The sequence below is a fragment of the Geodermatophilus sp. DSM 44513 genome, assembly GCF_032460525.1.
Taxonomy (GTDB): Bacteria; Actinomycetota; Actinomycetes; order Mycobacteriales; family Geodermatophilaceae; genus Geodermatophilus.
In genome coordinates this window covers 3088164-3316968 of sequence record NZ_CP135963.1, presented here as the reverse complement: position 1 = coordinate 3316968, position 228805 = coordinate 3088164, and the positions used below count along the sequence as shown (strand labels likewise).

221 protein-coding genes, 3 rRNA genes and 4 pseudogenes (2 of these 228 only partly in view) are annotated in these 228805 nt (G+C 73.9%); 159 read left to right on the top strand and 69 right to left on the bottom strand.

Going from position 1 to position 228805, the window contains the following annotated elements; translation table 11 throughout:
- The 4 genes from smc to RTG05_RS16050 form a co-directional block, all read left to right on the top strand.
- Positions 1-3195 carry the 3' portion of a chromosome segregation protein SMC gene (gene smc / locus RTG05_RS16065; protein WP_166525949.1) on the top strand. Its footprint begins 372 nt before the window's first position, so the window shows 3195 of its 3567 coding nt (coding positions 373-3567); its start codon lies off the left edge, out of view; it ends in the stop codon at positions 3193-3195.
- A 129-nt stretch (positions 3196-3324) separates the two neighbouring features.
- On the top strand, positions 3325-5655 hold the full coding sequence (locus RTG05_RS16060; RefSeq protein ID WP_166525948.1) for a glycoside hydrolase family 65 protein: 2331 nt from the start codon (positions 3325-3327) through the stop codon (positions 5653-5655).
- 64 nt (positions 5656-5719) lie between these two features.
- A complete protein-coding gene (locus RTG05_RS16055; protein ID WP_208104613.1) occupies positions 5720-5983 on the top strand; it encodes a type II toxin-antitoxin system Phd/YefM family antitoxin in 264 nt (87 codons plus the stop codon).
- A 19-nt stretch (positions 5984-6002) separates the two neighbouring features.
- Positions 6003-6428, top strand: a complete 426-nt coding sequence (locus RTG05_RS16050) for a type II toxin-antitoxin system VapC family toxin (protein ID WP_166525947.1) — start codon at positions 6003-6005, stop codon at positions 6426-6428.
- A gap of 7 nt (positions 6429-6435) precedes the next feature.
- On the opposite strand, the gene RTG05_RS16045 is transcribed toward RTG05_RS16050, so the two are convergent.
- Positions 6436-7251: an endonuclease/exonuclease/phosphatase family protein gene (locus RTG05_RS16045; RefSeq protein WP_166525946.1), complete on the bottom strand. Its 816-nt coding sequence runs from the start codon at positions 7249-7251 to the stop codon at positions 6436-6438.
- Between the two features lie 4 nt (positions 7252-7255).
- Entirely contained in the window at positions 7256-8950 is a 1695-nt protein-coding gene (locus RTG05_RS16040) for an alkaline phosphatase D family protein (protein WP_166525945.1), read from the bottom strand.
- A gap of 76 nt (positions 8951-9026) precedes the next feature.
- On the opposite strand from RTG05_RS16040, the gene ftsY reads away from it, so the two are divergent.
- On the top strand, positions 9027-10253 hold the full coding sequence (ftsY, locus tag RTG05_RS16035; RefSeq protein ID WP_166525944.1) for a signal recognition particle-docking protein FtsY: 1227 nt from the start codon (positions 9027-9029) through the stop codon (positions 10251-10253).
- Positions 10254-10255: 2 nt separating this feature from the next.
- Positions 10256-10891 (top strand): hypothetical protein, encoded by a 636-nt coding sequence (locus tag RTG05_RS16030; RefSeq protein ID WP_166525943.1) that lies wholly within the window; start codon positions 10256-10258, stop codon positions 10889-10891.
- On the opposite strand, the gene RTG05_RS16025 is transcribed toward RTG05_RS16030, so the two are convergent.
- From RTG05_RS16025 to RTG05_RS16015, 3 genes are all read right to left on the bottom strand, one after another.
- The gene (locus RTG05_RS16025; protein ID WP_166525942.1) at positions 10869-11942 is read right to left on the bottom strand and encodes a threonine aldolase family protein; all 1074 of its coding nucleotides are present in this window, start codon (positions 11940-11942) and stop codon (positions 10869-10871) included. The two genes, RTG05_RS16030 and RTG05_RS16025, sit on opposite strands and share 23 nt — an antisense overlap.
- Positions 11943-11965: 23 nt before the next feature.
- A complete protein-coding gene (locus RTG05_RS16020; protein ID WP_208104612.1) occupies positions 11966-13831 on the bottom strand; it encodes a SpoIIE family protein phosphatase in 1866 nt (621 codons plus the stop codon).
- A gap of 85 nt (positions 13832-13916) precedes the next feature.
- Positions 13917-15041, bottom strand: coding sequence for a Nickel transporter NicT (locus RTG05_RS16015; protein ID WP_315911952.1), 1125 nt, complete (start codon positions 15039-15041; stop codon positions 13917-13919).
- Between the two features lie 336 nt (positions 15042-15377).
- Between RTG05_RS16015 and RTG05_RS16010 the strand changes: the two genes are divergently transcribed.
- The 4 genes from RTG05_RS16010 (at position 15378) to RTG05_RS15995 (ending at position 19893) form a co-directional block, all read left to right on the top strand.
- Complete coding sequence (locus RTG05_RS16010; protein WP_166525940.1) at positions 15378-16751, top strand: ammonium transporter; 1374 nt, start codon at positions 15378-15380, stop codon at positions 16749-16751.
- Complete coding sequence (locus RTG05_RS16005; RefSeq protein ID WP_166525939.1) at positions 16748-17086, top strand: P-II family nitrogen regulator; 339 nt, start codon at positions 16748-16750, stop codon at positions 17084-17086. The genes RTG05_RS16010 and RTG05_RS16005 overlap by 4 nt, the downstream gene beginning before the upstream one ends.
- 130 nt (positions 17087-17216) lie before the next feature.
- The gene (locus tag RTG05_RS16000; RefSeq protein WP_166525938.1) at positions 17217-19586 is read left to right on the top strand and encodes a [protein-PII] uridylyltransferase; all 2370 of its coding nucleotides are present in this window, start codon (positions 17217-17219) and stop codon (positions 19584-19586) included.
- An 88-nt stretch (positions 19587-19674) separates the two neighbouring features.
- Positions 19675-19893, top strand: a complete 219-nt coding sequence (locus tag RTG05_RS15995) for a hypothetical protein (RefSeq protein ID WP_166525937.1) — start codon at positions 19675-19677, stop codon at positions 19891-19893.
- A gap of 85 nt (positions 19894-19978) precedes the next feature.
- Here the strand turns inward: RTG05_RS15995 and RTG05_RS15990 are convergent, their stop codons facing one another.
- Positions 19979-21019 carry a baeRF3 domain-containing protein gene (locus RTG05_RS15990; RefSeq protein ID WP_166525936.1) on the bottom strand — a complete coding sequence of 347 codons (1041 nt, stop codon included), beginning with the start codon at positions 21017-21019 and terminating at the stop codon, positions 19979-19981.
- Positions 21016-21480, bottom strand: a complete 465-nt coding sequence (locus tag RTG05_RS15985) for a hypothetical protein (protein ID WP_166525935.1) — start codon at positions 21478-21480, stop codon at positions 21016-21018. Before RTG05_RS15985 ends, RTG05_RS15990 begins: the two co-directional genes overlap by 4 nt.
- Before the next feature lie 201 nt (positions 21481-21681).
- Between RTG05_RS15985 and RTG05_RS15980 the strand changes: the two genes are divergently transcribed.
- The 20 genes from RTG05_RS15980 to RTG05_RS15885 all read left to right on the top strand — a co-directional run bounded on the left by RTG05_RS15980 (position 21682) and on the right by RTG05_RS15885 (position 39607).
- A complete protein-coding gene (locus tag RTG05_RS15980) occupies positions 21682-21999 on the top strand; it encodes a helix-turn-helix transcriptional regulator (protein WP_208104610.1) in 318 nt (105 codons plus the stop codon).
- A gap of 149 nt (positions 22000-22148) precedes the next feature.
- Positions 22149-23741: a signal recognition particle protein gene (gene ffh, locus RTG05_RS15975; RefSeq protein ID WP_166525934.1), complete on the top strand. Its 1593-nt coding sequence runs from the start codon at positions 22149-22151 to the stop codon at positions 23739-23741.
- Positions 23738-24817 (top strand): amidohydrolase family protein, encoded by a 1080-nt coding sequence (locus RTG05_RS15970; RefSeq protein ID WP_166525933.1) that lies wholly within the window; start codon positions 23738-23740, stop codon positions 24815-24817. The genes ffh and RTG05_RS15970 overlap by 4 nt, the downstream gene beginning before the upstream one ends.
- 148 nt (positions 24818-24965) lie before the next feature.
- Positions 24966-26723, top strand: a complete 1758-nt coding sequence (locus RTG05_RS15965; RefSeq protein ID WP_315911951.1) for a proline--tRNA ligase — start codon at positions 24966-24968, stop codon at positions 26721-26723.
- A 324-nt stretch (positions 26724-27047) separates the two neighbouring features.
- The gene (gene rpsP / locus RTG05_RS15960; protein WP_166525931.1) at positions 27048-27533 is read left to right on the top strand and encodes a 30S ribosomal protein S16; all 486 of its coding nucleotides are present in this window, start codon (positions 27048-27050) and stop codon (positions 27531-27533) included.
- A gap of 3 nt (positions 27534-27536) precedes the next feature.
- Positions 27537-27773, top strand: coding sequence for an RNA-binding protein (locus RTG05_RS15955; RefSeq protein ID WP_089304126.1), 237 nt, complete (start codon positions 27537-27539; stop codon positions 27771-27773).
- A gap of 32 nt (positions 27774-27805) precedes the next feature.
- Complete coding sequence (rimM, locus tag RTG05_RS15950; RefSeq protein WP_166525930.1) at positions 27806-28327, top strand: ribosome maturation factor RimM; 522 nt, start codon at positions 27806-27808, stop codon at positions 28325-28327.
- The gene (gene trmD / locus RTG05_RS15945; RefSeq protein WP_166525929.1) at positions 28324-29070 is read left to right on the top strand and encodes a tRNA (guanosine(37)-N1)-methyltransferase TrmD; all 747 of its coding nucleotides are present in this window, start codon (positions 28324-28326) and stop codon (positions 29068-29070) included. The genes rimM and trmD overlap by 4 nt, the downstream gene beginning before the upstream one ends.
- The gene (locus RTG05_RS15940) at positions 29063-29563 is read left to right on the top strand and encodes an NUDIX hydrolase (RefSeq protein ID WP_166525928.1); all 501 of its coding nucleotides are present in this window, start codon (positions 29063-29065) and stop codon (positions 29561-29563) included. Before trmD ends, RTG05_RS15940 begins: the two co-directional genes overlap by 8 nt.
- Before the next feature lie 146 nt (positions 29564-29709).
- Positions 29710-30066 (top strand): 50S ribosomal protein L19, encoded by a 357-nt coding sequence (gene rplS / locus RTG05_RS15935; protein WP_166525927.1) that lies wholly within the window; start codon positions 29710-29712, stop codon positions 30064-30066.
- A gap of 63 nt (positions 30067-30129) precedes the next feature.
- The gene (gene lepB, locus RTG05_RS15930) at positions 30130-31056 is read left to right on the top strand and encodes a signal peptidase I (protein ID WP_166525926.1); all 927 of its coding nucleotides are present in this window, start codon (positions 30130-30132) and stop codon (positions 31054-31056) included.
- 262 nt (positions 31057-31318) lie between these two features.
- Positions 31319-32026 carry a LuxR C-terminal-related transcriptional regulator gene (locus RTG05_RS15925; protein WP_315911950.1) on the top strand — a complete coding sequence of 236 codons (708 nt, stop codon included), beginning with the start codon at positions 31319-31321 and terminating at the stop codon, positions 32024-32026.
- A gap of 256 nt (positions 32027-32282) precedes the next feature.
- Entirely contained in the window at positions 32283-33059 is a 777-nt protein-coding gene (locus tag RTG05_RS15920) for a ribonuclease HII (protein WP_166525925.1), read from the top strand.
- Positions 33056-33376 carry a DUF2469 domain-containing protein gene (locus tag RTG05_RS15915; RefSeq protein WP_166525924.1) on the top strand — a complete coding sequence of 107 codons (321 nt, stop codon included), beginning with the start codon at positions 33056-33058 and terminating at the stop codon, positions 33374-33376. Before RTG05_RS15920 ends, RTG05_RS15915 begins: the two co-directional genes overlap by 4 nt.
- A 132-nt stretch (positions 33377-33508) precedes the next feature.
- Positions 33509-33868, top strand: coding sequence for a YraN family protein (locus RTG05_RS15910; RefSeq protein ID WP_166525923.1), 360 nt, complete (start codon positions 33509-33511; stop codon positions 33866-33868).
- Positions 33865-35385, top strand: coding sequence for a YifB family Mg chelatase-like AAA ATPase (locus RTG05_RS15905; RefSeq protein ID WP_315911949.1), 1521 nt, complete (start codon positions 33865-33867; stop codon positions 35383-35385). The genes RTG05_RS15910 and RTG05_RS15905 overlap by 4 nt, the downstream gene beginning before the upstream one ends.
- Complete coding sequence (gene dprA / locus RTG05_RS15900; protein ID WP_166525922.1) at positions 35382-36638, top strand: DNA-processing protein DprA; 1257 nt, start codon at positions 35382-35384, stop codon at positions 36636-36638. The genes RTG05_RS15905 and dprA overlap by 4 nt, the downstream gene beginning before the upstream one ends.
- Before the next feature lie 61 nt (positions 36639-36699).
- Positions 36700-37635, top strand: coding sequence for a tyrosine recombinase XerC (locus RTG05_RS15895; protein ID WP_166525921.1), 936 nt, complete (start codon positions 36700-36702; stop codon positions 37633-37635).
- A gap of 115 nt (positions 37636-37750) precedes the next feature.
- Positions 37751-38551, top strand: coding sequence for an RNA polymerase sigma factor WhiG (whiG, locus tag RTG05_RS15890; protein ID WP_166525920.1), 801 nt, complete (start codon positions 37751-37753; stop codon positions 38549-38551).
- Positions 38552-38824: 273 nt separating this feature from the next.
- Positions 38825-39607 carry a hypothetical protein gene (locus RTG05_RS15885; protein WP_166525919.1) on the top strand — a complete coding sequence of 261 codons (783 nt, stop codon included), beginning with the start codon at positions 38825-38827 and terminating at the stop codon, positions 39605-39607.
- Between the two features lie 26 nt (positions 39608-39633).
- Here RTG05_RS15885 and RTG05_RS15880 read toward each other — a convergent pair whose 3' ends face one another.
- From RTG05_RS15880 to RTG05_RS15860, 5 genes are all read right to left on the bottom strand, one after another.
- Positions 39634-41301: a TniQ family protein gene (locus tag RTG05_RS15880; protein ID WP_315912583.1), complete on the bottom strand. Its 1668-nt coding sequence runs from the start codon at positions 41299-41301 to the stop codon at positions 39634-39636.
- Between the two features lie 77 nt (positions 41302-41378).
- A complete protein-coding gene (locus tag RTG05_RS15875; protein WP_166529209.1) occupies positions 41379-42371 on the bottom strand; it encodes an IS481 family transposase in 993 nt (330 codons plus the stop codon).
- Positions 42372-42629: 258 nt separating this feature from the next.
- Positions 42630-43838 (bottom strand): NB-ARC domain-containing protein, encoded by a 1209-nt coding sequence (locus RTG05_RS15870; protein WP_166525918.1) that lies wholly within the window; start codon positions 43836-43838, stop codon positions 42630-42632.
- On the bottom strand, positions 43835-46162 hold the full coding sequence (locus RTG05_RS15865; RefSeq protein ID WP_166525917.1) for a transposase: 2328 nt from the start codon (positions 46160-46162) through the stop codon (positions 43835-43837). Before RTG05_RS15865 ends, RTG05_RS15870 begins: the two co-directional genes overlap by 4 nt.
- Positions 46159-47148 (bottom strand): hypothetical protein, encoded by a 990-nt coding sequence (locus RTG05_RS15860; protein WP_166525916.1) that lies wholly within the window; start codon positions 47146-47148, stop codon positions 46159-46161. Before RTG05_RS15860 ends, RTG05_RS15865 begins: the two co-directional genes overlap by 4 nt.
- Before the next feature lie 328 nt (positions 47149-47476).
- On the opposite strand from RTG05_RS15860, the gene RTG05_RS15855 reads away from it, so the two are divergent.
- The 11 genes from RTG05_RS15855 (at position 47477) to RTG05_RS15805 (ending at position 56742) form a co-directional block, all read left to right on the top strand.
- On the top strand, positions 47477-47992 hold the full coding sequence (locus tag RTG05_RS15855) for a hypothetical protein (RefSeq protein ID WP_166525915.1): 516 nt from the start codon (positions 47477-47479) through the stop codon (positions 47990-47992).
- A gap of 182 nt (positions 47993-48174) precedes the next feature.
- The gene (locus tag RTG05_RS15850) at positions 48175-48489 is read left to right on the top strand and encodes an arsenate reductase/protein-tyrosine-phosphatase family protein (RefSeq protein ID WP_315911948.1); all 315 of its coding nucleotides are present in this window, start codon (positions 48175-48177) and stop codon (positions 48487-48489) included.
- Between the two features lie 198 nt (positions 48490-48687).
- Entirely contained in the window at positions 48688-49686 is a 999-nt protein-coding gene (locus RTG05_RS15845; RefSeq protein WP_166525914.1) for a DUF2726 domain-containing protein, read from the top strand.
- Positions 49687-49961: 275 nt separating this feature from the next.
- On the top strand, positions 49962-50534 hold the full coding sequence (locus tag RTG05_RS15840) for a hypothetical protein (protein WP_166525913.1): 573 nt from the start codon (positions 49962-49964) through the stop codon (positions 50532-50534).
- Between the two features lie 185 nt (positions 50535-50719).
- On the top strand, positions 50720-51052 hold the full coding sequence (locus tag RTG05_RS15835) for a hypothetical protein (protein WP_166525912.1): 333 nt from the start codon (positions 50720-50722) through the stop codon (positions 51050-51052).
- Between the two features lie 177 nt (positions 51053-51229).
- Positions 51230-52516, top strand: coding sequence for a TIR domain-containing protein (locus RTG05_RS15830; protein WP_166525911.1), 1287 nt, complete (start codon positions 51230-51232; stop codon positions 52514-52516).
- Positions 52513-53496, top strand: a complete 984-nt coding sequence (locus RTG05_RS15825) for a nucleotidyltransferase (RefSeq protein ID WP_166525910.1) — start codon at positions 52513-52515, stop codon at positions 53494-53496. The genes RTG05_RS15830 and RTG05_RS15825 overlap by 4 nt, the downstream gene beginning before the upstream one ends.
- Positions 53493-54077 (top strand): ubiquitin-conjugating enzyme family protein, encoded by a 585-nt coding sequence (locus RTG05_RS15820; RefSeq protein ID WP_166525909.1) that lies wholly within the window; start codon positions 53493-53495, stop codon positions 54075-54077. Before RTG05_RS15825 ends, RTG05_RS15820 begins: the two co-directional genes overlap by 4 nt.
- Positions 54074-55369, top strand: a complete 1296-nt coding sequence (locus tag RTG05_RS15815; RefSeq protein WP_166525908.1) for a ThiF family adenylyltransferase — start codon at positions 54074-54076, stop codon at positions 55367-55369. The genes RTG05_RS15820 and RTG05_RS15815 overlap by 4 nt, the downstream gene beginning before the upstream one ends.
- Entirely contained in the window at positions 55354-55836 is a 483-nt protein-coding gene (locus tag RTG05_RS15810; protein ID WP_208104609.1) for a Mov34/MPN/PAD-1 family protein, read from the top strand. The genes RTG05_RS15815 and RTG05_RS15810 overlap by 16 nt, the downstream gene beginning before the upstream one ends.
- Before the next feature lie 396 nt (positions 55837-56232).
- On the top strand, positions 56233-56742 hold the full coding sequence (locus RTG05_RS15805; RefSeq protein WP_166525907.1) for a hypothetical protein: 510 nt from the start codon (positions 56233-56235) through the stop codon (positions 56740-56742).
- Positions 56743-56855: 113 nt separating this feature from the next.
- On the opposite strand, the gene RTG05_RS15800 is transcribed toward RTG05_RS15805, so the two are convergent.
- Positions 56856-57380, bottom strand: a complete 525-nt coding sequence (locus RTG05_RS15800) for a murein hydrolase activator EnvC family protein (RefSeq protein ID WP_166525906.1) — start codon at positions 57378-57380, stop codon at positions 56856-56858.
- Between the two features lie 301 nt (positions 57381-57681).
- On the opposite strand from RTG05_RS15800, the gene rpsB reads away from it, so the two are divergent.
- The 5 genes from rpsB (at position 57682) to RTG05_RS15775 (ending at position 62192) form a co-directional block, all read left to right on the top strand.
- Complete coding sequence (gene rpsB / locus RTG05_RS15795) at positions 57682-58626, top strand: 30S ribosomal protein S2 (RefSeq protein WP_166525905.1); 945 nt, start codon at positions 57682-57684, stop codon at positions 58624-58626.
- Between the two features lie 71 nt (positions 58627-58697).
- Positions 58698-59513 carry a translation elongation factor Ts gene (gene tsf, locus RTG05_RS15790; protein WP_166525904.1) on the top strand — a complete coding sequence of 272 codons (816 nt, stop codon included), beginning with the start codon at positions 58698-58700 and terminating at the stop codon, positions 59511-59513.
- A 219-nt stretch (positions 59514-59732) separates the two neighbouring features.
- Positions 59733-60488: a UMP kinase gene (gene pyrH / locus RTG05_RS15785; RefSeq protein WP_166529206.1), complete on the top strand. Its 756-nt coding sequence runs from the start codon at positions 59733-59735 to the stop codon at positions 60486-60488.
- A 68-nt stretch (positions 60489-60556) separates the two neighbouring features.
- Positions 60557-61114 (top strand): ribosome recycling factor, encoded by a 558-nt coding sequence (gene frr / locus RTG05_RS15780; protein ID WP_166525903.1) that lies wholly within the window; start codon positions 60557-60559, stop codon positions 61112-61114.
- 286 nt (positions 61115-61400) lie between these two features.
- Positions 61401-62192 carry a phosphatidate cytidylyltransferase gene (locus RTG05_RS15775; protein ID WP_166525902.1) on the top strand — a complete coding sequence of 264 codons (792 nt, stop codon included), beginning with the start codon at positions 61401-61403 and terminating at the stop codon, positions 62190-62192.
- Here RTG05_RS15775 and RTG05_RS15770 read toward each other — a convergent pair.
- The 4 genes from RTG05_RS15770 to RTG05_RS15755 form a co-directional block, all read right to left on the bottom strand.
- On the bottom strand, positions 62156-63277 hold the full coding sequence (locus tag RTG05_RS15770; RefSeq protein ID WP_315911947.1) for a GNAT family N-acetyltransferase: 1122 nt from the start codon (positions 63275-63277) through the stop codon (positions 62156-62158). The genes RTG05_RS15775 and RTG05_RS15770 overlap by 37 nt on opposite strands.
- A 2-nt stretch (positions 63278-63279) precedes the next feature.
- Positions 63280-64050 (bottom strand): polyphosphate kinase 2 family protein, encoded by a 771-nt coding sequence (locus tag RTG05_RS15765; protein ID WP_166525900.1) that lies wholly within the window; start codon positions 64048-64050, stop codon positions 63280-63282.
- A 119-nt stretch (positions 64051-64169) separates the two neighbouring features.
- Positions 64170-64799, bottom strand: a complete 630-nt coding sequence (locus RTG05_RS15760; protein ID WP_166525899.1) for a TrmH family RNA methyltransferase — start codon at positions 64797-64799, stop codon at positions 64170-64172.
- Positions 64796-65953 carry a hypothetical protein gene (locus tag RTG05_RS15755; RefSeq protein WP_315911946.1) on the bottom strand — a complete coding sequence of 386 codons (1158 nt, stop codon included), beginning with the start codon at positions 65951-65953 and terminating at the stop codon, positions 64796-64798. Before RTG05_RS15755 ends, RTG05_RS15760 begins: the two co-directional genes overlap by 4 nt.
- Positions 65954-66051: 98 nt before the next feature.
- On the opposite strand from RTG05_RS15755, the gene rlmN reads away from it, so the two are divergent.
- Positions 66052-67227 (top strand): dual-specificity RNA methyltransferase RlmN, encoded by a 1176-nt coding sequence (gene rlmN, locus RTG05_RS15750; RefSeq protein WP_166525897.1) that lies wholly within the window; start codon positions 66052-66054, stop codon positions 67225-67227.
- A 113-nt stretch (positions 67228-67340) separates the two neighbouring features.
- Here the strand turns inward: rlmN and RTG05_RS15745 are convergent, their stop codons facing one another.
- On the bottom strand, positions 67341-67661 hold the full coding sequence (locus RTG05_RS15745; RefSeq protein ID WP_166525896.1) for a DUF2631 domain-containing protein: 321 nt from the start codon (positions 67659-67661) through the stop codon (positions 67341-67343).
- Positions 67662-67732: 71 nt separating this feature from the next.
- Between RTG05_RS15745 and dxr the strand changes: the two genes are divergently transcribed.
- The 5 genes from dxr (at position 67733) to RTG05_RS15720 (ending at position 74455) form a co-directional block, all read left to right on the top strand.
- Positions 67733-68929 carry a 1-deoxy-D-xylulose-5-phosphate reductoisomerase gene (dxr, locus tag RTG05_RS15740; RefSeq protein ID WP_166525895.1) on the top strand — a complete coding sequence of 399 codons (1197 nt, stop codon included), beginning with the start codon at positions 67733-67735 and terminating at the stop codon, positions 68927-68929.
- Between the two features lie 10 nt (positions 68930-68939).
- On the top strand, positions 68940-70304 hold the full coding sequence (locus tag RTG05_RS15735) for a M50 family metallopeptidase (RefSeq protein ID WP_166525894.1): 1365 nt from the start codon (positions 68940-68942) through the stop codon (positions 70302-70304).
- Between the two features lie 41 nt (positions 70305-70345).
- Complete coding sequence (gene ispG, locus RTG05_RS15730) at positions 70346-71521, top strand: flavodoxin-dependent (E)-4-hydroxy-3-methylbut-2-enyl-diphosphate synthase (protein ID WP_166525893.1); 1176 nt, start codon at positions 70346-70348, stop codon at positions 71519-71521.
- A gap of 8 nt (positions 71522-71529) precedes the next feature.
- Positions 71530-72381, top strand: coding sequence for a GNAT family N-acetyltransferase (locus RTG05_RS15725; RefSeq protein WP_208104608.1), 852 nt, complete (start codon positions 71530-71532; stop codon positions 72379-72381).
- 172 nt (positions 72382-72553) lie between these two features.
- Positions 72554-74455, top strand: coding sequence for a penicillin-binding transpeptidase domain-containing protein (locus RTG05_RS15720; protein ID WP_166525892.1), 1902 nt, complete (start codon positions 72554-72556; stop codon positions 74453-74455).
- A gap of 5 nt (positions 74456-74460) precedes the next feature.
- On the opposite strand, the gene RTG05_RS15715 is transcribed toward RTG05_RS15720, so the two are convergent.
- Together RTG05_RS15715 and RTG05_RS15710 are read right to left on the bottom strand one after the other, a co-directional pair.
- Positions 74461-74922, bottom strand: coding sequence for a ferritin-like domain-containing protein (locus RTG05_RS15715; RefSeq protein WP_166525891.1), 462 nt, complete (start codon positions 74920-74922; stop codon positions 74461-74463).
- A gap of 15 nt (positions 74923-74937) precedes the next feature.
- Positions 74938-75465, bottom strand: a complete 528-nt coding sequence (locus RTG05_RS15710; RefSeq protein ID WP_166525890.1) for a hypothetical protein — start codon at positions 75463-75465, stop codon at positions 74938-74940.
- A 218-nt stretch (positions 75466-75683) separates the two neighbouring features.
- Here RTG05_RS15710 and rimP point away from each other — a divergent pair, with 218 nt between their 5' ends.
- The 11 genes and pseudogenes from rimP to truB all read left to right on the top strand — a co-directional run bounded on the left by rimP (position 75684) and on the right by truB (position 85448).
- Positions 75684-76277: a ribosome maturation factor RimP gene (gene rimP, locus RTG05_RS15705; protein ID WP_208104607.1), complete on the top strand. Its 594-nt coding sequence runs from the start codon at positions 75684-75686 to the stop codon at positions 76275-76277.
- Positions 76274-77419 carry a transcription termination factor NusA gene (nusA, locus tag RTG05_RS15700; protein WP_315911945.1) on the top strand — a complete coding sequence of 382 codons (1146 nt, stop codon included), beginning with the start codon at positions 76274-76276 and terminating at the stop codon, positions 77417-77419. The genes rimP and nusA overlap by 4 nt, the downstream gene beginning before the upstream one ends.
- Positions 77420-77424: 5 nt before the next feature.
- Positions 77425-77820 (top strand): YlxR family protein, encoded by a 396-nt coding sequence (locus RTG05_RS15695; RefSeq protein WP_315911944.1) that lies wholly within the window; start codon positions 77425-77427, stop codon positions 77818-77820.
- Between the two features lie 106 nt (positions 77821-77926).
- A pseudogene (locus tag RTG05_RS15690) lies at positions 77927-78070 on the top strand (translation initiation factor IF-2 N-terminal domain-containing protein); the annotation flags it as partial.
- 1023 nt (positions 78071-79093) lie between these two features.
- Positions 79094-80926, top strand: a complete 1833-nt coding sequence (gene infB / locus RTG05_RS15685; protein WP_315912582.1) for a translation initiation factor IF-2 — start codon at positions 79094-79096, stop codon at positions 80924-80926.
- Between the two features lie 99 nt (positions 80927-81025).
- Entirely contained in the window at positions 81026-81322 is a 297-nt protein-coding gene (locus RTG05_RS15680; protein WP_166525889.1) for a DUF503 domain-containing protein, read from the top strand.
- 86 nt (positions 81323-81408) lie between these two features.
- Positions 81409-81918: a 30S ribosome-binding factor RbfA gene (gene rbfA, locus RTG05_RS15675; RefSeq protein WP_166525888.1), complete on the top strand. Its 510-nt coding sequence runs from the start codon at positions 81409-81411 to the stop codon at positions 81916-81918.
- Complete coding sequence (locus tag RTG05_RS15670) at positions 81915-82157, top strand: hypothetical protein (protein ID WP_166525887.1); 243 nt, start codon at positions 81915-81917, stop codon at positions 82155-82157. The genes rbfA and RTG05_RS15670 overlap by 4 nt, the downstream gene beginning before the upstream one ends.
- Positions 82154-83155, top strand: a complete 1002-nt coding sequence (locus RTG05_RS15665; protein ID WP_166525886.1) for a DHH family phosphoesterase — start codon at positions 82154-82156, stop codon at positions 83153-83155. Before RTG05_RS15670 ends, RTG05_RS15665 begins: the two co-directional genes overlap by 4 nt.
- Positions 83156-83253: 98 nt before the next feature.
- Positions 83254-84537, top strand: coding sequence for an MATE family efflux transporter (locus RTG05_RS15660; RefSeq protein WP_166525885.1), 1284 nt, complete (start codon positions 83254-83256; stop codon positions 84535-84537).
- Positions 84534-85448: a tRNA pseudouridine(55) synthase TruB gene (gene truB, locus RTG05_RS15655; RefSeq protein WP_315911943.1), complete on the top strand. Its 915-nt coding sequence runs from the start codon at positions 84534-84536 to the stop codon at positions 85446-85448. Before RTG05_RS15660 ends, truB begins: the two co-directional genes overlap by 4 nt.
- A 66-nt stretch (positions 85449-85514) precedes the next feature.
- Here the strand turns inward: truB and RTG05_RS15650 are convergent, their stop codons facing one another.
- Complete coding sequence (locus RTG05_RS15650; RefSeq protein WP_166525884.1) at positions 85515-86195, bottom strand: HAD family hydrolase; 681 nt, start codon at positions 86193-86195, stop codon at positions 85515-85517.
- A 77-nt stretch (positions 86196-86272) separates the two neighbouring features.
- Here RTG05_RS15650 and RTG05_RS15645 point away from each other — a divergent pair, with 77 nt between their 5' ends.
- From RTG05_RS15645 to rrf, 11 genes are all read left to right on the top strand, one after another.
- Positions 86273-86596: an antibiotic biosynthesis monooxygenase family protein gene (locus RTG05_RS15645; RefSeq protein ID WP_166525883.1), complete on the top strand. Its 324-nt coding sequence runs from the start codon at positions 86273-86275 to the stop codon at positions 86594-86596.
- Between the two features lie 110 nt (positions 86597-86706).
- On the top strand, positions 86707-87846 hold the full coding sequence (locus RTG05_RS15640; protein ID WP_166525882.1) for a branched-chain amino acid aminotransferase: 1140 nt from the start codon (positions 86707-86709) through the stop codon (positions 87844-87846).
- A gap of 4 nt (positions 87847-87850) precedes the next feature.
- Positions 87851-88855 (top strand): bifunctional riboflavin kinase/FAD synthetase, encoded by a 1005-nt coding sequence (locus RTG05_RS15635; protein WP_166525881.1) that lies wholly within the window; start codon positions 87851-87853, stop codon positions 88853-88855.
- Between the two features lie 152 nt (positions 88856-89007).
- Positions 89008-89277 carry a 30S ribosomal protein S15 gene (rpsO, locus tag RTG05_RS15630; protein WP_166525880.1) on the top strand — a complete coding sequence of 90 codons (270 nt, stop codon included), beginning with the start codon at positions 89008-89010 and terminating at the stop codon, positions 89275-89277.
- Positions 89278-89542: 265 nt separating this feature from the next.
- A complete protein-coding gene (locus RTG05_RS15625) occupies positions 89543-91819 on the top strand; it encodes a polyribonucleotide nucleotidyltransferase (RefSeq protein ID WP_315911942.1) in 2277 nt (758 codons plus the stop codon).
- Positions 91816-93192, top strand: coding sequence for a M16 family metallopeptidase (locus RTG05_RS15620; protein ID WP_166525879.1), 1377 nt, complete (start codon positions 91816-91818; stop codon positions 93190-93192). Before RTG05_RS15625 ends, RTG05_RS15620 begins: the two co-directional genes overlap by 4 nt.
- Positions 93192-93560, top strand: a complete 369-nt coding sequence (locus tag RTG05_RS15615) for a VanZ family protein (RefSeq protein ID WP_166525878.1) — start codon at positions 93192-93194, stop codon at positions 93558-93560. Before RTG05_RS15620 ends, RTG05_RS15615 begins: the two co-directional genes overlap by 1 nt.
- Before the next feature lie 43 nt (positions 93561-93603).
- Positions 93604-94380 carry a 4-hydroxy-tetrahydrodipicolinate reductase gene (dapB, locus tag RTG05_RS15610; protein ID WP_166525877.1) on the top strand — a complete coding sequence of 259 codons (777 nt, stop codon included), beginning with the start codon at positions 93604-93606 and terminating at the stop codon, positions 94378-94380.
- Between the two features lie 330 nt (positions 94381-94710).
- Positions 94711-96233: ribosomal RNA gene (locus RTG05_RS15605) — 16S ribosomal RNA — on the top strand.
- A gap of 466 nt (positions 96234-96699) precedes the next feature.
- A 23S ribosomal RNA gene (locus tag RTG05_RS15600) occupies positions 96700-99846 on the top strand.
- Between the two features lie 116 nt (positions 99847-99962).
- Positions 99963-100079: ribosomal RNA gene (gene rrf / locus RTG05_RS15595) — 5S ribosomal RNA — on the top strand.
- The 16S, 23S and 5S rRNA genes sit together here, the layout of an rRNA operon.
- A gap of 87 nt (positions 100080-100166) precedes the next feature.
- On the opposite strand, the gene RTG05_RS15590 is transcribed toward rrf, so the two are convergent.
- Positions 100167-100835, bottom strand: a complete 669-nt coding sequence (locus RTG05_RS15590) for a DUF2461 domain-containing protein (RefSeq protein ID WP_166525876.1) — start codon at positions 100833-100835, stop codon at positions 100167-100169.
- Positions 100832-101419, bottom strand: coding sequence for a GNAT family N-acetyltransferase (locus tag RTG05_RS15585; RefSeq protein WP_315911941.1), 588 nt, complete (start codon positions 101417-101419; stop codon positions 100832-100834). Before RTG05_RS15585 ends, RTG05_RS15590 begins: the two co-directional genes overlap by 4 nt.
- Positions 101420-101486: 67 nt before the next feature.
- On the opposite strand from RTG05_RS15585, the gene RTG05_RS15580 reads away from it, so the two are divergent.
- Positions 101487-102704 (top strand): winged helix-turn-helix domain-containing protein, encoded by a 1218-nt coding sequence (locus RTG05_RS15580; RefSeq protein WP_166525874.1) that lies wholly within the window; start codon positions 101487-101489, stop codon positions 102702-102704.
- Here RTG05_RS15580 and RTG05_RS15575 read toward each other — a convergent pair.
- Positions 102699-103109 carry a DUF1232 domain-containing protein gene (locus RTG05_RS15575; RefSeq protein WP_208104606.1) on the bottom strand — a complete coding sequence of 137 codons (411 nt, stop codon included), beginning with the start codon at positions 103107-103109 and terminating at the stop codon, positions 102699-102701. The genes RTG05_RS15580 and RTG05_RS15575 overlap by 6 nt on opposite strands.
- A 71-nt stretch (positions 103110-103180) precedes the next feature.
- Between RTG05_RS15575 and RTG05_RS15570 the strand changes: the two genes are divergently transcribed.
- Genes RTG05_RS15570 through RTG05_RS15555 form a run of 4 tightly spaced genes read left to right on the top strand, consistent with a single transcriptional unit; the run spans position 103181 to position 107163 of the window.
- Positions 103181-103996 (top strand): thymidylate synthase, encoded by an 816-nt coding sequence (locus RTG05_RS15570; RefSeq protein WP_166525873.1) that lies wholly within the window; start codon positions 103181-103183, stop codon positions 103994-103996.
- Between the two features lie 8 nt (positions 103997-104004).
- Positions 104005-104559 carry a dihydrofolate reductase gene (locus RTG05_RS15565; protein ID WP_166525872.1) on the top strand — a complete coding sequence of 185 codons (555 nt, stop codon included), beginning with the start codon at positions 104005-104007 and terminating at the stop codon, positions 104557-104559.
- Positions 104556-105452, top strand: coding sequence for a 4-hydroxy-tetrahydrodipicolinate synthase (gene dapA / locus RTG05_RS15560; protein ID WP_166525871.1), 897 nt, complete (start codon positions 104556-104558; stop codon positions 105450-105452). The genes RTG05_RS15565 and dapA overlap by 4 nt, the downstream gene beginning before the upstream one ends.
- 10 nt (positions 105453-105462) lie before the next feature.
- A complete protein-coding gene (locus RTG05_RS15555) occupies positions 105463-107163 on the top strand; it encodes a ribonuclease J (RefSeq protein ID WP_315911940.1) in 1701 nt (566 codons plus the stop codon).
- Positions 107164-107346: 183 nt separating this feature from the next.
- Here the strand turns inward: RTG05_RS15555 and RTG05_RS15550 are convergent, their stop codons facing one another.
- From RTG05_RS15550 to RTG05_RS15540, 3 genes are all read right to left on the bottom strand, one after another.
- Entirely contained in the window at positions 107347-108012 is a 666-nt protein-coding gene (locus RTG05_RS15550) for an anti-sigma factor family protein (protein WP_166525870.1), read from the bottom strand.
- Positions 108009-108545, bottom strand: coding sequence for a sigma-70 family RNA polymerase sigma factor (locus RTG05_RS15545; RefSeq protein ID WP_166525869.1), 537 nt, complete (start codon positions 108543-108545; stop codon positions 108009-108011). The genes RTG05_RS15550 and RTG05_RS15545 overlap by 4 nt, the downstream gene beginning before the upstream one ends.
- Before the next feature lie 65 nt (positions 108546-108610).
- Positions 108611-110578 (bottom strand): alpha/beta hydrolase family protein, encoded by a 1968-nt coding sequence (locus RTG05_RS15540; RefSeq protein ID WP_166525868.1) that lies wholly within the window; start codon positions 110576-110578, stop codon positions 108611-108613.
- Positions 110579-110652: 74 nt separating this feature from the next.
- On the opposite strand from RTG05_RS15540, the gene RTG05_RS15535 reads away from it, so the two are divergent.
- The 9 genes from RTG05_RS15535 (at position 110653) to RTG05_RS15495 (ending at position 122163) form a co-directional block, all read left to right on the top strand.
- Complete coding sequence (locus RTG05_RS15535; protein WP_166525867.1) at positions 110653-113169, top strand: DNA translocase FtsK; 2517 nt, start codon at positions 110653-110655, stop codon at positions 113167-113169.
- A gap of 65 nt (positions 113170-113234) precedes the next feature.
- Positions 113235-114677, top strand: a complete 1443-nt coding sequence (locus RTG05_RS15530; protein WP_166525866.1) for a MiaB/RimO family radical SAM methylthiotransferase — start codon at positions 113235-113237, stop codon at positions 114675-114677.
- Positions 114674-115327 (top strand): CDP-diacylglycerol--glycerol-3-phosphate 3-phosphatidyltransferase, encoded by a 654-nt coding sequence (gene pgsA, locus RTG05_RS15525; protein ID WP_166525865.1) that lies wholly within the window; start codon positions 114674-114676, stop codon positions 115325-115327. The genes RTG05_RS15530 and pgsA overlap by 4 nt, the downstream gene beginning before the upstream one ends.
- A 263-nt stretch (positions 115328-115590) precedes the next feature.
- On the top strand, positions 115591-115992 hold the full coding sequence (locus tag RTG05_RS15520; RefSeq protein ID WP_166525864.1) for a helix-turn-helix domain-containing protein: 402 nt from the start codon (positions 115591-115593) through the stop codon (positions 115990-115992).
- A 316-nt stretch (positions 115993-116308) separates the two neighbouring features.
- Positions 116309-117544, top strand: a complete 1236-nt coding sequence (locus RTG05_RS15515; protein ID WP_166525863.1) for a DUF4032 domain-containing protein — start codon at positions 116309-116311, stop codon at positions 117542-117544.
- Between the two features lie 167 nt (positions 117545-117711).
- The gene (locus RTG05_RS15510; protein ID WP_166525862.1) at positions 117712-119052 is read left to right on the top strand and encodes an extracellular solute-binding protein; all 1341 of its coding nucleotides are present in this window, start codon (positions 117712-117714) and stop codon (positions 119050-119052) included.
- Positions 119049-120011: an ABC transporter permease subunit gene (locus tag RTG05_RS15505; protein WP_315911939.1), complete on the top strand. Its 963-nt coding sequence runs from the start codon at positions 119049-119051 to the stop codon at positions 120009-120011. Before RTG05_RS15510 ends, RTG05_RS15505 begins: the two co-directional genes overlap by 4 nt.
- Positions 120011-120844 (top strand): carbohydrate ABC transporter permease, encoded by an 834-nt coding sequence (locus RTG05_RS15500; protein ID WP_166525861.1) that lies wholly within the window; start codon positions 120011-120013, stop codon positions 120842-120844. Before RTG05_RS15505 ends, RTG05_RS15500 begins: the two co-directional genes overlap by 1 nt.
- 38 nt (positions 120845-120882) lie before the next feature.
- Complete coding sequence (locus RTG05_RS15495) at positions 120883-122163, top strand: ABC transporter ATP-binding protein (RefSeq protein WP_166525860.1); 1281 nt, start codon at positions 120883-120885, stop codon at positions 122161-122163.
- Between the two features lie 85 nt (positions 122164-122248).
- On the opposite strand, the gene RTG05_RS15490 is transcribed toward RTG05_RS15495, so the two are convergent.
- The gene (locus RTG05_RS15490; protein WP_166525859.1) at positions 122249-123265 is read right to left on the bottom strand and encodes a carbohydrate kinase family protein; all 1017 of its coding nucleotides are present in this window, start codon (positions 123263-123265) and stop codon (positions 122249-122251) included.
- Between the two features lie 148 nt (positions 123266-123413).
- Between RTG05_RS15490 and RTG05_RS15485 the strand changes: the two genes are divergently transcribed.
- Positions 123414-124250, top strand: coding sequence for a PspA/IM30 family protein (locus RTG05_RS15485; protein WP_166525858.1), 837 nt, complete (start codon positions 123414-123416; stop codon positions 124248-124250).
- 184 nt (positions 124251-124434) lie between these two features.
- On the opposite strand, the gene RTG05_RS15480 is transcribed toward RTG05_RS15485, so the two are convergent.
- A complete protein-coding gene (locus tag RTG05_RS15480) occupies positions 124435-125289 on the bottom strand; it encodes a DNA-formamidopyrimidine glycosylase family protein (protein ID WP_166525857.1) in 855 nt (284 codons plus the stop codon).
- Between the two features lie 97 nt (positions 125290-125386).
- Here RTG05_RS15480 and RTG05_RS15475 point away from each other — a divergent pair, with 97 nt between their 5' ends.
- Positions 125387-125983 carry an antibiotic biosynthesis monooxygenase gene (locus RTG05_RS15475; protein ID WP_166525856.1) on the top strand — a complete coding sequence of 199 codons (597 nt, stop codon included), beginning with the start codon at positions 125387-125389 and terminating at the stop codon, positions 125981-125983.
- 55 nt (positions 125984-126038) lie between these two features.
- Here RTG05_RS15475 and RTG05_RS15470 read toward each other — a convergent pair whose 3' ends face one another.
- On the bottom strand, positions 126039-130646 hold the full coding sequence (locus tag RTG05_RS15470) for an ATP-dependent helicase (protein ID WP_166525855.1): 4608 nt from the start codon (positions 130644-130646) through the stop codon (positions 126039-126041).
- A 68-nt stretch (positions 130647-130714) separates the two neighbouring features.
- On the opposite strand from RTG05_RS15470, the gene RTG05_RS15465 reads away from it, so the two are divergent.
- The 5 genes from RTG05_RS15465 to RTG05_RS15445 all read left to right on the top strand — a co-directional run bounded on the left by RTG05_RS15465 (position 130715) and on the right by RTG05_RS15445 (position 135470).
- On the top strand, positions 130715-131881 hold the full coding sequence (locus tag RTG05_RS15465; RefSeq protein ID WP_166525854.1) for an acyl-CoA dehydrogenase family protein: 1167 nt from the start codon (positions 130715-130717) through the stop codon (positions 131879-131881).
- Positions 131882-131893: 12 nt separating this feature from the next.
- On the top strand, positions 131894-133171 hold the full coding sequence (locus RTG05_RS15460) for an MFS transporter (RefSeq protein WP_166525853.1): 1278 nt from the start codon (positions 131894-131896) through the stop codon (positions 133169-133171).
- Positions 133172-133318: 147 nt separating this feature from the next.
- Complete coding sequence (locus RTG05_RS15455) at positions 133319-133513, top strand: DUF3046 domain-containing protein (RefSeq protein ID WP_166525852.1); 195 nt, start codon at positions 133319-133321, stop codon at positions 133511-133513.
- A 188-nt stretch (positions 133514-133701) separates the two neighbouring features.
- A complete protein-coding gene (gene recA, locus RTG05_RS15450; protein ID WP_166525851.1) occupies positions 133702-134745 on the top strand; it encodes a recombinase RecA in 1044 nt (347 codons plus the stop codon).
- 2 nt (positions 134746-134747) lie between these two features.
- Positions 134748-135470, top strand: a complete 723-nt coding sequence (locus RTG05_RS15445) for a regulatory protein RecX (RefSeq protein ID WP_315911938.1) — start codon at positions 134748-134750, stop codon at positions 135468-135470.
- 61 nt (positions 135471-135531) lie between these two features.
- Here RTG05_RS15445 and RTG05_RS15440 read toward each other — a convergent pair whose 3' ends face one another.
- The 5 genes from RTG05_RS15440 to RTG05_RS15420 form a co-directional block, all read right to left on the bottom strand.
- Positions 135532-135945: a hypothetical protein gene (locus RTG05_RS15440; protein WP_166525850.1), complete on the bottom strand. Its 414-nt coding sequence runs from the start codon at positions 135943-135945 to the stop codon at positions 135532-135534.
- A gap of 73 nt (positions 135946-136018) precedes the next feature.
- Positions 136019-136924 (bottom strand): amino acid ABC transporter permease, encoded by a 906-nt coding sequence (locus tag RTG05_RS15435; protein WP_166525849.1) that lies wholly within the window; start codon positions 136922-136924, stop codon positions 136019-136021.
- A complete protein-coding gene (locus tag RTG05_RS15430; protein ID WP_166525848.1) occupies positions 136921-137568 on the bottom strand; it encodes an amino acid ABC transporter permease in 648 nt (215 codons plus the stop codon). The genes RTG05_RS15435 and RTG05_RS15430 overlap by 4 nt, the downstream gene beginning before the upstream one ends.
- Positions 137569-137648: 80 nt before the next feature.
- Complete coding sequence (locus RTG05_RS15425; protein WP_166525847.1) at positions 137649-138539, bottom strand: glutamate ABC transporter substrate-binding protein; 891 nt, start codon at positions 138537-138539, stop codon at positions 137649-137651.
- A gap of 21 nt (positions 138540-138560) precedes the next feature.
- Positions 138561-139316, bottom strand: coding sequence for an amino acid ABC transporter ATP-binding protein (locus RTG05_RS15420; RefSeq protein WP_208104605.1), 756 nt, complete (start codon positions 139314-139316; stop codon positions 138561-138563).
- Between the two features lie 121 nt (positions 139317-139437).
- Here RTG05_RS15420 and miaB point away from each other — a divergent pair, with 121 nt between their 5' ends.
- Positions 139438-140928, top strand: coding sequence for a tRNA (N6-isopentenyl adenosine(37)-C2)-methylthiotransferase MiaB (gene miaB, locus RTG05_RS15415; protein WP_166525846.1), 1491 nt, complete (start codon positions 139438-139440; stop codon positions 140926-140928).
- Positions 140929-140988: 60 nt separating this feature from the next.
- Here the strand turns inward: miaB and RTG05_RS15410 are convergent, their stop codons facing one another.
- Positions 140989-142626, bottom strand: coding sequence for a DUF349 domain-containing protein (locus tag RTG05_RS15410; protein ID WP_166525845.1), 1638 nt, complete (start codon positions 142624-142626; stop codon positions 140989-140991).
- Positions 142627-142666: 40 nt separating this feature from the next.
- On the opposite strand from RTG05_RS15410, the gene RTG05_RS15405 reads away from it, so the two are divergent.
- Genes RTG05_RS15405 through dapF form a run of 3 tightly spaced genes read left to right on the top strand, consistent with a single transcriptional unit; the run spans position 142667 to position 145172 of the window.
- A complete protein-coding gene (locus tag RTG05_RS15405) occupies positions 142667-143386 on the top strand; it encodes a class III extradiol ring-cleavage dioxygenase family protein (RefSeq protein ID WP_208104604.1) in 720 nt (239 codons plus the stop codon).
- Positions 143383-144306, top strand: coding sequence for a tRNA (adenosine(37)-N6)-dimethylallyltransferase MiaA (miaA, locus tag RTG05_RS15400; protein ID WP_208104603.1), 924 nt, complete (start codon positions 143383-143385; stop codon positions 144304-144306). The genes RTG05_RS15405 and miaA overlap by 4 nt, the downstream gene beginning before the upstream one ends.
- Positions 144303-145172 (top strand): diaminopimelate epimerase, encoded by an 870-nt coding sequence (gene dapF, locus RTG05_RS15395; RefSeq protein WP_315911937.1) that lies wholly within the window; start codon positions 144303-144305, stop codon positions 145170-145172. The genes miaA and dapF overlap by 4 nt, the downstream gene beginning before the upstream one ends.
- A gap of 8 nt (positions 145173-145180) precedes the next feature.
- Here dapF and RTG05_RS15390 read toward each other — a convergent pair whose 3' ends face one another.
- Positions 145181-145429, bottom strand: a complete 249-nt coding sequence (locus RTG05_RS15390) for a hypothetical protein (protein WP_166525843.1) — start codon at positions 145427-145429, stop codon at positions 145181-145183.
- A 184-nt stretch (positions 145430-145613) separates the two neighbouring features.
- On the opposite strand from RTG05_RS15390, the gene hflX reads away from it, so the two are divergent.
- From hflX to RTG05_RS15375, 3 genes are all read left to right on the top strand, one after another.
- Positions 145614-147083, top strand: coding sequence for a GTPase HflX (gene hflX, locus RTG05_RS15385; RefSeq protein ID WP_315911936.1), 1470 nt, complete (start codon positions 145614-145616; stop codon positions 147081-147083).
- A gap of 93 nt (positions 147084-147176) precedes the next feature.
- A complete protein-coding gene (locus RTG05_RS15380; RefSeq protein ID WP_315911935.1) occupies positions 147177-147911 on the top strand; it encodes a phosphatase PAP2 family protein in 735 nt (244 codons plus the stop codon).
- On the top strand, positions 147883-148929 hold the full coding sequence (locus RTG05_RS15375; RefSeq protein WP_315911934.1) for a hypothetical protein: 1047 nt from the start codon (positions 147883-147885) through the stop codon (positions 148927-148929). Before RTG05_RS15380 ends, RTG05_RS15375 begins: the two co-directional genes overlap by 29 nt.
- Positions 148930-148931: 2 nt before the next feature.
- On the opposite strand, the gene RTG05_RS15370 is transcribed toward RTG05_RS15375, so the two are convergent.
- Positions 148932-149759 carry an IclR family transcriptional regulator gene (locus RTG05_RS15370; protein ID WP_166525841.1) on the bottom strand — a complete coding sequence of 276 codons (828 nt, stop codon included), beginning with the start codon at positions 149757-149759 and terminating at the stop codon, positions 148932-148934.
- A 33-nt stretch (positions 149760-149792) separates the two neighbouring features.
- On the opposite strand from RTG05_RS15370, the gene RTG05_RS15365 reads away from it, so the two are divergent.
- The 5 genes from RTG05_RS15365 to RTG05_RS15345 all read left to right on the top strand — a co-directional run bounded on the left by RTG05_RS15365 (position 149793) and on the right by RTG05_RS15345 (position 156087).
- Entirely contained in the window at positions 149793-151073 is a 1281-nt protein-coding gene (locus RTG05_RS15365; RefSeq protein WP_315911933.1) for a CaiB/BaiF CoA transferase family protein, read from the top strand.
- Positions 151070-152215: an ABC transporter ATP-binding protein gene (locus RTG05_RS15360; protein ID WP_166525840.1), complete on the top strand. Its 1146-nt coding sequence runs from the start codon at positions 151070-151072 to the stop codon at positions 152213-152215. Before RTG05_RS15365 ends, RTG05_RS15360 begins: the two co-directional genes overlap by 4 nt.
- A gap of 68 nt (positions 152216-152283) precedes the next feature.
- Positions 152284-153363 carry an extracellular solute-binding protein gene (locus RTG05_RS15355; RefSeq protein ID WP_315912581.1) on the top strand — a complete coding sequence of 360 codons (1080 nt, stop codon included), beginning with the start codon at positions 152284-152286 and terminating at the stop codon, positions 153361-153363.
- Positions 153364-153469: 106 nt separating this feature from the next.
- Complete coding sequence (locus tag RTG05_RS15350; protein WP_396349611.1) at positions 153470-155302, top strand: ABC transporter permease; 1833 nt, start codon at positions 153470-153472, stop codon at positions 155300-155302.
- Positions 155299-156087: an enoyl-CoA hydratase/isomerase family protein gene (locus RTG05_RS15345; protein ID WP_166525837.1), complete on the top strand. Its 789-nt coding sequence runs from the start codon at positions 155299-155301 to the stop codon at positions 156085-156087. Before RTG05_RS15350 ends, RTG05_RS15345 begins: the two co-directional genes overlap by 4 nt.
- Before the next feature lie 90 nt (positions 156088-156177).
- Here RTG05_RS15345 and lexA read toward each other — a convergent pair whose 3' ends face one another.
- Positions 156178-156981 carry a transcriptional repressor LexA gene (gene lexA, locus RTG05_RS15340; protein ID WP_396349610.1) on the bottom strand — a complete coding sequence of 268 codons (804 nt, stop codon included), beginning with the start codon at positions 156979-156981 and terminating at the stop codon, positions 156178-156180.
- A gap of 272 nt (positions 156982-157253) precedes the next feature.
- On the opposite strand from lexA, the gene RTG05_RS15335 reads away from it, so the two are divergent.
- From RTG05_RS15335 to RTG05_RS15295, 9 genes are all read left to right on the top strand, one after another.
- Positions 157254-157922: a LysM peptidoglycan-binding domain-containing protein gene (locus RTG05_RS15335; protein WP_166525836.1), complete on the top strand. Its 669-nt coding sequence runs from the start codon at positions 157254-157256 to the stop codon at positions 157920-157922.
- Between the two features lie 129 nt (positions 157923-158051).
- Entirely contained in the window at positions 158052-158717 is a 666-nt protein-coding gene (locus RTG05_RS15330) for a hypothetical protein (protein ID WP_166525835.1), read from the top strand.
- Between the two features lie 371 nt (positions 158718-159088).
- Positions 159089-159628 (top strand): transcriptional regulator NrdR, encoded by a 540-nt coding sequence (nrdR, locus tag RTG05_RS15325; RefSeq protein WP_166525834.1) that lies wholly within the window; start codon positions 159089-159091, stop codon positions 159626-159628.
- 87 nt (positions 159629-159715) lie between these two features.
- Positions 159716-162577 (top strand): vitamin B12-dependent ribonucleotide reductase, encoded by a 2862-nt coding sequence (locus RTG05_RS15320; protein ID WP_166525833.1) that lies wholly within the window; start codon positions 159716-159718, stop codon positions 162575-162577.
- A gap of 200 nt (positions 162578-162777) precedes the next feature.
- Complete coding sequence (locus tag RTG05_RS15315) at positions 162778-163692, top strand: AAA family ATPase (RefSeq protein WP_166525832.1); 915 nt, start codon at positions 162778-162780, stop codon at positions 163690-163692.
- Positions 163689-164174 (top strand): CBASS system Cap8 protein, encoded by a 486-nt coding sequence (locus tag RTG05_RS15310; protein ID WP_166525831.1) that lies wholly within the window; start codon positions 163689-163691, stop codon positions 164172-164174. Before RTG05_RS15315 ends, RTG05_RS15310 begins: the two co-directional genes overlap by 4 nt.
- Positions 164174-164692: an HORMA domain containing protein gene (locus RTG05_RS15305; RefSeq protein ID WP_166525830.1), complete on the top strand. Its 519-nt coding sequence runs from the start codon at positions 164174-164176 to the stop codon at positions 164690-164692. Before RTG05_RS15310 ends, RTG05_RS15305 begins: the two co-directional genes overlap by 1 nt.
- The gene (locus RTG05_RS15300) at positions 164689-165573 is read left to right on the top strand and encodes a CBASS oligonucleotide cyclase (RefSeq protein WP_166525829.1); all 885 of its coding nucleotides are present in this window, start codon (positions 164689-164691) and stop codon (positions 165571-165573) included. Before RTG05_RS15305 ends, RTG05_RS15300 begins: the two co-directional genes overlap by 4 nt.
- Entirely contained in the window at positions 165570-166493 is a 924-nt protein-coding gene (locus tag RTG05_RS15295) for an S-4TM family putative pore-forming effector (protein WP_166525828.1), read from the top strand. The genes RTG05_RS15300 and RTG05_RS15295 overlap by 4 nt, the downstream gene beginning before the upstream one ends.
- A gap of 32 nt (positions 166494-166525) precedes the next feature.
- On the opposite strand, the gene RTG05_RS15290 is transcribed toward RTG05_RS15295, so the two are convergent.
- From RTG05_RS15290 to RTG05_RS15275, 4 genes are all read right to left on the bottom strand, one after another.
- Positions 166526-167158: a helix-turn-helix domain-containing protein gene (locus RTG05_RS15290; protein ID WP_208104602.1), complete on the bottom strand. Its 633-nt coding sequence runs from the start codon at positions 167156-167158 to the stop codon at positions 166526-166528.
- Positions 167155-167337, bottom strand: coding sequence for a hypothetical protein (locus tag RTG05_RS15285; RefSeq protein ID WP_166525827.1), 183 nt, complete (start codon positions 167335-167337; stop codon positions 167155-167157). Before RTG05_RS15285 ends, RTG05_RS15290 begins: the two co-directional genes overlap by 4 nt.
- Before the next feature lie 148 nt (positions 167338-167485).
- Entirely contained in the window at positions 167486-167779 is a 294-nt protein-coding gene (locus tag RTG05_RS15280) for a hypothetical protein (RefSeq protein WP_166525826.1), read from the bottom strand.
- The gene (locus tag RTG05_RS15275) at positions 167779-168279 is read right to left on the bottom strand and encodes a hypothetical protein (RefSeq protein WP_166525825.1); all 501 of its coding nucleotides are present in this window, start codon (positions 168277-168279) and stop codon (positions 167779-167781) included. Before RTG05_RS15275 ends, RTG05_RS15280 begins: the two co-directional genes overlap by 1 nt.
- 180 nt (positions 168280-168459) lie before the next feature.
- Here RTG05_RS15275 and RTG05_RS15270 point away from each other — a divergent pair, with 180 nt between their 5' ends.
- On the top strand, positions 168460-169665 hold the full coding sequence (locus RTG05_RS15270; RefSeq protein WP_166525824.1) for an MFS transporter: 1206 nt from the start codon (positions 168460-168462) through the stop codon (positions 169663-169665).
- 10 nt (positions 169666-169675) lie between these two features.
- Here the strand turns inward: RTG05_RS15270 and RTG05_RS15265 are convergent, their stop codons facing one another.
- Positions 169676-170635, bottom strand: a complete 960-nt coding sequence (locus tag RTG05_RS15265) for a threonine/serine dehydratase (protein WP_315911931.1) — start codon at positions 170633-170635, stop codon at positions 169676-169678.
- Positions 170636-170878: 243 nt separating this feature from the next.
- Here RTG05_RS15265 and RTG05_RS15260 point away from each other — a divergent pair, with 243 nt between their 5' ends.
- Positions 170879-171472, top strand: a complete 594-nt coding sequence (locus RTG05_RS15260; RefSeq protein ID WP_166529190.1) for a ClpP family protease — start codon at positions 170879-170881, stop codon at positions 171470-171472.
- Between the two features lie 9 nt (positions 171473-171481).
- Here RTG05_RS15260 and RTG05_RS15255 read toward each other — a convergent pair whose 3' ends face one another.
- Both RTG05_RS15255 and RTG05_RS15250 read right to left on the bottom strand, forming a co-directional pair.
- On the bottom strand, positions 171482-172582 hold the full coding sequence (locus tag RTG05_RS15255) for a glycerophosphodiester phosphodiesterase family protein (protein WP_208104601.1): 1101 nt from the start codon (positions 172580-172582) through the stop codon (positions 171482-171484).
- Between the two features lie 119 nt (positions 172583-172701).
- Positions 172702-174156: a MocR-like pyridoxine biosynthesis transcription factor PdxR gene (locus tag RTG05_RS15250; RefSeq protein ID WP_315911929.1), complete on the bottom strand. Its 1455-nt coding sequence runs from the start codon at positions 174154-174156 to the stop codon at positions 172702-172704.
- 88 nt (positions 174157-174244) lie between these two features.
- Between RTG05_RS15250 and RTG05_RS15245 the strand changes: the two genes are divergently transcribed.
- Positions 174245-175216, top strand: a complete 972-nt coding sequence (locus RTG05_RS15245; protein WP_315911928.1) for a DMT family transporter — start codon at positions 174245-174247, stop codon at positions 175214-175216.
- On the opposite strand, the gene RTG05_RS15240 is transcribed toward RTG05_RS15245, so the two are convergent.
- Positions 175122-176189 (bottom strand): LacI family DNA-binding transcriptional regulator, encoded by a 1068-nt coding sequence (locus RTG05_RS15240; RefSeq protein WP_208104600.1) that lies wholly within the window; start codon positions 176187-176189, stop codon positions 175122-175124. The genes RTG05_RS15245 and RTG05_RS15240 overlap by 95 nt on opposite strands.
- Before the next feature lie 126 nt (positions 176190-176315).
- On the opposite strand from RTG05_RS15240, the gene RTG05_RS15235 reads away from it, so the two are divergent.
- The gene (locus tag RTG05_RS15235; RefSeq protein WP_315911927.1) at positions 176316-177506 is read left to right on the top strand and encodes an MFS transporter; all 1191 of its coding nucleotides are present in this window, start codon (positions 176316-176318) and stop codon (positions 177504-177506) included.
- 24 nt (positions 177507-177530) lie between these two features.
- On the opposite strand, the gene RTG05_RS15230 is transcribed toward RTG05_RS15235, so the two are convergent.
- Together RTG05_RS15230 and RTG05_RS15225 are read right to left on the bottom strand one after the other, a co-directional pair.
- The gene (locus RTG05_RS15230) at positions 177531-177956 is read right to left on the bottom strand and encodes a hypothetical protein (RefSeq protein WP_166525822.1); all 426 of its coding nucleotides are present in this window, start codon (positions 177954-177956) and stop codon (positions 177531-177533) included.
- Complete coding sequence (locus RTG05_RS15225) at positions 177953-178195, bottom strand: hypothetical protein (RefSeq protein ID WP_315911926.1); 243 nt, start codon at positions 178193-178195, stop codon at positions 177953-177955. Before RTG05_RS15225 ends, RTG05_RS15230 begins: the two co-directional genes overlap by 4 nt.
- Before the next feature lie 148 nt (positions 178196-178343).
- Here RTG05_RS15225 and mgrA point away from each other — a divergent pair, with 148 nt between their 5' ends.
- The 3 genes from mgrA to RTG05_RS15210 all read left to right on the top strand — a co-directional run bounded on the left by mgrA (position 178344) and on the right by RTG05_RS15210 (position 180723).
- Positions 178344-179384, top strand: a complete 1041-nt coding sequence (gene mgrA / locus RTG05_RS15220) for an L-glyceraldehyde 3-phosphate reductase (protein ID WP_315911925.1) — start codon at positions 178344-178346, stop codon at positions 179382-179384.
- 25 nt (positions 179385-179409) lie between these two features.
- On the top strand, positions 179410-180321 hold the full coding sequence (locus tag RTG05_RS15215; protein ID WP_166529186.1) for a hypothetical protein: 912 nt from the start codon (positions 179410-179412) through the stop codon (positions 180319-180321).
- A 66-nt stretch (positions 180322-180387) separates the two neighbouring features.
- Positions 180388-180723, top strand: coding sequence for a hypothetical protein (locus tag RTG05_RS15210; RefSeq protein ID WP_315911924.1), 336 nt, complete (start codon positions 180388-180390; stop codon positions 180721-180723).
- On the opposite strand, the gene RTG05_RS15205 is transcribed toward RTG05_RS15210, so the two are convergent.
- Complete coding sequence (locus RTG05_RS15205; RefSeq protein ID WP_166525820.1) at positions 180720-181676, bottom strand: LysR family transcriptional regulator; 957 nt, start codon at positions 181674-181676, stop codon at positions 180720-180722. The genes RTG05_RS15210 and RTG05_RS15205 overlap by 4 nt on opposite strands.
- A gap of 107 nt (positions 181677-181783) precedes the next feature.
- Here RTG05_RS15205 and RTG05_RS15200 point away from each other — a divergent pair, with 107 nt between their 5' ends.
- From RTG05_RS15200 to RTG05_RS15165, 8 genes are read left to right on the top strand one after another with little or no spacing between them, the layout of a single operon-like run.
- Positions 181784-182665, top strand: a complete 882-nt coding sequence (locus RTG05_RS15200) for an FAD binding domain-containing protein (RefSeq protein ID WP_166525819.1) — start codon at positions 181784-181786, stop codon at positions 182663-182665.
- 12 nt (positions 182666-182677) lie between these two features.
- A complete protein-coding gene (locus RTG05_RS15195; RefSeq protein ID WP_166525818.1) occupies positions 182678-183166 on the top strand; it encodes a (2Fe-2S)-binding protein in 489 nt (162 codons plus the stop codon).
- Positions 183163-185577: an aerobic carbon-monoxide dehydrogenase large subunit gene (locus RTG05_RS15190; protein ID WP_208104599.1), complete on the top strand. Its 2415-nt coding sequence runs from the start codon at positions 183163-183165 to the stop codon at positions 185575-185577. Before RTG05_RS15195 ends, RTG05_RS15190 begins: the two co-directional genes overlap by 4 nt.
- Positions 185578-185609: 32 nt before the next feature.
- Complete coding sequence (locus RTG05_RS15185; RefSeq protein ID WP_166525817.1) at positions 185610-186515, top strand: XdhC family protein; 906 nt, start codon at positions 185610-185612, stop codon at positions 186513-186515.
- A complete protein-coding gene (locus tag RTG05_RS15180; RefSeq protein ID WP_166525816.1) occupies positions 186499-187434 on the top strand; it encodes an AAA family ATPase in 936 nt (311 codons plus the stop codon). The genes RTG05_RS15185 and RTG05_RS15180 overlap by 17 nt, the downstream gene beginning before the upstream one ends.
- On the top strand, positions 187427-188656 hold the full coding sequence (locus tag RTG05_RS15175; RefSeq protein WP_315911923.1) for a vWA domain-containing protein: 1230 nt from the start codon (positions 187427-187429) through the stop codon (positions 188654-188656). Before RTG05_RS15180 ends, RTG05_RS15175 begins: the two co-directional genes overlap by 8 nt.
- A 59-nt stretch (positions 188657-188715) precedes the next feature.
- Positions 188716-188889: a hypothetical protein gene (locus tag RTG05_RS15170; protein WP_166525815.1), complete on the top strand. Its 174-nt coding sequence runs from the start codon at positions 188716-188718 to the stop codon at positions 188887-188889.
- A 50-nt stretch (positions 188890-188939) separates the two neighbouring features.
- On the top strand, positions 188940-189749 hold the full coding sequence (locus RTG05_RS15165) for an SDR family oxidoreductase (protein ID WP_166525814.1): 810 nt from the start codon (positions 188940-188942) through the stop codon (positions 189747-189749).
- Positions 189750-189819: 70 nt separating this feature from the next.
- On the opposite strand, the gene RTG05_RS15160 is transcribed toward RTG05_RS15165, so the two are convergent.
- Entirely contained in the window at positions 189820-190746 is a 927-nt protein-coding gene (locus RTG05_RS15160; protein ID WP_166525813.1) for a GGDEF domain-containing protein, read from the bottom strand.
- Between the two features lie 135 nt (positions 190747-190881).
- The gene (locus tag RTG05_RS15155; RefSeq protein WP_166525812.1) at positions 190882-191826 is read right to left on the bottom strand and encodes a S1C family serine protease; all 945 of its coding nucleotides are present in this window, start codon (positions 191824-191826) and stop codon (positions 190882-190884) included.
- A gap of 108 nt (positions 191827-191934) precedes the next feature.
- Between RTG05_RS15155 and RTG05_RS15150 the strand changes: the two genes are divergently transcribed.
- A complete protein-coding gene (locus RTG05_RS15150) occupies positions 191935-193911 on the top strand; it encodes an alpha-amylase family protein (RefSeq protein ID WP_166525811.1) in 1977 nt (658 codons plus the stop codon).
- Between the two features lie 247 nt (positions 193912-194158).
- Here RTG05_RS15150 and RTG05_RS15145 read toward each other — a convergent pair whose 3' ends face one another.
- Together RTG05_RS15145 and RTG05_RS15140 are read right to left on the bottom strand one after the other, a co-directional pair.
- A complete protein-coding gene (locus tag RTG05_RS15145) occupies positions 194159-194827 on the bottom strand; it encodes a class I SAM-dependent DNA methyltransferase (protein WP_166525810.1) in 669 nt (222 codons plus the stop codon).
- 182 nt (positions 194828-195009) lie between these two features.
- Positions 195010-195321, bottom strand: coding sequence for a mycothiol transferase (locus tag RTG05_RS15140; RefSeq protein ID WP_315912580.1), 312 nt, complete (start codon positions 195319-195321; stop codon positions 195010-195012).
- On the opposite strand from RTG05_RS15140, the gene RTG05_RS15135 reads away from it, so the two are divergent.
- Positions 195222-195590 carry a DUF4037 domain-containing protein gene (locus RTG05_RS15135; protein WP_315911922.1) on the top strand — a complete coding sequence of 123 codons (369 nt, stop codon included), beginning with the start codon at positions 195222-195224 and terminating at the stop codon, positions 195588-195590. The two genes, RTG05_RS15140 and RTG05_RS15135, sit on opposite strands and share 100 nt — an antisense overlap.
- Positions 195591-196077: 487 nt before the next feature.
- Positions 196078-196392 carry a GYD domain-containing protein gene (locus tag RTG05_RS15130; RefSeq protein WP_166525808.1) on the top strand — a complete coding sequence of 105 codons (315 nt, stop codon included), beginning with the start codon at positions 196078-196080 and terminating at the stop codon, positions 196390-196392.
- A gap of 77 nt (positions 196393-196469) precedes the next feature.
- On the opposite strand, the gene RTG05_RS15125 is transcribed toward RTG05_RS15130, so the two are convergent.
- On the bottom strand, positions 196470-197150 hold the full coding sequence (locus RTG05_RS15125) for a DUF2306 domain-containing protein (RefSeq protein WP_166525807.1): 681 nt from the start codon (positions 197148-197150) through the stop codon (positions 196470-196472).
- A 191-nt stretch (positions 197151-197341) separates the two neighbouring features.
- Between RTG05_RS15125 and RTG05_RS15120 the strand changes: the two genes are divergently transcribed.
- Both RTG05_RS15120 and RTG05_RS15115 read left to right on the top strand, forming a co-directional pair.
- Positions 197342-198010, top strand: a complete 669-nt coding sequence (locus tag RTG05_RS15120; protein WP_166525806.1) for a cysteine hydrolase family protein — start codon at positions 197342-197344, stop codon at positions 198008-198010.
- 350 nt (positions 198011-198360) lie between these two features.
- The gene (locus RTG05_RS15115; RefSeq protein WP_208104597.1) at positions 198361-199236 is read left to right on the top strand and encodes an alpha/beta fold hydrolase; all 876 of its coding nucleotides are present in this window, start codon (positions 198361-198363) and stop codon (positions 199234-199236) included.
- Between the two features lie 83 nt (positions 199237-199319).
- On the opposite strand, the gene RTG05_RS15110 is transcribed toward RTG05_RS15115, so the two are convergent.
- Positions 199320-199889: a GNAT family N-acetyltransferase gene (locus RTG05_RS15110; RefSeq protein WP_208104596.1), complete on the bottom strand. Its 570-nt coding sequence runs from the start codon at positions 199887-199889 to the stop codon at positions 199320-199322.
- Positions 199890-199926: 37 nt separating this feature from the next.
- Here RTG05_RS15110 and RTG05_RS15105 point away from each other — a divergent pair.
- The 5 genes and pseudogenes from RTG05_RS15105 to RTG05_RS15085 form a co-directional block, all read left to right on the top strand.
- Positions 199927-200064: pseudogene (locus tag RTG05_RS15105) on the top strand (recombinase family protein); the annotation flags it as partial.
- 109 nt (positions 200065-200173) lie between these two features.
- Positions 200174-200332: a hypothetical protein gene (locus tag RTG05_RS15100; RefSeq protein ID WP_315912598.1), complete on the top strand. Its 159-nt coding sequence runs from the start codon at positions 200174-200176 to the stop codon at positions 200330-200332.
- 491 nt (positions 200333-200823) lie between these two features.
- Entirely contained in the window at positions 200824-201825 is a 1002-nt protein-coding gene (locus RTG05_RS15095; protein WP_166529181.1) for a DNA polymerase III subunit beta family protein, read from the top strand.
- Between the two features lie 122 nt (positions 201826-201947).
- Entirely contained in the window at positions 201948-202388 is a 441-nt protein-coding gene (locus RTG05_RS15090; RefSeq protein ID WP_315911921.1) for a GNAT family N-acetyltransferase, read from the top strand.
- Between the two features lie 100 nt (positions 202389-202488).
- On the top strand, positions 202489-202875 hold the full coding sequence (locus RTG05_RS15085) for a nuclear transport factor 2 family protein (RefSeq protein ID WP_166525805.1): 387 nt from the start codon (positions 202489-202491) through the stop codon (positions 202873-202875).
- 42 nt (positions 202876-202917) lie between these two features.
- On the opposite strand, the gene RTG05_RS15080 is transcribed toward RTG05_RS15085, so the two are convergent.
- The 3 genes from RTG05_RS15080 to RTG05_RS15070 form a co-directional block, all read right to left on the bottom strand.
- Positions 202918-203466: a GNAT family N-acetyltransferase gene (locus RTG05_RS15080; RefSeq protein WP_315911920.1), complete on the bottom strand. Its 549-nt coding sequence runs from the start codon at positions 203464-203466 to the stop codon at positions 202918-202920.
- Positions 203463-204116, bottom strand: a complete 654-nt coding sequence (locus tag RTG05_RS15075; RefSeq protein ID WP_166525804.1) for a GDSL-type esterase/lipase family protein — start codon at positions 204114-204116, stop codon at positions 203463-203465. Before RTG05_RS15075 ends, RTG05_RS15080 begins: the two co-directional genes overlap by 4 nt.
- 405 nt (positions 204117-204521) lie before the next feature.
- On the bottom strand, positions 204522-205811 hold the full coding sequence (locus RTG05_RS15070) for an APC family permease (RefSeq protein ID WP_166525803.1): 1290 nt from the start codon (positions 205809-205811) through the stop codon (positions 204522-204524).
- An 85-nt stretch (positions 205812-205896) separates the two neighbouring features.
- On the opposite strand from RTG05_RS15070, the gene RTG05_RS15065 reads away from it, so the two are divergent.
- Together RTG05_RS15065 and RTG05_RS15060 are read left to right on the top strand one after the other, a co-directional pair.
- Entirely contained in the window at positions 205897-206865 is a 969-nt protein-coding gene (locus RTG05_RS15065; protein WP_315911919.1) for a helix-turn-helix domain-containing protein, read from the top strand.
- A gap of 358 nt (positions 206866-207223) precedes the next feature.
- Positions 207224-207559, top strand: a complete 336-nt coding sequence (locus RTG05_RS15060) for a hypothetical protein (RefSeq protein ID WP_166525802.1) — start codon at positions 207224-207226, stop codon at positions 207557-207559.
- 787 nt (positions 207560-208346) lie between these two features.
- Here RTG05_RS15060 and RTG05_RS15055 read toward each other — a convergent pair.
- A complete protein-coding gene (locus tag RTG05_RS15055) occupies positions 208347-208844 on the bottom strand; it encodes a MarR family winged helix-turn-helix transcriptional regulator (RefSeq protein WP_208104593.1) in 498 nt (165 codons plus the stop codon).
- Between the two features lie 82 nt (positions 208845-208926).
- On the opposite strand from RTG05_RS15055, the gene RTG05_RS15050 reads away from it, so the two are divergent.
- The 3 genes from RTG05_RS15050 to RTG05_RS15040 all read left to right on the top strand — a co-directional run bounded on the left by RTG05_RS15050 (position 208927) and on the right by RTG05_RS15040 (position 211627).
- Positions 208927-210411 carry an MDR family MFS transporter gene (locus RTG05_RS15050; RefSeq protein ID WP_315911918.1) on the top strand — a complete coding sequence of 495 codons (1485 nt, stop codon included), beginning with the start codon at positions 208927-208929 and terminating at the stop codon, positions 210409-210411.
- Positions 210408-210980 carry an NADPH-dependent FMN reductase gene (locus RTG05_RS15045; protein ID WP_166525800.1) on the top strand — a complete coding sequence of 191 codons (573 nt, stop codon included), beginning with the start codon at positions 210408-210410 and terminating at the stop codon, positions 210978-210980. The genes RTG05_RS15050 and RTG05_RS15045 overlap by 4 nt, the downstream gene beginning before the upstream one ends.
- Positions 210981-211108: 128 nt before the next feature.
- The gene (locus tag RTG05_RS15040; RefSeq protein ID WP_208104592.1) at positions 211109-211627 is read left to right on the top strand and encodes a DinB family protein; all 519 of its coding nucleotides are present in this window, start codon (positions 211109-211111) and stop codon (positions 211625-211627) included.
- Positions 211628-211731: 104 nt separating this feature from the next.
- Here RTG05_RS15040 and RTG05_RS15035 read toward each other — a convergent pair whose 3' ends face one another.
- Together RTG05_RS15035 and RTG05_RS15030 are read right to left on the bottom strand one after the other, a co-directional pair.
- Positions 211732-212628 (bottom strand): nucleotidyltransferase domain-containing protein, encoded by an 897-nt coding sequence (locus RTG05_RS15035; RefSeq protein WP_315911917.1) that lies wholly within the window; start codon positions 212626-212628, stop codon positions 211732-211734.
- 77 nt (positions 212629-212705) lie between these two features.
- Positions 212706-213236: a helix-turn-helix domain-containing protein gene (locus RTG05_RS15030; protein WP_166529175.1), complete on the bottom strand. Its 531-nt coding sequence runs from the start codon at positions 213234-213236 to the stop codon at positions 212706-212708.
- 95 nt (positions 213237-213331) lie between these two features.
- On the opposite strand from RTG05_RS15030, the gene RTG05_RS15025 reads away from it, so the two are divergent.
- The 4 genes from RTG05_RS15025 to RTG05_RS15010 all read left to right on the top strand — a co-directional run bounded on the left by RTG05_RS15025 (position 213332) and on the right by RTG05_RS15010 (position 215324).
- Positions 213332-214033: an AzlC family ABC transporter permease gene (locus tag RTG05_RS15025; protein WP_166525799.1), complete on the top strand. Its 702-nt coding sequence runs from the start codon at positions 213332-213334 to the stop codon at positions 214031-214033.
- Positions 214030-214353 carry an AzlD domain-containing protein gene (locus RTG05_RS15020; RefSeq protein WP_166525798.1) on the top strand — a complete coding sequence of 108 codons (324 nt, stop codon included), beginning with the start codon at positions 214030-214032 and terminating at the stop codon, positions 214351-214353. The genes RTG05_RS15025 and RTG05_RS15020 overlap by 4 nt, the downstream gene beginning before the upstream one ends.
- Positions 214354-214550: 197 nt before the next feature.
- Entirely contained in the window at positions 214551-214946 is a 396-nt protein-coding gene (locus tag RTG05_RS15015) for a tautomerase family protein (protein ID WP_166525797.1), read from the top strand.
- 168 nt (positions 214947-215114) lie between these two features.
- Positions 215115-215324 (top strand): hypothetical protein, encoded by a 210-nt coding sequence (locus RTG05_RS15010; protein ID WP_166525796.1) that lies wholly within the window; start codon positions 215115-215117, stop codon positions 215322-215324.
- A gap of 140 nt (positions 215325-215464) precedes the next feature.
- On the opposite strand, the pseudogene RTG05_RS15005 reads toward RTG05_RS15010, so the two are convergent.
- A pseudogene (locus tag RTG05_RS15005) lies at positions 215465-215901 on the bottom strand (DinB family protein).
- 357 nt (positions 215902-216258) lie between these two features.
- On the opposite strand from RTG05_RS15005, the gene RTG05_RS15000 reads away from it, so the two are divergent.
- Positions 216259-216708 (top strand): hypothetical protein, encoded by a 450-nt coding sequence (locus RTG05_RS15000; RefSeq protein ID WP_166525795.1) that lies wholly within the window; start codon positions 216259-216261, stop codon positions 216706-216708.
- A gap of 134 nt (positions 216709-216842) precedes the next feature.
- Here the strand turns inward: RTG05_RS15000 and RTG05_RS14995 are convergent, their stop codons facing one another.
- The gene (locus RTG05_RS14995; protein WP_166525794.1) at positions 216843-217079 is read right to left on the bottom strand and encodes a hypothetical protein; all 237 of its coding nucleotides are present in this window, start codon (positions 217077-217079) and stop codon (positions 216843-216845) included.
- Positions 217080-217537: 458 nt separating this feature from the next.
- Here RTG05_RS14995 and RTG05_RS14990 point away from each other — a divergent pair, with 458 nt between their 5' ends.
- Entirely contained in the window at positions 217538-217945 is a 408-nt protein-coding gene (locus RTG05_RS14990; RefSeq protein ID WP_315911916.1) for a hypothetical protein, read from the top strand.
- Positions 217946-218061: 116 nt separating this feature from the next.
- Here RTG05_RS14990 and RTG05_RS14985 read toward each other — a convergent pair whose 3' ends face one another.
- Positions 218062-218700: a TetR/AcrR family transcriptional regulator gene (locus RTG05_RS14985; protein WP_315911915.1), complete on the bottom strand. Its 639-nt coding sequence runs from the start codon at positions 218698-218700 to the stop codon at positions 218062-218064.
- Positions 218701-218921: 221 nt separating this feature from the next.
- Here RTG05_RS14985 and RTG05_RS14980 point away from each other — a divergent pair, with 221 nt between their 5' ends.
- Positions 218922-219581 (top strand): SGNH/GDSL hydrolase family protein, encoded by a 660-nt coding sequence (locus RTG05_RS14980; RefSeq protein WP_166525792.1) that lies wholly within the window; start codon positions 218922-218924, stop codon positions 219579-219581.
- Positions 219582-219642: 61 nt separating this feature from the next.
- Here the strand turns inward: RTG05_RS14980 and RTG05_RS14975 are convergent, their stop codons facing one another.
- Positions 219643-219891, bottom strand: a complete 249-nt coding sequence (locus RTG05_RS14975; RefSeq protein ID WP_166525791.1) for a hypothetical protein — start codon at positions 219889-219891, stop codon at positions 219643-219645.
- Between the two features lie 396 nt (positions 219892-220287).
- Here RTG05_RS14975 and RTG05_RS14970 point away from each other — a divergent pair.
- Positions 220288-221101, top strand: a pseudogene (locus tag RTG05_RS14970) (transposase); the annotation flags it as partial.
- Between the two features lie 378 nt (positions 221102-221479).
- Complete coding sequence (locus RTG05_RS14965; protein ID WP_166525788.1) at positions 221480-222010, top strand: hypothetical protein; 531 nt, start codon at positions 221480-221482, stop codon at positions 222008-222010.
- Between the two features lie 623 nt (positions 222011-222633).
- Here RTG05_RS14965 and RTG05_RS14960 read toward each other — a convergent pair.
- Positions 222634-223248, bottom strand: a complete 615-nt coding sequence (locus RTG05_RS14960) for a hypothetical protein (RefSeq protein ID WP_166525787.1) — start codon at positions 223246-223248, stop codon at positions 222634-222636.
- 126 nt (positions 223249-223374) lie between these two features.
- Here RTG05_RS14960 and RTG05_RS14955 point away from each other — a divergent pair, with 126 nt between their 5' ends.
- Both RTG05_RS14955 and RTG05_RS14950 read left to right on the top strand, forming a co-directional pair.
- The gene (locus RTG05_RS14955; protein ID WP_208104589.1) at positions 223375-224106 is read left to right on the top strand and encodes an SDR family NAD(P)-dependent oxidoreductase; all 732 of its coding nucleotides are present in this window, start codon (positions 223375-223377) and stop codon (positions 224104-224106) included.
- 63 nt (positions 224107-224169) lie between these two features.
- Entirely contained in the window at positions 224170-224799 is a 630-nt protein-coding gene (locus RTG05_RS14950) for a DUF1349 domain-containing protein (protein ID WP_166525786.1), read from the top strand.
- 268 nt (positions 224800-225067) lie between these two features.
- Here the strand turns inward: RTG05_RS14950 and RTG05_RS14945 are convergent, their stop codons facing one another.
- The gene (locus tag RTG05_RS14945) at positions 225068-225691 is read right to left on the bottom strand and encodes a LysE family translocator (RefSeq protein ID WP_166525785.1); all 624 of its coding nucleotides are present in this window, start codon (positions 225689-225691) and stop codon (positions 225068-225070) included.
- 23 nt (positions 225692-225714) lie between these two features.
- Here RTG05_RS14945 and RTG05_RS14940 point away from each other — a divergent pair, with 23 nt between their 5' ends.
- Entirely contained in the window at positions 225715-226728 is a 1014-nt protein-coding gene (locus tag RTG05_RS14940) for an AraC family transcriptional regulator (protein WP_166525784.1), read from the top strand.
- Positions 226729-227424: 696 nt separating this feature from the next.
- On the opposite strand, the gene RTG05_RS14935 is transcribed toward RTG05_RS14940, so the two are convergent.
- Positions 227425-228444: an AraC family transcriptional regulator gene (locus tag RTG05_RS14935; protein WP_166525783.1), complete on the bottom strand. Its 1020-nt coding sequence runs from the start codon at positions 228442-228444 to the stop codon at positions 227425-227427.
- 243 nt (positions 228445-228687) lie between these two features.
- Here RTG05_RS14935 and RTG05_RS14930 point away from each other — a divergent pair, with 243 nt between their 5' ends.
- Positions 228688-228805, top strand: the 5' end (the start) of a protein-coding gene (locus tag RTG05_RS14930; protein WP_166525782.1) for a serine hydrolase domain-containing protein. It continues 1046 nt past the right edge of the window; the window shows 118 of its 1164 coding nt (coding positions 1-118); it begins with the start codon at positions 228688-228690; the stop codon falls past the right edge of the window.

Genomic DNA, 228805 nt, shown 5'->3' with positions numbered 1-228805 from the left:
CAGGAGCTGCTCAGCGACGCCGGCATCGGCCGGGAGATGCACGTCGTCGTCGGTCAAGGGCAGCTCGACGCCGTGCTGTCCGGGCGCCCCGAGGACCGTCGCGCCTTCGTGGAGGAGGCCGCCGGCGTCCTCAAGCACCGCCGGCGCAAGGAGAAGGCCCTCCGCAAGCTCGAGGGGATGCAGGCCAACCTCGACCGCCTCGGCGACCTCACCGCCGAGCTGCGCCGCCAGCTCAAGCCGCTGGGCCGCCAGGCCGAGGCGGCCCGCCGCGCGGCCGGTGTGCAGGCCGACCTGCGCGACGCCCGGCTGCGGCTGCTCGCCGACGACCTGGTGCAGCTGCGTGACGCCCTGGAGCAGGACGTCGCCGACGAGGCCGCGGCCCGCGCCCGCCGCGCCGCCGTCGAGGCCGAGCTGGCCCGGACGGCGGCGCGCGAGTCGGCGCTGGAGACCCGGCTGGCCGCCGACGCACCGCTGCTGGCCGCGGCACAGGACACCTGGTACCGGCTCTCCGCGCTCACCGAGCGCTTCCGCGGCACCGCCCAGCTGGCCGCTGAGCGGCACCGGCACCTGTCCGCCGCCCCGCCCGCGGCCACCGCCGGCCGCGACCCCGACCAGCTGGACGCCGAGGCCGAGCGGGTGGCCGCCACCGAGGCCCAGCTCGCCACGGGCCTGGACGCCGAGCGCGGCCGGCTGGCGGCGGCGGTGACCGCCCGCACCGAGCGGGAGACCGCGCTGGCCGCCGCCGAGCGGGCCTGGGTCGCCGCGGCCCGCGCCCTGGCCGACCGCCGGGAGGGCCTGGCGCGGCTGTCCGGGCAGGTCGCCGCCGCCCGCTCCCGCGTCACCGCGGGGGAGGCGGAGATCGCGCGGCTCGCCGCCGCGGCCGCCGAGGCCGCCGACCGCGCCGAGATCGCCGCCGACCGGCTGGCCGAACGCCGCGCGGCGGTGGCCGACGCCGACGACGAGGACGTCGCGCTGGTCACCGCGCACGCCGACGCGGTCGCCGCGCACGCCGCGGCGGCGCGGGCGGTCACCGAGCTGGCCGCCGCCGAGCGGGCCGCCGAGCGCGACCGCGCCTCCGCACACGCCCGCCGGGACACCCTCGCCCAGGGCCTGGCGCCGGCCGACGGCGCCGCCGCGGTGCTGGCCGCCGGCCTGCCCGGCGTCCTCGGGCCGGTTCCCGAGCGGGTCACCGTCGCACCCGGCGCGGAGGTGCCGCTGGCCGCCGCGCTGGCCGGGATGGCCGACGCCCTGGTCGTCGACTCCGTGGCCGGTGCCGCGGCGGCGCTGGCGCACCTCAAGGACGTCGCCGGCGGCCGCGCCGGGCTGCTGGTCACCGGCGGCCTGCCCGCGCTGCCCCGCGACGGCTGGCCGCGGCTGCCGGAGGGGGCCCGCTGGGCGCGCGACCTGGTCGAGGCCCCCGCGGCGCTGCAGCCCGCCCTGGACCGCGCGCTGGACCGCGTCGCCGTCGTCCCCGACCTGGACGCCGCGGTCACCCTGGTCACCACCCACCCCCGGGTGCGGGCGGTGACCGGCGACGGCGACCTCGTCGGCGCCGACTGGGCGGTCGGCGGGCAGGCCGACGCGCCCTCGGGGCTGGAGGTCCGCGCCCGGGTGGAGGACGCCGAGCGGGAGCTCGCCGCGGCCTCCGCCCGGGCCGCCGACCTCGCCGACCGGCTGGCCGCGGCACGACAGACCGCCCGCGACCGCTCGGCGGACGTCGAGCGGACCCTCGCCGCCCGCCAGGCGGCCGACCGCACCCGCTCGGCCGCGGCCGCGCGGCTCGCCGAGCTGGGCGCCGCCGCCCGGGCGGCCACCGCGGAGGCCGAGCGCTCGGCAGCGGCCCGGGTCCGCGCCGAGCAGGCGCTGGAGCAGGCGCAGACGGCCCTCGCCGGCCTCGAGCAGCGGCTGGCCGAGGCCCAGGCGGCGCCGGTCGCCGACGAGCCCGACCCGGCCGAGCGGGACCGGCTGCGCCGGGAGACGGCCGCCGCCCGGCAGGCGGAGACCGAGGCGCGGCTGGCCGTGCGCACCGCCGAGGAGCGGGCCCGGGCGCTCAGTGGACGGGCGGAGTCGCTGCGCCGGCGGGCCCGCCAGGAGCGCGCCGCCCGCGAACGGGCCGCCGCCACCCAGCTCGCCCGGGAGCGCGGCGCCCGGGTCGCCGCCGGGGTGCGGACGGGGGCGGAGGCGGCGCTGGGCGCGCTGGCGTCGTCCCTGACCCGGGCCGCCGCGGAGCGCGACGAGCTGGCCCGTCTGCGCACCGCCGCGGAGGCCGAGCTGCTGGAGGTGCGCGTCGCCGTCCGCGCGGCCACCGCGGAGGTGGAGCGGCTCACCGACGAGGTGCACCGCGACGAGGTGGCCCGCGCCGAGCAGCGCTACCGCATCGAGGGGCTGGAGGGCCGGGCCGCCGAGGAGTACGGCGTCGACCTGCCCACCCTGCTGGCCGAGTACGGCCCGGCCGCACCGGTGCCGCCCACCCCCGCCCAGGTCGCCGCCGCGCAGGCGGCCGGGGAGCCCGAGCCGGAGGCCGAGCCCTTCGACCGCGCCACCCAGGAACGCCGCGCCGCGCGGGCCGAGCGGGACCTGGCCACCCTCGGCACGGTGAACCCGCTGGCGCTGGAGGAGTTCGCCGCGCTGGAGGAGCGACACGGGTTCCTGGCCACCCAGCTCGCCGACCTGGAGGCCACCCGCCGCGACCTGCTCACCGTCGTCCGCGAGGTGGACGGGCGCATCCACGACGTCTTCGCCGCCGCCTTCGCCGACGTGCAGCGGGAGTTCGAGCGGGTGTTCGCCGTCCTCTTCCCCGGCGGCCAGGGCCGGCTGCACCTCACCGACCCCAGCGACATGCTCACCACCGGCGTGGAGATCGAGGCCCGCCCGCCCGGCAAGCGGGTGCGGCGGCTGTCACTGCTCTCGGGTGGGGAGCGCTCGCTCACGGCGGTCGCGCTGCTGGTGGCGATCTTCCGGGCCCGGCCCTCGCCGTTCTACGTGCTCGACGAGGTCGAGGCGGCTCTGGACGACGTCAACCTCGGCCGGCTGCTGACCCTGGTGGAGCAGCTGCGCTCGACCTCGCAGCTGATCGTCATCACCCACCAGAAGCGGACGATGGAGATCGCCGACGCCCTCTACGGGGTGAGCATGCGCGGCGACGGCATCACCGGCGTCATCAGCCAACGCCTGCGCGAGCCCGAGCCCGCGTGACCGCCGCGGCCGGGCGGAACGGACGCCGGCCCCTGTCGGCCCGGATCGCGCCGTCGGGCGGGGACCGGTAGGACGGGGGAGGGGACGCCGTCCCCGGTGCCCGCCGCCCCCGACGACGCGAGGACCCCCGTGGCCGCCCCCACCCTCGACACCGACCCGTGGACCGTCCGCGAGCCGCACGTGGACCCCGGGACGCTCGCCGTCGCCGAGTCCCTCTTCAGCCTCGCCAACGGCTACCTCGGCACCCGGGGGACCCTCGACGAGGTGGAGCCCTGCGCCACCCGCGGCACCTACCTGTCCGGCGTGTACGAGACCCACCCGCTGTCCTACCCCGAGGGCGGCTACGGGCACCCCGGGGAGGGCCAGGCGCTGCTCACCGTCGCCGACGGCACGCCGCTGCGGCTGCTGGTCGACGGGGTCGTGCTCGACGTGCGCGAGGTCCGCCCCGAGCTGCACGAGCGCACCCTGGACCTGCGGGCCGGCACGCTGGACCGCCGCGTGCGCTGGACCGCCCTGTCGGGCACGACGATCGAGGTGACCTCGCGGCGGCTGGTCTCCCTCGTCGAGCGCTCGGTGTGCGCCGTGCGGTACGAGGTCCGCGCCGTGGACGGCCCCGCGCACGTCGTCGTGCGCTCCGAGCTGGTCTCCGGCGCGATCACGCCGACCGGCGTGGTCAACGACGACCCGCGGGTGGCCGACGTGCTGGACACCGCCTTCGAGCCGCAGGTGCACCGCCGCGTGGACGACGGCGGCGCGCTCGCGTCCCGCACCCGCCGCTCGGGCATCACGGTCGCCGCCGCGGTCGGCCACCGGGTCGACGGCGGACGGGTGGACACCCGCGCCGACGAACACCACGTCGTCACCACGGTGGCCGCCGACCTGGGCCCCGGCGAGAGCCTCACGATCGTCAAGACCGTCGGGTACAGCTGGTCCCACGACGCCGCCGCCGACTCCGTCGTCGGGGAGGCCTCGGCCGCCGTGGGCTCGGCCGGAGACCTGGGGTGGGACGGCCTGCTCGCCGGGCAGCGCGCCGTCCTCGACGAGCTCTGGGCCACCGCGGACGTCGAGGTCGACGGCGACCCCGAGCTCCAGCAGGCGCTGCGCTACGCCGTCTTCCAGCTGTTCTGCTCCGCCGCCTGCATCTCCGACGCCCCCGTCGGCGCCAAGGGCCTCACCGGCATGGGCTACAGCGGGCACACCTTCTGGGACGTCGAGGGCTTCGTGCTGCCCGCGCTCAGCCTGCTGCGCCCGGACGCCGCGGCCCGCCTGCTGCGCTGGCGCTCGGGCACCCTGGACCTCGCCCGCGAGCGCGCGGCGACGCTGGGGCTGGACGGCGCGGCGTTCGCCTGGCGCACCATCAGCGGGCACGAGGTCTCCGCCTACTGGCCGGCCAGCACCGCGGCGGTGCACGTCAACGCCGACGTCGCCCGCGCCTTCTGGCTGCACCAGAACGTCACGGGCACCGACCTCGTCTCGCTCGGCGGCGTGGCGGTGCTCGTGGAGACCGCGCGGCTGTGGACGTCGCTCGGTCACGAGGACGCGGCCGGCCGCTGGCACCTGTTCGGCACGACCGGGCCCGACGAGTACACCGGCGTCGTCGACGACAACGTCTTCACCAACCTGATGGCCGCGCGCAACCTGCGGTGGGCCGCCGACGCCTGCCGGCGGTGGCCGGAGCGCGCCGCGGAGCTCGGGGTGGACGACGCGGAGACCGCCACGTGGCGGGCCGCGGCCGACGCGGTGCACGTCCCGTGGGACGGGGACCTGCAGGTGCACCCGATGAACGAGAACTTCACCGCCTACCGGGAGTGGCACTTCGAGGACGACGACAGCTACCCGGTCCAGGAGCACCAGCACTACGCCACGTTCTACCGCCGGCAGGTGCTCAAGCAGGCCGACCTGGTGCAGGCGCTGTGGTGGTGTCGCGACGACTTCACGCCTGCGGAGGTGGCCCGCGACCTGGACTACTACGAGGCGCGCACGGTCCGGGACTCCTCGCTGTCGGCCGCCGTCCAGGCCGTCGTGTGCGCCCAGGCCCAGCACCCCGACCTCGCCCTGCGCTACCTGCGCGAGGCAGCCCTGGTCGACCTGCGCGACGTCACCGGCGGCAGCGCCGAGGGGTTGCACCTGGCTTCGGTGGCCGGGGCGTGGCTGGCGCTGGTTGCCGGCCTGGGCGGCATGCGGGAGGACCACGAGGAGCTGGAGATCGCGCCGCTGCTGCCGGCCGCCCTGTCGCGCACGGCCTGGTCGGTCACCTGGCGCGGCCGGGTGCTGCGCGTGCAGACCACCCGGGAGGGCACCACCGTCACGCTCGTGCGCGGGGAGGGGCCGGTGACCGTGGTCGCCGACGGCGTGCGGCTGTCGGTCACGGCCGACACCCCCGGTCACGTGCCGCTGCGTGCCCCCGACCCGCTGCTCGGCGAGCCGCGCCAGCCCGCCGGCCGCGAACCGCGCACCTGAGCGTCCGTGGAGCACTCCGGATCGTGGTGTACACATCGGGATGTTCGACTTGTACACTGACCGCGTGGACGTGGCGATCAGTGCCCTGCGGGCGGAGCTGTCCCACTGGATCGAGCGGGCCCGGGCTGGGGAGGAGATCGTCGTCACCGACCGCGGGACCCCGGTGGCCCGCCTGCTCCCCGTCGACTCCGCGCCGCTGCTCGACCAGCTCGTGCAGGACGGCGTGCTGAGCCGACCGCAGCGGGCCGGTCGGCCGGCCGCACGTGGGGCCGCACGGGTCCGCGCGAGTGGCCCGGTGGCGGACCTGGTGAGCGAGCAGCGCGACTGACGGGCCGCGACCGACGGGTATGGCCATCGTCTACTTCGACAGCAGCGCCTTCGTCAAGCTGCTGGTGGACGAGGACGGCAGCGACCTCGCCGCCGCGCTCTGGGACGGGTGCGACGCCGCGGTGTCCAGCAGGCTGGCGTACCCGGAGGTGCGCGCCGCGCTGGCCGCTGCGGCACGCGCCCGTCGGCTCACCCCGGCCGACCGGAGCCGCGCCGAGGCGGCGTGGGAGGACTACTGGGCGGCGACCCGGGCCGTCGAGCTGACCGGGGCGGTGGCCGCCCGCGCCGGCGAACTGGCCGGTCGGCACGCCCTGCGGGGTGCCGACGCGGTGCACCTCGCCAGCCTGCAGGCCGTCGGCGTCGCCGCCGTGGTCTTCGCCGCCTGGGACCGGCGACTGAGGGAGGGCGCACGGGCAGCAGGGGCCCGGCTGGCGCCGGTGGCGTAGCCGGCGCTCAGACCCCGGAGGCCACCTGCAGGTCCACGACCAGGGGCAGGTGGTCGGAGGCGCCTGCGGCGTCGAGCACGTGCGCGCGGGTCACGCCGACACCGGCGGACACCCACACCTGGTCGATCCGTCGGTGCGGACGGCGGGCGGGGTGGGTCTCCCCGTGCCGCGCGTGCCAGAACCGCCAGCCGGCCTGGTCCTCGCGGTCCGGCGCCACCTCCCAGGCGTCGGTGAACCGCCCGGCCAGTGCGGCCAGCTCCGGCGCGCGGGGGTCGGCGTTGAAGTCCCCGACGAGGACGCCGGTCTCCATCGGCTCGGTGTGCAGCGCGGCGATCGCCGCGATCTGCTCGCCGCGCTCGGCCGGCGAGCGGGTGGACAGGTGGGTGGTCGTCACCCACAGCGCGGCGCCGTCGAGCTCCACCATGGTCCGCAGCGCACTGCGCGGCTCCCCACCACCGGGCAGCGGGTGCACGTCGCTGATGAGGATCGGCAGCCGGGACAGCAGCGCGTTGCCGTACTGGCGTCGCCCCCCGCCGTCGCCGCGCGGCCGGTCGATCGCCGGCCCCCACGCCAGCTGCATGTCCAGCGCCCGGGACAGCAGCAGTGCCTGGTCGACGTCCTCGCTGCGCTCGCCGAAGTGCCGGTCGACCTCCTGCAGGCAGATGACGTCGGCGTCGGCCGCGGCGAGCACCGTGGCCAGCCGCGGCAGGTCGTGCCGGCCGTCGTCCCCGACCCCGTGGTGGGTGTTGAAGGTGACCAGCCGGACGGGGACCGGCGGCTGGTCCGGGCCGGGGGCCGGCCGGGGGTGCAGGGCGTCGGTCACCGCCTCAGCCTGTCACCTCCGCCGCGACCGGGTCCGACAGCGGCAGCTCGGCGACCAGGCGCAGCTGCTCCTGCCCGGCGTCGTCGCGGTCGCTGACGAATAGCCGGAAGGACGCCCGGCGGTCGTGCAGGACCAGCTCGCCGAGCTGGTTGCCGAAGTAGGGGCCGGCGTGCTTGGTCCAGTCCAGCTCCGAGGGGGCGACCCGGGTCAGCCGGGTCACCGCGGCGGTCAGCCGGCGCGCCCAGCGGCTCCAGCCGATCCGGAAGCCCACGCGGATCGGGTGCGGCGCCTGGTTGTGCAGCGGGGACACGGTCAGCTGGTGCACCCGGGTGGCCAGGCCGTCGGGTGCCACCAGCTCGGCGGCGTAGGCGTGGTGGACGTCGCCGGAGAGCACCAGCGCGGTCGCCGGCGCCCGGCCGTGCTCCCCGCGGCCCACCGCGACCAGCAGCCGGCCCAGCCGTTCGAAGGAGTCGCCGAACGCCGCCCAGTGCTCCAGGTCCGCCGCCTGGCGCAGCCGCTCGGACACCCAGCCGACCGGCCGGCCGAGGTGGCGGCGGACCAGCGTCTCGTTCCACCGCTCGATCCCGTGGATGGCGTGCGGCAGCAGCCACGGCAGGGAGGTGCCCAGCACCAGGTGCTCGACGCCCTCGTCGACGGCGCGGCGCACGGCCGCCTCGACCCAGCCGAACTCGTCGTCGTCGAGCATCGCCCGGACGGACTCCTCCAGCACCCGGCCGGCCCGGCTGTCGACCATGACCATCCGCGCCTCGCCCCAGTGCCGGACGTAGCTCCAGCGCACCGAGCGGGGGTCGCGGTCGGCGGTCTCGGCCATGGCCTGGAGCACCGACTCGGCGTCGCCGGGCCGCTCGCGGACCGCCCGCCAGGTCCGGTCCTCGGCGAGCTCCTGCGGGCTGAGGTTGCCCAGGTGCTGGTAGACCCAGTAGCTGACCAGGCCGCCGCAGATCCGGCGGGTCCACCAGTCCTGGCCGGTGACCTCCCGGCGCCAGGCCGCCGAGGTGTTCCAGTCGTCGATCATCTCGTGGTCGTCGAAGATCATCGACGAGGGGATCGTGGACAGCAGCCAGCGCACCTGTGGGTCGCTCCAGGACTCCGCGTACAGCCGGGTGTAGTCCTCGAAGTCGTCGACCTGGGCGTCCGCCGGGGCCGGCCGCCCCCGGCGCAGCGACAGCCACCGGCGGGTCTCCGGCGTCAGCTCGTCGGCGTAGACTTGGTCGCCCAGCAGCACCAGCGCGTCGGGCCACTCGTCCTCCGGCTGGGCGGCCAGCCGCGCGGCGTAGCAGTCCAGCGCGTCCGGCGGGATGCCGTCGGCGGCGTCGACCGTGCTCGGTGTGGCGTAGCGGCAGGAGCCGAACGCGATGCGGAAGGGCCCGGGCCGGCCCGGCGTCCGGATCCGGCTGGGCGGGAACGGCGAGGCGGCGTCCGGCCAGACCCGCTGTGCCTCGCCGCCGTCGGTGGACAGGTGCACCTCGTAGGGCGTGGTGCTGCCCGGCTCCAGGCCCTCGACGAGCACGAGGGCGTAGTGGTGGCCGCCCACGGTGAAGGTGCGCGCCCGCCGGCCGAGCACCTGCACCTCGCAGGGCCGGTCGGTCTCCACCCAGACGGTGGCCGAGACCGGGTCGACGTGCCGCAACAGGGGACCGATCAGGAGGACCGGGTTCTCCCGGCCGGGCAGCGGCATGCCGCCCAGGGTCTCACCGCCCGGGGGTGGCGCAGTGCTCCTGGCCGTGCGGTCCCCGGCTGCGAGACTGGGGGCCATGGAGTTCGTGCTGATCGCGATCGCGATCCTGCTCGTCGGCCTGGTCCTCGGGGTCAGCCTCCTCGTCGGCCGCGGCCGGCGGACCACCCGCCTGGACGACGACGCCGCCACCGGTACCACGCTGACCCGCCCGCGCCCGCCCACCCCGGCGCCGGAGGCCCCGCCCCGCCCGTCGGGGTCCACGGCCAGCGGGCTGGGGACGACCGCCGAGCCGGACGCCGTGCAGCCGGAGGCCCCGCCGGCGGTCGTGCTGCCCCCGGCCGAGCCCGAGCCGGGGCTGACCTTCGAGACCCCGCCGCCGTCGTCGGGCCGGTTGGTCCGGCTGCGCTCCCGGCTGGCCCGCTCGCAGTCCAACCTGGGCCGCGGCCTGCTCACCGTCCTGGCCCGCGAGCGGCTCACCGAGGACGACTGGGAGGAGCTCGAGGAGACCCTGCTCGCCGCCGACGTCGGCGTGGCCGCCACCCAGCAGATCGTCGACCGGCTGCGCACCCAGTCGATGGTGCTGGCCACCGCGTCCGGCGCGGAGCTGCGCGCGCTGCTCGTCCGGGAGCTCACCGCGGTGCTGGGCCCGGACCTCGACCGCAGCCTGGCCGTGGAGCGCCGCGACGGCCGGCCGGGGATCGTCCTCGTCGTCGGCGTCAACGGCGCGGGCAAGACCACGACCTGCGGCAAGATCGCCCGCGTCCTCGTCGGCGACGGCCGCAGCGTCGTCCTGGGCGCCGCGGACACCTTCCGCGCCGCGGCCGCCGACCAGCTGGAGACCTGGGGCGAGCGGGTCGGCGTCCTCACCGTGCGCGGCCGGGAGGGGGCCGACCCGGCCTCGGTCGCCTTCGAGGCCGCCAGCACGGGGGTCCAGGGGGAGGTGGACACCGTCGTCGTCGACACCGCGGGCCGGCTGCACACCAAGGGCGGCCTGATGGACGAGCTCGGCAAGATCAAGCGGGTCGTGGAGAAGGTCGCGCCGGTGACCGAGGTGCTGCTCGTCCTGGACGCCACGACCGGGCAGAACGGCGTCGTCCAGGCGCGGGTGTTCACCCAGGCGGTCGCCGTGACCGGTGTCGTCCTCACCAAGCTCGACGGCACGGCCAAGGGCGGCATCGTCGTCTCCGTGCAGCGCGAGCTGGGCATCCCGGTCAAGCTGGTCGGGCTGGGGGAGGGCGCCGACGACCTGGCCCCCTTCGAGCCCGAGGCGTTCGCCGAGGCGCTCGTCGGCGGGGCGGACTAGCGGTGGCCGTCGGCGGGGTGCGCGCCGGGCTGCCCGGCGTCTGGGACCGCATCGCCGGCCCCGGGGCCGGCCCGGTGGAGAACGCCGGCAGCTTCGGCCTCGGGCTGGCGGGGGCGGTGCTCGCGCCGCTGCTGGCGCGGAGCCACGTCCGGGGCCGCCGGGGCGCGGACCCGGTGCTGCGGGTGCTGGCCGTCGACCTGTGGGGCGGGGCGTGGTGCAACAACACCCCGGCGGCCGCCCGCTGGTACCACCGCGAGGGCACGGGCCCGGCCCAGCACCTCGCCTTCTCGGCGGGGCACCTGCACCCCGTCGTCCTCGCCGTGCTGGACGGCGGCCCGCGGCGCGCCCGGCTGCGGTGGGCCCTGGCGCTGTACGGCTACCTGCTGGGGGCGACCGCCGTGCTCACCGTGCCCCGCGACCGCCGCCTCCGGCGGGTGCTGGGCCTGGCCACCACGGCCGGCGGGGTGGCGCTCGACCGCGCCTTGGGCCCCTCGGCGGCCGCACCGTGGTTCGCGCCGGTCTTCTTCGCCAAGCTGCTCGCCGGCCACGCCGCCGGTGCGGCGCTGCTGCCGGCCGACCCGCTGGCCGAGCGGCCGGACCGCCGCACCGGACGGCTCACCCGGCGCCCCCGCCGCTGAGCGCCGCCACGGCCGCACGCACGTCGTCGTCGGGCAGCGCCAGCGTCGCGTCGCCGACGGCGACCTCCAGCCGCGCGGTGCCCGGGTCCCCGGTCGCCACGGGCACCCCGGTCCACAGGCCCTGCCCGGCCGCGAGCGCGCGGGCGGCCGCGGCGGCCGCCTCCGGCGGGGTGCGCAGCAGCAGGTGCAGCACCGGCGTCTGCGGCGGGTCCGGGACGACGGTGACGCCCGGCAGGCCGCGCACCGCGTCCGCGACCTCACGGGCCCGCCGCAGGTAGGCCGGCACCAGCGGCAGCCGGCGGCGCAGGCAGGTCAGCGCCGACGCCGCCCCCGGCCACATCCCGAACAGCGTGCCGCCCATCCGGCGCCGCCACTCCCGCACCTCGTCGACCACGTCGGCCGGCCCGGCCAGGCAGCACCCGGCCAGCGCGCCCAGGACCTTGTAGAAGCTGACGTACACGGTGTCGAAGACCGCCGCGACCTCGGCGGGGGAGCAGCCGTACCCGGCCGCGGCCTCCCACAGGCGGGCCCCGTCGAGGTGGACGGCGGCACTCCGCTCCCGAGCCCACCGCGCCTGCGCGACCACGTCGTCCCACGGCGGCAGCTGCCCGCCGAGGGCGCGCTGCGGCAGCTCGACCAGCAGCGCGGCCGGCGCCTCGGCGACCCGGTCGAGGTCCGCGCGCAGCAGCAGCCGGTACCGGTCGCCGACCGGGCGGCCGACCAGGCCGTGCAGCCGCTCGGGGCCCTGCTCCTCGTGGTGGGCCAGGTGGCACTCCGGGTGGTACAGCACGGTGCGCCGTGCGCGCCGGTCGGCGTGCACCCGCAGCGCGGCCTGCTGGGCCATCACGCCGCTGGGCAGGTACACGGCCGCGGGCAGGCCGAGCACCCCGGCCACCTCGGCCTCCAGCTCGGCGACCACGCCGCCCTCGCCGTAGCGGTCCAGCGCCGTGTCCGCCGGGACGGTGGCCAGCAGGTCGCCAGCCCGCCGGTCACCGTGGCCGCTCAGCGACCGGTCGCAGCGGGCGCGCAGGGCCTCGAGGTCGTCGTCCACCGGGTCAGTCTGGCCGCAGCCGCTCACCCGGTGCGCGGCTGCTGCGGGCAGGCGTGCAGCGCCAGCAGCGCGACGTCGTCGGCGTACTCGGGTGCCAGCCGGGTGAGCAGCCCGTCGCACAGCTCCTCCACCGTGGCGCCGGACAGCGCCCGCCCCGCCTCGACCAGGCGGGCGAGGCCGTCGTCGAGGTCCGCGTCCCGGCGCTCCACCAGCCCGTCGGTGTAGAGGACGACGGTGTCCCCGGGGTGCAGCGGGGTCGTGGTGTCGGTGCGCCGGACGCCCGGGTCCACGCCCAGGAGCAGCTCCGGCGCACGCTCCAGCAGCCGGGCCGTGCCGTCGGCGGCCAGCAGCAGCGGCGGCAGGTGCCCGGCGCTGGACCAGCGCAGGGTCCGGGTGCCGGTGCCCGCGTCCGCCGCGGACTGCTCCACGCGGGCGAGCAGGGCGGTGACCAGCGTGCTCATCCCCAGGTCCCGGAGCGCCCGGTCCAACGCGGAGAGTGCACGGGCGGGCGGAGCGTCCAGCGCGTGCACGACGCCGCGCAGCACGTTGCGCAGCTGTCCCATGACCGACGCCGCGACCCGGTCGTGACCGGTCACGTCGCCGACCACCAGGGTGGTCGCGCCGTCGGGGGAGAGGAAGGCGTCGTACCAGTCGCCGCCGACCTGCGCCTCCCGCGCCGCGGGCCGGTAGCGGACGGCGATGCGCAGGTGGTCGGGTGCGGGCGGCTCGGTGAGCATCGAGCGCTGCAGCGTCTCGGCCAGGGTGCGGGTCTCCCGGGCCCGCCGCCGCTCGGCCTCCAGCCGGGTCACCCGGTCCACGGCCTGCGCGCACTGCGCGGCGTGCGCCTCCAGCACCCGGACGTCGTGGTCCTCGAAGGCGCGCGGTCCCCGCCAGCCGAGGGTCCAGGAGCCCAGCAGCCGGCCGCCGGCACGCAGCGGCAGGGCCGCCCACGAACCGGTGCCCGGTGCAGGGGCCGGCGGCGCGTCCCCGGCGCCGGCGTCCTCGACCAGCACGGCCTCCCCGGTCGTCGCAGCCACGGCCATCGGCAGGGGCGAGGCGGGGTCCAGTGCCGCGGACACCGGTCGCCCGTCCCGGCGCTCGGTCACACGGAGGCCGCCGGGGCCGGCGAGGGCCACGGCGACGACCTCGGCCTGCAGCGCCGACCAGCTGTGGTGGAACACCCGCTCGAGCAGGTCGCTCGTGGTCTCGGCGGCGGCGAGGGCGGAGACGGTGGCGGCCAGCCCGGCCAGCGAGTCGGCGGTGCGCCGCTCGCGACGGCTGCTCTCGCGCAGCTCGGCGTTGAGCCGCTCCAGCTCGCGGGTCCGGGCGAAGAGGTCGGCCTCCACCCGCTCGACCCGGTGCTGCCCGCGCGCCGCTTCCTGCCGGGCCTCGTCGCGGTCCCGGACGTAGTCGGTGATGTCGTCCGAGCGGTGCAGCAACAGCACGACCCGACCGTCATCGTCCAGGATGGGCACGTTGCGCGGGCTCCAGAACCGCTCCACCCAGGTGCCGTCGGGCAGCGGGATGTCGTACTTCTGGATCGGCATGGTCACCGGCCGGCGGGTGTCGCGCGTGAGGGCCAGGGTGTCGGCCACGTTGCGGACGCCGTCGGCCCCCGGGTCGTCGGGGTTGAGCGGGAAGACGTCGAACAGGTGCCGGCCGACGGTGTCCTCGAGGGTGGTCGCGGTCGCCTCCAGCCGGGCCCGGTTGGCGTGCACGATGACCAGGTCCGGCGTCAGGAGCAGGAAGGGCGCCGGCGCCTCGTCGAAGACCCGGGCGAAGTCTGGCGTCGGCAGGTCCGCGGGCGCCCGGCGCCCCGGGGGCCGGTCGTCCCCGCTCTGCTGGTCCGCGGCCACCGTGCCGTCCCCTCGGGTACGCGTGCTGGTCACCAGCGCACTACCCGGTTCCCGCATCCCACACCACCGCCCGCGGACGTGAGCGGGTACCGAGGGGCGTCCGGCGAGGGGGGCCGGGTCAGGCCACCTCGGTGGCCGCCGTCTCGCCGGACCACCTCTCCTCGATGCGGCCCAGGCGCCAGACGGCCACGGCGACCCCCCAGGCGAGGAGGGACAACCCGACGATGGCGAAGCCGACGAACCCCAGGTCCAGCGACGCCGCCCACGCCAGCGGCCCGGCGTCGATGGACAGCCGCTCCACGAGCAGCCCGACGAGGACCAGGCTCCCGATCACCAGGGCGACGGCCACGGACAGCACCGTGATCACCAGGTTGTAGAACACCTTGCGGACCGGCTTGAGGAACGCCCAGCCGTAGGCGCGGGTCATGAGCACGCCGTCGGCGGTGTCGAACAGGCTCATCCCGGCCGCGAACAGCACGGGCAGGACGAGGATCGCGTACCACGGGAGCACGAAGGCGGCCGAGCCCGCGGCCAGCACGAGCAGTGCGACCTGGGTGGCGGTGTCGAAGCCCAGGCCCATCAGCAGGCCCACCGGGTAGAGGTGCCAGGGCCGGCTGACCCGCCGGGTCACCCGGCGCAGGAGACGGGCGAGCAGACCCCGGTTGTGCAGGTGGTGCTCCAGCTCCGCCTCGTCGAACCGGCCGGTCCGCATCCGGCCGAAGACCCGGGCGATGCCGATGGCGGAGCCGAGGTTGGACACCCCGATCAGCAGCAGGAAGGTGCCGGCGACGAGCGTGCCCACCAGGCCGAGGGTCTGGGCGACGGAGGAGCTCTCGTCCTGCACGACGCCGGCGACCGACCGCACGCCCACGACCAGCAGCAGGCTGGCGAGGAAGACCACCGACGAGTGCCCGAGGGAGAACCAGAACCCCGTGCTGACCGCGGGCCTGCCCTCCTCGACCAGCTTGCGGGTGGTGTTGTCGATCGAGGCGATGTGGTCGGCGTCGAAGGCGTGCCGGACGCCGAGCATGTAGGCCGTCAGCCCGACGCCGACGCCGAGGACCCCGGTGCTGCCCAGCTGGTACCCGGCCGGGGCCACGGCGAGGACCAGCACGCCCCAGCCGACCACGTGCAGCAGCAGGACGAACCCCGCCATCGCGACGACGGAGCGACGCTCGTGCGCGCTGAAGCTGCCGGCGCGGACCGGTGCGGGGAACGGGACCGACACGGCGGGCACGGACACGCTGCCTCCTCGGCTGCACCCCCGGCCGGTCCGGCGGGCGGCTGCGGCGACCTTATTGCACATGCCTCGCAGGTGCACACCCCTCGCAACAAGAGGCGCCTGTGTCCTCCCGGGACCCGCGCAACACGACCGGAACACGACAGCCGGACACGCGGCAGGGAGTTCACGGCACGGAAACAGCGCCGTGCCGGTCGCCGAAACGTGCCGACGGCACGGTGAGCGCCACGTCGCCCCTCCGCGGAGGGGTGACGGCCCACCGCCGCCCGGGCGCTGTCGCCCGGCCCCGCCCCGTGGCCGCGTCCGACGCCGGCCACACCGATCCGTCAGGAGGTTGCCGTGGACACCGGCGACACCGCCTGGGTCCTGGTCAGCGCCGCCCTGGTGCTGTTCATGACCCCCGGTCTGGCGCTCTTCTACGGCGGCATGGTCCGCGCGAAGAGCGTGCTCAACATGATGATGATGAGCTTCGGCGCGCTGGCCCTGGTCAGCGTGCTGTGGGTGCTCTACGGCTACTCGATGGCCTTCGGGGACGACGTCGGCGGGGGCCTGCTGGGGAACCCGCTGGAGTTCTTCGGGCTGTCCGCGCTGATGGGCACCGCGGGGCTCGAGGGCTCCTTCGCCGCCGACGAGCTGGTCTTCACGGTGCCCTCGATGGCCTTCGTCGCCTTCCAGGCGATGTTCGCCATCCTCACCGTCGCGCTCATCTCCGGCGCGATCGCCGACCGGGCCCGGTTCGGCCCGTGGATGGTCTTCGCCGGGGTCTGGGCGACGCTGGTCTACTTCCCCGTCGCGCACTGGGTCTTCGCCTTCGACGGCGCGGAGTCCGAGACCGGTGGCTGGATCGCCAACGACCTGCTGGCCATCGACTTCGCCGGTGGCACCGCGGTGCACGTCAACGCCGGCGCCGCGGGCCTCGCGCTCGCCCTCGTGCTCGGCAGGCGGCGCGGCTTCGGCCGCGACCCGATGCGGCCGCACAACCTGCCGCTGGTCATGATCGGCGCCGGCATCCTGTGGTTCGGCTGGTTCGGCTTCAACGCCGGCTCCGCCCTGGCCGCCAACGGCCAGGCCGCCGAGGTCGTCGTCACCACCCTGGTCGCCACCGGTGCGGCCACCCTCGGCTGGCTGGCCACGGAGAAGGTGCGCGACGGGCACGCCACCTCGCTGGGGGCCGCCTCCGGCGTCGTCGCGGGCCTGGTCGCCATCACCCCGGCCTGTTCGGCGGTCACCCCGCTGGGCGCGATCGCCATCGGCTTCGTCGCGGGCGTCGTCTGCGCCCTGGCCGTCGGCCTGAAGTACCGGCTCGGCTACGACGACTCCCTCGACGTCGTCGGCGTGCACCTCGTCGGTGGTGTCTGGGGCACGCTGGCCGTGGGCCTGTTCGCCTCCGCCACGGCCACCGCCGGTGTGGAGGGCCTGTTCTACGGCGGCGGCCTCGACCAGCTGTGGCGGCAGGCCGTCGGCGCCGGCGCGGTGCTGGTCTACAGCTTCGTGCTCACGCTGCTCATCGGTGCGGTCATCGCCCGGACCATGCGCTTCCGGGTCACCGAGGAGGACGAGGTCGCCGGCATCGACTCGGTCGTGCACGCCGAGACCGGCTACGACCTCGACTCCCTCGGCGGCGGCGGTGGGCGGGGTGCCGCGACACTGGGTGCCCAGGCCTCCGCCGAGGCACGGGGGGTCACCGTTCCGACCGAGAGGAGCCGGGCGTGAAGCTCGTCACCGCGATCGTCAAGCCGTTCAAGCTCGACGACGTCAAGAACGCCCTGGAGCTCATCGGCATCGCCGGGCTCACCGTCAGCGAGGTCCAGGGCTTCGGCCGCCAGCGCGGCCACACCGAGGTCTACCGCGGGGCGGAGTACCAGGTGGACTTCGTGCCCAAGGTGCGCATCGAGGTCGTCGTCGGGGAGGTGGAGGCCGCCCGGGTCGTCGACGCGATCGTGGAGGCCGCCTCCACCGGACAGATCGGCGACGGGAAGGTGTGGGTGACCACGATCGACGAGGTCGTGCGCGTCCGCACCGGCGAGCGTGGCGCCGACGCCCTCTGAAGAAGGACCCCGTCCTCCTCACGCCTCGCAGGCTCGGCGCGAGCCTCGGGACGGGGCCGACGGCCGGGGTGGCGGGGAGGCCCGCCACCCCGGCCGATGCCGTTCGGGGTCCCGACAGCGAGGGGGAGACGTGCTGGACACCGGGTCGCTGCCCGCACTGCCGCGGGCGCGGCGCACCGAGGTGCTCGACGGCTGGCTCGCCGGGCTGCTCGACGAGGCCGTCGCGGGCACGCCGCCGGCCCGGCCGCGCCGCGGCGGGGCGCCGGCCCGGGGCGGGACGGAGGGGCTCGCGCTGGTGGCGGTGGGCAGCCTCGGCCGCCGGGAGCCCCCGCCGTTCGGGGACCTCGACCTCGTCCTGGTGCACGAGGGACGCCCGGAGATCGCCGCCCTCGCCGACGCGGTCTGGTACCCGATCTGGGACGCGGGCCTGCGGCTGGACCACTCGGTGCGGACGGTCGCCGAGGCGGTCGGCGTGGCCTCCACCGACGTCAAGGCCGGGCTGGGGCTGCTCGACGTCCGCTTCGTGGCCGGGGACGCCGGCCTCGCGGCCGCGCTGCGCACCGCCACGCTGGGCAGCTGGCGGCAGTCGGCGTCCCGGCTGCTGCCCCAGCTGCGCGACCTGCGCCGCGGCCGGGCCCGGCAGGTCGGCGAGCTGGCCTTCCTGCTCGAGCCCGACCTCAAGGAGGCCTACGGCGGGCTGCGGGAGGGCCAGGTGCTGCGGGCGGCGGCCGCGGCGCAGCTGACCGACGAGCCGGCCGCCGAGGTCGAGCAGGCCTACGCCCTGCTGCTCGACGTCCGCGACGAGCTGCGCCGGCGCTCCGGGCGGCCGACCGACGTGCTGGTCCGCCAGGAGCAGCGGCCGGTCGCGGTCGCGCTCGGCCTCCCCGACGAGGACGCGCTGCTGCGCGAGGTGAGCCTGGCCGGGCGCCGGCTGGCCTTCGTCGCGGACGAGACGTGGCGGCGGGTGGAGGCCGCGCTGGTCCGCCGTCCCCGCGCCCGGTACCGCCGGGTGCACCGCGAGCCGCTGGCCGAGGGCGTCGTTCGCCAGGGCGACGAGGTCGTGCTGGCCCGCGACGCCCGCCCGGCCGCCGACCCCGGCCTGGTGCTGCGCGGTGCCGCCGCCGCCGCGCGGGCGGACCTGCTGCTGTCCCCCTACACCCTCAAGGTGCTGGCCGTGCACGCCCCGCCGGTACCCGAGCCCTGGCCGGCGGAGGTGCGCTGGTCGTTCCTGCGGCTGCTGGCCAGCGGGCGCTCGGCTGTGCCGGTGCTCGAGCAGCTGGACCAGGAGGGGCTGCTGTCCCGGCTGCTGCCGGAGTGGGACCGGGTCCGCTCGCTGCCGCAGCGCCACCCCTGGCACCGGTTCACCGTCGACCGCCACCTGGTGGAGGCCGCCGCGGCCGCCGCGGAGCTGACCCGCGACGTCGACCGGCCCGACCTGCTGCTGGTCGGCGCGCTGCTGCACGACGTCGGCAAGGGCTGGCCCGGGGACCACAGCGTGGTCGGCGAGCCGATCGCGGCGCGGGTCGCCGCCCGGATGGGCTTCGGGGAGGACGACGTCGCCACGCTGGCCGCGATGGTGCGCCACCACCTGCTGCTGCCCGACACCGCCACCCGCCGGGACATCGACGACCCGGCCACCGTCGAGCGGGTGGCCGCCACCATCGGGCACGACCCGGCGCTGCTGCACCTGCTGCACGCCCTGGCCCAGGCCGACGGGGCGGCGACCAGCTCCTCGGCCTGGTCGCCGTGGAAGGCGCACCTGGTCGCCGCGCTGGTGGCCCGCGTGCAGGCGCGGCTGGGCGGTGCCCCGGTGCCCGAGCCCGAGCCGGTGCTGCACCCGGGGGAGCCGCAGGTGGGCACCGACGACCCCGCCGACGTGGGCGTCGCGGTGGGCGTGGAGGACGTCGCCGACGGCCAGCGGGTGACCATCGTCGCGCCCGACCGGCACGGGCTGTTCAGCCGGCTGGCCGGGGTGCTGGCGCTCAACCAGCTCGACGTGCGCGCCGCCAAGGTCGACGTCGTCGGCGACCGGGCGACCGCGGTGTTCGCCGTCCGGCCGCGGTTCGGCCGGCCGCCGGTCGCCGCGATCCTGGCCGACGCCGTCCGGGCCGCCCTGGAGGGGACGCTGCCGCTGGCCGAGCGGCTCCGGCAGCGGGAGGCTGACTACCGGCAGGACGCCGCCCGGGCGACGCCGCCGCGCGTCTCCTGGCACAACGGCGAGGTGACCGGCGACGCGACCGGGATCGTGGAGGTCCGGGCGGGGGACCGCGCCGGGCTGCTGTACCGGCTGACCGCCGCGCTGGCGGCCGAGGGCCTGGACGTCACCTCGGCGCGGATCGAGACCCTGGGGGCCGACGCCGCCGACCACTTCTACGTGCACAACCCCTCGGGGGAGCCGATCGGCCATGACCAGCGGGAGCGGGTGGAGGCGGCGCTGGCCGCCGCCGTGCGCGGCGCCGTGCCCGACGCGGTGGCCGGGCGGGGGGACACGCCGGCCTGAGCTCCGCGGTCCTGTCACACCCCCGTGCGACGGTCGCAGCCGAGCGGGACGGACCGGTCCCGACGCCGACCGCAGGGAGACGATCGCCATGTCCGGCCAGTCCGCCGTCGCCGCAGCCGAGGGCCGGGTGTGGCCCTGCCCGTCCTGCGACGCCGACCGGGAGTTCGTCCAGCCGCCGTGCGCGGACGGGCACACCGAGGACGGCGGTGAGTGCCCGGAGTGGGCGTGCGCCGACTGCGGGACGGCGCTGGTCTCCGGCAGCCCGGTCGGGGTGGCCGCCGGCCCGGCCCGCCGCGCCGCCGCCTGAGGAAGGACCCCTCGCCCCCCACCGCTCGCGAGCTCGCGGCGGGACCCTGCGAGGGGCCGGTTCCACCCGGTCACCTGGGGGGCGGTCAGCGGACCGTCAGCGCCACCCGGCCCTGGTCGGCGAGGGTGCCGTCGGCGACGAGGGCCACCCAGCCGCCGCGCAGCAGCACGGTCTCGATGACCTCGTCCACCAGGTCGTCGACCACGTCGGGGTGGTCGACGTCGGTGGCCGGGGTCAGGAAGTCGCCGTCCGGGCTCAGCCGGGCGGGGTAGGTGAAGCCCTCCTCCACGGCCAGCATCTCCGGCCGCTCGCACCGCGCCGCCAGCCACACCGCGTCGATGCCCTCCACCACGGCCGCCCGGGAGCGCCGCCGGTCCAGCAGCGCGAGCGCCTCGCCCTGCCGGCTCAGCAGGTAGGCGTCCAGGACCTCGCGGACCCGCGGCACCAGGTCCGGCAGCGGCGCGCTCACCAGGCTCCCGGTCACCGTCCCGGCCAGCCGGTCGAGGTTCCGGGACAGCTTCCGGAAGCGGGTGATCGTGCGCTCCGCGCCGACCAGGACCAGCGGGGCCGGGTGCAGCCGCCGGTGGGTGCCCAGCGCCTGGTCCACCCGGCGCAGGAAGGCGTCCTGCGGCAGGTCGTCGGCGGTGATCGGGAACGGCGCGCGGGGCGGGGGCCGCAGGTCCTCGGCCACGCCCTCGAGCAGCCGCGCCTCCCGCTCCGACAGCAGCAGCACGAGGTGCCGCGGCGTGCGGTGCAGGGTGCGGACCAGGTCCCGGGTGGCGAAGGTCGGGTCGACGACGGCCCGGTCGGTGACGGCCACCGGCAGCCGCACGACCTCGCGGACGACCGGGTTGACGAACACCGCGATGCCCCGGCCGGTCGGCCCGGAGCGGGCGCGGGCGACCGTCTCGGCCAGCGCGCCGGCCAGGTCGGCGCCTCCCTGCCCGGCGAGCCGGGCGGTGGCGTCGGCGGCCAGCCGCTCCAGGGTCGCGGCGTCCGCGTCGGTCATCCGCGGTGCGGGCCGGGTGGTGGCCAACAGCGAGACGCACGGGTCGGCCCTGACCGACTGGAGCAGCAGCACCTGCTCCGGCGTGGGCCACTCGGCCCGTGGCGGGGCGGCGGTCACGCGCCGTCCCCGCGCAGCGGGACGGCGTCCAGGCGCCGGGCCAGTCGGGTGACCGCGCGGTCGAGGACGCGCTCGCGGCGCCGGCCGTGCAGGCCGGCCAGGCGGTGCAGGCTGATCCGCGCCGGGACGCCGGCCGCGGCCGCGCGGGAGCGGGCCAGCGCGAGGACGTCGGCGGCCTCGCGGTCGGCCTCCTCGGACAGGGCGGCCAGCAGCCGGGCGTCCAGGGTGAACGGCACGCGGGGGAGGAGCACGGCGGTGTGCACCTCCTGCCCGGTCTCCCGCGCCCGGCCGTAGGCGGCGTCGAGGACGTCCACGGCGCCGTCCCGGCCCAGCACGACGGCCAGCAGGCGGGGCGCGTTGGCCCGGGGCGTGCGGGCGGGGGCCCGCGCCGGTGCGGTGGGCGCCGATGTGGTGGGTGACGGTGCGTCGGGGCGCGGGGGTGGGGCGAGCGGCAGGGTCACGGGGCCTCCCGGGTGTGGCGAGGTCTCCCCCGGTCCCGGAGGACCGGCGCCACCCGGGCCGGAGCCGGGACTGACGGGTGGCGGCTGTCGCTGGCGCGATCGGGTACTCCCCTCGCAGGAACGACGATACCGGAAACCAGCAGCGCGCGACAGGGGGCCGGAGGGCGGTGGGGGCGGGGGTCCTCCCGTACGGTCCTGCCCGTGACCGCGCCCCCACCCGGGTGGACCTTCCTGTCCAACCACGGCCACGTGCTGGTCAGCCTGGCCGCCGACCCGGACGCCCGGATCCGCGACGTCGCCGAGCGGGTCGGCATCACCGAGCGCGCGGTGCAGACGATCGTCGGGGACCTGGAGGAGGCCGGCTACGTCGTCCGGCAGCGGATCGGCCGGCGCAACCGGTACACCGTCGTGCCGCAGAGCCGCTTCCGGCACCCGGTGGAGCAGCACGTGCGGGTCGGCGACTTCCTGTCCCTGGTGCTCGGCCGTGGCGACCGCCCGCCGGGCCCCGGACCCGCCTGAGGGCCCCGCGCACGCACCCGGCGGCCGGTGGCGCTGGTTACGCTGGCCCCAGGTGGCGCGACGGCTCCGGGGTCCCCGGGCGCCCGAGGCCGAGCAGCCGGTCGCAGCGGCCGGCCGGCCGCGCCCGCGAGTTCTGACGAGGACGTGCTGTGTTCGAGACCCTCTCCGACCGCCTGGACAAGGTCTTCACCGGCCTGCGTGGCAAGGGCCGGCTCACCGAGGCCGACATCGACGCGACCGCGCGGGAGATCCGCATCGCGCTGCTGGAGGCCGACGTCGCGCTGCCGGTGGTGCGGGCCTTCATCGCCGCGGTCAAGGAGCGGGCCCGGGGAGCGGAGGTCTCCTCGGCGCTGAACCCGGCGCAGCAGGTCATCAAGGTCGTCAATGAGGAGCTCGTCCAGATCCTGGGCGGGGAGACCCGGCGGCTGCGCTTCGCCAAGCAGTCGCCGACGGTGATCATGCTGGCCGGCCTGCAGGGGTCGGGCAAGACGACGCTGGCCGGCAAGCTCGGCCGCTGGCTCAAGGCGCAGGGCCACGCCCCGCTGCTGGTGGCCTGCGACCTGCAGCGGCCCAACGCGGTCAACCAGCTGTCCATCGTGGCCGGCCAGGCCGGCGTCGACGTCTACGCGCCGCAGCCGGGCAACGGCGTCGGCGACCCCATCCGCGTCGCGGCGGACTCCGTCGAGCACGCCCGGCGCACCATGCACGACGTCGTGGTCGTCGACACCGCCGGCCGACTGGGCATCGACGCGGAGCTGATGGCGCAGGCCGCGGGCATCCGGGACGCCGTGCAGCCCGACGAGACGCTGTTCGTCGTCGACGCGATGATCGGGCAGGACGCCGTCACCACGGCCGAGGCCTTCCGCGACGGCGTGGGTTTCACCGGCGTCGTCCTCACCAAGCTCGACGGCGACGCCCGCGGTGGTGCCGCGCTGTCGGTCCGGTACGTGACCGGCCAGCCGATCATGTTCGCCTCCACCGGCGAGAAGCTCACCGACTTCGACGTCTTCCACCCCGAGCGGATGGCCTCGCGCATCCTCGGCATGGGCGACGTGCTCACCCTCATCGAGCAGGCCGAGCAGGCCTTCGACGCCGACCAGGCCGAGAAGATGGCCGGCAAGCTGGCCAGCCGCGAGGGCTTCACCCTCGAGGACTTCCTCGAGCAGATGATGGCCATCCGCAAGATGGGGCCGATCGCCAACCTGCTCGGCATGCTGCCCGGCGCCGGGCAGATGAAGGAGCAGCTCAAGCAGGTCGACGACCGCGACCTGGACCGCACCGCGGCGATCATCCGCTCGATGACGCCGGAGGAGCGGGTCAACTCCAAGATCATCAACGCGTCGCGGCGGGTCCGCATCGCCAACGGCTCCGGGGTCACCGTCACCCAGGTCAACCAGCTGCTGGAGCGCTTCGCCCAGGCCCAGAAGATGATGGGCCAGATGGCCGGCAGCATGGGCCTGCCCGGCATGGGCCCGATGTCGAAGAAGGCCCGCGGGCGGCAGATGCAGGCCCAGTCGAAGAAGGGCAAGGGGAAGGGCAAGGGCGGCGGCAAGGCCCGGGGCGGTCCGGCCCGCCGGCCGGCGGGCGCGCCGGCGCTGCCGCCGGGGGCCGGCAACCCGTTCGGTGGCGGCCCCTTCGGCGGGCTGCCGGGCGGGGTGCCGAGCCTGCCGCCGGGCCAGGGCCTGCCCGACCTGACCAAGCTGCGCTTCGACCAGCCCGGGGACGAGCGGCCCTCCCGGTGACCGGGCTGCACCTGTCCGGGGTGGTGCTGCCCGACGGCGAGCACCGGGACGTGTGGGTCCGCGACGGGCGGTTCACCTCCGACCCGGTGCCCGGCGCGGAGACGGTGGCCCGGGGAGGCTGGCTGGTGCCCGGCCTGGTCGACGCGCACTGCCACGTCGGCATCGCGCGGGGCGGTGGGCACACCGAGGACCTCGCCGCCGCCCGCGACCAGGCGCTCGCCGAGCGGGACGCCGGGGTGCTGGCGCTGCGCGACTGCGGTTCCCCGGTCGACACCCGCGCCCTGGACGACGACCCCGAGCTGCCGACGATCCTCCGCGCCGGCCGGCACATCGCCCGCACCCGCCGCTACATCCCCGGGCTGGCCGTCGAGGTCGAGCCCGAGGCGCTGGTCGAGGAGGTGCGGGTGCAGGCCCGCCGCGGCGACGGCTGGGTGAAGCTGGTGGGCGACTGGATCGACCGCGGCGTGGGCGACCTCGCCCCGGAGTGGCCGGCCGACGTCCTCACCGCCGCGATCGCCGCCGCGCACGCCGAGGGCGCCCGGGTGACCGCGCACACCTTCGGCACCGACGCGCTGCCGGACCTCGTCGCGGCCGGCATCGACTGCGTCGAGCACGGCACCGGCCTGACCGAGGACCTCGTCGGGGAGATGGCCGCCCGCGGCACCGCGGTCGTCCCGACGCTGGTCAACGTGGCGAACTTCCCCGGCTTCGCGACGGCGGGGGAGAAGCGGTTCCCCGCCTACGCCAGCACGATGCGCCGGCTGTACGCCTCCTCGGGCGCCGTCGTCCGCGCCGCGTACGAGGCCGGCGTCCCGGTGTTCGCGGGCACCGACGCCGGCGGCGGCATCGACCACGGCCGGATCGCCGACGAGGTGCGGGCCCTGCACGCGGCCGGGATCCCCGCCGAGGCGGCGCTGGCCGCGGCCTCCTGGTCCGCGCGGTCGTGGCTGGGGCTGCCCGGCATCACCGACGGCGCCCCGGCCGACGTCGTGGTCTACGACGCCGACCCGCGCACCGACCTGGACACCCTGGCCCGCCCCCGGCGGATCGTGCTGCGCGGCCGCGTGGTCGCCTGAGCGCCCCCGACGATCAGGTGAGCTGATCGTCGCCGGTCCTGGCTCACCGCCGGTCGTGAGCCCGGACCCGCGGAGGTGAGCCCGGACGCCGGGAACTCCCGCGCGGCCGCCGCCGGGCGCCTGGGAGACTCCTGCGGTGCTCCTCCGTATGTCGACCCTGTTCCTGCGCACCCTGCGCGACGACCCGGCCGACGCCGAGGTCCCCAGCCACCGCCTGCTGGTGCGCGGCGGCTACATCCGGCGGGCCGCGCCGGGCGGGTTCACCTGGCTGCCGCTGGGCTACCGGGTCTTCCGCAACGTCGAGCGCGTCGTCCGCGAGGAGATGGACGCGATGGGCGCCCAGGAGGTGCACTTCCCGGCGCTGCTGCCGCGCGAGCCCTACGAGGCCACCGGCCGGTGGACCGAGTACGGCCCCAACCTCTTCCGGCTGCAGGACCGCCGCGGCGTGGACCACCTGCTCGGCCCCACCCACGAGGAGGTGTTCACCCTCCTGGTGAAGGATCTGTACAGCTCCTACAAGGACCTGCCGCTGTCCCTGTACCAGATCCAGACCAAGTACCGGGACGAGGCGCGGCCCCGGGCCGGGCTGTTCCGCGGCCGTGAGTTCACCATGAAGGACAGCTACTCCTTCGACGTCGACGACGCCGGGCTGGACGCGAGCTACGCGGCGCACCGCGAGGCCTACATCCGCGTCTTCGACCGCCTCGGCCTGGAGTACGTGATCGTCTCGGCGATGTCGGGGGCGATGGGTGGGTCCCGCAGCGAGGAGTTCCTGCACCCGACCCCCATCGGGGAGGACACCTTCGTCCGCTCGGCCGGCGGCTACGCGGCCAACGTCGAGGCGGTGACCACCGTCGTCCCGGACGAGGTGCCGATCGAGGGCCTGCCGGCCGCGCACGTCGAGGACACCCCGGACACCCCGACCATCGAGACGCTGGTCGCGGTGGCGCGGCAGCTGTTCCCGGACGCCGGGTACACCGCCGCGGACACGCTGAAGAACGTCGTGGTCACGCTCGTGCACCCCGACGGCACCCGCGAACCGCTGGTCGTCGGCCTGCCCGGCGACCGCGAGGTGGACGCCAAGCGGCTGGAGGCCCAGGTCGCGCCGGCCGAGGTGCAGCCGTTCACCGACTTCGCCGCCCACCCGGAGCTGGTCAAGGGCTACATCGGCCCGCAGGTGCTCGGCAGCGGGGGCAAGGCCGGCATCCGCTACCTGGTCGACCCGCGGGTGGTGCCCGGCAGCCGGTGGATCACCGGGGCCAACGAGCCGGGGAGGCACGTGTTCGACCTCGTCGCCGGCCGGGACTTCACCTGGGACGGCGTCATCGAGGCCGCCGAGGTGCTGCCCGGCGACCCCGCCCCCGACGGCTCCGGCCCGCTGGAGCTGGCCCGCGGCGTGGAGCTGGGCCACATCTTCCAGCTCGGCCGCAAGTACGCCGACGCCCTCGGCCTGCAGGTGCTCGACGAGAACGGGAAGCTCGTCACCGTCACCATGGGCTCCTACGGCATCGGCGTCTCCCGTGCCGTGGCCGCGATCGCGGAGTCCACGCACGACGAGCTGGGCCTGGTCTGGCCGCGGGAGGTCGCGCCCGCCGACGTGCACGTGGTGGCCACCGGCAAGGACGCGGCGGTGTTCGAGGCCGCCGAGGCGCTGTCCGGCGAGCTGGTCGCCGCCGGGCTCACCGTGCTCTACGACGACCGGCCGCGGGTCTCACCCGGCGTGAAGTTCAAGGACGCCGAGCTGCTGGGGATGCCGACCATCGTCACCGTCGGCCGGGGGCTCGCCCAGGGCGTCGTCGAGCTGCGGGACCGGGCCACCGGGGAGCGGTCGGAGGTCCCGGTGACCGAGGCCGCCGCGGCGGTGCTGACCGCCGTCCGTCAGCCTTCGGCGGCCCGATCCCGGTAGTGCGACGGCGTCGTGCCGCGGGCCGCGCGGGAGGCCCGGCCGGACACCGAGGGATCGGTGGACCCGCACCGGTGGGCCACCGCCGGCAGCGGCAGGTCAGTCCAGGTGGAGCCGGTCCAGCAGTGGGCTGCGGTCCGCGGTCCCGGCCCGGGCCCGAGGGGCCGGACGGCGCCGGTGCGCCGTCTGGCATCATGGTCGGTCGAACACGGCGGTGCGCGGCCCTCTCACCGCTGCCGGCCGTGTCCCTGGCTCCGCCCCGGCGCAACCCCACGCGTCCGTCCGGCGAGCACCGACAGACAGCGTTCGAGGAGAACCCCACCCACCGTGGCCACCAAGATCAAGCTCATGCGTCTGGGCAAGATGCGTGCCCCGTACTACCGCATCGTCGTCGCCGACTCCCGCACCAAGCGCGAGGGCCGGGTCATCGAGACGATCGGCAAGTACCACCCCAAGGAGGAGCCCTCCTTCATCGAGGTCGACTCCGAGCGGGCGCAGTACTGGCTGGGTGTCGGTGCCCAGCCGACCGAGCCGGTCGCGGCCATCTTCCGGGTCACCGGCGACTGGCAGAGGTTCAAGGGCGAGGCCGCGCCGCCGCCCATGCGCGTCGCCGCCCCGAAGCCGGACAAGAAGGCCATCTACGAGGACGCCGTCCGCAACTCCGGAGGCGAGGAGCCGGCCGCCGGCGCCACCACCCCGAAGAAGAAGGCCGCCCCGCGGGCCGAGTCGCCCGCCGACACGGTGGCCGAGGCCGCCGGTGCCGGCGGCGAGGGCGCGGCCTCCGGTGGTGCTCCCACGACGGCCGCCGAGTAGTCCGTGCTCGAAGAGGCGCTCGAGCACCTGGTCAAGGGCATCGTGGACCACCCCGAGGAGGTCACGGTCGACCTGCTGACCAACCGTCGCGGCAAGACCCTCGAGGTCCGGGTGCACCCCGACGACCTCGGCAAGGTCATCGGCCGCGGTGGGCGCACCGCGCGGGCGCTGCGCACGGTGATGACCGGGGTGGGCGGCCGGGGCCTGCGGGTCGACGTCGTCGACACCGACGGGCGCTGACCGTCCCCTCCGAGCACCTCGAGCACCGCACCGTGGACCCAGAGCCCGACGACACCGTGGTGGTCGGCCGCATCGGCCGGCCCCACGGTGTCCGCGGGGAGGTGACCGTGGAGGTGCGCACCGACGACCCCGATCTCCGGTTCGCCCCCGGCAGCGTGCTGCGCACCGACCCCGCCGGCCGCGGCCCGCTGACCGTCGTGGGGCACCGCTGGAACGGCCAGGTGCTGCTGCTGGCCCTCGACGGGGTGGTCAGCCGCGAGGCCGCCGAGGAGCTGCGCAACACCGAGCTGCACGTGCCGGTGGCCGAGCTCCCGCCGCTCGAGGACGACGTCTTCTACGACCACCAGCTCGTCGGCCTGACCGCCCGGCTGCCCGACGGCGCGGAGCTCGGCACCGTCGACGCGGTCCGCCACGAGGGTGCCGAGCTGCTCGTCGTCCGCCGGGTCGGCGGCGGGGAGCTGCTGGTGCCGTTCGTCACCGCGATCGTGCCGACCGTCGACCTCGCCGGTGGCTCCCTCGTCGTGGACCCGCCCGAGGGGCTGCTCGACCTGTGAGCCCGCCGTTCCGGGTCGACGTCATCACCATCTTCCCCGAGTACCTCGCCCCGCTGCGCCAGTCGCTGCTGGGCCGGGCCGCCGAGCGCGGCCTGGTCGCCGTCGGCGTGCACGACCTGCGGCAGTGGACCGACGACCTGCACCGCACCGTGGACGACGCCCCCTACGGCGGCGGCCCCGGCATGGTGATGAAGCCCGAGCCGTGGGCCCGGGCGCTGGAGGCCGTCCGCCCGCCGGGCACCCGGCTGGTCGTGCCCACCCCGGCGGGCCGACCGTTCACGCAGGCCCTGGCCACGCAGTGGGCGGCCGAGCCGGGCCTGGTCTTCGCCTGCGGCCGCTACGAGGGCATCGACCAGCGGGTCGCCGACTGGGCGGCGGGGGCCGGGCCGGTGTCGGAGGTCTCGATCGGGGACTACGTGCTGGCCGGCGGCGAGTCCGCCGTGCTCGTCATGGTGGAGGCGGTGACCCGGCTGCTGCCCGGCGTCGTCGGCAACCGGGAGTCCGTGGAGTACGACTCGCACGCCGACGGCCTGCTGGAGGGCCCGGCCTACACCCGGCCGGCCTCCTGGCGCGGCCACGACGTCCCGTCGGTGCTGCTGTCCGGCGACCACGCCGCCATCGCGCGGTGGCGGCGGGCGGAGTCGCTGCGGCGGACGGCGGCCCGCCGGCCGGACCTGCTGGCCGCGCTGCCCGACGGGGCGCTGGGCGAGGCCGACCGCGCCGTCCTCGACGCGGGTGGGTGACCGCCCGCGGGTGCGGGCCGCCGCCCGGGTGCTCGTGCTCGACCCCGCGGGGCGGGTGCTGCTCTTCGGCGCCCGGCTCCGCGACCTGGCCACACCGCCCGGCCCCGTCCTGTACTGGTACACCCCCGGCGGCAGGGTCGAGACCGGCGAGACGGTGCGTGCGGCGGCCGTGCGCGAGCTGGCCGAGGAGATCGGCCTGGTGGTGCAGCCGGCGCAGCTGGAGGGCCCGGTCTGGCTGCGGCGCGCGGTCGCGCCCCTGCTCGGCGAGCCGGTGGACGCGCGGGAGACCTACTTCCTGCTCCGCGACGTGGTGCACCGGGTGGACGTGCGCGGCCAGACCGAGCTGGAGGCCCACGAGGACCAGCCGCACCGGTGGTGGAGCGCCGAGGAGATCGCCGCGAGCACCGAGGTGTTCGTGCCCGCCGGTCTCGCCGCGTCGCTGCCGGAGCTGGCCGCCGGACCGTGGACGGGGCCGCCGCGTTTCGCCGGCTGAGGCTGTGGCACAGTAGAGAGCTGCTGCGGACGCACCGCTGCGTCGACGCCGCACTCCCCGCCGGAGTGCGGCTCCCCGGATCGGACAGCCGGAGCCGGCTGCCGTCCGCACTGCACCGACATGACCGTGAGGACAGGACTGCCGCGATGAACACCCTGGACGTACTCGACGCCGACTCCCTGCGCGACGACATCCCCCAGTTCCGCCCGGGCGACACGGTGAAGGTGCACGTGCGCGTCATCGAGGGCAACCGCTCGCGCATCCAGGTCTTCCAGGGCGTGGTCATCCGCCGCCAGAACGGCGGCATCCGCGAGACCTTCACCGTCCGCAAGGTCAGCTTCGGCGTCGGCGTGGAGCGCACCTTCCCGGTGCACACCCCGGTCGTGGAGAAGATCGAGGTCCTGACCCGCGGTGACGTGCGCCGGGCCAAGCTGTACTACCTGCGCGAGCTGCGCGGCAAGGCCGCCAAGATCAAGGAGAAGCGCGAGACCGTCGCGCGCTGACACGACGCGGGCCCGGCGCCCGCTCGACCACGGCGGGTCCCCCGCGGCCGTAGGCTGGCTCCGATGAGCAGCAACCGGCCCGGAGGGCCCGCCGACGTCGTCCCGGAGGGGGAGGACCCCCGGGCGACCGGGTCCACCGCCGACACCGGCCCCCTCAGCGGGACCTCCGGGCGCCACGGACGCCGGGGTGGCAAGGAGGAGAAGGGCTCGCTGCTGCGTGAGCTGCCGGTGCTCCTGCTGACCGCCTTCGTGCTGGCGCTGCTGGTGAAGACCTTCCTCGTCCAGGCGTTCTTCATCCCGTCGGGCTCCATGGAGCAGACGCTGCGCGGCTGCCCCGGCTGCACCGGCGATCGCGTGCTGGTCAACAAGGTGCCCTACTGGTTCGGCGAGCCCGAGCCCGGCGACATCGTCGTGTTCGAGGGGCCGGAGAGCTGGACGCCGGAGGTGCAGGTGGCCGAGCCCGAGAACTGGGCCGCCAGCAGCCTGCTGTGGCTGGGCCGCGCCATCGGGGTGGCCCCCCCCAGCGAGGACGACTTCGTCAAGCGGGTCATCGCCACCGGTGGGCAGACGGTGCAGTGCTGCGACGCCGAGGGCCGGGTCACGGTGGACGGCGAGCCGCTCGAGGAGCCCTACATCTTCGAGAACACCCCGCTGGAGAGCCGCGCGTTCGGGCCGGTCACCGTCCCCGAGGGCCGGCTGTGGGTCATGGGTGACCACCGCTCGGCCTCCGCGGATTCCACGCACCACATCGGCGACCAGTGGTCCGGGACGGTCGCGGTGGACGACGTCGTGGGCAGGGCCGCGCTGATCGTCTGGCCGCTGGACCGGATCGGCACCCTGGCCGCACCGGACATCCAGGGCACCGAGGCCGCCGCCCGGCCGATGCCGGTCTCCGGCCCGGCCGCGGCCGCGGCGCCGTACGCGCTGGGCCTGGTGGGGGCCGTGCCGCTCACCGCCTGGCGACGACGGCGCCGCTCGCGTCCCCACTGACCGACCCTGCCGCTGCGACGACCCGCACCCCCGACCCCGGGGCGTGCGGGTCGCGTCGTCCCCGGGTGGTGCCGGAAATGGCGTCACCATGTCGACACGAATGGGTGACACGACCATTCGATGGGGCTGATGTGACCCGACGCCATTCCGATCGGTTCCGCGAGAAAAGACCGGAAAAGGTTGGAAAAGCGTTCAAGCACCCATCTCACCCGTCCGATGGAGTTCGTGAGAGATCCACCGGATGTGTGAAATGGAGCCCATCGTGTCCGCACCCATGGCGAACGCCGCCCGTGGCGTCACCCGCGTGCTCATCCTCGCCGATGCGCCGGTCCTGCGCCGTGGGCTGGTCAGCATGGTCAACGAGACCGCCGGCATGCAGTCGGTCGGCACCCCGGGCGAGCTGCGCCGCGCCCTCACGCTGGTGGAGACCGCCCGCCCCGACGCGGTGGTCGTGGAGCTGGGTCCCGGCCGCGCCGCCACCCTCAACGCCTGCCGCGACCTGCGCCGCCGGTACCCGCGGGTGACGATCGTGGCCCTGGGCACCTCCGAGGACCCGGCCGTGGTGAACGAGGCGCTGGCCGCCGGCGTCCGCGGCTACCTCATGATCAACACCTCGCCGACCCTGCTGGGCTGGGCCATCCTGGCCGCCCGCGCCGGCCGCACCGTCGTGGACCCGCAGATCCGCCGGGTCGAGCCGTCGGGCGCTCCGGTCGCCAAGCCGTTCACCCCCGAGGTGCCGCTGACCCGCCGCGAGTCCGACGTCCTCGACGAGCTGCTGCAGGGCCAGTCCAACCGCCAGATCGGCCGCAACCTGTTCATCAGCGAGGACACCGTCAAGTCCCACGTCAAGGCGATCCTGCGCAAGCTCGGTGCCCGCGACCGGGCCCACGCGGTCTCCCTGGTGCTGTCCTCGCGCACCCCCGCGGCGTGCACCTGCAGCACCCTCGCCCTGGCCCCCGCCGAGGCCTGAGGAAGGACCACCCTGCCCCCCACGGCTCGCAGGCTCGCCGCGGGACCCTGCAGGGTGGCCGCCCGTCCTCCTCACCGTTCGCAGGCTCACGGCGAGCCTCGGGACGGGGCCGCCCCTGCCCCCCGGCTCGCCGGCTCGACCGGCGCCCCACCGTCCACGGGCCGGCCCCCCTCTGACCCCAGGGGCCGGCCCGTGGCGTCGTCGCCTCCCGGGCCCCGCCCGCGCCCGGTGGCGGGGGTCGTACTGTCGGTCCGCGATGGCCCTCCGCACCACCCCAGCACCTCCCGGGACGGCGCTGCGCGCCCCCGGCGCGACCGCCTCCGGGGACCGGCCCGACGCGCTCTGGGACATGGAACGCGCGCTGCGCCGCCGTGGGTTCGCCGCGGTCGCCGGTGCCGACGAGGCCGGCCGCGGGGCCTGCGCCGGCCCGCTGGTCGCCGCCGCCTGCGTCCTGCCGGCCGGCCGCCGCGGCCGGGTGCCCGGCCTGGCCGACTCCAAGCTGCTCACGGCCGCGGCACGGGAGCGGGTCTACGAGGAGGTCGTGCAGCGGGCGCAGGCGTGGTCGGTGGTCGTCCTGCCGGTCGCCGACCTCGACGCGCGCGGCATGCACGTGACCAACATCGAGGCCCTGCGCCGCGCGGTGTGGGGCCTGGACCCCGGCGCGGACTACGTGCTCACCGACGGCTTCCCGGTCCCGGGGTTGGCCCGTCCGGCGCTGGCGGTGTGGAAGGGCGACCGGGTGGCGGCGTGCGTGGCGGCGGCGTCGGTGCTGGCCAAGGTCACCCGGGACCGCATCATGCTGGACCTGCACGAGCGCTGGCCGCAGTACGACTTCGCCGTCCACAAGGGCTACAGCACCGCGGCACACGACGCCGCCCTCCGGCGTCACGGGCCCTGCCCGGCGCACCGCGCGCGGTTCGTCAACGTGGCGCGGGCCCGTGCGGCACACGCCGGTCGGGGACTCCAGCTGACCGGCTCCGCGGCGATGGTCGATGATGGGGCCATGCCCCCTGTCTCCGGAGAGCCGCGATGAGCACCGAGGACCTGGAGAAGTACGAGACCGAGATGGAGCTGCAGCTCTATCGCGAGTACCGGGACATCGTCCGGCAGTTCACCTACGTGGTGGAGACCGAGCGCCGGTTCTACCTGGCCAACTCCGTGGACCTGCAGGTGCGCGAGGCCGCCGGCGAGGTCTACTTCGAGCTCAAGCTCTCCGACGCCTGGGTCTGGGACATGTACCGGCCGGCCCGCTTCGTGCGCAACGTCCGGGTGCTGACGTTCAAGGACGTCAACGTCGAGGAGCTGGACAAGCCCGACCTCGAGCTGCCCGAGGGCCCCCGGCTGACCTGACCTGCGCGTCACCCCAGGCACCCTGCCCTCCGGCGGCGACGCCCGGCTGCGGACGGTCCACAGGCACCCCGCCCGTCCACAGACCGCCGCGGGGCCTGGCGGGTGCCCCTCACGTGGGACGACGGTCGCGGTGTGTCCACCACATCCGACCTCGGCACCCACGGTGAGCGCATCGCCGCCGCCTACCTGACCGACCGCGGCCTGCGGGTCCTCGACCGCAACTGGCGGTGCCGCGAGGGCGAGCTCGACATCGTCGCCCGCGAGGGCGACGCGCTGGTCTTCTGCGAGGTCAAGACGCGCCGCGCGGTCGGCTTCGGGCACCCCGCGGAGGCCGTCGGGCACGCCAAGCAGCGCCGGCTGCGCACGCTGGCCCAGCGGTGGCTGGCCGCGCACGACGAGCACGCGCCGGACCTCCGCTTCGACGTCGTCGCCGTGCTGGTGCGCGCCGGCCGACCGGCCCTGGTCACCCACCTGCGGGCGGCGTTCTCGTGACGCTGGCGCGGACCTGGTCGGTCGGCCTGGCCGGCGTGCACGGCGCGATGGTCGACGTCGAGGTGGACCTGTCCTCCGGCGTGCCCGGCGTGGTGCTCGTCGGGCTCCCCGACGCCGTCGTGCGCCAGTCGGTGGACCGGGTGCGGGCGGCGGTGGTCAACGCCGGCGGGAGGTGGCCGATGCGCCGGATCACCATCGGGCTGTCCCCGGCCTCGATGCCCAAGCAGGGCAGCGGCTTCGACCTGGCACTGGCCGCCGCCGTCCTCGCGGCCGACGGCGCGGTGCCGGCGGCGTCGGTGGACCGGCTGGTGCTGGTCGGGGAGCTCGGGCTCGACGGTTCGGTGCGCGCCGTCCGCGGTGTGCTGCCCGCCGTCCTCGCCGCCGCCCGCGCCGGGCACCCCACGGTGGTCGTGCCCACGGGCAACGCCGGGGAGGCCGCGCTGGTCGAGGGCGTCGAGGTGCTGGCCGCCGGCACGCTCACCGAGGTCGTCGCCCACCTGACCGGGCGGGCGCCGCTGCCCCGGCACACCCGCGGCCCGCTGCCCCCGGCGCCCCCGGGCCCGGACCTGGGCGACGTCGTCGGCCAGCCGGTCGGCCGCCGCGCGGTCGAGGTCGCGGCCGCCGGCGGGCACCACCTGTTCCTCAGCGGGCCCCCCGGAGCCGGCAAGACGATGCTCGCCGAGCGGTTGCCCGGGCTGCTGCCGCCGCTGGACGAGCAAGCGGCCCTGGAGGTCACCGCCATCCACTCCGTCGCCGGGACGCTGCCGCCGGACTCCCCACTGGTGACCCGCCCGACCTTCGAGGCCCCGCACCACTCGGCGACGATGGCCGCACTCGTCGGTGGCGGGTCGGGGCTGATCCGCCCCGGCGCGCTGTGCCGGGCCCACCGCGGGGTGCTGTTCCTGGACGAGGCGCCGGAGTTCCCGCGGGCGGTGCTCGACACACTGCGCCAGCCGCTGGAGCGCGGGTCGGTGACCATCTCGCGGGCCAGCGGTGCGGCCACCTTCCCGTGCCGCGCCCAGCTGGTGCTGGCGGCCAACCCCTGCCCGTGCGCCAGCGCCGCCGGGGACACCGCCTGCACCTGCAGCCCGCTGGAGCGCCGGCGGTACCAGACCCGGCTGTCCGGCCCGCTGCTGGACCGCATCGACCTGCGCGTCGACCTCCCTGCGGTCACCCGGGCCGCCTGGCTGGAGGTGGGCGCGGCCCCCGAGCCGACCTCCGTCGTCGCCGGCCGGGTCGCCCGCGCCCGGGAGGCCGCGGCGGCCCGACTGCACGGCACCGGCCTGGCGGTGAACAGCCAGGTCCCCGGCCGGTTGCTGCGGGAGCGGTGGTCACCACCGCGCCCGGCGCTGCGGCTGGTCGAGCGTGCCCTGGAGCGCGGGGCGCTGTCGGTCCGCGGCCACGACCGCGTGCTCCGGGTGGCCTGGACGCTCGCCGACCTGGCCGGCCGGACGGTCCCGGCGGCGGACGACGTCGCCGAGGCCCTCGGCCTGCGCCTGCAGCGGACCGCCGCATGACCGCCGTCCCGGGCCTCGACGAGGACATGGAGCAGGGCCTGGTGGAGCCGGGAGGCGTCGACGGCACCGCCGGCCCCGCGGTGCGCCGCGCCCGCGCGTGGCTGAGCCGGGCGGCCGAGCCCGGCAGCGTCGTCTTCTGGCGATTCGTCGAGGACGCCGGTCCGGTGGAGGCGGTGCGCCGGCTGCGGGCCGGCCGGGCGCCGGACGCCGTACAGGCGCTGGTGGGCGCCCGGGCCGGGCAGGACGCCTCGCTGACCGATCTGCTGCGGGCGCAGCGGTGCGGTGCGCGGCTGGTGGTCCCCGAGGACGACGAGTGGCCGGGCGGCCCGCTGCACGGCCTGGCGCTGGCCACCGCCGGGGAACCCGAGGAGCCGCAGCACCACCCGGCGCGCACGGTCTCCCTCGTGCCGCCGGTGGCCCTGTGGGTGCGTGGTCCCGCCCGGCTCGACGAGCTGGCCGAGCGGTCGGTGGCGGTCGTCGGCGCCCGTGCCTCGACCGCCTACGGCGAGCACGTCGCCGCCGAGCTCGGCCACCAGCTGGGGGAGCGCGGCTGGACGGTGGTCTCCGGCGGGGCGTTCGGCATCGACGCGGCCGCACACCGGGGTGCGCTCGCCGCTGACGGCCCGACCGTGGCGGTGCTGGCCTGCGGCGTGGACCGGGCCTACCCGGCCGCGCACGGGGCGCTGTTCCACCGCATCGCCGAGTCCGGCCTGCTGGTCAGCGAGTGGCCGCCCGGCGCCGCTCCGCACCGGCACCGCTTCCTGGTGCGCAACCGGCTCATCGCCGGGCTCACCCGCGGCACGGTGGTGGTCGAGGCTGCGGCCCGGTCCGGCGCGCAGGCCACCGCCCGGCGGGCGCAGCGGCTGGGGCGGCAGCTCATGGTCGTGCCCGGGCCGGTCACCTCGGCGATGTCGGTGGGCTGCCACGAGCTGCTGCGCGACACCGAGCTGGGTGCCGTCCTGGTCAGTGGCGCCGCGCACGTGGTGGAGACGGTCGGCCGGCTGGGGGAGGACCTCGCCGACCCGCCGGAGCGCCCCACCGGCACGCGCGACGGGCTGTCCGACCTCGCCGTCCGGGTGCTCGACGCCTGCCCCGTCCGCAACGCCGTCGGCCCCGAGCGACTGGCGAGGGTGGCCGGTTGCGACGTCCTCGAGGTGCTCCGCGTGCTGCCCGTGCTCGAGCTCGCCGACCTGGTCGAGTGCACCGACGCCGGGTGGCGGCTGGCCCGCACGCGGACCCCGGGGAGGGCGTGAGCGGACGGCCGGGTCGGCGCTTCGGCTTGACCCGCGGTGGACCGCGTCCGACCGTGTGCAGGTGACCGCTCGCACCGCCGACGTGCGGGCCGCGCTGCCGCCGGCGCTGGCGGAGGTGCTGGCGGCCTACGAGGAGCACCTGCGCTGGCAGCGCGACCTCTCCGCGCACACCGTGCGCGCCTACGTGGGTGACGCGACCTGGCTGCTGGAACACCTCGTGCGGCGCGGCGGCACGCGGATCGAGGACCTGGACCTGGCCGCGCTGCGCAGCTGGCTGGCGCACAACCGCACCCGCGGCGCCGGCCGGGCCACCATCGCCCGACGCGCCGCGGCCGCCCGGTCGCTGACCCGCTGGCTGCGGCGCACCGGTCGGACGCCGGAGGACGTCGGCCTGCGCCTGGTCAGCCCCAAGGCCCACCGCACGCTGCCCGAGGTGCTCGCCCCAGACCAGGCCCGGGCCGTGGTCGACTCCGCCGCCGGCGCGCAGGACCCGGTCGGCCTGCGCGACGCCGTCGTCCTCGAACTGCTCTACGCCAGCGGCATCCGGGTCAGCGAGCTGGTCGGCCTGGACGTCGACGACGTCGACCGCGCCCGGCGGCTGCTGCGGGTCCTCGGCAAGGGCCGCAAGGAGCGCACCGTCCCCTACGGCGCCCCGGCCGAGCGGGCGCTGGACGCCTGGCTCACCCGGGGCCGGCCGGCCCTGGCCACCGAGCGCTGCGGGCCGGCGCTGCTGCTGGGCGTGCGCGGCGGGCGGCTGGACCCGCGCGAGGCGCGCCGCACGGTGCACACCGCGGTGGCCGCCGCGCCGGGCGCCCCCGACATCGGCCCGCACGGGCTGCGGCACTCGGTGGCCACCCACGTGCTCGAGGGCGGCGCGGACCTGCGGCTGGTCCAGGAGCTGCTCGGCCACGCCAGCCTGGCCACCACCCAGCTCTACACGCACGTGACCGTCGACCGGCTCCGGGCCGTGCACGCCCGTGCACACCCGCGCGCCTGACCGGAGTGCTCCGCGTGTCTGACACAGTTGGCGTGCGCGCCACCCGATCGCGCACCACCCCGTGCCCATCCCGAGGACACCTGACCGGTGCCTCCGACCGTCGGGAGCGCAGACCGTGACCGAGGCCGCCATCCACCGGCTGCACGACACCCCGGACGACGCCGACGCCGTCCTCGCCGACCTGTGGTCCGGCTACGTCGCCGACCGTGCGCCCGAGCTGCGCGACCGGCTGATCCTGCACTACGCGCCGCTGGTGAAGTTCGTCGCCGGCCGCGTCGGCAGCGGCCTGCCCGCGCACGTGGAGCAGGCCGACCTGGTCTCCTACGGCACCTTCGGCCTGATCGACGCGATCACCCGGTACCAGCCCTCCCGCGAGGTCAAGTTCGAGAGCTACGCGATGGCGCGCATCCGCGGCGCGATCATCGACGAGCTCCGCAGCACCGACTGGATCCCGCGGTCGGTGCGGATGAGGGCCCGGCAGTTCGAGCGCACGGTCGCGGCCCTGGAGAGCCGGCTGCAGCGCAGCCCCACCGAGGAGGAGGTGGCCGCGGAGATGGAGATGGACGTCGAGGACGTCCGGAAGTTCCTCGGCCAGCTCTCTCTGGTCAACGTCGTCGCCCTCGACGAGCTGCTGTCGGACGACGAGGGCGGGGCCCCGCGCCTGGTCGACACGCTGCAGGACACCAGCGCGCTGGACCCGCAGGCCATGGCCGAGCACGGCGAGGCCCGCCAGATGCTGGCCCGCGCGGTCGAGCAGCTGCCCGAGCGGGAGAAGGTCGTGGTCAGCCTGTACTACTTCGAGGGGCTGACCCTGGCCGACATCGGCCGCGTCCTCGGCGTCACCGAGAGCCGGATCTGCCAGCTGCACACCAAGGCGGTGCTGCACCTGCGCACCAAGCTCGCCGACATCGCCTGACGTGTGACTGGACTCGATAGTTGAGCAATGGACACCGAAGGTGAGCAGAAGCGTCGGTGGACAGTACAGTTGAGCAGCGCGTCCTGCGGTTCTAGCCTCGGTCAGCCCCTCTTGGCGTCGCTTTGGACACCACAGATGAGCAGGACCCGCGGTGGACATCACAGTTGAGCAGGACGCGCATTGGACATCACAGTTGAGCAGGACCGCACTTCTTGGACACCACAGTTGAACAGGACCGGCGCGCCCCACCGCTGGAGCCAGGAGGCTTGAGCAGTGAGCGGTAGTCCCCTAGACCAGGTTCGTGAGACTTTCGGGGATCTGGACCTGTGGGGACAGCGCCTTGCCGACGTGCATCTCCCGGAGCCGGGGAGCGACCTCGCCGAGGATGACCGGGATTGGCCGGTCTTCCCGATGAGTCAGGTCGCGGTGTCAGGGCTGGCTGCTGCGCGAGACCACCTCCAGGCGGTCCGGGTTCACATCGACGCTCGGCAGTTGTTTCCGTTCGCGCAGGCGTCGCTGATCCGAACCGCAACGCTCGCAGCGGCCCAGGTGGTCTGGATACTGGCACCGGACGAGCGTGAAGACCGGATAAGCAACGCTCGGACGCTGACGCGGCACGTGTACGACGAGTTCCGGAAGTTTCTCCGGGATCTACAGGACCTGCCTCCAGGTCCGGACGCTGACACCGAAGGCGTGAAGAGGCTCGTTGAGCAGCGTCTCGCCGAACTCGCTCAGAAGCGGGCGGCGGACGAACAGAAGTCGGCGTTCGAGGCCACCAGAACCATTGGACTGGCGGCCGATGCAACGTGGGGACGGCCAGAGATGGCGTTGGCCGCCAAGGTTGAGTGGCGTCGCGGGTCGGCGGCTGCGCATGGACTTGCGTGGTCTGTCTTCGGTCAGCCTGGGACTCGGCAGGCCGGTGGCCCGGACAGCGACGGAGTGGCGCCGTTCGAGGCGGGCGGCAGCATCGAGGCGTTGGCCAACCCCTACCTATGCGCCCACGGTCTCCTGGCGAACGGGTTCAACCTGCTGGACGCGCGGAGCGTCTGCCCATGACCGCCGCCCGGCGCCGCTAATCCGAGTCAGGCTGCTGGGCTGTCCAGGCTGCGCTTGAACGGGAGGTCGGTCGCCGCCCTGTCCCGATCAGGACGGTGGGCGTCGATGCTCGCGGCGAGTCCTTCGGCGTACTTGGTCACGATCTGTTCCAGGGCGGGGACCGCCCGACGGCGCAGGGTGCTGTAGGAGGAGATGGCGAGGTCGGTCGAGCGGCGGGCTGCCGACTCGGTTTGGATCATGGGCGCGAGGGCGGGGTCGCCGCTGGTGATCTCGCTCCACAGCCAGATGCGCAGATCGGTGCGGCGCTGTTCCCAGGGAGTGTCCTTGCGGGCGACGCGGGCGGCAAGCATGGCCTCGCGCAGGTGCTGCCAGTCGGGCTCGGGGATGTTCCAGGCGGCGTTGAGGTGGCGGCGGCGGTGGCCGTAGTCGATTGGGTGGGCCTGAAGGTCTTCGGCGGCCAGGCCGATCAGCCTGCGGAACTCGTCGTCCCGGTCGGTGCGCTTGCAGGCCCGTCCGGCGCGGATGAGGGCGGCTTGGGCACTGACCCGTGGGGTGCCGAGCCGGTCGGCGGCGGTGTCGAGGTCGCAGTCTTCGACGAGTTGGGTGATGGCGATCGGGACGGCCCGGCGGATGTTGCGTTGCTCGGAGGGGTCGAAGGTGGCGAACCACCGCTCGTAGCGCTCGGGCTCCAGGTAGGCCGGGGCCTGGTCGCTGGTGATCGTCAGCGTGGCGGTGCAGGCCGCGCGCAGCATGTGCACGCTGAAGGTGCCCGACCGGTTGGGCGCGAAGTAGCGGAAGAGTCCGTCGGAGGGTTGGGCGGCGGAGCGGATGCGGCCCCAGGCGAGACGCTCTCGCTCGTTGGCGGCCTCGACCAGTGGTGGCAGCAGCCCGCGGGCGTCTTCGGGTGCTGGCAGGTCCAGGACGGCCGCGGCCTGGTGCAGCAGCGATGCAAGCACGTGGGTGCTGGTGGGCGGTTCGGTCCAGGTCCGGTCGGTGCGGTCGTTCTCGCGGCGGGTGGCACGGCGCTCGTTGCGGGCGTCCAGGTGGGCGGCGAGCGCCTCGGTGAACTCACTCGGCAGGGGCGCCAGTGGTCGGCGGTGGTCGGCGAGTTGAAGGAGGACGGCGATCGCGCGGAGGTCGCGGAGGTACTGAGCGGCGCTGACCGGGACACCGAGGCTGCATGCCTGGGTGCGGCTGCCGTCGAGGAGCCCGTCCAGACGCTCCTGGAGCGCCACAACCAGGTGCGGGGCGGTACGCGCGTCCAGGTGATCGATCCGATGTCCGCAGAGGGTCCCTGAGCCGGTCGGGCGGGCGCGGCAGGCGGCGGGGTGCAGCGGTTCGAACGCCGCGTTCGGTATCAGGCTGGGGATCCGGGTGCCAGTAGCGCCGAACGGTTGACCGCAGCCGGTGCAGGTGTCCTCCAGCAGGATGCCGTGGCGGGTGCAGGCCACCGCCCACGGCGTCTTCCAGGCGGCCTGCCAGGTAACGCGGTCCGGGGCCTGTGGATCCACGTCGGCGAGGCATTGCGGGCAGGCGCGAGTGAGGGTGGGGACGAACCAGCCGTTGCCCTGCGCCGTGCGGGCTGCCTTTCCCGGTGTGGTCATGTCGAACAGCAGCCCGTCCCACCGGGCCAGCGTCAGCCCGACTGCCTCGGTGGCGGTCAGGTTGCAGGCGTGCGCGAACCGACCGGCGATGTCGGTAGGGAGGGCGACGCCGAAGGTGGTGTCGATGCTTCCGGCGGTGGCGGTGTGCTCCAGGCCGATGCGGTGCGCTAGGTGTACTGCCCAGACAGGTTGGTCAGTCGCGTGATCGGTGGGCGGCGTCCGATCGCGGTGTGGGGCCGGTGATGGTTGTACTCGTGCAGCCAGCCGGGCAGGGCCTGGCGGCGGGCGAGTTCGCTGAGGAACATCCGGCGGAAGGCCCAGCCGTCGGCCATGGTGCGGTGGAAGCGTTCGATCTTGCCGTTGGTCTGTGGCCGGTAGGGCCGGGTCCGCTTGGGCGTGATGCCGAGCTCGAGGCAGGCGTCGCGCCAGGCGTGGGAGCGGTAGGCCGAGCCGTTGTCGCTCAGCACCCGCTCGGCGGTGACGGCGCGGGCGGCGAACCAGGCCACCGCGCGGCGCAGCACGCCGATGGCGGTGGCGGCGGTCTCGTCGTCGTGGATCTCGGCGTAGGCGACCCGGCTGTGGTCGTCGAGCACGGTGTGCACGAACGCGGTGCCCAGCAGCGGTTCGCGGCGCTTGCTGCGGGGCTTGCCCGGGGTTGCTGCCCGGTTCTTGCCGCCCTGGGCGCGGCCGACGTAGCGCCAGCCGCCGCCGTCGGGGATGTTGCCCAGCTTCTTGACGTCGACGTGCAGTAGCGAGCCGGGCCGCTCGTGCTCGTAGCGGCGGACGCGCTCGCCGGTGCGCCGGTCGATGTGGGACAGGCGGTTGAGCCGGCAGCGGCGCAACACCGCGTAGACCGTGGAGGCCGGTACCCGCAGCCGGGCGCCGATCTCCACCGGCCCGAGCCGGTGCCGCCAGCGCAGGTGCACGATCCGCCGGACCAGCGGTCGCGGCGTGCGCCGGGGGCTGCGGTGCGGGCGGGAGCTGCGGTCGGCCATGCCGGCCGGCCCGGCCTGGCGGTAGCGCTCCACCCAGCGCTTCGCCGTCGGATAGGCGACCTGGAACACCGCGGCGGCGTAGGAGACCGTCCAGTCGTCCTCCACCACCGCGCGGGCCAGGCGCAGACGCTGGCGTGGAGTCAGAGCGGCATTAGCGTGGGCCACGAGGACCTCCGGGTTTGTGTGGGTGGGTGCCTTCAGCAGCTCCACTCCACGTCCGGAGGTCCTCCCTCCACAAGATCAGTCAGTCAGATCCCGTGATCACATGCCCTCGACCAACGTCTCTGGTCAGTACAGCTAGGTCGATGGGCCGATAGCCGAGGCGGTGCGCGAGGTTGAGCAGATAACCGCTGAGGGTCTCGCTTGGGTGCGGGGCGAGGCTGCGCGGCAGCGGACGCGGCGCCGCGTCCGTCACAACGGCCGTCAAGCGGCACCGTCGCGGGCGCGCCTCCCGTTGAAGGCGCCGTTACGGGGGCGAGTCCGGCGGGCGCTCGCCCGCGGGCTCAGTTCGGTCGGTTCGGCCAGGCCCTGATTCTCGGCTGCGTCATCGAGAGTGATGTAGTCGAGGATCTCGCGGGTGAGGTACTCGCCGGTGCCAGGCCCGGTGGGGCGCTGACCGAGGACCGCGAGGGATGCCTCGGTCATTAGGCGAGTCAGGGTTCCGACGACGCCGCGGGTGCGACGCAGCAGGTAGGCCGGGGTGTCGCCGTCGGTGAGCATGCCGGGGGCCTTGTCCAGCAGCGGCAGGTCTTCCTCGACGGCCTTCAGGTGGGAAAGCCACCGGGTGTAGGCGTCGCCGGTCTCGTCGGTGAAGGAGCCCAGGCTGTGGACGGTGAACCGCGCACGGGTCTGCGTGAGGAGACGGCGGCGCCGCGTGCTCGCCTGACCCTCGTTGAGCAGGCCGGAGCCTGGGATGTCGACGCCGATCCCGAGGATGGTGGCACCGGTCTCCATCAACGAGCGAATGAAGTCGGCGGCGTTCTGGTCGGCCTCCCGATGCATCTTTAGCCGGGTGATGTCGTCGAGGACCAGCAGGAGCGTTCCGCAGTCGACCATGACCTTCCGGACGCGGGCGGTGAGTTCCGGCCCGTAGGCGCGCTTGGGCGGGACCTCGCCGTAGAAGCCGAGAAGGTCGCGGCACAAGCCGTTGATCGTCACCTCCGAACCGATGCTCAGCCACGCGACCGGAACCCAGCGGTCGCGGTTTCCGGCGATGCTGGGAAAGAACTGCGCCCGCTGGCGCTGGGCCTCGTCGAACCTGGCGGCGATCTCGCAGACGAGCGTGCTCTTCCCAAGTCCGGCGTCCGCGGATACGAACATGCCTGGGCGCACGCCTGGCGCGGTGTTGACGGTGTTCGCCCGCAGGGTGAGCGCGATCTTGTTCATCAGAGCCTGGCCCATCGGGGTCTCGTGGCGGGGCAGGTTCCCGATCGCCGTCTCGCGGGCCATGTCGTACAGGCCCCGGTGCCCCTCGGGCAGCCGGTCGTAGTCGGCCCGAGTCAACAGCGCGGGCGCCCGATAGTCCTCGCGGTGCTCGACGTAGTGCTGCCAGCCGTCCAGGGTCGTGATCTCCTGGCGGGGCGGCGGGTCGGCGGACCACTCGTCGGGCGGTGCGGGCACGGTCCTGGTCACGCTTCCTCGTCTCCTTCGTCGGTCACCCTCGGATCGTCATTGGGGTCGCTGCCGGTCTCGGCCGCGTTCTGGGCGGCATCGCGGGCGGCCTGAAGGGCGGCGGCGTCGAACCCGAACATCGCCTTCATGCCGCTGCCGAGGCGAGGTGCGGCCTGCACGCCGTCCTGCTCTTCCGGCGGGACCTGGGTGGCGTTCTTGCGGGCGCGGGCGGTGTCCAGCGCGGTGACCGGCGAGACCGGCCGTGCTGGCTGCCGCGTCGGCTTCAGCGACTCTTCCGGTTCGTCGGAGTCGTCGAAGGAGTCGGCGAACCGGACCACCCCGGAGGCGGCCTGGTCCCGCTCGACCATCTGCTCCTGCCGCTGAAGGCGGCTGCGGTCCCGGATCGCCTTGCGAGCCGTGCCGGACAGGGTCGGCCAGTCAGCGACCGGCTCGTGCACCGCGAGGATCTCGGTGAGCAGGATCTCGGCCAGAGCCTCCTGGTCCAGCACGCTGATGCCGCGCTTGGTCCGCAGTGAGGTGAGGGCGGCGGCGTGCCGGTCGTTGAAGCACGGGGTGTGCCGACTCGCGCCCACCCAGGTCAGCGGCTGGTAGACGCCGTTCCGGTCAAGGAAGAACACCCGCCGCAGATCCCGCTGGTCATACCGGACGGTCCACAAGTTCTTGTGGCGACCGCCGTACGGGGATGGCTCGTTGCGCACGGTGGGGTCGTTGAGGGCTTCACCGTCGTAGTACAGGCCGCGGACCTTCACGCCGCGGCTGCGGACCCGGACGTGCACCGTGGGCAGCAGCGCGTAGTAGTCGTTGCTGCTCATCGCCCGCAGCGCCACGCCGGTCTGGGCGAGCCCGTACTCGTAGAGGGTGTTCGGGCTGAACGTGCCCTCGGGGCACCAGTCGGGCCGGGCATCGGACAACTCGTGGTTCTGCCAGATGCGCACCGCCCACCAGGACGCAAGGTCCTCGATGTCCTGGGCGTCGTACTTGACCTGAGCGTCCACGTTGGAGCCGCGCTCGGAGGCGTCGGTGCCGCGGTAGCCGGACAGGTACTGGAGCAGCATCGTCCGGAACGAGCCGAACGCGCGCTCGACGACCTGCTTGTCCGAGCCAGTGCGGACCCGGGCGGGCAGGATGTCGATGCCCTGCTGGGTCGCGGCGGCCACGTTGATGTGCGCCTTGTAGGTGTTGCCGTGGTCGGTGACCACGGCCTCGGCGTTGACGAACGGCATCCCGGAGTACGCCGTGCCGCCGAAGGTGTCGGTGAGGATCTGCTCGGGCAGGCCGACGAACGGCCAGCGGTTCTCATCGCCCCAGCCGGGCCGCATTGGCTTGGGCCGACCGATCTCGCGCAGGACGAAGGTCACGTCGATGGCCTGCTCGGAGCCCTCCAGTACGCGGATGGCGACGATCGAGCGGGAGTACCAGTCGATGGCCATGACCATGACGCCGCGGATTGCGCCCGCGTACGCGGTGCCTTCCAGCAGCACGTCGAGGCTGCACGTGTCGATGCAGACCAGTTCGCCGGGCCGGGTGGGGTTGGCGCGGGAGAAGCCGCCAGACGGTGCTGAGGTGGCGCTGCGGCGGGTGCGAGCCTTGCCGTTCAACTCGCTCGGGATGAAGCGATCCTGGAACCAGCGACGGATCGTCTTCTCGCACGGGATCCGCTCGTCGTCCTTGCTGTAGTCGAACACCTCCCGCAGGTACTGCTGGACCAGCAGGTAGCGGGCGGCGTGGGTGCGGTTGGATTCCTCGCGGGTCTTCTCGAACACCTCTTCGCACGCGGCGGCGACCTGCTCGTTGATGGAGATGCGGCCGGGTGAGCGGCGCACGTGCCGCCGGTCAACCGCGCCGTCGAGCGCGCAGCCGGAGTTCAGCGACTTGGAGATCCGGCGGATCGTCGCGACCGACATCTTGGTTCCGGCGTCGGCGGCGTGCTCGTTGTCCAACTCGCGGGCCTTGGCCTCCCGGCGCTGCATGAGCGTGGTCGTGGCCGGGTCGTACTCCGGGCGCGGTTCGTGCGGCAGTGCCACGTCCGGCGTGCCGGAGCGGTAGCCGGTCTCGGCCTCGTAGACGTGGGCGATCCGCTTGGCGAGGACCTCCTTCGCTCGGGCGTCCAGCCGCGCCACCGCCGCGTCCATGACCGTCGCGGCGGTTTTGGTGGTGACCTCCTCGACGTGTGGGTGACTGACGAACTCGTCGAGGCCCATGGTGGTCTGCTCCCCTTGGTCGTCGGCGAGACGCAGGAAGCCCTTCTCGTGGTTCACCTGGGTGATCAGCCACTCGCGGGCATCGACGCTTACCCGGATGCCGCGGGCCAGCCGGACGCTCACGCGTCCACCTCTGGCGTCAGGGAGACCGTGGTCTCGTCGGTGAGCAGGCGATTGAGGTCGACGGTGGCCTCGCGGTCCCAGATCAGCCGCTGAAGCACTGCCCGGGCCAGCAAGGGCGCCTCGGTGGCGGCGACGAGGTCACCGAACCGGGTCGGTCCCTGCTGGTCGAGCAGGTCGAGCATCTGGTCGCCGAGCGTGTACGGGTCGGCTGTCCGGCGTGCGGCGCCGATGGTCTTGAGCACGGTGAGCGCGGGCTGGGCGTAGCCGACGACGAGGGCTTCCTGCCAGCCCCGCAGCGCGCAGACGGCGCGGGTGGCTGCGGCGTTGGCGAGCAGTTGGGGCTTGACGAGTGGGGCGGGCCGGACGTTGATGATCCACATCTCGCCGTGGATGACCGCCGCGAAGTCCGGCGTGTGCTTCTTCCATGCGGTGCCGTCGTGCCAGGTCAGGGTGAACGGCTGGCTGGTCACGTCATCGAGGCCCTTGTCGAAGTCGAGAGCGACCAGCAGTTCCCGCTCGAACAGCGACTCGTGCCAATGCAGCCGGTCGGTGGAGGACATGTGGTGCAGCCCGGCGCGGGCGCGGCTGTGGGCGTGCCAGGTGGAGTTGCGCATCGGGTCGGCGTCGATGAGGTCGACCGGGTCGACCTCGCGAACGCTCTCGGCGTGCTCGCCTTCGTCGTTGCGGTAGGTGACCGACCAGCGGTCCGGCCAGCCGGTCGCCAGCGCTGGGGCGTGCGGATGGTGAGCCGTAGTCGTCTCGCAGAGGTCCAGCCAGGCCGCGTCGTGAGAGGACAGGGACGGCCGGTCCCGGTCAGGGTCGTAGCGGAGCACCGGCGGCAGCAACCGGACACCGAGCAGGGTTTCCAGGTCGTCGACCGGTGTGCGCTGAAGATCGCGTAGCGACAGCCCGGTCCTGAACGGAAGGGCGTCGACAAGGGGCGCCGAAGTCACGTGGTCTCTCCTTTCGAACGTGTGTTCGATCAACTCGCTAGACGCTAGAACGGGCCACCGACACAACGTCGACCGGGAACCAGCAGGTCAACGGCGGGATAGGCCGTCGGGTTGAGCCTTCGCGGCACCCGAGCCGGGGGTCGGCCGACGCTTCCACGATCACCGAAGCCGGACGGCTCGCGGCGTGGGCTCGTCACGAATGACGAGGACCGCGCATACCCTGCGTCAAGGACGGTTCGGCTCCGGAGTGCATCGCCGCAGGTCAGGGCTGCATTGACGGTCCGTCCGGCGGGATACGCCGCCGCATCCGTGACGGTCACGGATGCTCTCGTGACCGTCACGAATGACAGGGAGGCCGCTCGTGCCGCTGCCGGAGGGTGTTCCCCTCGATCGGGTCACCTCCGCCGCCTCACGGCCGGAAGAGCCCGCCTGTGCGATGGAGGACGTGCCCGTCCTCTTCCCCGACGGTGACGTGCGCGGGCGCCGTGCGTCTGATGGCACGAACTGGTGCCGGTGCTGCGACACCACGATCTCCACCCACGCCCGCGCCGCGTTCTGTCTCCAGCACCGCACCGAGCGCAACACCCAGATTCAGCAGTCCCGCCGTGGCCAGGACCGGCCGCCGGTCGTGGGGGTCCGGGCCGAGGTCGTGGACACCATCGTGGGCAAGACCGACCGGCTCCTGGCCGCGCTCGGACGTGCGACCGCTGAGTTCAATCGGATGCCCAACCCGCCGGTCGGCAGTTGGATCGACGACCTCATGCTGGTCGCCAAGGACCTCAGCCTCGCCGTCGACTACGGGCTACGACCCGTCTCCAGCCACCAGCGGATGCCCGAGCGGGATCGCCAACCGCGGTCTACCGCGCCTCAGGAATAGGCGCCGCCGCACGTCTCACCCTCGGTCGAAGCGTCGCGGCTGGCGGTCGTCCGACCCGTGGCGAGGGTCCGGCTCAGTGAACCTGAGCCGGACCCTTTGCGGCACTGCTGCCTTCAGCAGCAGGCGGATGCCTTGGCCCGGCCTGAACCCTCGGCGGCGACATCGGCGGGGATCAAGGGCGGGTGCAGGTCCTCTCCGCAGGATCCGCGCCCGCCGACTCGATCAACCCGGCGGTCGTGCAGGTCATGGACGAACTCGTCCTGGACCTATCCCGGGAGTACCCCAAGCCGCTGACCACCGAGGCTATCGAGTCCTCCGACGTGGTCATCACCATGGGCTGCGGCGACGCCTGCCCGATCTTCCCCGGCAAGCGATACCTGGACTGGCAGTTGGACGGCCCCGCGGGCAAGCCCGTCGAAGAGGTCCGCCCGATCCGCGACGAGATCGACCGCCGCGTCCAGGTCCTCCTCGCCGAACTGGAGCCCGCAACCGCCTGACTGCTCGACTTGGGATGGCCGCCTCGCCGTCCGGCGAGGCGGCCGTCCGAGTAACTGATTACCCCGCGGAGCGTCGGCGGATGCAGACGACGGGCCATGGCGCGTGGGTGCTGATTCGGTCCGGGTTTGTCGGCCGCGACTGGCAGCATCCGTGGCAGGCCGGGATCGCCCGGGGCGGGGACTGAAGGGATCGGCGCCGTGCAACTGAAGGACTTCGAGAACTCCTCCGAAGCGCGGGCGCGAAGAATCCTGGGTCGGGCTCTGGAAGGGACCCCGTACTGGGTGAACGCCCATACGCGTCTGGAGGACGTGATTTCGCCGGATGAGGACGACGATCGCGAAGACATCCGGTTTCTGCGCGACGCCCACTTCGATCTGACCATCCATAAGGAGAGCCACCGCAAGGCGCTTTGGGCCTTCGAGTTCGACGGCCCGACCCACCAGACGGCTCAGCAGCGTCGCCGGGACATCCGGAAGAACAGGATCTGCCTGTCCGCAGGGCTTCCGCTTCTGCGTATCGACGACACCCACCTGAACGCCAACGAGAAGCAGGCCATCCTCGATTGGCACGTCCAGCGCTGGCTGGCCTACGAGAAGACCATGCCGGGGCTCCTTGCCGAGCGGGACCGCGAGATCGCCGCCATGTCCGACGACGAGATCCGTCAGGCTGGCATGTTCCTCTTCGGCGAACGCCCCGACCTCGACGTGGAACTGGTCTTCGAACTGGAGAACCCCTACGAGCCGACCCGGCAGCGAGCCGAGAGGCTCCGTCGCCGATTCGGCATGTATGTGACCCACCTCCAGCAGGGCGAGCCGATGGCAGGCGTCGAGTATCTCATTCGATTCGACTGGATGGGCGCCATTCAGGACTACAAGGTCCAGGGCTTCCATAGCCGCTGGATCTGCCCCGTCCGGGTCGACCGCTTCGACGGCACCCTGTGCGACACGCGCAAGGAGCCAGAGACGGTGTTCCGGGGCACTGGGGTCTGGGAGTCCCGCATCGCCTATCCCATCTCGAACAGACCAGAGCCCACAGGAAGCCGAGTCGAGGAGTTCCTCGCCGGTGGAGGCTGGCTGGAGGCGGGGCCGCCTGGCGGTGGCGCCCACGAGGTGGGAAAGGTGCTCGCCGAGTACAACGCGCTCCGCGAGGTCGAGTTGTGGGCTGATCGAGCCCTGCGCCCCCGGCGAGCGGGATAGTCGCGCGCCGGACGGCCAGGCGTGGGGAGTAGCGCTCGTCCAACATCGAACAACCGGCGCGGCTGCGCCGTCGCCGCGCTGGCCATGCACCCGACTGGCAACTCGCGCTCCTCCGTCGTCGGGAGCCTCGTCGACCTGGGCATTCCGACAGCGGCCTGACTCGTCTCCACCGTGAACCCGCGCGGTCTCGACGTTTCAATGCTGGCCGTCGACCACCCATGCCGAGGCGCGGCTGACCAGCCAGAACTGTCGGCAGCCGGGTGCATCGTCCGTACATGTCCACAGCCGCCGCAGCCGCGGTCGCGAAGCCGCAGCCGCCCACCGCGTCGGCTGCACTGCTTTGGGACCTGGACAACGTCTCCGTGCCGCTGGCTGATCTGGACGCCCTGGCTCAAGCGCTCTGCGGCCTCGTTCCGGACGGAGCGCCGATGCTCGCGTCCGCGAACTGGCGAGCGTTCCGGCTGGCCGGAGACATCCTGCGGGCGCACGGCATCCGAGTGCTCTGCGGATCCCGGGACCCCAACGGCGCCGACGGAGTGCTCTGCGGATCCCGGGACCCCAACGGCGCCGACGGCGTTCTCCTCAAGCGGGCTCGACGGCTGAAAAGGCGCGGGGTCGAACGGTTCATCGTGGCCACCAACGACCACGCCTTCGCGCGCATCGCCAACTTCGCCGAGGTGCATGTGGCCACGCTCACCAGCAACTACGTCAGCAGCAGGCTCCGCACCGCCGCCGCATCCGTCACCGTGCTCACGCACGTTGGCGAGGACTGGCGTGCCGACGGAGAGCCGCTGAGCGAGGACGACCCAAGTCGACCGGACGGAATGTATGAGCACCTCGCGGGTTGACCCGGTCGGCGCCGTGTTCGAACATGTGTTCAATAGACTGCGACTCAACCAGCCCGCGGTCGAAGGGACGACTGGTCGCATCTGCGCTGTCCGGGGCTAGAGACTCGGGGGCTCCGCTCCAGACAATCCGGCCTCGGTTCGCTCCATGACTCGCCAACCGTCCAGCACCGGCGAAAGAGGGTGGCATGGGTTCGAGGCGCGACCCGAGGTTCGCTGCTGTCCTGCTCGTCGCCCAGGAAGTCTTCCCGCTGGACCGTCGGGTGTGGAAGCACCTCGATGAAAGCCAGCAGAGGGCGAACTTCGCCGGACTGCTGGCGGATAAGACGTTCTCGGCCAAAGAGCACCTCCTGCTGGAGATCACGGCCAGCCTCTGGTCCAGCCACGAGCACCCCACGCTCCTGGGCGTCGTCGCGGAACGCTTGGGCAACGAGTGGCTCGCAACCGTGCTCCGCGCCCTGACGGTCGCTCGTGGAGCCGCCCTCCCGCCCGGGACCGGCCCCGACCCGCTCGGCTGGTGACGAGCGCTCCCCAACGAAACGACGGCAGAACCGGAGGCGCAGCCGTCACCCGTCGACTGATCGCTCCACGCTCCCGGTTCTGTCGGTAGGGCCGCATACCGTATGGGTGGAGTAACGGTGAGCCACGGGGGACGCAGAGTGACAGCGCAGCAGCAGAAGGTTCGACGGGGCGGTCCCGTGTTCGTCTCCTACCGGCAAAGCGACGGTGCGGAGGCGGCGACGCGGACAGCGTGGCTGCTCCGCGCGGCCGGTATCCCCGTCTGGCAGGACGACAGCGACCTCTCCCCAGGAACCACCGAGCACCGACTTGAAGAAGCCCTGGAAGCGGGTCTCTCCGGGGGCGTTCTCGTCGTGACGCCCGAGATCGGCGCAAGTCCCATCGTCCGCAACGTCGAAGCCCCGGCACTTCTGGACCTCAACTTCGACGCTGATTTCGCCTTCGGCATCGCCAACCTGGTCCGCGACGGTGACGGCCGCACCGACTACAACGCCCCGGACCGACTGCTTGGCAAGCCACGGGGAACGCTCTCCGGCATCAAGCAGTACCCCGTCGATGAACCCGCCGGACTCCTTCGGCTCGTCCGGGAGATGCTGACCTTCCGCGCCGGGCGTCTGGCCATGAGTTGGAACGGCGAGGCGGAGCGCTCGCTGCACCTCAGCGTTCAGACACGTGCCGTGCCCCATGCCTTCGGCCCAGACGCGGCCGATCTCAGCCTCCGGATCCGACCTCCCAAGGCCGGTCGACTTCCCGACCCCGGCGGGCTCAGCGATCTCCACTTGACCCTGCCACTGCTCCCACAAGCGCTGGCACGCACAGGTGCTCGCAGTCTGCGGATCACCGGCGGCGCGCACCTCAGCGTCGCCTTCGCGCTCGGGAGCGCCTTCCCCTCAACTCTCGTCGGCGCCGTGACCGTCGAAGGAACCGCCGGAGACCTGTGGTCCTGCGGCACCGTCAGCCGACCCGTCGAAGTTCCATCCAGCATCAAGATCCTTCAGCGTGGTCGATCCCCGATCAAGCCAACGGGTGAGGCGCGCCGCGTCCTGGCCTATGTCCGGTTGGTCCCCGTCCCGGGGGACGCCGCATACGCCCGTCTCCTCGACGAACGGCATGCCGAGTTCGACGCATGGGAAACGATCACTCCAGCCATCGAAGGCACCCTCGACCCGGCATCCTCGGCTCGGCTCATCGAGGAGGTGGCTGGCCGCCTCCGAGCCCTTGTCGCGGAGAACGACCACGCGGACCTTCACCTGCTGCTGCACTGCCCCTTCCCGATCGCCGTTCTACTCGGGCGGTTGTGCAACACGTTGAACGTCACGGTCTACGAATGGGACAGCGAGCAGCGCGCCAACGATCCCGACGCTCGCCCCCGGTATGTGCCCAGCCTGGTCGTCAACCCCACCAACGCCGACGGGCCGATCACGCAGGTTCTGCTCGCCCACGACGACATGAAGGCTGGCTCGTGAAGGTCAACACCGCGTTCGACATCTACCAGACCACGGTCAACGCGCCCCCCGCTCAGGTTGCCGAAGCCAAGGCTCGGCGCGATCTGTTCAAGGACGCGTTCGGCACCGAGGGCGACATCAAGTTGGTCCGGGCCTCAGGGTCGTTGGCCCGAGGCACCCAGCACGATCCGATCAAGGATGTCGACACCATCCTGATCTACAAGCCGGAGACGAAGCCTGAGTGGGGCCAGCCCGGCGACTCCGCGGAGGACGCGCTCGACTACGTCCGCGACCGTGTGAGGGGCCTGCTCGGCACATACGGCTCCTACAAGCCGAACCAGGTCCGACTGGCTCGCCCCGGCGACCACGCCGTCAAATGCTTCCTGGACGACCCTGACGCGGAGAGCCCGTTCACGGTCGATGCCATGCCCGCCCTCCGTCAGCCCGATGGAAGCCTTCTCGTTCCCGAGATCCACAGCCATGGCTGGATCCGGACGAACCCCGGGTACCTCATCGACCTGGCGCTCGACGCCCACGCCCAAGGCAGGATCTACGCCCCGCTTGTTCGCGTGCTGAAGCGGTGGCGCAGGCGCACCGGCACCCACGTCAAGTCGCTGCTGATCGAGGTCCTGGCCCTGGAGTGCCTGCCCAAGACCGGCGAGCGTTCAGCCGCACTCGCAGCGTTCTTCGCCGCCGCCGCGGTCCGCGTCAATGACCCCATCTGCGACCCCGCGGGGCTTTGCGGGCCCATCCAGCCCGACCTCGACGTGGTCGCACTGCGCACCGCACTAGAGGAAGCCGCGGACATCGCAGCCAACGCCCGCCAGCATGAGCGCTGGGATCAGCACGATGTCGCGGTACGGCTCTGGGGAGACATCTTCGGCCCCGACTTCCCCAAGCCACCCAACGGCGGCGGTAGCGGCGGCGGGCCGGAGGGCGGTCCAGGTGGGGTGCCGATCGACATCCCCAAGCGGCCCGTTCGTGACATCAACCAGGGATGACCGACCTGACCCAAGCCATCGCCTGGTGGCAAGTCGAACCCACCCGCCTGGCAAGAGATCAGCGAGAGATCGAGGCACGATTCCCTAATCTCACGCTGACCCTCGAAGGGCAAGGCCACTGGCTCGGTGTCCTCCCCATGTGGCCGTTCAACCGACCAGAACCCCCTGACCTTTCAGACCTCCTCCATGGGACGGGCCTGAAGATCCAACTGTCCTACTCGGCGGCCTATCCGATGGTCAGTCCGTACGTCCTGCCGCTCGACCCGGAACCGCTGTTCGAGGAGTTGACTCAGACCCGCTGGCACGTCCTCGGCAATCGGGCGCTGTGCCTGTTCCAGACGCAGGCCGACTGGGATCCGAACAGCAGCGTGATCGATCTACTGCTCAAGGCCGCCGGATGGCGGATCGAGTACGCGCTGCTCAAGTCCGGCGTCCGCACCGACATGACCATGGCCGGAATCGTCTATGACGACAGCCTGGACGATCTCATCGCGGAGGCAGCCGAGGCGTTGGCTCAGGCGCAACCGGCAGAGGCGTCCACCGACGACGAGCCGGAGGACGACGAGGGAGGTGGCCGATGACGAGACGGTCGCTCGTCATCGTGCCCGCCGAGGCGGCCGACAAGATCCGCGCCAGCGCCGGAGCCTGGGGAACCCTCGGCATGGTCCGGGCACCCTCCGACGACCTCTTTGTCATCACTGCGTACCAAGCAGGAAAGTCCGGCGCCGTGCTCCCGGTCCGCACCGCGTCTGGTCAGGAACGGCATAGGCGCGTTGAGGAGGGCGCCTACGAAGCGTCCTGGCATCGAGCGGACGCCGTAACTCACTGGGCGCACTACAGCCTGTCGGCACGGCCGGACCACTGCATGCCGCTGGAGCAGTTCCGGCGCCTCATCCCCACGGCGCCACACCCCCACAATGACGCCGTTCTGGTCCTCACCCACGCGCCGGGTGTCACAGACAACCCGGACTTGGACCGCTTGCCCGAGTTCGCCGCCTGGCGCGTAACCCGAGAGGGAGCCGAGCCATTCGATCTGGCTGTCGAGCCCCGCGCGTACGGATTGGGCCAACTCGTCGGGCACTGGCCGGTCGAGGCACTGAGCGCCAGGGCCGTACTCGTGGTCGGGGTCGGCAGCATCGGCGGCGAGGTAGCGAGCAGCCTGGCTGGTTACGGAGTCGGACAGCTCGACCTGCTCGATCCCGACCGGCTGCTCTGGCACAACACCGTTCGCCACGTCCTGGGGGAGGGAGACATTGGCCGCTTCAAGACCGATGCGCTTCGCGACATGCTTACCACCCGCTGGCCCAGTCTGGACGCACGCTCGCACGTCAAGGACGTGGTACGCGATGCGGACCACGTGCGACTGTTGCTTCAAGAGGTCGATGCCGTCGTGTGCGCGGCCGACGGCATCGCTCCTCGTCGGGTGGTCAGCCACCTCGCACGCCGAGCAGGCCGAGACGCCATCCTCACCAGCGTGCTCGAAGACGGCGCCTTCGGGGAGGTGCTACGCCTTCGTCGAGCACCCGACGAAGGTTGTCTCCTCTGTCGCAGGGCGGATCTCTACGGAACAGGCCGAATGGACCCCGAACGCGCCCTGGAACGTGGATACGGCGACGGCGACCCGCACAGGCCAATGACGGCCGTAGGCCCCGACCTCCACCTCATGGGAGACCTCGCCGCGAAGGTCACGGTCGCCAGCCTCCTCCAACGCCAAGGGCACAACGAGCAGCGGCTTCCCGGTGAACAGGCCATCGTCGCGCTCCGGCCACAACCGGGCTTCGAAGCACCTTTCGATCTCGGCCGAGCGGGTCAGGTGCAGTGGCACCCCGCCACACCGCCCCGACCGGACTGCATCACGTGCAGCACTCCATAGCGCCGACGCCATCCACCGTCTCCCTGAGCCGCCACGCCCTCCAGACAATCCGGGAAACCAGCCAGGCCGCCCAGGACGATCGAGAAACGGGCGGAATCATCCTCGGGCACCAGTACGCCGACGGACGATTGACCGTGACCATCGCGGGCGACCCCGGACCCGCCGCCGTCCGCACCCGCGACTCGTTCCGGCGAGACCCTTCCCATGCGCAGGCACTTGCCGACGCTGCCTGGTCCAACGATCGCAGCGTGTGGTTGGGGGAATGGCACACCCATCCACGTGGTCCGGTTCATCCCAGTCCAATCGACCTTGCGACCTACCTTTCACTGCTGCGCGATCCTGCCCTCACCTTCAGGGCCTTCCTCGCACTCATCGTCATCCCTGTTGCGCCGGAGCCAACGATCTTCCCCTGGGTGATCACCGAGGGTGAGGGCGTCTGCGTCACCATGGCGATTGACGGCCTCTAAGCCGCAGTGCCTCGACGCAATCGACGCGTGGGCTCCAACCAAAGAGAGGAGCCGCGTCGGTGGGGGTGATCGGTGCTCAACTGTGGTGTCCAGGCGCCCTGCTCAACTGTGGTGTCCAGGGACCCGGGTCCTGCTCAACTGTGGTGTCCGTAGGGTGAGCACGACGTTGTCCAAACCGCAGGTCAGCGAGGCTTGCGCTGCTCCACTAAGGAGTCCAGTCACATGACGACGGCGACGGCGGCACCGCGACAGGCCGGTCGCCGCGGTCCGTCGCCGGCGCTCCCACCCCGCAACGACGTGCGTCTTCGTGCAGATCTGCCGTCGGAGTGCCGGGAAATGCGCGTCGCCCTTGTCACATGTCGGGTTGCCCGGGTCCGGTGAGGGCACCGCAGCACCATGGCAGCCAACGCACGACCCCACTCCGGCGCTGACGCGCCGCACCACGACGACCGCGCGCAGCCGACCGGCGCCTACGTCGCCATCGCAGGCATCGTGGTCTTCCTGGTCGCGGTGCTCCTCGACTGGGTGTCCACCAGCGGCGAGGACGCGACCTCGGCGAGCGGCTACGAGACCGACACGGTCATCGCGTTCACCGCGTTCCTCGGCGTCGGCCTGGCCGTCGCCCTCGGGTACGCACTGCAGCGTGCCCGCCGCAACCAGCACCGCGGCCTGACCCTCACCACCATGGCCGTCGGCATCGCCGCCGTCCTGCTGTCCCTGTCCTACCTGCTCGACGCGCCGGGCGCCTTCGAGCGCGGGTCGGACCTGGAGACCGAGGTCGGTGCGTGGATCGGCCTCGTCGGCGGCATCGTCTGGTCGGTCGGCGCCGGCCTGTTCGCCAAGGAGATCGAGGGGGACGACCACCGCAGCCTCGACCACGGTCAGACGGCCCACGCCGGGCGCTGACCGCGGGACACCGCGTCCGGGCACCTGGCCCGGACCCGACGTCGAGGGCCGGCACCGCTCCCACCCGGGGCGGTGCCGGCCCTCGGCGTCTCCGCCCGTCCCGCCCGCGTGGGTCACCGGGTGAGGGGTGCCCCCATCGGCAGCAGCCGGACCTCGGGCGGCTCGAGGAGGGACAGCGGGTCGAGGTAGTCCTCCCCGCGGCGCAGACCCCAGTGCAGGCAGGCCGCGACCGGGCACCCCACGTGGCCGGCGGCCAGCGTCCCGAGCACGGTGCCCCGACCGACCGGCTGACCGGCGCCCACCACCGGGTCGACCGGCTCGTACGTCGTCCGCAGGCCGGCGGCGTGCTCGACGCTGACGACCGGCCGCCCGGCCACCATCCCGGCGAAGACGACGACGCCGTCCCCGGCGGCCCGCACCGGTGACCCCGGGGAGCCGGCGAGGTCCACGCCGCGGTGCCCGGGGCCGTAGCGGTCCGGCGGCGGGTCGAAGGCGCGGGTCACCTCGCCGTCCACCGGCCGCGACCACAGACCGGCGGGCACGTCGGGCACGGCGGCGGGCGCGGCGACCGCCGCTGCGCCGGCCGACGACAGCAGGACGACGAGCAGCAGCAGGGGAGCGAGGACCCGGAGGCGCACCCGGCCAGGCTGCTGCCCGTCGGCACGGCGCGGGGCGCCGGACGGCGGTCTGTGGACGGCCCCGGCCACGGGGGAGGGCCGCCGCCGGTGGGGCGTATGCTCACCGCTGCGGCCCGTCCCCGACGGGTCGACTTCGCGCGTCCCCCACCCCGCTGCCAGCAGCGGGACGGCCGCCACCCCGGTCCCCGCCCGCGGGGTCGTGGCGGCTCGGGACGCCAGGGCGGAGCGCCACCCGGTGCCCGCGACAACCGAGCAGCGCGGTCCGGCGTGGCCGCGCGCAGAGGACAGAGAGGCTGCGGCCATGGCAGTCGTCAGCATGAAGCAGCTGCTCGACAGCGGCGTCCACTTCGGGCACCAGACCCGTCGCTGGAACCCGAAGATGAAGCGCTTCATCTTCACCGAGCGCAACGGCATCTACATCATCGACCTGCAGCAGACGCTCGGGTACATCGACAACGCCTACGAGTTCGTCAAGCAGACGGTCGCGCACGGCGGGACGATCCTGTTCGTCGGCACCAAGCGCCAGGCGCAGGAGGTCGTCGCCGAGCAGGCGCAGCGCGTCGGCATGCCCTACGTCAACCAGCGGTGGCTGGGCGGCATGCTCACCAACTTCTCCACGGTGCACAAGCGCCTGCAGCGGCTCAAGGAGCTCGAGGACATGGAGCAGACCGGCGTGCTGGTCAGCCTGTCCAAGAAGGAGCAGCTGGGCCTGACCCGTGAGAAGGCCAAGCTGGAGCGCAGCCTCGGTGGTATCCGCGACATGCAGAAGGTGCCCAGCGCCGTCTGGATCGTGGACACCAAGAAGGAGCACATCGCCGTCGGCGAGGCCCGCAAGCTGAACATCCCGGTCGTCGCGATCCTCGACACCAACTGCGACCCCGACGAGGTCGACTACAAGATCCCGGGCAACGACGACGCCATCCGCAGCGCCGCGCTGCTGACCCGCGTGATCGCCGACGCCGTGGCCGAGGGCCTGATGGCGCGTTCGGCGCAGCAGGCCAACGCCGGCCGCGAGGACGGCGCCGCGCCGGCCATCGGTGGCGACGAGCCGCTGGCGGACTGGGAGCGCGAGCTGCTCACCGGCCAGCAGGGCGACGCCCCGGCCGAGGCGTCCGCCGACGCCGCGCCGCTGCCGGAGACCGCCCCCGAGCCGCCCGCCGTCAGCGCCGGCGACATCGCCCCCGTCGAGGGTGTCCCGGCCACCGGCGACACGACCACCGGCACCCAGGGCGCCCAGAACGGCTGAGCGGCAGCCCCGTCCCCCCGGGGGCGGGGCCGCACCGCTCCCCATCCCACCGAGACCTTCGAGGAAGAGGCATGGCTGACTTCACCGCGGCCGACGTCAAGCGTCTCCGCGACGCCACCGGCGCCGGCATGATGGACTGCAAGAAGGCACTCACCGAGGCCGACGGCGACTACGACAAGGCCGTCGAGTTCCTCCGCGTCAAGGGCGCCAAGGACGTCGGCAAGCGCCTGGAGCGCTCGACGACCAACGGCGTCGTCGTCAGCAGGGACGGCGCGCTGCTCGAGCTCGACTGCGAGACCGACTTCGTCGCCAAGAACGCCGACTTCGTGAAGCTGGCCGAGCGGCTGCTGGACGTCGTCCTGGCCCAGCGGCCGGCCGACGTCGACGCGCTGCTGGCCACCGACGTGGACGGGCAGACCGTCGCCGCGCTGGTCGAGTCCGAGTCCGCGCGCATCGGCGAGAAGCTGGTGCTCAGCCGGTTCGCCGTCTTCGACGGCCCGACCGCGACCTACCTGCACAAGCGGGCCACCGACCTGCCCCCGGCGATCGGTGTCGCCGTGCAGTACACCGGCGGCAGCGAGGAGGCCGCGCGCAGCCTGGCGATGCACATCGCCGCGGCCCGCCCGCGCTACCTCACCCGCGAGGAGGTCCCCGCCGAGGCGGTGGAGACCGAGCGGCGGGTCGCCGAGCAGACCGCCAAGGAGGAGGGCAAGCCCGAGCAGGCGATCAGCCGGATCGTCGAGGGCCGGGTCAACGCCTACTACAAGGACTTCGTCCTGCTCGAGCAGCCGTCGATCACCGAGCCCAAGCGCACCGTCAAGCAGATCGTCGACGACGCCGGCCTCACCGTGCAGCGGTTCGCCCGCTTCGAGGTCGGCCAGGCGTAACAGCAGCGGAGGAGGACCCCGCGACCCCCGATCGGCCCCGCTGCAGGGGCCCGCGCCTGAGCTCGCGAGGCGTGGGGGGCCGCGGGGTCCTTCCGGTCTCCGGGGTCCCTGGCGGGGCCCCTGCCCGCGAGCTGGCCCGGCCCCCGTGGGGCAGGATCAAGGGAACGACGCCGAGCGAGGGATGAGCCGTTGACCGACACCGCCGCGCCGGAGGCCACCGTGCCCGCGTCCGCACCCACCGCGTTCCAGCCCGCCGACGGTGCCGGTTACACGCGGGTCCTGCTCAAGCTGTCGGGGGAGGCCTTCGGCGGCGGGAAGGTCGGCGTCGACTCCGACATCGTGCGCAGCATCGCCCGGCAGCTGGCCGACGTCGTCCACGGGGGCACCCAGGTCGCCGTGGTGGTCGGCGGCGGCAACTTCTTCCGCGGCGCCGAGCTGTCCCAGGCGGGCATGGACCGCCGGCACGCCGACTACATGGGCATGCTCGGCACGGTCATGAACTGCCTGGCCCTGCAGGCGTTCTGCGAGCAGGTCGGCCTGGAGACGCGCGTGCAGACGGCGATCGAGATGGGCCAGGTCGCCGAGCCCTACATCCCGCGCAAGGCGGTGCGGCACCTGGAGAAGGGCCGGCTGGTCATCTTCGGCGCGGGCGCCGGCATGCCCTACTTCTCCACCGACACGGTGGCCGCCCAGCGTGCGCTGGAGATCGGCTGTCAGGTGCTGCTCATGGCCAAGAACGGGGTGGACGGCGTCTACGACGACGACCCCCGCACCAACCCCGACGCCGTGCTGTACGACGACCTGGACTACGCCACCGTGCTGGCCAAGCAGCTGAAGGTGGCCGACGCGACGGCCATCAGCCTGTGCATGGACAACAGCATGCCGATCGTGGTGTTCAACCTGCTGCGCGACGGCAACATCGCCCGTGCCGTGGCGGGTGAGAGGATCGGGACGCTGATCAGCGACCCGGCCTGAGCGCCGTCGCCCGGCCCGCACACCCGCACCCGCGGCGGCCCAGCCCGCCGCACCTGGAGGAGAGACCCGTGATCGACGACACCCTGCTCGACGCCGAGGAGCGGATGGACAAGGCCCTCTCGGTCGCGCGGGAGGACCTCGGGTCGGTGCGCACCGGCCGCGCCGCCCCGTCGATGTTCAACAAAGTGCTGGTCGACTACTACGGCGCTCCGACGCCGGTGCCGCAGATGTCGTCGATCACCGTGCCCGAGGCGCGCATGGCGGTCATCAAGCCCTACGACACCGGCCAGTTGCAGGCCATCGAGAAGGCGATCCGCGACAGCGACCTCGGCGTCAACCCGACCAACGACGGCCAGATCATCCGGGTGGTCTTCCCGCAGCTGACCGAGGAGCGCCGCCGCGACCTGGTCAAGCAGGCCCGCGCCAAGGGCGAGGACGCCAAGGTCGCGATCCGCAACATCCGGCGCCGCTCCAAGGAGGAGCTCGACCGCATCGCCAAGGACGGCGAGGCCGGCGAGGACGACGTGCGGCGCGCGGAGAAGGAGCTCGACGACCTCACCGCCAAGCACACGCACGGCATCGACGAGGCGGTCAAGAACAAGGAGACCGAGCTGCTCGAGGTCTGAGCGCTCGGAGCGTGCCATGACCACCGACCCCGACACCGGGCCGCTCCCGGCCGGCGGCGTGCCTCCCGCCGGGAGCCGGCGGTCGGCCCCCCCACCGCCGCGGCCACCGCGGCGGGTCAGCGAGCTGCACACCGCGCCCGTGCCGGTGGTCCGGCCCCCGGCTCCCGAGCCGCTCGACGGGGCGCCCCGGACGGCGGATGCCGGGGTACCCGTCTCGACGACGGAGTCCGTCGGACCGGTCCTCGTCGAGGGGGCCGCGCGCAAGCCCGGCAGGGCCGGTCGCGACATGGTCGCCGCGATCGGGGTGGGCCTGGCCCTCGGCGGGTCCGTCCTGGTCTCGCTGCTGCTCTACCCGCCGGCGTTCCTGGCGGTGCTGCTGGTCGCCATCCTGGTCGGGGTCGTCGAGCTCACCCGCGCCCTGGAGGCCGGGGGCGTGCGCGCGCCCCTGGTGCCCGTGCTCGTCGGCACCGTCGCGATGCTCGGGCTGGCGTGGACCCGCGGCGCCTCCGGCCTGGTCGTCGCGTTCCTGTTCACCGTCCTGGCCGTGCTGCTGTGGCGGCTGGGCGACGGCCCCGACGGCTACCTGCGGGACGCCTCGGCCGGCGTCCTGGTCGCCCTCTACGTGCCGCTGCTCGCCGGGTTCGCCGTCCTGCTGCTCGGTGCCGAGGACGGCGCCCTGCGGGTCCTGCTGTTCATCGCGACGGTCGTCGGCAACGACGTCGGCGGCTTCGCCGCGGGCGTGCTGCTCGGCCGGCACCCGATGGCGCCCTCGGTCAGCCCGAAGAAGTCGTGGGAGGGGATGGCCGGCTCGGTGCTCGGCTGCGTGCTGGTCGCCACGCCCATCGTGACCCTCGGCCTGGGTGGGCAGTGGTGGGCCGGGGTGCTGGTCGGCGTGGCCCTGGCGGTCAGCGCGACCGCCGGCGACCTCGGCGAGTCGCTGATCAAGCGCGACCTCGGCATCAAGGACATGGGACAGCTGCTGCCCGGCCACGGCGGGATCATGGACCGGCTGGACTCGCTGCTGCCCTCGGCCGCCGTCGCCTACCTGCTGCTGTCGGTGCTCGTCCCGCCCGCCTGAGCGGAGCACTCCCGTACCGACCCCACCGGGACGAACCCCCGCCGGGTGTACCAGTGCCGCGGCCAGTCGGCGGCGTGGGCCTCCAGCACCACGAGGTCGCAGCCGGCGTCCGCGGCCCGGTCCAGTGCCGCGGCCAGCACCGCGTCACCGTGCCCGCGTCCCCGCGCGCCGGGGTCGGTGTTCATCGACTCGAAGGCGGCTGTCGCGCCGTCCACCCGCAGCTGACCGGCCGACACGACCCGGCCCTCCTCGCGGACGGCGAGGTCGGTCACCGCGACCACCCGGTCGGTGCGGTGCTCGCGGCCCACCAGCTGGGCGACCACCTCGTCCCGGTCCGGCTCGGACGCCGGGAGGCTCCGCCGCCAGGAGCGTTCCCACAGGTCGTGCACCTCCCGCTGGTCGACCACCTCCGCGCGGCGTCCGGCCGGCGGGGGAGTCGCCGGGCGGGCCATCACCAGCAGCTCGTCGACCTGCCACCCGCGGCCGGCCAGCTCCGCGGCCACACCGGCGGCACCCGGCCCGGCCAGGGTCGCCGCGAGGTGCGGCCAGCCCGCGTCGGCGGCGACCCCGGTGGCCGTGGCCTCCACGGTGTCGGCGTCCACCGGCCGGGGGAGGAGCAGCCGGTTGTCGTCGCGGGAGTGCGGGAACGCCGGGTCCAGGACGGCGACGCCGCCGGAGACGTCGCGCACCTCGGCCGCCCGCCGGGTGCGCAGCGACAACGCCAGCGCCAGGGCGCGGCCCAGCGCGTCGCCCGGCGCCGGGAGCACGTCGGGCACCGGAGGCCGGTACGGCACCACGGCCACGACGGCGGAGGTCGGCAGCGGGCCGTGGCAGTGCGGGAAGCGCACCGACGCCGGGTCACCCGGCACGCCGGGCTCCCACCGGACCGGGGCGGCCAGCCGGTCGGGGTCGACGACGAGCAGCACCAGGTCCCGCCGTCCGGGGAACAGCCGGGCGGCCGGGAGGTGCACCTGCTCCGGGGTGGACAGGTGCACGAAGCCCTCGTCGGCCAGGGAGCGCGGGCGCAGCCACCCGGAGTCCAGCGCCGCCCGCCACGCCCCCGGCTCGACCAGGTGGACCAGCACGCTCAGGCGCCGGGCAGCGGCGCGTCGGGATCGACGCCGTGGGTCCGCAGCGCAGCCTCGACCGCCGTGCACACCGTGCGGACCACCTCCACCCGCGCCCACCGCTTGTCGTCGGCGGCCACGACGTGCCAGCGGCCGGCGTCGGTGTCGGTGCGCTCGAGCATCTCCTCGACGGCGGCCTCGTAGGCCCCGCGCTGCTCCCGGTTGCGCCAGTCCTCGTCGGTGAGCTTCCACGCCCGGTAGGGGTCCTCGCGGCGGGACTCGAAGCGGTGCAGCTGCTCCTCGGGGGAGACGTGCATCCAGAACTTGACCAGCACGGTGCCCTCGGCGGCCAGCGTGGTCTCCAGGTCGACGATCTCGCCGTAGGCGCGCTGCCACTGCTCCGCGGTGGCGAAGCCCTCCACGCGCTCGACGAGCACCCGGCCGTACCAGGTGCGGTCGAGCACGGCCATCCCGCCCCAGCCGGGCAGCACCGGCCAGAAGCGCCAGAGGAAGTGGTGCCGCTTCTCGTCGTGGGTCGGGGCGGCGAACTGGGCGACCCGGACGTGCCGCGGGTCCAGCTGCTCGACCAGCCGCTTGATCGCCCCGCCCTTGCCCGAGGCGTCCCAGCCCTCGAAGAGCACGCACAGCGGCGGCCCGAGCTCCCCGGAGCCGATCTGCCCGCCGAGCAGCAACCGCAGGTGCACCAGCCGCTGCTGGGCGTCGGCGAGCTGCTCGGCGGCCTCCTTCTTCTTCAGCCGCACGGACAGGTCGACGTCGGCGAGACGGCTCATGCTCGGAGCCTGGCGGGTCTCCCCGCCGGTGTCACCCCGAGCCAGCCCGCCGTCATCACCGGCGGGTGGTCGGCCGGTTCGGCGTGTCACGCAGCCACCTGCCGATGATCACGGCGGTGTCAACGTGCGTGCTGGCGGACCCAGGCGTGCATGGCGACCCCCGCGGCGACCCCGGCGTTGATCGAGCGGGTGGAGCCGAACTGGGCGATCGACAGCACGCCGTCCGCGGCCTCCCGCGCCTCGTCGGACAGCCCGCTGCCCTCCTGGCCGAACAGCAGCACGCAGTCGCGGGGCAGCGGCTCGGTCTCCAGCGGCCGGGCGCCGGGCAGGTTGTCGACGGCGAGCAGCGGCAGCCCCGCGGCGCGCACCCAGCCCACCAGGGCCGCGACGTCGGCGTGGTGGCGCACGTGCTGGTAGCGGTCGGTCACCATCGCGCCGCGGCGGTTCCAGCGGCGCCGTCCGACGATGTGCACCTCGGCGGCCAGGAAGGCGTTCGCGGTCCGCACGACCGTGCCGATGTTCAGGTCGTGCCGCCAGTTCTCGATGGCGACGTGGAAGGGGTGCCGGCGGGTGTCCAGGTCGGCGACGATCGCCTCGACGGTCCAGTAGCGGTACCGGTCGACGACGTTGCGCCGGTCACCGGCGGCGAGCAGCTCGCGGTCGTAGCGGGGGTCCTCGGGCCACGGTCCCTCCCACGGGCCGACGCCGACGGTCCCGGCCGCGGTGTCGTCCTCCCCGGTGCCGGTCACCTGCCCGACGCTAGCCGGACCCCGGCCGGTCCCCGCGCGGGCGGCCGCGCCTCCGGGACCCGGGCGGACCCGTCCGGCACCATGGTCGGACTGCGCTGCGTGAGCGCGGAACGACTGTGCGTGTGGGGAGGTGCGATGACGCCACCGGAGGACGACGGGGTGCCGCCCACCCCGGACACGGGCAGCACCCCGGCGGCGGCCGGCTCACCCCGGTCGCCCGCGCGCCCCCCGCTGGAGTGGGAGCAGGACTGGCTGCCGGGGTGGGTGGGCGCCCCTGGAGCGGACGCCGAGGAGGCGAGCGCCGCGGCCGAGGGCGGGGGAGCGGCCGCCACCGTCCCGGAGCCGGACCACGGCCGGACGCCGGGTGCCGTCCCGGCCGGGGTCGCGCCGCCCCGCGTCGTCGTCGGCCCCCGGGTGCGGCCCCGACGACGGGCGACCGCGGTGTCGGTGGCCCTGCTCACGGCGGGCGGCATCTCCGGCGCGGTGTTGCTGGCCGGCTCACCCACCGGATCGGTCCCGGCCGCGGACGTGCGGTCGTCACCGGGTGCCGCCGCCGCGCCCACCTGCACCGTGCCGACGACCGCGCCGGCCGCACCTCCCACCACCGCCGCCGTCCCGGCCGCACCGACGTCGGCCGACCCGCTGCCCCCGCCCGTGGCTCCGGGGATCCCGTCCGACCCGGCCCGGGTGACGGTCCGCTCCGCCGTCGGCCCGGCGCGCTCCGCGGCGACGGGGCCGGCCCCGGTGCGGCCGGCCGGCCGGGCGGCCCGCTCCGTCCCGGACCGGGCCGCCACCTCCTCGCCGGCGCGCCCCGTTCCGCCGGTCGAGGACGTCGCCGTCGACCCGGCACCCACCCCGATCGCGGCGCCCACCGCGACCGCGGCGCCCACGCCCACCGCGACTGCGGAACCGACCGCGACCGCGGAGCCGACGACGACGCCGACCACGACCGCGGAGCCGACCACGACCGCGGCGCCGACCACGACTGCGGCGCCCACCGCCGTCCCGACCGGCACGCCGACACCCACCACGGGGCCCAGCGCACCGCCCACCGGGACCCCGCTGCCCACCGGCACCCCGACGTCGGCGCCCACCACCGCGCCGACCCCGACGACCACCGCGGGTCCGACCACCACCGCGGGTCCGACGGCCACGGTGACCCCCTCGGCCCCCGCGGGGTAGGGCGCGAGCGAGCGACCTCACCCGCGGACGGGCCCACGGGCCGGTGCGGGGTGGGACCATGGAGGGCGCCATGACTGCCCTCCCCCTGGTCTTCGACGCCCCCCGCCGGGGCCGGCCGCCGCGCCACCTGGCCGACCTCACCCGCGCGGAGGCCCGCGCCGCGGTCGCCGAGCTCGGCCAGCCGGCGTTCCGGGCCGACCAGCTGGCCCGGCACTTCTACCGGGGCGTCACCGACACCGCGCTCATGACCGACCTGCCGGCCACCGTGCGCGAGGAGCTGGCCGCCGCGCTGCTGCCCGGGCTGCTGACCCCGGTGCGCACCCTCGCCGCCGACGGCGGCCGCACCCGCAAGACGCTGTGGCGGCTGCACGACGGCGCCCTGGTGGAGAGCGTGCTCATGCGCTACCCCGACCGGGCGACCGTCTGCATCTCCAGCCAGGCCGGCTGCGGCATGGCCTGCCCCTTCTGCGCCACCGGCCAGAACGGGCTGACCCGCAACCTGTCGGCCGCCGAGATCACCGCGCAGGCGGTCGCCGCCGCGGCGGCGATGGCGAGCGGGGAGGTCGCCGGCGGGCCGGGCCGGCTGTCCAACGTGGTGTTCATGGGCATGGGCGAGCCGCTGGCCAACTACGCGCGGGTCCGCCGGACCCTCGACGCGCTGGTGACCGCCGCCCCGCACGGGCTGGGCCTGTCCCAGCGCTCGGTGACCGTCTCGACCGTCGGTGTGGTGCCGGCCATCCGGCGGCTCACCGACGAGGGCCTCGCGGTCACCCTGGCGGTCAGCCTGCACGCGCCGGACGACGAGCTGCGGGACACCCTCGTGCCGGTCAACACCCGCTGGAAGGTGGCCGAGGTGGTCGCCGCCGCGGACGCCTACGCCGAGCGCACCGGCCGCCGCTACTCCGTGGAGTACGCGCTCATCCGCGACGTCAACGACCAGCCGCACCGCGCCGACGCCCTGGGCCGCTTGCTGGCCCGGCGGCGGGCGCACGTGAACCTCATCCCGCTCAACCCCACGCCGGGCAGCCGGTGGGACGCCAGCCCGCTGCCCGCGCAGCGGGAGTTCGTCGCCCGGCTGCGCGCGCACGGCGTCCCGACGACGGTCCGCGACACCCGCGGGCAGGACATCGACGGCGCCTGCGGGCAGCTGGCCGCGGCCGACCGCGTGGAGGGTGTGCCGGCGGTGGCGCTGCCGCAGCCGTCCCTGGAGCCGCCGGTGGAGATGGGCGCCGAGGCCGACCAGTGAGCTCCGGCGCCGTGGCGGCCGGGGCCACCTACGCCGTCGGGCCGGCCATCGGCGTCACCGTCACCTGAGCAAGGACCCCCGTCAGGACTCCGACGGGCCCTGCAGGGGGTCCTTCACTTGGCGCGCCAGGCGTTGCGCCGCCGCCGCCAGTCCATGACCAGGATGAGGACCATGCCGGCGGCGATGCCGAGCACCCAGAGGTCCTCGATGCGACCCTCGTGGTTGCCGACGAGGTAGGCGAGCATGAACAGCGTCGCCACGACCGCCCCGACGCGGCCCCACCGGCCGGTCTCGCCGTGCCAGCCCCAGTCCTCCGGGCGCTCGTGCTCGACCGGGTGCGCGTCGGCCCGGACGATGCCCTCCTCGCGGCCGGGCTGGTTGACCCGCGCGGACGCGGGGTCGTGGAGGCTCGCGCGGTGGGTCTGCTCGCTCACGTCCCCATCCTGCCAGCCGCCGACCGGCGGCACCCGCCGAGGGAGGGGACGCGTCGGGGAGGATGCGGCCCGTGGACGGCGTGCGCGAGGTGACGGTGCTGGGCTCCACCGGGTCGATCGGCCGCCAGGCGATCGCGGTGGCCCAGCAGTTCCCCGACCGGCTGCGGGTCACCGCCCTGGCCGCCGGCGGCGGGGACGTCGGCCTGCTCGCCGACCAGGCGCTGTCCCTGGGCGTCCGCACCGTGGCCGTCGCCCGGGCGACCGCGGCCCAGGACCTGCAGCTGGCCTTCTACGCGGCGGCGTCCAAGCGGGGCTGGTCGCGAGGGGAGTACGCCCTCCCGGAGATCCTGGCCGGCCCGCGGGCGGCCGAGGAGCTCGCCGCCCGCCCGGCCGACGTCGTCCTCAACGGCATCACCGGGTCGATCGGGCTGCGCCCCACGCTGGCCGCGCTGCAGGCCGGGCGCACCGTCGCGCTGGCGAACAAGGAGTCGCTGGTGGCCGGCGGGGCGCTGGTCACCGCGGCCGCGGCGCCCGGGCAACTGGTGCCGGTCGACTCCGAGCACTCGGCGCTGGCGCAGTGCCTGCGCGGCGGGCACCGCGGCGAGGTCGCCCGGCTGGTGCTCACCGCCAGCGGCGGGCCGTTCCGCGGCCGCGGCGCCGCCGAGCTGGACGGCGTCACCGTCGAGCAGGCCCTGGCCCACCCGACCTGGGCCATGGGGCCGGTCGTGACCATCAACTCCGCCACCCTGGTCAACAAGGGCCTGGAGCTCATCGAGGCGCACCTGCTGTTCGCCGTCCCGCTCGCCGACATCGACGTCGTGGTGCACCCGCAGTCGATCGTGCACTCGATGGTCACCTTCGCCGACGGCGCCACCCTCGCCCAGGCCAGCCCGCCGGACATGCGGCTGCCCATCGCGCTGGCGCTGGCCTGGCCCGACCGGCTGCCGCAGGTGCAGCCGGCCCTGGACTGGTCGGCGGCGAGCACCTGGGAGTTCGCCCCGCTGGACGACGAGGCGTTCCCCGCGGTGCGGCTGGCCCGCTCCGCCGGCGAGGCCGCCGGGGTGGCACCGGCGGTCTACAACGCGGCCAACGAGGAGGCCGTGGCGGCGTTCGTGGCGGGTCGGCTGCCGTTCCGGGGCATCGTGGACACCGTCGCGCGTACCCTCGACGACGCGCCGGACCTCGGCGTCCCCACCTGCGTCGAGGACGTCCTGGCGGCGGAGGGGTGGGCCCGGCAGCACGCCGGGAGGGTGATCGACGGAGGCTGAGCTGAGCGGGTTGCTGCTGACCGTCCTCGGCATCGTCGCCTTCGCGATCGGCCTGCTGCTGTCCATCGCCTTCCACGAGTACGGGCACTTCTACTGGGCCCGGAAGTTCGGCATGCGGGTGCCGCAGTTCATGGTCGGCTTCGGCCCGACGGTGTTCTCCCGCACCCGCGGCGAGACCGAGTACGGCGTCAAGGCCGTCCCGCTCGGCGGCTACATCCGGATCGTCGGGATGATCCCGCCGGCCGAGGCGGACGAGAGCGCGCGGGCCACCCGCATGCGCTCCTTCATCGCCGAGGTGCGCGGCCAGGCCCAGGACGACGTCCGCCCCGGCGACGAGGGCCGCCTGTTCTGGGCCAAGCCCTGGTGGCAGCGGGTCGTCGTCATGTCCGCCGGCCCCCTGCACAACCTGGTGCTGGCGGCCCTGCTGTTCACGGTGCTGCTGACCGTCGTCGGCACTGGCGTCATCACCACCCAGGTCCGCGAGGTGCCCGCGTGCGTGCTGCCCGCCGGTGCGGTGACCGCCGTCGCCGAGGACCCCTGCGCGGTGCCGATCACCCCGGAGGGCCAGACCTGCCAGGCCGGGACGCCGGGCTGCGCGCTGCCCCGGGAGAGCCCCGCCGCCGCTGCCGGGCTGCGTCCCGGCGACACGATCGTCGCGGTCGCCGGGCAGCCGCTGGAGCCGACCGCCTACGACAGCTGGACGGCGGTGCAGGAGGGGATCCGCAGCAGCCCCGGGCGGCCGCTGGACCTCACCGTCGAGCGGGACGGCGAGCGGCGGCAGCTGACCGTCACGCCGATCCCCAACACCGTCTACGCCGACCCGACCGACCCCACCGAGGGCACCACGACCGCCGGCTACCTCGGTGTCTCCCCCGTGCCGGAGCTGGCCCGGCAGGACGTCGCCGCCATCCCCGGCTACTTCGCCATGGTCGTGACCGGCGCCGTCGAGCGCCTGGTCGAGATCCCCGAGCGCATCCCGCAGCTGTTCCGCGCGGCCTTCCTGGGCGAGGAGCGCGACCCCAACGGCCCGATCGGGGTCGTGGGGGTGGGCCGCATCTCCGGTGAGGTGTTCTCCATCCCGGAGCTGACCACGCTGCAGAAGGTCAGCACCTTCCTGCAGCTGCTGGCCAGCATCAACCTGGTGCTGTTCCTGTTCAACCTGCTGCCGATCTACCCGCTGGACGGCGGGCACGTCGCCGGGGCGCTGTACGAGAAGGCGCGCTCGGTCGTCGCCCGGCTGCGCGGCCGCCCCGACCCCGGCCCGTTCGACATCGCCCGGCTGATGCCGGTCGCCTACGTCGTCGCCGGCCTGTTCGTGGTGCTCTCCGGCCTGCTGCTCATCGCCGACATCGTCAACCCGATCACACTGCAGTAGCCGTCGGCACCGGTCGCGCCGCTGCGGGGATACTCGGGACCATGACGACCTCCGTCGGTCTCGGCATGCCCGCGCTGCCCCCGCCCGTGCTGGCGCCCCGGCGCAAGACCCGCCAGCTCATGGTCGGCACCGTCGGCGTCGGCAGCGACCACCCGGTCAGCGTCCAGTCGATGACGACGACCAAGACCGCCGACATCAACGCCACGCTGCAGCAGATCGCCGAGCTCACCGCCTCGGGCTGCCAGATCGTGCGCGTCGCCGTCCCGGACACCGACGACGCCGAGGCGCTGCCGATCATCGCGAAGAAGTCGCAGATCCCGGTCATCGCCGACATCCACTTCCAGCCGCGCTACGTCTTCGCCGCGATCGACGCCGGGTGCGCCGCCGTCCGCGTCAACCCCGGCAACATCAAGAAGTTCGACGACAAGGTCGGCGACATCGCCAGGGCCGCCAAGGCGGCCGGCACCCCGATCCGGATCGGCGTCAACGCCGGCTCGCTGGACAAGCGGCTGCTCGCCAAGTACGGCAAGGCGACGCCGGAGGCGCTGGTGGAGTCCGCGCTGTGGGAGTGCTCGCTGTTCGAGGAGCACGACTTCCGCGACATCAAGATCTCGGTCAAGCACAACGACCCGGTGGTCATGGTGCGCGCCTACGAGCTGCTGGCCGCGCAGTGCGACTACCCGCTGCACCTGGGCGTCACCGAGGCCGGCCCCGCCTTCCAGGGCACCATCAAGTCCGCCGTCGCCTTCGGCGCGCTGCTGAGCCAGGGCATCGGCGACACGATCCGGGTCTCGCTGTCCGCCCCGCCGGCCGAGGAGGTCAAGGTCGGCAACCAGATCTTGGAGTCGCTGAACCTGCGCCAGCGCGGCCTGGAGATCGTCAGCTGCCCGTCCTGCGGCCGGGCACAGGTCGACGTCTACACGCTGGCCGACGAGGTGACCGCCGGCCTGCAGGGCATGGAGGTCCCGCTGCGCGTCGCGGTCATGGGCTGCGTGGTGAACGGCCCGGGCGAGGCCCGGGAGGCCGACCTGGGGGTGGCCTCGGGGAACGGCAAGGGCCAGATCTTCGTCAAGGGCGAGGTCATCAAGACCGTGCCCGAGTCGAAGATCGTCGAGACGCTCATCGAGGAGGCCATGCGCCTGGCCGCCGAGATGCCCGCGGCCGAGCAGGTCGACGGCGGGTCGCCGGCCGGCCCGCCCGTCGTCAGCGTCGGCTGACCCTCCCGGTGCTGACCACCCCGTCAGCGCGGGTCCTCGACGAGACCGACGAGCCCGCCGTCCGCGCCCTGTTCGCCACCGACCCGGTGGCCGCCTGCGTCGTCGCGGGGCGGGTGGAGGCCGCCGGCACCGCACCGGCGGCCCTCGGCGCCCCGCTGTGGGGGCTGGGCCGCGGGCGCTCGCTGGACGCGGTGTGCCTGGCCGGGGCCAACCTGATCCCCTTCGCCCTGCCCGGCGCCGAGCGCGCCGCGGCGGCCGCGTTCGCCGACCGCGCGCTGCGCGCCGGCCGGCGCTGCTCGACCATCGTCGGCCCGGCCGCCGCGGTCGAGCCGCTGTGGGAGTTGCTCGGCCCGGCGTGGGGCCCGGCCCGCGACCACCGGCCCCGGCAGCCGCTGCTGGCGATCGACGGTCCGCCGGCGCTGGCCCCCGAGCCGCGGGTGCGCCCGGTCCGCCCGGCCGAGGTCGACGTGCTGCTGCCGGCGGCGGTGGCGATGTTCACCGAGGAGGTCGGGGTCAGCCCGCTGCGGGTGGACGGCGGCGCCGGCTACCGCGCCCGGGTGGTCGAGCTGGTGCGCGCCGGGCAGTCGCTGGCCTGGATCGAGGGCGGCGAGGTGCTGTTCAAGGCCGAGATCGGCGCGGTGTCGCGCAGCGCCTGCCAGGTGCAGGGCGTGTGGGTCGCCCCCGCCCACCGCGGCCGCGGCATCGGCACCGCGGGCACCGCCGCCGTCGTGGAGTACGCCCGCAGCGCGATCGCGCCGGTCGTGAGCCTCTACGTCAACGACTTCAACGCCGCCGCCCGCGCCGCCTACGCGCGGGTGGGCTTCCGCGAGGTCGGGGTGTTCTCCAGCGTGCTGTTCTGATCGAAGGACCCTCCTGCCCCCCGACCCTCGCTCCGCTCGGGCCGGGTCCCTGCAGGAGGGCCGTTCCAGCCCGTCACCAGCTCGGACCGGGTCTCTGCAGGAGGGCCGTTCCAGCCCGTCACCGGGCCTGCCGCCTGCGACCGGGGCCGTGGGTCTGGAACGCTGTCGATCCGTGCGCACACGTCGGGGGACCGTCCTGGGGTCCACGCTCACACTGCTGGCCGTGCCGGTGCTGGCCGCCTGCTCCGGCAACGCGGAGGACGACGTCCGCGCCGCGGCCCGCGCCTTCCTCGCCGACTGGTCGGCCGGGGACACCGCGGCCGCCGCCGGCGCCACCACCGACCCGGGCGCGGTGACCGCGCTGCTCGAGCAGACCGCGGCCGACCTGCCCGACGCCGCGCTCACCGCCGAGGTCGGCCAGGTCGCCGTCGAGGACGGCGCCGCCACCGTCGGCTGGACGGCCACCTGGGACCTCGCGGCCGCCCCCGACTGGGTCTACCCGGCCACCCTGCGGCTGCAGGAGGGCGAGGACGGCTGGGACGTCGTCGCCGAGCCCACGCTGGTGCACCCCGAGCTGGCCGACGGGCAGCGCCTCCAGCTCGAGCGGTCCCTGCCCGAGCGCGCGCCGGTCACCGACGCCGACGGCGAGCCGCTGTTCACCCCCACCGAGGTCGTCACCGTCGGCGTGGACCCCGGCCAGGTCACCGACCTGCCCGCGCTGGCCGGGGCGCTGTCGGCGGCCACCGGGGTCGCCGCCGAGGACGTCGTCGCCGACGTGGAGGCCGCCCCGGACGGCCAGTTCGTCCCGGTCATCACGCTGCGCCGGCCGGACTTCGAGGCGATCCGCGCCCAGGTGTTCGACCTGCCCGGCGCCGTCTTCCCCACCGACACCCGGCTGCTGGCCCCCAGCGCCCGCTTCGCCTCCGCGCTGCTCGGGCGGGTGGGCCCGGCGACCGCGGAGGTGCTCGAGGAGTCCGCCGAGGACGGTGCTCCGCGGTACGCCGCCGGTGACCAGCTCGGCCTGTCCGGGCTGCAACGCGCCCTGCAGGAGCAGCTGACCGGCACCCCCGGCTTCACCGTCCGCGTGGTCGCCGCCGACGAGTCCATCGGGGACGCCGGGCGGGAGGTGGACGCCGTCGAGCCGGTGCCCGGCCAGCCCGTGCGGACGCCGCTGGTGCGCGCCGTGCAGACCGCCGCCGACGCCGCGGTCGCCACCCAGCAGCTGCCCACGCACCTGGTGGTCGTCCGGCCGGCCACGGGGGAGATCGTGGCGGTCTCCTCCAACGAGGCCGCCGTCGCGGGCAACGCCTTCACCGGGCAGTACCCGCCCGGCTCGGCCATGAAGGTGGTCAGCGCCACCGCCCTGCTGGGCACCGGGACGCTCACCGCGCAGACGCCGGTGGCCTGCCCGGGCACCTTCGTCGTCGAGGGCCGTGAGTTCCAGAACGCCGACCGCTTCGACCTGGGCACCGTGCCGTTCACCGAGGCCTTCGCGCAGTCGTGCAACACGACCTTCATGGAGCAGGGGCTGGCGCTGCCCGACGACGCGCTGGCCGCCGCCGCGGCGTCCTACGGCGTGGGCACCGACTGGCAGCTGCCGGTCGACGTGTACAGCGGCGAGGTGCCGGCCGACAGCACCGGGACGACGAAGGCGGCGAACGCGATCGGGCAGGGCGAGGTGCTCATGAGCCCCGTGCAGCTGGCCCTGGTGTCGGCCGGGGTGGCCAGCGGCACCCCCGCCGTGCCGGTGGAGGTGTTCGGCGCCGAGCCGGCGGGCCCGACGCCGGCCGGGCCGGACCCCGCCGTCCTGGAGGCGCTGCGGCCGATGATGCGCGCGGTCGTGGTGTCCGGGACGGCGGACGCGCTGGCCGACCGCGGCGAGGTGTACGGCAAGACCGGCACCGCCGAGTACGGCAGCAACACCCCGCCGGACGCCCACGGCTGGTTCACCGGGTACCAGCTGGACGGGCCGCAGGGCGACCTGGCCTTCGCCGTGCTGGTCGAGAGCGGCCAGTCCAGCAGCGTGGCCGTCGACGTGACCGACGTCTTCCTCGGCGCGCTGCCGCAGGCGTAGCCCGGTCAGGCCGGCGGCAGGCCCGGCAGGGCGTCGGTGAGCGGCGTCCGGCCGGCGGCGGCGCGCCACCCGACGGCGCGCGCCTCCGCGGCGCCCAGCTCCGCGACGGCCAGCCCGCGCACCGTCGCCTGCACGGACCGGTCGAGCAGCCGCACCCAGGCGGCCGACACACCCTCCTCGAGCACGACGGCCAGCGTCGCGGCGTCCACGGCCGACAGCACCGGGAAGGGCAGGGCGTAGCCCGCCGCCCGCGGCACGGGCTCCGCGCCGCGGGCGGCCAGCAGGGCCACGACCCGGTCGCGGACGTCCCGGTGGGCGGTGTCGGCGGCCACGGCCGGTCCCCGCCCGTCCTCCGGCAGCGCGGCGCCCACCGTCCCGTAGCCCCACACGGCGGCGTGCTCGGCGGCCAGCACCTCGCGCAGGGCCGTGGTCTCGGTGGCCTCGTCCGGGGGACCGTCGTCAGCCACGTGCCCGCTCCTCCCTCACGCCAGGGCCGCCTCGTGTCCGCGCAGCCCCGCGGCGACCGACCCGAGCAGCGCCGCCCGGGCGCCGGACTGGCCGGTGCAGGCCTGCGCGTGCGAGGCGGCCGCCGTGGCCAGCCGGTCGCGCAGCCAGCCGCGCACGTCGCCCCCGGCCGGTGCCGCCGGTGGCGCGGCCGCGGACCCGGCCGCGGACCCGGCCGCGGGCGACCCCGGCGACGACGGGCCGGCCGGTGAGGGCGGGGCGGGCGGTGCGGCGGCGCGCAGCCGGTCCAGCTGCTCGCCCGCCTGCGCGGCCAGGTCGCTCAGCGCGAGCGCCGGGTCGGCGGTCCGCGCCGCGGCGTAGGCGGCGACCACCGCCTCCTGCACGGCCACCTGGTCGGCCAGCCGGTCGGCCTCCTCCGTGCCCACCGCGGGAGCCGCCGGGCCACCGGCGGTGCAGCCGGCGGCCAGCAGTGCCACCCCGGCCGAGGCCGCGAGGAACGCGCGCCGGGAGGCACCCACCGGGACGGGTGCGGGGGAGGGGGCCATCGGGTCCATCCTCGCAGCCGCCCCGCCGGCGGGCCGGCAGCACACGGCGGGCGGGTCCCGGCGAACCGCCCGGTCTCGGGCCGGGCCGGGGAGCGGTAGCCTGACCCTCTGCCCGGGCCCGGGCCGGTGGCGTGTCCGCCGCCCGCGTGGCCGGCCCGACACGGGGCACCGCCGTGCCGCGTGCGTGCCACCCACCGAGCCAGGAGAGTGAGGGAGCCGTGGCCGCCGCCCCCCGCACCGACCCCGTCGCCACCCGGATGGCCGGGCTGGTCGCCCCGCTCGTCGAGGCCGCCGGGTACGACCTCGAGGAGCTGGTCGTCACCCCGGCCGGCCGGCGCAGCATCGTGCGCGTCGTGGTCGACCGCGACACCGGCGTGACCCTGGACGACGTCGCCGAGGTCAGCCGCGCGGTGTCCGCCGCCCTCGACGACCTCGACGGCGAGTTCGGCAGCGCCCCCTACGTCCTGGAGGTCACCAGCCCGGGGGTGGACCGCCCGCTCACCGAACCCCGGCACTGGCGGCGCAACACCGGGCGCCTGGTCGCCGTCGCCGTGGGCCCCGCCGGCTCCGCCGAGCAGGTGACCGGGCGGGTCCTCGAGGTGGACGGCGACGGGGTCACCCTCGCCGTCGAGGCCCCGGGCAGGCCGGGGGCCCGCCGGCGGCCGCCCACCCGGCGCCAGGTGCCGTGGCCGCAGCTGGGCAGCGGCCGCGTGCAGGTGGAGTTCGGCCGGCACGACCCCGACGGGGACGCCGGCGGGAGTCCCGACGGGGCCGGCGCGGACCCCGCGGACGACGACGGAGGAGGACAGTGAACATCGACGTGACCGCCCTCAAGGCGGTCGAGCGCGAGAAGGGCATCCCGGCCGACACGGTCATCGAGGCCCTCGAGACGGCGCTGGTGACCGCCTACCGGCACGCCGACGGCGCCAGCCGGCACGTGCGGGTGCACGTCGACCGCAAGACCGGCGAGGTCGCCGTGCTCGCCCAGGAGCTCGGGCCCGACGGCGAGGTGCTGCGGGAGTGGGACGACACCCCGTCGGACTTCGGCCGCATCGCGGCCAGCACCGCCAAGCAGGTCATCGTCCAGCGGCTGCGCGACGCCGAACACGAGCAGACCTTCGGTGAGTACGCGGGCAAGGAGGGCGACATCGTCAGCGGCATCGTGCAGGCCGACCAGCGGCGCAACGCCAGCGGCACGGTGCTCGTCGACATCGGCAAGGTGGAGGCGGTGCTCCCCGCCGTCGAGCAGGTGCCCGGGGAGAGCTACCCGCACGGCAGCCGGCTCAAGGCCTACGTGGTGTCGGTCGCCCGGGCGCTGCGCGGCCCGCAGGTCACCGTGTCCCGCACCCACCCCAACCTGGTGCGCAAGCTGTTCGCCCTCGAGGTCCCCGAGATCGCCGACGGCAGCGTGGAGATCGTCGCGGTCGCCCGCGAGGCCGGGCACCGCTCGAAGATCGCCGTCCGCACCGCGGTGCCCGGGCTCAACGCCAAGGGCGCGTGCATCGGCCCGATGGGGCAGCGGGTGCGCAACGTCATGAGCGAGCTGCACGGCGAGAAGATCGACATCGTCGACTGGGCCGAGGACCCGGCGACCTTCGTCGCCTCGGCGCTGAGCCCCGCGCGGGTGAGCAGCGCGCGGGTGGTGGACCCCCAGGCCCGGGCGGTGCGGGTCGTCGTCCCGGACTTCCAGCTGTCGCTGGCCATCGGCAAGGAGGGCCAGAACGCCCGCCTGGCCGCCCGGCTGACCGGCTGCCGGATCGACATCCGCAGCGACGCCCAGCCCGACGACGCCACCCCCTCGCCCGGGGTGGGGCGCGCGCCGCTGCGCTCCGGTGCGCCGGCCGCGCGCGGGGGCGGCCCCGGCGGGCGTCCGGGGGCCCCGGGCGAGCGCGGTCGCCCCGGCCGGGTGGCCGGCAGCCGGAGCGCGGAACACCGGGGCCCCTCGGCGCGCTAGAGTCCATGGTGGCCGAAACGTCGATCCCGGTGCGCACCTGTGTGGGCTGTCGGGAACGCGCTCCGGTCACCGACCTGCTGCGCGTGGTCGCGCGGGACGGGGCACTGGTCCCCGACCCGCGACGGAGGCTCCCCGGTCGGGGGGCCTCGCTGCACCCCACCCCGGAGTGCCTGCACGCAGCGGAGCGACGCCGGGCCTTCCCCCGTGCACTGCGCCTCCCCGGAGGCGGCGGTGCGCCGGTGGAGGCCGGTCCGCTCCGGGACCACCTCCTGCGCGCGCCGTCCGCGGCGCCGGCGGGGGGAGACCCGGGCGGGCGACCGCACACGAACGACAACCGCACCAGCACAGACGGACCCGCACCGGGTGGGTCCGCACGTCGAGAGCAGGACGTCGTCGGATGAGCCAGCCGTGAAGTCCCCGCTGGGACCGAACAGATGACACGCCAGACCATGCAGAACTGACGACGAGGTCGCGCGGGCAAGCCGCCGGCCTCACAAGAGGAGACCCGTGCCAGGCAAAGCCCGCGTCCACGAACTCGCCAAGGAGTTCGGCGTCGACAGCAAGACCGTGCTCGCCACGCTCAAGGAGCAGGGTGAGTTCGTGAAGTCCGCCTCCTCGACCGTCGAGGCCCCCGTGGCCCGCCGGCTCCGGGAGGCCCTCGGCAGCAGCACCGGCAACGGCGGCAGCGGTGGCAACGGCGCCGGGCAGGTGGCCGCACCCCGGCCCGGCCCGCGTCCGAGCGCACCCACCCCGCAGGCGCCGGCCGCCGCGGCCCCCGCCGCGCCGGCCGCTCCGGTCGCCCCCACGCCGGCCCCCGCGCCGCAGTCGCCGGCCGGCCCGGGTGGCGTGACGCCCGGTCCGCGCCCGGGTGCGCCCCGGCCCGGTGCGGCGGTCCCCGGACCGCGGCCGACCGCCCCGGCGCCCCAGGCGCCCGCGGCCGCTGCGCCGGCGCAGCAGCCGCCCGCGGCGCCCGCTGCACCCCGCCCGACCGGTGCCCCCCGCCCCGGCGCCGGCGGCACCGGCACCCCGGGTCCGCGCCCGGCCACGCCCGGCGCCGGCCCGCGGCCGGGTCCCCGCCCGGCACCGCGCCCGGGGAACAACCCCTTCAGCAGCGCCCCCCGCCCGGCTCCGGCCGGCGGCGTGGCGCGTCCCGGCCCGGCCGGCCCGCGGCCGGGTCCGGCCGCCGGTCCCCGTCCGGGCCCGGCCGGTCCTGGCGGTCCGCGCCCGGGCGCCGGTGCCGGTGGCCCGCGCCCGGCGGCCGGTCCCGGCGGTCCGCGCCCGGGTCCCGGTGCCGGCGGTCCCCGCCCGGCGGCCGGTCCCGGCGGCCCGCGCCCGAACCCGGGCATGATGCCGCAGCGCCCCTCGCCCGGCATGATGCCGCCGCGCCCGGCCGGTCCCGGCCGCCCCGGTGGCGGACCCGGCGGCGCAGGCCGCGGCCGCCCCGGCGGTGGCCCCGGCGGCGGTGGCGGTGGCTTCCGCCCCGGTGGCGGCGGTGGCGGTGCCGGTGCCGGCGCGCCGGCCGGTGGTGGCTTCCGCAGCGGTGGCGGCGGTGGCCGCGGCCGGGGTCGCGGTGGCTCCGGTGCGGGCACCGCGGGTGCCTTCGGCCGTCCCGGCGGGCGCGGTCCGGTCCGCGGTCGCAAGAGCAAGAAGCAGCGGCGTCAGGAGTTCGACTCCATGGCGGCGCCCAGCATGGGCGGCGTCAGCCTGCCGCGGGGCAACGGGCAGACCGTCCGGCTGCCGCGCGGTGCGTCGCTGACCGACCTCGCCGAGAAGATCGGCGCCCAGCCGGCCGCGCTGGTCACCGCCCTGTTCCACCTGGGCGAGATGGTCACCGCGACGCAGTCGGTCAACGACGAGACGCTGCAGCTGCTCGGCGCCGAGATCGACTGGGACATCCAGGTGGTCAGCCCCGAGGACGAGGACCGGGAGCTGCTGGAGACCTTCGACCTCACCTTCGGTGACGAGGGCGACGAGGAGGACTGGGCGGCCCGCCCGCCGGTGGTGACCGTCATGGGTCACGTCGACCACGGCAAGACCAAGCTGCTGGACGCCCTCCGCAACACCAACGTGGTGGCGCGCGAGGCCGGCGGCATCACCCAGCACATCGGCGCCTACCAGATCGTCACCCGGCTGGAGGACGACGATCGTCCGATCACCTTCATCGACACCCCGGGTCACGAGTCGTTCACCGCGATGCGTGCCCGTGGCGCGAAGGTCACCGACATCGTCGTGCTGGTCGTCGCGGCCGACGACGGCGTCATGCCCCAGACGGTCGAGGCGCTCAACCACGCCCAGGCCGCCGAGGTGCCGATCGTGGTCGCGGTCAACAAGATCGACAAGGAGGGGGCCAACCCCGCCAAGATCCGCCAGCAGCTCACCGAGTACGGGCTGGTGGCGGAGGAGTACGGCGGCGACACGATGTTCGTCGACGTCTCCGCGACCGCCCGCCAGGGCCTCGACGAGCTGGAGACGGCGATCCTGCTGACCGCGGACGCCTCGCTGGACCTGCGCGCCAACACCGAGCAGGACCCGCAGGGCGTGGTCATCGAGGGCAAGCTGGACAAGGGCCGCGGCCCGGTCGCCACGGTGCTCGTCCAGCGCGGCACGCTGCGCCAGGGCGACTCGATCGTGGCCGGCGACGCCTACGGTCGCGTCCGCTCACTGCTCGACGAGCACGGCAACAAGCTCAAGGAGGCCCTGCCGGCCCGCCCCGTGCAGGTCGTGGGTCTCACCTCGGTGCCCCGGGCCGGCGACACCTTCCTGGTCGTCGAGGAGGACCGGGTGGCCCGGCAGATCGCCGACCGCCGCCAGGCCCGCATCCGCAACGCGCAGAACGCCTCCATGCGCAAGCGGATCAGCCTCGAGGACCTCGACGCCGCCCTCAAGGAGAACCGCCAGCTCAACCTGATCATCAAGGGCGACAACTCGGGCACCGTGGAGGCGCTCGAGGAGGCCCTGATGAAGATCGAGGTGAGCGACGACATCTCGCTGCGGGTCATCCACCGCGGCGTCGGCGGCATCACCAAGAGCGACATCGACCTGGCGCTGGCCGACGACGTCATCGTCCTGGGCTTCAACGTCCGGGCCGAGGGCCAGGCCACCGAGCTGGCCAACCGCGAGGGCGTCGACGTCCGGTACTACTCGGTCATCTACCAGGCGATCGAGGAGATCGAGGCGGCCCTCAAGGGCATGCTCAAGCCGGAGTACGAGGAGATCGCGCTCGGCTCGGCGGAGGTCCGCGAGGTCTTCCGCGTGCCGCGCATCGGCAACGTCGCGGGCTCCATCGTCCGCAGCGGGACGATCACCCGGAACTCCAAGGCCCGGCTGGTGCGCGACGGGGTGGTCGTCGCCGACAACCTCACCGTCGAGTCGCTGCGCCGCTTCAAGGACGACGTGACCGAGGTCCGCGAGGGCTACGAGTGCGGCATCGGCCTGGGGTCGTTCAACGACATCAAGACCGAGGACGTCATCGAGACCTTCGAGATGCGCGAGAAGCCGCGCGCGTAGCGCAGAGCGACGTCAGATCCCTGCAGGAGGGCCTCCGGCCCTCCTGCAGGGGCCCGGCGCGAGCCTGCGAGCGCTGGGGGGCAGGAGGGTCCTTCTACCGTGTTCACCGGGTCGCTGACCGCTGACCTGCTGCTGGGCGACGTGCACTCGCTCAAGGGCAAGCGCGCCGTCGTCCGGCCGATCGTCGCCGAGCTGCGGCGCCGCTACACCGTCGCCGCCGCCGAGGTCGGTGACCAGGACCTGCACCGCCGCGTGCAGGTCGGGGTGGCGACGGTGGCCGGGGACGCCGCCCAGGTGACCGACGTCCTGGACGCCTGCGAGCGGTTGCTGGCCGAGCGGCCGGAGGTGACGCTGCTCTCGACGCACCGCCAGCTGTTCTCTGATTCCGACCGATGACGACCCCTTCCCCGAGCCGTGCGGGGGTGGCCCCCTCCCGGGTCCCGCCCCGAACGTGCGAGGGGCGGGGAGGAGGGGGTCCACCGATGGCCGACCCGGCTCGTGCCCGCAAGTTGGCGGTGCGCATCCGTCAGATCGTCTCCGCCGCGATCGAGACCCAGGTCAAGGACCCGCGGCTGGGCATGGTGACCGTCACCGACACCCGGGTCACCAGTGACCTGCGGGAGGCGACGGTCTTCTACACCGTCTACGGCGACGCCACCCAGGTCGAGGACTCCGCCAAGGCGCTGACCTCGGCCACCGGGGTGCTGCGCTCCACGGTGGGCCGGCAGACCGGCATCAAGTTCGTGCCCACGCTGACCTTCGTCGCCGACCACGTGCCCGACACCGCCCGGGAGCTCGACGAGGCCCTGGAGCGGGCCCGGCACGCCGACGCCGAGCTCGCCCGCATCCGGGCGGGCGCGGAGTACGCCGGCGACGCCGACCCCTACCGCCGCCCGGCCGAGGACGACGACGCGGACGCCGACGACCCGGCGGACCACGCTCCCGCCGACGACGGCGCCGACGCCCCCACCGCCAGCAGGAGCGCGCGATGAGCGAGAACGACCCCGACCCGTACCTGTCCGACGAGGGCCACGGCCGCTCGGAGCTGGGGGGCCAGCCCGAACCCGACGCCGGTGACCCCACCCGGGGCGGCCGGCGCGGCCAGATCGGCGAGACCGCCAGCGTCGCCGCCGACGAGCCCGACGACGGGCAGGGCTACGCGGTCGGCGGCGGCCGGGTGACCGAGGACGAGGACGCCCCCCCGATCACCGATCCCGGCCCGGACGCGTGACGGTCCCCCTCCCGGGCGGCACCCTCCCGGGCGGCCGGGCCGCGGCCGTGCTGGACGCCGCCGCCACGGCCGGGGCCACCGTCGTCCTCTCCGGGCACGTGCAGCCCGACGCCGACGCGCTCGGCAGCACGCTGGCCCTCGCCGAGGGCCTGCGCCGCCGCGGTGCGCGGGTGCTCGCCACCATCCCGGACCCGTTCACCCTGCCGGCGTCGCTGGCCTGGCTGCCCGGGGCCGAGGACCTGGTCCCGTCGGCGGCCGTGCCGGCCGCGCCCGAGGTGTTCGTGAGCCTGGACGCCGCCTCACCGGGCCGGCTGGGGGAGCTGGCCGCGCTGCTGGACGGCGCGGGGACCTCCGTGGTCGTCGACCACCACGCCAGCAACCCCGGCTTCGGCGACGTCCGCGTCGTCGACCCCACCGCACCGGCCACGGCCGTCCTGGTCGCGGACCTGCTGGACGCCCTCGGGGTCGCCCTCGACCAGCGGCTGGCCACCTGCCTGTACGCCGGGTTGACCGCCGACACCGGGTCCTTCCGGTTCGGCAGCACCCGCCCCGACACCCACCTGCTCGCCGCCCGGCTGCTGGCCACCGGCATCGACCACGCCGCGATCGGCCAGCGGTTGTTCGACACCGCGCCGTTCGGCTGGCTGGGGCTGCTGTCGGTCGCGGCCGGTCGGGCCGTGCTCGAGGCCGACGTCGGCGCCGGGCTGGTCTGGACCTGGTCGAGCACCGCCGAGGCCACCGAGCACGGCCTGCCCGGCGAGCAGCTGGAGGCACTGGTCGACGTCGTCCGGTCCACCCGGGAGGCCGACGTCGCCTGCGTGCTCAAGGGGCAGGACGACGGCAGCTGGGTGGTGTCGCTGCGCTCCCGCGGTGCCACCGACGTCGCCCGCGTGGCGACGGCGCTCGGCGGCGGGGGCCACCGCGCGGCCGCCGGGTTCACCTCCCACCTGGACCTCCACGAGACCGTCGAGACCGTCCGCGCCCAGCTCTCCGGCTGATGCCCCACCCCTCCGGCTCCCGGCGAGATCGGCGATCTCGCACGGATCCGACGGTGGGAGCGCACGAGACTGCCCATGTCGCCCCGAGGACGCCGTCGGTGCTCGCGCTGGCCGCCCCCGCGCTGGTCGTGCTGGCCGCCGAGCCGCTGTACCTGCTGGTCGACACCGCCGTCGTCGGGAACCTCGGCACGGTGGCCCTGGGCGGGCTCGCCGTCGGCGGCGGCCTGCTGGCCTGGGCGGCGGCGCTGCTGAACTTCCTCGCCTACGGCACCACGGCCCGCGCCGCCCGCCGCGCCGGTGCCGGCGACCGGGCCGGCGCCGTCGCCGAGGGCGTGCAGGCCACCTGGCTGGCACTGGCCCTCGGCCTGGCGGTGCTGGTGCTGTTCCAGCTGCTGGCCGGCCCGCTCACCCGGCTGCTGGCCGGCGGGGCGGGCCCGGTCGCTGCCGCGGGGGAGGACTGGCTGCGGGTGGCCTCCCTCGGGGCGCCGCTGCTGCTGGTCTCCCTGGCCGGCAACGGGTGGCTGCGCGGCGTGCAGGAGCTGCGCCGCCCGGTGCGCTACGTGCTGGCCGGCAGCCTGGCGAGCCTGGTCCTCTGCCCGCTGCTGGTGCACCCGGCGGGCCTGGGCCTGGTCGGGTCGGCGGTGGCCAACGTGGCCGGTCAGGCGCTGACCGCCGGGTTGTTCGTCCGGGCGCTGCTGCGCGAGGGCGTCCCCCGGCGGCCCCGGCCGGCCGCCCTGCGCGCCCAGCTGGTCATCGGCCGCGACCTGCTGCTGCGCGCCGCGGTGCTGCAACTGTCCTTCCTCGTCGCCACCGGGGTGGTCGCCCGTGCCGGCACCGCCGAGCTCGGCGCCCACCAGATCGCCGTCCAGTTCTTCTTCTTCCTCGCCCTGGTGCTCGACGCCTACGCCATCGCCGCGCAGACCCTCGTCGGCCAGGCCCTCGGCGCCGGCCGGCCGGACGCCGCCCGCGACACCGCCCGCCGGGTCACCCGCTGGGGGCTGGGCACCGGCGCGCTCGTGGCCGTGCTGCTGCTGGCGCTGCGCCCCGTGGTCCTGCCGCTGTTCACCGACGACCCCGCCGTGCTCGCGCAGGCCGCCGTCGCCTGGTGGTTCCTGGCCGGGCTGCAGCCGCTGGCCGGCGTGGTCTTCGCCCTGGACGGCGTGCTGATGGGTGCCGGCGACGTCGGCTACCTGCGCACGGTGACCGTCGCCGCGGCCCTCGTCGGCTTCCTGCCGCTGTCCCTGCTCGCCGTCCCGCTCGGGTGGGGACTGGCCGGGGTGTGGACCGGCCTGACCCTCTTCGTCGCCCTGCGGCTGGTCGCCGTCCTCCTCCGGGTGGCGGGGGACCGGTGGCTGAGCGCACCTGACACCGTGACGGCGTGAGCCGCCGTCCCGACGCCGACGTCCCCCCGGGCCTCCTGCTGGTCGACAAGCCCGGCGGGATGACCTCCCACGACGTCGTCGCCCAGGCCCGGCGGGTGCTGTCGGTGCGCCGGGTCGGCCACGCCGGCACGCTGGACCCCATGGCCACCGGCCTGCTGGTCCTCGGCGTGGGCGCCGCGACCCGGCTGCTCGGGTACGTCGGCGGGCACGACAAGACCTACGAGGCCACCATCCGGCTCGGGCAGGCCACCGTCACCGACGACCGGGAGGGCGAGGTCCTCGCCACCACCTCCGCCGCCGCCCTGGACGAGGCCGCCGTCACCGCCGCGCTGGCCGCGCAGACCGGCCCGCTGCGGCAGGTGCCCTCCTCGGTCAGCGCGGTCAAGGTCGCCGGCCGGCGCTCCTACGACCGGGTGCGGGCCGGCGAGGAGGTCGTGCTGGAACCCCGGGCGGTCACCGTGCACCGACTCGACGTCCACCGCGTCACCCGCCCCACCCCGGACCTGGTCGACGTCGACGTGACCGTCACCTGCAGCGCCGGCACCTACGTGCGCGCCATCGCCCGCGACGCCGGAGCCGCGCTCGGCGTCGGTGGGCACCTCACCGCCCTGCGGCGCACCGCGTCGGGACCCTTCGCGGTGGCCGACGCCGCGCCGGTGGAGGAGGCGGGCCGGGCGCTGGCCGAGGGGGGGACGGCGGGGGTGCTCGGCCTGACCGCCGCCGCCCGCGCCGTGTTCCCCGTCCGCACGCTCACCGCGGAGGAGGCCCGCGCCCTGGGGTACGGGCAGCGCATCCCGGCCACCGGCGCCCCCGGCCCGCACGCCGCCGTCGACGGCGGGGGCCGGCTGGTGGCGCTGGTCGAGGACGCCGGCACCACCGCCCGCGTCACCGTCGGCTTCCCGCCCGGCTGACGATCGGGAACGGCCCCCGTGCCGGGTCCCGACGCGAGCTCGCGAGCGGCGGAGGGCAGGGGTCCTTCATCCGCGGGCGACCCGGCCGATGAGGGAGTCGTCGAGGTGGGCCAGCAGGTCGGCCGGGTCGTCGTAGACCTCGTCGGCGCCGGCCTCCTCCAGCTCCGCCCGCGAGATCCCGCCGCAGGTGAGGGCGATGCACGGCATCCCGGCGTCCCGCGCGGCCCGGACGTCCCACACGGTGTCGCCGACCGCGACGGTGCGACCGCGGTCCAGCCCGTGGCTGTCGGCGGCCGTCTGCAGCAGGTCCGGCGCGGGCTTGGCCGTCGCCACGTCGCCGGAGGTGGTGGCGCCGTCGACGACGTCCTCGCCGCCGATGGCCGGCACCATCCACTCCAGGTCGGACTCCTCGCCGCTGGTGGCGAGCACCACCGCCAGGTCGCGCTCCCGGCAGGCCGCCAGCAGGTCCTCGACACCGGGGAAGGCGACCACGAGCTCGCGCAGCGGCTCGTACCGCTCGTCCTTGGCGCCGGTGATCGCCTCCCCGTCGGGGACGTCGTCGCCCAGCAGGTGCTCGACCAGGCCGGCGCTGGCGATGCCGATCGCGCGGTGGCAGGCGGCCATCGACACCTCGGGGTGACCGGTGTCGCGGAAGGCCCGCCACCAGGCGAGCGTCTGCAGGTAGTTGGTGTCCAGCAGGGTGCCGTCGACGTCGAAGAGCACACCGGGACGGGGGGCGGCGGTCATCGGGCCATCCTCGCCCGGGCCGGGGCCGCCCGCAGGACCGTGGGTTGACCGGTGTCCCCGGCGGGAAGGGGGCGTCCATGAGCGTCGTGAAGATCAACGCGATCAGCGTGCCCGAGCACGCCAGGGAGCGCTTCGAGGAGCGGTTCCGCGGACGGGCCGGAGCGGTGCAGAGCACCGATGGGTTCGAGTGGTTCGAGCTGCTGCGCCCCCTGGAGGGCACCGACCAGTACCTGGTCTACACCCGCTGGGAGAGCGAGGAGGCCTACCGGGCCTGGGAGTCCGGTCAGGACTTCGCCCGCGCGCACTCCGGCGGCGGGTCCGAGCTGGCGCCGGCGGCCGGCGACTCCTCCCACCTGTGGTCCTACGCGGTGGTCGAGAGCTCCGCGCCCGACCGGCCGTGACCGGCCGTGCCGGTGTGCACCGGACCGGACCGCGGCGGAGCTAGGGTGGGCGGGCGGTCCGGCGCCTGCCGGGCCGCCCCTCGGGACCGCGCACGCCGCAGGTGGGAGCCATGACCGACACGCTCAGCCCCAGCCGTACCCCCTCCCGGGTGTTCACCGGGGGCGTGCCGGTGGTCGTGGAGGACGTGTCGCGCCGACCGGCCGCCGAGCGCGACGCGCTGCTGGCCGACCCGGGGTTCGGCCGCTACTTCACCGACTCGATGTTCGTGGCCCGCTACCGGGAGGGGGAGGGCTGGCACGACGCCCGGCTGACGCAGTACGCGCCGCTGCAGCTGGACCCGGCCACCGCTGCCCTCCACTACGCGCAGTCGATCTTCGAGGGCCTCAAGGCCTACGCCCAGCCCGACGGCAGCGTGGCCACCTTCCGCCCGGAGGCCAACGCCGCCCGGTTCGTCCGCAGCGCGGAGCGGCTGGCCATGCCGCCGGTGCCGGAGGAGGCCTTCCTCACCGCCGTCGACGCCCTGGTCGACACCGACCGGGCCTGGGTCCCCACCGGCCCCGACCAGACCCTCTACCTGCGGCCCTACCAGCTGGCGACCGAGCCCTTCCTCGGCGTCCGCCCGGCCCACGAGTACCTGTTCCTGGTCATCGCCAGCCCGGCCGGCGCGTACTTCCCCCGGGGGGTCCACCCGGTGTCGGTGTACGTCTCCGAGGACTACGTCCGGGCCGCGCCGGGCGGCACCGGCGACGTCAAGTGCGCCGGCAACTACGCCGCCAGCCTGCGGCCCCAGCAGCAGGCCAGCGCGCTGGGCTGTGACCAGGTGGTGTACCTCGACGCGGTGGAGAAGCGGTACATCGAGGAGCTGGGCGGGATGAACCTGTTCTTCGTCCTGGGGTCCGGGGACGACGCCGAACTGGTCACCCCCGAGCTGTCCGGCACGCTGCTGCCGGGCATCACCCGCGACTCGCTGGTCACCGTCGCCCGCGAGCACGGCCACCGGGTCACCGAGCGGAGGGTGAGCCTGGAGGAGTGGCGCTCCGGCGTCGCCGACGGCACGGTCACCGAGACCTTCGCCTGCGGCACCGCGGCGGTCATCACGCCGATCGGCCAGGTCCGGGCGCGCACCGGTGACTTCACCGTCGGCGACGGCGGGGCCGGGCCGCTGACCACGCAGCTGCGCGCGCACCTGCTCGACGTCCAGCACGGCCGGGTGCCCGACACCCACGGCTGGCTGCACCGGGTCGCCTGACACCGTGCTGCGCTGGCGGGGGCTGGAGGCCACCCCGGGCGACCTGGGACGCACCGTGGTCACCGTGGGCATGTACGACGGCGTGCACCGCGGTCACCAGGAGCTGATCGGCACCGCGGTGCGGCGGGCCCGCTCGCTGGGCCGCCCCTGCCTGCTGCTCACCTTCGACCCGCACCCCTCGGAGGTGGTGCGGCCCGGGTCGCACCCCGCGATCCTCACCTCGCTGGACCGCAAGGCCGAGCTGGTGGCCGCGCTCGGGGTCGACGCGATGTGCGTGCTGCCCTTCACCCCGGAGTTCCAGCGGCTGGCCCCGGAGACCTTCACCCACACCGTGCTCGTCGAGCACCTGCACGCCGCCTCGGTCGTGGTGGGGGAGAACTTCACCTACGGCCACCGGGCGGCCGGCACGGTCACCACGCTGGCCCAGGAGGGCCGCCGCTTCGGCTTCACCGTGGAGGGGGTGTCCCTGGCCGGGGACAGCTCCGCCGACGGGGAGATCACCATCTCCTCGACCTACGTCCGCGCGTGCGTCGCCGCCGGGGACATGGAGGCCGCCGCCCGCGCGCTGGGCCGGCCGCACCGCATCGAGGGCGTCGTCGTCCGCGGGGAGCGGCGGGGGCGCGAGCTGGGTTACCCGACGGCCAACGTGCAGTCCCCGCCGTACACCGCGGTCCCCGCCGACGGCGTGTACGCCGGCGGGCTCGTGCTGCTCGACCCGCGCACGGGCGCCAGCGTGCGCACCTCCCCGGCGGCTGTCTCGGTCGGCACCAACCCGACCTTCCAGGGCAGCCGGCGCACGGTCGAGGCGTACCTGCTGGACTTCGACGGCGACCTCTACGGCGAGCACGTCGGGGTGGAGTTCGTGCAGCGGCTGCGCCCGATGACCACCTTCGCCGGCGTGGACGAGCTGGTCGCCGCCATGGACCACGACGTCCGCCGCACCCGGGAGGTCACCGCGTCGGCGTACGGGACGGCGCCCCGGCCGGACGCCGTGCCCGGCGTGGGCTGAGCCCGGCCGGCCGGGGCCGGTCGGCCACCTGGCGGCCGGGCCCCCGCGGGGACGGCGTATCGTCGCACGGTGTCGGGGCGACCCGACGTGTGCGCAGCCTGCCCTCGTGACCCAGACCGGGGGCCACACCCGACCTGCCCAGGAGGGCGACCATGGCGCTGGACAGCGCGACCAAGCAGCAGATCATGACCGACTACGCGACGGTCGAGAAGGACACCGGCTCGCCCGAGGTGCAGGTCGCGATGCTGACCCGCCGGATCAGCGACCTCACCGAGCACCTCAAGATGCACAAGCACGACCACCACAGCCGGCGGGGGCTGCTGCTGCTCGTCGGTCGGCGCCGCCGGTTGCTCAACTACCTGGCCAAGACCGACATCAGCCGGTACCGGTCGCTCATCGAGCGGCTCGGCCTGCGCCGGTGAACCAGAGGGGACCGTCCCGGCCGGGACGGTCCCCTCGTCCGTGCGGCGCCTGCCGCACGGGACCAGGGCCCTGCGCCCCGACCCCGGCGCTGGTCGGTCCTCGGTGGTGGCCCCCGGGCGGACGCTCCGCACCCAGGAGCGGCACCCGGGAGCTTCGATCGAAGACCGGTCACCCCGGCGCAGTCAGGCGCGAGGCCACGAAGAGGACACCCGGCGCCCAGCGCCGCAGACGACGTCGCCGCATGCGACGTAGGAAGAGGACACCGTGTCCGCACCCACCACCCTGAACGGCACCACAGCGGAGTTCGACCCCGAGGACGGGGTCACCACCGCCACCGCGGTCATCGACAACGGCAGCTTCGGCAGCCGCACCGTCACCTTCGAGACCGGCCGGCTGGCCCGCCAGGCCGCCGGCTCCGTCGTCGTCACCATGGGCGACACCATGCTGCTGTCGGCCACCACGGCCGGCCGCCAGCCCAAGGAGCACTTCGACTTCTTCCCGCTGACGGTGGACGTCGAGGAGCGCATGTACGCCGCCGGGCGCATCCCCGGCTCGTTCTTCCGCCGCGAGGGCCGCCCCAGCGAGGACGCGATCCTCACCTGCCGGCTCATCGACCGCCCGCTGCGCCCGACCTTCGCCAAGGGCCTGCGCAACGAGGTCCAGGTCGTCATCACCGTCCTGTCGCTGGACCCCGACCACCTCTACGACGTGCTGGCCATCAACGGCGCGTCGGCGTCGACCCAGCTGTCCGGCCTGCCGTTCTCCGGCCCGGTCGGCGGCACCCGCGTGGCCCTCGTCAACGGCCAGTGGGTGGGCTTCCCGACCCACGCCGAGCTCGAGGACGCCGTCTTCGACATGGTCGTGGCCGGCCGCGTGCTCCCCGACGGCGACGTCGCGATCATGATGGTCGAGGCGGAGGCCACCGAGAAGACGATCGCGCTGGTCGCCGGTGGCGCCCCGGCGCCGACCGAGGAGGTCGTGGCCCAGGGCCTGGAGGCCGCCAAGCCCTTCATCAAGGCGCTGTGCGACGCCCAGTCCGCGCTGGCGGAGAAGGCCGCCAAGCCGGTCGCGGACTTCCCCCGCTTCCTGGACTACTCCGACGACGTCTACGCCGCCGTCGAGGCCCAGGTCGGCGACGAGCTCGCGCAGGCCCAGCAGATCGCCGGCAAGCACGAGCGCGAGGAGGCCACCGACGCGCTCAAGGACCGCGTCAAGGCGGCGCTGGCCGGGCAGTTCGAGGGTCGCGACAAGGAGGTCTCCGGTGCCTTCCGCGCGCTGACCAAGAAGGTCGTCCGCCAGCGGATCCTGCGCGACAAGGTCCGCATCGACGGTCGCGGCCTGACCGACATCCGGCCGCTGTCGGCCGAGGTCGAGGTCATCCCACGGGTGCACGGCTCGGCGCTGTTCGAGCGCGGCGAGACCCAGATCCTGGGCGTCACGACGCTGAACATGCTCCGGATGGAGCAGCAGCTGGACACGCTGTCCCCGGTCAACCGCAAGCGCTACATGCACAACTACAACTTCCCGCCGTTCTCCACGGGCGAGACCGGCCGCGTGGGCTCGCCCAAGCGCCGCGAGATCGGCCACGGCGCGCTCGCCGAGCGCGCCCTGCTGCCGGTGCTGCCCGACCGCGAGGAGTTCCCCTACGCCATCCGGCAGGTGTCGGAGGCGCTGGGGTCCAACGGCTCGACGTCCATGGGCTCGGTCTGCGCCTCCACCCTCGCGCTGCTCAACGCCGGTGTGCCGCTGCGCGCCCCGGTCGCGGGCATCGCGATGGGCCTGGTCTCCGACGAGGTGGACGGGAAGACCGAGTACGTCGCGCTGACCGACATCCTCGGTGCCGAGGACGCCTTCGGTGACATGGACTTCAAGGTCGCCGGCACCCGGGAGTTCGTCACCGCGCTGCAGCTGGACACCAAGCTCGACGGCATCCCCTCCGACGTGCTCGCCCAGGCGCTGACTCAGGCCCGCGCCGCCCGGCTGCACATCCTGGACGTCATGGGCGAGGCCATCGACGGCCCCGACGAGATGAGCCCGTACGCGCCGCGGGTCACCACGGTGCGCATCCCGGTCGACAAGATCGGCGCGGTCATCGGCCCCAAGGGCCAGATGATCAACTCGATCCAGGACGAGACCGGCGCGGACATCACCATCGAGGACGACGGCACCATCTACGTCGGCGCCTCCGACGGCCCCTCGGCCCAGGCCGCGGTGGACCGGATCAACGCCATCGCCAACCCGCAGATGCCCAAGGTCGGCGAGCGCTTCCTCGGCACGGTCGTCAAGACCACGCCGTTCGGCGCCTTCGTCTCCCTGCTGCCGGGCAAGGACGGGCTGGTGCACATCAGCAAGCTCGGCGCCGGCAAGCGCATCGGCAAGGTCGAGGACGTCGTCAACGTCGGCGACAAGCTGCAGGTCGAGATCACCGACATCGACGCCCGCGGCAAGATCAGCCTGGTGCCCGTCGTGGCCGAGGGCGACGCCGCGGCCGCCGACGCCGCCCCGGCCGGTGACGCCGAGCCGGCACCTGCGGGGGCATGACCGAGCCCGCGAGGTCGACCCTGACCGGGGCCGGGACGGGTGCCGCACCCGTCCCGGCCCCGGCCGGTGTCGGGGACACCGTGGTCCTCGACGTCGACGAGGTCGGCGGCACCGTCGAGCGCACCGAGCTGCCCGGGGGCCTGCGGGTGCTCACCGAGACGATGCCCGGGGTGCTCTCGGCGACGGTCGGGATCTGGGTCGGCGTCGGGTCGCGCGACGAGACCGACGCCGTCGCCGGCTCCTCGCACTTCCTGGAGCACCTGCTGTTCAAGGGCACGGGCAGCCGCGGCGCGCTGGAGATCGCGACGGCCATGGACGCCGTCGGCGGTGAGATGAACGCCTTCACCGCCAAGGAGCACACCTGCTACTACGCCAACGTGCTCGCCAGCGACCTGCCGCTGGCCGTCACCCTGCTCGGGGACCTGGTCACCGACGCGCTGAACACCGCCGCGGACCTGGAGAGCGAGCGGACGGTGGTGCTCGAGGAGATCGCCATGCGCGACGACGAGCCCGCCGACCTCGTGCACGACCTGTTCGCCGAGACCCTCTTCGGGGGGACGGCACTGGGCCGCTCGGTGCTCGGCACCGTGGAGTCCATCGAGGCCCTGACCCGGGACGACGTGGACGGGTGGTACCGCCGGCGCTACACCGTCCCCTCCGTCGTGGTCGCCGCCGCCGGCCGGGTGGACCACCGGCAGGTGCTCGACCTGGTCACCGCCGCCTTCGGGTCCCGGCTGTCGGGCCCGGCCCGGCCGGCCCCGCTGCGACAGGGCGAGGAGGGCGCGGCGAGCACGCCGGCCCGACCCACCGGCCTGGTCCGCCGGCGCACCGAGCAGACGCACCTGCTGCTCGGCTCGGTGGGCCTGGGCCGGCTCGACCCGCGGCGGTACGCGGCGGCGGTCATGGAGACCGCCGTCGGCGGGGGCATGAGCTCGCGGCTGTTCCAGGAGATCCGGGAAAAGCGCGGGCTGGTGTACAGCGTGGGGTCCGCGCTGTCGCACTACGCGGGCACCGGCTCCTTCTCCGTCTACGCCGGCTGCTCGCCCAAGCGGGTGCCCGAGGTGCTGCGGATCGTGCGCGAGGAGCTCGCCCGCGTCGCGGCCGACGGCCTGACGCCCGAGGAGGTCGCCCGCGGGCGCGGCCAGCTCAAGGGCGGCCTGGTGCTCGGCCTGGAGGACACCGGCTCGCGGATGAGCCGGCTGGGCAAGAGCGAGCTGTCCCACGGCGAGTACCTGCCGGTGCGGGAGGTGCTCGCCCGCCTGGACGGCGTCGAGGAGGGGCAGGTGCGTGCCGTCGCCGCCGACCTGCTCACCCGCGACACCTGCCTGGCGGTGGTGGGTCCCTACCGCGAGTCGGAGCTCGACCGGCTCTGATGCGCCGTCCGACCCCGGTCCCCGCCGCCCCCGGCGTGCTCGCGCGCGGGGTGTTCGCGGTGGCCGTCCTGGTGTCGTTCGCGGTCCTCTTCGCCCCGGCGGACGACGTCCCGTCCTCACCGCCCGGGGTGGACAAGGCGGTGCACCTGCTGCTCTTCGCGGCCCTGGCGGTCAGCGGCCGGTGGGCGGGCGCCCGGCCCGCGGTCCTCGCCGCGGCCCTGGTCGCCTACGCCGCCGTCAGCGAGGTGGTCCAGGGCCTGCCCGCCCTCGGGCGCTCGGCCTCGGTGGCCGACGGGGTCGCCGACGTGGCCGGCGTCCTCGCCGGTCTGCTGCTGTGGAGCCGGGCCGGGCGGCGCCGGCCGGCCTGAGCGCTGTCTTGCACGGCGGGGTCCCGGCGGGAAGCCTGACCCGGTGACCACCAGCGACCCCCTCCCGGAGCAGCACCACACCACCGTCGGTGTCCTGGGGGCGCGGGGCCGCATGGGGGCCGAGGTGGTCCGGGCCGTCAACGCCGCCGAGGACCTCGAGCTGGTGGCGATGGTCGACGCCGGAGACTGGTTGTTCGACGTGGCCAACGCCGGGGCGCAGGTGGTCGTCGACTTCACCCGGCCCGACGTCGTCATGGACAACATCCGCTTCTGCGTCGACCACGACATCCACTGCGTCGTCGGCACCACCGGCTTCGACGAGGAGCGGCTGGCCACCGTGGCCGGGTGGCTGCGCTCCAAGCCGGACCTCGGGGTCGTGGTCGCGCCCAACTTCGGCATCGGCGCCGTGCTGCTCATGCGCTTCGCCCAGGAGGCGGCCCGGTTCTTCCCGTCCACGGAGATCGTCGAGCTGCACCACCCCGGCAAGGTCGACGCACCCTCGGGGACGGCGGCCCGGACCGCCCGCCTGGTCGCCGGCGCCCGCCGCGCGGCCGGCCTGCCGCCGGCCCCCGACGCGACCACCGACGCCCTCCCCGGAGCACGCGGGGCCGACGTCGACGGCGTCCCGGTGCACGCCGTCCGGCTGACCGGGCTGGTCGCCCACCAGGAGGTGCTCATGGGGGCGGACGGGGAGACCCTGACCCTGCGGCACGACTCCTACGACCGGGCGTCCTTCATGCCGGGTGTCCTGCTGGCCGTCCGCGAGGTGGCCCGCCGCCCGGGCCTCACCGTCGGGATCGAGTCCTTCCTCGACCTGTAGCCGGCCGCGTCCCGCGTCGCCGGCTGTGACGGGCGCCGCCCCCGGCCGAGTTGCGCACGGACCCCGGGCGTCGTGTATCGTCTCTCTCGCGCCGGACGGGCCCGACAGGGCCGCGGAGAGCACCCCCCGGGGTGCGGGCTCCGCGAGCCGGCGTACAGTGGGACAAGCCGCCAGAGACGACACCCGAGAGGGTCGAGTCGCTGTGCGTCCGCTCTTTGAGAACTCAACAGCGTGCCGAAAGTCAGTGCCAAGTAACTAACCCCTTTGTGGGTTCCTTTGGTTGATTGATCGAGAGCGTCCAGTTCTCGGTTCTCGGCCGGGGTTCGAACATCTACGGAGAGTTTGATCCTGGCTCAGGACGAACGCTGGCGGCGTGCTTAACACATGCAAGTCGAACGGTGATCCTGCTTCGTTGGGTGATCAGTGGCGAACGGGTGAGTAACACGTGGGTAACCTGCCCCTGGCTCTGGGATAACTCCAAGAAATTGGGGCTAATACCGGATGTGACCGCTGGCCGCATGGTCTGGTGGTGGAAAGGATTCGTCCGGCTGGGGATGGGCCCGCGGCCTATCAGCTTGTTGGTGGGGTAGTGGCCTACCAAGGCGACGACGGGTAGCCGGCCTGAGAGGGTGACCGGCCACACTGGGACTGAGACACGGCCCAGACTCCTACGGGAGGCAGCAGTGGGGAATATTGCGCAATGGGCGGAAGCCTGACGCAGCGACGCCGCGTGGGGGATGACGGCCTTCGGGTTGTAAACCTCTTTCATCCATGACGAAGCCGCAAGGTGACGGTAGTGGGAGAAGAAGCACCGGCCAACTACGTGCCAGCAGCCGCGGTAATACGTAGGGTGCAAGCGTTGTCCGGAATTATTGGGCGTAAAGAGCTCGTAGGCGGTCTGTCGCGTCGGCTGTGAAAACCCGGAGCTCAACTCCGGGCCTGCAGTCGATACGGGCAGACTCGAGTGTTGCAGGGGAGACTGGAATTCCTGGTGTAGCGGTGAAATGCGCAGATATCAGGAGGAACACCGGTGGCGAAGGCGGGTTTCTGGGCAACAACTGACGCTGAGGAGCGAAAGCGTGGGGAGCGAACAGGATTAGATACCCTGGTAGTCCACGCCGTAAACGTTGGGCGCTAGGTGTGGGGGCCATTCCACGGTCTCCGTGCCGCAGCTAACGCATTAAGCGCCCCGCCTGGGGAGTACGGCCGCAAGGCTAAAACTCAAAGGAATTGACGGGGGCCCGCACAAGCGGCGGAGCATGTTGCTTAATTCGATGCAACGCGAAGAACCTTACCTAGGCTTGACATGCACGGAAATCTCGCAGAGATGCGGGGTCCGTAAGGGCCGTGCACAGGTGGTGCATGGTTGTCGTCAGCTCGTGTCGTGAGATGTTGGGTTAAGTCCCGCAACGAGCGCAACCCTCGTTCCATGTTGCCAGCGGATAATGCCGGGGACTCATGGGAGACTGCCGGGGTCAACTCGGAGGAAGGTGGGGATGACGTCAAATCATCATGCCCCTTATGTCTAGGGCTGCAAACATGCTACAATGGCCGGTACAAAGGGCTGCGATACCGTGAGGTGGAGCGAATCCCAAAAAGCCGGTCTCAGTTCGGATTGGGGTCTGCAACTCGACCCCATGAAGTTGGAGTCGCTAGTAATCGCAGATCAGCAACGCTGCGGTGAATACGTTCCCGGGCCTTGTACACACCGCCCGTCACGTCACGAAAGTCGGTAACGCCCGAAGCCGGTGGCCCAACCCTCGTGGAGGGAGCCGTCGAAGGCGGGATCGGCGATTGGGACGAAGTCGTAACAAGGTAGCCGTACCGGAAGGTGCGGCTGGATCACCTCCTTTCTAAGGAGCATCTCGCCTGCTCGCCCGGATGGGTGGGTGGGTGCAGAGCCGCGCCCAGGACGCGACGGCCCCCCGCCTGTGGGGGGTGGGGTGTTCCTGGGGTGGTGCTCGAGGGTGGAACGCTGACCAGTTCGGCCGGCAGCTCGGTGCTGCTCCTAGTACGGCGTCGTGTCCTCCTCGGGGGGTGCGGCGTGGGGAACGGGGTGGGGTGGGTGGTCGGTTCGTAGGCACGCTGTTGGGTCCTGAGGGAGCGGGTGACCGTTTCGTCTGCGCAGGGCCGGTCTGCATCTCATACCGCCGCGTGCCCCTTGGGGGGTGGGCGGGTCTGGTGGGGTCGGGTGGCCGGTGTCTGGTCGTACGTTGAGAACTGCACAGTGGACGCGAGCATCTTTTGACTCTGATTGCAGAGTTCTTGTAGGCCCGCACACTGGTGTCCTTCCGGGCGCGGTGTGCGGTGTTTGTGTGTGGCCAAGTTGTTGAGGGCACACGGTGGATGCCTGGGCACCAGGAGCCGATGAAGGACGTAGGAGGCTGCGATAAGCCTCGGGGAGCTGCCAACCGAGCGTTGATCCGAGGATGTCCGAATGGGGGAACCCCGCACCAGTCATGTGGTGTGACCTGCGCCTGAATGTATAGGGCGTGTGGAGGGAACGTGGGGAAGTGAAACATCTCAGTACCCACAGGAAGAGAAAACAACCGTGATTCCGTGAGTAGTGGCGAGCGAAAGCGGATGAGGCTAAACCGTTTCCATGTGATACCCGGCAGGGGTTGTGGGAGCGGGGTCGTGGGACCGTCCGTGCGTATCTGCCGGTACGTGGAGGAGTGAGAAAGACTGCGTGTTAGCCGAAGGCCTCTGGAAGGGGTCGCCGGAGAGGGTGAGAGCCCCGTAGGCGAAAGCACTGGTCCTCCTTGTGACGTGTTCCCGAGTAGCACCGAGCCCGTGGAATTCGGTGTGAATCTGGCGGGACCACCCGCTAAGCCTGAATACTCCCTGGTGACCGATAGCGGACGAGTACCGTGAGGGAAAGGTGAAAAGTACCCCGGGAGGGGAGTGAAACAGTACCTGAAACCGTGTGCCTACAAGCCGTGAGAGCCGTGAATCGCACTTCGGTGCGGCGGTGATTGCGTGCCTTTTGAAGAATGAGCCTGCGAGTTAGTGGTGCGTGGCGAGGTTAACCCGTGGGGGGTAGCCGTAGCGAAAGCGAGTCCGAACAGGGCGTGTCCGTATGGACGAATAGTCGCGTGTCCTAGACCCGAAGCCGAGTGATCTACCCATGGCCAGGTTGAAGCGCGGGTAAGACCGCGTGGAGGACCGAACCCACCAGGGTTGAAAACCTGGGGGATGAGCTGTGGGTAGGGGTGAAAGGCCAATCAAACTCGGTGATAGCTGGTTCTCCCCGAAATGCATTTAGGTGCAGCGTCGCGTGTTTCTTACCGGAGGTAGAGCACTGGATGGCCGATGGGCCCCACAAGGTTACTGACGTCAACCAAACTCCGAATGCCGGTAAGTGAGAGCGTGGCAGTGAGACTGCGGGCGATAAGGTTCGTAGTCGAGAGGGAAACAGCCCAGATCATCGGCTAAGGCCCCTAAGCGTGTGCTAAGTGGAAAAGGATGTGGGATCGCAGAGACAACCAGGAGGTTGGCTTAGAAGCAGCCACCCTTGAAAGAGTGCGTAATAGCTCACTGGTCAAGTGGTTCCGCGCCGACAATGTAGCGGGGCTCAAGCACACCGCCGAAGCCGTGGCACTCCACCGTCAGCCTGTCGTTGCCCTGCGGGGTGGCGGCCAGGTGGTGGGGTGGGTAGGGGAGCGTCGTGTGGCGGGGGAAGCGGCGGAGTGATCCAGCCGTGGACGCCACGCGAGTGAGAATGCAGGCATGAGTAGCGAGAGGGGAGTGAGAACCTCCCCCGCCGGAAGACCAAGGGTTCCTGGGCCAGGCTAATCCGCCCAGGGTGAGTCGGGACCTAAGGCGAGGCCGACAGGCGTAGTCGATGGACAACGGGTTGATATTCCCGTACCCGCGAAGGAACGCCCATGCTGAGGCCACCGATGCTAACCACCCGAACTGCTGGTGTTCTTTGGAGCGCCGGTGGGGAGCGTGAGGCCCGGAGTGGTAGTAGGTAAGCGATGGGGTGACGCAGGAAGGTAGTCGTAGCCGGTGAGTGGTGGTACCGGTGCAAGGGTGTGGCCCGGGGGGTAGGCAAATCCGCCCCTCATGCAGGGTGAGGCCTGACGCATAGCCGATTGCGGTGAATTCGATGATCCTATGCTGCCGAGAAAAGCCTCTAGCGAGTTCCGAGCGGCCCGTACCCCAAACCAACTCAGGTGGTCAGGTAGAGAATACCGAGGCGATCGAGCGAACTGTGGTTAAGGAACTCGGCAAAATGCCCCCGTAACTTCGGGAGAAGGGGGGCCGTCTGCTGTGAACACCCAAGCGGTGGGCAGCGGTGGGCGGCCGCAGAGACCAGTGAGAAGCGACTGTTTACTAAAAACACAGGTCCGTGCGAAGTCGTAAGACGATGTATACGGACTGACGCCTGCCCGGTGCTGGAACGTTAAGGGGACGGGTCAGTGCACGTAAGTGTGCGAAGCTCAGAACTCAAGCGCCAGTAAACGGCGGTGGTAACTATAACCATCCTAAGGTAGCGAAATTCCTTGTCGGGTAAGTTCCGACCTGCACGAATGGCGTAACGACTTCTCAGCTGTCTCAACCACAGGCTCGGCGAAATTGCACTACGAGTAAAGATGCTCGTTACGCGCGGCAGGACGGAAAGACCCCGGGACCTTCACTACAGCTTGATATTGGTGTTCGGTTCGGTTTGTGTAGGATAGGTGGGAGACTGGGAAGCCGGCACGCCAGTGTCGGTGGAGTCGCCGTTGAAATACCACTCTGGTCGAATTGGATGTCTAACCTGGGTCCGTGATCCGGATCAGGAACAGTGTCAGGTGGGTAGTTTAACTGGGGCGGTTGCCTCCCAAAGGGTAACGGAGGCGCCCAAAGGTCCCCTCAGCCTGGTTGGCAATCAGGTGTCGAGTGCAAGTGCACAAGGGGGCTTGACTGTGAGACCGACGGGTCGAGCAGGAGCGAAAGCTGGGACTAGTGACCCGGCACCGGCAGGTGGAAGCGGTGTCGCTCAACGGATAAAAGGTACCCCGGGGATAACAGGCTGATCTTCCCCAAGAGTCCATATCGACGGGATGGTTTGGCACCTCGATGTCGGCTCGTCGCATCCTGGGGCTGGAGTAGGTCCCAAGGGTTGGGCTGTTCGCCCATTAAAGCGGTACGCGAGCTGGGTTTAGAACGTCGTGAGACAGTTCGGTCCCTATCCGCCGCGCGCGTAAGAGACTTGAGAAGAGCTGTCCCTAGTACGAGAGGACCGGGACGGACGAACCTCTGGTGTGCCAGTTGTACCGCCAGGTGCACGGCTGGTTGGCTACGTTCGGCAGGGATAACCGCTGAAAGCATCTAAGCGGGAAGCTCGCTTCGAGATGAGGTCTCTCACCCAGTCAATGGGGTAAGGCCCCCGCTCAGACCAGCGGGTTGATAGGCCGGAAGTGGGAGCACCGTGAGGTGTGGAGCTGACCGGTACTAACAGGCCGAGGGCTTGACCACACACACCCCCCTGGCGGGGGTGCGGGGACACGGTCGAGTCACTTGCAGGTGTTTCGCGTCCACTGTGCGGTTCTGAACGCACGAACCAGATTGGCTGGTTCCACCGTTCACCGTGTTACGGCGGCCATGGCGAGAGGGAAACGCCCGGACCCATTCCGAACCCGGAAGCTAAGCCTCTCAGCGCCGATGGTACTGCCCCGGAGACGGGGTGGGAGAGTAGGACGCCGCCGGACAAACCGTTCACGTAGGGCCCTCACCACCCGGTGAGGGCCCTACGTGCGTTCCCGGGGAACGGCCTCCGGCAGCGCTGTGCCGCCCGATCAGCGGCGGGCGCGCGGCTCGGCGGTCGTGGCGCCCACGTTGTCGGCGAACCAGGTGTTGAGGGCGGCGAGGTCCCGCCAGGCGGTCCGGACCTCCTCCAGCGCACCTCGGTCGTGCAGCCACTCCGTCGGCTCCCACCGCCGGGCCGCGTGCAGCGACCTGTGCCGCAGCAGGTCGACGCGGTCGTCCGCGACGTCGAAGCCGGAGGGCACGCGCACCAGGCGGTCCCCGCCGATCTCCCACCCCGCGCCGGTGAGCCGGTCGACCTCGGAGCGCAGCCGGGGGCCCTGGACGTCGTCGGCCACGGCCCGCCGGTACCGGGCCACCTGGTCGGACTCCAGCCGCCAGCACCCACCGCCCACCAGCAGTCCCTCGGCGGACAACTGGACGTAGAGCGCTCCCGGGCCGCGGCCCTCGGGGGCGACCACCGCCCCCTGGTGGGTCTTGTACGGCGTCTTGTCGTGACTGAAGCGGACGTCGCGGTACGGCCGGAAGAGCTTGGCGGTGCCGAACTCGCCGGCCAGCTCGTCGACCAGCGCCTGCACCGGCGCCCGCACGCAGCCGTCGTAGACGGCCTTGTGGCGGGTCCAGAAGGTCTTGCTGTTGTCGGCCTCCAGCCCCTCGTAGAAGACCAGCCCCTCGTCGGGGAACCCCTGGAAGCCCGTCACGTCCGGCCCTCCTCCAGCAGCGTGTGCCAGCGGACCTCGCGCAGGGGCGCCCCACCGGTGTCCAGCGTGCGCACCCACCCGTCCGGCCCCCAGCCGGCCGACTCGAAGAAGCCGGCCGAGACGACGTCCTGCTCGGGCAGCCACACCTGCAGCCGCGCCGTCCCGTCGGCCCGGGCGAGGTCGGTGACGGCGGCCAGCAACCGGCTGCCGTGCCCCCGGCGGCCCCACCGGGGCTCGACCAGCAGTGCGGCCACCTCGCTGCTCGGGCCGGCCGGGGAGGACGCCTCCCCGGGGCCCAGCTCCGCCGGGCCGTGCGCGGCGAAGCCGACCACCGCGTCCTGCTCCACGGCCACCAGGACGCCGTGTCCCGGGGTCGGCGGGCTGGTGACCGCGGCCCGCCAGGTGTCCGCCGCCGCGGCCGCGTCCCAGGCGTCGAGGACCTCGGCCGGCAGCACGCTGCGGTAGGCCGTCCGCCAGGTGACCAGCTGCACGCGGGCGATCGCCTCGGCGTCACCGGGCCGGGCCGGGCGCACCGAGACCTCCGCGGTCCCCGACCGGCGGGGGAACGGCGAGGACGGCTGCACGCCAGGCAGCGTAGGCCCGGGCGGGGACCTGCCGAGGACGTCAGGGGTCACCGGCAGGATCGGCGCCGTGGGAGCACCCGTCGTCGACCGGCTGCCGGCCGCCCTGGCCCGGCGCATCGCCCTGGCCGCGCAGGGCCTCGCCGACCCCCGGCCGGCGGGCGCCGTCGACACCCGGGCACTGCGCCGGCTGGCCGCCCGCCTCGCGGTGCTGCAGATCGACTCGGTCAACGTGCTGTCCCGCGCCCACTACCTGCCCGCGTTCAGCCGGCTCGGACCCTATCCGCGGGAGGCGCTCGACGACCTGGCCGGCCGCCGCCGGGAGCTGTTCGAGTACTGGGCGCACGAGGCCTCGCTGCTGCCCGTCCGGCTGCACCCGCACCTGCGCTGGCGGATGGCCGCCGCCGAGGAACACGCCTGGGGCTCCATGGTCGGCATCCAGCGGGACCGGCCCGGCTACGTCAGCGAGGTGCTCGACCGGGTGCGGGCGACCGGGCCGCTCAAGGCCAGCGACCTGGCCGAGCCCCGCCCGGACCGCCCCGGGAGCATGTGGAACTGGCACGCCGGCAAGGTGGCGCTGGAGTGGCTGTTCTACACCGGCGTGGTCACCACCCGCGGCCGCACGGCCGGCTTCGAGCGGGTCTACGACCTCACCGAGCGGGTGCTGCCGGCCGCCGTCCTGCAGGCCCCCACCCCCGAGCCGGCCGACGCCGTCCGCGAGCTGGTGCGCACCGCCGCCCGCGCGCTCGGCGTGGCCACCGAGCGGGACCTGCGCGACTACTTCCGGCTGCGCCCGGCCGCCGCGCGGGCGGCGATCGCCGAGCTGGCCGACGCCGGCGAGCTGCTGCCCGTGGAGGTGGCCGGCTGGGGCGCGCCCGCGTGGCTGGACCCGGCGGCGCGCCGTCCCCGCCGGGCGGGCGCCCGGGCGCTGCTGAGCCCCTTCGACTCCCTGGTGTGGGAGCGGCCGCGGGTGGAGCGGCTGTTCGGCTTCCGGTACCGGCTGGAGATCTACACGCCGGCCGCCCGCCGGGTGCACGGCTACTACGTGCTGCCCTTCCTGCTCGGTGACCGGCTGGTCGCCCGGGTGGACCTCAAGGCCGACCGGCAGGCCGGCGTCCTGCGCGTGCAGTCCGCGTTCGCCGAGGACGGCGTGGACCGCGCCGAGGTGGCCGACGCGCTCGCCGCGGAGCTGGCGCTCATGGCCGACTGGATGCTGCTCGACGCGGTCGTCGTGGCCGGGCGCGGCGACCTGGCCGCCGACCTCGCCGCCGCCGTCGGCCGCTCATGACCCGGCCGGGAGGCCGGCCAGCCGGCGGACCACGGCCAGCGCCGCCGGGCTCCCCGGCCAGGAGCGGACCAGCGCCGCGTCCCCCGCCGCGCGCACCACAGCGCGCAGCGCCAGGGCCACGACCACCACGTCGTCGGCGTACCCGAGCACCGGGACGACGTCGGGCACCAGGTCGACCGGGAGCAGCAGGTAGCCCAGCAGCAGCCACAACCGCACCCGCACCCCGCGCGGCAGGGCGGGGTCGACGGCCAGCCGGCGCACCAGCCGGACCAGGTCCGGCAGCAGCCGCAGCGCCTGCCGCACGGTCAGGTCCGCCGGCCGGGCCCACCACAGCGCCACGAGCAGCGCGGCCCACAGCAGCACCAGCCCGGCCCCCACGGACAGCGCCGGCTGCACCCACCCCACGGACGCCAGTCTGGTCGGCGGCGCCCCCTACCCTGGGGCCGGCAGTCGAACGGCGAGGGGGAACGGATCCGGTGGGCAGCGACGGAGAACAGGTCGACACGCAGTACGAGGACCTGCTGCGCCGGGTGCTGGAGCAGGGCACCCCGAAGTCCGACCGGACGGGCACCGGCACGGTGAGCCTGTTCGGCGAGCGGCTGCGCTACGACCTGTCCGAGCGGTTCCCGCTGGTGACGACGAAGCGCGTGCACTTCCGGTCGGTCGCCCTCGAGCTGCTGTGGTTCCTCCGCGGCGACGGCAACGTGCGCTGGCTGCAGGACAACGGGGTCAGCATCTGGGACGAGTGGGCCTCCCCGGAGGGGGAGCTGGGGCCGGTGTACGGCGTCCAGTGGCGGTCGTGGCCCACGCCCGACGGCGGGCACGTCGACCAGCTGGCCGGCGTCCTGGAGACGCTGCGCACCGACCCGGACTCCCGGCGCATGGTCGTCTCGGCGTGGAACGTCGCGGCGCTCCCGGAGATGGCCCTGGCGCCCTGCCACGCGCTGTTCCAGTTCTCCGTCGCCGGCGGGCGGCTGTCCTGCCAGCTCTACCAGCGCAGCGCCGACATGTTCCTCGGCGTGCCGTTCAACATCGCCAGCTACGCGCTGCTCACCCGCATGGTCGCCGACCAGGCCGGCCTGGCCCCCGGTGACCTGGTCTGGGTCGGCGGCGACTGCCACGTCTACAGCAACCACGTCGAGCAGGTCCGCGAGCAGCTCTCCCGCGAGGCGCTGCCGTTCCCGACGCTGAACCTCGCCCCCGCCCCGTCGCTGTTCGACTACACCTACGAGCACCTCACCCTGCGCGACTACCGGCACCACCCGGCCATCCGCGCCGCGGTGGCGGTCTGAGCGACCGGGTGCTCGGACTGGTCTGGGCCCAGGCCCGCGGCGGGGTGATCGGCGCCGGCGGGCGGCTGCCCTGGCACCTGCCCGAGGACCTCCGCTCGTTCCGGGAGCTCACCACCGGCAGCACCGTGGTCATGGGCCGGCGCACCTGGGAGTCGCTGCCCGCGCGGTCCCGCCCGCTGCCCGGCCGGCGCAACGTCGTGCTCAGCACCGACCCGGCCTGGGCCGCCGACGGGGCGGAGCGCGCCGGCTCCGTCGACGAGGTGCTGGCCGACGAGGTGCTGACCCGGCGCGACGGCGGTGACGTGTGGGTCATCGGCGGCGGGCGGGTGTACGCCGCCTTCCTCCCGCACGCCTCCCGGGTGGTCGTCACCGACGTCGACACCGACGCCGACGGCGACACCTGGGCACCCGCGCTGGGGGCCGACTGGGTGCGGGTGGCGCGCGCCCCCGGGTCGGGCTGGTCGGTCTCGGCCACCGGGCTGCGGTACGCGGTGTCCGACCACCGGCGCGCGACGGGCGACGCCGACGTGCCCCCCGGGCGGGTCGGTAGATTCTCGGCATGACCAGTGACCCCGCCCGGCCCTTCGGGCGTGTGCTCACGGCGATGGTGACGCCCTTCGCCGAGGACGGCTCGATCGACCTGGCCGGGGCCCAGGAGCTGGCCGCCCACCTGGTCGACCGGCAGGCGCACGACGGGCTGGTCGTCCTCGGCACGACGGGGGAGGCGCCCACCCTCAGCGACGGCGAGCAGTCCGCCGTCCTCGAGGCCGTGCTCGACGCCGTGGGCGACCGGGCCACCGTGGTGGCCGGCGTGGGCACCAACGACACCGCGCACAGCATCGAGAACGCCCGCCGCGCCGAGCGGCTGGGCGCGCACGGCCTGCTGGTCGTGACCCCGTACTACAACCGGCCCCCGCAGGCCGGCCTGCTGCGGCACTTCACCGCCGTCGCCGACGCCACCGACCTGCCGGTGATGCTCTACGACATCCCGCCGCGCTCGGTGGTGCCCATCGAGGTGGACACCCTGGCCCGGCTGGCCGAGCACCCGCGGATCGTCGCGGTCAAGGACGCCAAGGGCGACCTCGGCGCGGTCATGCAGACGCTGGCCCGCACCGACCTGGCCTACTACAGCGGCGAGGACGTGCTCAACCTGCCGCTGCTGGCGGTCGGTGCCGTCGGCGTCGTCAGCGTCGTCGGGCACCTCACCGGGCCGCGGCTGGCCGAGCTGATCGCCGCCGTGGAGTCCGGTGACCTGGTCAAGGCCCGGACGGTCAACGACGGCCTCCTGCCGGTCTACGCCGGCGTCTTCCGCACCCAGGGCGTCATCCTGACCAAGGCGGCGCTGCGCGAGCTCGGCCTGCCGGCCGGGCCCGTGCGCCCGCCCCTGGTCGACGCCACCCCCGACCAGATCGCGCAGCTGCGCGTCGACCTCGCCGACGGAGGCATCCCCCTGTGAGCACCACCCCGTGACCACCGCGACCACCCAGCCGCACCTGGACCTGCAGGTCCCGCCCGCCCTGCCGGCCGGCGGCCTGCGGGTGATGGCACTCGGCGGCCTCGGCGAGATCGGCCGCAACATGGCCGTGCTGGAGTTCGACGGCAAGCTGCTGGTCATCGACTGCGGCGTGCTGTTCCCCGAGGCCGAGCAGCCCGGCGTCGACCTGATCCTGCCGGACTTCGGGGTCATCGAGCACCGGCTCGACGACGTCGTGGCCGTCGTCCTCACCCACGGGCACGAGGACCACATCGGCGCGATCCCCTACCTGCTGCGGATGCGCCGGGACCTCCCGCTGGTCGGCTCTCGGTTCACCCTCGCGCTGGTCAAGGCCAAGCTGCGCGAGCACCGGCTGGACCCGGTGCTGGTCGAGGTCGCGGCGGGCGACGACCACGTCGCCGGCCCCTTCCACTGCGAGTTCATCTCGGTCAACCACTCGATCCCCGACGCGCTGGCCGTCGCCGTGCACACGCCGGCGGGGGTCCTGGTGCACACCGGTGACTTCAAGATGGACCAGCTGCCGCTGGACGGCGTCCTCACCGACCTGGGCGCCTTCGCCCGGCTGGGCCTGGAGGGCATCGACCTGCTGCTCGCCGACTCCACGAACGCGGAGATCCCCGGCTTCGTGACCCCGGAGCGGTCCATCGGCCCGGTCCTGGAGGACGTGTTCCGGCGGGCCACCCAGCGGCTGATCGTCTCCAGCTTCGCCAGCCACGTGCACCGCATCCAGCAGGTGCTCGACGCCGCGGACACCCACGGCCGCAAGGTCGCCTTCGTCGGCCGCTCGATGGTGCGCAACATGGGGGTGGCCCGCGACCTCGGGCTGCTGCGGGTGGCCCCCGGCCTCATGGTCAGCCTGGACGAGGCCACCAGCATGCCGCCGGAGCAGGTGGTGCTGGTCAGCACCGGCTCCCAGGGCGAGCCGCTGTCCGCGCTGGGGCGGATGGCCCGCGGGGAGCACCACCAGGTGACCATCGAGGCCGGCGACACCATCGTGCTGGCCTCCTCGCTGGTGCCCGGCAACGAGACGGCGGTCTACAAGGTGATCAACGGGCTGGCCCGGCTCGGTGCCACCGTGGTGCACAAGGAGACCGCGAAGGTGCACGTCTCCGGGCACGCCCCGGCCGGCGAGCTGCGCACCCTGCTCAACGTGGCCAAGCCGCGCCACCTCATGCCCGTGCACGGCGAGTGGCGGCACCTGCGCGCGCACGCCGCGCTGGCCGAGGAGACCGGCATGCCCGCCGACCGCGTGCTGCTCGCCGAGAACGGCGTCGTGGTCGACCTGGTCGACGGCAAGGCGACGATCGTCGGCTCGGTCCCGGTCGGCGACGTCTACGTCGACGGGCTCAACGTCGGCGACGTGGGGGAGGAGTCGCTGCAGGAGCGGCGGATCCTCGGTGACGAGGGGTTCGTCGCGCTGACCGTGGTCATCGAGCCCTCGACCCGCACCATCGTGCGGCCGGTACACCTGTCCGCGCGCGGGTTCGCCGACGACCCGGCCGTCTTCGACCCGGCGCTGCAGCTGGTCGAGGAGGCGCTGCGCCGCACGCTGGCCGACGGGACGACCGACGCGCACCGGCTGTCCCAGGTGATCCGCCGGACGATGGGCAAGTGGGTGTCCGACACCCACCGCCGCCGGCCGATGATCATCCCCACCGTCCTGGAGGTGTAGGCCTCGTTCCCCTGTCGTGCCGAGTGGGCCCCGGAGGGGTCCGCGCAGGCGCGACGCAACAGCTCCGCGCGGCGATCGGCCTCGGTGCAGGGGCCCGGGTCGAGCTCGCGAGGCGTGGGGGGCACCGAGGTCCTCCTGGGCACCTGGCCGCGGTGCGGTCCGGAGGACCGCAGAGTCCTCGCGTCACAGCTGTGAGCTGGCCACCACCGTGCCGTCGGCGGCGAGCACCTCGAAGCCGGTGGCGTCCTCGCGCAGCACCGAGGAGTTGAGGTTGCAGCTCAGCTCGCCCGGGCCGATGCCGAGGAACTGCCCCGCCGGGACCGCCGTGCCGTCCTCGTCGGTCACCACGACCTCGTAGACCGCGCCGGCCGTGAAGCCCTCGCCGACCAGCCGCACCTCCACGCCCCAGGTGTGCGGGATGACGTTCGCGGTCGCCTGGATGTCGGTCGTGGCGACCTCGACCGCGACCGGCTCCAGCGGCGGCTGCGGCGGCACCGGCCGCACCAGCCACCCGACGCCGAAGCCGGCCGCCGCGACGCCCACGGCGGCCGCCGCGGCCAGCACCCGCCGGGACGGCCGGTTCCGGACCGCGGCGCTCTCCGCGGCGATCCGGGCCAGCACCGCGTCGCCGAGCCCGGCCGGCGGCGCCGGCTGCTGCTCGTCGAGCCGGTCGGGGTCCACCCGCGCCAGCCAGGCCGGCAGCGGGGCCAGCTCGGCCAACTCCGCGCGGCAGGCGGCGCACCCGTCCAGGTGCGCGCGGACGCCGGCCCGCTCCTCCGGCGTCCCGTGCCCGAGGGCGTACCAGCCCAGCTGCTCGCGCACCCTGCGGTGCTCTCCCTGATCGGTCACGGTTCCACCCCCATCTCCTCCATCGCCAGCCGCAGTGCCTTGAGGCCGTAGAACACCCGGCTGCGCAGCGTCCCGACCGGTATCCCGAACTCGGCGGCCACCTCGGCGTGCGGCCGGCCGCGCAGGTGGGTCTGCACGATCGCCGTCCGGTGCTCCTCCCCGATCCGGCGCAGCGCCTCCTCCACCACCCAGGCGTCCACGACTGCCTCGTCGATCCCCCCCACGGCGGGGGTGTCGTCGTCGGTGACCTCCGTCAGGGTGCGCTGCCACGGCCGGACGGCGAAGCGACGCGCCTCGTCGACCACGACGTTCCGGGCGATCGCGAACAGCCAGGTGCGCAGGCTGGCCAGCTGCGGGTCGTAGGCGCCCGCCGAGCGCCACGCCCGCAGGAACACCTCCTGGACGACGTCCTGCGCGGCGCCACCGTCGCCGAGCTGGCGCAGCGCGAACCGGTACAGCTCCGGGCCGTGCGCGGCGTAGGCGGCACGGACGTCGAGCTCCGCCCCGCCCAGCGGCCTCAGGTGACGCGCCATCCGGCTCCTCCCGTCCCACACCCCGTCACTGGGGGTACGGCCGTGCCGGCGGTCGTGTTCACCACTCACCCGGCGGGGCGCACCACCTCGATCGGTGCGATGCCCTCCTCCGCCGGCAGGGCGAACCCCCACACCTGGGCGTAGAAGGACAGCTCGCCGTCCAGGGCGGCGCGGATGTTCTCGGCCCTGCGGAACCCGTGCTGCTCGCCGGGGAACAGCAGGTACGCGTGCGGCACGCCCCGGGCGCCCAGCGCCGCGACGACCACCTCCGCCTGCTCGGGCGGCACGACGCGGTCCTCGTCGCCCTGGAAGACCGCCAGCGGGGTGTCGAGGGCGTCGACGTGGTTGATCGGTGACCGCTCGTCGTAGACCGCCCGGCCCTCCGGCCAGGGGGCGACCAGGCCGTCGAGGTAGCGGGACTCGAACTTGTGCGTCTCCTCGGCCAGGGCGCCGAGGTCCGCGACGCCGAAGTGGCTGGCGCCCGCCGTGAAGGTGCCCGGGCGCATGCTCAGCGCGGCCAGCGTGGTGTAGCCGCCGGCCGAGCCGCCCCGGATCGCCATCCGCGCCGGGTCGACGCGGCCGGCGTCGGCGAGGTGGCGCGCGCAGGCGATGACGTCGTCGAGGTCGACCTGGCCCCACCGGCCCTGGAGCGCGTCGCGGTGCCGGCGCCCGTAGCCGGTGGACCCGCGGTAGTCGACGTCGGCGACGCAGAAGCCGCGGGAGGTCCAGTACTGGACGCCCAGCTCGAGGACCGCACGCGCTGCCGACGTCGGCCCGCCGTGGACGACCACGAGCAGCGGCGGCAGGTCGCCCTCCGGCGCGGTCGCCTGCGGGTTGGTCGGCGGGTAGACCAGCGCGTGCGCCTCGGAGACGCCGGTGCCGGCGTCCGGGGTGGGGAAGGTCACGTGCTCCGGCCGGGAGAACCAGGCCGGGTCCAGCCCCAGGTCGCGGGCCGGCCGGAGTACCTCGCTCCCGCCGCCGTCGACCCCGCCGTCGACCCCGACCCGCAGCACCACCGGCTCGGCGTCCGGCCCGCCGGCCACGCAGACCACCGACGTGCCCTGCGCCCGGACCTGGGCGTAGGCCGCGTGGGGCAGGTCCAGCTCGCGCAGGTCGCCGCCGGGCTCGAGCACGGCCAGCCGGTCGGCGCCCTCCCGGCCGTAGGCGAGGGCGACCCGGCCGTCGGCCAGCAGCGCGTACCGGCTCTGCCCGAAGACCCACTGCGGTCCGGCGATGTCGCTGCCGACGTCGAGCACGAGCTCCGCCCCGCCGTGCGGCCGGCGGCGGTACAGCGACCAGACGTCGGTGCGGTCGTCCAGCCACCACAGCGCCAGGTCCTCGCCCCACACCGGCCGCACCACCGACTCGCCGGGCCCGCCCGCGACCACCTGCTCGCTCCCGTCGGCGGCCCGGACGACGAGCTGCGCGGCGTCCCACGGCATGTGCGGGTGGTCCCACTGCAGCCAGCAGAGCGTGACGCCGTCCGGTGCCATCCGCGGGTCGGACACGAAGTCCGGGCCGCTGACCAGCACGGTCGTCGACCCGTCCGGCTCGACGCGGACGACCTCGTTGACCACCTCGGCCGCCGCGCCGCTCGCCGTGTGCGTCTCGCGCACCGCCAGGACGGCCCCGTCGGGCAGCGGGGAGAAGTCCGCGTGCCGGACGCCGGCGGGCACCGCGGGCTCCGGCGTGACCGCGACCGGGCCGCCGTCGCCGGGGGCGAGCCGGTAGAGCCGCTGGTCGGCGAAGTCCGTGAACCACAGGACGCCGTCGGCCACCGTCCAGGACCCACCGCCGTACTCGTGGACGCGCGTCCGGGCGTTCCAGGGCGGTGGCAGGACGTCGGCGGTCGTGCCGTCGGCGCTCCGGCGCACGATCGCCGAGCGCCCCGCCTCGGCGGGGCGGGACTCGGACCACCAGACGTCCTCCCCGTCGACGCAGACCTCGGCCAGGCGTGCGGCGGCGCGGACGACGAGCTCGGAGGTGACGGGGGTCGGCCAGCTGCCGTACGGGAGGGAGTCGTGTTCGGGCACGGCCCGACCGTAGGTGCCGGACACGGGCTGCGCGCCTGCCGTCGCCGTGCGGGCCGGGCGTCTACCGTCGGCACATGCCTGCTCGCACGACGACGACCCGCCCCTCGGGCCGCTCGTCCGCGCGCGGACGCTCGGGCTCCGGGTCGACCGCGGCCCGGAAGCGCCCGCCCGCCAAGCGGCCCACCGCCGCCGGGCGCAAGCCCGCCCGCCGGTCGGCGTCCGGGCCGGGCCTGTGGGGCGTGGTCAGCGGCGGCTGGTCGCTGCTGGCCCGGGGTGCCGGTGGGCTGGCCCGCTCGGTGGCCCGCCCGGAGCAGGCCGAGCCGCTGGCCCCCGAACACCGCCGCGACGGCGTCGGGCTGGCGGTGCTCGGTCTGGCCGTGGTGCTCGGCGCGGCCGCCTGGAGCGACGGCATCGGCCCGGTCGGCACCGCCTTCGCCGACGGGGTCCGCTGGGTCGTCGGTTCGATGGTCGTCGTCCTGCCGGTCGTGCTGTTCCTGGCCGCGCTGCGGCTGCTGCGCCGCGGTCCGCGCCCGGAGGCCCGCGGGCGGCTGGCCATCGGCTGGCTGTGCGCGGTCGTGTCCGTGCTGGGCATTGCCCAGGTCGTCGGCCGAGACGCCGACCCGGCCGCGGGTGAGCCGGGCGCCGGGGGACTGGTCGGCTGGGCCGCCGCGACGCCGCTGGTCGCCGGCGTGGGCGTGGTGGTCGCCGTCGTCCTGCTGGTCCTGCTGGCCTTCTTCGGGGTGCTGGTGATCACCGCGACGCCGGTGCACCAGGTCCCCGAGCGGCTGCGCGGGATCGGTGACCTGCTGCTGGGCCAGCGGCGCGACGACGAGGACGGCTACGACGACGAGGACTGGACCGACGACGAGGAGCCCGCGCCCGCGCCGCGGATGCCGCGCCGGCGGTCGTCGTTGGACGACCTGATGGACACCGGGCCGGTGGCGGCCGTGCCGGCCATCGACCACGGGGCCCTCGACGAGGCACCCGTGGCGGTGCTGTCCGAGCCGCCGCCCCCGCCGGTGCCCACCCGCCGCCCGGCGGTGGTGGACCGGACGGCGCCCGCGGAGGAGCTGGAGCCGGTCACCGAGCCCGAGCAGCTGCGCATCGAGCCGGTCGAGGGCCAGTACACGCTGCCCTCGGTCGGCGTGCTGCGCCCGGGCGACCCGCCGAAGAAGAACTCCGCGGCCACCGAGGCCGCGACGTCGGCGATCACCGGCGTGCTCGAGCAGTTCAACGTCGACGCCGCGGTCACCAGCTTCACCCGCGGTCCGACGGTCACCCGCTACGAGATCGAGCTCGGTCCGGCGGTGAAGGTGGAGAAGATCACCGCGCTGACCAAGAACATGGCCTACGCGGTGGCCAACGACAACATCCGAATCCTGGCGCCCATCCCGGGCAAGTCCGCCGTCGGCGTCGAGGTGCCCAACACCGACCGCGAGATGGTCAGCCTGGGCGACGTGCTGCGCTCCCAGGTCGCCAAGCAGGACCCGCACCCCATGCTGGTCGGGCTGGGCAAGGACATCGAGGGCGGCTTCGTCTGCGCGAACCTGGCCAAGATGCCGCACCTGCTGGTCGCCGGCGCCACCGGCGCCGGCAAGTCCAGCTGCGTCAACTCGCTGCTGACCTCGCTGCTGCTGCGGGCCACCCCGGAGCAGCTGCGGATGATCCTCATCGACCCCAAGATGGTCGAGCTCACGCCCTACGACGGCATCCCGCACCTGATCACGCCGATCATCACCGACCCGAAGAAGGCCGCCACCGCGCTGGCCTGGCTGGTCGAGGAGATGGAGCAGCGCTACCAGGACATGCGCTCCACCGGCGTCCGGCACATCGACGACTTCAACCGCAAGGTCGAGCGCGGCGAGATCGTGGCGCCACCCGGCAGCGAGCGGGTGTACCCCCCCTACCCCTACATCCTGGCGATCGTCGACGAGCTGGCCGACCTGATGATGGTCGCCCCCCGCGACGTCGAGGAGTCCATCGTCCGGATCACCCAGAAGGCCCGCGCCGCCGGCATCCACCTGGTGCTGGCCACCCAGCGGCCCTCGGTCGACGTCGTCACCGGCCTGATCAAGGCCAACGTGCCCTCCCGGCTGGCGTTCTCCACCTCCAGCCTCACCGACAGCCGGGTCATCCTCGACCAGCCCGGCGCGGAGAAGCTCATCGGCATGGGCGACGCCCTGTTCCTGCCCATCGGCGCGGGCAAGCCGATGCGTGTGCAGGGCGCCTACGTCTCCGACGCCGAGATCGAGGCGGTCGTCGACTTCACCAAGCGGCAGGCCGAGCCGGAGTACCGCGAGGAGGTCTTCAGCGCCGCCGCCGGCGAGCAGAAGGAGATCGACGAGGACATCGGCGGCGACCTCGAGCTGCTGGTCCAGGCCGTGGAGCTCGTGGTCACCAGCCAGTTCGGCTCGACGTCGATGCTGCAGCGCAAGCTGCGGGTCGGCTTCGCCAAGGCCGGCCGGCTGATGGACCTCATGGAGACCCGCGGCGTGGTCGGCCCGTCGGAGGGCTCCAAGGCCCGCGACGTGCTGGTCAAGCCCGACGAGCTGGAGTCGGTGCTGTTCACCCTGCGCGGCACCGAGGGCTGACCGGCCTCCTCCCACCCTCGCCCGCTCGGCGCGGTCCCCCGCGGGAGGCCACTACGATCGGCCGGGTGACACGTGCGCCCGACCCTGCCCGCACCGTGGCGGTGGTGACCCTCGGGTGTGCCCGCAACGAGGTCGACTCCGAGGAGCTGGCCGGCCGGCTGGCCTCCGGCGGGTACCGGCTGGTGGAGGATGCCGAGGGCGCGGACGCCGTCCTGGTGAACACCTGCGGCTTCATCGAGTCGGCGAAGAAGGACTCCGTCGACGCCATCCTGGCCGCCACCGACTCCGGCGCCCGGGTGGTCGCGGTCGGCTGCATGGCCGAGCGGTACGGCTCCGAGCTGGCCGGCGCGCTGCCCGAGGCGACGGTGCTCGGCTTCGACGACTACACCGCGATCGGTGACCGGCTCGACGACGTGCTCACCGGCCGCCCGCTCGTCCCGCACGACCCCCGCGACCGGCGCACCCTGCTGCCGATCAGCCCGGCGCAGCGCACCGCCGCCGTCACCGCGGCGGACGCCCCCGCGATCCCCGGGCACGGCTGGCTGCAGCGCCGCCGGCTGGCCTCGGGTCCCTCGGCCGCCCTCAAGCTCGCCTCCGGCTGCGACCGGCGGTGCGCCTTCTGCGCCATCCCGGCCTTCCGCGGCTCGTTCGTCTCCCGCCCGCCGGCCGAGGTGCTCGGCGAGGCGCAGTGGCTGGCCTCCCAGGGCGTCACCGAGCTGGTCCTGGTCAGCGAGAACTCCACCTCCTACGGCAAGGACCTCGGCGACCTGCGGCTGCTCGAGCGGCTGCTGCCCCAGCTGGCCGCCGTCGAGGGCGTCGTCCGGGTGCGGGTGGCCTACCTGCAGCCGGCCGAGCTGCGCCCGGGCCTGGTGGAGGTCATCGCCGGGACCGACGGGGTCGCGCCCTACTTCGACCTGTCCTTCCAGCACTCCTCGCCGGGGCTGCTGCGCCGGATGCGCCGCTTCGGTGGCACCGAGGACTTCCTCGCGCTGATCGGGCGCGCGCGGGCACTGGCGCCGGCGGCCGGCTTCCGCACCAACGTCATCCTCGGCTTCCCCGGGGAGACCGAGGACGACGTCGCCGAGCTCGAGCGCTTCCTCGTCGAGGGCCGCCTGGACGCCGTCGGCGTGTTCGGCTACTCCGACGAGGAGGGCACCGAGGCGATGGGCCTGCCCGGCAAGCTCGACCAGGCCGAGATCGACGCCCGCGTCCGGCGGGTCACCGACCTGGTCGAGGAGCTGACCGCGCAGCGCGCCGAGGACCGCCTCGGCGACCGGGTCGAGGTGCTGCTCACCGAGGACCTCTCCGCCGACGAGGCCCCCGGGGTCTGGGCCGGCCACGCCGCCCACCAGGACCCCGAGGCCGACGGGACGACGACGGTCACCGGCGTGCCGGCGGGCGCGGTCGCCGGCGAGCTGGTCGCCGCCCAGGTCGTCGCCACCGAGGGCGTGGACCTCGTGGCCACCACACTGGTCACCTCAGCACTCGTTCCCGCGGTGCGCGCATGACCCCTCCGGCGGACCCGGCCGCCACGCCGCCCCGGTCGGCGCGGCTGCTCAACCTGCCCAACGCGCTCACCCTCGTGCGGCTGGCCCTGGTGCCCGTCTTCGCCGCCCTGCTGCTCGCCGACGGCGGGACCGACGACGGCCTGCGCTACTGGGCCACCCTCGCGTTCGCGCTGGCCATCATCACCGACCGCTACGACGGCATGATCGCCCGGCGCACCGGTCAGGTCACCGAGTTCGGCAAGCTCGCCGACCCGATCGCCGACAAGGCGCTGACCGGTACCGCGCTCGTCGGGCTGTCGGTGCTGGCCCTGCTGCCCTGGTGGGTGACGCTCACCATCGTCGTCCGCGAGGTCGGGGTGACGGTGCTGCGCTTCTGGGTGCTCCGCCACGGGGTGATCGCGGCCAGCCGGGGTGGCAAGGCCAAGACCGTCGTCCAGGCCCTGGCCATCGGGATGTACACCCTCCCGCTGGACGGCCTGTTCGGGACCGCCCGCTGGTGGGTCATGGCCGCTGCTGTGGTGCTCACCGTGGTGACCGGTCTGGACTACGTCCACCGCGCCCTCACGCTGCGGCGCACCAGCATCCGGGCCGCGCGCGCCGCCGCCGCCCGCCGCGCGGCCGGCGGACCGAGGACCGAGCCCGCCGCCTGAAGGAGGACCACCCTCCTCCCCACGCCTCGCAAGCTCGGCGCGGGCCCCTGGAGGGCGGCCGTTCCAGTACGTCACCAGGCTCGCGGCGGGCCCCTGCAGGGGGGCCGTTGCGGTCCCTCACCCGGAAGGGGCCGGCGGCCTGCGGTGTTACGCCGTCAGCGGACGCATCCGGCGTCGTCCGGTGATCGTCATCGGCGCCGCGTACCGTGAGCGCACGGCACCCCGGGTGCCGCCGCCCCGCACAGGCAGGACAGGAGACGGCGATGACGCTGCTGCGCACCCAGCTCGGGACGACCCTGCGCGGCCACCGGCTGCGCCAGCGTCGGACGCTGCGCGACGTCTCCGGTGCGGCCCGGGTGAGCCTGGGCTACCTCTCCGAGGTCGAGCGCGGCCAGAAGGAGGCGTCCTCGGAGCTGCTCGCCTCGATCTGCGACGCCCTCGACGTCGAGCTGGCCGACCTGCTGGCCGAGGTGAGCCTCGGGTTGCGCGGTGAGGACGGGCGGCTGCGCCCCGTCGCGCCCGCCGCCGCCCCGGTCGAGGTCCCCGTGGAGCAGGTGCCGGCCGCCGCCGAGGAGCAGCCGGTCGCCGAGCCGGCCCTGGCCCTGGTCGGCGCGCCCACCCGCGCCACGGGTCGTACGGCCGGCGCGGTGTCGCTCGCGGCCTGAGGAAGGACCCCCTCGCCCCCCACCGCTCGCGAGCTCGCGGCGGGACCCTGCGAGGGGGCCGTTCCAGCACGTCACCGGCTCGGGGCGGTGCCCTGGACGGGGCCGCCCTCGCCCCCCACCGCTCGCGAGCTCGCGGCGGGACCCTGCAGGAGGGGGCCGTTCCAGCACGTCACCCGAGCTCGCGGCGGGACCCTGCAGGAGGGGCCGCTCGACCGGCCGGGGACGACTGCGGGCCGGACGCGTCCGGCATGGGAGGGTGACGGTCCGGCACCGCCATCAGGGTGTCGGCTGCGGTCACGGACCTCGGGAGTCCCTCGTGCGGTACCTCTTCCGGCCACCGGCCAGCGACGGTGCGGCCCTGCTGGGCCTGCCCTTCCACCTGCCGCTGGAGCAGTGGGACCCCGAGCTGCTCCTCGAGGTGCCGCAGCGCGGCATCTCCCGGCACGTCGTGCGCTTCACCGCGCAGGGCGGGCACGTCTACGCGCTCAAGGAGATCCCCGAACGGCTGGCCCGCCACGAGTACGGGCTGCTCGGCCAGTTCGAGGAGGAGGGGCTGCCCTCGGTGTCGGTGCTGGGCATCTGCGTCGACCGCCCCGACGACCAGGACGCCGTCCTGGTGACCCGCTACCTCGAGTACTCGATGTCCTACCGCTACCTCTTCTCCCGCCCGCACGGTGAGCAGTCCGCCGAGCAGCTGCTCGACACCATGGTGGTGCTGCTGGTCCGGCTGCACCTGGCCGGCGTGTTCTGGGGCGACTGCTCGCTGTCCAACACGCTGTTCCGGCTCGACGCCGGCGCCTTCACCGCCCACCTGGTCGACGCCGAGACCTCCGAGCGCCACCCGCAGCTGAGCCCCGGTCAGCGGCGCTACGACGTCGACCTGGCCCGCGAACGGGTGGGTGCGGAGCTGCTGGACCTGCAGTTCGGCGACCTGCTGCCGGCCGACGTCGACCCCATCGAGGTCGCCGACAGCCTGCCGCCGCGCTACGAGGCGCTGTGGGAGGAGGTCACCCACGAGGAGGTGTTCGCGCTGGCCGAGCAGCGCCAGCGCGTGGCCGAGCGGCTGCAGCGGCTCAACGACCTGGGCTTCGACGTCGGGGAGGTCGACCTGGTGACCGACCCCGACGGCGGCGCACGGCTGCGGGTGGACACCCGCGTGTCCGAGCCGGGGCAGAACCGCCGGGAGCTGTTCCGGCTGACCGGTCTGGAGGTGCAGGAGCGCCAGGCCCGCCGGCTGCTCAACGACCTGCGCGCCTACCGGGCGACGCTGGAGCAGCGGACCGGCACGCCCGTCCCGGAGACCGTCGCCGGCTACCGGTGGCTGGCCGAGGCCTACCAGCCGGTCGTCGACGCGATCCCGCCGGACCTCGTGGGCCGGCTGGCGCCCGCGGAGGTCTTCCACGAGATCCTCGAGCACCGCTGGTTCCTGTCCGAGCAGGCCGGGCACGACGTGGGGACGACGCGGGCGGCGCGCTCCTACTTCGACACCGTCCTGCCCCGCACCCCCAAGGAGCTGACCACCCCCTCGGCCATCCTCGGCGGCCGGGGCTGACGCACCACCCGTTGCCCCCGCCGCCCGTGGTCCCCGGCGGGACCCCCCACGGAGGCCGGAAGAGTCGGTAACGAGGCGGTTTCGTTCGAGTTGACACCCACTGTGGCCTGGGCCACGGTGCGAGGACCGCGGGTGACCGGAGCTCGCTGCGCCCAAAACGGAGGCGGATGACGGTGTCGAGTGACAGCAGGAGCCGGGCCCCGGGTCAGGCCGGGACGCGCAGACGCTCGCTCGGCGCGGCGGCGGCCGCCGCCGTCGTGGCCTCGACGCTGGCGGCGTGCGGTGGCGACTCCGGCGGCGGGGGCAACACCCTCACCTGGTACACCAACCCCGACTCCGGCGGCCAGGCCGAGATCGCCGCGCGGTGCACCGAGGCCGCCGACGGGGCGTACACCATCGAGACCGCGCAGCTGCCCCGGGAGGCCTCGCAGCAGCGCGAGCAGCTGGTCCGCCGGCTGGCGGCCAACGACTCCTCGATCGACCTGATGAGCCTCGACCCGCCCTTCATCCCGGAGTTCGCGCAGGCCGGCTTCCTCGCTCCCGTGCCCGAGGACGTCGCCGAGCGGGTCACCGAGGACGTCGTGGAGAGCGCGGTCGCTGGCGCGACTTGGGACGGCGAGTTGGTCACCGTGCCCTTCTGGGCGAACACCCAGCTGCTCTGGTACCGGGAGTCGGTCGCCGAGGAGGCCGGTCTGGACATGAGCCAGCCGGTCACCTGGGACCAGATCGTCGAGGCCGCCCAGCAGACCGGGACGCTCGTCGGGGCCCAGGGCGCCCGCGCGGAGTCCCTCACGGTCTGGCTCAACGCGCTCATCGAGTCCGCGGGCGGCTCGATCATCACCGAGACCGCCGAGGACCCGGAGGACATCCAACTGGGCCTGGAGTCGGACGCCGCCGTGCGGGCGGCCGAGGTGATGCGTTCGGTTGCCGACAGCGGCGTCGCGGGGCCGGCCTTCTCCACCGAGAACGAGGACGCCTCGGCCACCGAGTTCGAGGGGCCGGACGGCGGCTTCATGGTCAACTGGCCGTTCGTCTACGGAAGGGCGCAGAGCGCCGTGGAGGCGGGGACGCTCGACCCTTCCGTGCCGGAGGACTATGGCTGGACGATCTACCCGAGGGTCAACCCCGACGACCCGGCCGCGCCGCCCTACGGCGGCATCAACATCGGGGTCGGCGCCTTCAGCGAGAACGTCGACGCCGCCTATGCGGCCGCGGAGTGCATCGTGTCGGACGAGAACCAGGCGTACTACTTCACCTCCAACGGCAACCCGGCCTCCTCCATCCCGGTGTACGACGACCCCGAGGTCCTGGAGGTCTTCCCCATGGCCCCCGAGATCCGGGAGTCCCTGGAGATGGCCGCCCCCCGGCCGCAGACCGTCTACTACAACGAGGTCTCCGCCGCGGTCCAGCGGACCTACCACCCGCCGTCTTCCGTCACGCCGGGTGTCACCGGTCCGGCCGCGGCCGAGCTCATCCGCGCCGTCCTCGCAGGGGAGCAGCTGCTGTGAGCACCACGACCCTCCCGCCGCGGGAGAAGACCCAACCCGCGTCAGCGCCGAACGGCAAGATCACCGACCGGTCCCGCTCGGAACGGCGACTCGGCTGGCTGCTGGCCGGCCCCGCCTTCTTCGTGATGCTGGCGGTGACCGCCTACCCGATCCTGCAGGCGGTCTACGAGTCGCTGTTCTCCTACCGGCTCACCGACCCGACGAACCGGGCCTTCACCGGGCTGTCCAACTACGTGGTCATCCTCAGCGACTCACTGTGGTGGCAGGCCCTGGGCGTCACCTTCTTCATCACGGTGGTGACCGTCGCGGTCGAACTGGTCCTCGGCTTCGGCCTGGCCATGGTGATGGCCAAGGCGCTGAGCTCCATCCGGCCGGTCGTCCGGGCCTCGATCCTGATCCCCTACGCGGTCATCACGGTCGTCTCCGCGCTCGCCTGGCAGTTCGCCTTCGACATCAACACGGGCTTCGTCAACAGCTGGTTTGCCTGGATCCCGGGGGTCGGCACGGACACCGACTGGTTCGGTGGCACCTGGACGTCCCTGCTGGTGATCTGCCTGGCCGAGATCTGGAAGACCACGCCATTCATCTCCCTGCTGCTCCTCGCCGGCCTGGCCCAGGTGCCGGAGGTGCTTCAGGAGGCGGCCAAGGTCGACGGGGCCACCTGGTGGCAGAGGCTGTGGCGGGTGACCATCCCGAACATGAAGGCGGCGATCATGGTCGCCCTGCTGTTCCGGACACTGGACGCCTTCCGCATCTTCGACACCGTCTTCATCATGACCGCCGGGGCCAACGCCACCGAGACGGTGTCGTTCCTGGCCTACCGCCAGACGATCGCCCGGTTGGAGATCGGCCTGGGGTCCGCGGTCTCGGTCCTGCTGTTCCTCGCCGTGGTCGTCATCGCGGTGGGCTTCATCAAGGGCTTCAAGGTCGACCTGTCACAGGCCAGAGGGGAGAAGTGATGTCCCGACGCGAGAAGACCTGGTGGCTCATCGGCGGGGCGGTCCTCGTCGTCTACTGCCTGTTCCCCATCGCCTGGATCGTGTCGCTGTCGCTCAAGGCCCCGTCGGACCTCGCCAACGGCCGGTTCCTGCCCACGGACGTCACCGGGCAGAACTACAGCGACATCTTCACCGGTAGTGCCAGCGGCCTGTTCCTGCCGGCACTGCGCAACTCCTTCGGGATCGTCCTGATCGCCACCGCGATCGCGGCCATCCTGTCCATGTTCGCCGCCTACGCCATCGCACGGCTCGACTTCCCGGGCAAGCGCCTCATCCTCACGACCGCGCTGGCCGTGGCCATCTTCCCGATCATCTCGATCGTCACGCCGCTGTTCAACGTGTGGCGCCAGATCGGCCTCTACGACACCTGGCCGGGGCTGATCCTCCCGTACCTGTCGCTGACGCTGCCGATCTCCATCTGGACGATGTCGGCGTTCTTCCGGGAGATCCCCTGGGAGATGGAGCAAGCCGCGCAGGTCGACGGCGCGACCAGCTGGCAGGCGTTCCGCAAGGTCATCGTCCCGTTGGCCGCACCCGGGGTGTTCACCACGGCGATCATCGCGTTCTTCATCGCCTGGAACGACTTCCTGTACGGCATCTCACTCACTTCGACGGAGGCGGCGCGACCGGTCCCCGCCGCTCTCGGCCTCTTCTCCGGGGCGTCGCAGTTCGAGGACCCGACCGGCGTCACCGCGGCCGCCGCCGTGATCGTCACCATCCCGGTCGTGGTCCTGGTCCTGCTCTTCCAGCGGCGCATCGTCGCCGGTCTCACCAACGGCGCGGTCAAGGGCTGACCCCCGTACCCACCCACCTCAGCGAGGGACGAGATCTCATGGCTTCGATCGAGATGCGCAACATCGTCAAGCAGTACGGCGACGGCTACCCGGCGGTCAACGATGTCAGCCTGGACATCGCCGACGGGGAGTTCATGATCCTCGTCGGCCCGTCCGGCTGCGGGAAGTCGACGCTGCTGCGGATGATCGTCGGACTGGAGGACATCACCAGCGGCGACATGGTGATCGGCGGCAAGCGGGTCAACGACCTCGCCCCGCGCGACCGGAACCTGTCGATGGTCTTCCAGAACTACGCGCTCTACCCGCACATGACCGTGTACGAGAACATCGCCTTCCCGCTGCGGCTGGCCAAGATGTCCGACGACGAGGTGCGCCGCCGGGTCACCGAGGCCTCCGACGTCCTGGAGCTCAAGGAGCACCTGGAGCGCAAGCCGGCCAACCTCTCCGGTGGCCAGCGCCAACGCGTGGCGATGGGCCGGGCCATCGTGCGCCAGGCCGAGGCGTTCCTCTTCGACGAGCCGCTGTCCAACCTCGACGCCAAGCTGCGCGGACAGATGCGCACCGAGATCTCCCGGTTGCAGCGCCGGCTGGGCATCACCACGGTCTACGTCACCCACGACCAGACCGAGGCCATGACCCTGGGCGACCGGGTCTGCGTGCTGCGCAAGGGCAAGATCCAGCAGGTCGCCTCGCCGCGTGAGCTCTACGAGCAGCCGGTCAACCTGTTCGTCGCCGGCTTCATCGGCTCCCCGCCGATGAACTTCCTGCCCGCGTCGCTGGACGGCGACCGGCTGCAGACGCCGTTCGGGCCGATCACGCTCGACGAGCGCCGGGCCGCCGCGGTGCGGGGCCGGGACCTGATGCTGGTCGGCATCCGGCCGGAGTACTTCGAGGACGCCTCTCTGGTCGACGAGGCGAAGCGGCCGCTGGGCTCGCTGTTCCGGGCGCGGGTCGACGTCACCGAGTGGCTGGGTGACTCGCAGTACGCCTACATCCCCTACGAGGCGCCGGACGCGATCCGCGACCAGCTGCGCGACCTGTCCCGCGAACTGGACGCCGAGGAGCTGCGCACCCAGGCCATCGTGTCCATCGACGCGACCAGCCGGATCCGGGAGGGCCGCGAGGCGGAGTTCTGGCTGGACGCCCGCAAGGTGCACGTCTTCGACCCGCAGACCGGTGAGAACCTGACCCGGGACGCCGAGGCCGGGGCGCGGCTGACCCAGATGGCCACCGAGGACCGGGTCGAGCAGGTCCAGGAGGCGCAGGCGCACGGGACGACCGTCGGCGGCGGCGGGGCCAGCCGCGCCGGCGCCGCCTAGCCCCTCGCGGTACGGCGCCGGCGGCCGGACGGCTGCCGGCGCCGCTGTCGGCCCCCGCCGCCCGGTGTCGGCCGCCCAGGCGCGTTCACCGGCGGGCTGCGACCAGCTCCTCGCGGGTCGGCGGGTCGGCGCCCTCGCGGGTGCAGTTCAGGGCGGCCACCAGGGCGGCGTCGTCGACGACGGGCAGCAGCTCGTCGTCGGGCAGCTGCTCCAGGGCCGCCCGGGTGGTGACGCCGGCCGCCAGCAGCCCGGCGAACAGCCCCGCGGCCAGCGAGTCACCGGCGCCGACGGTGTCGGCCACCGTCACCCGCGGGGGTGCCCGGTGCAGCAGCTCCCGGCCAGGCCGGGCGATGCGCAGGGGCGCCGCGCCGTCGGTGAGCAGCACGAGGGCCACGCCGCGGTCGGCCCAGCGCAGTGCCGCCGCGTCGAGGTCCCCGGCGGCGTCGGGTTCCAGCCAGGCGAGGTCCTCGGCGCTGACCTTGACCACGTCGGCGCGGGACAGCAGCCGGTCCAGGCGGGCGCGCACCGACGCCGGCGAGTTCCCCAGCGCCGTCCCGACCGGGCCGTCGGCCAGCATCGGCCGGATGTTCGGGTCGACGCTCACCAGCGCCCGGCCGTCCGCGGCCACCTGCTCCACGAGGCGGGCGATGGCCTCGCAGCCCGGCGGCGTCCAGCTGGAGATGGAGCCCACGTGCAGGATCGCCGTCTCCTGCGGCAGGACGGCGGCGAGCTCCTCGTCGCTCCACTGCCAGTCGGCGGCCCCCTGCACGTGGAAGCCGTAGTCCGGCGAGCCGTCGGGGCCCAGGCCCACCACTGCCAGGCTGACCGGCTCGCCGGCCGCCACCAGCCCGGCGAGGTCCACGCCGGCCAGCTCCACGTGCCGGCGCAGCCCGACCGCGAGCGGCCCGGTGCCCAGCCTCGCCAGCAGCCGCACCGGGACGCCCAGCCGCCCGGCGGCGACCGCGACGTTGAGCGCGTTGCCACCGGGGCGGGCGACGTAGCGGGGTGCCGTGCCGTGCCGACCGGCGCCGGCGGCGGTGTCGGGCAGCATGTCGACGACGAGTTCCCCGAGGACGCTCAGCACCGAGCGGTCGCTGGTCACCCGCCCGACCCTAGCGAGGCGGGTGACTGCGCACCTCGCCGCTGGCCGGTCCACCGGGACACCTGGGACGATGACGGGGACTCTCGATCGCTGCGGTGCGCCGGACGGCTGGCCCTGGCGGACGACCGCTACCTGCGCAGGAGGACCGATGCCCAACCCGTTCGTGAAGATGTGGAAGTACCTCACGGCCTCCGCCAACGCCAAGATCGACGAGAAGGCCGACCCGAAGATCCAGATCGCCCAGGCGATCGAGGCCGAGCAGCAGCGGCACCAGGCGCTGGCCAACCAGGCCGCCGCGGTGCTGGGCAACCAGCGGCAGCTGGAGATGCGGCTCAGCCGGCAGCTCGGCGAGGTGGAGAAGCTGCAGGCCTCGGCCCGCCAGGCACTCGTCCTGGCCGACCGGACCCGCGCCGGCGGGGACGCGGCCAAGGCAGCGGAGTACGAGAACGCGGCGCAGGCCTTCGCCACCCAGCTGGTCGCCGCCGAGCAGGCCATGGAGGACCTCAAGCGCAGCCACGACGAGGCGCTGCAGGCCGCCGAGCAGGCCCGGGGTGCCGTCGAGCAGAGCCGGATGCGGCTGCAGACGACGTTGGCCGAGCGGACCAAGCTGATGAGCCAGCTGGAGCAGGCCAAGATGCAGGAGCACGTGGCCGCCTCGATCAAGCAGGTCAACGAGCTCTCCGCGCCGGGGAACACGCCGAGCCTCGGCGAGGTCCGCGACAAGATCGAGGCCCGCTACGCCAATGCGCTGGGGCAGGCGGAGCTGGCCCAGTCCTCGGTGGAGGGTCGGATGCTCGAGGTGGAGAAGGCCACCCTCGACGTGGCCGGCTCCTCCCGGCTGGACCAGATCCGTGCCTCGATGGGTCAGCCGGCGGTCACCGGTCAGGCCGCGGCACCGGCCCTGGAGGAGGGCACGTCGTCGGTGCCGACGTCCGCCGCGGGTGAGCCCGTCGCCCAGCCGGTCGAGCGCCCCGACCCCGCCTGAGGGACGACCTCTCGCTCTGCCCGCGCCGACCTCGCGGTGCGGTGCCCGACCTCGCCCCGTACCGCGAGGTCGGGCACCCCGGCGCGAGGCCGGTGCCGTCTCCGGGACCAGCAGTGCTGGAGCGGCGTCCCTGCAGGGGCCCGCGCCGAGCGGAGCGAGGTGTGGGGGGCAGGGAGGTCCTTGTTCAGTGGGCGTTTGCCAGCGGCGGTGGGTGGTCGGGTTCGCCGGTGCGGGCGGCGGGGTCGACCGGGGCGTCGGTGGCCTGGCAGCGCGGGCACCAGTAGGTGATCCGCTCCTGCAGATCCGGGCCCTGGTCGCCGCGCAGGATCCGCGTGCCGCAGCGGTAGCACGGGCGGTCCTTGCGGCCGTAGACCCAGTGGTCCCGGCCGCGGCGCAGGTCACCGGTCGTGCTCTGCTCGGGCCGGTCCCGGTTGGCCAGCATGAGCGCCCGGGTCCGGTCGACCAGGCCAGGGAGGTCCTCGACGTCGGCGACCCGCATCCACGGGTGCACGCCGCACACGAACAGGCCCTCGACCTTGTAGAGGTTGCCGGGCCCGCACAGGTTGCGCTGGTCGAGGACCGCCGCGCCGACCTGCTCGTCGGGGTGTGCGCGCAGCCGGCGCACGGCCTCCTCGAAGTCCCAGTCGGGGCCGAGGACGTCGGGGCCGAGGTGCCCGACGAGGGTGTCCTCGTACTCGGTGCGCACCATCGCCACGTCGTGCAGCCGGTACCCGACGCACTCCCAGTCGTCGGTGGCGAGGACGGCGCGGACGCTGAAGGCCGGGCCGCCGTGCCAGCGGGTGCCCGGCCGGTAGATGTGCCAGCTGCCGTCCATCCGGTAGTGGGTGCGCAGCGTCCAGCCGTCGGTGAACCGGGTGAGCATGTGCTTGCCCCGGGGGACCACCGCGGAGACGGTGCGCCCGGCGAGGTCGGTGGCCGCCAACTGGGGTACCCGCAGCTCCCCGCGGCGCAGCGTGGCACCGCTCAGGGCGGTGTCCATCCGCTTGGCCGCCAACCAGACGGTGTCTCCCTCGGGCACGCGCCCAGTGTCCCCTGGCCGCACCGGCACCGCTGCACGCGGCGCAGGTCACCCGGCCGGTGGGAACGGGTGGGAGGGCCGCCGTGCTGAGCCCTGCGTGCAGCGACGGAACCGATCGACGAGCTCCCACGCCACCACCCCCGACGCGGTCGCCGCCGCCGCCGAGCCGGTCACGGTCACCGTCGCGCGCGACGTGCGTGCCGACCGGCAGGAGGCCTTCGAGCGGTGGGCGGCCGAGGTGCTGGACCTGGCCGCCCGGTTCCGGGGCAACCTGGGTGCCAGCCTGCTGCGTCCCGGCCCGGGGTCGACCCGCTACCACCTGGTCTACCGCTTCGCCGACGGTGAGTCGCTGGCCCGCTGGGAGCGCTCGGCCGAGCGGCAGGCGGCCCTGCGGCGCGGGGAGGACCTCACCGACCGCGTCGACTACGCCCACGTGGCCGGCCTGGACAGCTTCTTCACCGCACTGACGCCCTCCCGGCCCGGACCCCGCTGGCGGTTCACGGTGCTCACCGTGGCCGGCGTCTTCGCCATCACGCTGGCCTTCCAGCTCCTGGTCGCGCCGCACGTGTCGGGGTGGCCGCTGGTCGCCCGGCTGCTGCTGTCCGCCGTCGTCGTCGTGGTGCTGCTCGGCTACGTCGTCATGCCGGCGCTCTCCCGGCTGTTCCGCCGGTGGTTGCACCCGCGCGGACGCTGACGCGCCGGCCCGCTCCGGGCACCGTGGGAGACGGCGGCGCACCCGGCCCGGGCGCTCAGCCCCGCAGCCGCAGCCCGCGGGGGGTGGCGGCGAACCCGGCCGCCTGCAGCGCACCGGACAGCGGGGTCGACTCGTGCACCGAGGCGCCGTCGGCCTTCTGCACCACCATCCGGCCCAGCGCGCCCGCGGCGACCGCGCCGGACAGCGCCGTGGCGGCCTCCTTGAGTGCGGTCTCGTCCTCCGTCCAGGACAGCAGCGTCTTGCCGCCGCGCTCGACGTAGAGCACCAGCTCGCCGTCGACCAGCACGACCAGCGCACCGGCCTTCCGCCCGGCGCGGTGCCCGCTGGGGCGCCGTCCGCCGCCGGTGCCCTCGCCGACGTCGACCGCCCCGCCCGGCTCCCCGCCCGCCTCCGCCGACGTGCCCGGGCGCTCGGGCCAGGCGAGGGCCGCGCCGTAGACGTTGGCCGGGTCGGTCGCGGCGAGCACGACCGCGCCGCCGGGCACCCGGTCGGGGGCGGCGAAGCCGCGCAGCCGGTCGACCGACCCCGGTGTGCCGAACTGGGCGGCGCCGAGGGTCTCCACGAAGTAGCCGCGGCGGGCCCGGCCGTTCTCCTCGAAGGCCCGCAGCACCGGGTAGACCGCGGAGAACCCGCCGGTGACCTGCTCCGCGACGACCGCGCCGCGCGTCAGCACGCCGTGCCGCTCCAGCAGGGCCTCCGCGCGGGCCGTCGTCCGCTTGGTGGCGTTGGCCTCCCGGTCGGGCAACCGGGACCAGCGGCCGGCCATCGTCGGCGGGCCGCCGCGGGTCGGCATCGCCGGGCGTCCCAGCCGCGTGCGGCCGTAGCGGCTGCGGTCCAGCCGGGCCCGGGGGGCGGTGGGTTGACGCTTGTGCGTGCCGCCGCTCCCGGACAGCTTCGTGCGCAGCGGGGCCAGCGTGTCGTTGGTGAGCACGCCGGCCCACACGAGGTCCCACACGAGGTCGGCCAGGGCGGCGTCGTCGGTGGCGCCGGTCAGGTCGGCCAGGCCGCGGAAGAAGAGCGCCTGCCCGCCGGCCAGGTGGTCGAGCACGGTGTGCCCCGCCTCGGGCATCTCGAGCGCCTCGGGCAGCAGCAGGGGGGCGAGGTCGGCCGGCACGAGGCTGACCCAGCCGTCGCCGCCGGGCAGCCCGCCGGCGCCGGCCCACAGCACCTCACCGGCGCTGGTCAGCTCGTCGAGCATGGCCGGGGAGTAGTCGCGGACCCGGGCCGGCAGCACCAGCGACTCCAGCGCGCTGGCCGGCACGAGGGCGCCGGCCAGCTGCTCGACGACGGCCAGGACGCCGTCCGGGCCGCGCATCCGGCTGCCCACCGACTGCCAGGACGGGGTGAACCGCGCCAGCGTGCCGATCGGGACCGGCTCGACCTCCTGGCGCAGCCGGGCCAGACTGCGCCGGCGGACCGAGCGCAGCACGTCGGCGTCGCACCACTCCTGGCCGCTGCCGCCGGGGCGGAACTCGCCGGTGACCAGCCGGCCGGTGCCGACCAGCCGCTGCAGCGTCGCGGTCACCACGGCGACGCCCAGGCCCAGCCGCTGGGCCACCTCGGCGGGCTGGAAGGGGCCGTGCGTGCGGGCGTAGCGGCCGACCAGGTCGCCGAGCGGGTCGGGCACCGGCTCGGTGAAGACCTCCGGGACCCCGACCGGCAGCGCGGTGCCCAGCGCGTCGCGCAGCCGTCCGGCGTCCTCGATGGCGACGTGCCGCTCCTCGCCGGCGATCCGGACCACCAGCGCGCGGCGGGCGGCGACCAGCTCGTCCAGCCACGCCTGGGGGACGCCGCGTGCCGCGGCCTCGGTCGGGGTGAGGTCGCCGACGAGGCGCAGCAGGTCCGCGGCGGTGTCGACGTCGCGGGGGTGGCGTTCGGCCGGCAGCCGCTGCAGCTCGCGCTCCACCTCGGTGAGCGCCTCGGCGTCCAGCAGCTCGCGCAGCTCGGAGCGGCCGAGCAGCTCGGCGAGCAGGCCGGTGTCGAGGGCCAGTGCCTGCGCCCGGCGCTCGGCCAGGGGCGCGTCGCCCTCGTAGAGGAACTGCCCGACGTAACCGAACAGCAGCGACTGGGCGAACGGGGATGCCGCCTGGGTCTGCACGTCGACCACCCGCACCCGCCGGGAGCGGACGTCGCGCATCAGCTCCACCAGGCCGGGCACGTCGTAGACGTCCTGCAACACCTCCCGCGCGGCCTCCAGCGTGATCGGGAAGCCGGCGAACTCGCTGGCCACGCTCAACAGCTGCGCGGCGCGCTGCCGCTGCTGCCACAGCGGCGTGCGCCGGCGGGGGTCGCGGCGGGGCAGCAGCAGCGCCCGCGCGGCGCACTCGCGGAACCGGCTGGCGAACAGCGCCGAGCTGCCCACCTCGGTGGTGACCTCGCGCTCGACGTCGTCGGGGTCCAGGACGGCGAGGTCGGCCTCCGGCGTCTCGCCGGTGGTGTCGGGCAGCCGCAGCACGATGCCGTCGTCGGAGTGCATCGAGGCGACGTCGACCCCGTAGCGCTCGCGCAGCCGGGCGGCGAGCACCAGCGCCCACGGGGCGTTCACCTGGGCGCCGAAGGGGGAGTGCACCACCAGCCGCCAGTCGCCGAGCTCGTCGCGGAAGCGCTCGACCAGCAGCGTGCGGTCGTCGGGCAGGTGGCCGGTGGCCGCCTTCTGCTCGGCGAGGTAGGCCAGCAGGTTGGCCGCGCCCCACTCGTCCAGGCCGGCGGCGCGGGCCCGGTCCAGGCCGGCCGCGGGGGTGGCGGTGCCCACCTCGCGGAGGAAGGCACCCAGGGCGCGGCCGAGCTCCAGGGGACGGCCGGGGGCGTCGCCGTGCCAGTACGGCATCTTCCCGGGCTGACCGGGCGCGGGGCTGACCAGCACCCGGTCGTGGGTGATCTCCTCGATCCGCCACGAGGAGGAGCCGAGGAGGAAGACGTCGCCGACCCGCGACTCGTAGACCATCTCCTCGTCGAGCTCCCCGACCCGGCGGCCGCCGCGCGCGTCGTCCCCGCCGACCAGGAAGACGCCGAACAGGCCCCGGTCGGGGATGGTGCCGCCGCTGGTGACCGCCAGCCGCTGGGCGCCGCCGCGCGCGGTGAGGGTGTCGGTGACCCGGTCCCAGGTCAGTCGCGGCCGCAGCTCGGCGAAGGCGTCGGACGGGTAGCGGCCGGCCAGCATGTCGAGCACCGCGTGCAGGGCGGAGTCCGGCAGGGAGGTGAACGCCGCTGACCGGCGGACCAGCGCGGCCACCTCGTCGACGGTGCGCGGCCGCTCGGAGACGACCGCCACGACCTGCTGGGCCAGCACGTCCAGCGGGTTGCGCAGGTAGCGGATCGACTCGATCGCGCCGGCCTTCATCCGTTCGGCGACCAGCGCGCACTGCACCAGGTCGCCGCGGTACTTCGGGAACAGCACGCCGCGGCTCACCGCGCCGACCTGGTGCCCGGCCCGGCCGACCCGCTGCAGCCCGGAGGCGACCGTGGGCGGCGACTCCACCTGCACCACGAGGTCGACCGCGCCCATGTCGATGCCGAGCTCGAGGCTGGAGGTGGCCACCACCGCAGGCAGCCGGCCGGACTTCAGCGCCTCCTCGACGACCGCCCGCTGCTCGCGGGAGACCGAGCCGTGGTGGGCTGCGGCGACCGGCTGGACGCCCTCGGGCACCCCGCCGCCGGAGCCGGCCTGCGCCATGAGGGCGGCGGCGTTGGTGCCGGGTGGCACCGGTTCCCCGGTGGCGCGCTCGTAGGCCAGCTCGTTGAGCCGGCTGGTCAGCCGCTCGGCCAGCCGCCGGGAGTTGGCGAACACGATGGTGCTGCGGTGGGCCTGCACCAGGTCGAGGACCCGTTCCTCGACCGCCGGCCAGATCGACGTCCGCGGCTGGTCACCGGCCGCCGACCCGTCGAGCTCGCCGGTGGGCTGGCCCAGAGTGCCCATGTCCTCGACCGGCACCACGACGGAGAGGTCCCACTGCTTGGTCGAGCCCGGGGCGACCACCTCGACCGGGCGCCCGCCGGCGAGGAAGGTGGCCACCTCCTCGATCGGGCGCACGGTGGCCGACAGGCCGATCCGCTGCGCCGGGCGGTCCAGCAGCTCGTCGAGCCGGTCGAGGGTGACCGCGAGGTGCGCGCCGCGCTTGGTGGCCGCGACCGCGTGCACCTCGTCGACGATGACCGTCTCGACGCCGCGCAGCGCCTCCCGCGCCGCGCTGGTCATGAGCAGGAACAGCGACTCAGGCGTGGTGATGAGGATGTCGGTGGGCCGCCGGGCGAAGGCCCGTCGCTCCTCCGCCGGGGTGTCCCCGGACCGGGTGCCCACCTGGATCTCCGGCCGCGGCAGGCCCAGCCGGGCCGCGGCCTGGCCGATGCCGGCCAGCGGGGCCCGCAGGTTGCGCTCGACGTCGACGGCCAGCGCCTTGAGCGGCGAGACGTAGAGGACCCGGCAGCGGGCCATCTCGTCGTCCGGTGCGGGGCTGCTGGCCAGCCGGTCGAGGGACCAGAGGAAGGCGGCGAGGGTCTTGCCGGAGCCGGTGGGGGCGACGACCAGGGCGTGGCCGCCGCCGCTGATCGCCTGCCACGCGCCCTCCTGGGCCGGCGTCGGCTCGGCGAAGGCGCCGGTGAACCAGGCCCGGGTGGGCGCGGAGAACCGGTCGAGGGCGGGCACGGCTCCCAGTGTCCACAGGGGTACGACACTCCGCTGGCCCGTGATCACCCGCGGGTGCGGGGCGTGGTGTGCGGCACACTGGCCGGCATGCGCCGTTCGCTGTACACGAGGCCGTCCACGAGGACTTCCGGGAGACGGTCCGGGCGTGGGTGGGCAAGGAGGTCGTCCCCTTCCACGACCAGTGGGAGCGCGACGGCATCGTCCCGCGCGAGGTGTGGACGTCGGCGGGTGCTCAGGGCCTGCTCGGGATGGACCTCGACGAGCGGTACGGCGGTGGCGGCGTGCGCGACTTCCGCTTCCAGGCGGTGCTCGACGAGGAGGTGGTGCGCGTCGGCGCCACCGGGCTGGGCTTCGGCCTGCACAACGACGTCGTCGCCCCCTACCTGCGCGACCTCGCCACCGAGGAGCAGGCCCGGCGCTGGCTGCCCGGCTTCTGCAGCGGCGCGCTGGTCTCCGCGATCGCCATGACCGAGCCCGGCGCCGGCAGCGACCTGCAGGGCCTCACGACGACGGCCCGCCGGGACGGCGACGGCTGGCTGCTCACCGGCGCCAAGACGTTCATCACCAATGGCATCAACGCCGACCTGGTCATCGTGGTGGCCCGCACCGACCCCGACGCCCCCGGCTCGCGCGGGCTGAGCCTGCTGGTGGTCGAGCGCGGCATGGCCGGTTTCACCCGCGGCCGCAACCTGGCCAAGGTCGGGCTCAAGGCGCAGGACACCGCGGAGCTGTTCTTCGACGGCGTCCGGGTGCCGGCGGAGAACCTGCTGGGCACGGAGCACCACGGCTTCGCGCACCTGATGGACAACCTCCCGCAGGAGCGGCTGTCGATCGCGGTCGGCGCGGTGGCCGCCGCCGAGGCGGTGCTGGCGCAGACCGTCGAGTACGTCACCGGCCGCACCGCCTTCGGCCGGCCGGTCGGCAGCTTCCAGCACAGCCGGTTCGTCCTGGCCGAGCTGCAGACCGAGGTGACCATCGCCCGCACCTTCGTCGACGAGTGCGTGCGGCAGCTCGGCGCCGGCGACCTCACCCCCGTGGACGCGGCCATGGCCAAGTACTGGACGACCGAGCTGCAGAACAAGGTGGCCGACCGCTGCCTGCAGCTGCACGGCGGCTACGGCTACATGGACGAGTACCCGGTCTCCAAGGCCTGGCGCGACGCCCGCATCCAGCCCATCTACGGCGGCACCAACGAGATCATGCGGGAGATCGTCGGCCGCTCCCTGGGCCTGTAGGGGCGCCCGGCCGTGACCGCGCAGACCCGGGTCCACGACCCCGCCCTCGTCCAGCGCCGGACCGTCGGCGTCCTCGGCGGCGCGGTGGCCCTGGCCGGGCTGGGGGTGACCGTCGGCATCACCGTCGGCGGCCTGCTGGCCCGCGACGTGGCCGGCACCGACACCGCGGCCGGTCTCGGCCAGACGGCCGGCGTGCTCGGCGCCGCCGTCCTCGCCGTCCCGCTGGCCCGCGTCAGCGACCGCGCCGGCCGGCGGGCCGGGCTGGCCGCCGGATACGCGATCGCCGTCCTCGGGTGCCTGCTGACGCTCGTCGCCGCGGTGGTCTCCTCCCTGCCGCTGCTGCTGGTGGGCCTGTTCGCCTTCGGGGCGGCCACCGCCTGCGGGCTGCAGGCGCGCTACGCCGCGGCCGACCTCGCGCTGCCCGAGCACCGCGGCCGGGCACTGTCCCTGGTCGTGTGGGCCACCACCGTCGGGTCGGTCCTCGGGCCCAACCTGGCCGGCCCCGGCGAGGTCCTCGGCACCGCCCTCGGGCTGCCGCCGCTCACCGGCGCCTACGCCATCTCCGTCGCCGTGTTCGCCGTGGTGGCGCTCGGCCTGCTTGCCCTGCTGCGCCCGGACCCGCTGCTGCTCGCCCGCCGGCTGCGGGGGGCCGGGGCGGACGCCGGCCGGCCGCGGCGGGCCACCTCGGCCGCCGTCCGCGCGGTGTGGGCCGACCCGCGCGGCCGGCTGGGCCTGACCGCGGTGGTGGTCTCCCACGCGGTGATGGTCGGCGTCATGGTCATGACCCCGGTGCACATGGGGCACGACGGCGGCACCGAGCTGCGCGTCATCGGCCTGGTCATCAGCGTGCACGTCGCGGGCATGTACCTGTTCTCCCCGCTGGTCGGGCTGCTGGCCGACCGGGCGGGGCGCCGGGCCACGGTCGCCCTGGGCGCCGGCCTGCTGCTGGTGGCGGCCGCGCTGGCGGGGACGGCGGCCCCCCGGGACGCGGTGCAGCTGGGCGCGGGGCTGTTGCTGCTCGGGCTGGGCTGGTCCTGCGGGCTCATCGCAGGGTCCACGCTGGTCACCGAGGCGGTCGGGGAGGCGCAGCGGCCGGCCGCGCAGGGCGGCAGCGACCTGCTGATGGGCCTGGGGGCCGCGCTGGCCGGGGTGGTCGGCGGCCCGCTGCTCGCCCTCGGCGGCTACGGGCTGGTGGCGGTCGTGTCGGCCGCGCTGGTCGTCCCGCTGCTGGTGGTGTGGGCGCGCACCGGGGCGCCGACCGGCCCGGGAGCGGCTCAGCGCCCCCGGTAGTTGCGCCAGAGCAGCACGAGGGAGGCCAGCAGGGCCAGCGCGATGCCGATCTCGAGGACGAGGTCCAGGGTGGCCGAGCCGGTGCCGATCACCGGCCCAGCGTAGGAGCCGGCGGGCCGCCCCGGTGCGCGCGCTAGCGTCGGGAGCGTGCGCCTGCAGGAGTTCTGGTCCCGGCTCGCCGAGCAGTTTGGGCCCCTGCGCGGGGAGACCGTCGCCCGCGACCACGTGTTCTCCGCCCTCGGCGGGCGGACCGCCGTCGAGGCGATCGAGGCCGGCCTGCCGGTGCGCCGGGTGTGGCTGGCGATCTGCGAGGAGTACGACGTGCCCAGCAGGGAGCGCTGAGCAGCGGGAGCGGCGTGTCACGCTGGCAGTCGAACACGTGTTCGGGCTAGATTGGGTCGCGCAGTCCACAGGCCGGGCGTCGTTCCACAGGTCGGCCGATCCTCCGGAAGTGTCAGATCCCCGCTCTAGCGTCGGCACCGACCCGCTCGACCCCACACTGCACCCGCGACGTCCCGAAGGTGAGCACCATGGCAACGCTCGACCGCGACAAGGCCCTCGACATGGCCCTCGCCCAGATCGACAAGCAGTTCGGCAAGGGCTCGGTGATGCGGCTGGGTGACAGCCCCGAGGTGGCCATGAAGGTCATCCCCACCGGCTCGATCGCCCTCGACATCGCCCTCGGCATCGGTGGCCTGCCGCGCGGCCGGGTCGTCGAGGTGTACGGCCCCGAGGCCTCCGGCAAGACGACGGTCGCCCTGCACGCGGTGGCCAACGCGCAGGCCGCCGGCGGCATCGCGGCGTTCATCGACGCCGAGCACGCGCTGGACCCGGAGTACGCCCGGGCGATCGGCGTCGACACCGACGCCCTGCTGGTCAGCCAGCCCGACACCGGTGAGCAGGCGCTGGAGATCGCCGACATGCTGATCCGCTCCGGCGCGCTGGACATCATCGTCATCGACTCCGTCGCCGCCCTCGTGCCGCGCGCGGAGATCGAGGGCGAGATGGGCGACAGCCACGTCGGCCTGCAGGCCCGGCTGATGAGCCAGGCGCTGCGCAAGATCACCGGTGCGCTGAACAACTCCGGCACCACCGCGATCTTCATCAACCAGCTGCGCGAGAAGGTGGGTGTCGTCTACGGCTCCCCGGAGGTCACCACCGGTGGCCGCGCGCTGAAGTTCTACTCGTCGGTCCGCCTCGACGTCCGGCGCATCGAGACGCTCAAGCAGGGCACCGACGCGGTCGGCAGCCGGGTCCGCGTGAAGGTCGTGAAGAACAAGGTCGCCGCCCCGTTCAAGCAGGCCGAGCTGGACCTGCTGTGGGGCCACGGCTTCAGCCGCGAGGGCGGGCTGATCGACGCCGGCGTCGAGCAGGGCTTCATCCGCAAGTCCGGCGCCTGGTACACCTACGAGGGCGACCAGCTCGGCCAGGGCAAGGAGAACGTCCGCACCTTCCTCCGGGACAACCCCGACCTCGCCGACGAGATCGAGAAGAAGGTCAAGGAGAAGCTGGGCATCGGGCCGCAGGTCGACGCCACGGCCGCCGCTGCCGCCGCCGAGCCGGCCGACTTCTGACGGTGAGCGGCTGGCCCCAGGCCGGGGAGCGTCCCGCTGCCGGACGCCGCCGCGGGCGGCGACCCGGTCCATGCCCTGACCCGGACGCTCCGGACGCCGCCCCGCCGGCCGGTGGCTCCGCACAGGACGACCCCGGCGACCCCGCGCAGGTCGCCCGGTCGATCTGTCTGCGGGCGCTGACCGGTGCGGCCAGGACCCGCCAGCAGCTGGCCGAGCTGCTGGCCAGGCGCGGGATCCCCGACGACGTCGCCGAGTCCGTCCTCGACCGGTTCGGCGAGGTCGGGCTGATCGACGACGCCGCCTTCGCCCGGGCCTGGGTGACCTCGCGTCAGTCCGGACGCGGCCTGGCGCGACGCGTCCTCAAGGCGGAGCTGCGCGCCAAGGGCGTCGACGGGGAGGTCGCCGAGGAGGCGGTCACCCTGGTCGACGACCAGGACGAGTGGGACGCCGCCCGCCGCCTGGTGCAGCGCCGGCTGCCCGGCATGCGTCGGGTCGACCGCGCCACCGCCGAACGCCGGCTGGTGGGCATGCTCGCGCGCCGCGGCTACGGCGGCGGACTGGCCAGCTGGGTGGTCCGCGAGGCGCTGGACGACGACCGCTCCGACGACGACCGCTCCGGCGATGACCGCTCCGACGACGACCGCTCCGACGACGACCGCACCGGGGCGGACGCCGCCCCACCCGGTGCGTCCGGGGGGCCCGGCCTGGACGCCTGGCTGCCCTGACCGGCCCACCGCGCCGGCCCGCGGGTCCCCGCGGCGACGGGCAGGTCGGGGTGCGCGGGCCTCAGTCCGTTCGCGCGGTCGCCGACCAGGCGGTGACGTCGACGGCCACGCCGTCCGGGGCCTCCTCGTCGGCCACCAGCCAGCTCCCCTCCCGGCCCAGGTCCGCTCCCAGCCACGCCCGGATCTGCAGGTCGAAGGCCCGCTCGGCCGTGGCGGTCAGCGAGCTCACCGGGCCGAGGAAGGTCACGTCGGTCTCCTCCCGGCCGGTGAAGCGGAGCACCACCCGGCAGCGGGAGCGCCGGTGGCGGGCCGGCGGCACGACCTCGCGCACGACGGCGGACTCCGCACCCGCGGCCGCGGCCAGCCACGACGCGGAGGCGCGCAGTCGGGTCACGAACTCCTGGGCGGGGTCCGCGGCGGTTATAGGGCGGTGCAGGGGGAGCGGGGGCACGGCGGGGCGCACGGCGGTGTCCACGTCGCAGTTCTCGGCAGACCCGCCACGGGTCCGCACCGCCGGGCGGCCCACCCGCCCCACCCGGCGTCCGCCGTCACCGCCCGGCCGGGACCGCGCCGCCGCCACCGCCCATCTGCACGTCGGCGGGCAGCTCCGCCGGAGTCGTGGCCGCCGTCTTGGCGCTGCGCCGCGTCCGGCCCTCCGCGTAGCGCGCCAGCCAGGACAGCAGCAGGTTGATCACGATGTAGACGACGGCCGCCGCGACGTAGAGCTGGAACGTGTACTGGTTGCCGAACTGCAGGGTGAAGAACTCCACCAGGCCCCGGGCCCCGCGCAGCAGCTCCGGGAAGCTGATGATGAAGCCGAGCGAGGTGTCCTTGAGCAGGACGACGAGCTGGGCGATGAGCACCGGGAGCATCCGCCGGGTGGCCTGGGGGAGCAGCACCAGTGTCATGACCTGCGTCTTGCGCATGCCCAGCCCGTAGGCCGCCTCGCGCTGGCCGCGGTCGACCGACAGGATGCCGGCGCGGAAGATCTCGCCGAGCACCGCGCCGTTGTAGAGCACCAGGCCGCCGACGAGGGCCCAGAACGCGGTGAGCCGGATGCCGAACTTCGGCAGCAGGAAGAACAGCGCGAAGATCAGCACCAGCAGGGGCACCGCGCGGAAGAACTCGATGACCGTCGACACGACCACCCGGACCCAGTGGTGCTCCGAGAGCCGCCCGACCGCGAGCAGCAGACCCAGCAGGGTGGCGAGCACCATGCCGATGAGGGCGACCTGCAGCGTGCGCAGCAGGGCCTGGCCCAGCGCCTGCGGCACCTGGCTGGCCGGATCGAACAGGACGGCCCAGCGCTGGGCCTCCAGCTGCCCGTTGCCGGCCAGCCGGACGAGGACGAGGACGACGAGTGCGGCGACGAGGAGGGCGCCGACCGCCGTGGCGAGGCGGATCCGACGGCGGGCCCGGGGGCCGGGCAGGTCGAACAGGACCGGTGCGCTCATCGCAGGATCGCCACCCGGCGCTCGATCCGGTTGACCGCCAGCGCGGACGGCAGCGTGATCACCATGTAGCCGACGACCACGCCGACCAGCACCAAGGTCAGGTCGCCGGCGTCCGCGTTCACCAGCCGGGGCAGCAGCGAGCTGAGCTCGCTGACCGAGAAGCCGGCCGCGATGGAGGTGTTCTTCACCATCGCGATGAGCACGTTGCCCAGCGGCGGGACGACGGTCCGGAACGCCTGCGGCAGGACCACCTCGCGCAGCGACTGCCCGAAGGTCAGCCCCAGCGCCCGGGCCGCCTCCGCCTGGCCGGCCGCCACGGCGTTGATCCCCGAGCGGACCGCCTCGCAGACGAACGCCGCGGTGTAGAGCCCGACCGACAGCACCGCGCCGGGGAAGAAGCCGATCACGAAGTCGATCTGCGGCAGCCCGAAGATGATGAAGAAGAAGACCACCGTGAGCGGGGTGTTGCGGAAGGTCTCGACGTAGAAGGTGGCCAGCCCGCGCAGCGGCGGGACGGGGCTGACCCGCATCGCCGCGAGCAGCGTGCCGAGGGCCAGCGCCAGCAGGCCGGCCAGCAGCGACAGGCCGAGGGTGGCCAGGAACGCGTCGACGAACAGGTCGGCGTTCTCGCTGACGAAGTCCACCGCGCCTCCTCTCCGGGTCGGGACGGCGAGACGCCGCCGGGCGGGAGGCCCCGCCCGGCGGCGTCAGGAGATCCGGTCGGTCAGTAGCGGTCGACCATGGGCGGCTCGGGGGCCTCCGTGCCGGTGATGGCACCCGCGGTGCGGTCCCAGGCCTCGGCCCAGGTGCCGTCCTCGTAGGCCTGCTCGAGCGTGTCGTTGATGAACGCGCGGAACTCGTCGTCGCCCTTGGTGAGGCCGATGCCGTACGGCTCCTCGGTGAAGGGGTTGCCGACCAGCTCGAAGGCGCCCTGCCCGCCCTGGACCAGGCCGGTGAGGATGACGTTGTCGGTGGTGACCGCGTCGACCTGGCCGTTGCGCAGCGCGTCGGCGCACTTGGAGTACACGTCGAACAGCGTCAGCTGGGCCTCGGGGTAGTTGTCCCGGATGTTCTGCGCCGGGGTCGAGCCCTCCACCGAGCAGACCCGCTTGCCCGCGAGGTCGTCGGGGCCCTCGATGGCCAGCGGGTTGCCGGTGGCGACCATGATGTCCTGGCCGGCCTCGTAGTACGGCCCGGCGAAGTCGATGAGCTGCTTGCGGGCGTCGTTGATCGTGTAGGTGGCCACGACGATGTCGACGTCACCGTTCTGGATGAACGACTCCCGGTTGGCCGACACCGTCTCGGTCCACTCGATCTCCTCGGGGGCGATGCCCAGCTCCCCGGCGATGATCTTGGCCACCTCGACGTCGAAGCCCTCGGGCACGCCCTGCGGGTTGGCCAGGCCGAACCCCGGCTGGTCGAACTTGGTGCCGACGGTGATCGAGCCGGCCTCGGCGAGCTCGGCCATCGTCGTCCCGGCCGGGAACTCCGCGTCCTGGGCGACCTCGGGGGCCGCCGAGGCGGCCTGCTCGGCCTGCTGGCCGGCCTCGCTGGCACAGCCGGTGAGCACGAGACCGGCCGCCCCCAGGGTGGCGGCGTAGCGGGTGATGCGCATGTGCGTTCCTCTCTAGCGGGCTCAGTGGGTGAGGATCTTCGCGAGGAAGTCCTTGGCCCGGTCCGACTGCGGGTTCGTGAAGAAGGTCTCCGGGGCGGCGGACTCGACGACCCGGCCGCCGTCCATGAACACGACCCGGTTGGCCGCCCGGCGGGCGAAGCCCATCTCGTGGGTGACGACGACCATCGTCATGCCGTCGCGGGCCAGCGAGGTCATCACGTCCAGGACCTCGTTGATCATCTCCGGGTCCAGGGCGGAGGTCGGCTCGTCGAAGAGCATGACCTTGGGGTCCATGGCCAGCGCGCGGGCGATGGCCACCCGCTGCTGCTGGCCGCCGGACAGCTGCGCGGGGTACTTGTCGGCCTGGCTGCCGACGCCCACCCGGTCCAGCAGCTCGCGGGCGCGCCGCTCGGCGTCGGCCCTCGGCTGCTTGCGCACCTTGACCGGGCCCAGCGTGACGTTCTCCAGCACGGTCTTGTGCGCGAACAGGTTGAAGCTCTGGAAGACCATGCCGACGTCGGCGCGCAGCCGGGCGAGCTCGCGGCCCTCGTCGGGCAGCCGCTGGCCGTCGATGGTGATCTCGCCGGAGTCGATGGGCTCCAGCCGGTTGATCGTGCGGCACAGCGTCGACTTGCCCGAGCCGGACGGGCCGATGACGACGACCACCTCGCCGCGGTCGATGGACAGGTCGATGTCCTGCAGGACGTGCAGCTCACCGAACCACTTGTCGACCGCGGACAGGCGGACGAGAGGCTCTCCGGCGGTGCGGGTGGTCACCGGCAGACCATAGAGGCGGTCGGCAACGGTGTCGGCGCCCCGCGATCACGAAGGCGTAACGACTGCCCGGGTGCAGTGGACCGGGGGACACCCGTTCGGGTCGCCGTACCCTCGACCCGTCATGACGAGCGACCTCAGCGACGCCGACCGGACCGCACCCGCGCGCACCTACCGGGTGCGCACCTACGGCTGCCAGATGAACGTGCACGACTCCGAGCGGCTGTCCGGGCTGCTGGAGGCCGCCGGGTACACCGCCGCCCCCGAGGGTGCCGATGCCGACGTCGTCGTGCTGAACACCTGCGCGGTGCGGGAGAACGCCGACAACCGGCTGTACGGCAACCTCGGCCACCTGCGCCCGGTCAAGGACGCGCACCCCGGCATGCAGATCGCGGTCGGCGGGTGCCTGGCGCAGAAGGACCGCGGGGACATCGTGCGCCGCGCCCCGTGGGTGGACGTCGTCTTCGGCACGCACAACGTCGGGTCGCTGCCGGCCCTGCTCGCCCGCGCCCGGCACAACGCCGAGGCGCAGGTGGAGATCGCCGAGGCGCTGGAGGTCTTCCCCTCCACCCTGCCGGCCAGGCGGGACTCGGCCTCCTCCGGCTGGGTGTCGATCAGCGTCGGGTGCAACAACACGTGCACGTTCTGCATCGTCCCGGCGCTGCGCGGCAAGGAGCGGGACCGCCGGCCCGGCGAGGTCCTCGCCGAGGTGCAGGCGCTGGTGGACCAGGGCGTGCTGGAGGTGACCCTGCTCGGGCAGAACGTCAACGCCTACGGCGTGGAGTTCCGCGACCGGGGCGCCTTCGCCGGCCTGCTGCGCGCGACGGGTGCGATCGAGGGCCTGGAGCGGGTGCGTTTCACCAGCCCGCACCCGCGGGAGTTCACCGACGACGTCGTCACCGCGATGGCCGAGACGCCGGCGGTCTGCCCCCAGCTGCACATGCCGCTGCAGAGCGGGTCGGACGACGTGCTGCGCCGGATGCGCCGCGGCTACCGGCAGGACCGCTACCTCGGGATCATCGACCGGGTGCGGGCCGCCATGCCCGACGCGGCGATCACCACCGACGTCATCGTCGGGTTCCCCGGCGAGACCGAGGCCGACTTCGCCCAGACCCTCGAGGTGGTGCGCCAGGCGCGCTTCGCGAGCGCCTTCACCTTCCAGTACTCGAAGCGCCCCGGGACGCCGGCCGCCGAGATGGACGGCCAGCTGCCCAAGGAGGTCGTGCAGGAGCGCTACCTGCGACTGACCGCGCTGCAGGAGGAGGTCAGCTGGGCGGAGAACCGCGCCCAGGTCGGCCGCACCGTCGAGCTGCTGGTCGCCGCGGGGGAGGGCAGCAAGGACGCGCGGACGGGCCGGCTCTCCGGCCGCGCCCGTGACGGCCGGCTGGTGCACTTCACCGGGTCCGACGGCGTCCGCCCCGGCGACGTCGTCGAGACGGTCGTGACCGACGCCAAGCCGCACTTCCTCGTCGCCGACGGGCCGCTGCGCTCCCACCGGCGCACCCGTGCCGGGGACGCGCACGAGGCCGGCACCCGCCCGACGACGCCGGGCGTCTCCCTCGGGATGCCGCGGATCGGCGTCCCGCCGCCGCTCGTCCCCGTCGGCGGCTGCTGAGGGAGGACCCCCTCCTCCCCACCCCTCGCACGCCCCGGGGCGGTGCCCTGGAGGCCGCCGCTACCGGCGGGAGGACGACCGCTCGGCCTCGGCCAGCCACTCCCGGCGGGTGCTGAGGTCGGCCCGTGCCCGCTCGACCCGGCGGGCGTCGCCGGCGGCCTCGGCCTTGGCCAGCTGCTCCTCGGCCTTGGTCACCGCCTGGCGCATGGAGGTGACCATCGGGTTCTCCGGCGCCGTCCGCGGGCGGGAGGAGTCGACGGCGCCGCGGACGCGCTGCTCGACGGCCTGCATCCGGTCCTCCAGGGGGCGGATGGCGCCGCGCGGCACGTGGCCGATGGCGTCGTAGCGCTCCTGCAGCTTGCGCAGCGCGTTCTGCGCGCCCCGCAGGTCGGTGGCCGGGTCCAGCTTCTCGGCCTGGGCCAGGATCTCCTCCTTGGCCTGCTGGTTGGCCAGCTGCTCGGCGTTGCGGACCTTGTCGGACTCCGCGCGGGCGGCGAAGAAGACGTCCTGCGCGGCCCGGAACTGCTTCCACAGGTCGTCGTCGCCGTCGCGGCCGGTGCGCGGGACGGCCTTCCAGCGGTCCATCAGCGAGCGCATGGCCGCGCTCGTGGGGCCCCAGTCCGTCGAGGTGGCCAGCCGCTGGGCCTCGGCGATGAGCTCCTGCTTGGCCGCGCGGGCCTCCCCGCGCTGGGCATCGAGGGCGGCGAAGTGCGCGCCGCGGCGGCGCCCGAAGGCGTCCCGGGCCGCGGCGAACCGCGTCCACAGCGCCTCGTCGGTCTTGCGGTCGATGCCGCGGATGGTCTTCCACTCCTCGACGATGGCCTTGAGCCGGTCACCGGAGGCCTTCCACGCGGTGGACTCCGCGGCGATCTGCTCGGCCTCGGCGGCCAGCGCCTCCTTGCGGGCGACCTGGGCGGCTCGTGCGGCGGCCTTCTCCGCCCGCGACTCCGCGGCCGCGGAGTCCGCCGTCCCGACCATGGCGCGGGCGCGGGCGGCCAGCCCGTCCAGGTCGCCGACGGCCGCCGCGGCGGGGATGGACTCGGCAAGCGCCTGGGCCTTGGCCTTGATCTCGCTGGGGTTGCCGGTGTGCGCCCGCAGGCGCGCCTCGAGCAGGGTGACCTCGGTGGCCAGGTCGTCGTAGCGGCGGGCGTAGTGGGCCAGCCCCGCGGCCGGCTCGCCGGCCTGCCAGGAGCCCACCGTGCGCTCGCCCTCGGCGGTGCGGACGTAGACCGTGCCGTCCTCGTCGACCCGGCCCCACCGGGCGGGGTCGGACGGCACGGCCGCCTCGGCCGGCGGGTGCGGGACGGCGGCCGGGGCGGCGGCGGGCACCGGACCGGCGGACGTGCTCCCGTCCGTGGGGCCGTCTGCCGTGGGGCCGTCCGCCGCGGCGTCGCCTGCCGTGGGGCCGTCCGCCGCGGCGTCGCCTGCGGGGGTCTCCTCTGCGGCGGCGTCCCGTGTGGGGGCGTCCCCGGCGGGCGGAGCCGACAGCCCGGCGTCCCCCGTCGGTGCACCGTCGGCCGGCTGCTCGGGGGCAGCGGCCCCGTCGGAGGCGGCGGCGCCCGCGGTCGCGTCGGCCAGGGCGGCGTCGCCCGGGGTCGGTGCCGCGGCCGTCCCGCCCTCGGGGGCGACCGCCTCGGACCCGGTCGGCTCCTGCTCGGACAGCGGGGCAGGGCTGGCGGCGTTCTCCGTGCTCGACACGTCCCGGAGTCTCCCACGACGCATCCGGGAGACTGCTGCGGTGAGCCCGGCCCCCGCCCGCCCCGGCGCCTCCGGCGTCCGCCGCCCGGTGCCGTCCGCGGTCGCCTTCTGCCCGTGTCCGCCGCTGCTGGTGCCGGCCGTGGCCGGGCGGGCCGCGGAGGACACCGCCGGGCTCCGGGCGGCCTGCTCGACCGCGCTCGACGCCCTGCTGGCGGCCCGCCCGGAGGTGGTCGTGGTCGTCGGCGCGGGCGGGCGGTACGGGCCGGGCGACGGCGGGGACCTGCGCGGCTTCGGCGTCGACCTGGCCGTCCCGTTCGCCGGCCCGGTCCGCGCCGACGGGCGGCGGACGCCGCTGGCCCACACGGTCGGCGCCTGGCTGCTGGAGCAGGCCGGGTACGCCGGCCCGCGTCTCGGCGTCGGGCCGGACGACCTGGGCGACGCCCTGGCCGACCTGCCCGGGCCGGTCGGCGTCCTCGCGGTGGGCGACGGCTCGGCGCGGCGGTCGCTCAAGGCCCCCGGGCACCTGGACGACGCCGCGGCGCCCTTCGACGACGCGGTCGCCGCCGCGCTGGCCGCCGGGGACGCGGCCGCCCTCGCCGCGCTGGACGCCGCAGAGGGCGCCCGGCTGCTGGCCGCCGGGGTGCCCACGTGGCGGGCGGTGGGCGCCCTGCTGGCCGGGCGGGCGGTCACCGGGCGGCTGCACGCGCACGAGGCGCCCTTCGGCGTCGGCTACCTGGTGGCCGACTGGGTCGTGCGGTGAGCGGCCCACCGCCGGTGGTCGCACTGGTGGGCCCGACCGCCACCGGCAAGACCGCGCTGGCGGTGGCGCTGGCCCACCGGCTGGGCGGTGAGGTGGTCAACGCCGACTCGATGCAGCTCTACCGGGGCATGGACGTCGGCACCGCCAAGCCCGACGCCGGCGAGCGGGACGGCGTCCCGCACCACCTGCTCGACCTCTGGCACGTGCGCCAGGCCGCGTCGGTGGCCGAGTACCGGCGGCTCGCCCGCGCCGAGGTCGACCGGCTGCGGTCGGCCGGGGTGCTCCCGCTGCTGGTCGGTGGGTCGGGGCTCTACGTGCGCGCCGTCCTCGACGAGCTGGACTTCCCCGGCACCGACCCGGTGGTGCGCGCCCGGCTGGAGGCCGAGCTCGCCGAGACCGGCCCCGCCGCCCTGCATGCCCGGCTGGCCCGGGTCGACCCGGCCGCCGCGGCCGCCGTCCTGCCCTCGAACGGACGGCGGGTGGTGCGCGCGCTGGAGGTCGTCGAGCTCACCGGCGGCCCGTTCCGGGCGACCCTGCCCGAGCCGCGGCCGCACTACCCGGCGGTCGTCGTCGGCCTGGACCGCGACCCGGCCGAGCTCGACCAGCGGGTCGCCGCCCGGGTCGACCGGATGTGGGCCGCCAGCCTGGTGGCCGAGGTCGAGGCCCTGGCCGCCGACGGGCTGCGCGAGGGCCCGACCGCCTCGCGTGCCCTGGGTTACGCGCAGGTGCTCGCCCAGCTCGGCGGGCAGCTCACCCCGGACCAGGCGCGGGAGCGCACGGTGGCCGCCACCCGGCGGTTCGTGCGCCGGCAGCGCTCGTGGTTCCGCCGCGACGCGGGCACCACGTGGCTCGACGCCGCCCGGCCCGACCTGCTCGACGCGGCCGTGCAGGTGATCACCACCCGTACGCTGGACCGGTGAGCGCACGGCGGGTGCTGGTCGGGCACGGCACCGAGAACGACTTCGTCGTCCTGCCCGACCCCGACGGCACCGCCTGGCCGGAGGACCGGCTGGACGCCGTGACGGTGCAGCGGCTGTGCGAGCGGCGCGCGGGCCTGGGCGGGGACGGCGTGCTGCGCGTCGTCCGCTCCGCGCACGTGCCCGACGCCCCGGCCGTGCTGGGCGAGGCGCTGGGCCGGTGCGAGTGGTTCATGGACCACCGCAACGCCGACGGGTCCACCGCCGAGATGTGCGGCAACGGCATCCGGCTGTTCCTGCACGTGCTCGTCGGCGAGGGCCTGGTCGAGCGGTCCGCGTGCGCCGACGGCGTGTGGGTGGGCACCCGCGGCGGCCCGCGACGGGTCGGTGCCGCGCCCGACGGCGGCTACTGGGTGGACATGGGCCCGGCCCGCCCGTTCGGCGCCGGCACGGCGCAGCTCCCCGGCGCGGTGTTCCTGGGCCGCGCGGTGTCGATGGGCAACCCGCACTTGGTCTGCCTCACCGACGTCGACCTGGACACCCTGGACCTGACCTCCGCGCCGGCGGTCGACGCCGGGCTGTTCCCCGACGGGGTCAACGTGGAGTTCGTCGAGGTCCTCGAGCCCGGGGCGCACGTGCGGCTGCGGGTGTCCGAGCGCGGCGTCGGGGAGACCCGCTCCTGCGGCACCGGCGCCTGCGCCGCCGCCTGGACCGCGCTGGAGGCGGCCGGCGCGGAGACCGGCACGGTGACCGTCGACGTCCCCGGCGGGCGGTTGCAGGTCACCGTCGACCGGCGGACGACGGTGCTGTCCGGCCCGGCCGTCGTGGTCGCCGCCGGCGAGCTCACCGAGGAGTGGCTGGCCGGCTGAGCCCGCCGCTACCCGGGGCCGGGGCTGCCGTCCCCGCCGTCGCGGGTGTTGCCGCTCTCCTCCGGGGAGTCGGGCATCAGCGACTGCCCGGCGATGCCGGGGCTGCCCTCCGGCTCGCCCTGCCCGGTGTCCTGGTCGGTGCCGCCGGTGGCGTTGCCGAAGCCGCCGGACATCGGGTTGCGCGGCACGTCCAAGCCCACCGGGTCGCGGCCCGGGTCGTCGAGCTCCTCGTCGGGGGTGCTGCCGGTCTCGGTCACCTGGGGCCTCCTGGTCGTCGTGGGTCCGGTGTCGTGGGTCCTGGCCGTCGTGGGTCCTCGGCTGCGGCCCTACCCGGCGCGCACCCGGCCACGCCTGCCGGGATGGTCCGCGGCCCGCCCGGCGTTACCCCAGGTGATGACAACTCAGGTGCCCCAGGTGCTGGGGTCTGCCACGCTGGAGACGATGACGACCGCACAGAACCGCGCCGTGCTCGCCGACGCCGAGGAGCGCGCCCTGCGTGCCGCGCCCGCACCGGCTGCGGAGCCCGACGACGCCGACGACACGACCGGCTCCTACGCCCTGGAGGCCCGCGGCGCGCTGCGCCGCGTCGCCGGCCTGTCCACCGAGCTCGCCGACGTCACCGAGGTCGAGTACCGCCAGCTGCGCCTGGAGCGGGTGGTGCTGGTCGGCGTGTGGGCCGAGGGCACGCAGGCCGACGCCGACCGCTCGCTGGCCGAGCTGGCCGCGCTGGCCGAGACCGCGGGCTCGCAGGTGCTGGAGGCGGTGAGCCAGCGGCGGGACAAGCCGGACGCCGGCACCTACGTCGGGTCGGGCAAGGCAGCCGAGATCCGCGACCTCGTCGCGGCCGCCGGCGCCGACACGGTGATCTGCGACGGCGAGCTGACCCCCGGCCAGCTGAACGCCCTGGAGAAGATCCTCAAGGTGAAGGTGGTCGACCGGACCGCGCTGATCCTCGACATCTTCGCCCAGCACGCCTCCAGCCGGGAGGGCAAGGCGCAGGTCGAGCTGGCGCAGATGCAGTACATGCTGCCGCGGCTGCGCGGCTGGGGTGAGTCGCTGTCCCGGCAGGCCGGTGGCCGGGTCGCCGGCGGTGGCGGCATCGGCACCCGCGGCCCAGGTGAGACCAAGATCGAGACCGACCGGCGGCGGATCCGCGCGCGGGTGAGCAAGCTGCGCCGGGAGATCGCCGGCATGGCCACCGCCCGGGCCACCCAGCGCTCGGCCCGCGGGCGCAACGCCGTCCCCAGCGTGGCGATCGCCGGGTACACCAACGCCGGCAAGTCCAGCCTGCTCAACCGGCTGACCGGGGCCGGCGTGCTGGTGGAGGACGCGCTGTTCGCCACCCTGGACCCGACGGTGCGCCGGGCGCAGTCGCCGGACGGCCGCGAGTACACCCTCACCGACACCGTCGGCTTCGTGCGGCACCTGCCGCACCAGCTGGTGGACGCCTTCCGCTCCACGCTGGAGGAGGTGGCCGCCGCCGACCTGCTGGTGCACGTCGTCGACGGCTCCGACCCCGACCCGCTGGGGCAGATCGACGCGGTGCACGTGGTGCTGTCCGACATCGACGCGTCCTCGGTGCCGGAGCTCGTCGTGGTCAACAAGGTCGACGCGATGAGCGAGGAGGCCATCCTCACGCTGCGCCGGGCGCTGCCCGGGGCGCTGTGGGTGTCGGCCCGCACCGGCCAGGGGATCGAGCAGCTGCGCGAGGTCCTCGCGGCCCGGCTGCCGCACCCCGACGTCGAGGTGGACGTGCTGGTGCCCTACGACCGCGGCGACCTGGTCGCCCGGGTGCACCGGGACGGCGAGGTGCTCAGCGAGACCCACGAGGCCGGGGGCACCCGCCTGGCCGCCCGCGTCGACGGCGCCCTCGCCGCGGCACTCGAGGGGTTCGCCGCACCGGTCGGCTGAGCCGCCTCCGCTGATCGGGCCGGCTCCCCCGATCGGGCCGGCTGCCCGGTCGACGACGTCACGGTCAGGTCACGGCCCGGTACCGTGGCCGGCGTGACCCGGGGCGCGGTGCGGCGGCGCCCAGGTGCCACCCCGCCGGGCTCCACGGCCGGCCCGGTCGTGTCCGTCGGCCGCCCGCCGGGGTGGCTGCTGGCCGTGTCCGCGCTGGTCACCGTCGCGGTGACGGCCGACCTGCTCGGCGGCGGGGTGCTGGAACGGGTGGACCTGCGGGTCTCCGAGGTCGTCAGCGCCTGGGCGCTGGCGGACTCCGGCGCCTACCGGCCGGTGTGGGTGGTCACCCAGCTCGGCGGCCGCGGGTCCATCCTCGTCGTCCTCGCCGGGCTGGTCGGCTACCTCGGCTGGCGGTTCCGCACCGCAGTCCCACTGGTGCGGGTGCTGTTCGCCCTGCTGCTGCTCACCGTCGTCGTCTACTCGCTCAAGTACGGCACCGGCCGCACCGCGCCGGCCTACCCCGGGTCCTTCTTCCACCGGGACGGCGCCTCCTACCCCTCCGGGCACGTGGCCAACGCCGTGCTCATGTGGGGGGTCGCCCGCTGGCAGGTCGTGGAGCACCGGCTGGCCCCGTGGGTGCAGCGCACCGCGCTCGTGTTCAGCGTCGCCGGCCCGGTGGCCACCGGCGTCGCGATGGTCTGCCTGGACTTCCACTGGGTCACCGACGCGGTCGTCGGCGCAGCGGTCGGCGTCCTGCTGCTGGGCGTGGTCCACGCGCTGGACGACGTGGTGCTGCCACGCTGGGCGGGTGCGCGCACCGCCCGGTCCTCCGGCTGACCGCGCCCGGGCCCGGCACCGGGTGGCGGTGACCGGCCCGGCGCTGACCCTGCTGCTCACCGTGGCCCTCCCCGGCGCGGCGGCCGCCGCGCCGGCGCCGCCGGCCACCCGCTGCCAGATCACCGACCCGCGGCTGCCGGAGGTGTCCGGCCTGGCCGAGGTGGGGGACCGGCTGCTGGTGCACAACGACGGCGGGGACGGCCTGCAGGTCTTCGAGCTCGACGGGACGTGCGCGGTCGTCGCCGTCCGGTCCGCGCCGGTGGACCCCTACGACCCCGAGGACCTCGCGGTGGGCGCCGACGGCACGGTCTGGCTGGCCGACACCGGAGACAACACCGGTGTGCGGACGACGGTCGCCCTGCTGGCCCTGCGCCCCGACGGGAGCACCTCGGTGTACCGGCTGGCCCACCCCGACCGGCCCCGGGACGTCGAGGCGCTGCTGCTGGCCCCGGACGGCACGCCCCACCTGGTGACCAAGGAGGTCCTGGGCGCGAGCGCGGTGCTGCGGCCGGTGTCGGCGCTGGTCGAGGACGCCACGGTGGGCCTGACCGAGGTCGCCGGCGTGGACCTCCTCCTCACCGGCACGCCGGGCGGCCCGGTCGGGCGGGCCGGGCAGCTCATGGTCACCGGTGGCGCGGTCTCCCCCGACGGGCGCTCGGTGGCGCTGCGCACCTACACCGACGCCTACGTGTGGCCGCTGACCGGCTCCGACGTCGCCGGGGCGCTGGCGGGGGAGCCCCTCCGGGTCGCCCTGCCCGCCACTCCGCAGGGCGAGGCGGTGGCCTTCACCGCGGACTCCTCGGCGCTCCTGGTCGCGGGGGAGGGTCTGCCCGGCGACGTCACCGTGGTCCCGCTGCCGGCCGCGGCACCGCCGGCGGGCGCGCCGCCGGCCGACGGTGCCCCCGCGGGCGCCGACGCCGACGGGGGGATCCCGCCGGTCGCCACCGCGCTGGTCGCGGCCGCGGTCGCCGGTGTGCTCGTCTGGCTGGCCGGCAGGCTGTCCCGCCGGCGGGCCTGAGGTCAGGCCGGGCGCCAGCCGAGCTCGCGACTGCACTCCGCGGCGGCCCGGGCGACCTGTTCGCCGAGGTCGGGCCACGACTGTTCCGGGAACCGGTGCACGGGGAGCGAGAGGCTCAGTGACGCCACCGGGAGCCCCGAGGCCCCCAGGACCGCCGCGCCCACCGCAGCGATCTCGGGGTGCCGCGTGCCCACGGTGACCGCGTAGCCGTCCTCCCGCGCCCGCCCCAGTTCCTCCAAGAGCGTGGGGACGTCGGTCTGGGTGCGCTCGGTGAGGGCCTCGAGCGGTGCCCTGAGCAGTGCGCGAGCCTGCGCCTGCGGCATCGCCGCCAGGATCGCCTTGCCCGAGGCGGTGGTGTGCAGCGGTGCGCTGTTGCCGATCGTCGTGTGCGTCCGCACCGGGTGGATGCTCTCGATCTTCTCGATCAGGACGACGCGTCGTTCTTCGAGCACCGACAGGTGGACCGTCTCCCCAGTCGCCGCGGACAGCGCGTGCATTGCCGGCAGGGCGACCCGGCGGATCTCGTCGTCGCCGCGGTGCCGTGAGCCGATGGACATCGCCTTGGAGGTCAACGACCAACGCGTCGGCTCCTCGGCCCCGGCCCGGATCCAACCGAGTTCGCCGAGGGTGAGCAGCATGCGCTGCATCGTCGACTTGGGCAGCTCCATGGCGCGGGCCAGCTCGCTCACGCCGACCGGCTGACGCTCGGCGACCGCCTCCAGGACCGCAAGGGCGACGGAGACGCTTCTCATGTGGTTGACGTCACTCTTCGTGCTCCCTACTGTGGCCGACGCCACAGTCGTGCCACTGTGCGGCAAATCGTTCCACACGGTGGCACAGGGGACAACAGTCTGGAGACCCAGGTGCTCATCCCAGGTTCCCCGCGGGCCCTCGAGGGCGTGCGGGTCGTCGACGTGACCCAGGTCATGGCCGGGGCCTACTGCTCGATGCTGCTGGCCGACATGGGCGCTGACGTCATCAAGGTCGAGCGCCCGGACGGCGGGGACGACACCCGCGGCATGTCACGGGGGTCGGACGTGGAAGTCTCGCCCGCGTTCAACGCCATGAACCGCAACAAGCGCGGCATCGCGGTCGACCTCAAGGACCCGCGCGGCGTCGACGTCGTCCGGCAGCTGGTCCGGGGCGCCGACGTCCTGGTGGAGAACTTCCGACCAGGGATGCTCGAACGCATCGGGCTGGGCCAGCAGGCCCTGCGCGAGCTCAACGCCGGCCTCGTCTACTGCTCGATCTCCGGGTTCGGGGCCACCGGTCCCTACGCCGGGCGAGGTGGCTATGACCTGGTCGCCCAGGCGATGAGCGGCCTCATGAGCATGACCGGCGAGCCGGGACGGCCGCCGGCCAAGGTGGGCGTCCCCATCTGTGACCTCAACGCCGGCCTCTTCGCGGCCTACGGGGTCCTGTCCGCGTACGTGCACCGGCTGCGCACCGGCGAGGGGCAGTTCGTCGACACCTCGCTGCTGGAGGCCGGCGTCGCCTACACCGTCTGGGAGACGGCGATGTTCTTCGCCACCGGTGACGTTGCCCGGCCCATGGGGTCGGCTCACCGGCTGTCGGCGCCGTACGAGGCTCTCCCGACGGCCGACGGGTGGATTGCGATCGGAGCGGCCAACCAGCGCAACTGGGAGCGTCTGTGCTCCGTGCTCGGGGACGGCGGTCTGACGGCCGACCCGCGCTTCGCCGACAACGCCGCCCGGATGACTCACCGGATCGAGCTCTCCGGAGAGCTGGCGACCCGGCTGCGCCGGCGCCCCACCGCCGAGTGGCTGGACCTGCTGCACGCGGCCGGCGTCCCCACCGGGCCGCTCTACGACATCGAGCAGGTGTACGCCGATCCGCAGGTCCAGGCCCGGGAGATGCTCGTGGAGACCGTCCACCCCCGCATGGGCCGCGTCCGCCACATCGGCGCGCCCGTGAAGCTGTCGGCAACGCCGTCCACCGTCCGCCGTCCGGCCCCCCTCCTCGGCCAGCACAGCCGGGAGGTGCTCGCCGAGGCCGGCGTACCCGATGCGGAGATCGACGAGCTGCTGGCGGCCGGGGTGCTGTTCAGCACCCCGGCCGACGACCGCACCGGCCGGCCCGGGGCCGACCGCACCCCACTCGAGCCGACGGAGGTCTCGGCGTGACTCACCTCGTGCTGTCCGGACTGACCAAGAGCTTCGGCGCTGCGCCGGTCGTGGACGACGTCGACCTCAGCATCGAGGAGGGGGAGGCCGTGGTCCTGCTCGGGCCCAGCGGCTGCGGCAAGACCACGTGCCTGCGGATGATCGCCGGCTTCGAGAGGCCCGACAGTGGGGAGATCCGGCTGCGCGACCGGGTCCTCGTCGGCGCCCGCGTCTTCGTGCCGCCGGAGCGCCGGCGGATGTCGGTGGTCTTCCAGAGCTACGCCCTGTGGCCGCACTTGAGCGTCCGGGAGAACGTCGGGTACGGCCCGACGACGGCCGGGGCCGGGCGTGCGGAGGTCCGGCGCCGCGTGGACGAGGCCCTGAGCATGGTCCAGCTCGACGGCATGGCCGAGCGCTACGCCCACCAGTTGTCCGGTGGACAGCAGCAGCGGGTGGCGCTGGCCCGCGCGCTGGTCAACGACCCGGCCCTGCTCCTGCTGGACGAGCCGCTGTCGAACCTCGACACCCGGCTCCGCGAGGAGATGCGGTCGGAGATCAAGCGGATCCACCGCTCCCTGGGCGTGACGATGGTCTACGTCACCCACGACCAGGCTGAAGCGCTGTCGCTGGCCGACCGGCTGGTGGTCATGCACGCCGGCCGCATCGTGCAGGTGGGCAGCCCCGAGGAGGTCTACCGGCGGCCACGGACCAGCTTCGTCGCGCGGGCGCTCGGGGCCACCAACCTGCTGCCCGCGACGGTGAGCGGGAGCCCGACCGGGGACGTCGTGCCGCTGCTGCTGCCGGCGGGGATCTCCGCGACCGCCCCACTCCCGGCCGGCTTGCCGGTGCAGCCGGGAGTGGAGGTGGCGGTGTCCGTCCGCCCGGGGGACCTGCGACTACGCCCCACCGCGCCGGGTGCGACCGACGGCGGGTGCGTCCTCGAGGCGCTCTTCTTCGGGGACCACGTGCAGTACTCCATCGCCCTGCCTGGGGTGGCCGCGCCGGTCAAGGCGACCGGACCGAGCGCCGGCCGGTTCGGCATCGGGGACGCCGTCCACCTCGACGTAGCCGACGACGCGGCGGCGATTGTCGCTGAGCCCCCGGTCACGGTCCCCGACGCCTCCCGGTCCGCACCACCGCCCGCAGGCCGGTGCGCTGCATGACCGGCGTGCACCGTTCGACCTCCCCCGGCCCGCCCGCCCACCACCCGAGAAGAGGCCCTGTGTCCGCGATGCCCCTGTCCCGTCGCCTGTTCACCTGTCTCGCCGTCCCGACCGCCGCCGTCCTCGTCAGCGCCTGTGGCAACGGTTCCACCGGCGCCGCGGCCACCGCCGGCGACGGGGGCGCGACCACGTGCGAGGGCATCAGCGAGGAACTCGTCGCCGCCGCGCAGGAGGAGGGGGGCGCCGTCGTCTACGGCGGCGGCCACACGCGGCCGGGGCTGGAACTGCTGCAGCAGAAGGTGCAGGAGGAGTTCGGCCTGGACATCACCTTCACCCGCGAGGACTCGGGCGCGATCGCCAACTCGATCTCCGCGGAGCTGGCCAGCGGTTCCCTGAACGCCGACGTGGTCAGCCTCACGGACCCGGCAACCATGCAGCAGTGGGCGGACGAGGGCGTCATCGCCGATGCCGAGGTGCCCAACGCCGACGACATCATCGAGGGGTTGGACGACCCGGCGACCCCGCAGGTGCCGTACAGCCTGGTGCCGCTGGGCATCATGTACAACTCCGCGACCACCGACGCTGCCGACCTGCCGACCACGTGGACGGAGCTGGCCGCCGAGTACCCGGGCGCGATCGTCACGTCCGACCCCGGCGCATCAGGAACCGCCCTCGCCCACTACACCATGCTCACCGAACTCCACGGCGAGGAGTGGCTCCAGCAGCTGTCCGAACGCCAGGTCGCCGTGACCGAGAGCAGCCTGGCCCTGGCGCAGCTCGTCCTCACCGGTGAGGCCGACCTCGGCATCCCGGCGATCGAGTCGGCCGTGATCGGCGCCGCCCAGGAGGGAGAGCCGCTGGCGATCGCCTACATGGAGGACGGCGTGCCGACGTTCACCTCCGAGCTCGCGATGCTCGCCGACGCCCCGCACCCCAATGCGGCCCAGCTGGTGGTCCAGTACCACCTCTGCGAGGACTTCCAGGCCGCGCTGGCCGAGCAGGGCGGGCGCAGTGTCCTCGTCGACGGCCCGCAGCCCCCGGAGGCCGCCGACCTCTCCGACGCCACCCTGCTGACCACCAACCTCGAGGAGATCTCGACCCGCGGGGAGGACGTCACCGCCCGGTTCGCGGAGCTCTTCAACCGATGAGGCGTCCCGCACCGGCGTACCCGGACCCCCGGCCGGGATCCGCGCCGCGGACGGTCGCCGCGTACTCGGCCGGCGCAGCCGTGCTCGCCGCACCGCGGGGTCGGCCATGGCGGTGAGCACCCCTGCCGTCCCCGCCGCGTCCGGCACGGACGCGGCGGGGACGGCTCCCTCGCACCGGCGGGGCGGGCCCCCCGCCGGCGGCCGCCGCGGCACGGCGTGGTTCGACCGCGGCATGCGACTGGTCTGGGCGGTGGCTGTCCTGGCGTTGATCGGTTACCCGATCGCCCAGGTCTTCGGCCAGAGCTTCGTCGCCGATGACGGCGGGTTCACGTTCGGGAACTACGCGCTGCTCGGTCAGGAACCCGACCTGGTGCGGGCCATCCTGAACTCGCTGTGGATCGCCGCCGGCACGGTGGTGGGCAGCCTCCTGCTGGGCCTGCCCGTGGCATGGCTGGCCGTGCGCACGGACATGCCGCTGCGGCGCTTCTTCCGCGGCAGCGCCGTCCTCACGTTCGCCGCGCCGAGCTTCATCGCCGCGCTCGGGTGGATCCTGCTGCTGGGGCCCCGCAACGGCTTGCTCAACACGGCGCTGATGGGTCTGTTCGGCCTGGAGGAGGCCCCGTTCGACATCTTCACGCCGTGGGGGATCGTCTTCGTCCTCTCGCTCTTCCTGTACCCGCTGGTGTTCCTGCCGGTGTCGGCGGCGCTGGAGGGCATCGATCCGGCCCTGGAGCAGGCGGCTGCCAGCCTGGGCGCGTCGCGCTGGCGGGTGCTGCGCACGGTCACGTTCCCGGTGATCGCGCCGGCGCTCATCGCCGGCTCCATCCTGGTGTTCGTCAGCGCGGCGGTCATCTTCGGTCCGGTGGCCATCCTGGGTGCGCCCGTGGGGTTCCAGACGATCCCCACGGTGCTGTTGAGCCTGATGCAGTTCCCGCCCCGCATCGAGGCGGCCGCGGTCATCTCCGTGCCGATCTTGGTGATCATCGCGGGCCTGCTCGTGCTGCAGCGCTGGCTGACCGGCGGCAAGCGGTTCACCGTCATCGGCGGCAAGCCCGGCCAGCAGGACGTCACCCGTCTCGGTGCTGGCGGTCGGGCGCTCGGGCTGACCTTCTGCTCGGCCGTCGTGCTGCTGAGCATCGTCCTGCCGTTCGGCGTGCTCCTGGTGACGTCCTTCCGCGAGGCCCTCGGGCGGCCGCTCGGCTGGGACAACTTCACCCTCACCGGGAACTACGAGCAAGTGTTCGGCCGCCCCCTGATCACGGCTGCCATGGGGAACAGCTTCGTGCTCGCGGTGGGCGGGACCGTGCTGGCGCTCGCCGTGGCGCTCCTGGCCGCATGGCTGGCGCACCGGACGCGGGCGCACAGCAACGCCCTGATCGCCCCGGTGATGGCGGCACCGCTGGCCTTCCCCGGTGCCGTGCTCGGAATCGGCTTGATCATCGCCTACGCCGGCACGCCGTTCGGGCTCGGCGGCACGCTCACCATCCTGCTCATCGCCTACGCCGGCAGCGCCCTGCCCTTGTCCTACGCCTACGTGCACGCCGGCATGGGCCAGATCGGCGCAGAGGTCGAGGAGGCGTCGCGGAGCCTCGGTGCGTCGTGGGTGCGCACCTGGCGCCGGATCACGGTGCCCCTGCTCCGACCGTCCCTGCTGGCGGCGGGGCTGCTCAACTTCGTCCTGCTGTTCCGCGAGCTGGAGATGTCGGTGTTCCTCTACACCGGTGCCAACCCGACGGTCGCGACCGTCCTCTACAACCTCGCCAGCGAGTCGCTCTACCAGCGCGTCGGTGCGCTCTCGGTTGTGATCCTGCTGATCAACATCGTGGTCACCGTGATCGCGATGCGGCTGCTGGACAGCAGACCCGGCGAGTCGCCGTCCCGGCGTCGCCGCCGTTCCCCGTCCGTCGCCCTCAACACACCCCCGGAGGAAGCCGCATGACCGCCACCGTCCCGGATCTCGGCAGTGGAGTGCACCTGCGGTACGAGACCCCGCACATCGCCGTACTGACGCTCGACAGCGAGCCGGCCAACACCTTCAGCTGGGAGAGCCGGCGGTCGTTCATGCGGGCGCTGGACATCCTGGACGCCGACGAGGACGTCCGCTGCCTGGTCATCACCGGGAAGGGCCGGGCGTTCACGGCCGGTGCTCAGCTGCGCGAGGACCAGTCGATGACCGACGAGCAGCTCACCGACTACCTGGCCGAGTTCGGCAGGGTGCTCAACGGCGTCCAGGACTTCCGTGCGCCGGTCATCGCAGCGATCAACGGCGCCACGGTGGGTGGAGGCCTGGAGTTCGCTCTCTGCAGTGACATCCGGATCGCCTCGACCGAGGCCTTCTTCGTCGCCGCCGGGGTCAACGTCGGGCTCATCGTGAGCTTCTGGCGGCTGCCACGAGTGGTGGGCCTCGGCGCGGCCAAGGAGATCCTGCTGACCGGGGCGCGCTACACCGCAGAGCAGGCACTCAACTGGGGACTGGTCACCGAAGTGCACGAACCGGCGGACCTGATGCCGGCCGCGCTGGCCAAGGCCCAGCGGATCGCGACGCGGGCCCCGTTGTCGGTCGAGGTGACGAAATCCGCGGTGACGCAGGCCATCGAGATGGACTTCGCGGAGGGGCAGGCGCTGCAGACCCAACGCTTCCTGGAGATGTTCCGCACCGACGACCACCAGGAGGCGCTACGGGCCTTCTTCGAGAAGCGGGACGGCGACTATAGGCGCCGATGACCCGGCCGCCACACGAGGCGGCCGCCGACCCTCCGGGCTTCGGTGGCCGCCTCGTGCCGGTCCCGCGACACGTCGGCAGACCGGCACGGGTCAGACCCGGCGCAGCACCGTGACCACGCGGCCCAGGACGGTGGCGTCGTCGCCGGGGATGGGCTCGTACGCCGGGTTGTGCGGCAGCAGCCACACGTGCCCGTCGCGCCGCTTGTACGTCTTCACCGTCGCCTCGCCGTCGATCATGGCGGCGACGATCTCGCCGTTCTCCGCCGTCGGCTGCTGGCGCACGACCACCCAGTCGCCGTCGCAGATGGCCGCCTCGACCATCGAGTCACCGCTGACCCGGAGCATGAACAGGGTGCCCTCGCCGACCAGCTCGCGGGGCAGCGGGAAGACGTCCTCGACGGCCTGCTCCGCGAGCACCGGGCCACCGGCGGCGATCCGGCCGACCAGCGGGACGTAGGTCGGGGTGGGGGCCTCGTCGGCGCCGCCGGCCGTCGCGGCGGTCGGTGCCGGCGCGCCGGGGACCTCGCCGGGCAGCCGGACGTCCAGCGCCCGCGGCCGGTTGGGGTCGCGGCGCAGCCAGCCCTTCTTCTGCAGCACGCTCAGCTGGTGGGCCACCGAGGAGGCCGACGAGAGCCCGACGGCCTCGCCGATCTCGCGCACCGACGGCGGGTAGCCGCGTCGCTCGATCGAGTCGCGGATCACCTCGAGGACGCGCCGCTGCCGCTGGGTGAGCCCGTCGCCGGCCTCGCCGCGGTCGGGGAAGGTGCGCACCGACGCGGTCCCGGCCGTCCCGGGCGCACCGGCGGCCGCGCCGGTCCGGCTCTCCGACGCCCGCCGCGGCGGGCCGTCGCCTCCCCGGGCCCCACTGCCCGACGTCCCCCTGCTGCCCGCCACGTCTCCTCCTCGCCGGCCGTGCCGCCACGGCCCGTGTCCTGCGCCCGGTGTCCCGCGCCCGGTCGCCCTGCGCCCGCCCGGACCGGTGACCCGGGGGCCGGGGCGGACGGGTGTCGGACGGAACGGTAGCGCCTCGGGACCGGTACTCCCAAACACCTGTTCGAAGTGTGCGCGGCGTCGGGTCGACCCCGTCGGCGGGATGCGGTAGACATCGCACAGACGTTCGATCGAACACGCGTTCGACGCGCTGGGGTGTGAGGAGGAGGCTCGTGGTGGACGTGCGTCAGGCCGTGCTGGAGTTCGACGCGGCGGTGCAGGTGCCGTGGCGGCCGCTGCTGGGGTCGGGGGACGCGCGGTGCGCACCCGCCCGGGCGGTCGGGGCACCCGGACCGGCGCGGTCGCCGGCCGGGTCGGTCCTCCCGGGCAGCGGCCCGCGGGTCGCCGGGCACCTGCGGCCGGTCCCCGACCGGCCGGGTGTCCCGGGGCCCCGCGCCGCGGTCACGGCTCCCGCCCGCGGGGCCGGCCGGTCACCGGCCGTCGGCAGCGTCCCGCCGGGTCCGCACCGGGTCCGGCCGGGGGGACGGGCCGTGACGTCGGGGGTGGGGTCCGCGGGCGCCGTCCGCGGCGGGTGCGTCCCCTCCGGCGGGGCACGTCTGCGGCTGACCGGGCGCGGGCGGGCGCTGGTGCGCGCCCTGGTCCTGTCCGGCGCGGTCGCGTTCGGCGCCTGGGTCGCGCCGGTCGTCGGGGGTCACCCCGGTGGGGAGCTGCGGCTGGCCGGTGGGGACAGCGTCGTGGTGGGGGAGGGGGACACCGTGTGGTCGATCGCCGGGGAGCTCGCCGGCGGGACCGGGGACGTGCGTGCCGTGGTCGACGCGATCGAGGAGCTCAACGACCTCGAGGGCTCGGTCGTCGTCCCCGGCCAGGTCCTCGCGGTGCCCTGACCAGGGGCCGGAGGTGGTCGGGAGGGGCGGCTCGGTCGAGGAGCGACAAGACCGCCCGGCCAGGTTCGTCAACCCGTCGTGCCGAGTCGCTCACCCGCCGTCGCAGGTCGCGGACCTACCGTCGGGTCCGTGTCAGCCACCCCCGGGCGCCGGGCCGCCGTCTTCAGCTCCCCGTCGCAGAACGTCGAGGTCCTCGTCGAGGGCACCTGGTGGCCGGGGTCGCTGCTGGGCTGGCGGCACGACGGCAGCGGCGCGTGCGAGGTGTGGGTGCGGGTGGCCGTGGCCGGTGCCGACCGCGAGGTCTGGACCGACCTCGGCGAGGTCCGGCTGCCCGAGGCCGACCCCGCGCCGGTGCTCGTGCCCGACGCGCCGGCGGCGCTGTCCCTGGGGCTGGCCGAGGAGCTGCTGCCGGGCGCTTCGACCGCCCCGCGGGTGTCCCTGAGCGAGGCCGCCGCCCGGGAGCAGCGGGCGGCCGGCGTCCTCCCCGGGTCGGGTGCCACGGACCGGCGCCGCCACGGCGGCCAGGTGACCGCCCAGCTGCCCGCCGTGCACGACGCGGCGGCCGCGGCCGGCCGGCACCGGGCCGGGGCGGCGGCCGGCCGGCACCGGGCGGTCGACACCCGCCCGCAGCCGGAGGCGTCCCCCGCGGGGGAGGCCGCCGGGTCCGACCCCGGCGACGCGACGGTGCTCATGCCGCGCGCCACCGGTCCGGACTGCCTGACCCGTCCGCTGCGGCTCGGGGACCGGGCGTCCCGTCCCCGCCCGGTCCGCCCCGACGGGGTGCTCCGGGCCTGAGCCCGGAGCGGCACCCGTCCGCTGCTGCACCCCACCCGCGTCGCCCGTGCGCCGGCGCGGGAGGAGGCGTGCCGTGGGGCCGGTGGGACAGCTGTGCCGGGACGGTGCGGACGTCGTCCCGCCGGGCGACGCGCGTGATGTCGGCTTGCAGATCTAGTGGGGACCGGCCTAGGCTTCCCCTACATCTAGTAGTCGTACCGCTGTGAGTCGTCCACAGGCCGGTCCTCAGGTCCTCCCCACGACGTCCACCGGATGTCCCCAGGGGGGTCCACAGCCGGCCGTCCCGATCCGTCGCCCGACCGCTCCCGGCGGTCGCGGCGGCAGCCGGGGCGGGACCCCGTGGCGGGGCCCGTCGGGAGGGGAGGGACCGCGTGCGCTGCCCCTTCTGCCACAACCCCGACAGCCGGGTCATCGACTCGCGCGAGGCCGACGAGGGGGCGACCACCCGTCGCCGCCGCTCGTGCCCCGCGTGCGGCCGCCGGTTCACCACGGTGGAGGAGGCCGTCCTCGCCGTCGTCAAGCGCAGCGGGGTCAGCGAGCCGTTCGCCCGCGGCAAGGTGGTGGCCGGCGTCCGCCGTGCCTGCCAGGGCCGGCCGGTCGACGAGGACCAGCTGCAGCAGCTGGCCCAGCAGGTGGAGGACGCCATCCGGGCCTCCGGCGCCGCGGAGGTGCCCAGCCACGAGGTGGGGCTGGCCATCCTGCGGCCGCTGCGCGAGCTGGACGAGGTGGCCTACCTGCGCTTCGCCAGCGTGTACCGGGCCTTCACCTCGCTTGAGGACTTCGAGAAGGCGATCACCGAGCTGCGGGCCCGGCACGTCGCCGCCGGCACGCCCCCGCTGCCCGGCATGCAGGACCCACCACCCCGCCGGCGGGGCGGGGGGCGCAGCAGCGCCTCCTCCGCCGGCGGCTGAGAAACGTCAGCAGCACCGGCTAAGAAGGGTGCGGCTCTTCCCCAGCCGCCTCTCCGACCAGCACCGCACACAACCCAGGGAGAGCTCGTGACCGAGACCGAAGACCGCCTGTCGGGCCGTACGCGTCGTACCGCCAAGGCGCCGACCAGGGGGAGGGGCCTGAAGGTCAAGCGGGTCTTCACCACCGCCGGGGTGCACCCCTACGACGAGGTGACCTGGGAGCGCCGGGACGTCGTCATGACCAACTGGCGGGACGGCTCGGTCAACTTCGAGCAGCGCGGCGTGGAGTTCCCCGCCGAGTGGAGCATCAACGCCACCAACATCGTCACCACGAAGTACTTCCGCGGCGCCGTCGGCACCCCCCAGCGCGAGACCAGCCTGCGCCAGCTCATCGACCGGGTGGTGCTCACCTACGGCGCCGCGGGCCGCGAGCACGGCTACTTCGCCAGCGAGGGCGACGCCGAGGTCTTCGAGCACGAGCTGGCCTGGATGCTGCTGCACCAGTACTTCAGCTTCAACTCACCGGTCTGGTTCAACGTCGGCACCGCCGCGCCGCAGCAGGTCAGCGCCTGCTTCATCCTCGCCGTCGACGACACGATGGACTCGATCCTCAACTGGTACCGCGAGGAGGGGCTGATCTTCAAGGGCGGCTCCGGCGCCGGCCTGAACCTCTCCCGCATCCGCTCCTCCAAGGAGCTGCTGTCCTCCGGCGGCACCGCGTCGGGCCCGGTCAGCTTCATGCGCGGCGCCGACGCCTCCGCCGGCACCATCAAGTCCGGTGGGGCCACCCGCCGCGCGGCCAAGATGGTCGTCCTCGACATCGACCACCCCGACATCGAGGAGTTCATCGAGACCAAGGCGCGCGAGGAGGACAAGATCCGCGCACTGCGCGACGCCGGGTACGACATGGACCTCGGCGGCCGGGACATCACCAGCGTCCAGTACCAGAACGCCAACAACTCCGTCCGGGTCTCCGACGAGTTCATGCGCGCCGTCGAGGACGGCACGCCCTTCGGCCTGCGCGCCCGCATGGACGGCTCGGTGATCGAGACCGTCGACGCCAAGGCGCTGTTCCGCAAGGTCACCCAGGCCGCCTGGGAGTGCGCCGACCCGGGCATCCAGTACGACGACACGATCAACGACTGGCACACCAACCCCGAGACCGGCCGGATCAACGCGTCCAACCCGTGCTCGGAGTACATGAGCCTGGACAACAGCTCGTGCAACCTGGCGTCGCTGAACCTCATGAAGTTCCTGCGCGACGACGGCACCTTCGACAGCCGGAACTTCGTCAAGGCCGTCGAGCTGGTCATCACCGCGATGGACATCTCGATCTGCTTCGCCGACTTCCCGACCGACCCGATCGGGGACACCACGCGGGCCTACCGGCAGCTGGGCATCGGCTACGCCAACCTCGGCGCGCTGCTCATGGCCACCGGTCACGCCTACGACTCCCGCGGCGGGCAGACCCTCGCCGCGGCGATCACCTCGCTGATGACCGGCACCGCCTACCGCCGCTCGGCGGAGCTGGCCGGCATCGTGGGCGCCTACGACGGCTACGCCCGCAACGCCGACGCCCACGCCCGGGTGATGCGCAAGCACTGCGCGGCCAACGACGCGATCCGCCCGGTCGGCGCCGACGACGCCGACGTGCTCAAGGCCGCCACCGCCGAGTGGCAGGCCTGCCTGGAGATCGGCGGGGAGGTCGGCTGGCGCAACGCGCAGGCCTCCGTGCTGGCCCCCACCGGGACCATCGGCTTCATGATGGACTGCGACACGACCGGCATCGAGCCGGACTTCTCACTGGTCAAGTACAAGAAGCTGGTCGGCGGCGGGTCGATGCAGATCGTCAACCAGACGGTCCCGCGGGCGCTGCGCAGCCTGGGCTACCAGGACGAGCAGATCGAGGCGATCGTCGAGTACATCGCCGAGCACGGCCACGTCGTCGACGCCCCCAGCCTGCGTCCGGAGCACTACGAGGTCTTCGACTGCGCGATGGGCGAGCGGGCCATCTCCCCGCTGGGCCACGTGCGGATGATGGCCGCGGTGCAGCCGTTCATCTCCGGCGCGATCAGCAAGACGGTCAACATGCCGGAGACGGCGACCGTCGAGGACGTCGAGGGCATCTACTTCCAGGGCTGGAAGCTGGGCCTCAAGGCGCTGGCCATCTACCGCGACAACTGCAAGGTCGGCCAGCCGCTGTCCGACGCCAAGGCGAAGAAGGCCGAGACCAGGGTCGAGACCGCCGCCCCGGTGGCCACGGCCTCGCAGCCGGTGCGCCGCCGGCTGCCGAAGAAGCGGCAGAGCATGACGACGTCGTTCAGCGTCGCCGGCGCCGAGGGCTACATGACCGCCGGGCTGTACGACGACGGAAGCCTGGGCGAGGTCTTCCTCAAGCTCGGCAAGCAGGGCTCGACCCTGGCCGGGGTCATGGACGCCTTCTCCATCTCGCTGTCGATCGCGCTGCAGCACGGGGTGCCGCTGGAGACCTACATCCAGAAGTTCACCAACATGCGCTTCGAGCCGGCCGGCATGACCGACGACCCGGACATCCGGATCGCCCAGTCGGTGATGGACTACATCTTCCGCCGGCTGGCGCTGGACCACCTGCCGCTGGAGAAGCGGGCCGACCTCGGCATCTTCACCGCCGAGGAGCGGGCCGCCCAGGTGTCCGGCTACGGCACCTCGGCCTCGACCGCGGCGGTCGAGGAGGAGGTCGACGTCGAGGCGCTGCGCGGGTCGGTGCCGACCGAGGCGCCGGTCAGGCCGGCGCCGGCCGCCCGGGCCGACAAGCCGGTCACCGAGGTGCACTCCTCGGCCGAGCTGTTCGAGCTGGTCACCGGCACCGCGACCGACGCGCCGCTGTGCATGACCTGCGGCACGAAGATGCGCCCGGCCGGCAGCTGCTACGTCTGCGAGGGCTGCGGCTCCACCAGCGGCTGCAGCTGATGTAGTCGGCCAGGAAACGTCCGCGCATACCGGGACAGCAATGTCCTGAGTCCGGACCGCAATGTCCCCGACTCGGCCAACCGGGACATTGAAGAACTGATCTGGGGGCGGCACTCGGCTCCTCACCGAGGGCCGAGTGCCGCCTGCCCAGGCCGGTACCGCCAAGCCGCCAGTCCTTCCCCTGCCCCCGGGAGGTCACCATGACCGCAGCACTCGCCCACGTTCCCCGCCAAATCCCCAATCCCGAAGCCACCCCCGGTCTCGCCGATGCTCGATTGCTCCCCGACGACGCGTTCCTCCGGGACTGGGACGCGATCATCCTCGGCGACGACGTCAAGGAGCGCCTCGTTCGGCAGGCCGCCGCCGCTGTGCGAATCCGGAGCGAGGTCGCCTTCACGGACGTTCCTCTGCACGGGGTCGTACTGCTGAGCGGTCCGCCCGGAGTGGGGAAGACCACCCTGGCGCGCGGTCTGGCTGACCGAGTGGCCCGATCCATCAGGCTCGCCGGCCGGCCGCCGTGGGCCTTCCTCGAGGTCGACCCGCATGCCCTCGCGAGTTCGGCACTCGGCAAGAGCCAGAAGAGCGTCCATCAGCTCTTCAACGTCGTCATCGCTGAACAAGCAGAGATGGGCCCGACTGTCGTCCTGCTGGACGAGGTGGAGACGCTGTTCACTGACCGCTCCCAGCTGTCGATGGACGCCAACCCCATCGACGTGCACCGGGCCGTCGATGCTGGCCTGGTTGCCCTCGACGCGCTTGCCCGCAGACATCCCGACTTGCTGCTGTTGGCCACGACCAACTACGCCGAGGCCCTGGACCCGGCGCTAGCGTCGCGTGCCGACCTGTTGGTCCAGGTGCCGCTGCCCGACCTCGCTGCTCGCCGGGTCATCCTCGGTCACACCCTTGCTGCGCTCGCAGCGGCGTTCCCTGCGTCGCCTGAGCTGACCTCCCCTCGGACGCTGCAGGCCGCTGCCGAGGCGAGCGATGAGCTCGACGGTCGCAAGCTGCGCAAAGCCGTGGCCGAGGCTTGCGCCTACGACCCGATGGCCGGGGGGCATCCCGGGCGACTGACCGTGGAGGCGCTGCTGGCGACGCTGCGAGGGGTGCAGCGGTGACCGTCCTGGCCCGCCGCGTAGCCAGCATCCCGGCGCGGACTGCGGGCGACACCTGGCGGCTCATCGTCGATCTCCTCGCCCCCTCTGGCACCACCGCGCACACCACGCTCGCGGCGGCGGCCAACGTGGCGAGTCTGCTGATCGCAGAGGAGTACACGGCGACGGGTCCAATCGTCGTCGTTCCCGCGACAGGCCCCCGGGTACGCATCTACACCGTCCACGGCGAGTCCGCGGTTGACGATGATCTTAATGAGACCGCCCTACCGGTGCATCCCACCCACGCGCCCGGCTGGACCCTATCCCTGCCCTGCGGCCCTGACGACCTCGCCGCTGCGCAGCAGGCGCTCGCTGGTGCCCCCGGGGTCACCGTCCGAGCCCTCGACGCCGGAGTCGGCGGGGAGCTCGCCAAGCCCATCGGCGCCGCGGCTGCCTCCCCCCGCGAGCTCGGGGGGATCGTCATCGACCTCAACGGGGGGTTCTGATGAGCACCAGGGTCAGCGTCTCGACCTACACGCACGCCACGACGTTCGTGGCCAACAACCTGCTCCGGAGCATCAAGCGGCTCGTCACCGGCGCCGGTCTGCCGGCCGACAACCTGATCGGCAACTGGGAGGTCATGGAGCGCGGCGTCGCGACGTGGCTCGGCACTGGCCACCTGTCCGCTTTGGTCCTGGAAATCTACACCGCTGGATCCGCCGTCCCGCGTGGACTGGTGGCCCGGTTCGACTTCACGATCGACTACGGGTACTCACCCGATGGTGACGGTGACCTCTGGCTCGACAGCGACGCTGTGGCCTTCGCCCTGAAGAAGGCTGGAGTGAGCGCAGTCCGCTGCAACTACCGCGTGGTAGCAGATGCCGCGTTTGGCTACCCCGCCGTCGACGGGTGGAGCGACACCACGCTGCGGAGCACAACCGGGTTCACGCGGCACTCCCTCGGCACCTCGATCACCGGAGGGGCGCTCGGCGCAGATCTCAGCTACTACGGGAGAACAGCGTGATCAGCGTCAACGAGGCGTTCACCAAGTTCCGTAGCCGCCTTGAGGCCACGCAGGGCGAGGAGACGAACGCCAGCCGGCGCCAACAGCGCATCCGCGCCCACCTCGACGCGTCTGATCTTGCCATTAGTCGTGACTTCCTCAGCGGTTCGTACCGACGGGAGACGAAGACCAAGCCGCTCCGCGACGTTGACATCTTCGTAGTCCTGGAAGACCGCACCTACCTGAGCAAGCACCCACGCCGGGTGCTTGACGTCGTTCATGGTGTTCTCGAGCCGCACTACCCGGGTCGCACACACACAGACCGGCTTGCCGTACGCATCGACTTCGGCGCCCAGGTTGTCGACGACACAACGGACGAGGTCATGAGCTTTGACGTCGTCCCGGCATTCGACGACCGCGGCGCCTACCTCATCCCCGACGACTTCACAGGAAAGTGGATCCGGACGGATCCGACGGTGCACGCGAGCAAGGCGACCCAGGCCAACAAGGACTACGGCGGGAACTGGAAGCCCCTCGTCAAGATGTTGAAGAAGTGGAACGAGCAGGCGGGGAGCCCGGTCCAGCCCTCGTTTCTCATCGAGGTCATGGCTCTGGGCATCCTGTCCGGCACCTGGGGCGGAACCTACTCCCGTGAACTGCGCGGCTTCTTCGCTGAGGCGGCCCGTCGCATCGACGAGGTCTGGCCCGATCCCGCCGGTGTCGGTCCCGACGTCAGCGACGAGCTTGATGCCGATCCGACCAATATGGCGACGGCTCGAGCGGCCCTCCTCTCCGCCGAGAAGAGCTGCACCCGGGCCCTCATGCTGGACCAGCAGGGCAAGACCGGCGACGCCCTGGCCGCCTGGCGGCGCCTGCTCGGACCGCTGTTCGCCAAGTCGTGACCGGTCGCCCCCCTGCGGTCGGCCCCGCCGCTGTCGGCCAGCTGAGCGACCTGACGTTGCGGCAGAACGAGCCCCCGCATCTTGAGCGCCTGCGTGCGTACAGCTACCGCTACAAGGTCGCGCAGCGTTGGCGGATCGCGCGCCTAGCGGGAACCCTGGCGTTCGCGGGCGTCGCGCCGTTCCTCTCACTGGGGGCTGGGCGTGATGAGGCCGATCTCATCGCCGCCGTATCGGCCGGGTGGCTGGTCATTGGCCGCACCCTGCTGCAGCGCCTGGAGCGTGCGCACTACAGCCGCGCGGTTGCCATGCATGAGCTCTACGACGTCAAGCTGTTCGGCTTGGACTGGAACGAGCCACTGTGTGGAAATCGTCCGCTGACCGTCGACATGACGACCGACGCGGGTCATCTTCCCCTCAACGAACGCCGCGAGAGGCATTACACCACCTGGTTCACCATCGATCTCACCGGTGTGCCGTATCCAACGGATGTCCTGTTGTGCCAGCGACAAGCTCTGTCCTGGTCTCGGAAGGACCGGCAGGCTTACGCTGTCTTTCTGCTGGCGACGGAGACGGTGTGGCTCCTCGTTGGCGTTTTCGTCGCTGTCCTTCAGGACTTGCTACTGGCGGAGTACCTGGTGGCGATCTTCTTGCCCTGCGCACCGGCCTTCCTTGATGCGACGGAGCTTGCGTTCGACCACTTGCAGAGCGCGAGGACGGGCGAGACGGTCGAGCGACGTGTGGAGCGCTCCGTCGAGGAAACTCGACATGATCCCAAGCTGGCGACGCTGGACCTCTGTCGCAGCTTCCAGGATTCCGTCTTTCTGACCCGCTCAAGCGCGGCGCGTGTCCCCAGCTGGTTCTACCGCGTGCGCCGCGCTCGCTCTGACCGCAGCACGCGAGCGGCGGCAGCGGCCGCCTGACGAGGCGCCGTGGGCGTCCTGCGGCAACCCTGTCACCGAGTACGAAGGTCCAGGGACGCGGCGACCCCCGGGGTGCAGACCGGACCGGCTCCGTCATCGGCAACAAGGCCGCGACGCAGGAGCGCCGGGAGGATGAACTCGCGGTCGGGCTTGGACAGCTTCCGGCGGACGTCCTCGCCACGGTGGATACGGCGCAGCGGCCGGGCCTCCGCGAGGGTGAGGGGCCGGGCCGCGGCCACCGCGTGGGGCGTGGGCACGTGCGAGACGAGCGAGACCTCGTCGTGGTGCCGGGCGACGTCCAAGCCGGCACCCGACAAGGGCGCACCGAGCGCGCTGACCGCAGTTGCGACGTCGTCCACCGTTGCGTCCCGCGTGGCCGCGAGGGTGGTCATGGTGGTGTGCCCGTGGGCCAGTAGTGCGGCACCAACTGCTGCGGTGAGGTCCACACCGTCGTCGGTTCCCTCGTCCTGACGGAGCAGCTGACCCACCGGCGCACCGAGGACGTGGCTGAGGCGTTCGAGGACGCGCAGGGGGAGGTCGCCGGCGTCGGCGCCGTCCTCCAGCCGTTTCACGGTGAGCGGGTCGACGCCGATCGCGGCGGCCAGGCGGCGCTGGGAGAGGCCGCGGTCGGCGCGTAGGCGGCGCAGTGCGTCCGGGTCGATCACGGGAGAGCCTCCACGGTGATGCCGAGCGCGCGCAGGACACCCCCGGTGTGGTCGCGGGTGCGTTCCGCCCGGCGGCCGAAGCCGATGATGAGCGGCGCGTTGTCGGCCGCGAGCAACTTCCAGGCGGCGTGGCTGCGGCGCTGCGCGACGAGATCGTCGTGCTGCTGCACCACCGTCATGCCTTACCCGTCCCCTTGTCCGCGGGCCTCCCCGCGCTGCTGTGTGTCTGCGTAGTGTGTCGTCACCCTGTGACAGAACCGACAGGTCGTCGGCGCCGGTCCCGGCCAACACGCCGCATCCGTTAGCCACGCGGCTACTCGCGCCGCGTCACGTCGGCGGCGTCCTCGGCCGGTCGAGCAGCTCCCGCAGCTCCCGCAGCTGCTCATGCGAGAGCCGGCCGTCCTCAAGCAACTGCCGCACCGCACCCAGCACGATTCGAGTGCTCGCCTCCTCATCCAGGTGCCGCTGCTCGGCCCGGCGCCGGTTTCGCTCGTCCTCCACCTGGGCGGCCCAGGCGGTCGCGTCCTCCAGCGTGTCCTTCGTCGTGGTGGTTCGGTGGCCGTCGTCGAGCAGCACCGCGGCCTGGAAGCGGCCCGACGGCAGCCGGCGAATCGAGGCCATCAGCCCTCGCTGGGCATCCGGGACTGGGCGCCGTCGGCGGCGACGTGCTCACCGGTCCCAGGGTCGAACACCGGCGCACCGGCCGCGGCGGCGGACTGGCGCAGCGCCTCCTCACGGTCGTCGGCGTCCATCCCGGACAGCACGTTGAGGTGCTTGGGCAGGTCCTCCCGCTGGTTGGGGTTGCGGACGGCGCTGCCCTGCATGACGGGCAGGTGCAGCTCGGTCAGCCAATGCATCAGGTAGCCGATGAGGAAGTGCTTCTGCAGCTCGCACATGTCGTGGTCGAACCCGCCCGCGTCGTTGCGGTGCCCGTCGATGTCGAGGTATAGGTGCCGCGGCTTGCCCGCGTGCTCGACGGCCGCCTTCTTCACGGTCTGGAAGATCATGTCGGCGGCGGTGTCGAAGTCCTCGGTTGCGAACACCCGGTGGTACAGGGCGATGACCTTGTCCGACTCCGACGTGCTCGTCCCGGCGGGCTTGACCTTGCGGTGGTTGCTCATGGATCACAGCATAGCGCGTGCGCAGCGCATGCGCAGTTAGCCACCCGGTCAGGTGACAGCTGGGCCATCGACAGCTGACAGCGAGGTCCACCGGCACGTCCTGCGGTCCCCCGCAGGGCGTGCCGGTGGGCCGCCCGGCCTTCGGCGGACGCGCACCGCCACCGTGCGAGCATCCGGGGTGTGCTGTGGCGGGGGCGGAGCGAGCTGCCCCGCGAGGTCGGCATCCTGGCCGTCGTCGCCTTCGTGGTCGCCCTCGGCTTCGGCATCGTCGCCCCCGCCATCCCGCTCTACGTCCGGGACTTCGGCGTCGGCACCACGGCCGTCGGGCTGGCCGTCAGCGCCTTCGCGTTCTTCCGGTTCGTCTCGGCCTTCGGCGGCGGCTCGCTGGTCGAGCGGTTCGGCGAGCGGACGGTGCTGTCGGCCGGACTGACCATCGTGGCGGTCACCACCGGCCTGGCCGGCCTGGCGACGGGCTTCCCGCTGTTCCTCGCCCTGCGCGCCGCCGGTGGCGTGGGCAGCGCCATGTTCACCGTCGCCGCGCTGTCCCTGCTGCTGCGGGTGGCGCCGCCGTCGCACCGCGGCCGGGCCGCCGCCACCTGGCAGGGCGGGTTCATCCTCGGTGGGATCGCCGGTCCTGCGGCCGGCGGGCTGCTCGCCGAGCTCTCCCCGCGCCTGCCGTTCTTCCTCTACGCCGGTTTCCTGCTGCTGGCCGGATCGGTGGCGATGGTGCTGCTGCGCCCCTCGGCCACCCGCCGGGAGCAGGCCGCCGGGACGGCGTCGGGGCCCGAACCCGACCCCGTCCCGCTGGGCACGGCGCTGCGGTCGCGGGTGTACCTGGCCGCGCTGGTCGCCAACCTCGGCGTGGGCTGGGTCCTGTTCGGCGTCCGCAACTCCCTGGTGCCGCTGTACGTGACCGAGGAGCTGGGCCGCACCGTCGCCTGGGCCGGCGCCGGGCTGCTGGCCGGCTCGGTGGCCCAGGCCCTGGGCCTGCTGCGCTCCGGCGCGCTCGCCGACACCTGGGGACGGCGACCGGCGCTGGTCCTCGGCGCCTCACTGGCCACCGCGTCGACCGCCGCGCTCGTCGCACCGCCTGCCCTGTGGGTGTTCCTGCTGTCGATGGCGGCCTTCGGGCTGGGCGCGTCCTTCCTGGCCAGCGTGCCGGCCGCGCTGGTCGCCGACGTCAGCCCCGCGCGCGGCGGCCGGGTGGTGGCGGTGTTCCAGATGTCGGCCGACCTGGGCGCCATCGTCGGGCCGCTGGCCGCCGGCTGGCTGACCGACGTCGCGTCCTACCAGGTGGCCTTCGCGGTCACCACCGGCGTGCTGGCCGCCGGGCTGCTCGCCGCACTCGCCCTCCCGCGCGCCGGGCGGCCGGCGGCCGGCGGGTAGCGCCGGCCCGTCAGCGCAGCGGCGCCTCGGGGGTCAGGTCGGCCACCGCGGTGTTCGCCCCGCACAGCACCGCCACCACGCGCTCGCCCGGCTCGGGCCGGTAGGCGCCGCAGCGCAGCGCCGCCACCACGCTCGCCGCGCCGTGCTCGACGACCAGCCGGTGGTCCTCCCACAGGGACAGCCGGGCGGCCACCACGTCGGCGTCGTCCACCAGCACCGACCCGGCGCCGGTGCGCCCGGCCACCGCCCAGGCGACGGCCCCCAGCCGGGTCGCACCCAGGGAGTCCGCCGCGACGCCGGACACCGGCACGTCGACCGGCTCCCCGGCGGCCAGGGCGGCGGCGAACGTGCCGACGGTGCGCGGCTCGACGCCGACCACCCGCGCCCGGCCCTCCAGCGCGGCCGCCACCCCGGCCATCAGCCCGCCGCCGCCGACCGCCACGAGCACGGTGTCGACCCCGCCGTCCACCTGGTCGAGCAGCTCCAGGGCCAGCGTGCCCTGCCCGGCGCAGACCTCCGGCTGGTCGTAGGCGTGGCAGAACAGCGCCCCGGTCCGCTCCGCGTCGGCGACGGCGGCCTCGTAGGCCAGCGCGTAGCGGTCCCCGACCCCGACGACGTCGGCGCCGAGCTCCCGCAGCCGGGCGACCTTCACCGCGGGCGCCGTCGTCGGCACGTACACCCGGGCGGCCGCGCCCTGCCGGGCCGCGGCGTACGCCACCGCCAGCCCGGCGTTGCCCCCCGACGCGGCCACCACCCCCGCCGGGCCCAGCTCGCCGCGCCCGGCCGCGGCCAGCACCCGGTTGAGCGCGCCGCGGGCCTTGAAGGACCCGGTGTGCTGCAGCTGCTCCAGCTTGAGCAGCACCGGGGTGTCCGGGGTGAGGTCGCCGGCGGCCACCGCGGTGACCGGCGTCCGGCGCACCAGCCCCGCGGTCCGCTCCCGGGCCGCCTCGACGTCGTCCCTCGTGATCACGTCCTCCACCGTAGGGACGTCGTGCCGCAGCTGCCGAGGCCGGGATCCGCGCCACTCCCGACCGGCGACCGGGAGTCGGTGTCAACGCATTCCGCCGAGAGCGTGAGAATTGCGCGGAAAGCGGAACGACGCCATTCCGGCGTGCTTCCCGAGAATGGCGCTGATCTACTCCGGTCGACCGATCGACCCGTCTCCGGAGAGGCCGCGACCATGCGCACCACACCCACGCCGACCACCCCCGACATGCGCGCGGCCGGTGGCCACGCCTCCCTGACCGACGCCGTCTTCGACCGGCTGCTGCGCGAGCGCATCGTCTTCCTGGACCGCCAGGTCGACGACGACGTGGCCAACCAGCTGTGCGCGCAGATGCTGCTGCTGGCCGCCGACGACGCGCGCAGCGACATCCACCTGTACATCAACTCGCCGGGCGGCTCGGTGAGCGCGGGCATGGCCGTCTACGACACGATGCAGTTCCTCGACTGCGACGTGGCGACCTACTCCGTCGGGATGGCCGCCTCGATGGGGCAGTTCCTGCTCACCGCCGGCACGGCCGGCAAGCGGTTCTCGCTGCCGCACACGCGGATCATGATGCACCAGGCCTCGGCCGGGGTCGGCGGGACGGAGTCCGACATCGCCATCCAGGCCGACATGCTCCGGCGGCTCAAGCGGGAGGTGAACGAGCTGCAGGCGCAGCACTCCGGGCGCAGCGTCGAGCAGATCGAGCGCGACTCCGACCGCGACCGGTGGTTCACCCCCGAGGAGGCCCGCGAGTACGGCCTGGTCGACCACGTCGTCGCCACGGCCGCGGCCCTGCCGACCCCCGGGCCGGTCAGGTGACGGGGCCGGTCAGCCCCGGTCGGGGTAGCGCTTCGGCAGCCGGAAGCCGTTGGCGGCCAGCACCTCGCGCAGCAGGTCGGGCCGGTCGGTGATCAGCCCGTCCACCCCGATGTCGATCAGCGACTGCATGGTGGCCGCGTCGTTGACCGTCCACGGGATCACCGCCATGCCGGCGGCGTGCGCGTCCTCGACCACCTCGCGCGTGGTGAACGGGACGTAGCCGGGCTGGCCGACGCCGCCGTTCTGCGGGTCGCCGTGCACCGGGGAGACCGCGTCGGCGCCGAAGGAGTCGGCCGCGGCCACCCAGTCGCCGCCGAAGTCGTCGACGTCGATGCCGCCCAGCCACGGCGAGGCGCCGGGCTGGCCGGCCTGCAGGAACTGCTGGCCGTTGGTCAGCGCGACGATCGGCAGCTCGGGCGCCACCTCGCGCACCAGCATCAGCGCGCCCCAGTCGAAGGACTGGACGCTCACCTGGTCCAGCAGCCCGGCCTCGCGCACCTCGCGGGTGACCACCTCGACGAACTGGGCGCGGGGCGCGGTCTGCTCCGGGGCGCCGGCCTCCACCTTGGTCTCCACGTTGAGGCCGACCCGGTGCGCGCGGCGGTCCCGCACGAGGTCGAACACCTCCGACAGCAGCGGCATCCGCGCGCCCGGGCTGGCCTGCTGCCCGGGGTACTGCGGCAGGGTCAGCGACCCGCAGTCGATGGTCTGCACCTGGGCGAGGGTCAGGTCCTTCACGTACCGGACGCCGGGGACGTAGGGGTACTCCGGGTCGCCGGGGAACGCCGGGCCGGTGTCCACGCACTTGGCCGGGTTGAGATCGCGGTCGTGGGTGACCACCGCGTGCCCGTCCTCGGTGATCTGCACGTCCAGCTCCAGGGTGCTCACCCCGAGCTCCAGCGCGCGGTCGAACGCGGCCAGGGTGTTCTCCACCGTCAGCGCGATCCCCCCGCGGTGGGCCTGCAGGTCGAACCGCGCCGCCTCACGGTGGTCGCCCCCGGCCCGCTGCCCACCCCCGGCGGCGGCCGGGACGGCGGTCAGCGCCACCACTGCACCGGTGAGCGCGGCGAGGCCTGCGCACCACCGGGCCCTGCCCGTGGATCCGTACACGGCTGTGCTCCCGTTCCCTCGTCCTGCGGCCGACCCCGTCGGGTGCCCACGCTCACGGCCGGAGCTGGCCCGCGGGCGTACGGCAGGTGACCGGCCGGCCAAGACCCGCCCAGCGACGGCTACCCACCCGGGGCGGCCAGGACCCGGCCCAGCCGGGCGCCGCCCACGGCCCGGCCCAGCCGGGCGACGGCCTCGGTGAGCCGGTCGGGGGTGTGCGCGGCGTAGCCCAGGACCAGCCCGGGCGGGCCGGGCAGCCGGCGGTGCCAGGACAGCGGGTGCACCAGGACGCCGGCCTCCCGCGCCCGGGCAGCCAGCTCCACGTCGTCCGGGCCGCCGTCGGGGAAGGTGACCAGCAGGTGCAGCCCGGCCGCGGCCCCCTCCACCCGCGCCGACGGCAGGTGCCGGGCCAGCGCGGCCACCACGGCGTCGCGGCGGGCCCGCTGGCGGGTGCGGACCAGGCGCAGGTGCCGGTCGTGCGCGCCGCCGGCCAGCAGCTCGGCGAGCACCAGCTGCGGCAGCACCGGGCTGCCCAGGTCGCTGGCGTGCTTGGCCGCCACCAGGTCCGCGTGCAGCGCCGGCGGCGGGACCAGCCAGCCCAGCCGCATGCCCGGGGCCAACGTCTTGGACGTGCTGCCGGTGTGCACGACGTGCTCCGGGGCGCTGGCCTGCAGCGCGGGGACCGGGGCGCGGTCGTAGCGGTGCTCGGCGTCGTAGTCGTCCTCGACCACCAGGCCGTCGGCGGCCCGCGCCCAGGCCAGCAGCTCGCGGCGCCGGTGCGGGGCGAGCACCACCCCGGTGGGGAACTGGTGGGCCGGGGTGAGCACCGCCGCCCGGGCCGGCGTCGCCGCCAGCTCGGCCACCCGCAGACCGTCGTCGTCCACCGGCACCGGCAGCACCTCGAGCCCCCAGTGCGCCAGCTGGTCGCGGGCACCGCGCGAGCCCGGGTCCTCCATGGCGACCGTGGCCGCACCCCGCGCGCGGAGCACCTGCGCCACCAGGGCCAGCGACTGCGCGACCCCGGAGACGACGACGACCTGCCCGGCGTCCACCCGCAGGCCGCGGGTGCGGGCCAGCCGGGCGGCCAGCTCGGTGCGCAGCCGCGCGCTGCCGCGGGGGTCGCCGTAGCCGAGGTCGGCGGCGCCGGCGGTGGCCAGGACGGCCCGTTCGGCGCGCAGCCACGCCGCGCGGGGGAACGCCGCGAGGTCGGGCACGCCGGGGGAGAGGTCGACGTCGACACCGGCCGGCGTGCGCGCCGGAAGGAGTGGTCCGGTCGCGGCCGGGGCCACGACGGGCGCGGGCGGCGGGCCCGTCACGCTGCCCACGACCACGGTGCCGGCCCCGACGCGGGAGACCACCAGCCCCTCGTCGGCCAGCCGCCGGTAGGCCTCGACCACCACGCCGCGGGACACCCCGAGGTCCTGCGCCAGCGTCCGCGTGGGCGGCAGCACCGCGCCGGCGGCCAGGCGTCCCTCGGCGACGGCGCCGCGGACCTCCGCGACCAGCCAGGCGGTCAGCCCGCCCCGCGGTGCGGCCCGCCGGTGCAGCTGCAGGAAGTCCGTGCCCTCGCGCCCCATCGCCCCTCCTCGGTCCACTCGATCGGTCCACTCGGACGTGCCCGGATCGGACCTGCCCACCGGACCGGTCCGCGTCCAGGCTGACCGGGTGGTCAAGCCCCCCGCACCCCCTGTCCCGGGGGTCGCCCCGGTCGCGGCCGCGCTGCCGGGAGCGCTGGCGATGACCTTCGTCGGCGGCAGCGTGGCGGTCTCCGGCCTGCTGGCCGACGCCGCGCTGGCCACCACCCAGGCGCTGCGCTACGCCGTCGCCTGCCTGCTGCTGGTGGTCCTGGCCCGGTGCACCGGACGCCGCCTGGTGCGCCCGCGCGGCGCCGAGTGGCCCTGGCTGCTCGGCGTGGCGGTCGCCGGCCTGGTGCTGTTCAACGTGGCGCTGGTGCGCGGCGCCGGGCACGCCGAGCCTGCGGTGCTGGGCGTGGCCGTCGCCTGCGTGCCGGTCGTCCTCGCCCTGGTCGGCCCGGCCCTGGAGGGCCGCCGCCCGTCACCGGCCGTGCTGGCTGCGGCGGCGGTGGTGACCGCGGGTGCGGTGCTGGTGCAGGGCCTCGGGCGGGCCGACGCGGTCGGCCTGGCCTGGGCGCTGGTGGTCCTCGCCTGCGAGGCGGCCTTCACGCTGCTCGCCGTCCCGGTGCTGCGCCGGCACGGCCCGTGGGGCGTGTCGGTGCACGCGACCTGGCTGGCGGCCGCGGTCTTCGCCGTCCTCGGCGTCACGACCGAGGGCCCCGCGGCGGTCACCGGGCTGCGGGTGCCGCACCTGCTGGCCGCCGGCTACCTGGCCGTCGCGGTCACCGCGGCCGCCTTCGTGCTCTGGTACTCCACCGTCACCCGGCTGGGGGCCGGCCGCGCCGGGCTGCTCACCGGGCTGGCGCCCGTGGCCGCCGCCGGCACCGGGGTGCTCCTCGGCGGGCCGGCCCCGGCGCCGGCGGTCTGGGGAGGCATCGCGGTCGTCGGTGCCGGCCTCGTCCTCGGCCTCACCCCCGTCGGGCCGGCCCGGTGGTGGTGCCGACCGACAGGGAGACGTCGAGCACGGCGTCGGCCGGCCGCCGTCCGGCGAGCAGCTCGGTGACCGCCCGGCCGACGACGCGGCCCTTCTCGGTGGTCGGCTGGACGACGGTGGTCAGCCGCACCGGCGGCAGCCAGGGCAGGTCCACGCCGTCGAAGCCGGCCACGCTCACGTCCTCGGGCACCCGCAGGCCGAGGGACTCCGCGGCGCGCAGCACGCCGGCGGCCAGGATGTCGCTCTGCGCGACCACCGCCGTCGGCCGGTCCGCGGCCGGGACGTCGAGCAGTACCCGCCCGGCCGACTCGCCCTCCTCGACCGCGTTGGCCGCCGCCTCCCACACCGGTACCGGGCCCAGGACCTGCTCGACGCCGAGCATCCGCTCCCGCACGTCCAGGTAGTGCACCCGCGCGCGGCGCTCCGCGGTGACCGGGCCGCGGGTGCCGTCCAGGCGCAGCGGAAGCGCGACCACCGCCACCCGGTGGTGCCCCAGGTCGGCCAGGTGCCGGGTCAGCTCGGCGGTGCCCGGGCGGTCGTGGATGCCGACGAACACCACGTCGTCCACCCGTGGCCCGTCGACGGCGACGATCGGCACCTCCCGGCGACGCAGGTGCTCCAGGGCCGGGTCGTCCTCGAGCCCGCAGGTCGCGTAGACCACCGCGTCCAGCGGGACGTGCGCGAGCTGGGCCAGCGTCGGGCCGTGCCGGTCGGCGTCCCCGGGCAGCAGCAGCAGGCCGACGCCCAGCGGGCTGAGCACCTCGGTCACCCCGTCGAGCAGCTGCACCGCCACCGGGTCGCGGAAGGCGTAGGCCAGCCGCTCGCCGATCACCGCCCCGACGACCCCGCTGCGCCGGGAGCGCAGCGAGCGGGCGACCGGGTCCGGGCCGGCGTAGCCGAGCTCGGCGGCCGCGGCCAGCACCCGGTCCCGCGTCGCCGGCGCGACCCGCTCGGAGCCGGAGAAGACCAGCGACGCCGTCGACGGGGCCACCTCGGCCCGGGCGGCCACCGTGGCCAGCGTCGGGCGGGTCCGGTCGCTCACGGTCGGCGCGCTCCTCGTCGGGTCGGGTCCGCCGACGCTACGACCCTGCGGTCCCGCGGTCGAGGAAGCGATCATCGAATCGATTCGATAGAGTGACCGGGACGCCGGCACACGGAAGGACCCCTGGTGCACCTGACCTCCTCCACCGCCTCCGTCGAGCGCGCGCGGGTCGCCGTGGCCGTCGCCTTCGTCGTCAACGGGTTCGCCTTCGCCTCGTGGATCTCCCGGGTGCCCGCCGCCCGCGACGCGCTCGGCCTGTCGTCGGCGGGGCTGGGGCTGCTGCTGTTGTGCATCGCCGTCGGCTCTACCGTGGCGCTGCCGCTCACCGGCCCGGTGGTGCACCGGATCGGCCCGGCCCGCGGGGTGTCGGCCGGCGCGGTCGTGGCGGTGGCCGGCCTGCTGCTGCTGGCCCTCGGCCTGGGCTCCGGTCAGGTGCTCGCCGCCGGGGCCGGCCTGACGCTGGTCGGCGTGGGCGTCGGCGGCTGGGACGTCGCCATGAACATCGAGGGCGCGGCGGTCGAGCGGCGGCTGGACCGCGCGCTCATGCCGCGGCTGCACGCCGGGTTCAGCGTGGGCACCGTCGCCGGCGCGCTGCTCGGGGCGGGCGCGGCGGCGCTGGCCGTCCCGCTGGCCGCCCAGCTGGTGGTCACCGCGGTCCTGGCGCTGGGCGCGATCGCGGTCGCCACCCGGTCCTTCCTGCCCATGGAGCCGAGGACGGCGGAGGAACACGCGGCCGGGTCCGGGGTCGGGCGGGCCTGGCGGGAGCCGCGCACGCTGCTGGTCGGCCTGTCCACCCTCGCCTTCGCCTTCACCGAGGGCACCGCCAACGACTGGCTGGCGGTCGCCCTGGTCGACGGCCACGGGGTCGGCGAGGCTGCCGCGGCGGTCGGCTTCGCCGTCTTCGTCGCCGCGATGACCGCCGTCCGGGTGGTCGGCGGCACGCTGCTGGACCGCTTCGGCCGGGTGGTCGTGCTGCGCACCGGCGGGGTGACCGCGGTGCTCGGCCTGCTGCTGTTCGTCACCGCGCCGGCCGTGCCCCTCGCCCTGGTCGGGGCGGTGCTGTGGGGGGCGGGCGCGGCGCTGGGCTTCCCGGTCGGCATGAGCGCGGCCGCCGACGACCCGGCGCTGGCCGCCGCCCGGGTGTCGGTGGTCAGCTCCATCTCCTACACGGCGTTCCTCGCCGGCCCGCCGCTGATCGGGTTCGTCGCCGAGGTCACCGGGGTGCTGCAGGCGCTGCTGGTCGTCCTCGCCGTCCTGGCCGCCGGCCTGCTGGCCGCCGGGGCCACCCGGCCGCTGCGGACCGCCGACGCCGGGTAGCCGCCGGCGCCGGGCGGCCGGTGGTCAGCGCCGCCGGCGCCGGGCGGCCAGGACGACGAGGACGAGGGCGGCGCCGGCGAGGGTCCACCGGGCCGCGTCGCTGGACCGCAGCAGGCCCACCGTGTCGACGTGCACCCGCCGGGTGCCCCACAGCAGCCGGCCGACCGGTGAGTCGACGCCCGCGCCGACGACGGCGACGTCCCCGGTCGGTGCGGCCAGCACGCCGGTGAGGCCCTCGGTGGCCAGCCGGTCCGCGAGGCTCGCCACGCCCGCGCGCGGCGAGCCCACGCCGGCGGCCCGTGCCGCCGAGCGCAGCTGGTCGACCAGCCCGCGGACGTCGTCGGCGACCACCCGCACCCGCCCGCCGGAGGACTCCACCCGCACCGGGGCGCCGTCCACCTCGATCGAGAGGTCGGCGACCACCTGCAGGCGTCCGCCGTCCGGCGTCATCCCCGGCTGGCGTTCTCGGACGTGGTGATCCGCAGCGTGCCGTTGAGCCGCCAGGTCGCCCGCGGGGAGTCCGGGCCGGTCTGCCGCGGCACCTCGACGACCATGTCGACGAACTCGTAGTTGATCGCCGCGCCCTTGCCGGTCAGGTAGCTCCACATCTCCTTGCCGAGGTCGGCGAAGCTGGTGGACTCGTGGGACTTGATGTCGCGGCCGCCGGTCGCCGCGTCCCTGCTGGTCATGCTCGTCATCGAGGTGGCCTCGCTCTGCTCGGTGGCTGGCGGGGACGCCCGTCGCGCCCCCGGCCCAGCATGTGTCGCCGTCCCCGGCCGCGCCAGCCGACCGCGAGGTCCGGGTTGGCGCGCCGGGCGGCCGGGCAGGACACCCCCCATGGCCTTCTCCGCAGCCCCGGACCGCTACGACTCGATGACCTACCGGCGCACCGGCCGCAGCGGCCTGGACCTCCCCGCCGTCAGCCTGGGGCTGTGGCACAACTTCGGGGACGACGTCCCCCTCGACCGCCAGCGCGCCATCCTGCGCCGCGCCTTCGACCTCGGCGTCACCCACTTCGACCTGGCCAACAACTACGGCCCGCCCTACGGCAGCGCGGAGGTCAACTTCGGCCGGCACCTGCGGGACGACCTCCGGCCGTACCGCGACGAGCTGGTCATCTCCTCCAAGGCGGGCTACGACATGTGGCCGGGCCCCTACGGCCAGGGGGGCGGCGGGCGCAAGTACGTGCTGGCCAGCCTGGACCAGTCGCTGGCCCGGATGGGCCTGGAGTACGTCGACGTCTTCTACTCCCACCGGCCCGACCCGACCACGCCGCTGGAGGAGACCATGGGCGCGCTGCACACCGCCGTCCGGTCGGGGCGGGCGCTGTACGCCGGTATCTCCAGCTACTCCCCGGAGGACACCGCCCGGGCGGCGGAGATCCTGGCCGACCTCGGGACGCCGCTGCTGATCCACCAGCCCTCCTACTCGATGCTCAACCGCTGGGTGGAGACCGAGGGGCTGCTGGACACCCTCGAGGACGTCGGCGCCGGCTGCATCGCGTTCTCCCCGCTGGCCCAGGGGATGCTGACCGACAAGTACCTGGACGGCGTCCCGGAGGGCTCGCGCGCCAGCCAGGGCAAGTCCCTGTCCACCGACCTGCTCACCGAGACCGCCCTCGGCCACGTGCGGGCGCTCGACGACATCGCCGGCAAGCGGGGGCAGAGCCTGGCCCAGATGGCGCTGGCCTGGGCGCTGCGCGACCCGCGGGTGACCTCGGTGCTCATCGGCGCGAGCAGCGTGGCGCAGCTGGAGCAGAACGTCGCGGCGCTGGACCGGCTGGACTTCGCCGACGACGAGCTGGCGGCGATCGACGAGCACGCCGTCGACTCCGGCATCGACCTGTGGGAGGCCCCCCGGACGGCGGTCGGCGGGTAGGCCGCTCGAGGGGGAGGGAGGCGCCGTGGACCTCGACGGGGTCGCCGACGAGCTGTACGCGGTGCCGCCGGAGGAGTTCGTCGCGGTGCGCACGCAGCGCCAGCACGAGGCCCGGGCGGCCGGGGACCGCACCCTTGCCCGCGAGGTCGGGGCCCTGCCCAAGCCGACCGTCGCGGCCTGGGTCTGCAACCTGCTGGCGCGCGAGCAGCGCGCGGAGGTCGAGGGCCTGGTCGAGCTCGGCGACCTGCTCCGCCAGGCGCAGGAGAGCCTGGCCGGCGACCAGCTGCGCGCCCTGGACCGCCAGCGCGCCCAGCTGCTGGGCGCCCTGACCCGCCAGGCGACCGCGCTGGCCCGGGAGCGCGGCACCCGCGTGGGCGGCGCGGTGGAGGCGCAGGTCACGGACACGCTGCGGGCGGCGATGGCCGACCCGGAGGCCGGCGCGGCGCTGCTGTCCGGCCGGCTCGCCGCGGCGATGTCCTACAGCGGCCTGGGGACGACGGGCACCCGGCCGGCGCTGCGGATCGTGCCGGCGCGCACCGGGCCGACACGGGAGACCGCCGGGCCGCGGAGTGGCGCCGCCGCGCGCCGGGCCGCCGAGGAGGAGACCCGGCGGGCGGCCGAGGAGCGCCGTCACCGCGCGCTGGAGGAGGCCCGCCGGGCCGCGGAGGAGGCCACCGCGGCAGCCGCCGAGGCCGTCGCCGCCGCCGGGGAGGAGCGGCAGCGGGTCGACGACCTGGACGCCCGCCGGGCCGACCTGCAGGCGCGGGTCGCCGAGCTGTCCGACGAGCTGGCCCGCACCGAGGAGCAGGCCACGCGGACCGCCGAGGAGCTCCGCCGGGCCGAGCGGCAGCGCCGCGCCGCCGAGCGGCACGCCACCGAGGCCGCCGAGGCCCGTGACCGGTCGCTGGCGGCGCTGCGCGCCCTGGAGCAGCACTGACCCTTGCCGGGCGGACCCTGCGGGCCGACACTCCTCGGCACATCCCGACGACCTGCGGAGGCGTCCGTGAGCACACCCCAGGAACCGGCGACCGAGGGCACCTCGGCCGACCACACCCGCAGCGGTGCCGACGTCGCGGAGGCGATCGAGGTCGCCGAGCGGGGCAGCGCCGCGCCGGAGGGGCACGGCCGCGCACCCGGGCCCGGCCCGGCGCCGGTCGAGCGGACCGCCGGGGACCCGGCGATGACGCAGGGGCAGGTCGTGCAGGCCGACGGCACCCCCACGGGGGGCACCGGCGCCGGCCCGGCCGCGCCGGAGGGCGTCGGGGGCGGCGCCCAGTCGGTGCAGGGCGCCCGGGCCGCCGACCGCGAGGCCGCCGGCCCGTCCGGTCACGACAGCTAGCTCCACAGCTCCACGCGCACCGGGTGCGCCCGGTGCCGCGGCGCCGGCCCGGCCAGCAAGGCGCTGGTCGCGTCCGAGGTGGTGAGGAACCGCTGCAGCGCGGTCGCCGCCGCCCCGGCCCGCCCCCCGCCGGGCACCGCGGCCCACCACATGCCCGTGACCGGCGTGCCCTCGACGGCCAGCCGCACCAGCCGCCCGGCGCGCAGGTCCGAACGGACTGCGTGGCCGAGGGCGAGCAGCACGCCCTCACCCGCGCGCACGGCGGCCAGCGCGTCGGCCGCGCTGGCCATCGGCACGACGTCCCGCTGCAGGTCGGCGCACCCGGCCCGCTGCAGCCAGCAGCGCTCCTCGGTGCCCGGCTCCAGGTCGGCCGGCCCGGCCAGCCACGGGCCGCGGCGCAGGTCGGCGAGTGACACCCGGCCCTGCCGGGCCAGGGGGGAGCCCGGCGCGGCCACCACCACCCGCTGCCAGCGCAGGAACGGCACCGCGTCGACCGCCCGGTCGTCGAGGGGCACCGGCCGGACGCCGAGCACCACGTCGGCCTCGTCGTCGGCCAGGGCCGCCGCGGTCCGCGACGCCGGGCAGACCCGGAGCGTCACCGCGGCGCGGGGCACCCGCCCGGTGAAGGCGGCCAGCGGCCCGGCGAGGTGCTCCGCGCACGCCGCGGTGGCCACCACGCGCACCTCGCCTGCGGTGGTCGCCGACGCCACCTCCCGCCGGGTGCGGTCGGCCAGCCGGACCAGCTCGCGGGCCCGGGCGGCCAGCGCCCGGCCGCCCGGGGTGAGCTCGATGCCGGTGCCCGCGCGCCGGAACAGCGGGTCGTCGAGGTCCGCGCGCAGCGCGGCGACCGCTGCCGACGCCGCCGGCTGGCTGATCCCGAGCGCCTGCGCCGCGGCGCCGACCGAGCCCAGCTCGGCCACCGTCGCGAACACCCGCAGCTGGGTGAAGGTCATGGTCATCCAGCCTCACAACCGACCGGTTATGAGCATGTTGACACCACTGTGGGCCCGGTCACAAGATCCGTCCACGGGCTCGGCCACAGCCCCCGGAGGGAGTCCCCGTGCAGGTACCCGCCCCGTTCGACTACGTGCGCGCGACCAGCGTCGCCGACGCCCTGGAGCTGCTCGACCGCCACGGGCCCGAGGCCCGCGTCGTCGCCGGTGGGCACAGCCTGCTGCCGATGATGAAGCTGCGCCTGGCCCGGCCGGACTGGCTGGTCGACCTGGGCGACCTCGCCGAGCTGCGGCACGTCACCCGGGACGGCGACGAGCTGCGCATCGGCGCCCTCACCCGGCACGCCGACCTGCTGGCCTCCGACGTGGTCGGGGAGCTCTTCCCGATCGTCCACGACGCCGAGCGGGTCATCGCCGACCCCGTCGTCCGCAACCGCGGCACCATCGGCGGGTCGCTGGGCCAGGCCGACCCCGCCGAGGACCTCACCACCGTGTGCGACGTGCTGCGCGCGCAGGTGGTCATCGCCGCCCGCGACGGGGAGCGGGTGCTCGACATGGCGGAGTTCCACCGCGGCCCCTACGAGACCGCCTGCGAGCAGGACGAGCTCATCACCGAGGTCCGCCTGCCCGTCCGGCCGCGGTCGGGCAGCGCCTACGAGAAGGTCGAGCGCCGCGTCGGCGACTGGGCCGTGGCCGCCGCCGGGGCCCAGCTGGTGCTGGACGACGACGGCACGATCACCGACGCCACCGTCGGGCTCACCGCCCTCGGCCTGGAGGGTCTGGCCACCGACGCCGCGGCCGTCCTGCTCGGGACGCGCCCCGGGGAGGACGTGTTCGCCGAGGCCGGCCGGCTCGCCGCGGAGGCCAGCCGGCCGGTCGAGGACCAGCGCGGCCCGGTCGACTACAAGCGCCACCTCGCCGACGAGCTCACCCGGCGGGTGCTGCGCAGCGCCGCCGCCCGCGCCGGCGTACTCACCCCCACCGCCTGAGGAGGCTGCGGCATGCAGGTCACGATGACCGTCAACGGCACCGAGGTCACCCGGGACGTGGAACCCCGGCTGCTGCTCGTCCACTTCCTGCGCGAGACGCTCGGGCTCACCGGCACCCACTGGGGCTGCGACACGAGCAACTGCGGCACCTGCGTCGTCCTCGTCGACGGCCAGCCGGTCAAGTCCTGCACCACGCTGGCCGCGATGACCGCCGGCCACGAGGTGCGCACCGTCGAGGGGCTGGCCGACGGCGCCACGCTGGACCCGGTGCAGCAGGGCTTCATGGAGGAGCACGGACTGCAGTGCGGGTTCTGCACCTCCGGCATGATGCTCACCGCCCGCGCGCTGCTCGACCGCGAGCCGGACCCCGACGAGGCCACCATCCGCGAGGCCATCTCCGGGCAGATCTGCCGGTGCACCGGCTACGCCACCATCGTCCGCTCGATCCAGTGGGCGGCCGCGCACCCGGCCGCCCCCGCCGACCGGGAGGTCCCGGCATGACCACCGTCCAGGAGCGCTCGGCGATGCCGCAGGAGCGCGAGTCCAACCCCGCGCTCACCGACCCGGACCGGCCGATCGGCTTCGGCCGCGTGCAGCGCAAGGAGGACCCCCGTTTCATCCGCGGCCGCGGGCGCTACCTCGACGACATCGTGCTGCCCGGCATGCTGCACGGCGCTGTCCTGCGCTCGCCCATGGCCCACGCCCGGCTGGTGAGCATCGACACCACCGAGGCGCTGGCCCACCCGAAGGTGCACGCGGTCATCACCGGCAGGGACCTCGAGGCGCTCAACCTGGCGTGGGCGCCGACGCTGTCCGCCGACGTCCAGGCGGTGCTGGCCACCGACAAGGTGCGCTTCCAGGGTCAGGAGGTCGCCTTCGTCGTCGCCGAGGACCGCTACTCCGCCCGCGACGCCCTCGAGCTCATCGACGTGGAGTACGAGGACCTGCCGCCGGTCGTCGACGCCCGCCGGGCGCTGGACCCGGACGCGCCGGTCATCCGGGACGACAAGGACGGCCAGACCGACAACCACGTCTTCGACTGGGAGGCCGGGGACGCCGCCGAGACCGAGGCGGTGTTCGCCCGCGCCGACGTCGTCGTCAGCCAGGAGATGGTCTACCCGCGGGTGCACCCCGCGCCGATGGAGACCTGCGGCGCGATCGCCGACTACGACCCCGTCGACGGCAAGCTCACCCTGTACGAGACCACCCAGGCCCCGCACGCGCACCGCACCCTCTACGCGATGGTGGCCGGCATCCCGGAGCACAAGATCCGGGTGGTCGCGCCGGACATCGGCGGCGGCTTCGGCAACAAGGTCGGCATCTACCCCGGCTACATCTGCGCCGTCGTCGGTTCGATCGTGACCGGCAAGCCGGTCAAGTGGGTCGAGGACCGCTCCGAGAACCTGATGAGCACCTCGTTCGCCCGCGACTACACGATGCGCGGCGAGGTGGCGGCCACCCGCGACGGGAAGATCCTCGCCGTCCGCACGCACGTGCTGGCCGACCACGGGGCGTTCAACGCCACCGCCCAGCCGACGAAGTACCCGGCCGGCTTCTTCTCCATCTTCACCGGCAGCTACGACCTGGAGGCCGCGTACTGCTCGGTGACCGGCGTCTACACCAACAAGGCGCCCGGCGGGGTGGCCTACGCCTGCTCGTTCCGGGTGACCGAGGCCGTCTACCTGGTGGAGCGGATGGTCGACGTCCTGGCCGCGGAGCTGGGGATGGACCCCGCCGAGCTGCGGGTGCGGAACTTCATCCGCCCCGAGCAGTTCCCGTACGCCAACAAGACCGGCTGGGTCTACGACTCCGGGGACTACGAGCCGGCGCTGCGCATGTGCCTGGAGCAGGTCGGCTACGACGAGCTGCGCCGCGAGCAGGCGGAGAAGCGGGCCCGCGGGGAGCTGATGGGCATCGGGGTCTCCTTCTTCACCGAGACGGTGGGCGCCGGCCCGCGCAAGCACATGGACATCGCCGGGCTCGGCATGGCCGACGGCGCCGAGGTGCGGGTGCACCCCACCGGCAAGGCCGTCGTCCGGCTGTCCGTGCAGACCCAGGGGCAGGGCCACGAGACGACGTTCGCGCAGATCCTCGCCGAGGAGCTGGGCATCCCCCCGGAGGACGTCGAGGTCGTGCACGGCGACACCGACCAGACGCCGTTCGGCCTGGGCACCTACGGCAGCCGCTCGACCCCGGTCAGCGGCGGCGCGGTGGCCCTGGCCGCCCGCAAGGTCCGCGACAAGGCCCGGCTGATCGCCGCGGCGATGCTGGAGACTCGCCCGGAGGACCTGCAGTGGGAGAAGGGCCGCTGGTTCGTCGCCGGTGACCCCTCGGTGGGGAAGACGATGACCGAGATCGCGATGGGCGCGCACGGCACCGTCGAGCTGCCCGAGGGCGTCGAGGGCAACCTCGACGCCGAGGTCACCTACGACCCGCCCAACCTCACCTTCCCGTTCGGCGCCTACGTCTGCGTCGTCGACGTCGACCCGGGGACGGGCAAGGTGACCGTGCGCCGGTTCGTCGCGGTGGACGACTGCGGCACCCGGATCAACCCGATGATCGTCGAGGGGCAGATCCACGGCGGGCTGGCCGACGGCGTCGGCATGGCGCTCATGGAGTTCATCGGCTTCGACGAGCAGGGCAACTGCCTGGGCGGGTCGTTCATGGACTACCTGATCCCCACCGCGATGGAGGTCCCCGACTGGGAGACCGGCTACACGGTCACCCCGTCCCCGCACCACCCCATCGGCGCGAAGGGGATCGGGGAGTCCGCCACGGTCGGCTCCCCGCCGGCGGTGGTCAACGCGGTCGTCGACGCGCTGGCGCCGTTCGGCGTCCGGCACGTGGACATGCCGTGCACCCCGGCCCGCGTGTGGGAGGCGATGCAGGGCCGGCCCACCCCGCCGATCTGAAGGACCGCGCACAGTCGATCTGAGGAGTCACCGTGACCGTCACGGAGCGTGCCGCCGAGCTGGTCCGGCGGCGGGAGCCGTTCGTGCACGCCACCTTCGTCCGGGCCCAGCGGCCGGCCAGCGCGCACGCCGGGGACACCGCGCTGGTCCGCGCCGACGGTGTCGTCGACGGCTTCGTGGGCGGCAGTTGCGCGGAGTCCTCGGTGCGCGAGTACGGGCTGATGACGCTGACGACGGGCGAGCCGCTGCTGCTGCGGATCGTGCCCGGCGGGGCGTCGGGCACGGACGAGGAGGGCGCGGTCACCGTGGCCAACCCCTGCCTGTCCGGCGGCTCGGTCGAGATCTTCCTCGAGCCGCGGGTGCCCGCCCCGCACGCGCTGGTGGTCGGCGACAGCCCGGTCGCCGAGGCGCTGGTCGCCCTCGGTCGCCTGCTCGGGTTCGCCGTCGACCTGGTGTCGGGGGAGGACGCGGCGCCCGCGGCGGGGGACGCGGCGGTGGTGGTCGCCTCGCACGGCCGCGGGGAGGAACCGGCCCTCGGCGCGGCGCTGCGGCTGGGCGTCCCCTACGTCGGGCTGATCGCCAGCCGGATCCGCGGCGCGGCGGTGCTGGCCTCGCTGGACGTGCCCGACGAGCAGCGCTCCCGGGTGCGCAGCCCCGCGGGTCTGGACATCGGCGCGCGGACGGCGGCGGAGATCGCCCTGTCGGTGTGGACCCAGGTGGTCGCCGAACGGCGGGCAGCGGAGCGGGCCGCACCGCCGGCGTCCCCGGCGTCACCGGCGGCCCCCGCCCGGGCCGTGGACCCGGTCTGCGGGATGACCGTCGCCGCGGTCGACGCGACCCCGCACGCGACCGTCGACGGCGCGACCACCTGGTTCTGCTGCGACGGGTGCCGCACCAGCTACCTCGCCGACCCGGCCCGGTATGCCGCCGCCCCCTGACGGCCGGGTCGCCACCCGGCCGGGTGCCGAGGACGAGGTGCGGGCGCGGGTCCCCGACGTGGCCGCCCTCGGTGCGGCGCTCGACGACGCGGACTACCTCGCCGACCCGGGGCTGGCCACCGCGCTCTTCCTCGCCGTCCGGCTGCCCCAGCCGCTGCTGCTGGAGGGCGAGCCGGGGGTGGGCAAGACCGAGGCGGCCAAGGCCCTGGCCCGGGTGCTGGACACCCCGCTGTACCGGCTGCAGTGCTTCGAGGGCATCGCCGCGGCCGAGGCCCTCTACGAGTGGAACCACCCGCGCCAGCTGCTGGGCATCCGGCTGGCGGAGGCGGCCGGCGCGCCCCTGGCCGAGGAGGACCTGTTCGCCCGGGACTACCTGCTGCCCCGGCCGCTGCTCCAGGCGATCGAGCACCCCGGGCCGCGTCCGGCGGTGCTGCTGCTGGACGAGATCGACCGGGCCGACGCGGAGTTCGAGGCGTTCACCTTCGAGGTGCTGGCCGAGGCCGCGGTGACCGTGCCCGAGCTCGGCACCCTCCGCGCGGCCCACCCGCCGGTCGTCGTGCTCACCTCCAACCGGACGCGGGACCTGCACGACGCGCTCACCCGCCGCTGCCTGTACCACTGGATCGACTTCCCCCCGCCGGACCAGGTGGCCGAGATCGTCCGCCGCCGGGTGCCCGGCAGCGCCGAGCCCCTGGCGGTCGCCGCCGCGACGGCGGTCGGCCGGCTGCGCTCGCTGGACCTGGTCAAGCCGCCGGGCATCGCCGAGGTCGTCGACTGGGTGGCCGCCCTCGACGTGCTCGGCGTCGACCGGCTCGACCCGCCGGCGGTCGAGGCCAGCTGGGGGTCGGTGCTCAAGAACCGCGACGACCAGGAGCTGGCCCGCGCCCGGGGCGCGGCCTGGGTGACCGCCGGTGGCTGACCTGCCGTCGGTGGGCCCGGGCCCGCTGGCGGTCGGCCTGACGACGGCGCTGCGCCGCGCCGGGCTGCCCACCACGCCGGAGCGGGCCGCGGGGCTGGCGCGCGGGCTGCAGCTGGTCCCGCCGGTGGACCGCAGCGCGCTGTACTGGACCTGCCGGGTCGCGCTGGTCACCGACCGGGCCCAGCTGCCGGTCTTCGACGCCGTCTTCTCGGCCGTGTTCGACGGCCGGCTGGACCCCGCGGACACCCGCGGCGACCCGACGGCGCCGCTCGCGGTCGGCTCCGAGCCGACGGTCCGCCCCGCTCCTCCGGACCGCCGCCCCGGCGGCGGCACCGCCCCCGGGGGCGCCGTCGCGGGTGCGGGCAGCGGGGAGGACGACGGCGGCGCGGCCGAGCGGGACGTCGTCCTGGCCGCCGCGTCGGCCGAGGAGCGGTTGCGGCACACGTCCTTCGCCGACCTCGAGCCCGACGAGCTGGCCGCCGTGCGCGCGCTGGTCCGCCGGATCGCGCTCGCCACCCCGGAGCGGCGCAGCCGGCGGACCCACCCAACCGCCCGCCGCCGGGACCGGCTCGACCTGCGCCGCACCGTCCGGGCCGCCCAGCGCGCCGGCGGGGACCCGGTGCGGCTGCTGCACGCCAGCCGCCGCACCGAACCGCGGCGGCTGGTGCTGCTCTGCGACGTCTCCGCGTCGATGGAGCCCTACACCCGCGTCTACCTGTCCCTGCTGCAGGGGGCGGTCGGCGGGGCCCGGGCCGAGGCCTTCGTCTTCGCCACCCGGCTGACCCGGCTCACCCGCCGCCTGGCCGGCCGCGACCCCGACCGGGCCCTGGCCCGGGCGGCGGCCGCAGCACCGGACTGGGCCGGCGGCACCCGGCTGGCCGCCGGGATCGGCGAGTTCGCCACCGGGCCCGGCCGCCGCGGACTGGCCCGGGGGGCGGTGGTGGTCGTGCTGTCCGACGGCTGGGCGACCGACGACCCCGCGGACGTCGCCGCGGCCATGCTGCGGCTGCGCCGGCTGGCCCACCGGATCGTGTGGGTCAACCCGCGCAAGGCCGCACCCGGCTACGCACCGCTGGTCGGTGGCATGGCCGCCGCGCTGCCGCTGTGCGACGCCTTCGTCAGCGGTCACAGCCTCGCCGCGCTGGAGCAGGTGGTCGCCGCCCTGGGGGCCGCTCGAGCCGGGCGGGATCAGGACACCCGGCTCGCCGCACGGGTGGGGTGAGCGCCCCGTCGGGTGCTCGGCGACCCAGCCCACCACCACCACCCCCCGAGGAGGCAACAGTGACCGCCACCGACACCGACACCCTCGACCTGGAGATCGCCATCGCCCACGCGGCCGTGTGCGTGGCCCGCGCCGCCGCGGCCCGCTGCCCGTCGGGGGAGAACACGCGGTGGGTGGCCGAGGCGCGGGCCCGGGTCGACGCCCTGCTGGACCGGCGCCTGGCCCTGCGCTGAGGGGACCGGCCGGGCTGCGCACCCGCCCCGGTCCCCCCAGCATGGGCGCCATGACCCAGACCCCCGCCCCCCGCGTCGCCATCGTCACCGGCTCGGAGTCCGGCATCGGCCGGGCCACCGCCGTCGCCCTGGCCGGGGCCGGCTGCGACGTCGGCATCACCTGGTACCGGGAGCAGGCCGACGCCGAGGCCACCGCCGCGGAGGTGCGGGCGCTGGGCCGCCGTGCCGAGGTCCGGCACGTCGACCTCACCCGGCTGCCCGAGGCCGCCGACGTGGTCGACGAGCTGGCCGAGGCCCTCGGCGGGGTCGACGTCCTGGTCAACGACGCGGGCACCGGGCACGCCAGCTCGGTCCTCGACACCGACTACGCGACCTGGCGCGAGGTGCTGGCCACCGACCTGGACGCGGCCTTCCTCTGTCTGCAGCGGGCCGCCCGGCGGATGGTCGCCGCCGGCCGCGGCGGGCGGATCGTCAACATCACCAGCGTGCACGAGCACCAGCCGCGGGTGGGCGCGGCGGCCTACTGCGCGGCCAAGGGCGGGCTGGGCCTGCTCACCCGGGTCGCGGCGATCGAGCTGGCCGAGCACGGCATCACCGTCAACGCCGTCGCGCCCGGGGAGATCGCCACCCCGATGACCGGTCAGGCGGACGAGGACCCCACCGCGCCCGGCCACGAGCGGCCCGGCGTCCCGCTGCGCCGGCCCGGCGACGCCCGCGAGGTGGCCGCGGTCGTGGCCTTCCTCGCCTCGCCCGAGGCGAGCTACGTGACCGGGTCCTCCTACGCCGTCGACGGCGGGATGCTGCAGATGGGGCCCATGGCCGGGTCGCACCTGACCACCGACGACTGGCGCCGTCCCTAGGAGGACCGTCCTCCCCCCCACGCCTCGCAGGCTCGGCGCGGGCCCCTGGAGGACGGCCGTTCCAGTCGCTCTAGGGGCGGCGGTCGCGCTTGGCGCGGTAGAGCTCGGCGTCGGCGCGCATCAGCATCTCGGTGAGGGTGTCGCCGGGCTGGGCGGTCGCCGTCCCGGCCGACCAGGGCGCCGGGTGACCCGAGCGCAGCCGGGCCAGCAGGTCACCGGCCCGGTCGGCGTCGGTGCCGGGCAGGCTCAGCACGAACTCGTCGCCGCCGTAGCGGCCCAGCAGGTCCGACAGCCGCAGCTCCGCGCTCCACGCGCCGGCCAGCGCCTGCAGCAACGTGTCGCCCGCGCCGTGGCCGAGCCGGTCGTTGACGGCCTTGAAGGAGTCCAGGTCGATGAGCGCGACGGTGAACGGCTCCCCGCTGCGCAGGGCGTGCGCCAGGCTGCGCTCGGCCGCCGCCTGCCAGGCGCGCCGGTTGGCCAGCCCGGTGAGCGGGTCGGTGCCCGCCGCGCGGTGCAGGTCACCGGAGATGCGCGCCTGGGCCTCGGTGAGGACGACGACGGTGACCAGCGTGGTCAGCCACTGCGGGAAGAAGCCCGACGGCGTTGCGGCCAGCGCCCCGGCGGTGGTCGCGGCCAGCAGCAGCGCGACGTGCAGCCGGGCGGCCCGGCGGGAGAAGGAGTGCGCGGCGAACACGGCCACGGTCACCATCGCCGGGCCCAGGCCGACGATGCCGACGGCGGTCGCCGAGCGCCAGGCCAGCAGACCGATCGCCACCGACGGCAGGGCGACGGCCGCGTGCAGCGCGCGCGGGCCCAGCCGGTCGCGGCGCAGCCACAGCACCCCGGCCCCGACGGCGCCGAGAGCGGCCAGGGCCCACAGCAGCCCGATCGGGGACCGCGGCGACGCGGGTACCAGGGCGCCCACGGCGCACAGCGCCGCGCTGACCGCGTACAGCAGCGCGAGCAACGCGATGCCGCCTGGTCGTGCCGTGAGCATGGTCCCCCCGTTCGTCCAGGTCAGGATCACCCGCCCGGACGACACTCCGCAGCACTGCGTGACCGTCTCCACCGCACGGGGGGTCCCCGACGCCCGACCGGGCGACCCCCGCCACCACCCTGCGTGGCCTCCGCGTCACCCGCCGGTCAGCTCGGTGGGCACCGTGACCACGTCGACCATGGCGCCGCGGCGGTGCACGGTCACCGGCAGCGGCCGGCCGATCGCCTCGGCGAACAGCAGCCGCTGCAGGCTCTGCGCCTCCGCGACCGGTCGCCGCCCGGCCTCCAGCACCAGGTCCCCGGCCTTGAGCCCGGCCCGGTCGGCGGGCGACCCGGGGACGACGTCGACCACCCGCAGCCCACGCCGCCGCCCGGTGCGCTCGGCCAGCGGTGCCGGCAGCGGCGCGGGCGTGCTGACCAGCCCCAGGTAGGCCCGGCGGACCCGCCCGTCGCGGACGAGGGCGTCGACGATCCGGCGGGTGGTGTCGTTGACCGGCACCGCCAGGCCCAGCCCCCAGCCGGCGACCGCGGTGTTGACGCCGACCACCCGGCCGGCGGAGTCCGCCAGCGCCCCGCCGGAGTTGCCCGGGTTGAGGGCGGCGTCGGTCTGGATCACGTCCTCGACCACCCGGGCGGTGCGGCCCTCCCGGGTGGGCAGGGACCGGCCCAGCCCGCTGACCACCCCCGCGGTCACCGAACCGGCCAGCCCGAGCGGGTTCCCGACGGCGACGACGAGCTGGCCCACCCGCAGCGTCGCCGCGTCCCCGAGCCGGGCCGGCGGGGGAGTGGCCCCCCGCGCCCGGACGACGGCCAGGTCGGACAGCGGGTCGGCGCCGACGACGTCCACGTCGGTCTCGGTGCCGTCGGCGAACACCGCCCGCCCGCCACGGGCCCGGCCGACCACGTGCGCGTTGGTGAGCAGCAGCCCGTCGCCGGGCACGACGACCGCCGACCCGGCGCCGCCGCGCCCGCCCGGCCCGGTCACCTGCAGGGCGGCGACGTGCGGGGTGAGCTCGGCGGCGACGGCGGTGACGACCTGCGAGTAGGTGTCGAGCAGGTCGGAGTCCACGGGACCGGTCACGGCACACCTCCAGCTGTCTTGATTACCTGCTTACGCCAGTGAACTCCCCGGGGACCGTGGGCGGGAGCGGTCACGCCGTGGGCGAACAGGGACGGCGATACTGGCGCGGTGACGGTCCCGGCGAGCGCCCGGCGAGCAGCGGCGGAGCAGGCGTGGGCGCGGCTGCGGCCGGGCCTGGCGGCCGAGGCGGTCGCCGCCCTGGGCCCCGCGGAGGGCGACGCCTTCCTCGCCCGCGCCGACCTGGCGCTCCACGACGTCCACGAGCCGCTGGCGACCCTGTACGGGGAGGACGCCGCCGACGGGCTGGTCGCCCGCGCGCTGCGCGCCGCGCTGACCGCCGCGGCCGAGCGGCCGGAGGCGCTGCGCCGCCTGGACCGGCGGCGGGAGATCGACCCGGCGTGGTTCCAGCGGTCCCGTGTGCAGGGCTACGTCTGCTACGTCGACCGGTTCTGCGGCACGCTGGACCGGCTGCCCGAGCACCTCGACCACCTGGCCGGACTGGGCACCACCTACCTGCACCTCATGCCGCTGCTGGCGCCGCGGCCCGGGGAGAACGACGGCGGCTACGCGGTCGTGGACTACCGCGCGATCGACCCCCGGCTGGGCACCATGGCCGACCTGGAGGACGTCGCCGGCGCGCTGCACGACCGCGGCATGGCGCTGTGCATCGACCTGGTGGTCAACCACACCGCCCGCGAGCACCCCTGGGCGCAGGCCTGGCTGGCCGGCGACCCCGCCTACGCCGGCTTCTACACCGCCTTCCCCGACCGCACGCTGCCCGACGCCTACGACGCGACCATCCCGGCGGTGTTCCCCGACCGGGCACCGGGCTCGTTCAGCTGGGTGCCGGAGGCCCGCGGCGGCGCCGGCGGCTGGGTGTGGACGACGTTCTGGCCCTACCAGTGGGACCTGGACTACACCAACCCCGAGGTGACCCTGGCAATGCTGGGGGAGATCACCTGGCTGGCCAACCGCGGCGTGGACGTGTTCCGCATGGACGCCGTCCCGTTCGTGTGGAAGCGGCTGGGCACCAGCTGCCAGAACCAGCCCGAGGGGCACACCCTGCTGCAGCTGCTGCACGCCCTGACCCGGCTGGCCGCCCCGGGCGTCGTCTTCAAGGCCGAGGCGATCGTCTCCCCCGACGACCTGGTCGCCTACCTCGGCGGCCACGACCGCTACCGGCCGGAGTGCGAGCTGGCCTACCACAACCAGCTCATGGTGCTGCTGTGGAGCAGCCTGGCCACCCGCGACGTCCGGCTGGCCCGGCAGTCGCTGCGCCGGATGCGGCCGGTGCCGCCGACGGCCACCTGGGTGACCTACGTGCGCGGTCACGACGACATCGGCTGGGCGGTCACCGACGCGGACGCCGCGGCGGTGGGGCTGGACGGGTTCGCGCACCGCCACTTCCTCACCGACTTCTACGCCGGCCGCTTCCCCGGTTCGTTCGCCCGCGGCGCGGCGTTCCAGGAGGACGAGGCCACCGGGGACGCCCGCATCTCCGGGTCGGCGGCCTCGCTGTGCGGCATCGAGGCGGCGCTGGCGGCCGGGGACGACGCCGCGCTGGACGCCGGGGTGCGCCGGCTGCTGCTGCTGTACTCCGTCGCCTACGCCTACGGCGGCATCCCGCTGCTGTACATGGGCGACGAACTGGCCCTGCGCAACGACACCGGCTACCTCGCCGACCCCGCGCGGGCCCCGGACAACCGGTGGCTGCACCGCCCGCCGATGGACTGGGCCGCCGCCGCCCGTGCAGGTGACCCGGCCACCCTGGAGGGGCGGGTGTGCGCCGGCATCCGGCGGCTGGGGGAGGTGCGCCGGTCGCTGCTCGCGCTGCGCGGCGGCGTGGACTCCGTGGTCGTCGACGCCGGCAGCGACGCGGTCCTGGTGTGGCACCGCAAGCACCCGCGCAGCGGCACCTTCGTCGGGGTGGCCAACTTCTCCCCGGACCCGCAGGGGGTGGACGCCGACACCGTCACCGGCTTCGGCGCCTTCGCGCAGGTGCACGGCAGCGACGGCGTCCTCCCGGTGCGCGACGGGCGGGTCGTCGTCCCCGGGCTCGCGTTCGCCTGGTACGCCGAGCCGTGAGCGTCCCCACCCGCGCCGACCAGCCGAGAGCCGCTCACGGGCTGGACGACAGGCTGAGGCGCTGGTGGGGCCGGATCACAGAGGCGGTCCTCGCCGGGACCGGGGGCGGACTGGTCGCCTCCCGTCGACCGGCCGTGTCGACCGGCAGCACCCATCCCGATCCCCACGGCTCGCACAGACCGAAGGCTGGCTCATCAGACAGCCAGTGATCACCGCCAGCGGATCGCTGATCGGCCAGCCGGCCGGGTCAGCTCGGCCGTCGAGCGGCGAGGACGACCTGCGCCGGCGGAGCGGGAGCGGACGGATGGACAGGAGTCGGCGGGAGGCGCAGCTCGGCGACCAGCTGGAGGCCGGCCCGGGAGAGCAGGGCGGCCAGGCGCTCGGGCTGCCACAGATGAGTCGTCCAGGTGACCGGCATGCCGTAGACCTCGCTGCGCTCGATCTCGCCATCGCCGATGTGCGTCCCCAGCAGCAGCTGCCCACCAGGAACCAGCGCCCGGGCGAACGAGACGAGCACGTCGGGCAGCACGTCGCGAGGCAGGTTGAACAGCGACCACCAGCCCAGGACACCACCCAGGGACTCCTCGGCCAGATCGAGTGCAGTGGCAGAGGCGACGGTGAACCGCAGCGTGGGGTGCAACCGGCGGGCGTGCGCGATCATCCGCGGTGACAAGTCGACACCGGAGACGTCGACGCCCAGGCCCGCCAGGTGAGCGGTGACCGTTCCCGGGCCACAACCCACGTCGAGCACCGGGCCGAGGGCGCGGACACCCTCGGCGAACGCTCCCAGCGCGGCGCGCAGCCACGGAGCCGGCGCCAGGTCACCGACACCCGTCGCGACGTAGTTGTCGGCTACGCGGTCATAGGACGCCCGAACCGTCGACAGGTCCGCAGGCTGCACAACCGAGTCGGCCACGACGACCGAGACTAGAGACTCGTCAGGGCTGACCCGCCAGTCGCAGACGCCCGCGCGTCACCGCTTGGGGACCCCTGCGGGACACCTGCCGCGACCGCGTCGCGGACTACGGACGTCGCCGCAACGGATTGGCCCCACGGACTCAAGCCCAAGGATCAGGACGGCTCGGGGACATCCCGCCGCTACTCGCCCGTCGAGCCGTCGATGGCCTCACGCATGAGGTCGAGATGACCGTTGTGACGCGCCGTCTCCTCGATCATGTGGACGAGCGCGAAGCGCAGGTTGAACGCGTGGTCGGGCGGCTGCTTCGCCACGTCGTCGAGGTCATGAGAGTTCGCGACGACCTGACGGGAGGCGGCGCACTCATCGACGTACCGCGCGATGCTGCCCGCGAGTGTGTCGTCGTCGGCGAGCTCGAATCCCGTCCGGGCGGGATCTTGGTCCGGCCACGGCGGCGCAACGTCGGACGCGGTACCCCGAGCAGGTGTGGCGATGGTTGCTGGCGTGTCAATGGCACCGTCTCGCCCAGGAAGAGGCCCTCGTCGCCCGCACCGCCGAGGTCGGTGACGCTATCGGCTCAGCGGTGACCGCCGCCCGGCTGGTCCGCGACATGATGCGGCCGGCGCTGCTGCTACAGCGCCATCACGCCCCGTACAGCAAGTGGCTCGGCACCACATCCACCGCCCACGCGCATCTGGACGGCCTCGCGGACCACCTGGCTCGGGCACTTGCCGCCACGAGGGCTGAGGAACGGGAGCACTAGGGCTGAGGAACGGGAGTCAGCGCTGGCCGGCGCCTGGACTGCTCTCGGCAACCGGCACAACGCCGCAGGACTCACCAACCCGGTCGCGGTGACGATCGGGACCTACCACAGCCGGCCGGCCCGCTCACGGCCGACCGCTTCGGCGACGCCCTGCTGACCACGGTCTCCGACCCGCTGCTGCGGATCCTGACGCCGATCGGCGCTGTGGACCCGATCGCCGACAACACCGACGTGCTGAGCACACCCGCGCTGTACCGGCGCCCCGCCGACCTCTACCGCGCAGACCGAAGCAGCCGACCTGGGATGTGCGATCCCGACGACCAGGGTGACTCAGGCGCTCCGACCTACTCGCGATCTGGCCGGGCCTCTGAGTGAGCAGCGTCCCGCAAGCCGAGAGGTCAGCGGCGGCCTCCTCGACGACCTGGTCATCAGAGACGTGCTCCCCGCAGGAGATCCCTCTCCTGCACGGCAATGACAGGGTGATTCCATGCCGATCCAGCTGTGTGTCCTGCTGTGGGAACATCCGGGACGGGCCCAAGACCTCGCTGCGTTCGAGGATGAAGTACTCGCGCTCTTGTCGCAGCACGGCGGTCGCCTCATCTCGCGACACATCGTCATGGAACGACACGATGGCGACCCGCTCGAGGTCCAGCTGATCGAGATGCCGGACGAGGAAGCGCTTGCTGAGTACCTGCGCGATCCGGTGCGGGTCCGACTCGCTCACACGCATGACCGCGATGCCGTCATCGCGCGGACACAGCTCCTACGCGTCGAGCCCCGCCGTCAGCAATCTGTCCCGTAGGGGATCCGGCACCGAGACGCCCTACGTCTTCGCGGCCCTGACACGCAGCGGTCGCGACTCACTGAACGGCTTGGGGTTCAACCAGCCAGATCGGGTGTCCGCCGCAGCCACCACTCGCCGATCGCGACGTGCATCACGAAGGCCAGCCAGAAGGCGATGCCGAACATCACCGGATCGGGCGTGGCCGGCGACGTGCCTCGGGAGATCGCCTGCTCGACACCCTCGAAGATGCCCACCCAGATGCGGATCGTCCCGATACCGATGCTGACTGCGAAGGCGCGGATCATCCACCGACGGTGTCGTGACACCTCGTCGCGTCGGATGGCCGAGAAAGCGATGAACAGACAAGCGAGGAACCAGATGCCGAACACCACTGTCGCGGCCGCCTCGAGGGCGCCGCCCCAGGCGAGGGGGATGCCGAACAGCAGCGCGAACACCCCGGATACCAGCGCACAGGTGAGCAGGATCCGCCCCAGGCGCCGATGGACGTCGTAGTGACGGGTGCGGAACCGCCGGGACAGCTGAAACGGGGCCCCGAGGAGGTAGATGACACCGGGCGCGATGTGTGAGTAGGCGAGCACCGGGTGCTCGACGTAGCGCTCAGCGAAGTCGTCATCGGGCGGGGTGCCAGACGAGATGTGTGGCCAGTCCACGACCACCCGGATGGCCGCGAACGTGACCACGATCGCGACGAGCGTCCCGATCGCCAGCGCAGTGCGGCGTATGAGCCGTGGGCTCGCCGACTGCACGGTCGCCATGCCGCGGAGTGTTGCACGTAGGAGACGGTCGACGAACTGAACGACCTCATCGTGTCCTGACGGGAAAGTGACCCTCACTAGGGGAAACCCCCGTCGGCGATCTCCCGCAGGAGGATGGCTCAGCGGGCCTCGGCGCTGAGCACCGCGGACGAGGGCCCACCACGGCAGGCTGACCGTGGCAATGTGATCCCATGGGCAGCTCGGCACTGGACGACGCCTTCACCGTTCCGCACTTCGCATCCTCCGTGCTCCTGGTGATCGACACGCAGGTGGACTTCCTGGACGGCGGCGCGAGTCCGATCGCCGGCACGTCAGACCGACTGCCCGAGATCGTGCGGCTGATCGAGGCGTACCGGTCGGCCGGCCGGCCGATCGTCCACGTGATCCGGCTGTACGACGGAGACGACGTCGACCTCGTCCGCCGGGCCGCCATCCGAAATGGAGCCCGAATCGTGCGGCCCGGGTCTGCCGGCGCCCGGATCGCTCCGTCTCTACTGCGCGGCGCTGACGTCGAGCTTGACAGCGACGTTCTTCTCGCAGGCGGGATGCAGCGTGTGGGGACCAATGAGGTCGTGCTCTGGAAGCCCCGGTGGAGCGCCTTCTACCGCACTCCGCTGGACGAGTACCTACGGGAACTCGGGGTCGACACGGTCGTGGTGGCCGGCTGCAATTTCCCCAACTGTCCGCGGGCCACGATCTTCGACGCGAGCGAGCGCGACTACCGGGTCGTCGTGGTCGAGGACGCAACGTCGCAGATCACGCCTGATCGTCTTGCGGATGCCGTGAGACTCGGGACTTGCGCCCTGCCGACCGAGGCTGTGGTCCATGAACTGGCCGCAGAGCCCACGACACGGCGATAGCCAGTGCCGCCGGTGCCCGGGACACACGCGAGCGGATCCCCGGATCCAGACTCGTCTTCGTCCGACCCGGCCAGCCCGGCGTCCAGGTCTCCGTCGAGTCGTGACTGTCCTCGGTGATCCTGTCGACGGGGGGCACCCTTCCGACCACCACGCCGTCATGTGCAATCTGACATGGGTCATCGGGGCCTGACGAAAGCCCGTCCCGGTAGCCCAACGCGCTACGGCGACGTCCGGTGCGTCAGAGGTCGGAGCTCCCGCGTCCTGCGGGCGGATCCCTGTGCTGTGCCGGGATGAGGTCTCCGACCGGCGCCTGAAGGCGGCTCTAGACACCCTAGGGGAACCTGGGTGCGGTGCAGCGCGTGGAAGAGCAATTCGTTGGCTTGGGCGACGGGGCGCAGTTGTGGACAGCGGTCTCCGGCTCGGGGACTCCCGTCGTCCTCTGCCACGGCGGCCCAGGGCTGTGGGACTACCTGACCGACGTCGCGGCGCTGCTCGACCACGCGCACACGGTCATCCGCTTCGAGCAACGCGGCTGCGGCCGATCAACCGGTCGCGGAGGCCCCTTCACCGTGGCGCAGGCAGTGAACGACCTCGATCGAGTCCGTCGAGCGCTGGGCATCGACCGCTGGGGGGTGCTCGGGCACTCCTGGGGTGCAGAACTGGGCCTGAGGTACGCCGCTGAGCATCCCGAACAGGCCACTGCCGTCGCCTACGCCGCCGGCATCGGTGCCGGCACCACCTTCCGGGAGGCCTACCTCGCCGAACGGGACCGCCGCCTCGGCGGTGAACTCCCGCGGTGGCGCGAGCTGGACAGCCGCATCCGCACACCGGAGGAAGAGCGGGAGTGGTGCTTGCTGCAGTGGCGCCCGGACTTCTCGCCTGCGGGTGACCCAGCGGCGCACGCCGAGGCGCTGTGGCAGACGCGTCCCGCCGGCGTCGAGGTCAATGCGCTGGCCAACCGACAGTTGTCGACCGAATGCACCGGCGACGATCTCCTCGCCTTGGCGCAGGACATCTGGGCGCCCGTCACCATGCTCCTCGGTGCAGACGACCCCCGGCCGTGGACAGCCACAGACGAGTTGCTCGGGCACCTGAAGAACGCTCGCCGAGTGGTCCTCGACCATGCCGGCCACGCGCCGTGGCGCGAACGTCCAGCTGACTTCCAAGCGCTCGCTCTCGACGCACTCCGACCTGGACGGGTCGAGTCTGAGCCCGACACTCGCTGAGCATGGGCAAACGCCGACGGGTGCCGCTTCGTGACCGCAGGAACTCCAGTTCGACGTGAATCTGTCGCGATTCCGCTCGTCCGTCAGTGGAGGGTCAATAGCATCAAGACCTCGTCGCGGTGATCCGTCCCCGAGAACCTTAAAGCGTCAGGCCATCGGCCAACCTCTCGCCATCCGAGGCGACCGTAGTACTCCTCAAGGCCCAGTCCTCCGCGTGCGGCAAGGTGTAGCTGAGTGAGGCCGAGGTCGTCCCGTGCACAGCGTGCGGCTTCTCCCATCAGCAGACGTCCGATGCCGGTACCGCGGTCCTGCGGGGACGTCTGGACTCGGGAGATCTCACCCCAGTGCTGCGTCAGCGAATTGTTGTTGACTCTGAGCAGCAACCAACCGCTGACGGTATTGCTCGTGGACGCGACGAGCAGGCGGCTGCGCTGGGGATGAAGGGACTCGATCATCGTCGCGCTGGCGGAGCGAACCTGGTCTTCATCAACGGGAGGGAACGGGAATCCGACGGCGCCACCGGCATCGGCAACCGCGCGCCAGCACATGGCGAGATCCTCGCTGGTTCGTGGATCGATCATCTCCGGTGTGGTCAGCCACGTAAGGGAGGTCTGCTGAGCATCCTGATCCACGGTGATCACCCTGTCATCCACGGTGATCCTCCGTCAGCCGGACCGGCTGGCCCGCTCGATGCCCGACGCTCGGGCGATCGCCGAAGAGCTCACCGTGCGCCAGGTCCGGCTCAGCCTGGGCGGGTCGGTGTACGACCCGCACGACCCGGTCGGGCGGCTGTTGTCCAACGTGCTGGCGATGGTCGCAGAGTTCAGAGCCAACCTGATCCGGCAGCGCAGCCGCGAAGGGATGCGCAGCCGCGAAGGCCAAGGGGAAGCTGCGCGGCAAGCAGCCCACGCTCAATACTCGTCAGGAAGCCCACCTGGTGGACCTCTCCCGGCAGCGCGAGCACAGCACCGCCGAACTGGCCGACCTGTTCGGCGTCGCTCGCTCCATCGTCTATCGCGCCCTCGAGCGCGACCGAGCCCGCGGGCACACGAACGGTCACCGGACGGCGGCCATCAGCGTGGGCGTGAGTAGCTGAGCCAGCCGCTGACGAGAGCCGAGGTCGTCCCGCCGACACGACCCTTGCGGGACGACCCGGTCACTCACGACAGCCTGCCCGCGCGTTCCGCAGCAGATTCCTCCTGCGACATGTGGTCGCTGCTGCCACGGCGCGCTGCGCCCAACACGAGAGGCAGAGCCGAAAACCTACCGGCGCAACCGGTGGCGCCGGTGCGGGCCGCCTGGTTTGCATGACCTCGGTGGCGCTGGCGCTCCGATCTCGAACCAGCGACGCGTCGTCGCATGAGCCACCGGGCGGGTCGCCCGGTGAGCAGCCCAGTGGCAGCGCGCGCTACTGCGAAGCGGCTGCGCATTCCGGACCGCCCGGAGGTTGCCGGCCCGGCCGTGCTCTGAGCGGTGACGGACCCCGTGCCGCGACGCGTTTGCCGCGCGCGTGTCCTGGTTGACTCTCGACCTTGTCGAGGCCGGACGGTCGGCCATGTGGAGGAACACGTGCGGGGGATCGGCCAGATGGCCCGGGAGTCCGGGCTCTCGGTCAGCGCCCTGCGGTTCTACGACGGCGCCGGCGTGCTCATGCCGGCTCGGGTGGACCCGCAGAGCTCGTACCGCTTCTACGGCGACGACCAGGTCGTCACCGCCCGGCTGATCGCGCGGCTGCGGCGGGTGGGCCTGCCGCTGGCCGACATTCGCCGGGTGCTTGAGCACCGCCGGGAGCCATCGGTGGTGGAAGAGGTCCTCGGGGCGCATCTCGCGCGACTCGAGGACGGGCTGGCCGACGCCCGCTGTGAGCTCTCCGCAGCCCGAGCCCTACTCGACCAGGAGAAGTCCGTGACCGCGTTCCCTGCCCCCGTCTCCATCCGCACCACTGCCGCCGAACTGGCCGCCGCCCTGCGCGCCGTCGGCCACGCCGTCGGCAAGGATCCCGAGCTGCCCATGCTCACCGGCGTCCTGCTGGACGTCGACGACGCCGCGGTTCGGCTGGTTGCCACCGACCGGTACCGGCTGGCCGTGTCAGCGCTGGCGGGCGCGGAGCCGAACGGCGAGCTGAGGGCACTGCTCCCGGTGGCCCTCGTCGATGAGGTGCTCGCCGCCTGCGGCGACGACGGCCCCACCACGATCTGTGTGGAGGGCGACGCGATCACCGTCGAGATGCCCGGCCGCACCGTGTGCGGGCAGCGGCTGGATCACGACTTCCCCGACTACCGGCGGATCCTGCGGAGCTCGGGCGCCCACCGCGTGGACTCCGAGGCCGCGGCGCTGCGGGCTCAGCTGGCGGCCGCTCCGATCCTGCCGGTATCGACCGGTCCGGACGGGGCCGAGGAGACCGCGACGGTGCTCACGTTGGGGTCCGTCGAGATCGGCGTGAACCGCGAGTTCCTGCTGGAGGCGCTCGAGGTGGGCGCAGGTGGGCAGCTGGTGCTGGAGCTCGACGGTCCGATCGCACCGCTGGTTCTCCGCGACCCGGCGCGTCCCGGTGACGTGCGCATGCTGATGCCCATCCGCCTTCCCTAGACGGCGGCGATCGCACGCTGAGCGCGGTCCCGAAGCACCGTGTCCGCGCTCAGCGCGCAATCGTCCAGTCCCCACGCCCGCGGCCGGACGACGTCGACGTCCTGCACCGGTTCGTCGTCGAGTTGGCCGAGGCCGAGCAGTTCCCCGGTGAGGTGACTGCTCGGCCTGAGGACCTCGCCCGCGCGCTGTTCGGTGAGGACGCGGTCGCCGAGGCGGTGCTGGCCACCTGGGAGGAGCAGCCGGTCGGCTTCGCGTTGCACTACCCCAGCTACAGCACCATCACCGGCCGCGCCGGCGTGCACCTCGAGGACCTGTACGTCAGCGCCGAGCACCGCGGCGCAGGCATCGGTCTGTCCCTGCTCGCTCACCTGGCGCGCACCGCCGCGCAGCGCGGCGGCCGGCTGGAGTGGTGGGTGCTGCGCACCAACGATCCCGCGCTCCGGTTCTACCGCCGGCTGCGCGCCCGCGGTCTGGAAGAGATCGAGGTCATGCGTCTGGACGGGGAGCCGCTGCAGGCGCTGGCAGCCATGCTGCTGCCGGAACGGCTGTCGCTGGGCACGTGACGGCGAGTTCTTCGGCCGGGCCGGTCTCGAGCACGCTGCGGTCTGCGCTGGCAGCGAACACCCTGCGTACAGGGCCGGTGTGGCACCTACGGTCACGACCATGCCGCAGAGCGCTGACACCGAGACCCTCCGGGCGGCCGAGCGGCGCCTGCAGGCCGCCCAGCTGGCCTCCGACGTGGACGGGCTGGACGAACTGCTCGACGACGCGGTGCTGTTCACCGGGCCGGACGGCAACCTCTACTCCAAGGAGGACGACCTCCGTGCCCACCGGAGCGGCCACCAGGTGCTGAACCGGGTCGAGGAAGAAGATCTGCGCATCCTGGTCGCCGGTTCCACCGGGGTCACCTTCTTCCTCGGGATCCTGGAGGGAACCGTCGGAGGGGAGCCCTTCGCGGCTCGGATGCGCTACACCCGCACCTGGCACCACGACGCAGCGAGCGGCTGGAGGATCGTGGCGGCCCACGCCGCCATCGTGAGTGACACGTAGGTCAGACCGGCTTGGCGGCGCTCGGCGTCCCCGTCGCTCGCACTACGTGCGCGGCTGTCGATCCAGGCTGCGGGTGAAGACGACGCGGTGCAGGCCGGGGCCGTCGTGGTCGCTGTGCACCGGGATGCCGTCCACGGTCTGGTCGCCGGGTTCGATGTCGAAGCCGAGCCAGGTGTGGAAGGCGATCGAGGCCCGGTTGCCCGGGCTGGTGATGCACCCGACCTCCCGCGCGCCCCGGGCGCGGACTGCGGCGGTGAAGCGCGTGTAGGGCCAGCGTCCCAGGCCGGCGCGCTGAGCGGCCGGGTCCACGCCGACGACGTGCACGTACGCCGCGCCGGGCCGGGCGGGGGAGAGGAACCCGACCAGGAAGGCCGCCAGGCACCCGTCGTCGTCCTCGATGAGATGGCTGGTGTCGGTGAAGTGCTCGAAGAACAGCCGGGGCAGCAGCGCGGCCCGCTCTCGGGCGCCGGCCTGCCCGCCGAAGCCGGGCCACCAGTGGCCCAGCACCGCCTGCACCCGCGCGTGGTCGTCGGGGCGGGGGTGGCGGTGCGACCAGCCAGGTGGCAGGGCGGGCGCTGACGGCTCGGTCACCGGTCGCTCCCGGTCCGCGCCGGCCGCAGCTGCGGCGCCGGCCCGGCCACCAGTGCACCCAGCCAGCCGACGACGACCGGGGTGACGATGTCGGCCAGCCGGCCGTAGCCGGCGGTCGAGGGGTGGAAGGCGTCCCCGGCGGCGACCTCGGCGACCCACACCGGCTCCTCAGTCAGGGCACCGAGGTCGACGAACGGCACCGCCCGCCGGGTGCACACCTCGGCCATGCCGGCGGCCAGGTCCGCCGCGCGGGCGCTCGGGGCGGGATCGGCCACCGGCGGCGGGCCGACCACCAGGGCCGCCCAGTCGGCGGTGTGCGCGTCGTCGAGCACGTCGGCCAGCAGGGCCAGCGTCCGCTCCCGGCGCACCCGCCGCCGTCCCTGCTGCTCGTCAGCGTCGTTGGTGCCGAAGGCCAGGACGACGCCGAAGCGGTCGCCGTCCTTGAGCCGACTGCGCGCCTCACCCAGCCAGCGGCGGGCGATGTCCACCGACGTGTCCCGGCGCACCCCCAGGGTGTAGACCGTCAGGCGCCAGCGAGGATCACGCGCCGCAGCCACCACCGGACCGACCCACCCTGCGCCGGTCGGGTCCCCGACCCCGGCGGTGAAGGAGTCCCCGAAGACGCACAGCCGCACGTCCGACGGGGCCATCACGACATGGCGGGATCGCCGCTCCAGCACGTGCGGTCGCAGCGGCGGCGCGACACGGGAGTGCACGCGACGACGCCCCAGCTGGCAGGCACATGCGACATGACTGTCAGCATAGTCATGCACGAGCACGCATGGTCAGTCACCTGCCTCCCCGGTTTTGCCTGGCCGGCTGCCGAGCGAACAGCAACGGGCCGATGCGCACACGTGAACGCGATGAGCGAAGTGCCCGAACTCCGGAACAGGCCCCAGGGCACACTCCGCCAGCCAGCCGCCGTCGTCCCACAGCGGGGTCCGCCTGCGGCCCCCCATGTCAGCGAGCGGCCGCTGCACGTTCGAGGTCGCGGAAGTCCAGGACGAAGGCGGACGAGCCAGTGACCGGCTCTCCTGCGGTCTCGGTCCTGCGCTTCAGCTGAGCGGGCGAGGAAGTCGCCTGCTGCTGAGGCGGCGGTGTGCGAGGGCTGCGACGGCCAGGCCGGTGGGGGCGAGCAGGTACCAGCCGCTGAGGGCGGCCAGGACCAGGATCGGCGGAAGGGACACCGCCGCGGCCCACCAGCCGGCCGTCCTGCGGGGCAGCAGGCGCAGGGCGGCGATCAGCCCGGCGCCGTAGACCGCGACCTGGGAGGCGGTGGTGAGCAGCACGAGGTGCTCGGTCGACCACCCGAGGACCGTGACGGCGGCCAGGCTGACCAGCGCCTGCACCGTGACGACGGTGAGGCTGCGGCGGGGGACGGTGCCTGGTGCCGAGGCCAGCCAGCCGGGTGCCTGCCCGCTGCGGCCCATCTCCCCGCCGAGCTCGGCCAGACCGGCCACGTAGGCGTTCGTGTTCCCCAGCGTGACGACAACCGCCAGCACGGCTGCGGCGGTTCCGGCCGCCCCGCCGATGACCGTGCCGAGCAGCTGGGTCACCGGTGCGCTCCCGCCGGCGTCGATGCCGGGCACGGTGAGCAGCGCGAGGGTGGTGCCGCCGGACAGGACCGCGACGACGACCAGGGTCATCGCCGTGGCGCGGGGGACGTCGCGCCGGGCGTCGGCGAAGCGGCCGGTGAGGTGGGCGGCGGCCTCCCACCCGGTGAGCAGCCAGAACAGGACCAGAACGGCGGGCGCCACCGCCGCCCAGCCGTTCGGTGCGAACGGGGTGAGTCGCTCGAGCGCGACGGCGGGGGCGACCAGCGCCAGGACCGCCAGCAACCCGCCGACCAGCACTGTGGTGAGGGCCACCTGCATCCCGCCGGAGACCTGGACGCCGCGCGCAGTGGCCGCGGCGGCGACGGCGAGGACCAGCAGTGCGGTGCCCAGTTGGGTCGCGGTCCCGCCGCCGACGGCGGCCTGGACGTAGTCCCCGGCGAAGAGCCCCATGGCGGGGACCCCGAGCGGCACGCCGAGGTAGAACCACCAGGCGGTGACGGCGCCGGCGGCTGGGCCCACGCCGCGGACGACGAAGCTGGAGACCCCGCCGGCGGCGGGGAAGCGCGCGCCGAGCGCTGCGAACGTGACGGCCAGCGGCACGGACAGGGCGACGAGCGCTGCGACGGCGACCAGGGCGGCCGGGCCGGCGTCGCGGACCGCCAGGCCGGGCAGCACCAGGACGCCGGTGCCGACCACCCCGGCGATGGTCAGCGCCGTACCGGTCACCGGCCCGAGCCCGCGCTCCGTGCGGGCGCAGCGGGGGTTGTCGGTGTCCGGCGCCGTCGTCACCGGAGGAGCTTCACCAAACCGGGCGCCACCGGACCAGTGGCCAGATGGCCACCTGTCGGCAGTATCGAGCCACTAGGGTGGCGGGGTGCGTCCCCACGTCGTCGCGGTGCCCGTGCTGGACGGGATGCCGGCGTTCGACATCGGGGTCGCCGGCGAGGTCTTCGGGATGCCGCGCCCGGACCTGCTGTCCCGGCCCTACGAGGTCCAGGTCTGCGGCGTCGGCGAGGAGCTCGTGCGCCTGCAGGGCGCGCCGCTGGTCCTGCGGGTCGACGCCGGCCTGGACGTGCTGCGCCGTGCCGACACCGTGGTGGTACCGGCTCTGGCGTCCGTCGACGCAGAGGTGCCGGGCGAGCTCGTCGACGCCCTGCAGGCGGCGTTCGGGCGGGGGGCCCGGGTCGCCAGCGTCTGCACCGGCGCCTTCGCCCTGGCTGCGGCCGGGCTGCTCGACGGGCGGCGGGCCACCACGCACTGGATGCACGCCGCGGTCCTGGCCGAGCGGTTTCCCGCCGTCCACGTCGACCCGCACGTGCTCTACGAGGTGGACGGTCAGGTCGCGACGTCGGCGGGCACCGCGGCGGGGATCGACCTCTGCCTGGAACTCGTGCGCCGGGACCACGGGACGGCGATCGCCGCCGAGGTCGCCCGGCGGCTCGTCGTCCCTCCGCACCGGCAGGGCGGCCAGGCCCAGTACGTCTCCACCCCGCTACCGACGATCCCCGACTCGGCGCTGGCACCCCTGCTGGACTGGGCGCGGTCCCGCCTGGACCAGCAGCTCACCCTGAGGCTGCTCGCTCGCCGGGCCGACACCACCACCCGCACGCTCACCCGCCGGTTCACCGCCGAACTCGGGCTCCCGCCGCTGCAGTGGCTCACCGCCGAGCGGGTCCGCCGGGCACGTCAACTGCTGGAGGACACCGGCCTGTCCATCGAGCAGGTCGCCCAGCACAGCGGCCTGGGCACGGCGGCCAACCTGCGACTGCACTTCACCCGCCAGACAGGGACGACGCCCACCGCCTACCGGACGGCCTTCACGCGGCGGACGGCGGCGAGCTGAACTCACTGCTCAGAGGTACGTGCAGCTGCACGCACGAACTCCCGTGTATGACGACCGCCGACCGGCGGTCGCAGCACGGAAGCGCAGATCGTCGACAGTCGCGGCCGCCATTTTGAGCCGAATCCGGGCGCAAGAAGGTCGCTGGAGTGCAGCGTGACGGTCTCGTCGCGCCCCGTTCGAGGAACCCGCACCGGAACCCGTGGGCGCGCTCGTTTGGTAGGCCGACGATGCCCGCGAGGGGATGCCCCTGCGGTGAGGGGGGCGGGACTCCGACCACGTCACTGAAGGCGGCTTCAGGGACGTGGTCTCCGAGGTCGCAACCCGGTGCGCCGCACGCATCAGCCGCTACGGTCCGGCCGTGACGCAGGGAGGGAACACGCCACGTCATCCGTCCACGGCCGACTTCGCTGACGAAGTCAAGCCCTACTTCGGGGCGGTGGGGGCCGTCGCGCTGTTCGGCACCCCGGCAGAAGTCGCTGTCCCGATCGTGCGTCGCCTGCGCCGCCAGTCCGGTGTGTCGGCTGCTCCAGGTTTGATGAACCTGGTCAACGGCATCGTCGCCCTGGGAGTCGCACACCACTTCCGACGGCGTCCAGCGGAGTGGGAGCGATGGAGGCACAAGCGCATCCCGCGTTGGGCGGGGATGTCGGGCCTCATCTACCTGACGCTGTCCCCTGCGGCGGCCGCACGATAGACGCGGGGCGTGATCCTCTCAGGACGATCTCCGTTGTGGGGAGGACTCGTCTCGCCCATCGGACTGCTTCAGGTCTCCATAGCGCTCGTGGCCCTCTCCCGCGCTCGAAGGGCGAAGACCTCTGAGAAGAGGGGGATCGCCGAGGATGACCCCGACGCGAACCACGGAGCCAGCAGGCCGTAGTGGGCTCGCTCAGGGTGACTCATCCCGATGCAGAACGGCACCGCAGGCGTCGCAGCGATCGTCCGCCCCCGACGGCGCACGGCAGGCGGGGCACCGAAAGCGAGGCGGAGAATTGGGCGGCACGGTCGGCGGTGGCGACGTCGGCCAGCGCCACTCGCTGCGGCGACGCCAGATCGCAGGCACAGGAAGTCGCACGTCCTCAGCGTGACACGCGGGACTCGCGTCGAGGCGCGGCACCTGGCCCTGATGGGCCGCTCCGGAATACCAAGCGGCCTCAGGGACACGCGAGCGGTCAGGGAGAGGCGCGTCGGTCAGGCCACTTGTGCCTGCGCCACAGCGCGACTGTTGCCTCAGTGAGCGGGAGGCCCAGGCAAGCGACGGAAGCGATCGCAAGACCACCGGGCCAGGTGTCCACTCCACCGAACGCCCACATCAGCAGGGAGCTGAGCAGGGTCGAGCCCACGTACGCGACGAAGACCCATCCCCAATGCCTCATGGTCGGGAAGCTAGAGGGACCCGAGCCCCTCGATGTGCGCTCTCCGGCGACGGGTGGGCGCAGTTCACCGCAAGGGAGGACACGAGCCTGTGTCTCCCAGGACAGGCCCTAGATGCCATCTGCGTGGTCGTCGCCCCGGTGCCCGCCATCGGAGTGATGGGCAAGAACCCGTTGGAGCAGTGACACCAACTGCTCCCGCTCCCGGGGCGCTAGTGGCGCCAGGAGCGCGGCCGCGGCAGCTTGCACGCGTACGTCCAGGGAGCGAAGTTCAGCCTGCCCCGCAGTTGTGATCCGCAAGGCATTGCGTCGCCGGTCCCGGTCGTCCGGCGCACGCAGGACGAAGTCCTCGCGCTCGAGTTCGTTGAGGGCAGCAACCAGATCGCTCCGGTCGACACCAAGGCGCCTGCTGAGCTCGGCCTGGCTGATCGGGCCGAACTCCGCGAGGCCGGCCAGCACCGCGTAACGCAAGCGCACGCCCGGGCGCCCGAAGGACTCCGCGACAAGTCGATTCGCGCGGCTGGCCACCTGGTTGAGCAACCAGGACGGCAGAACCCACAGCCGGCGCGAGGGAGCCTGCACCGGTTCGGTCGCATGCTGATCGGCCACCAGACGATCCTACTGAATCGTTGGAAGTCCAACGATCTGTTACGTTGGAGATCCAACGAAAGTCGATGTCTGGAGCCAGGCCGTGAGCCGCACATCCACACCGTCCCCTCGGCCTTACACCCCCATCTCCGGCCGCATCTGGCGACTGGCCGTCGTTCTGGCCCTCGGCGGGGTGATGGCCGGCCTGGACGGCTCCATCGTCAACGTCGGCCTGGCCACCATCCGAGACGACCTCGACGCGTCCCTGACGGCGATCCAGTGGGTGTCCAGTGGCTACCTCCTCGCACTGGCCGCAGCCCTGCCGGTCTGTGGCTGGCTGTCCCGGCGCGTCGGTGCCGGGCGATTGTGGCTGTGGTCCCTGGCCGGCTTCACGCTTGCCTCGGGGCTGTGCGCCGCGGCATGGAACGTTGAACTGCTCATCGTGTTCCGTGTCCTGCAGGGCATGGCCGGGGGCCTGCTGGTCCCCACCGGCATGACCGTGCTGGCACAGGCCGCCGGCGCCTCGCAACTGGGACGCCTGATGGCGACCTCCAGCGTGCCGGCCATCCTGGCCCCCGGCGTCGGGCCGGTCCTCGGAGCGGTCCTGCTGGCGCAGCTGTCTTGGCACTGGATGTTCCTGATCAACGTCCCGATCGGCCTAGCCTCGCTGGCCGTCGGCGTGCGCACCGTCCCCGTCAGATCAGCAGGCGAGGACGAGGCAGGTCAACCGCTCGACGTCCCAGCCCTGCTGCTCGTCGTCCCGGGGCTCCCCCTGCTGGTGTACGGCATCACGCACGCCGCCGAGACCCGCAGCCTGCTGACGGCGGCGGTCGCGGGCCCACTGGCGCTGGGCCTGGCGCTGCTGGCGGCCTTCACCCGCCGGTGCCTGACCTCGCCACACCCCCTAGTCGACCTCCGCCTGTTCGGCGACCGGGTCTACCGGGCGGCTTCGGTCGAGGTCCTGTTCAACGGGGCAGCGCTGTTCGGCGGCCTCATCGTGATGCCGCTGTACTTCCAGCTGCTGCTCGCCCGCGACATCATCGACACCGGCCTGCTCCTGATCGCCTTCAGCGTCGGCGCGGCCGTGACCTTCCCGGTCGCCGGACGCCTCACCGACCGGTTCGGAGGCCCACCCGTCGCCGTCGCCGGCCTGCTCGTCACCGCTGCCAGCACACTGCCCTTCGCGGTTCTGCCCGCCGACCCCGACCTGGTCCTCGTCGAAGCCCTACAGGTCATCCGCGGAATCGGCCTCGCGCTGTCCGGGATGCCCGTCGTGACCACCGCCCTGGCCGCCGTGCGACGCCATCAGATCCCCGATGCCACCACACAGGTCAACGCGCTCTCCCGCGTGGGCGGCGCTCTCGGCAGCGCGCTGTTCATCGTCGTACTGACCGGCCAACTCCCCACCGACGCCACCGGCCCCGCGACCCTGGACGGCTTCCGGAACACCTTCTCCTGGCTCGCCGCCGCGACCCTCGGCGCCCTCGTCGGCGCCGTGTGGCTGCTCCACGAGACCCGACGCGCCGGCACCCACACGACGCCCCCACCACGCACACCGACTCGGACGAAGACGGAGACCACTTCATGACCCGCATCGCCATCATCACCGGCAGCACCCGCCCCGGCCGGAAGTCCCCAGACATCGCCGCCTGGGTCCACCAGGTCGCCAGCCAACGAAACGACGCCGACTACGAGATCGTCGACCTCGCCGACCACGACCTCCCACACCTTGAGGAACCTGTCGCAGCCGCCATGACCGGGGACTACCGGCACTCCTACACCCGCCGGTGGTCCGAGACCATCGCCGCATTCGACGGCTACATCTTCATCACCCCGGAGTACAACCACTCGATGCCCGGCGTCCTCAAGAACGCCATCGACCACCTCTACACCGAGTGGCACGACAAGCCCGCCGGCTTCGTCGGCTACGGCACCCACGGCGGCACCCGCGCCGTCGAACAACTCCGGCTGGTCATGGGCGAACTCCACATCGCCGACGTCCGCTCTCAGGTCGCTCTGTCGCTGTTCACCGACTTCCACAACGGGACCAAGCTGGCCCCAGGCGACCACCAGGTGACAGTCCTCCACACGATGCTCGACCAGGTCACGCGCTGGGCCAACGCCCTGGCGCCGCTCCGGATCAGCTCAGGACGGTGAGCCCGGAACTTGAGCCAAGCGACCTACGGTGCGCGCATGGTCGCCGAGGGCACTCAGGGACTCGGTCGCCGCGGTGTCGCTGATGTCAGGGCATGGTTGGAAACCACTACCCACATCAGGAGGGACCCGTGACGACCCAGGGGGAAGCGATGGCCGCGCGGCCGGCCCGGCCCCGGGTGGGCGGCGAGCGGGAGCTGCTCGGCGCCTACTTGGACTTCCACCGTGCGACGGTGCTGGCCAAGCTCACCGGTCTCGACGACAAGGTGCTCCGACGCCCGGTCGCGCCGACGACCATGTCGCCGCTCGGGCTGCTCCGGCACCTCACCTTCGGCGAGCGGTACTGGTTCTCACACGTCTTCGCCGGCGATGAGGCCGACGTCCCGCAGGCGGTAGGGGACCAGGACCGCGAGTGGCAGGTCGGCCCGGACGAGTCGACCGCTGGGCTCAGGGCCGAGTACGAGGCTCAGGTGGTCCGCTCACACGCGGTGCTGGCCGCGCATGGGCTGGACGACCTGGCCCGCCGCCCGCCCGACGGCGAGCCGCACTCGTTGCGCTTCGTGCTGGTGCACGTGCTGGAGGAGACCGCGAGGCACGTCGGTCACCTCGACGTGCTGCGCGAGGCGCTGGACGGAACGACCGGGGAGTGAGCGCGGCCTTCAGCTTCACGACCCCGCTCGACCTCGGTGCCTTCCGACACCCAGGAAGCGTCCCGGCAGCCGATCCTCTTTCGCGTGTCCCGCGGGACGATCGGCTAATGCGGCGGTTCGCAGATGGTGCGGACGTCGTCGATCAGCGCCTGAGCGGCAGTGACCGCCGCTTGCAGCTGGTCGGGCCGGTCCCCGAGATGGGCCAGGACGCCGTGGGCCCGGACGGTGAAGTCTGGCGGTGCCGCGGGTAGGCGCCCGGCTGAGGCGATCGCGCCTTTCTCGTTGACCAGCCACCGCCCTGCCCGCCCGTGCAGGGCGTGCGCGCACAGCAGCACCACACGGAACACGCAGCCGGCCACGTAGGCGGTATCCGCCCGTGACACCGCCTTGCGCGCGCTGTCCAGGGTGAAGCCGGCCTCCCACAATCTCGCGACCAGGGCTCGGCCGAGGGGGTCCGGATAGGTGGCCATCTGCTGCTGCAGGGCGACCAGCTCCCCGGTGGGATCGGCCAGGACTTGGGCGAGCGCGAGTTCTCCGGCGTAGGCGAAGTCCGGCACGCCGAGTGGGTGGCCGACCTGCGCGTGGAAAGTGAACTCGCCGCGCTGAGCTGCGGCCCAACACGAGCGCACCCGGTCCACATCGCGGTAGATCCAGTCCACCGCCGTACCGTCGATGCGCAGCCACGCTCCGCCGTCCACCCACGGCCCCCACGCCCCGGGCTCAGTCACCTGCGCACCGGGGCCGGCCAGTTGCCGCGCCAGCGCACTCAGCGCGTCGACGTCCAGGGGCTGGCGGTAGTACAGGCCCAGGTCGACGTCGGAGTCCCTCGTGTGCTCGCCACGGGCACGACTGCCGCCGAGCACCACGCCGACCACGCCGGAGACCCCAACCACGTGGTCCGCCAGGTTCCCGAGACGCTGTTCACCGAGCACCTGATCATCCTCGCCGACCCGCGATACCACCCTGGCCGCCGACGCGGTGTCGGATGGGGGAACGGTCAACGGCGACGTCCTCGGCGACCTGGCCCTTGGAGATCCTGGTCGCGCAGGGGATCGGTCAGCGGCAGGGTGCGACCCGGTCAGGTGTGTTCGGTGAGCAGGACGGCGCGGGTGCCCGGCGTGAGGGCTTGGAACAGGTGAGGAGCGTCGCCGGGGTAGGTGACGTAGTCGCCGGGCTGTAGTTCGACGGGGTCCTCGGTGGGGCCGAGCAGGGCTCGTCCGGAGGTGAGGACGACGTGTTCGACCACGCCGAGGGCGTGCGGCTCGGAGATGCGTGGTTCGTCGGGTTCGGCGTGGACCAGGTAGAGGTCGCGGCGGGCGCGGGGTGGGCTGGCCGACAGCAGGGTGGCGGTGTAGTCGACGCGCTCGGAGGCGACCGCCGGTCCTTCGCCGGCGCGGATGACCTGCACCCGGGTGCGGGGTGGGTCCACCAGGTGGGCGAAGGGCACGTCCAGGGCGGTGCTGAGCGCCCAGAGCGTCTCCAGGCTGGGGTTGCCGGTGCCGGCCTCCAGCTGGGACAGGGTGGACTTGGCCATGCCGGCGCGCCGAGCCAGCTCGGTCAGGGACAGGCCGGTACGAGCGCGCTCGCGGCGCAGCGCCCGGGCGACCATCGCCACCGGCGCAGGGGGAGGCTCGACCACCGTTCGATGCACCAGCCCTTTCGTTCGTTTTGACGAACACGCGTGAGGGGTTCACTGTATCGGCCATGCGTTCGCTGTGGCAGTCTCTGCCGGCCGACGTCCGCCGCGCCGTGGTCCTGGTGTGCGCCGCCGACGCCGTCGTGGGCGCGGCCTTCGGTGCGCTCACCGTCGGCGCCGGGCTGCCGCTGTGGCTGCCGGTGGCCCTGTCACTGGCCGTCTTCGCCGGTGCCGCGCAGTTCCTCTTCGTCGGCGTGATCGCCGCCGGCGGGACCCCGCTGTCCGCGGTCGCGGCCGGGTTGCTGGTCAACGCCCGGCTCGTACCGCTCGGCCTGGCCGTCGGCGACCTGCTGGGCCCCGGCTGGCTGCGCCGCCTGGCCGGAGCGCACCTGCTGGTCGACGAGACCGTCGCCTTCACCCTGGCCCAGGGCACCGCGGGCGCACGCCGGGCGGCCTACTGGACCTGCGGAGCCGCGCTGTTCGTCTGCTGGAACCTCGGGGTGCTGGCCGGCGCATTCGGCGGCGCGCTGGCGCCCGACACCGCCGACCTCGGCCTGGACGCCGCTTTTCCCGCCGTCCTGCTGGCCCTGGTCCTGCCCACCCTGGCCGACGGCGCCACCCGGCGGGCCGCGCTGGTCGGCGCGGTCATCGCGGTGGCGACCGCTCTGGTCCTGCCTGCCGGGGTCCCGGTGCTGCTGGCCCTCCTCGGCGTGCTCGCCGCGCTGCCGGGGCGACGCCCACCGCAGACCACGCAGGGGGGCTTTCCGTGAGCGTCGACCCGGGCCTGGTGACCGCCGTCGCGCTGCTGGCCACCGGAACTCTCGCCTTGCGGCTGAGCGGGCTCCTGCTGCGCCGCCGGATCGACCTCACGCCCCGCACACAGACCCTGATCGCCACCACCGTCGCCGTGCTCTTCTGTGCCGTGGTGGCCACCTCCACCCTGCTGCAGGACGGCCAGTGGCCCGGCCCGGCCCGACTGGCCGGCGTCCTCGTCGCCGGGATCCTGGCCTGGCGCGGGACACCGCTGGTCCTCATCGGCCTGGCCGCCGCCGTCACCACGGCCTGCCTGCGCCTCCTCGGCATCCCCTGACAGCGACGTTGCCGCCCATCCAATGCGCTCGTGCCCGTTGGGCGATCCGCGCGTGGGACGGTCTTGTCCACTCGGCGGGCGGCGTGGATGCAACCGCCCGTCGCGGGCGCCGGGCCAGCAGTCAGAGCCATGACGCGTAGGACGCCCCCACCCGGACCTGCGCGTGCATGAAACCGAGCACTGGGACACTGCCCCGCGTGCCAAGTTCACAGATCGAGGTCCGTCGGCAGTACAGCCGGGCGGACGAGATGGCCATCATCGATGCGGTCCACGAGTCCCTGGTCGCGGCGTTCAAAATCCCACTGGGTGACAAGCACGTGCGCCTGGTCGTGCACGAGCCACATCGGTTCGCCACCGCACCACGGCTGTCGCAGCCGGACCGCTACACCCTTGTGACCATCGACTGCTTCGCCGGTCGCTCCGTCGACGCCAAGCGCAGCCTGTACCGGGAGGTCGTCGATCGGCTTTCGCCCTTTGGCATCCCCGAGGACCACGTCACCATCCTGGTCAGGGACAGCGGGACTGAGAACTGGGGCATCCGCGGTGGACGCGCGGCATGCGATATCGACCTCGAGTTCGACGTCCGGGTGTGACCGCTCGACGGATCGTTGGCCCGCGGAAGGACGCTCCGATCGACGATCCCTCAGGGGCACCGACGGATGGCTAACCGTTCGATGTGCACGTCGCCGGTGGCGCTCGGGCCCCTTTCGGTGGCGGCGAGATGGCTCGCCACCGTGGCCGCTCCCCATAGCGTGTGCCTCATGCCGCCTTCTGCAGATGACTTGCCCGGCGCGGTGGCCCGCGGCGGACCGCTCGACGGCAGCATGCTCGGCGAAGCGACGGTCGAGGAGTTCGAAGTGTTGATGGCCGACGGCTCGCGTCACCTCTACACGAGGACCCAGGAATGGAGTCTTGCCGCTCCTGGTGTTCGCCTTCGCCTCTACGCCTGGTCGGGGCGCCAGGGCAGCTGACCACCGCAGGGACGGACGTACAGATCACGTCGACCGCCAAGGCTGCCAACCCGACCTCGTGTTCAGGTCCCGCTGAGCATCCCCTGCGGGACGGCAGCCAGCCCCCAGGCAGTCGTCGGGTGTGCCGGTAGCCGTTCCGCTTACGGTGCGTCCGCAGACTCGAAGCGCTCCTGGTCGACCCGACCGTCGATCCGTTCCCGCAGCAAGTCGGCATGCCCGCAGTGCCGTGCGTACTCCTCGATCAGGTCAACGAGGACGTCGCGCAGCTGGACCTGCGTGGAGCCCATCGTGTCGAGGTCGGGCGTTTCCGCAACGAAGCGTTGGGCGAAGGCGACCTCGGTCCGCCAGGTTTGCCAGGCCTCCTCGACGACGTCTGTATCGGCGACCGCGCCGTTCCAGTCACGGTCACGGTTCTCATCCGTGCAGTACAGCCGCGGCGCATCCTGCCTGGCCATCTCCGGCGGAACCAGTGTCGCTCGACCTCGCTGATGTGCCGCACCAGCCCCAGCAGCGACATCGTCGACGGGGGCACGGACCGGCAGGCGAGCTGCTCGGCGCCGAGGTCCGTGCACTTCATCTCCAGCGTCAGGCGATAGCGACGCAAGTAGTCCAGGAGCAGGCTGCGTTCATCGCCGGTGGCCACAACAGTCTCCCGTGGGTCGTCGTCCGGGTCGATCCACATGTCCCGGTAGACGGTGGAACGGGTCCACCGAGCCGACATTGCCTCACCGGAGATCTCCTCAGCGGACGTACGGCCGATCATCGGCGACCGATGCGGCCTTCCGCCACCCGCGTGAGGGCCGCGGAACTGGTGGCACGGACGGTGGTTCGTTCTTCGGTGATGCGATGCGCGGGCACCTTAGAGGCCTCAGTTCTGGTCCCAGGGTGACTGATCCGAGGGTCACGAGCCCGTAGGCGCCGGCAGGCTTCAAATGTGCTGCCGATGCCTTCTGCGATGCTCCCCGATGTGGGATGGGAGGACCTGTCGGACTTCGAGCATGAGATGTACTGGGCGGTGGTCGAGGAATCCAGCCTGGCGGAGCTGCCGTTGGGGGTGACCGACGTCCTCCAAGGCGGATCAGTGGTCCGACACGGCCCGTGGGATCCAGCCGCCTGTTCGGCCTACCTCCTCGATTGGTTGACCCGGGGGCTCGTCGAGCTCTACGACATGCGGGTGGGGTACCCCACCAATCGACCTGAGGTCCCCGGGCCGCCGGAGACCCGGCACGGCCCCACCGGTGTCCTCCCATCCGAGCTAAGTCGGCGACTGCTCTCCGAGTGGGAGCACTGGGGCGACGACGATGAGCTGTGGATGTGTTGTCGACTGGTCGTGACCGACCTCGGGGCCCAGCATCTCGATGCGGCAGTGGGCCTCCGTCCGTGACGCACGCCGCATCGCTGCACCCTGGGGGAGGCTACCCGGGGACCATCGGGTCTCCTCAGGCGCTGTGCCGGCATGCCACCGTCGCAGCGCCACTCGGAGGTGGACGGCAGAGGTCCGGTCGTCGGGGCGGGCAGCTAGTCCAAGTCCTCGCTGATGACCCACGGGGAACCCTGGTCTTGTCGAACAGCCCGAGTTCCCGGCGGCATCGAATCCAAGCCGCTCAGCGAGACGTCGAGGTCGTACACATGGCTCTGGTGGACCAGTTGCGCGTTCTCCGCCATGGCCTCGCCGTCAGTCAAGTACTGCCAATCACCGTCGGCCTCGTGGTAGACCGTGAGGATTGGCCGCCCGGTGAAGGCGTCGCGCATCACGAAGACCAGCGGATCGTCTCTAACCATCACGTCACGCTCTCAGACAACGGCATAAAGCGACGCTCGGCCACGTCGGAAACCTGGTTCCAGCCGAGGAACGCTCAATGCAAGGCCGCCCTGTCTCGTAAAGGGGCCCATTCAGGGACACCTGGATGGGTGGCCGGGGTAGGCGCTGGATGGTTCTGGCGCGCCTACCTCGGGTGCCTGCACGGGCCCGACTCGAACGGGCAGCTCCCCTCCACAACGAGCGCATGGGCCAGGCGGGCAACCCATGCGCCGAGGCCGCGGCCAAGACTGGCGGGCCACCAAACCCGTCAGCCGGATCAGTGTGACAGCACGCGCCGTTGCGGCCGAGGACCGGACCGATGGCTGTCCCAAAGCGGCGCAGCTGTAGACCGTCCCCTGATCGACTCCACCGGGCGATGTCACTCATGGTCGACCGGAGTCACGATGGACGGGTGAGTCCGCTCCGCAGGACAGGGCTTCGGCTGTCAGCCGTCGCACTTGCCTGCTGGGAAGTTGTCGTGGTGGCGATCACCACGACCGACCCTGCGGATGGGGTCCCCATCGGGGCCGGCTTCTTCTACATCGTTGCGGTGCCGCTCTCGGCAACCGCGTCGCTGGTCCTGCTCGGCTCCCTGCGCACAACGGCGGTGGGGGCCGGGTGGCCCTCCCGACGGAAGGCAAAGGTGACGCTCCGCGTGGCGGCCGCAGCCTCGGCCATCGCGACGGTGGTCCTCCTGCCGGTTGTCCTCGTGGGCGGGGTGACGGACTCGATGCCAGCGAACGTCCTCGATGGGCTGTTGTTCTCGGGTCTAGGTGCGTTCGTGATCTCCACGCTCTTGTTTGGAACGATGCGTCCCTGAAGCCGCCTTCACAAAAAGGTCCGAAGCAGCGCCCCGCCGTCACCGCACAGGGATCCCCCGCGGGACGCGGTGACTCCCATCCCCCAGGGCCTTGGACGTCGCCGTAGCAGGTTCGGCTAACCAGACGCCTGCTGGGGGTGGGCTTCCATGGTCGACCAGCCGGCTCGCACCGATCGCCAGCACCGGTCCTGATGGTCGCCAGCGGCGACGAACAGTGCCGCGGCCGCATTCGGGACGTGGGTCTCGAGGACGGAGCGAGGAAGGATGCCGGTGAGTACGAGCATCATCAGGCCGTGGCCGGTGGCCCAAAACTGCGTCGCGACCGCTTCCGGGTCACAGGAGTCGGCGAAGCGGCCGGCCTGTTGGGCGCGGACGGCGCCGGACACCAGCACCTGGAAGGTCTGGGCGGCAGCCTGCGGGTCCTCGAGCTCAGCGGCGGTGTCGAACATCGCGCGGTAGAAGGCAGGGTTGGCCAGGGCGTTGCCGACGTAGGCAGCGCCGAGCGCCATCAGGTCACGCACCGGATCGGTCGTCTGCTCGACGGCGGCCAGGCGTGCGGTGAGTCGGGTGAAACCCTCCTGACGGACCGCTCGCCACAGGCCGGACATGCTGCCGAAGTGTGTGTACACCGCCATCGTCGAGGCGCCGGTGCCCTCTACCAGTGCGCGCAGGGTCACCGGCTCGCGACGGGCCAACATGGCCGCCGCCCGTTCGACGAGTAGGACGCGGATGCTGGCCGGCGCACCTCTTGACACTTGCCCAGCCTATATAACAGTGCTATGCAGATGGCAGCATAGCGATGCTATGTCTCAGCGCTTGTAGCACGCCCTGGCGCCGTGGACTGTGCCTTCGAGGAGGACTCATGACGGATCGACGGCGACCTCGATCAAGTGGAGGTTGGCAGGCGGTGTCTGCGGCCGCCGGTCGTCCAGCCGCAGTGCTCCTGGCGCCCGTGCTCGTCCGGCAGGGCCGACGGGTGCGCCGGGAGACCCCGCTGCTGCCCGAGGCCGCTGGCGACCGCGGTGGTCTCGAAAGTGGTCTTGAGGGTGCTGCCGGTGGCGAGGCGCCACTGCGGTTGCTGGTCGTCGGTGAGTCCTCCGCGGCGGGGGTCGGGGTCGCGTGTCAGCGCGACGGGCTGGCCGGACAACTCGCGGCCGAACTCGCTCGGCGCGGCGTGCGTGGCGTCGCATGGCAGGTGTGCGCGCGCACCGGCGCCACGGCGAGCGCGACTGCCCGCGAACTCGTACCGGCCGCGGGCGGGCGCCACGACCTCGTCGTGGTCGTGCTGGGCGTGAACGACGCGCTGCGGCTGCGCAGCCGTCGACACTGGCGCGAGCGGATCACCCGCGTCGTCGACGCCCTCCAGCCGCTGCTCACCCCTCAAGGACGGATCCTGCTCGCCGGAGTGCCCGATCTCGGAGCCTTCCCGGCCCTGCCACACCCCCTGCGCACCGTGCTCGGCTGGCACGCCCACGCCCTGGACCGCGAACTAGGCAGACTCGCTGCCCGCCGACGAGGCGTGCTGCACACGGCCGCGCCCCCGCTGACCGAGGCGCTGTTCGCCGACGACGGCTTCCACCCCAACGCAGCGGCATGCACCCGCTGGGCGCAGCACATCGCCGACCTCGTGGCGTGATGCCCGACCACAGCACCGGGAGGTGCTGGCCACCAGATTCCAGGTCGGTGGCGTCGTGGCGTCAGGGCAGTCGTCGGGCAACCGCCAGGCCAGTGGTGACGAACGACAAGAACTCGTCCGGGGCAAGCGTGTAGAGGATGTCCTCGCCCTGGGGCTCCAAGCCATAACGCCGGACACCCTCGTCGGTCCACACCGGAACTTTCGCCTGCAGCTCCGTGACGGTGACGCGGACGGTGCCTTCATCGGGGCCGGCGTCTGGTCCTTCGTTCTCCTCGCGGGCGCGGATCTCCGATTGCCACAGGGCAATCATGGTTGCTCTACGGCTGTCCCTCCACAGGACAAGCCCTTCGTTGGTGCCCCAAGCCCACAGTGCGTCATGCGTCCGTATGGACTGCCTGAGCTCGCGCATGCGCTGACTTCGCGAGGCCGGTCGCTGAGCACTGTCCACGAGGCAAGTATCGACGGCCCCGACCTATCCCTTAAGCCGCCTTCAGGGGACAGGTCGGAGTCCCGTCCCCTCTCACCACAGAGAGATTCCCCGCGGTACACACCGGCCAGCCACTGGTCGAGCGACTGAAGTGAGTCGGTAGCCGTTCGGCTTCTAAGACGACGCCATGTCGGCCGATGGCATCGAAATCGGGGAATGCCCAGGCTTCGGTTGACTCCTTGCCTGCGAGGCTTCAGCCTCGCTAGAAGGATCAGCATCGTGCCCAAGCCGTTTCCCAAGGAGTTCCGGCGGGACGTGATCGCGGTGGCCCGGCAGGGCGACCAGTCGATCGCTCAGGTCGCCAGGAGCTTCGGGGTCTCTGAGGCCCGCCTGCAGCGCTGGCTGAAGATCGCCGACCGCGAGGACGGCCGCACCGGTACAGGGTCACCCTCGACCGCCTCGACCGCCTCGACCGTCTCGACCGCCGGCGTCGACCTGGAGGCCGAGAACCGGGAGCTGCGCAAGCGGGCCAAGCAGCTAGAGCAGGAAAACGAGATCCTGCGCCGGGCGACCGCGTACTTCGCCCGCGACGTCTTCCCCAAAAGATGTACCTGCTGGTCCAAGACCTCGCCGCCGACAAGATCCCCGTCGCGGTGACCTGCCGGGTGCTCGGGTTCTCCAAGCAGGCGTTCTACAAGTGGCAGGCCAATCCGGTCAGCCAGCGCGACTGGGACGACGCGCATCTGATCAACGCCGCGATCGACATCCACCACGACGACCCGGAGTTTGGCTACCGGTTCATCCCGACGAGCTCGCCAACCAACGCGTACGGGCATCGCGCAACCGGGTCGACCGGCTGTGCAGCTCCCATCGCCTGTGGTCGGTGCACTCCCGCAAGGGAGGCCTGCACCGCACACCCGGACCACCCGTCCACGACAACCTGGTGCTGCGTGACTTCACCGCCGAGCAACCCAACCAGCTGTGGCTGACCTCTCGTGCGCGGAGCGCACGACATCACCGAGCACCCCACGGCCGAGGGAAAGCTCTTCAAGGACGCCTGCTCCAAGCGATCGTCGGCTACTCCAGCAGCGCATGATCAAAGTCGTTGATCATCGGAGCCACGAGGAGCAGGTATGTCAATTGACGATCTGTCTTCCCGCTGCGCTGACGGCGCAGGCAGCCCGATGGCCCCTCGCGAGCCGGCTTGGCGTGGGCGTCCCGTGCCAGCGGACTACCGAGAGCACGCAGCGCACCCCGACCACCCATCCAGGTTTCCCTGAATGGGCCGCTAACGGACACGCGTCCTCGGGGGAGAAGTTCCTGCAGAAGCGTCGTCAAGCGCAGCCTTCGCCGCTTCCGCGGAAGCGTCTCAGCGGTCCGGTGGCGTCCCTGGGAGTGGGCGGGACTGAGACACAAGCGGCTCTGGAGACGACCACGGGCTTCGGCGCCGCGATGCGTGACACTGTCTGCCGTGGGTTCGCAGGAGTACGCGACAGGGTGGTTTCCCAGTGACCGGACTACGCCGTTTCTCGAGCGCCTGCGCGTCCTCGCCCCCGAGCGGCTCGGCCACCTCGTCGGGCCGAGCGAGACCTGGGAGACCGACTACGCCGGCTGCCTCCTGATGGTCAACGTGCGGCAGGTCCCCGACGGGAAGTGGCCCGTCATCACCAACCACATCCAGGTCCGCTGGGACGACGGCTTCCTCGGCGGCTACTGGGGCGACACCTACCTCTGGGACGACTTCGACGCTGGGGATGAGGAGGCGCTCGTCGTTCGTGGCGTGACCATGTCTGACGAACAGGCGGCGGAGACCGCCGTCGTTTGGCTCGCGCAGCAACTGGCCCGGCCACTGGACCACCAGGTCTGGACGAAGGGGGAGGCGATCGTGGGCCAGAGGTGGGTCCTCGTCGACACCGGCCGCGAGATCGGCCGGCGGGGGAGCAGACGCGCACGCCGCGGGCCTCCGACGTTCGTCACGCGGCTGCGACCAAGGGAGTCATAGCGTCCGGCAGGCACCTCACTACTCGCGAGGCTCCACCCCCGCCCATCAGACCGCTCCGACCAGGGTGGCCCGTAGTGGGCCGCTAAAGGTCACTCGCCTTGCGGTCGAGCCGGCCGGCGACCCGCAGCCCCGTCCCAACAGCCGAACGGCCAGCGGTGACGTCCTCGGCGACCTCGACGATCCGCAGTGCCTGTCCCGCAGGGGATCCCTTTTACGGTGATGGCGGAGTGCGGCACCCGACGTGTCCCTGAAGGCGGCTTCAGGGACACCTTCAACCCGGGCAGGTGGAGTGGCGTCACGATGAGGCGCGCCGAGCCATCGCCTCCTCTACCAACTCTCGATTCTGCCGCCATAGTCTCCGCCCCTTGACTGACCGCCCCATGCCAGGAGCGTCGGCCCGCGCTTCCGCTTCCCGGGCCTGTTGGAGCCGGGACCGGAGCGCCTGCCCAGACAGCGCCTGCAGCTCCTCGGCGGTCCAGTCCACGTGCGGTCTCTTGGTCACGGGTTCATGATCGACCTGCGTCGGTTCGCTGTCCCTGCGTGAGCCGCTCGAGGGCACCTGACCTGCCGTGCCCGAGCCGATGTGCGCTGCCGGCGCGGGGCAGCACCGCTCGGTCCGCCGGTCAGGACAGCGCCGTGCGCAGCAGGTGCACGCCGTCGTTGAGCACCTGGCAGACACGGTGCACTTCGTTGGCCAGCCAGCGCGGCCGGTAGCTGGGGAGGTCGAACACGCAGGGCATGTTGGCAGCGACCGGTTCCCGGTAGCAGCGTTCAGCCAACCAGCCACGGTCGTGCCACGGGTCACCGATGCTCGTCGCCGCGTCCCCGGCGAAGTTCCAGAGATCCAGTGCCGAGTTCGCGCAGCCGCAGCCCCGGCCGCGTTGGGCGCCCTCGACGTGGCCGGCAATTCCGAGCGGCTGGCGCTGACGCTGCCCGTCCCCGTGCTCGCCGTCCTCACCGCCACGGCGACCCGCCGACCGACGCTGCCCGCCGCCTCTACCGACGACCGGGGCGGGCCCGGCCGGCGCCACACCTTCCCTGAGCCAGGTCCTCCGCCGGTGGGCACCGGTGCTGCTGGCCGTCTCCGTGGAGTTCGGCTTCCTCATCTGGGCCGTCACCCAGCTGCAGCAGACCGGGCTGACCGTGGGGGAGGCGCCGCTGCGGGCGCGGCGTTCCCGTTCGGCATGGCCGTCGGTCGCCTCACCGGAGGGGCTGCTGAGGATCTCGTCATCGGTCACGCTGGTCTCCTGTCGATGTCGGACGGGCGGATGGGGTCGCGGCCGAGGACGACCAGCGCCGCCAGCAGCGGCAGGGTGACCAGGAAGGCCGCGCGCAGGCCCACCGCACCGCTAACGGATCGGCCGGTGGCCCTGGTGACTGGGGCGTCCCGCGGCCTGGGCGCGCAGATCGCCCGGCGCCTTGCCGCCGACGGCTTCGCCGTCGCGGTCAACTACGCCACCTCTGCCGACGCCGCGGATGCCGTGGTGGCCGACATCCGCGCCGCAGGAGGGATCGCGGAAGCCTTCGGCACCGACGTCACCGAGGAGGCGCCGGTCGTCGCCTTGCTCGCCGATGTCCGCCAGCGCCTAGGGCCGGTGGCCGCGCTGGTCCTCAACGCCACCGGGCCTCAGCCGACCGTCCCGGTCGCCGAGCTGACCCGGAAGGCAGTGACCGCGCAGTTGGACTACTTCGTCAAGAGCCCCGTCCTGCTGGTACGCCATGCCCTGCCGGATCTGATGAGGGCTCGCTCGCCGCGGGTGGTGCACATCGGCTCCGACGTCGTCGAGCGCTTCCCCCACGGCAACGCCGCCTACGTGACAGCCAAGACGGCGCAGCTCGGCCTGGCCCGCGCGCAGGCCCGTGAGCTGGCCGCCCATGGCATCACGGTGAACACCGTGGCTCCCGGTTGGGTTCCGGTGGAACGGCACGCCGATGGTGACCCGCAGCTGTTGGAGGGGTACCGACGATCCGTTCCGCTGGGGCGGACGGGAACGCCGCATGACGTCGCGGCGGCGGTGTCCTACCTCGTCTCGGACGCCGCCGCCTTCGTCACCGGCGCACGGCTGCCCGTCAACGGCGGGAGCACCCTGGGGTGAGCGACCGCAGGTGCAGCACCGCGTGCCAGACCGATGCCCTGCCGTGGACAGGAGGTTCCGCCGATGCCCGGTCGAAGGCCTGAGGACCGGGTAGCGCCGCCTGCCGCCGCGCGGTGGGGGCCGTGGGCGGAGGGCAGCTGGCACAACCAACCGCCGGACGCTCACCTGGACGGCGACGACCTGCTCGTCACCGCCGCGCAGGGCAGCGACCTGTGGCGGACGACGTCCTACGGCTTCGTCCGTGACTCCGGACATGCGCTGCTCGCGCCCTTCCCGGACGCCACGGCCGTGGAAGTGCGTTTCCTGCTCGACTACGACCAGCAGTTCGACCAAGCGGGCGTGCTCGTGCGGGCCGACGAGCGGAGCTGGACCAAGGCTGGAGTAGAAGTCAGCGACGGCGTGCCCCAGATCGGCGCCGTCGTCACCCGCGGCGAGTCGGACTGGTCGGTGGCCCCGGTGCCGCACTGGACCGGGCGCGAGGTCACCGTGCGCGCCAGCAGACGGGGCAACGCACTGACCGTGCGGGCCCGCGTCGAGGCCGAGCCGTGGCAACTCGTCCGCGTCGCTCCGCTGCCCGTAGACGGAGCGCTGCAGGCCGGTCCCTATTGCTGCGCGCCCACCCGGGCCGGCCTGATGGTGCGCTTCCACTCGGTCACGCACAACCCGGCGGATCGATCTCTGCACACGGGATGACCCGAGGAAGGGACAGTCCTTGTTGTGTCGCGCTGTCAGGGTGAGTGCCGCATGCAGCGAGCGGTGGTGGTGGCTGCCGCCCGCCCCCCGAGGCTGGAGCCGGTTGACACCGATGTCGCGCCGTGGACAGCCAGCGAGCCCGGGTCACCCAGACGCGGAGGCCTGCCCGTCGGCTGTGAGCGGCTACTGCGTCGCGCACCTGCCGCGGCTGGGCCGGCGCCAGCAGCCACCACAGGAGTGGGCGCGCTCGCTCGAGCGAGCGTCGCGGTCACGGCAGCACAGCGAGGACCGTCGCGACGACCAGGGCGGCCGCGAGCGTCACGTTGATCACTCGGGACCACCGGCCGCCGCGGAGGACGGGCGTGATCGAGGCGCCGATCAGCAGCCAGCCGAGATGGATGGCGACGATCATCGCGGTCAGGAGGAGGAGCTTCGCGGCCGCGTCCGCGCCGGCATCCGGTGTCGATCGGGCACTGGCGAAGACCGCCGCGATGGCGAGCCAGGCCTTGGGGTTGGCGAGCCCGAGGAACACCCCGCCGGTCAAGGACGGGAGGCTGGCGGCGGCCGGCTGCTCGGACAGCGGCGCGGCGGTGGCGATGTGGAAGGCCAGCCAGAGGATGTAGACGACCGCCCCCACGGTCAGGACCGAGCCGATCGCGGGCACCGCCAGCAGCGCTGCAGTCAGGCCGGTCGCCACGGCGACCAGCACAGCGGTCGTCCCGAGGACGACGCCGGTCAGGTAAGGCAGGCACCGGCGCATGCCGAACGCAGACCCGGTGGCGACCAGGCTCATCGTGGTGGGGCCAGGACTGCCCATCACCGCCAGCGAGGCGAGCAGCAGCGACCCGATCGACCCTCCGGCGGCGGCCTGCTCGGCGAGCGACTCAGGCATGAGGGCCGCGATACGTTCCGGACATGTCCCGGACGCTAGGAGGCGCCCTCCCCAGCGGTCTTGGACGATCGTGCGGCCCGGGCGGGGACTCCATCCGCTTCGGGCCGGGCGCCCGGGGGTTCGAGCGGGCCGAGGTGCACCTGTCGTCGCTGACCTTCCGGCCCCACCGGCACGACACCTACGCGATCGGGGTCACGACGGCGGGTGTGCAGACCTTCGGCTACCGCGGCTCGCGCCGCATCTGTCTGCCCGGGGAGGTGCACGTGCTGCACCCGGACGAGGAGCACGACGGAGCCGCCGGGACGGACGACGGCTTCGGCTACCGGATCCTGTACGTCGCACCGGAGGCCCTGCGCGGTGCGCTGGGCGGCCGACCGCTGCCCTTCGTGGCCGACCCTGTCGTACGGGACTCGCGGGCGACACGACCGCTGGCTGCCCTCGTGTCCGACGTCGACGAGCCGGTCAGCGGCCTGCATGCCGCGGAGCTGGCCGTCGTCGTCGCCGACGTCCTCACCAGGCTGGGCCCCGGGCCGCGCCGGCCGCGGCCCGCGATCGACGAGCGGGCGGTCGAGAGCGTGCGCGAGTACCTGACCGCCCACGCCGCGGAGCAGACGAGCGCATCCACGCTGGAAGCCATGACCGGACTGGACCGCTGGTCGCTGGCCCGCCAGTTCCGGCTCGCCTTCGGGACCAGTCCCGACCGGTATCGCACGCTGCGGCGGCTCGGACTGGCCCGCGCCGCCCTGGAGGCCGGCCACCCGGTCGCGCACGCCGCTGTCGAGGCCGGCTTCGCCGACCAGAGCCACCTGACGCGCCAGTTCACTCGCGCCTACGGCGTGACGCCATCCCGCTGGCAGGCACTGCGCGCCTCACCGCTGCGGCGGGTCAGCTCCGGTCGCGATCAGGCCGGAACGGCCGACCGTCGACGATCGCCTCCTCGTTGCCCAGGACCGTGCGGCGGGAGCCGACCCACTCCACAAGCGGATCGGTCACCAGGACCTGGCGCAGGGGCCTTCTTCGGCCGGTCGCCCCGGTAGACATGGTGGAGCGGGTCGTCCAACGGGTTGTCCGGATTGATCAGCCTCGCGGCGATCTCCCGCAGCCTCGTCTCCTCCAGCGCCCGCCGGGACGCGTTGTTCGCGGCCACGACGGCCGCAAGCACCGCCAGTGCCGTTGGGTCGTCGCTCCAGGTGCTCGCGACGCCATCGCGATCATGCGTGATCCGAGCCCGTGGGCTCGCAGTGAGGCGTCGCCGGGCCCCTGGACGTCGAGGCGGCCACCGCGTGATCTTCTGGAGACCTCTCACAGTCCTCCGGCAGTTCGACGCGATGACCGCACCGAGCAGCACCCACCTCACCGCCTTCGACCAGATGGTGTGACCGGCCGACCCCGACGGCTTCCATGTCGGGCTGTTCGACGTGGCCTGCGGCGCGCATCTGGTGTCGCTCAGGATCGGTTCCCTCGTCGCCCAGCGGCCAGCCAGCGGGGCGACGGTGTCGGCGGGGAGCCTCTGCCTGCTACTGACCCGTGTCGGCGGGGGCCGCATCACACACCGGGCGGGCACGAGGTGATCACTGGCGAACGGCTCGTTGGTTGGCCCGGCGGGGAGGCGTTCGGTGCGGGGGTACCGGGAGCCCTCCCCGGCTGCTGTTCGTCGTCCTGCCTGCCGAGCGGGTGGCCCGGACTCGTCCCGCGCTGGAGGGGGCGATGCCCTGGGTGGGCGCACTGGTGCGTCAGCGGCTGGTCCGGGCGACGTGTGCTCGCCGGTGGGCCCCGGGGGACTGTCCCGCCCAGCGCGTGAAGGCGTGGACGAACGCGGAGGCCGTCGCGTAGCCGAGGTCGCGGCCGACGGCTTCCACCGACAGCGCCGTGGTCTCCAGCAGGTGGGTGGCGCGGGCGAGGCGGACCTCGATGTCGAGACTGCGGAACGAGGAGCCCTCGGCCGCGAGCGCGCGGCGCAGGGTGCGGGGAGACATGGCCACGTCGGCCGCGACCATCTCGAGGGTGGGGATGGGTCCGTTGGCCCGCTCGAGGCGGTGGCGCACCATCCCCGTCGCCCCGACGCGTGCGCGGCGGCGCTGGAGGACGGTGCGGCAGTTCGCGTCCAACTGCGCGACCACGGCCGGGTTGGCCTGGGGGAACGGGTCGTCGAGCTCCCGCGCGTCGACCACGATGCGATCCAGGGGGGCACCGAAGACCGGGCGAACGCCGAAGAGTGCGGTGTGGCGCTCCGCGTGCGGAGGGCGCGGTTGGACGAGCTCCACGCTCCTGGCCCGCATCCCCCGCCCGCGTAGCTGGGTGATGATCGCGTCGATCGCCGCGAGTTGGTGATCGATCAGGTAGGCGTGCAGGTGGCGCGGGTAGTCGCTCGGGTCCAGCGTGATCACCACGGTCGACCCGACCCGTTGGTGGGCCGAGCGAGGCAGCGGGTAGCACAGGTCCTGGTACCGGATGGACGACGCGAAGGCCTGGGCGAGGTTCTCCCCGTAGAGCATCAGCAGGCCCGTCATCCCGAAGGCGTCGAGCCGACAGCGGGCGCCGGAGTCCAGCCCGATGTCGGTGCGATCCGGCACGGCGGCCACGACGTTGTCGATCACGCGCACCTCGTCGCGGGTGGCGATCTCGCTGAGCGGGTCGGCCAGCAGCTCACGGGTGATCCTCGTTCCCCGCAGGCTCACGTCATCGGGGATCCGGGCGACCTCGAGCAGGTCGCGCACGCTCGCCGGGTGCCGGGGCGACGCCGGGTCGAGCATGGGCGAACACTAGCGGCTTGACCGGAATGAGCAACTGTCTGGCCGGAATGAGTATGGCCCAGCTCACCACCCGCCTGCACGATCAACTCCCCGGGCCGCACGGAGCGCACGGTCGCACCTCGCCGATGCGCCGCCCACCGTTCTCCATCGATCAACCGTCCGTCTGGCGACCCGCGGTCGCGACGGGTCGGTGCTCGAGGCCCGGACGACAGTGCCCCCTGCCCCGCCTGAAGGAGTGTCGACGTGACCACGGTGCCACCCCGAGTGCTCGCTTTCGATCCGGACCGTCTGCGCCGCGTCCGCGAGGCCCTCGAGTCCGACATAGCCCGGGAGCTCTACGACGGGGCGGCGGTCGCCGTCG

Bases quoted from the DNA above. Each gene is read 5' to 3' on its own strand.
- RTG05_RS16050 (WP_166525947.1), top strand. From the start codon at position 6,003: ATGGCCATCGTCTACTTCGACAGCAGCGCCTTCGTCAAGCTGCTGGTG.
- RTG05_RS16040 (WP_166525945.1), bottom strand. From the start codon at position 8,950: ATGCCGCTGCCCGGCCGGGAGAACCCGGTCCTCCTGATCGGTCCCCTG.
- ftsY (WP_166525944.1), top strand. From the start codon at position 9,027: ATGGAGTTCGTGCTGATCGCGATCGCGATCCTGCTCGTCGGCCTGGTC.
- RTG05_RS15995 (WP_166525937.1), top strand. From the start codon at position 19,675: ATGTCCGGCCAGTCCGCCGTCGCCGCAGCCGAGGGCCGGGTGTGGCCC.
- RTG05_RS15965 (WP_315911951.1), top strand. From the start codon at position 24,966: ATGTCGACCCTGTTCCTGCGCACCCTGCGCGACGACCCGGCCGACGCC.
- rplS (WP_166525927.1), top strand. From the start codon at position 29,710: ATGAACACCCTGGACGTACTCGACGCCGACTCCCTGCGCGACGACATC.
- lepB (WP_166525926.1), top strand. From the start codon at position 30,130: ATGAGCAGCAACCGGCCCGGAGGGCCCGCCGACGTCGTCCCGGAGGGG.
- RTG05_RS15920 (WP_166525925.1), top strand. From the start codon at position 32,283: ATGGCCCTCCGCACCACCCCAGCACCTCCCGGGACGGCGCTGCGCGCC.
- RTG05_RS15915 (WP_166525924.1), top strand. From the start codon at position 33,056: ATGAGCACCGAGGACCTGGAGAAGTACGAGACCGAGATGGAGCTGCAG.
- dprA (WP_166525922.1), top strand. From the start codon at position 35,382: ATGACCGCCGTCCCGGGCCTCGACGAGGACATGGAGCAGGGCCTGGTG.
- RTG05_RS15840 (WP_166525913.1), top strand. From the start codon at position 49,962: ATGTCCACAGCCGCCGCAGCCGCGGTCGCGAAGCCGCAGCCGCCCACC.
- RTG05_RS15835 (WP_166525912.1), top strand. From the start codon at position 50,720: ATGGGTTCGAGGCGCGACCCGAGGTTCGCTGCTGTCCTGCTCGTCGCC.
- RTG05_RS15820 (WP_166525909.1), top strand. From the start codon at position 53,493: ATGACCGACCTGACCCAAGCCATCGCCTGGTGGCAAGTCGAACCCACC.
- RTG05_RS15815 (WP_166525908.1), top strand. From the start codon at position 54,074: ATGACGAGACGGTCGCTCGTCATCGTGCCCGCCGAGGCGGCCGACAAG.
- RTG05_RS15805 (WP_166525907.1), top strand. From the start codon at position 56,233: ATGGCAGCCAACGCACGACCCCACTCCGGCGCTGACGCGCCGCACCAC.
- rpsB (WP_166525905.1), top strand. From the start codon at position 57,682: ATGGCAGTCGTCAGCATGAAGCAGCTGCTCGACAGCGGCGTCCACTTC.
- tsf (WP_166525904.1), top strand. From the start codon at position 58,698: ATGGCTGACTTCACCGCGGCCGACGTCAAGCGTCTCCGCGACGCCACC.
- RTG05_RS15775 (WP_166525902.1), top strand. From the start codon at position 61,401: ATGGTCGCCGCGATCGGGGTGGGCCTGGCCCTCGGCGGGTCCGTCCTG.
- RTG05_RS15765 (WP_166525900.1), bottom strand. From the start codon at position 64,050: ATGAGCCGTCTCGCCGACGTCGACCTGTCCGTGCGGCTGAAGAAGAAG.
- rlmN (WP_166525897.1), top strand. From the start codon at position 66,052: ATGACTGCCCTCCCCCTGGTCTTCGACGCCCCCCGCCGGGGCCGGCCG.
- ispG (WP_166525893.1), top strand. From the start codon at position 70,346: ATGACGACCTCCGTCGGTCTCGGCATGCCCGCGCTGCCCCCGCCCGTG.
- RTG05_RS15710 (WP_166525890.1), bottom strand. From the start codon at position 75,465: ATGGCCCCCTCCCCCGCACCCGTCCCGGTGGGTGCCTCCCGGCGCGCG.
- RTG05_RS15695 (WP_315911944.1), top strand. From the start codon at position 77,425: ATGGTGGCCGAAACGTCGATCCCGGTGCGCACCTGTGTGGGCTGTCGG.
- infB (WP_315912582.1), top strand. From the start codon at position 79,094: ATGGCGGCGCCCAGCATGGGCGGCGTCAGCCTGCCGCGGGGCAACGGG.
- rbfA (WP_166525888.1), top strand. From the start codon at position 81,409: ATGGCCGACCCGGCTCGTGCCCGCAAGTTGGCGGTGCGCATCCGTCAG.
- RTG05_RS15670 (WP_166525887.1), top strand. From the start codon at position 81,915: ATGAGCGAGAACGACCCCGACCCGTACCTGTCCGACGAGGGCCACGGC.
- RTG05_RS15650 (WP_166525884.1), bottom strand. From the start codon at position 86,195: ATGACCGCCGCCCCCCGTCCCGGTGTGCTCTTCGACGTCGACGGCACC.
- RTG05_RS15645 (WP_166525883.1), top strand. From the start codon at position 86,273: ATGAGCGTCGTGAAGATCAACGCGATCAGCGTGCCCGAGCACGCCAGG.
- RTG05_RS15640 (WP_166525882.1), top strand. From the start codon at position 86,707: ATGACCGACACGCTCAGCCCCAGCCGTACCCCCTCCCGGGTGTTCACC.
- rpsO (WP_166525880.1), top strand. From the start codon at position 89,008: ATGGCGCTGGACAGCGCGACCAAGCAGCAGATCATGACCGACTACGCG.
- RTG05_RS15620 (WP_166525879.1), top strand. From the start codon at position 91,816: ATGACCGAGCCCGCGAGGTCGACCCTGACCGGGGCCGGGACGGGTGCC.
- RTG05_RS15615 (WP_166525878.1), top strand. From the start codon at position 93,192: ATGCGCCGTCCGACCCCGGTCCCCGCCGCCCCCGGCGTGCTCGCGCGC.
- dapA (WP_166525871.1), top strand. From the start codon at position 104,556: ATGACCAGTGACCCCGCCCGGCCCTTCGGGCGTGTGCTCACGGCGATG.
- RTG05_RS15545 (WP_166525869.1), bottom strand. From the start codon at position 108,545: ATGGCGCGTCACCTGAGGCCGCTGGGCGGGGCGGAGCTCGACGTCCGT.
- RTG05_RS15535 (WP_166525867.1), top strand. From the start codon at position 110,653: ATGCCTGCTCGCACGACGACGACCCGCCCCTCGGGCCGCTCGTCCGCG.
- pgsA (WP_166525865.1), top strand. From the start codon at position 114,674: ATGACCCCTCCGGCGGACCCGGCCGCCACGCCGCCCCGGTCGGCGCGG.
- RTG05_RS15520 (WP_166525864.1), top strand. From the start codon at position 115,591: ATGACGCTGCTGCGCACCCAGCTCGGGACGACCCTGCGCGGCCACCGG.
- RTG05_RS15510 (WP_166525862.1), top strand. From the start codon at position 117,712: ATGACGGTGTCGAGTGACAGCAGGAGCCGGGCCCCGGGTCAGGCCGGG.
- RTG05_RS15500 (WP_166525861.1), top strand. From the start codon at position 120,011: ATGTCCCGACGCGAGAAGACCTGGTGGCTCATCGGCGGGGCGGTCCTC.
- RTG05_RS15495 (WP_166525860.1), top strand. From the start codon at position 120,883: ATGGCTTCGATCGAGATGCGCAACATCGTCAAGCAGTACGGCGACGGC.
- RTG05_RS15485 (WP_166525858.1), top strand. From the start codon at position 123,414: ATGCCCAACCCGTTCGTGAAGATGTGGAAGTACCTCACGGCCTCCGCC.
- recA (WP_166525851.1), top strand. From the start codon at position 133,702: ATGGCAACGCTCGACCGCGACAAGGCCCTCGACATGGCCCTCGCCCAG.
- RTG05_RS15435 (WP_166525849.1), bottom strand. From the start codon at position 136,924: ATGAGCGCACCGGTCCTGTTCGACCTGCCCGGCCCCCGGGCCCGCCGT.
- RTG05_RS15425 (WP_166525847.1), bottom strand. From the start codon at position 138,539: ATGCGCATCACCCGCTACGCCGCCACCCTGGGGGCGGCCGGTCTCGTG.
- miaB (WP_166525846.1), top strand. From the start codon at position 139,438: ATGACGAGCGACCTCAGCGACGCCGACCGGACCGCACCCGCGCGCACC.
- hflX (WP_315911936.1), top strand. From the start codon at position 145,614: ATGACGACCGCACAGAACCGCGCCGTGCTCGCCGACGCCGAGGAGCGC.
- RTG05_RS15355 (WP_315912581.1), top strand. From the start codon at position 152,284: ATGCCCCTGTCCCGTCGCCTGTTCACCTGTCTCGCCGTCCCGACCGCC.
- RTG05_RS15350 (WP_396349611.1), top strand. From the start codon at position 153,470: ATGGCGGTGAGCACCCCTGCCGTCCCCGCCGCGTCCGGCACGGACGCG.
- RTG05_RS15345 (WP_166525837.1), top strand. From the start codon at position 155,299: ATGACCGCCACCGTCCCGGATCTCGGCAGTGGAGTGCACCTGCGGTAC.
- RTG05_RS15315 (WP_166525832.1), top strand. From the start codon at position 162,778: ATGACCGCAGCACTCGCCCACGTTCCCCGCCAAATCCCCAATCCCGAA.
- RTG05_RS15305 (WP_166525830.1), top strand. From the start codon at position 164,174: ATGAGCACCAGGGTCAGCGTCTCGACCTACACGCACGCCACGACGTTC.
- RTG05_RS15285 (WP_166525827.1), bottom strand. From the start codon at position 167,337: ATGACGGTGGTGCAGCAGCACGACGATCTCGTCGCGCAGCGCCGCAGC.
- RTG05_RS15280 (WP_166525826.1), bottom strand. From the start codon at position 167,779: ATGGCCTCGATTCGCCGGCTGCCGTCGGGCCGCTTCCAGGCCGCGGTG.
- RTG05_RS15275 (WP_166525825.1), bottom strand. From the start codon at position 168,279: ATGAGCAACCACCGCAAGGTCAAGCCCGCCGGGACGAGCACGTCGGAG.
- RTG05_RS15260 (WP_166529190.1), top strand. From the start codon at position 170,879: ATGCGCGCGGCCGGTGGCCACGCCTCCCTGACCGACGCCGTCTTCGAC.
- RTG05_RS15250 (WP_315911929.1), bottom strand. From the start codon at position 174,156: ATGGGGCGCGAGGGCACGGACTTCCTGCAGCTGCACCGGCGGGCCGCA.
- RTG05_RS15230 (WP_166525822.1), bottom strand. From the start codon at position 177,956: ATGACGCCGGACGGCGGACGCCTGCAGGTGGTCGCCGACCTCTCGATC.
- RTG05_RS15225 (WP_315911926.1), bottom strand. From the start codon at position 178,195: ATGACCAGCAGGGACGCGGCGACCGGCGGCCGCGACATCAAGTCCCAC.
- mgrA (WP_315911925.1), top strand. From the start codon at position 178,344: ATGGCCTTCTCCGCAGCCCCGGACCGCTACGACTCGATGACCTACCGG.
- RTG05_RS15205 (WP_166525820.1), bottom strand. From the start codon at position 181,676: ATGACCTTCACCCAGCTGCGGGTGTTCGCGACGGTGGCCGAGCTGGGC.
- RTG05_RS15195 (WP_166525818.1), top strand. From the start codon at position 182,678: ATGCAGGTCACGATGACCGTCAACGGCACCGAGGTCACCCGGGACGTG.
- RTG05_RS15190 (WP_208104599.1), top strand. From the start codon at position 183,163: ATGACCACCGTCCAGGAGCGCTCGGCGATGCCGCAGGAGCGCGAGTCC.
- RTG05_RS15180 (WP_166525816.1), top strand. From the start codon at position 186,499: ATGCCGCCGCCCCCTGACGGCCGGGTCGCCACCCGGCCGGGTGCCGAG.
- RTG05_RS15165 (WP_166525814.1), top strand. From the start codon at position 188,940: ATGACCCAGACCCCCGCCCCCCGCGTCGCCATCGTCACCGGCTCGGAG.
- RTG05_RS15160 (WP_166525813.1), bottom strand. From the start codon at position 190,746: ATGCTCACGGCACGACCAGGCGGCATCGCGTTGCTCGCGCTGCTGTAC.
- RTG05_RS15130 (WP_166525808.1), top strand. From the start codon at position 196,078: ATGCCGATCCAGCTGTGTGTCCTGCTGTGGGAACATCCGGGACGGGCC.
- RTG05_RS15125 (WP_166525807.1), bottom strand. From the start codon at position 197,150: ATGGCGACCGTGCAGTCGGCGAGCCCACGGCTCATACGCCGCACTGCG.
- RTG05_RS15120 (WP_166525806.1), top strand. From the start codon at position 197,342: ATGGGCAGCTCGGCACTGGACGACGCCTTCACCGTTCCGCACTTCGCA.
- RTG05_RS15095 (WP_166529181.1), top strand. From the start codon at position 200,824: ATGGCCCGGGAGTCCGGGCTCTCGGTCAGCGCCCTGCGGTTCTACGAC.
- RTG05_RS15085 (WP_166525805.1), top strand. From the start codon at position 202,489: ATGCCGCAGAGCGCTGACACCGAGACCCTCCGGGCGGCCGAGCGGCGC.
- RTG05_RS15075 (WP_166525804.1), bottom strand. From the start codon at position 204,116: ATGGCCCCGTCGGACGTGCGGCTGTGCGTCTTCGGGGACTCCTTCACC.
- RTG05_RS15045 (WP_166525800.1), top strand. From the start codon at position 210,408: ATGACCCGCATCGCCATCATCACCGGCAGCACCCGCCCCGGCCGGAAG.
- RTG05_RS15030 (WP_166529175.1), bottom strand. From the start codon at position 213,236: ATGGTCGCCCGGGCGCTGCGCCGCGAGCGCGCTCGTACCGGCCTGTCC.
- RTG05_RS15025 (WP_166525799.1), top strand. From the start codon at position 213,332: ATGCGTTCGCTGTGGCAGTCTCTGCCGGCCGACGTCCGCCGCGCCGTG.
- RTG05_RS15010 (WP_166525796.1), top strand. From the start codon at position 215,115: ATGCCGCCTTCTGCAGATGACTTGCCCGGCGCGGTGGCCCGCGGCGGA.
- RTG05_RS14975 (WP_166525791.1), bottom strand. From the start codon at position 219,891: ATGATTGCCCTGTGGCAATCGGAGATCCGCGCCCGCGAGGAGAACGAA.
- RTG05_RS14950 (WP_166525786.1), top strand. From the start codon at position 224,170: ATGCCCGGTCGAAGGCCTGAGGACCGGGTAGCGCCGCCTGCCGCCGCG.
- RTG05_RS14945 (WP_166525785.1), bottom strand. From the start codon at position 225,691: ATGCCTGAGTCGCTCGCCGAGCAGGCCGCCGCCGGAGGGTCGATCGGG.
- RTG05_RS14940 (WP_166525784.1), top strand. From the start codon at position 225,715: ATGTCCCGGACGCTAGGAGGCGCCCTCCCCAGCGGTCTTGGACGATCG.
- RTG05_RS14935 (WP_166525783.1), bottom strand. From the start codon at position 228,444: ATGCTCGACCCGGCGTCGCCCCGGCACCCGGCGAGCGTGCGCGACCTG.